This is a genomic window from Burkholderia sp. Leaf177, from assembly GCF_001424345.1.
In the GTDB taxonomy this organism is placed as follows: Bacteria; Pseudomonadota; Gammaproteobacteria; order Burkholderiales; family Burkholderiaceae; genus Caballeronia.
Map to the genome: position 1 here is coordinate 401,132 of NZ_LMPF01000023.1, position 228,755 is coordinate 629,886.

Below are 228,755 nucleotides of genomic sequence, written 5' to 3' on the forward strand. Positions count from 1 at the left end.
ATCCACGGTTTCCATTGCGGCGTGCCCATATTCATGGTGCCAAGACACAGGCGAGACACTTTCAGGCTGACTGGCCTAGTCGAACATATTCCATAATTCAAATCTCCGGGCGAGCGCCGGCATGCAGCGCCCGTATGCGTTTTAGAGGACGGCCTGCAGAAAACGCGGCGTATAGAAGGGATTCGAAACTTGGCGTGCGGCTGCAAATACGTCGCTTTTTGACGGTAGTCCGGCCATGGCGGCCTTGATGGCGTTCTTGGTCGCGCGATAGTTGTTTTGGAATACAGCGTCCAGGTCGTCGGCCGCCGGGTTCACCCAATTCGCGGATACAACCACCCAATCGTTTTCCGCTTCCGGCGGCAACGTGCCGTCTTCGAGCGACTCTGCAACGGCCTTCGCGATGCCCGCCTGCGAAGCACCCCAGGTCGCGTTTCCGTGGAACTCATTGGCGATTTGCGCCTTGTTCACGTATAGCGTAAGGGGCTTTGTTGGAATACCCGGCTGGGCGATGACAACGAACGGCGCGTGTCCCGCCGACGGCGTGGCAAGCGCGGTGGCAAATGCCTGTCCGGCTGGACCGTTGCGAGGTCCGACGAGCACGTTGATATGGGCGAGATTGACGCCCGGCCCTTCAAAGCCTTCGCCAATGTGAAGGTTGCGCTCGGATTGAGGTGCTGACATGTTGTCTTCCGTTCAAGGAGTGGATCGATGAACAGATTGTGCGAGCGCGCGGCGATAAGGAGGAATCGATGATTCCTGCGTCAAGGGTATGAGCGGCGCTCAGATCAGTAGTTTCCCTGAGCAGTAGCAGTTGTCTATCGTTCGGCGGGCGGGATGGCGACGTAGCGTTCCAGGAACGCGCGATGTTGTTCCACGTCTACGCCCGCGGCGTGGACCTCAGTCGAGGCCGGGCGGCTTGCTAATCGTGCTTTTGGACGTATCGGGCGGAATTGAAAGCCGCCGCCGCAATTCGGGCAAACGTTTTGAAGCTGCGAGAAAACGCACGACTCGCAGAATGTGCATTCGAAGCTGCAGATCATGGCGTCGCGTGCGTCTGGAGGAAGCGGCTTTGAACAGCATTCGCAGGTTGGGCGCAGGGCAAGCATTATCGAAATCTCCTTTGCTTGCATTTTAGGTTCAGAGATTCGCTTGCCGCGCCAATCTGTCCACAATTCACGTCAGCATTGCGTCGGCAATTTATGTCAGTACGCCCCACATCACCAACGTGAGCGCCAAGCCGACCACCGAGACGATGGTCTGAAGCACCGACCAGACGTACACAGTTTGTTTCAGTTGCAAGCCGAAATATTCGCGGATCATCCAGAAGCCGGCATCGTTGACGTGGCAGAAGAACACAGAGCCCGCGCCGATCGCCAGCGCCAACAATGAGTTATGGGTGGCGCTCAATCCCGCCACGACCGGGGCGATGATGCCCGCCGTTGTCGTGGTCGCGACCGTGGCCGAACCGGTTGCCTGACGCAATGCCACGGCAATCAGCCACGCGAGCAGGATCAGCGGCATGTGCGAGCCGATTGCGATCTTGCCGATCGTAGTGCTGATTCCACCGAGCACCAGCGTTTGCTTCAGGCCTCCTCCAGCGCCGATAGTCAAAAGTAGCGCGCAAATCGGCGGCAAGCTTTTGCGCAGAATGCTGCTCACTTTGTCGCGCGGCATACCACGAGTCCAGCCCAAGGCAACAATTGCGAAAAGAACGGTGAGTCCGAGCGCAATTAACGGCTCACCTAAAAAGTTGAGCGTATCGAACAACAGGGTTTCAGGCTGAACCGCCAATTTCGCCACCGTGCGACCCAGCATCAACAACACCGGCAGAAGAATTGTTAGCAACGAAATTTGAAAACTAGGGGCGTCGAGCGCGCCGGTTTCATCGACCTTCGATGCAAACAACTTGCCCATTTCTTCTGGTTCATCCACGTGCATCCGGCGCGAAAGCCACATTCCATACACAGGACCGGCGAGGATAACCGCGGGAATCGCGATGATGAAGCCAAGACCCATCGTGATACCAAGGTCGGCGTGCAGCGCGCTGACGGCGATCAACGGACCCGGGTGCGGCGGCAGTAGCGCATGCAGCGTCGTCATACCCGCGAGCGCAGGAATTGCAATACGCAAAATCGGCTGTTTCGAGCGGCGCGCCATCACAAAGATGATCGGCACCATCATGACGAGGCCGACTTCAAAAAAGAGCGGCAAACCGATGACGATGGCGACCAGCGCCATCAGCCAAGGCAAAGTTCGTGGCGTGGAGTGATCTAGGATGCTTGAAACCAGTCGATCAGCCGCGCCTGACTCCGCCATCAATGCGCCGAGCATCGCACCAAGCGCAATGATGATCCCGACATCGCCCAACAAGCCGCCGGCGCCTTTGCTAAACGCGCTGGCCACTGCTTCGAGCGGCAAGCCCGCAGTGAAACCGGCAACAAAAGTACCTACGAGTATCGATAAGAACGGTGCCAGCTTCAGCACACTAATTAAAACGATGATCGACGCCAAACCGAGCGCGCATGCGATGAGAAGGCGCGTGTCGTGGTCGGACCACGCGGCGATAGTCGAAGTCAGATGCACTGAGATGCCCTTGGCTGATTAAAAGAAGAGGCTAACGTACTCGCGACTGTTTGCCGCCGCGTAGTGGCGGCGATTTTACGAGTGCTTGCTTACGGGTTGCTTGGAGTGGGATGGAGTTTGGCAACCTCTTTGATATATGCAAATTACGCGGGACTGGCGTGGAGACTAGTTCTAGTTCGTGTTTTGATTTTCTATGATTGCGATGGTTATTTATTTCGGGACTCCCAAACCCGCACCGCGGTCGGTGTGGAACGGTGCGATTGCGAGCTTGAATTTGCTCACCGCAAATTCGACTTCGAGCGCGACGAACCATCGCACACAACTTAGCCGGACGTTGTTTAGCACCAAAAATAAACGCGCGCTAATGACGTCACCCAACGCTCAGCTGAGATGAGATTAGCTCTCCTGGTTTCAGAACGCGGTGCCAAGACTTTATGCGCATAAAGTAGCGAGAGTCGGCTTTTGCTTGCTTGCTTGCTTGCTTGCTTGCTTGCTTGCTTGCTTGCTTGCTTGCTTGCTTGCTTGCTTGCTTGCTTGCTTGCTTGCTTGCTTGCAATTACATATCCAGAAGAAGTCGCGTGGAAGACAACTCACAACGATGTTCCACAGCGCTACCGAATGAGTCTTTAATTGAAAAAATAAAGTTTCGTCAGTCCTAACGTTCTTGATTGGTTGACATTTCTCTAAAGTAACGCGAATGCGGCCGGAAGGACCTCTAGAGATCATCGAGGCCCAAGTCTGACTTTATGCGCATAAACTTCGCCACAACCCTGACCAAATGGCTAACCAACGTGATTTCCGATAGAGAAACTCCGGCTTCAATGTAAAATTCAAGAAGCTAAATTTGGGAGCAAAACGTGGCAGCTGAAATTATCGCGATCACACAGCAGAAGGGCGGGGTGGGGAAAAGCACGATCGCAATGCATTTGGGCGCTGCGTTCCACGAAAAGGGTAAGCGTGTCCTTGTTGTCGACGCCGACGGTCAGAACACCTTGGTGCACTGGGCCAGTGCCGCGTCAGATGAAGCCAGCGGTATCCCCTTTCCGATCGTCAATCTCTCCGAAGCCGGGGGTCAGATCCATCGAGAGATCAAGAAGTTCGTCAACGACTACGACATCATCGTGGTTGATTGCCCACCATCTATTACCGAAAAAGTATCGGGCGTCGTCCTTCTCGCCGCGACGGTTGCAATCGTCCCGACATCGTCGTCGCCGGCCGATTACTGGTCAAGTGTGGGTTTGGTCAAGCTGATTCAGCAAGCGCAGGTCATGAACGAAGATTTGCGCGCCGTATTTCTACTTAACAAGACTGAAGAAAAACGAATGCTGACGCGAGAGCTAAAACGCGCGTTGGAAGAGCTGGGATTCCCCTTACTGAAAACTCAGATTCCCACGCGGGAATGCTATAAGCAAGCGATGGCCTTGGGCCAGACCGTTCTTCAGATGACCGACCGGGGATCACGCCTCGCTGCAGCCGAAATACGAGCGTGCGCAGAGGAAGTTCTCGCCATGCTCCCCTGACTTTATGCGCATAAAGGACGTTGAATGAAACCAAACCCATTCGCCAAGGGCTTCAAGGCCCGCCCCGATACAACGAGCAGCGAGAAGCGCACGGCCCTTGACCGTATCAACGCTATTGACGACATCGTCAATCAGGAAGTCGGCAACGATAAACAAGTAACGGGACGATCCAGCGCACAGTCCGACGATGAAGTTGTCGACGATATTGAAAGTTCTGAGTCAGATGAGTTCAAGAGCTGGCGGCGTAAAAACCGTTACGTCAACGGTCAAGTTATCGACTTACCCCTAAAAGCCATTAAACCGAGCCCGTTCAATCCACGCCATTTTTACTTAAAGGCGTCCATTGCCGAACTGGCTGTCAACTTGGCCAAGCAAGGTCAGCAGCAGGCCATCCATGTCATTCCGGACCACGAAAATCCTGGCACCTTCTTTGTAAGCGATGGGGGCCGGCGAGTTCGAGCGCTCAAAGAAGCCAACAAGGAGACGGTGAAGGCAATAGTTATCGATCTCCCAATCGGGATCGAAAGCTACAAACTCGGCTACGACCTGAACGTGCAACGGGATTCACAGACGGTGTTCGATAACGCCATCGTCTGGAAACGCTTCCTGGAGGAAAATCACTTTCAAAGTCAGCGGGAATTGGCTGATCACCTCGGTCTGGATGAATCGACAATCGCTGTTGCGCTGGCAATTTCGAAGCTGCCCGAGAATGTGATGCATGAAATGGTGGCTCGGCCAGACCGCTTTGGCTCCAATATGGCTTATCAGGTTTCGCGTTTCCATAGCGCCCGCGGCGCTGACGCGACATTACGCCTGATCAACAAGATCGCGTCCGACGATCTCAGCACGCGCCAAGTTGCCGATATTGTGAAGGGACGGGCAAGCGTCCAAGAAACGCCGAAACCCGCGGGTCGCCAGCGATATGCGCAACGTCTGGAAATCAAACTGGAAGGGATCGCGGTTGGAGATCTGAAGACTTACGGCGATGACCGACTTGAATTGCGCCTGCGAGGTCTTTCGAAAGAAAAGCGCGACGCGCTCCATCTGCAAATCGAAAAGATGCTGAAGACGGAACCCGACGAAAAATAAACCCAGCTAAAACTGCGACGCGACGCTACGACAAAAGAATGCCCGTAGCGTCGGAAACCACTAAGCAGCGCGGTTCTGATTTAGCGTGAATGCAAGGAGATCACCATCGGTTGGCTCACCCCAGGTCTTGCGCGCCAGCCAATCGAAGAACGACGTTTCACCCATCTTCGAGTCCAGTCCCCGCTTGCGCCAGTCATCGCGCATGTGACCGCCAAGTTCCGGCAACACATCTTCCTCGAACGTTTGGCGCGCCAGCTCCCGCTCAGACTCACCCTGTTCTTCGTACAGCGCGCGCGCTTCCTTACGGCGATAAACCGAAAACTCACTTAGCAAGCGAGCCTTGAGATCGTCCGCCGGTGCACCGTTGGCTTTCGCCGGGGCCGCAACCGCTGGAAGCGCCTCGAGCTGCGGTGCATAACCCTTCTTCAAAGCATCTTTGAACAACGCCGCCGCGCTTCGCACCGGGGGCAACGATGTACTTCGCATGCGTTGCTCGGTCATTTGCAAAGCCGACCGAATCCGATTTTCCTCGCTATCGGCGTAGAGCGTCTGCGCGTCTTTCAAAGGTATCCCAATCTTGACCATTCGATCGACGAGCGTGCTGTCAAAGACATTTGGATGTTCATCGAGTGCAAGCATGGGTTGCTTGCGTTCGGTCACGCGGAACTGGATTTCGGCGACCCGTCGTCCTTCCCGATGTTCGATCAACTCGACAAAAATATTGGTTACCGCGTTGACCTCGGCGATTGCGGGCCGGAGATAATCACGCTTGAAATACTTATATTCGCGTTTTGCTTCGTCGCCGGCTTCCGTATCCGGCGTACCCGAGAGAATCGGTCGCCACCACTCCCACGTCTCACGCATGGTTAGATGACTTGGATTCGTCAGGTATCGAACGCAGATTTCGTAAAGCGCCAGGCCTGCGCTACTGCGCAATTGACTCTGGAATTGCAGGCTCAAACGGGCGTACTGAACCGGGTCGAGGAGCTTTTTCTTGATTTTCGGAGCAAAGGAGAACTCAACCCAAACGCGCCTTGTAGCCGGATCCTCGAGAATTTCGGCGTCTGCGATCAACGTCGATATACCCCATTTGCGTCCTGGCTTCTGGCTAGACGTGCCCGTACTCCACTCAACCTGAACGGACACCATTCGACGCAAATGCTCTTTGACTAAAGCGGTATCGTTGGAATCGAACGCCGAATTAGCGACAATGTCCGATAGCAACGCGCGATAGGTATCGCCTGACTCGTCGGCCTGTTGCGCAACCGCGAGCAACACGTTGAACAATTTGCGAGTCAAAAGGGTGATTTTTCCGCTCTTCGGCTGGATTGCGATGGCTTCGACAGCTTTTCGCAATTCCGCTGAGCTCGGACTCACCACGTCAGTCTTCTTCGCGCGTTTGGTTGCCATGCTGGGAGTCAAGGAGGATTTCGGGAAAGGATACCCATGACGGTGATGCTCGTCTACAGGCGCAAGCTCACCCTCGTACGGTGATGCGCCTCTTGTCTCTCGGACTCACTGAGGTGCTCTCCCGAAAGTTCTCACCCTCACCGTTAGGCAGCATCTCGTTTATCCCCGCGCCAAGCGGGTAAACGATCTGACTTGCATTCGAACCTGCTTTAAACGCTTTGTTAGCCCTCCCGTATTACCTCACCTAAAAATTATTTGGCGACTGGGATTCCACAAAATAATTTTGAGATCCGAACGTGCGAATCCGGGAACGCGAAAAGAAGCCGAAATAACACTGCAAAATATCTAACGCGTGACTTCGCATGTCGAACATTGCTATCGGAGTCCTGAAAAAGCTCACTATTGCTTCGGCAGAAAGCCTTGTTGTACCGTAGACACATGACCGTGCACACTCCACCAACACTCTTTGTAGGTCCCGAATTCCCTCACCTTTGCGTCAAACAGCGATCTGACATCGCCGCCGTTGGGGTTCATGCGTCCCGTAAAGCCTCACCTGAAGACCGAAATCCGTTGGTTTTTGGGGATATAGAAGGGGCAAAGGCACTTCGCCGCGGGTTTATCGCCGAGAGCGGTCCTGCAAAAGCTCACCTATGCCACAAATCTTCTGTTCTTCGCGCTCCAAAGATTCGAAAATAGCGGCTCCCGAAAAGTCTCACCTTCCGATCACGATGCAAGTGAACGCGCCAACAAAACCCTTTATTTACCAATGACTTAAGCGATCGCGCGATCTATCCAGGTTTGTCGAGAGATTAATGCAAACTCCTGAAAAACCCTGAACAACTCCCGAATTGGCTCACCAGTGGATACTTTCGGGGCAGATGCGCAGGCCAAGAAAATGACGCAGATACTTCCCGAAAAAGCTCACCTTTGCTTCTGTTCATCGAGAATATCCTTTGAAATCAGGGAGATCGAGAGTAGAGCCGCCTCAGAACGTAGCTGTCAATCACTCCCGTAAAGCCTCACCTTCAGTCACAGATCCGGTGACGCCTCGGCCTTTTTGATGTTTAAGCGCCCGTATAACCTCACCCTAGACATCGTTGCTCGCCTGCAAAAGCTCACCTATAAGTAAATATTACCGTATCCAGGTCGAAATTCATGTGTTTTTACGGTCCCGTAAAGGCTCCCTTCGCTGATCCACGGATTACGGACTCGATATCCGCTGGCTGGGCCTAATCGGGATTTGTAGTCCCGAAAAATCTCACCTATCAAAACTATTCGGCTCCCGAACCCGCTCACATTCGCTCCCGTGATGACTCACTATCACCCCTGAACCTCATCACCTCCCGCCCCTGCTAGCGCTCACCTTCTATCCCGCAAACACTCACCCAAGCGCCTGGTGAGCCTTATTCCGTAGGGCTTTGCCGTGGCGTTAACGTCTTTAACTAGGTTTCAAAGGTGTTTACTTCTAATACTCTCAAGCCGATGAGTATTCGGAAGAAATACAAAAACACCGATCCGCCTTCGTGAAACATTACTCAGCGGACAAAATGGCCAAGAAATCGCTAGTAATCAACAACTTGAACGACTAAGCTCTACATGTTTCACGAAAAGAATTACCGCGATTAAGTGATCTTGTGCAAATAGATTGGTACCGACCGAATCCACGAACCTGATTTGAAAGTTTGACCAAAATCGTAGCATTCAATACGTAATGTATTATGTATCGAACGAAATTGTGTCGGGAGTACAAATGAACGATGTAGAACGTCTTGCATTGCGCGCTGAACTTGCCGAACTGAGATCGAAGGGAGCGCGACGGCAAGAGCTATCGCAGCATGCATGTAAGCGACTCTTCTTTGATTTCGGCATCCGCCCTTCAATGGCGACCGTCAGGGATCTCACCCAGACGGGTAGTGCGAGTGACATTCCGAAGGACATCGATGCGTTTTGGGCTCGGATCAGATCCGCATCTCGGATTCGTATCGACGGTGGCGCGATCCCCGAAGCGCTGCAGGAACGCGCCGGCGACTTACTCGGACAGTTGTTTCAGGAAGCACGTCAGTTGGCAAGCGAATCGCTCGAGGCTGAACGGATTGCCGCGAAGGAAGCGACCGATGCCGCGCTTGTCCGTCTGCATGACTCCGAGGTTCGGTTTTCCACTATCGAAGAATCGCTTCGACGGAGCGAGGCACGTGCCGATGCTGCGTTAGCACGAAATTCCGCGCTGGAAGCTGAAATGCGTGCTCGCAAGGATCAAGACTTGGATGCTCACGGTGGCCTTCAAACGTTGATTCATCGTTTGGAAAATGAGAACGCCGCCCTGACCAAGCGTCTCGATGCTGAACAAACGGCAAATGCAGCGCTGCGTGATCGGCTGGATGTACTGAACGCCGAGCTACGGCACAACACTGAACATTACGCGCGGCAGATCAAGGATGCCGTTAGCGAAGCCGAACGACGTGTCAAACCGATGCTGGTAGAACTTGACTCGCTCCGAGGGGTTGCAGCGACCTATCAGACGGGCGTGCGCCAAGCGAGCCAGAAAGAATTCGATTTTATCCAACAACTTAGCACCGCCAAAGCACGCGCGGATCGTTTGGAGATGCAACTGCGCGAGAAGTCGGATGAGATAGACGAACTGGCGTCCGAACGCGATGCGTTGCGCGCGCAGGGCGGCATCAGCACGAGTGCGGCGCGACTGATCTGCGCGATGATTGAAGATGGTCGGCTATCGGCCGAGGAACTCCTCGACTTGGGAACGGAAGTAGATGCCTTTGTCGCCTTGCCATCGTCCTGTCCGACGTGCACGGCGGGCGAACCGGAGCTCGCCCAACATGGAAACGAATTCGAACTGTCGTGCCCGGATTGTGAGAGAACATCGGGTCCGACGTTCTCACGACTTATGGCCGTCGCATGTTTCAAGACCGCGGACATACTCGATACAAGCCAACAAGGCGAAAGGTGAGGATATTCGGGAGCTGGCGTTTAGGCTGAGCGACCGTCCGAAAGCCCAGCGTCATGCCTTGCGTGCGCCAAATCCCGCTCCCGTATTTCCTCACCTGTCCATCGTTCCCAAGCGCGATACAACCTGTGAGCCGAGATTTCCTGCTGAAATCCCAGCCACTCTCCGACCCGTTCGGGCGCCGTCCCGCTTTCAAAAAGATCAGCGGCAAAGGTGTTGCGCAAGGTCTGAGGACTTGCACGTGCCGTTCTTGATTCCGCGATGCCCGCAGCCAAAGTCACTGCATCGATAGCGCGCAGCATCGTCGCCTTGTGCATGATGCGTCCCGATGCAGTCGCCGGAAACAGCAGATCACCGGGCAATTTAGCCGTTTTTCGTTCGCTGACCCATTGGTCGAGCAGCGCGATCGCGAAAGGCGCAAGCCGGGTTTGCCGATTTAATGCGTGGTTCGAGGCTTCCACTGTCAGCCAAGGCTGATTCCAATCAAAGTTACTAACGGTCAGTGCAGCCGCTTCTCCCGTTTTAACTCCTCCTCCAAGAAAGACGCCGACAAGCGCACGATCCCGGCGTTCGCGCCAACTTTGGCCAGCCGATAAATCGCCGATTGGGGAAAAAAGATAAGCGATCAACGCCGCGCGCTCCCCATGCGCAAGAAAGCCGGTTGGCTCGTTTTCACGTGCGTCACGCCAAGAAGCTTCTCCATCCTGCGCAATAAATCGCGCAGGGTTCGTGGAAGCAAGTTCGATTTCGCGAACGTGATCGAGCACTCGCTCTATAAGGCGCAGATAACGTACGCGCTGCGGCTTCCGAATATCGAGCTGAGTCACGAATTGTTCGATGGCAAGCCTGTCGACAGTCTTGAGATTCACGTGTTTGACGTTTAGCCAATCGAGAAACAAACCCCATTGCGCACGATAGACATCCGCCGAAGATGCCTTGAAGGCTTGGCTGACCATCCAGGCGTCGAACGCGCTTGCCGGATCGGTGTACCAACTGGCGCGCTCGCGGTCAAAGATATCGTCGGTTCCGGCGTGAGGCTGCATCGCATTTCATCCGTTAGAAATTGATCAAGCTCAGGCGAAGCTTAGTGAACAGCTGCAACGGCCAGCTCGGGGTGGCCCGCGCGTGCCGCCTGATCGTAGGCGTCGACCGCGAATGCAAACACGGGCGGCAGTGCGTTGGACGTCCCAAAGTCTACAAGGTCGTCGGTTTCTGGAAAGCTCAAGTCGTCCGGACGTGCGAAAAGTGCTCGAAGCGCCGCCTCGTGCCGACCGGCAAATCCCAAATCCGCCAGCGCTTCGGCTTCAATTGCGAGCAATAATCGCCACGTCAGTGGCACCCCTTGCACGATGTATCGATGAGCGACTTCACGCGTAATGCGCTCAAGATCCTTTACGACGCGAGCAAATTCGGGGGTGTCGATACGATCTTCTTCATTGTCCATTTTTGTCTCCCTCTCGGCGATAACCACCAGGTACGATACTGTACAAACATACAGTATTTATCGCAATCTTCGTCTAGCCTCGCGCTGAACTGGAGTCGCGTATGTGCGATTCCGCCTACGCGGGAATCAGACGTCATCGGCTGTTGAAAGCATCCAGGATTTGCGATCCTGAACTCACGGTCAGGGACATTTCCTGACATGACGCCGCGAAATTCATTACATCGGATTCGCGCTTTTGATACGAAAGGAGATGAAGATGAACAAGGATCAGAAAGACGGCGTAGTCAAGCAGGCTAAGGGCAAGGTCAATGAAGTCGTCGGAAAGGTGACCGGTGACCGCGCTCAAGAAGCGAAGGGCGATGTTCAGCAAGCCGCCGGCAAAGTACAGAAAGGTGCAGGCGACGCCCGCGAAGACATGAAGGACGCATTGAAGAAGCACTAAGCGACTTGGCTGTGTTGGCGAGAATCTGCTAACAGTCGCCTATAAGTAGCAGTTGAGTTGCAACGGAGGCCGCGCCCGACGAAAGTCGGCGCGGCCTTTCTCTTGCGTAGCGACGGAGCGGAAACTTTATGCGCATCAAGTTTTCTGTCGGAGTGCAGCCGACCGTGATCCGCTAAAACGCAAGCGACCGAAAAGACAAGCCATTGGTCCCGACTTTCGACTAGAAAACCAACCCCCGCATTCACACAAATGAACTTAACGTTCATGTACAGTTTCGCTCGCACTTCGAATCGATAAAACGTGGCCGCTAAACAAGCGGCGGCGAAACGTACAGGTTTGGGCCGGATGAAAAAGTCGACGTTATTCGCACAAAAATCGATACTCCCAACAGCGTTGTTTGCGCTTGCTGCCTTCACGGCACCGTCCTGTTCCAACGCAGCAGAAATCTGCGGCGACGGCCTTTGGGCCGATGCAATGATTGGCTCTTACCATGTACATCCGAAGAAACACTTCGATCAATTCAATCCCGGTCTTGGCCTGGAATGCTGGGTTTCTCCGCAGTGGGCCGTGACGGGCGGATATTTTCGAAACTCGCTTTCGGCGCCATCTTTTTATGGTGGTGGCGTTTGGGCGCCGGAATTCACGCATTGGGGTTATGTCCGCCTCGCGGTAATGGGCGGCGTTATCTCGGGATATGACTACGGCAAATGGGGATTTGGCCACGATCACAAAGTCGGCCCGGTGGCCGCGCCGTTGATCATGGCCGAGTACGGCCGCATCGGCGCGAATATCATCTTGATCCCGCCGATACCATCAAGCGATCTGCCATTCACGCTCGGCTTTCAACTACGTGTCCGCTTTTGGTGAGCCAACCGCAAAGGTGAGCTTTTACGGGAAACGATGGCACCTCAACCACTCAGCTTTCCCTGAGACAACTGCCCATGAACCTCGAGCGTCAACGCTTCAATGCGCGCACTCATCTGTCGCGTTATCTCGGTGAGCTGCGTGTTTTGCTCGAGTAGCGCAACAAGCTGATCCGCCTGTTTCGCGGCCTGTGTCTGGCGCTCCGCGTTGGCGGCGGCGAGATCTTCGCGATGCCGCGCATCGGCATCCGCGTTTACCTTGTCGCGATCGGCTTGTCGCGTTTGCGCCAGCAAAATCAGTGGTGCGGCGTATGCGGCCTGCAGGCTGAACGCGAGATTAAGCAAGATGAACGGATAGACATCGAACTTCGTCAGTCCCACGACATTCACGCCAATCCAGCACGCGACGATAACCGTCTGCCCAACCAGGAATGTCGGCGTGCCGAAAAACCGCGCGAAACGCTCGGCTTTAAGTGCGAACCAGTCATCGCCGAAGACAGACGAGAGATGCATGTAGGGCAGATGAAAACGCAGGTGATGGCGTTTGTCCCGACCTGGTTCGCCGGGAGGAATAGGATTGCTCATGGTCGCTCGCGATGAATGGTTAAGTGTGAAAGTTATACACATCCAGGCAAACGGTCGCATTACAACAACCCTAAAACCGTGACTACGCTCCGCCGATTTCGAACTGAAACTCCGCCACACCTTCAACGCCGCCCGTGACCGTGTCGCCACGATTCAAGGCGCCCACGCCCGCGGGTGTACCGCTGAAAATAAGGTCGCCCGGTTTGATCACCACCGCGTGCGACACATGGCTGATGATGTCCGCGACCGGCCAGATCATATCGGCGAGATCGCCCGTTTGCCGTGTTTCGCCATTCACCGATAACCAAATTTTCCCCGTGCCCGGATGGCCGTGTTTTTCGGCGAGATGAATGGGCGTGACGGGCGCGGATTCATCGAAACCCTTGGCCCAATCCCATGGCCGGCTCATCTTCTTGGCGATCGCCTGCAAGTCGCGGCGCGTGAGGTCCACACCGACGCTGTAGCCGAGCACGTATTCAAGCGCATTTTCGGGATCGATCCGGCTTCCCTCTTTGCCAATGGCAATCACCATTTCGATCTCGTGATGCAGGTCTTCGGTCAGCATCGGATAAGCGAGCGTTCCCGCTGCGGGCACGACCGCATCGGCGGGTTTAGTGAAGAAGAAGGGCGGTTCGCGATCCGGATTCGCGCCCATTTCACGCGCGTGATCGGCGTAGTTGCGCCCGACGCAAAACACGCGGCGCACTGGAAACGAAGCGGTAGATCCAGCGATACGAACTGCCACGACGGGCGAGGGAGGAAAGATGTATTCGGCCATATCGGTACTCGAAGAGTTGAGGATAAAGGTGCAGATTCGCTGCATCGCTCCGAAACGATAAACTTCGAGCAGAACCGATAGCAGGACAAAACCGGCCCGCGCCTTGGACTAAACGGTCCTAAACGGGCGAGACGTGGCTGGTCGGACGCTTGAACTGCGTCGATCGGAATTCTGTCGGCGATGTTCCTTCTGCCTGGCGAAAGCGTCGCGTAAAGTAGGCTTCGTCACGAAAACCGACCAGGTAAGCGATGTCCTTGACGCGACGGGTATCGTCGGCGAGCAGCGCCTTCGCGCGGCTGATTCGCTGGTCCGTGACCCATTGCACGAAGCTACGTCCCGTCTCTTTCTTTATCAGACGGGCAACGTAACCCGGCGTCAGCGCGGCGGCCTCCGCGGTCGATTGCAGGGACAGCGCGTCGTCGTCCAGATGCTTGAGCACATGGCGCATCACTTTGCTCACGGAATCGCGGCGGTTCACGGCTCGCTCGTTGAGCGCTGCGAGTTGCAGCAGCGGGTCTGCGTAGTGTGCGCAAACAAGCCCTATCAACTGCAGAAGGTATCCACGCAATCGGCTGACGGCGCCAAATCCGCGCGCGCTGTCGATGTCCATCATGATCCGCGCAACGCGTTCCACTTCGGCAAGGTCCGTTGGCGCAAGCTTGAAGTCCAGATCGCCTTGAAAGCGAAACGGCGCCAGCTCCGGGAATCGGGCGATGGGAACGTTGCTCAGGTCGATACGGCCATCGTAGGCATCGAGATCCAGGCCCAGGAAATCCAGCGCGAAGTTGATCACGATAAACCGCGATTGCACCGGATGCGGAATCATATGCGCGAGATGAGGCGCAATAAACGCGATGGCTCCAGTTGGAAACGGACGGATTGCATTGCCGATATGCTGCTGCGTATCGCCGCCCAGATTGATCTGGATCTGGAAATAGTCGTGCTTGTGCGGTTCCGTAATGGCCGTGCGCAAGGTCTGGTCGCGGATGTAGAAGTCGAGGCGGTCGCTGCGCTCGGGCATTGCGTAAGTACGCGATGCGCGTCTGGCAATGGGATTCATCGGGATGGACTCGGGCGGTTCGGTAGAAAAGTTGCGCCCATAGCATAACGCGCGTTGAGCCAATTCGCCGGTAACGTACTGCGCGACGCGGCCAGAATTGGCCCCCTAAAATGAAGGGATTGTTTGCGGAAGAAAACAATCCATCGACTAAATCAAAAACAAACGGCGTGCATACAAAAGCCATGCCGCAAGTAGGGTGGCGAATTGGCAGGCGCTGCAAGCGGTAACATCGAATGAATGCCAATTGAACGGTGTCCATTCATCCGGCGCCGCTCAACTACGCTCTGGACTTACTCTTGCCACTTGCCGGGCTTAAAACGCCCAGGTCACCAATCAGAAAGCGCTCCATGACTTCTGTTCTTTTACTCGAAAATATCCACGACACCGCGGTCGCACGTTTCAGCGAGGCAAAGCTCGAGGTTGAGCGACGCGCGGGCGCTCTTGCAGGCAACGAATTGTTGAGCGCGCTCCAGGCTCACAACCTTGTCGGCATTCGATCCGCGACGCATCTGAAGCGCGATGAAATCGAAGCCGCGCGTCATCTGCTTGCGATTGGCTGCTTTTGCATCGGCACGTCGCAGGTCGATCTGAACGCCGCCGCGCGCGCGGGCATTCCGGTGTTCAACGCGCCGTTTTCGAATACGCGTTCGGTGGCGGAACTGGTCATCGCCGAAGCGATTTTGCTGCTGCGTCGCGTGCCGGAGAAAAGCGTTCAGGCGCATGCCGGCAAGTGGGCGAAGGGCGCGAATGGATCGTTCGAAACTCGCGGCAAGACGATTGCGATCGTGGGTTACGGGAACATCGGTTCGCAGGTCGGCGTGCTTGCCGAAGCAATGGGAATGCGCGTGGTTTACTACGATGTCCAAGCGCGTTTGTCACTGGGATCGGCGCGTGCATCGCAATCGCTTTCAGACGCGGTATCGCAGGCCGATGTCGTCACGCTTCATGTGCCGGCGACCGCTCAAACCAATTACATGATCGATGCAGAAACGCTCGCGTGCTTCAAGCCCGGTGCAATCCTGATCAATGCATCGCGCGGGTCGGTCGTAGATATCGAGGCACTTGCAGAAGCGTTGAAAGCAAAGCGCTTGGGCGGAGCGGCGATCGATGTATTTCCGGAAGAGCCCAAAACAAATGCCGATGAATTCATAAGCGTGCTTCAAGGTTTGCCGAACGTAATCCTCACGCCGCACGTTGGCGGCAGCACGGAGGAGGCGCAGGAGAATATCGGCACGGAAGTCGCGACCAAGCTGATCTCGTTCCTGACCACGGGCGATACGGTCGGCGCGGTCAACTTCCCGCATGTGAATCCAGGACCGCTCGACGCCCCCGCGCGCCTGCTCAACGTTCACGGCAACGCGCCCGGCGCGCTGGCTACGCTCAACACCAGGCTTGCCGCGGAGGGCGCCAATATTGTTGCGCAACATCTGCAAACGCAGGGCGAAACGGGCTATGTGGTCACCGACCTGGACCGCGCGCCATCGAAGGAACTGATCCAGGCGCTCGCGAAAGAGCCCGGCTTTATTCGAACGCGCTTGCTGCTGAAATAAGCTCGCAGGGCAGGTTGCACAGGTGAGCTTATTCGGGAGCTGACCGCGATTTCACGATCACGCAATGCGGTCAGCCCTGCAGCCTAGAACGATTCCTTGAACGGCCGCAAATCGATCTCCTGCGTCCATGCCGACGGATGCTGCGTGTGAATGGCCCAAAACGTTTCGGCGATTGCGTCCACGTTGAGCAAGCCGTTTTCGCCGCGCTCGGCAACGGCTTGCGGACGTGAAGTCCGGAGCTTTTCGCCATCGATACCGCCGTCCACGACTACATGCGCAACGTGCAGTCCAAGCGGTCCGAATTCACGCGCCATACTTTGGGCGATCATGCGCACACCTGCCTTCGATGCCGAGAAATGCGCATATCCGGGTTTGCCGCGAAGGCTCGCCGATGCACCCGTAAAGATCACAGTGCCGCGTCCGAGCGGCGCAAGCCTGCGCGCCGCTTCCCGCCCCACGAGAAATGCTCCAACCGGTCCCGTGCGCATGAAGCTTTCAAATTCGTCCAGCGACAACTCGCGAAAATCAACGCGCCTGTTGTTGCCGACGTTGTAGACGACAAGCGACGGCGGTTTGATGCCATCGCGCGGGGTCATGGCTTTATTGAAGAGACTGAGGACGTCCGATTCCGACGTTGCATCGGTTACGATTGATTCTGCGTGATGTCCGTTTGCCGTAATCGCGCGTACGACGATGTCGAGTTTTTCGGACGAACGGCCTGCAACGAACACGTGATAATTTTGCCGCGCAATCAGCTTGCAGAGCGCGGCGCCCAGACCGAGTTCCGCGCCTACGCCAATTACGATCGCACTTTTACGCGTCATGAAAGCACCTTGAGGTTGGTATCCGGAATCGAAAACGTGGTTCGATTCTATGCGTCTAATCCGAGGCGTGCTCGAACCGGTCGCTGCCGAGCGGCGATCGACAAGATGGAGCAATTTCACATGCCGAGCCATGCAGGAAGCTGTCATTGCGGCGCAGTGAAATTCCTGGTCGATGCCGAGATCCAGGAATTGACCACCTGCGATTGCTCCTTGTGCGCGAAGAAAAACGCGCTGATGACGAAGGTGCATGAAAGCCAGTTATCAATTACGGAAGGTGAATCGTTCCTCACGCTTTATCAATGGAACACGCAGCGGGCGAAGCATTATTTCTGCTCGCGCTGCGGTATCTATACGTTTCATCGCAAGCGCGCTGCGCCTGATTATTTCGGCTTGAACGTCCGTTGCCTCGATGACTTTAATCCAGCGACCGTGCCGGTTCGCGTGACGCCGGGCGCGTGCATGTCGGTGGTATCGGCTACTCCGCGCGACGAATGGCCCGGACCGCGCGAACCGCTTATTTGAATTTCCGCACTCGATGAATCCGTTCATTCGCTCCGTCACGTGCTGCATCTTGCTGGCATTCGCCGCCAAGACCGCGACCGCCGCGGGTCCGCGCACGAACCATGGCAACGATCCGTTCTTCCAGATCTCGACGGCCATCGCGCATTGCCCGACGCCCTTAGGTCCGCTGCAAACTGACCAGGAATGGCTCGACGACGCGCATTACCGCATCGAACGCGGCAATAGTTGTTGGATCGAGGGGCGATGCCGTTTGTCGAATGCGTATCTCTACGACCGCGAAATTGCCGAAGCCGTGCAGCGGCGTCTCAACACGATCAACGCGGCTTTGCACTGGCTTGAAAATTCGACGTTGTGGCTGACGCTGCAACGGCGATTCATTTACGTGCAGGGATGCGTATCGAAGGAATTCGATACCGCCAAGTTCCTCTCTGAGCTCGGAAAGACGGCGGACGTGGATCAGGTTATCGACAACACCACGACAACGCCGGGTTCGTCGCCGTTGCCGTACAAGACGCCGGACAATTGATGGATTAAAAGGAGGAGACGCATGCAGGTCAGGAGAATCGTTGCGAACATCTCGACGCAGGACGTCGCGCGCGCGAAGCCGTTCTATCAGGACGCGCTCGGGCTCGATCTGCTGATGGATCACGGCTGGATCCAGACTTACGGAACAAACGCCACGATGAGCGTTCAACTCAGCGTGGCGTCCGAAGGCGGATCGGGCACGGCGGTTCCGGATTTATCGATAGAAGTCGATGATCTCGACGCCGCCCACGAACGCATGACAGCGGCGGGTTTCCCGATCGAATACGGTCCCGCCGATGAACCCTGGGGCGTCCGGCGTTTCTACGTGCGCGACCCGTTCGGCAAGCTCGTCAACGTGCTCGAGCATTCCTGATCTCAGGCCGTTAATTGCTCTGCGGCACATTCGCCTTGCTTCCCGCGAGCGGCGAGCCGTAACCGCCGCTTTGCGTATTGTTCGGCAAGCCGTTGACCAATTGCGCACGTGGATCGGTCGGATTCAGGTTCATTTCGCCGGCCTGCGCGTTGCCATGGCTGGGATATTCGCTGCCCAGCGGCGCGTTCGGCATCAGGCGCGGGTTGTTCGCCGGCGCGCTCATGTCGTCGTTTGGACTGAGACCGTGGCTCATGCCCGGGGTTTGCGCCGTCGCTGTCTGCGCTGCAAACGATGTAACAAGCAACGCCGCCGATACTGCCAGAACGCGGTTCAACTTAACGTGATTAACCATGACTGAACTCCCTTTCGTTGGGTTTTCGTGTCCGTGATTTATTGGATTCGCGTTAAGCCGGCACGCGTTGTTGTGGGCAAATCAGCTTGAGAAAATAGCGGCCTTATTTGCGCGCTTTCTTGAGTTTGTCTTCGCGCTTGGGCCGTTCATCGATAATTTTCGTTCGAGCCTTGTTCTTCAGCTTCTTCCACTTTTTGCACTCATCCTTCGTGCGCAAGCAGCCAATGCAAAGGCCGGTTTTGCTGTCGAACTTGCAAATGCTGATGCAGGGCGAATCAACTGCCATATCAATCCAATGGTAAAAATGCGAGATGTTGAATGCACGAAATCTCGCACGATGCATGCCCGAATGCCAAAAACATAATCCCGATCAGGCCAATAGCCGACGCAGCGCGGATGTACACGAATTGTTCATCGGCGAAGCTGATCCGTGGCGCGCGGGGCTCAAGTGCTAAGATTTGGAACATTTCGTGGCATCGTGCAGTAACGCCTACGTGTCGCCATGCGCGGCCTATCGGCTTTTTGCTTTGAACCATGCAAAAACCCCACTTGTTCTCGACGTTGAGCCAGCTTGAATTCGAGCGCGCCGTTTTGGGCCGCGTCGTGTCTGGCATGCCGCTCGCCGAAGTGCTCGAACACGTGATTCATCGGGTGGAAAACCGCTCGGAGCAGCCCATGCGCGCCTCCGTGCTGTTAGTCGATGCCACCGGCAAACGCCTCATCCACGGCGCGGCGCCGAGTTTGCCCGAGGAATACAACCGCATTGTCGATGGCCTCGAAACCGGTCCGTTGATGGGATCGTGCGGAGCGGCGGCGTTTCGCGGCGAACCGGTGATTGTCGAGGACATCGACACGGATCCGGTCTGGGCTGCTTTTCGCGATATCGCCCGGAAATTCGAATTGCGCGCGTGCTGGTCCATGCCCATTTGCGCCGCCGATGGCCGCGTGCTCGGCACGTTCGCCAATTATTATTCGATGCCCAAAAAGCCGTCGCCCGAAGAACTGGACGACATTGCCCAGGTGGCGAGCGTGACGGCGCTTGCGATCGAGCGGCACGCCGGCGACCGCGCGCTGCGGGAAAGCGAAGAGCGGCTGCGCATTGCGCAGCAAGCGGGTGGAATCGGCACATTCGAGCTGTTTCCGGAGAGCGGGCGCATGGCGGTATCGGAGGAACTTTGCCGGCAATGGGGCTTGACGCCGCGTCACGAAACCCATCTCGACGTTCTGCTGAACCTCGTGCATCCCGATGACCGCGGCCGTGTTCTAGCAGCGCATCAGGACATGCACACGGGCGCGCTGGATTATCTCGAATATCGAATCCGCCGCGCGGACAACGGCGAAGAACGCTGGATGGCGCGTCGTGGCGAAGCGATCGCCGACGGCAGCGGCGGGCTGCGTTTTCTCGGCGTGACTTACGACATCACGGACCACAAACGCTTCGAAGACCGCTTGCGCGTGAGCGAAACGCAATTGCGCCGCCTGAATGATTCACTAGCCGCCGAAGTCGATGCCCGCACCCGCGAGCGCAACAGCATCTGGCGCAACTCGCGCGATCTTTTTATCGTGGCGACCAGTTCGGGCGTGTTGCGCGCGGTCAATCCCGCGTGGACCGAAATCCTGGGTTTTCGCGAGGACGAACTGATCGGCAAGTCGTTCGCGGAAATCGTTCATCCCGACGACGTGGAAGCCACCGAAACCGCGTTGCAATCGGTCGCGCATGCAGGGCTCGTGCGTTACGAAAACCGCAATCGCCACAAGGATGGATCGTATCGATGGGTATCGTGGGTCGCCGCGCCCGAAGGCAATACGCTTTATGGCAACGGCCGCGATGTCACCAGCGAAAAGGAAACCGAGCGCGCGCTGCAGCAAACCGAAGAAGCCTTGCGTCAGGCGCAGAAAATGGAAGCGCTCGGGCAATTGACGGGCGGTATTGCGCATGATTTCAACAACCTTCTGCAAGGCATTACCGGCCCGCTCGAACTGATCCGCCGATACACCCAGCTCGGCCGGACGGACGATATCGACCGCTTTATCACGATGGCGACCGGCGCCGCGAATCGCGCGGCGTCGCTCACGCACCGGCTGCTGGCGTTTTCGCGGCGTCAGCCGCTCGACCCGAAGCCGGTGAACGCCGACGAGTTGCTGCATTCCATCGACGACCTTTTGAAGCGCACGATGGGCGAGGCGATCGACACGCGCGTGATTCCCAACTCGAAGCTGTGGCTCACGCGTTGCGATGCCAATCAGCTCGAAAACGCCCTGCTGAATTTCGCGATCAACGCGCGCGACGCCATGCCCGAAGGCGGCCGCCTGACGCTTGAAACGGACAACGTGGAGCTTGGGCCCGAGTTCGCCGCGTCTCATCCTGATGTGGCGCCGGGCCAGTACGTGGTGGTATCGGCTTCGGACACGGGCGCCGGCATGCCCGACGACGTCAAGGCGCGCGCCTTCGATCCGTTCTATACGACAAAGCCGCTGGGCCAAGGCACGGGGCTGGGTTTATCGATGGCGTACGGGTTTGCCAAGCAATCGGGCGGAATCGCGACCATTGAAAGCGCGCTCGATGCCGGCACGACCATCCGGCTGTATCTGCCGCGCTTCACCGGCGGTGCGGGCAAAACCGAGGTGACGACGGAACTCACCGAAGCGCATCGCGCGGCCGGGCGGCACGTGATCCTGGTCGTCGAGGACGATGCGTCGGTGCGCGAACTCGTGTGCGAGATCTTGCGTGATCTCGATTACGAAGTGCTCGAAGCCATCGACGGCCCGTCGGGGCTGGCAATACTCAATTCGCCCGCGCGTATCGACTTGCTGGTCAGCGATGTCGGTCTTCCGGGACTGAATGGCCGTCAACTCGCCGATGCCGCCCGCGCGACGCGTCCCGCGCTGCGCGTGCTGTTCATGACGGGTTATGCAGAATCGGCGACGCGCGCCAATGGTTTTCTCGATACCGGCATGGAGATGATCACCAAGCCGTTCACGCTCGAATCGATGGCAAGCCGGATTCGCCGCATGGTCACGATGGCGGGCTAGTTCGACCCGATCGGCTCCCGTATTCCCTCACTTCAGAATAACCGTCTGAATGGCATGGCCTTTGCTCTTATGTAACGGGCGCATGCGTTTCCCGAGACCGCTGGACACAGGCTCGCGGCTTACAACTCGGCTTACAACCCAACAAACCGACGCATCGCCGCACCGGCAATCCTTGATGGATCGCCGGTGCGACCGCATCATGAACCCGCTAATGCCCCATACGAGAACGATGTCATGACACCAAATCCCGTCCCGCGCCGGCCCGCGTCGAAGGTTTTGCCGCCCGAGGCGCCGGGAATGCGGGCGCTGGTTTCGATCGTGACCGGCGTAGTGGTGATCTGCGCGCTGTACTTCGGGCGCGCGGTTTTGATCCCGATTATTCTTGCCGTTTTGCTCAGCTTCCTGGTCGCGCCTTTCGTCGATTTATTGCGGCGCCTGAAACTCGGGCAAGTGCCGTCGGTGATTCTGGCGGTGCTGGTTGCGTTGTCGGTGCTGACCGCGGTTGGCGGGTTGATCGGCGCGCAAGTGGCGCAACTCGCGAGCGATCTGCCGCGATATCAGGTTGCTGTCGAACGGAAAATCGATGCCGTTCAGGAAAAGACCGTCGGCCGTGCCGATGCCTTTTTGGGCAAGGCCGCGACCGCGCTGAAACGGATTTCGCCGAATCGGCAAGAGGAAATCCGCAAGAACCAGGAAAACCAGACGGCGTCTCCTATCGATGCACCCATGCCCGTGGAAGTGCACGAGCCGTCACCATCGCCGGTGGAACTTGCCCAGCGGTTCTTGTCGCCGATCATCAGCCCGCTTGAAACCACGGGCATCGTTCTGGTCGTCGCGATATTTATCCTGTTGCAGCGAGAAGATCTGCGCGACCGGCTGATCCGCCTGTTTGGATCGCGCGACCTGCACCGTGCAACGACCGCCATGGATGAAGCCGCGCGCCGCTTGTCGCGCTATTTCCTGGCGCAGCTCGGCATCAACATGGGCGTGGGCATCGTTATTTCGATCGGGCTCGCGATCATCGGCGTGCCGGGCGCTCTGCTGTTCGGCGTGCTGACCGGATTGCTGCGCTTCGTGCCGTACGTGGGTACGTGGATCGCGGCGTTGCTGGCGGTTGTGTTTGCCGCCGCCGTCGGCCCCGGCTGGTCGATGATGATCTGGACCATCGTCCTTTTTGGCGTGACGGATGTCGTCGCCGGCCAGATCGTCGAACCGATGCTTTACGGGCACAGCACGGGTTTATCGCCATTTGCCGTGATCGTCGCGGCGATTTTCTGGAGCTGGATCTGGGGGCCGATTGGACTGGTTTTATCGACGCCACTGACCTTGTGCCTCGTGATTCTCGGGCGTCACGTGGATCGGCTTGAGTTCCTCGATGTGCTTTTCGGCGATCGTCCAGCCTTGACTCCAGCCGAGAATTTTTATCAGCGTTTGCTCGCCAACGATCCCGACGAGGCGCTCGTTCAAGCCGAATCGCTTCTCAAGGAGCGCTCGCTCAGCGCGTATTACGACGAAGTCGCGCTCGAAGGCTTGCGGATCGCGCATCAGGACGTGCTGCGCGGCGTGGTGACGGCGGATCAGCTGAAACGTATCAACGAATCGGCGATGGACATAATCGAAGGGCTGGAGGAAGTCGAGGACGTGGTGGTGATGGCCGCACGGCCCGAAGATGAACCGCCGGCGAGCCTGGAAATGTCGGATCGCGAGGCGGGCATTCTGCACGAAACGCCGCCGCCTCATTTCGATGCCGCCAAGGAAGGACATACGTCGTCGGTGTTGTGCATTGCCGGGCGCGGCGTGCTGGACGATCTGGCCGCGGCGATCGCCGTGCAGCTATTTCGCAAACATGGACTGGGCGCCGATCTCGCGCCGTATGAGCGCTTTTCGCGCACGCGCTTTGACGAAGTCGATCTGACCGGCGTGTCGCTGATCTGCGTGATTTCGTTCGATGCCGCCGAATCGCCGCCCTATTTGCGCAATTTGTTGCGCCGTTTGCATCAACGGGCGGGGGCGGCTGATTTGATCGTGGGCCTGGTCGTGCCGGACAGCGCGCTGGAAGGCGAGGCGGTGATCAGGAAGACATCGGCTGCGACATCGTTCAAGGAACTGGTCGAGGCGTGCGTGACCGCGGCGCGGCGTCAATCCACCGATGGCGTTTCGTGGGAAGGCCTCAACCCCGAAGAACCCGCGCCCGCCGCCGATTCAGCGAAGGCGCCTGCGCCGGTTCCCGTGCTTCGAGGCGCCTGAATACGGCTTAACGATTTCCGTCGAAAAGATCGTTCAGCATGGTGTCGAAAGCGCCTTGCGCCTCTTCGAGTTCCTGCAATGCGGCATCGAAAGTCTGCAACGCGATCTGGGAAGGACGCCCGTCGCCGTTCGGCGGAAATTGCCCTTGTAAAGCCGTGAACGCCGCCTGCACCTGCCGCGTGGCGTTCACGATGCGCTCCATCGCCTGCGCTTCTTCTGTTCGATTGTGTTCAGCAGTCATCGGAGTCTCCATTCTGGGAACCCCGATATTACCAACTGATGTGAGAGCCGGCACGCTCACTGAGAAGTCCAGCCGCCGTCGATCTGAAGCGCCGAACCACGCATTTCATCGGCGGCTTCCGAGCACAGGAAAACCGCAAGCTTGCCGATCTGTTCCGGCGTCACGAATTGCTCCGACGGCTGTTTCTCGCCGAGCAATTTCGAGCGCGCCGCGTCCGATGAAATGTTTTCCTTCGCGGCGATATCGTCGATCTGCTTTTGCACCAGCGGCGTCAGCACGAAACCCGGGCAGATCGCATTCACCGTCACGCCCGTGCGCGCGTTTTCGAGCGCGGCGACTTTAGTCAAACCGACAATGCCGTGTTTTGCGGCCACATACGCCGATTTCCCCGCCGATCCAACCAGACCGTGCGCCGAAGCGATATTGATCACGCGGCCCCAACCGTTATCGCGCATTTTCGGCAACGCAACGCGCATGGTGTGAAACGCCGACGTCAGGTTGATCGCGATGATTGCGTCCCACTTCTCGACCGGGAAGGTATCGATGGTCGCCACATGCTGGATGCCCGCGTTATTCACGAGCACATCCACGGCGCCGAATTGCTCGATGGCGAAGGCGATCATCGCTTCGATCTCGGTCGCCTTCGACATATCCGCGCCATGATGCACGGCCTTTACGCCATGTTTTTCGATCTGCGACTTGGCGTTCTGGATCACGGTGGCATCGCCGAAACCGTTCAGCACGATATTCGCGCCGGCTTGCGCGAGCGCGTTGGCGATCCCGAGTCCGATACCGCTCGTCGATCCGGTGACGAGCGCGGTCTTGCCGGCGAGCGGCGTTGCTGCGGATGAAGTCATGAGGCGAGTCCTTGGAAAGGGAAGGTCGATGGCAACAGCCAGATAGCCATTGCCAAGTTTGCCAGATGTCGTGCCGGGGATTAAACCAGCCCGGTCGTGTAGTACACGGCGATCACGAAAAACACCGCCAGCGTCTTGATGATCGTCACGGCGAAAATATCGCGATACGACTCGCGATGCGTCAATCCCGTCACGGCGAGCAACGTGATCACCGCGCCGTTATGCGGCAACGTGTCCATGCCGCCGCTCGCCATGGCGACCACCCGATGCAGCACGTCGAGCGGAATATGCGCCGCTTCCGCGCCCTTGATGAACGTATCCGACATCGCGGCGAGCGCGATGCTCATTCCGCCCGACGCCGATCCCGTAATCCCGGCGAGCGAACTCACGGAAACGGCTGCGTTCACGAGCGGATTCGGGATGCTTTTCAACGCATCGCTCACCACGATAAAACCCGGCAACGCCGCGATCACGCCACCGAAACCATATTCGGACGCGGTGTTCATCGCGGCGAGCAGCGCACCGCCGACAGCCGCTTTCGTTCCCACGGCAAAGCGTTCACGCACGCGCCCGAACGCCGTCAGCATGACCAGCAAGATTCCAAGCAGCAGCGCACCTTCGACGGCCCAGATCGCGACCACTGATTTGATCGGCGTAACAACCGCTGCATGAACGCCCGGCAAGACGTCGGGCGCGACCGAATAACTCGCGCCGTACCAGACGGGGATCAGCTTGGTCAGCGCGAAGTTCGCGACGCCGACGAGCACAAGCGGCGCAACTGCGAGCAGCGGGTTGGGCAACTGCGCGTTTTCCACGCGATCCGGCTCGTTCACGAGCGACGTGCCATACCCTTCGCCGGTCGCCATCACCGAACGTCGGCGCCACTCCAGAAAAGTCAGCCCGACCACGATGATGAACAGCGAGCCGATCGTCCCGAGAATTGGCGCGGCCCAGCCCGTGGTCTTGAAAAACGTCGTGGGAATGATGTTCTGGATCTGCGGCGTGCCGGGCAAGGAATCCATCGTGAACGAGAAGGCGCCGAGCGCGATTGCGCCGGGCATCAAACGTTTCGGGATATTGCTTTGCCGATACATTTCGGCCGCGAACGGATATACCGCGAACACGACCACGAACAGCGACACGCCGCCATAGGTGAGCAGCGCACACACCGCGACGATCACCGCATTCACGCGCGTCTTGCCGATATATCGAATGGCCGCGGCCACGATCGATTCCGAAAATCCGGACAGTTCGACGACCTTTCCGAACACGGCGCCGAGCAGGAACACAGGGAAATACAGCTTTACGAAACCGACCATCTTCTCCATGAAGATGCCCGAAAACACTGGCGCGACGGCCGCGGGTTCGGTGAGCAGGACGGCGGCCAGGGCGGCGAGCGGCGCCACCAGGATCACGCTGTATCCGCGATAGGCGGCCAGCATGAGAAACGCCAGCGCGGCGAGGACGATGATGAACGACATTGAGTCTCCGTTACTTGTTGTATATCCCGGCACGCCGTGGGCGGTTCGGGTAGGGCGCGCCTTTAATGCAGCATCCGTGCCAATCGCCGTAGATCAAGGTGTTACAGGAATAACTGACGTATATGACGGCGCATAGATGAGAAAAATCCATGAATCGAGACGAAAAGCTGCGGAAAGGATTTCGAAATCCGTGCGCGAACTCGGCCGAACGGTCGGTAAGGTAATGCCTTGCTGAGTTTCCACGTTTCGAGATACCCTGTCTCGATATCGAGAAATTCCCACGAGACACGAATGCTTAACGACTGGACGCATGTCCCCGTCGACTACAGCGACGTTTTACGCCGCGCGATGGATTCGCTTTTCAAGACCTTCGAGAATTTTAGCGAAGGCACGTTTATCGTCGATAAAGATGCGCGCGTAGTCTGGATCAACAAGCGCTATGCGGCGCGTTTTGGATTTGCGGACCCGGAAGATGCCATCGGCCGCGATTGCGAAGCGGTGATTCCAAATAGCCTCATGCGCGAAGTCGTGACGACCGGCAAGCCGATCTTGCTCGATTTGCTCGAAACGGATCGTGAACCGCTGGTCGTCACTCGCTTGCCGCTCAAGGACGATTTCGGCGAAACGGTCGGCGCGATCGGCTTTGCGCTCTTCGATGAAATGAAAGCGCTTACGCCGCTGTTTTCGCACTATTCGCGCGTGCAGCAGGAGTTGATCGCGACGCGGCAATCGCTTGCGCAGGCGCGGCGCGCGAAATATACGTTCGCGAGTTTTGTCGGCACGAGCACGGCGAGCCTCGATGTCAAACGTCAGGCCCGGCGCGCGGCGCAAGTCGATTCGCCCGTGCTGCTGTCGGGCGAAACGGGTACGGGCAAGGAATTGCTCGCGCACGCCATTCATGGCGCGTCGGCGCGCTCGGCGCGACCGCTGGTATCGGTGAACGTGGCGGCGATTCCCGATACCTTGCTCGAAGTCGAGTTTTTCGGCGCGGCGGCGGGGGCGTACACGGGCGCGGACCGGAAAGGGCGCGTTGGCAAATTCGAGCTTGCCGATGGCGGTACATTGTTCCTCGATGAAATCGGCGATATGCCGCTCGCATTGCAGGGCAAATTGCTGCGCGTCTTGCAGGAGAAGGAGTTCGAGCCGCTCGGGTCGAATCGCATCGTGCGTGCGGATGTGCGGATTATCGCGGCGACGTCGGCGGATTTGCCAGCGCTCGTGGCGAGTGGCCGGTTTCGCGCGGATCTGTTTTATCGGCTGAACGTGTTGGCGATTCATGCGCCGCCGTTGCGTCAGCGCGTGGGGGATATCGAGGCGCTCGTGTACGCCATGCTCGAGGAGCTTTCCGCCGATGCCCGCCCGCGTCACGCCGGCCAGTTCGTCCTTCACGACGATGCGCTGCGTCTTTTGTGCGCGTATTCGTGGCCCGGAAACGTCCGCGAATTGCGCAATGCGCTGGAGCGGGCGGTGATGTTGTCGGACAGCGAGCATATCGATGCCCGCGCGCTCGGCTCGTTTATGGGCGCGGAAACTGTGGCGCCGGAGCCGGAGCCGCCGAGGGCATCGCCGGAAGACGAGATCGTGCCTTATGCGGACGCGATGGCATCGTTTGAAAAGCAGTTTCTCTCCGATGCCCTGCATGCGAGCGGTGGCCGGGTGGCGGAGGCGGCGCAGCGGATCGGTATTGGCCGGGCGACGATGTACAAGAAGATCGTGGCGTTGGGGATTGCGGTCTGAGGGTGGAATTTCGAGTCGGAAGATTCGCCACGAGATTCGCCATGGGTCGGATATCTATTTGGAATATAATGGTTTTTTTGGATATTTATCGACCGAAAGATCCGCCACCAGATCCGCCACCAGATTCGCCAGACCAGCATTCATGACACTTATCGAATCCAAGTATCCGTACTATGCGGTTCATCAAATGCATCCCATGCTGCCATCGGCCGTGAAGATGGATACGTTGCGTCCGCTCGCAGCCGACGTTATTGGGCAGGCGAAGGATCTCGCGGCGCACGGCATGCCTCATTTGCGCGATCTGTTGCGTGAAGCGCTGCGCCCGATGAACTCCTACTATACGAACAAGATAGAAGGGCAACATACCGAACCGCTGCTGATCGAGCGTGCGCTGAATGAAGATTTTTCGGCGAAACCGGGGGAGGCGCAAAAGCAGCGCATCGCGGTTGCGCATATTGGCACCGAGCGCTGGGGCGAGGAAACCTTTCCCACATTCGATTCCACCACCTTTTTCGACGGATCGGTCGTTCAGGCGATTCATCGACATTTGCACGACCAGTTATCGCCGCAAGATCTGCTTCAGATCGGCGAAGACGGCCAAGAGGAAAAGATCTCGCCGGGTGACTGGCGGGAAAGAGGTGTCAAGGTCGGCGCGCATATCCCGCCAGACCCGGCCACCGTTCCTCGATTCATGGAAGAGTGGACGCGCGGATATCGTTATTCCCGGGCTGGAGAAACGGCCGTTATTGCGTTGACGGCCGCGCATCACAGGCTGGCATGGATTCACCCATTTTTGGACGGCAACGGACGCACGGCGCGATTGCATACGCATTTGGGCCTATCCGCGCTTGGACTGACGCAAGGGCTTTGGTCTCCCATGCGCGGGTTTGCGCGCGAACAGGCGAATTACTACAAGTATCTGATTACGGCGGACCAACGCCGGAAAGGCGACCTTGACGGCAGAGGCGTCTTGAGCGAAAGCGGTCTGGTGGAATTTATAGATTTCTGCATGAGCCTTTATCTCGATCAGATCCGTTTTATGGACGGCATGCTGCAAATGCAGGCTTTCGAAGCAAGACTCGCCCAAATGCTGGCAGCCGAGGCGACCAAGGCCGAAACCCGTTTTCTGCGCGTCGAGGCTGCGCAAGCGCTGGCTTACCTGGGAACTGTGGGATCTCTCGACAGAGCCCGTTTCAAGGGAATGACAGGGCTTACAAGCCGAACCGCCGATCGCGTGCTGGCTGATCTCTTCAAGCTTGGCATCGTCAGTTCGAAGACGCCGAAAGGACCTATCGAGCTTGCATTGCCGCTCAAACTGTTCCGCTACCTCTTTCCGCGTCTGTGGCCCGAAGCTGAAGTCGATACGGCTCGCCATTCCTGACCTTCGAGCGCAAGCCCTGAAGGCAAGCCTTGAAGGCAAGCCGAAAACGCCGCGTGGCATACTTGCGGTATCAAAAAAACAGCGATAAAAAAGGGGTATCGGATGAAGATTTCGAGCGTATTTGCAGCGCGTTCTCTGGCGCTCGTGTCGCTTCTGGCGGCCGTTTCGGCATTGTCCGCATGCAGCAGCGCGCCGCCGCTGTTTTCATCCGATGGCCGCCCGACCTCCATGATCAACTGCCCGGCGAGCGGCGGCTGGAGCAACTGCCAGGAAAACGCGCGCGCGATGTGCGCGGGCAGCTATGACGTGCTCGATCAAAGCACTGAAAACGGCCAGAACGGATTGTTGATCGCGTGTCGCGCGAAGTGAAGACGTCCAGGGTTTTAAATATATCCGCGTGAAGGCGCCGCGGATTAAACAATAGATTACTTGGAGTATTAGCCGAAAACCACTTCTAAATCAAACCGCGCAAACGATTCAATCGCGGTTTGCTTTCTTTTACTGGCTCGCCCGATGCCATCCGCGTGTTTCTCCAAGTTAAAAAAACATAATAGCAACACTGCCATTATTTCCGCTTAGCTTGCATTCGCCGAATCGAATGCTAAGTATTCACGAATATTTTTCCGATCCAAACACGCGAATCATTTCGCTAGTAATCTCGCCGATTCGCCCGCGATACACATCGCTCATTAATATGGGTTATGCTCATGGATTGCTTCACGGCCAGCGTCGTTCGGGATAAAACGGCGCCACGGCCAAGCTGCTTACCTTAGCTTCTATTATCTGTTGTGGACCGGTTATTCGTTCCACTCGACAGAGCACTTTCGTTTCAAAAAAGTAAAAACAACGCATTGATCGGAGTCGTGAATGAATCATCGGCAGATAGAGACAGATATTCTTCATCTTGAGCGCGTTATCGGCAGAATTTCCCCTGAAGACCGTATCCCGTTGTCTTACTGGCGTAATCGCGTTGATTCGATTGCTTCAGGCGATCTCGTTCCCGCGCAACAAAGCCGCATGCAGCGGATTCATGAACGGCTTACGCAACTTGAAGCGTCGAATTGATTATCCCGGCATTGATTCCCGAATAAGCCCAATCGATATTGCTTCTCAGTAAGTCTTCCTTGGCGGCCGCATTCCGTTCGTGTTAAATAAAGCGCCTAAACAGCAATCAACAAGGATCCCGGATGTCCGCCGCAGGATTTAGCGCCGCGCGCCTCGAACGCACACGAATTGCCATGCAGGATTTCGTCGATAAAGACGATGTCGCGGGTTGTGTATCGATGGTATGGCGGCACGGCGAGATCGTCATGGCCGACGCACTCGGCTATCGCGACCGTGAGACGCGTGAACCCATGACGCGCGACACGCTGTTTCGCATTGCGTCCATGACAAAACCCGTGACCAGCGTCGCGGCGCTCATGCTCGTGGAAGATGGAATCATCGGGCTGGACGATCCAGTCTTGCGGTGGTTGCCTGAACTTGCAAAACCGCAGGTTCTTGTCGACCCGAACGCATCGCTTGAGCGCACCGAACCCGCGCGAGCGCCGATCACGGTGCTCGACCTGCTGACGCATCGCGCCGGATTTGCGTACCATTTCACCGCATTTGGCGAGCTTGCCGATGCCTACAGCGAAGTATTCAACGGCATAGATGCAACGGTCCATTCCAGCGTGTGGCTCGAACGCGTCGCCAGTTTGCCGCTGATGTTCCAGCCCGGCACGCGCTGGCATTACGGCATTTCAACCGATGTCCTCGGTTCACTGATCGAACGTGTCAGCGGCATGCCACTCGAAACGTTTTTCCGCACACGCATATTCGATCCGTTGGGCATGACGGACACGAGTTTTGTCGTGCCGTCAGAAAAGCTCGACCGGCTTTCGGTTTCGTACGCCATTGATCCATCGACACAAAAGCAGGTCGTGGAAGACCATCCTGCATCGAGCCGCTTTGCCAAAGCCGAGCGTTTCCAAAGCGGCGGTGGCGGATTGGTATCGACGGCCGATGACTATCTGCGGTTCGCGCGCATGCTGCTCGGACGCGGCCGTCTTCAAGGCGATGCCGCCGAGCGCGCAAACGGGCCGCGATTGTTGTCGCATCGTTCTGTCGATTTAATGCGTACGAATTTTTTATCGCGCGAGCAGCGGCGCATTCCCGCGTTCGGGCAGATCGTCTGGGCAGGGCAGGGTTTCGGGCTTGGCCTGGCGATAGTCGATGATCCCTCGCAACAACGCGCGCTGACTTATCGGTCCAAGGGATCGTTCGGCTGGCCGGGCGCGCTGGGCACAAACTGGTTTGCCGATCCCGTGGAAGACATGATCGGCATATTGCTGATCCAGCGGCGCGGCCTCGTGCCCTTTCCAATGGCCACGGTATTCGAGCGCCATCTTTATGACGCCATCGATGACTGACGTTCAGTGCAAGGTTTCGCGCAAAAGCGTGACGTCGTAACCCAGTTTGCGCGCACGATCGATCAACGCCGTCCGCAGTTGCGCTGATGGCTTTGCTTCACGCGTAAGTATCCAAAGATATCGTCCGCTCGGTTCACCGACGATGGACCACGTGTAATCATCGGCGTGATCGAGGACCCAATAGTCGCCCACATAAAACGGTCCGAAGAACGAAACCTTCAGCTTCGCATTATTCGAATCCGCGACAATCTTCGCCTTGCCTTCGACCGATTTCGGCGCGCCGTTCACGCTTCCCTTTCGGCATGAATTGATCACCGATATCAAACCATCTTCGCGCTTTGCATAGTTCGCGGTGACCGCTTCGCAGCCGCGCTCGAAGCGGTTTTCATAACGCGCAAATTCGTACCATTGCCCGAGATATCGGTCGAGATCGACGGCTTTCGCGGGCTCGGGTACGTCGTCGTTACCGCTCTTGTTATTCCCCGCCGAAGCGCAAGCCGCCAGCACGCCCAGTCCGCCGATCACCAGCAAAGCCGCGGCGCCGATGGTGACGGATCGTTTGAAAGTCATGTATGTCCTTGTTGTGTTCAATCAGTGGCGTGAGACTGTTAGCAAGCTTTGTTCCGTTGTTTGATCGTCCGCGTCAGGTCCCGCATAAGCTCACCTTAACCATTGGAATTCATGTGTGAAGGGTAGCGCGGAAGGCTGTTAGCAAAGGTATTGATGTGTATCAACTGTTTTAACAATAGCCCGCAAGCCATTGATCGCGAACGCTTTAGTCGAGCGGCGTCAATGTAGATCGAAAGGTTACGCGAGACTCTTCATGTGTTTTCTCATGACCGCATAACGAGGTCCCGTATTGCCTCACCTATAGATACCTCGCACCAGATGCTGGCTCATGTGGAGGGTTTGACTCATCGCACTGTTTACCGTCGCAGCCAAGATTAATGGCTCATGGATAACACACGCACAATCTCGCTAACCTTTATGCATAAAGGCTTTTCAGCCGATACCTAACCCTTTCGATGAACTCCGCGCCGCCCACAAATCTAGTTAGCGATACTTGCAATCGGCGTTAGCGTGAGCTTTTGCACATGCTCGAAGCTCACCTCCGCGAGACTCCCGAAATCGCTCACCTTTGGATTTTGACGCGCAGCGCCGACGTGCATCTGCGGCTATGCTTGGCGCCCTGTCAATCCGTTGCGCTCTGCTCATGCCGTCGTTGGTCTCGTCTCTATTCACGCCGCTTCTCACCATCATCCTTCCTGTGTTCGGTCTGATCTTCGCCGGTTATGCATGCCGCAAGATGAATCGGCTGGGGCCGAATGCGTCGTCGGAACTCAATCGCTTTGTTGTATATCTCGCGTTGCCCGCGCTGCTCTTCGACATCATGGCAACCACGCCCTGGCACTCGCTCGATCAACCTGCGTTTATTGCCGCGTTCGGAATCGCAGCCGGCGTGATCTTTCTGCTGACCTTGCTGCTAAGCCTGAAGCAATCAAATCATCTCGCCGATGCCAGCCTCGATGCGCTCAACGCCGCGTATCCGAATGCGGGGTTTATCGGCTTGCCTTTGTGCGCGCTTGCGTTTGGTCACGCGAGCCTCGCACCCGCTGTAATCGCGTTGATCCTGACCGTATGCGTGTTGTTCGCGGTGGCGATCGTGTTGATTGAACTCGGCTTGCAGACTGAGAAGAACTTCGGCGCGACGATCTTCAAGGTGATCAAGTCGCTCGTAACCAACCCATTGCTGTTCGCGCCATTTGCCGGATGGTTGTGCAGCGGCGCGGGCCTCGCCATCTCGGGCGGCGCCGATACCTTTCTCAAGTTGCTAGGCGCGGCGGCGAGTCCATGCGCGCTGGTTGCACTTGGATTGTTCCTTGGCGAGAAGTCGAAGGGCGGCGCTATCGGCACGACATCCTTGCTGGTCTTTGCCAAGCTGATTGCGCAGCCGTTGCTAACGTGGTGGCTGGCGTTTCATGTGTTCGAGCTGCCCGTCTTGTGGGCGAAGACCGCGGTTATCCTCAGCGCGTTGCCGACCGGAACAGGGCCGTTCATGCTGGCGGAGTTTTATCGGCGGGAAGCGGCTGTGACGTCGAGCACAATCCTGTTTTCCACGCTGATATCGCTTGTGACGGTGACCTTATGTCTTGCCGCCATCACTTGACGATGCACATAAAAAAGCCCGGTACATGACTACCGGGCAAGCCTCATCGGAGCGAGGTGAGAGAAGACGTTGTTGAAAGCGAATAGCTTATTGCGTGCTGATACGCGCGCTATTCGCTTCGACCACTGAAGGTGTATGCGATGCATTGCGCGCCGCCGCCGTTTGATACGGTAGCAGTTGCGGATAACTTTCTGTATGAATGGCATCGAGTTCACCGCTGTTTCTTGCCGCAATGAGTTCAGCCTTGACCTCGGCGCGCGTTCTCGGCGCGACATTGGAAGATTGAGCAAAAGCGCTAGCCGACGATGCCAGCGCAACCACAAGCAAACTATTCATAAGCGTGCGTTTCATATGAACCTCTGATTCGTAAGACGGCGCGTCTTGCGCCATCGATATGAATCAGTTTATTCGCTTAACTATCGACGACCAATGTTGATTGAGAAAACATATTGTTGTGGTTATCGCATGAATGTGACTTTGTATGGCGATCTGGCGGTGTTGGAGCGTCCATCCTTGCGGGTTTCGTAAAAGCCATTTCTTGTCTTCGATGTTTTTCCAGCGTCTCTTCCTCCTTATCCTCGATTCACCGATCCAGCCCGACACCTGAATCATCATTTAGTTAATCGAGGTATCACCATGAAGCGCGTTCTTTCCATTCTTGCTGCTGTTGTCCTGTTTGCTGCCGCCGGCGCGGCTAGCGCAGCCGATTCGTCGAGTTCACAACCCACGTCGTGCCAAGGTGCGGCATCGCAATGCAATGTGTTTTTCGGTCATTGATCGCGGGATTTGCATCGATCAAGTGTTGTTCCGCCAAAAAGTTGGCGGTTTAGTGCGAATTATTAAACACATACAAAGTTGTCCACAGAATCTGTGGACAACTTTGTGGAAATCATCTCAAAAAGGGCGTGAAAGGGGCATGTCAGGCGGCTTCCGCTTGGATTGCTCAAAGCGATGCCAAAGTGCGCGCTAATTACGCTTCTCAAATCTCGCTGCTTCGCGCGGCTCTCCCGCCGATTCCGGCTCATCCCAAAATAGCCGCTTCGCCATTTGCGCGCCTATGATGTTCGCGAGGCGCGTTGTCGTCGTTTCCACATCACTTATCAACTCAGTCAGAAGGAAGATCCATGGCCTACAAGATTGCGGTTGTCGTTGGCAGCATCCGGCGTGATTCGTTCAACAAGCAACTCGCGCACGCATTGATATCGCTGGCGCCGCAGGATTTCTCGTTCGAGTTTCTCGATATCGCCAGCCTGCCGCTTTATAGCCAGGACTACGACGCCGATTTTCCGGAAGCGGCGCGAACCATGAAGCAAAAGATATCGGAGGCGGATGGCTTGCTTTTCGTCACGCCGGAGTACAACCGGTCAATTCCGGGCGTGCTGAAAAATGCGCTCGATTGGGGATCGCGTCCCTGGGGGCAAAGCGCGTGGGCGAACAAGCCGGGCGCGTTGATCGGGACGTCGGTGGGCGCAATCGGGACGGCGCTTGCCCAGGCGCATCTGCGTAACGTGCTGGCGTATCTCGATGTGCCGCTGATGGGCCAGCCGGAGATGTTTATCAAGCACGATGAGAGCCGTATCGATTCAAGCGGGAAGATCGTGAACGAAGATACCCGCAAATTCCTGCAGACTTTCGTCGATAAATACGTGGCGTGGGTCAAGCGAATCTCGGCGGTTTAAAAGCAAAACGGCCCGCATGAGCGGGCCGTCGATTTTGCGGCAATTGAAATTACGTGTGGTGATGTCCGGTCACGCGATCCCATCCGTGGCGCACCGCGAGCTTGAAGCGTTCCCACGTATCTTCGCCCTGCGGATTGCGGCTTTGCCAGTCGCGCTGCAACTCGGTTTCCATCGAATCATCCCAGCTACGACCGCGATAACGCTCGTCGGCGCCCAAGCCCGCGCCGTAGTGGTAAGCACCTTCGTATTCCTCGTAGCGCGCGCCCGTTGCGGCATAGCGTGATTCGTAGTCGGTGCGGAAGTCGTCCTCGTATTCCATGTATTCGTCCGGCATGGAGTTGCGGGATAACGGCAAATCCGGGCGTAGTGGATCGCCAGCCGACTGGCTCAACGATCCCGCGACAGGCGTACCCAAGTCGTCACGATGCGCCGATGTTTCGGTGTTATCGAGCGGATCGAGCGACTTCACGGGACGCCATCCCTGCGTGGTCTCTTCTTTAGCCGGCCACACCGAGCCGCTGGTCATGGGATCTCCACCCGTTGCGCGATACGTCGAATCGCTACTGCCAGCGAACGGATCGCGCGCAACCGGACTGATCGGATCGAGCGAGTCCACCGCGGCCGGTTCGCTCAGGTCGCCACGCGGATACGCGCGGGCACGCGATTCGTTGCGCGCCGTGGCAAGCGGATCAGCCGCAGGATTCACCGGCGCGCGTCCTGGAACGGCGCTTCCTGATCCCAGGCCGAGTTTATCGAGAAGCGAATGATCGCGGTCATCTGCGGCCGAAACCGTTCCGAAGCCCGTACCCGGATGATTCAACGCGCCCCAGCTGGCGGCCCGTTCATCGATATCGATTGCGCCCTGTTCAGCGAGCGTCTGGCGGGCTGCATCGGCGCGTGCTTCCGACGGCGTGTCCACTGCCACCAGAATTCCACCGCGTCGCACCGCTTCCGAGTAATGCGCGACTTCGGGCGGTTGATCGCGGCCACCGAACAGCATCGAAAAGAAACGTTCGATGTTCGCCAGCACGCCACCCGTTTCCGGCGGCTGCACGGCGCCGGCCGTTGGTTCGAACGCGGGATCTGCTGGCGACGACGGTTCCGGCGCAGCCTGCAATTCGATGTCGCCGCGTGCGAAACCCGACGCCACGAGCGCGCTGCGCGCGACTTCGGCCTGGTCGTATGTGTCGAAGATACCGATAACTGTGTGTCGCATGGCTGCCTCCCTGGGTGGCCTTGGAGTAAGTTGCGACGCGATATTCGTATTCGCCGCAAGTCCCGATGAGGTTCGCAACTCCCGTGCCGGGTCATGCGCCGCGCGCAGCAAGGCGACGCGGGATATGGCCAATCCCGGCATGCACATTAAAAGCGCGGAGGTTTTTACAACGACCTGCGAGAAAAGTAAGCGCCGAAATCAGTGCGGCGCTTCGCCGTGTTCGGCGCGTGCCGTCAGGCCTTCGCGGATAGCTTGCAAAAGGGAATCAAGCAAGCCGATATCGAACGGTTTTGACAACACGCGTGCATCCACATGCCGCGCCCGGTCGAGTTCTTCCGCGTAGCCGGTGACCAGGATCACCGGCACGCGCGGCGTCCACGTTTGCAGGATTTCGGCCAGATCGATGCCGTTCAGCTTGCCCGGCATATGGATATCGGAGAGAACGACATCGAATGGAATTGCGCCGTTCGCCGCGGGATCGAGGCGCGCGGTATCGAGCAGGGAAATCGCGCCGTCGGCATTGAAGATGTGCGTGACCTGATGATTCATCATCGATAACAACGCTTCCGTGCCCGCCGCCACTTCCTCGTTGTCTTCCACCAGTAGCACGCGCAGGCCGGTCGAATCGCCTGGCATGGCGGCGTCGTGGGGAAGATCGGGCGTTTGCGCCGCGGCCGCACTCGCTCGCGGCAAATAAAGCCGCACCGACGTACCTGCGCCCACGGCGCTGTCGATGGTCGCCACGCCTCCCGCGCGCTCGCAGAACGCGAACACTTGCGGCAGCCCGAGACCGGTGCCCATGCCCTTCGCCTTGGTGGTGAAAAGCGGCTCGAACGCGCGGCCGAGGATTTCGGGACTCATGCCCTCGCCGGTATCTTCGAGCGTCATTTGCACGAATTCGCCGACGATCGGAAAGCCGTCCTCATGGCGAAACTGCACGTTGTCCGCGCGGACCGAGAACGTGCCGCCGTTGGGCATGGCGTCGCGGGCGTTGACGGCGACGTTGATGAGCGCGAGTTCGAGTTCGGCGGCATCGACGCGAATTGGCCAGACATCCGTATCCGATTCGAGATTCAGCGCGACTTTTGCCCCAAGCGATGCCTTCAGCAATTCACGGCACGCCGGCAGCCATTTGCCGATGGATATGGTTTCGTTGCGCAGCGGCTGCTTGCGCGCCACGCCGAGCAACTGGCGCGTGAGCGACTGGCCGCTCTTGAGCGCGCGTTCCATGGCCGACAATTCGCGGTCGAGCCCGGTCGCGCCGCGTCTGCGCGCAATCTGCACATTGGTGGAAAGGATCATCAGCAGATTGTTGAAATCATGCGCAACGCTGCCGACCAGATTGCCGAGCGCTTCCATCTTGCGCGCCTGCCGGTAAGCCGATTCGATGGAACGGCGCATGGACGCTTCCGCTTGCCATCGTTCCCACGCGTCTTCTTCGTTGGCAAGACGGCGCAGCGACAGCAAGATCACGCCCCACAGGACGACGCACGGCGCGAACAGCGAAAGCATCAGCACGCTGACGTGCTTGTACCAGCCGTCCCAGATGGTCGCGATCGGGTATCCGCTCGATACAAACACCGGATAACTCCCAACGCGCCGGAAGGCGACGACTTTCATCTGGTTATCAAGTCCGGAACGCATGCGCACGACGCCCGCGTGGCGATTCGATAAATACGCTTCGCGCAGCGGCGAACTCGCGGCGAGCTCCATGCGGTTTGCCGGGCGCAATGGATACCACGCGAGCACGGCGCCGTCCTCGCGTGTCAGGCCAAGTGAGACGCTGGTGTTATCGCCGAGTAGCTCGCGATAAAAACCCGCAAAATAACTCGGTCGCAGCGCAATGGACACAATTCCGGCAAATCGGCCGTCCGGCGTCTTGCGCGGCACGGCGGTGTTGAAAACGGTCTCGCCCACGACCTTGCCCTGCATTACGCTCGAAACGTTCTCGACTGCCGGGTGATCGCGCACGGCAACGAAGTCTTCGCGCGTTGCTATGGAAATATCCGGCGCAGGGAAAACGCGGCTGGTGGCAATCAGCTGTCCATCCACGCCGATAATGCTCACCGACGCCACTTGCGGATAACCGCCGCCCATCGTTTTCAGTTTTTCATGGATGGACGCTTCGTCGCGACGCAGCGTGGCGTCGTCCACGCCGTCGATCAAATCGATCACGCGGGCGTTGAGCGTCTGGTTCATATCGAAGACTTTCAGCGCATGTTCTTCCGCGACATGGGCGTTGCGCTCGGCGACTTCGGCGGCATCGGCTTCTCGCGCTTTCAGGTCGCTCCACGACATGACGGCCACATAAAGGCAAGGCAGGACGATCGCCGCGATCAGCAAGACGCGCAATGTCGCGCGCTGAGCGGCGAAGTTGCGCTCGGGCACCACCGGGAACGGCGGCTCGTCTTGCCAGTGATCAGCGCCCGATTCCTCACGATGCGGCGTCATGGGTGGTCTTTAGTGAAGTCCAGATATAAAGCCGCGCGGGATACGCGCGCGACAGAAGGCGCGTGCATAAATCATGCCTTTGGTCCATTGACGGCGCTTGACGCGATTCTATTTGATTGATCAACGTTTATGCTAGAAATGCGGCCTAGTTAAATAGGTATGCGCGCTGTGGGTTTAAATCGCATGCAGTATGAGAAACGGTTGCGCGATATGGCGCATTTCATCGAACTGACTCATGAGTTCAAAACAAACTACAAACGCAAAAGCGCCGGACGGTCGGCATTTGGAAAACGTCGCGCGCGACGCGCCACAAGGAAACACGTGACAGCAGCCGTTTTGTACGAAGGTTGACGCGCTTTTCCAATGCGCCGATGTCGCCCGGGGGCAATCGGTCACAAACATTGATATACTTTTCGCCGCTTCTGGCGTCGTTCGAGCGCGATTCTTAAAGCGTTTGAATGCGGCAAGAAGCCGGTTTGCGCCGGATTTGCACGAACGCGCGCTTCGCCATTGCAACGCGGCTGAGCAGTTCACGCACAGCGCCCGATCCAACACTACTGCCCTTGGGGGCGCCACAGCGGAGTCCGTCTTGGCCGTTTCCAATCTTATCGCCGATGAACCTGCGCCCGACGCCGCCAAAGCGTCCTCGGGCAGTTCGTTCTATCTCGCCATGCGCATCTTGCCGGCTGCGCAGCGCGATGCGATGTACCAGGTCTACGCGTTTTGCCGCGCGGTGGACGACATAGCCGACGACGGCACCATGCCGCGCCACGAACGCGCTGCCGCGCTCGAACAATGGCGCGCGGATATCGACGACTGTTACGCCGGCAAGCCGCGCCCGTCGCTGGCCGCGCTCACCCGGCACATCCACGCATTCCATCTTTCGCGCGATGACTTTATCGCCGTGATCGACGGCATGGCCATGGATTCCGAAGACATCGTCGCGCCCGACGAAGCCACACTCGACCTTTATTGCGATCGCGTGGCGAGCGCGGTGGGGCGTTTATCGGTGAGGATATTCGGGATGCAGGAAGATGCCGGACGGCGTCTCGCGCATCATCTCGGCCGCGCGTTGCAGCTTACGAACATCCTGCGCGATATCGACGAAGACGCGGCCATTGGCCGGGTTTATCTGCCGCGTGAGCTGCTCTCGCGCGAAGGCATTTCCACCACTGATATAGCATCGATTGTCGGCGATGCGCGTTTGCCGCGCGTTTGCCTGACCATCGCCGAGCGTGCCCGCAGCCATTACGCGCAATCCGACGCCATCATGGCAAATGCGCCGCGCGCGCAGGTCAAGGCGCCACGCATCATGTCGGGCGCGTATCGCTGCGTGCTCGAGGCAAACCTGAAGCGTGGCTTCGATCTGCCGCGCAATCACGTCCGCACACCACGTTCACGGCTGCTGTGGATCGTGGCGCGCAACGTGTTCTGATGCCGCGGACAGTTCATGTCATTGGCGCTGGATTATCCGGGCTTGCCGCCGCGGTCCAGTTGCAACGGCGCGGCGCGCGCGTCGTCCTGCACGAAGCCGCGCCGCACGCGGGCGGCCGGTGCCGCTCGTACTTCGACATCAAGCTCAACGCCACGATCGACAACGGCAACCATCTGATCCTGTCCGGCAATCACGCCGCGCTTGGGTTTGCCAAAGCCATCGGCGCCGCCGATGAACTGACCGGTCCCACAGAACCCGACTATCCGTTCATGGATTTGCGTAGCGGTTCGCGCTGGACCGTGAAGATGTCGCCGGGACGTTTCCCTGGCTGGATCTTCGATTCCGCCACGCGCGTTCCCGGCACCATGCCGGCGGATTATCTGGCGCTCGCGCGGCTTTTTTTCGCCAATCCGGGCCGCACGATCCAGCAGACCTTGCGCGCGAATGGCCGGTTATGGGACGCCATGCTCGATCCGTTTTTGCTTGCCTTGCTCAACGTCGATCCGCGCGAAGGCAGCGCCGTGCTCGCCGGCAACGTACTGAAAGAAACGGTGCTGCAAGGCGGACAAGCATGCCGTCCGATGACCGCGCGCAATGGTCTCGGCCATGCGTTTATTGAACCGGCGCTGCGGCTTTTGCAATACGGTGGCGCGGAAATCCGGCTTGGATCGCGGCTCGGCGCAATCGGTTTCGCCGGCAGCGATTCGAAGACGCGCGTGACATCGCTGGCATTTGACGAAACGCGCGTGGAGATTGCCGCCGGCGATGGCGTCGTGCTCGCCGTGCCCGCGCAAGCCGCGCAGGCGCTCGTGCCGGGGTTGATCGCGCCGACCGAATTTCGCGCAATCATCAATGCGCATTTCGCCATCGATCCGCCGCTCGCGTTCGAATCCATGACCGGTTTGCTCAACGGCACCGCCGACTGGCTTTTCGCCTTCGACGACCGCCTGTCCGTGACCATTTACGACGCAGACAAGTTCACCGATACCCCGCGCGAAACCCTTGCCCAGACGTTATGGCAAGAGGTGGCGAAAGCCGCGCGTTTGCCGGTTGAACGCATGCCGACCTGGCAGATCGTCACCGAAAAACGCGCGACGTTCGCCGCGCTGCCGAGCCAGGAAAATCTCCGGCCGGCAACCCGCACCCGCTGGCCCAATCTCATGCTGGCGGGCGACTGGACGGCCACCGGGCTGCCTGCAACCATAGAAGGTTCGATCCGCTCCGGCCAGAAGGCCGCGGACCTCCTCATGAATCCCCCGACGGAACTCTGATGAACGATTTTGTCCAGCCACCCAATGCCTCGACCGCGCCAGTCAGCGCGGCCGCGTTGGAGGCGTCGGTATCCCGCGCGGCCGACGCGCTGCTCGCCGATCAGCATGCCGAAGGCTATTGGCTCTACGAACTCGAAGCCGACGCCACCATTCCCGCCGAATATGTGCTGCTCGTGCATTACCTCGGCGAGACGCCCAAGCCTGAACTCGAAGCGAAGATCGGCCGATATTTGCGCCGCATCCAGCGCGAGGACGGCGGCTGGCCCTTGTTCACCGATGGCGCCATGGACGTCAGCGCCACCGTCAAGGCGTATTTCGCGCTGAAGATGATCGGCGACTTGCCCGAAGCCGAGCATATGCAGCGCGCGCGCCGCGCGATCATCGCGGCCGGCGGCGCGGAAAAATCGAACGTGTTCACGCGCATCTTGCTCGCGCTGTTTGGCGTGATTTCATGGCGCGCCGTGCCGATGATGCCCGTCGAAATCACGCTCTTGCCCGAGTGGTTCCCGTTCCATTTGTCGAAGGTGTCTTACTGGGCGCGCACGGTCATCGTGCCCTTGCTCGTGCTCAACGCAAAGCGGCCGAAGGCGCGTAATCCAAAGGGCGTGCGTATCGATGAACTTTTCTTCGATGCCCCCGTGAACACCGGCATGGCCGCACGCGCGCCGCACCAGCATCAAGGCTGGTTCGTGCTGTTCCGCTGCGTGGATGCGCTGCTGCGTTCCGTCGATCCGCTGTTCCCGCGCCACACACGTCAGCGCGCGATTGAAGCAGCCGTACGTTTCGTCGATGAACGCCTGAATGGCGAAGACGGACTCGGCTCGATTTTCCCCGCGATGGCCAACTCGGTGATGATGTACGACGTGCTCGGTTATCCCGAAGATCATCCGAATCGGGCGATCGCGCGCAAGTCGATCGAAAAGCTTCTGGTCATTGATGAAGCGCCCGATGGCGAGGCGTATTGCCAGCCGTGTTTGTCGCCGGTATGGGACACGTCGCTGGTTGCACACGCGTTGCTCGAAGCCGATACACCCAAGGCGCGCGCGGCGGTATCGCGTGGACTGGACTGGCTCGTGCCGCTGCAGATTCTCGATGTACGCGGCGACTGGATATCGCGCCGGCCGAATATCCGGCCTGGCGGCTGGGCGTTCCAGTTCGCGAACCCGCATTATCCGGACGTCGATGACACCGCCGTTGTCGCCATGGCGATGGAACGCGCCGATCGCGAAAACGGCACGGCGTTGTATGGCGAGGCGATTTCGCGCGGCCGCGAATGGGTCGTCGGAATGCAAAGCAGCGACGGCGGCTGGGGCGCGTTCGAACCTGAAAACACGCAGTATTACCTCAACAACATTCCGTTTTCGGATCACGGCGCGCTGCTCGATCCGCCTACGGTGGATGTGTCGGGACGGTGTTTATCGATGCTCGCGCAGCTCGGCGAATTGCCCGCCACGAGCGAGCCGGCCAAGCGCTCGCTGGACTACATCCTGCGCGATCAGGAACGCGACGGAAGCTGGTACGGGCGATGGGGCTTGAACTATATCTACGGGACGTGGACGGCGCTATGCGCGCTCAACGCGGCCGGGTTGCCGCTGACCGATTCGCGGATGCAGCGCGCCGCGCAATGGCTCGTCAGCATTCAGAACGCCGACGGCGGTTGGGGCGAAGGCGGCGAGAGTTACAAGCTGGATTATCGCGGGTACGAGGCGGCGCCGAGCACGGCATCGCAAACATCGTGGGCGTTGCTCGGGTTGATGGCGGCGGGGTTTATCGGACATCCGGCGGTGGCGAAGGGGATTCAGTATTTGACCTTGACGCAGCGCGAACATGGGCTTTGGGATGAAACCCGATTCACCGCGACCGGTTTCCCGCGCGTGTTTTATCTGCGATATCACGGCTATAGAAAGTTCTTCCCGTTGTGGGCGCTGGCTCGCTACAGAAACATGCTGCGCGATGGCACCACGCGCGTGACGGCGGGAATGTGAGCTTGCCCGTCATCGCGGTAACCGGGATGGCGTTCGAAGCGCGCATCGCGCGCGGGCCAGGCGTCGAGGCGGTATTTGCGGCGCGGGCGGATTTGCTCGAGCGTGCGTTGAGCGAAGCCTTGGCGCGGGGATGTTCCGGCATTATCAGCTTTGGGACGGCCGGCGGACTTGCGCCGAACCTGGAGCCGGGGACGGTGATTATCGCGAGTGCGGTGACGGGGCCGCTTGGGGTTATCGATACGGACCCCGAATGGTCTGCGCGGATGTTTGCGGCTTTCAAGGGGACGCCGGTCGAGGCGAAAGCGGTGCGCGGGAAAATGGCCGGAGTGGCCGCGCCGCTCGCGGGGGAGCAAGAGAAGAGTTCGCTTTACAGATCGACGGGCGCGTTGGCGGTCGATATGGAATCGCATATCGCCGGGGCGATTGCTAAGGCGAGAGGGCTGCCGTTTGCGGTTTGCAGGGCAATTGTGGATCCGGCGTGGAGGAGTTTGCCGAAGGCGGCGACGGTGGGATTGCGCGATGACGGAACCACGACGGTTCTGCCGATTCTACGGGAGCTTTTACGGGAGCCGAAGCAGCTCGGAGCGCTGTTGAGGATTGCGGGCGATGCGAGGGTGGCGAAGGGCGCGTTGGTGCAGGCGCGGCATGCGATGGGAATGGCGAAAGTATTTGGAACGTAGCATTGCGGTGCGGCCTAAAACTCTTCATCCGTCGTTCTCCCACGACACACACTCAGCACCACCTTCCGCAACCACCGATGAACCGCATCGACTTCCAGGCGCGGATGCCACATCTGCGATACCGTGATCCGCTCGGTTTTCACGGGAAGCTCGAACGCATGAATGTTAGCGGCTGCGGCCTCACCAACAACCATAGACTCCGGCACGAGCGCTATCAAATCAGATGCCCGCGCCACCGCCAGCGCGGCGGGAAAACTCGGAACGACCGCAACAACCTTCCGCTTCAGCCCTAAAGCGGCCAGCGCGTCATCGACGGGTCCATTCGAGCGACCGTGGCGCGAAGCCACAACGTGATTAAACGCGGTGTACCGTTTCGCCGATACCCCGCGCTTCATCTCTAGCGGATGCCCTTTCCTGACAGCACCCACAAAGCGATCCCGGAACAACGCCTGCACGCGGACTTCCGGCCCCATCTCGCCTAAAACGCCGATCTCCAGATCCGCAGATCCGTCCCGCAGATACGTCGCCGTCTTCTCGAGCTTGGGCGCAAAACGCAAACACACATGCGGCGCGGCCGCCGTAACCGCCGCGATCAGCGAAGCGCCGAAAGCCTCGACAAAACCATCGTTGGCGCGAATGGTGAAGGTGCGTTGCAAAGTGGAAAAATCCGGTTCCATCGTCGATGGACGAAGTACCTCGCGTGCTTCGTGAACCGCGTTTTGTGTACGTTGACGCAGCGCATCCGCGTGAGGCGTCAAGACCATCCGGCGCCCCGCGCGAACCAGCAACGGGTCGCCGGTCGTCTCGCGAAGCCGCGTCAAGGTCCGGCTCATTGCCGATGCACTCAATCCCAGCCGACGCGCAGCGCCGGCCACGCTGCCATCGGCGAGCAATACGTCGAGCGCAATAAGAAGATTGAAGTCAGGTTCGGACATGCGCCGATCGTAACATGGCGTTTCGTGCAGCTTATAAATGCAAACGCTGCGCCTTCCGCCATGTCTCGCGCGTCGATATATTGGTTGTATCGAAACGAAGGGAGCTAAACATGCAGAACATATCTACACAGAAAACCGTCCTGATCATCGGCGCATCGCGCGGTCTCGGATTTGCGATGGTCGAGGAATATCTCAAGCGCGGCTGGCGGGTGATCGCGACCGGCAGGGATGGATCGATAGAAAAGCTACGCCAACTTTCGGACAGCACTGAAGGCGCGCTGGAAGTTGAAACCGTCGACATCACGATTCCGGATCAGGTCGCCGCGTTGCACGACCGTCTCAAAGACCGTCGGCTAGACGTTCTATTCGTGAACGCGGGCGTCAAGAACGATGATCGCGAAACGATCGCCGATGTCTCGACCGACGAATTCGTGCGCGTGATGGTGACGAACACATTGAGTCCGATGAGGGTCATCGAAGCGTTTCAGGACCTCGTGCAACCGGCCGGAACGATCGGCGTGATGTCGTCGGGGCAGGGCAGCCTGACGAATAATACGAATGGCAATTACGAGGTTTATCGAGGAAGCAAGGCAGCGCTCAACATGTTCATGCGCAGCTTTGCGGCGCGTCACAAAGACGATGCAAAAACCTTGCTGTTGATGGCGCCGGGATGGGTCAAGACGGACATGGGCGGATCGGGCGCGCGTCTGACTATTGAGGAAAGCATCCCGAATCTGCTGAACACCATGGATGCTTACGAAGGGCGCTCGGGCTTGCATTACCTCGACTACCTGGGGCGGGTCGTTCCCTGGTAAGCAGCGATCAAGGCCGGCGCAAACGAGCCGGCCCTGATCAACAACTTATCGATCCGCTAATTTCCCCGATATCGTCCTGACCAGCAACGCGCCGAGCACGAGACACACGGCCACGAAATAAAGTCCCATCCGGTTATCGTGCGTGGTGACATTGAGCCAGCCCACCACATAAGGCGATACAAACCCCGCCAGATTCCCCACGCAGTTGATCCCGGCAATCCCGACCGCCACCGACGTCCCCGCAAGAAACGACGACGGAATGCTCCAGAACAGCGACAACGCCGACAAGATCCCGGCCGCCGCCACGCTCAGCCAGATCACCGCAAGCGCGGGGTGATGCCCCACATATCCGCTCGCCGCAAATCCCAGCGCGCCGATCACGGCCAGCACCGAAAAGTGCATCCGCCGCGAACGGAAACGGTCCGAACTCATTCCGGTCAACACGATCGCGGGGATTGCGACGAGATAAGGAATCGCCGATAACCATCCGATCAGCGATACATCCGTGAGCCCCGAATCCTTGATGATCGATGGCAGCCAGAAACTGATTCCATACAGCCCGATGATCTGGCAGAAATACACCGCGCAAAGCTTCCAGATATGTTTGTCGGAGAGGATTGCGCGCAGGTTGTGATGCGTCGTTTTCTCGGCATCTTCGCGATCGATCTCGCTGGTGACGAGGCTCTTTTCGGTATCGGTGAGCCACTTCGCCTGAGTGGGTTTATCGACCATCAAGGCAAGCACGGCGATGCCGCATACAAGCGCCGGCAACGCTTCGATAAGAAACAGCCACTGCCATCCCGCCATGACCGTGGAATGCGCGAAGCGGGTCAAAACCCAGCCCGACAACGGACCTCCAACCACGCCCGACAGCGGGATCGCGATGTAATACACGCCGAGCGCAAAGCCGCGTTTTCGCGCGGGAAACCAGTACGTGAGGTAGAGCATGATGCCGGGCGAAAATCCGGCTTCCGCCACGCCCAGGAAAAAGCGCGCGGTGTAGAACTGCATCGGCGTCTTGACCAGCAATGTGGCGGCGGAAATGATCGCCCACGTGATCATGATCCGCGCAATCCACAGCCGCGCGCCGACCCTGTGCAGAATCAGGTTACTGGGAACTTCGAAGATGAAATAACCGATAAAGAAAATGCCCGCGCCAAGGCCGTACACGGCGTCGCTCATGTGCAGGTCGCCGAGCATTTGCAGCTTCGCAAAGCCAACGTTCACACGATCGAGATAGCCGCACAAATAGCACAGCACAATGAACGGCATGATGCGCCAGCTGATCTTGCGGTAGACGTCCGTGCGCGCCGATGGCGTGACCACGATGGTGTCGCTGATATGGCTCATGTCTCCTCCGTCGCCCTTTGGCGGGCGTTATAGAGAGCGATTTGCGCGGGACTTTGCCCGCGCGAATCACGGATGCCTACGATGCAAGCTTGGCTGCCGCAACCTCCACGCCGAGTTCCTTCCTGAACATCGCTTCCATTTCCAGGCGAACTTTCACGGCTTCCTTGGTGGCGTCGAAGGCGACATCGGTCCAGCGAACCGGCTGACCGGCGGCAACGGGCCGCTGCAGCACCATGTTGTGCGCGAGCCCGATGGGCAACGCGCCTTGCATCAGCGAGTCCGTTGCGGGCATCAGCTTGCCGTAGACGGTGTGCCCGCCTTCGCCGTCGAGCCGTTCGCCGGCCCGCAAGTCGCGCTTCGCGGTGGCGGCGACATCGCCGTGAAAGCCCGTCGTCGCGCCCGTTGCTTCGCCGCGCACGGCAATGCTAGCTATCGATATCCCCAGTTCCAGTCCGATCAGGTGATACGGCTTGTACATGGCCGCGAAGCGTCCGCTGCTGTCGGTCTTGAGGCCGTATTGCGCAAAGCAGTCGCGCACATAATCCGATGGCGCTTCGAAGACCGCATACACGCCCCATCGCAGGTCGCGGAAGACGGGGCGTCCATCACGTTCCAGTGACGACACCACTTCCACGCTGCCGCGATGCGGGAGAATGCCGCCATCGGACGCGGGTTTCAAGAGATTCGGAAGATCGTCCACGCCGCAAGCGGGAAACGCGAGGCCATCGGAAGGCGGGCGCAAGTCGCATGCATTCGATACCGCCGCCATCTCCAGCGCAGATTTCGTGCCGTCCAGAAACGAGTTGAACATCTGCGCGTTGAAGTCGCCGGACCCGACCTGTTCTTCGGTGAAGCCGTAGTAGCCCCACACGGTATCAGGCGTCGACTGGTGATACGCCGGCAGATACTTCGTGCCTTTGCCGGCGCAGATCACTTCGAAACCGATCGTACGCGCCCAATCCACGAGTTCCGCAATCAACGCGGGTTGATCGCCGGATGCCATCGAATAGATGATGCCGGCTTCGGCCGCGCGTCGTGCAAGAAGCGGCCCGGCGAGAACGTCGGCTTCGACGTTGACCATCACAATGTGTTTCTTGTATTTGCAGCACAGCAGCGCGTGGTGAATGCCGGCGGCGGGGCTGCCGGTTGCATCGATCACGATATCCACGTGATCGCTCGCGATCATGGCGTCGGCGTCATCGGTAATGAAAGTCGAGCCGCTGCGCAATGCTTCGGACCACGAAGCAGCGGAATAACGCGCTTCCTCCCAACCTACGCGATGCATCGCGTTGCGCGCCCGTTCAGGCGAAATATCCGCAATGCCAACCAGATGAATACCCGGCGTGCGCGGCGCTTGCGAAAGATACATCGAACCGAATTTCCCTGCGCCGATCAATCCGACGCGAACCGGGCGGTCTGCCTGAGCGCGTGCTTCTAGTTTCGCGATTAGCGACATGCTGTCTCCTTTGTTGTGATGTTCCAGAGGCGTTTGAAGCGTCCTTGAAACCAAAGATAGCAGCATGCTTTTTGCAATAGAATGGGCAATTCCACAACCGCGCTGTGCAAAAATCCCCATGCGCAAATTCGACTGGGACGCGCTCCAGGCCTTCCTTGCGATTGCGCGTGCAGGACGCCTGACTATCGCGGCGCAGCAAATGGGCGTCGATCATTCCACGTTGAGCAGACGGGTGGCATCGCTCGAGGCGAGCATTGGCGTGACCTTGTTCGAGCGCAGTTCGGTCGGGTTTCTACTGACGCCCGAAGGCGAACGCCTGATGACCGACGCCGAAGCCATGGAAAGCCTTGCGATGCGTATCAACGCGCGTCTCGACGACCCTTCAGGCGGTTTGACCGGCACCGTCCGCGTGGGAACGCCCGAGGGTTTCGGCACCTATTTTCTGGCGCCGAGGCTCGCCAAACTCACGGCCGCGCATCCCGATCTTGAGATCGAGCTGGTCGCGAATCCGCGCATGTTCAGCTTGTCGAAGCGCGAAGCGGACATTGCGGTGACCATGACGCGGCCAACGCGTGGCCGGGTTTATGCACATCGGCTTAATGATTACGCGCTCGGCGTTTTTGCATCGAGCGAATATCTGGAATCGCACGCGCCCATCAACACGTTTCAGGACATCTTCAGGCATCGATGGATTGGGTATATCGATGACCTGATGTGGAGCACGGAGCTCGATTATTTATCGCAGATATCAACGGCGCTGATGCCGTCGGTGCGGATATCAAATGTGATCAGTCAGGCCGCTGCCGTGAGCGGCGGCGCGGGGATTGGCGTGTTGCCGTGTTTTATCGCCCGCAACGAGCCGGCGCTCGTGCGCATATTGCCCGATGAAATCGCGCTCAGCCGTTCCTATTGGCTGGTGTCGCACGCCGATACGCGGGATATCGCGCGGGTCAAACTGCTGACCGATTTTATTCGTACGGAATGCAGCGGCTCGGAAGCGTTCTGGGGCCGGTGGCCGTGATCAATCGCCAAACGGATTTCCTTTCTTTGCGGCTGGCGCTTGCGTCTTCGTTGCCAGATGGTTTTGCAGCCAGAACATCGCCTTGTTCAGGCCGTGCGTGTGCCAGTCCTGACCTATCTCGCAGATGAATACGCGGTCGTCGGCCGCAGTGGCGCGTGCAAACGAGCTCGATAATTCCCGCGCGTCACGATCGGTGTTGAGCACGAGAAATGCGCCCATCTGATGAAGATGCAGGAATTCGTAATCGCCGCCCGACAACTGCACGGCGATGTCCTTGATCTGCGCGTGCTGCTGCGTCGGACTGCCGATAAAGATGCTGACCAGATAGGTCACTTTCTTGTTCATGTGTAGCCGCCGCGATGTGGTTGTGAGAATAGGGAAAGCGGATTGTCACACGCGGCGTGTCCGGGTCTTGCGCGCTACATGCAAAGACGGCCGATTATTCGGTCACCCGGCGCCCAGCGGCTTATGTTGTTCGTCTCCCGACCCTGGGAAAAACTTGTCCCAGACCGCTCTCACGCCCTCGGCGGCGACGACTTCAGCGCTGATATTTTCCGTTTCTTCAGCGGCGCTCGGATCCGCAACCAGCCCGCGCCAGTGCGTGAAAACCAGCAGCGGTTTTTCGGTCCACTCGTCCGCGCCGAACTTTGCGAACGCGGTTTCGCCGCTGGCGAGTTGAACCTCGTACCAGCCATCGCGAACGGGAGCAAAGTCACTCAACGGAAACCATTCGGTCGATTCGATTTTCACAAGTCCCCCAAAAGTCGTGTGTCGGATGAAGTGGCTACAACAGTTACGTGTTGTTCAGTTAACGTCGATGTCGAAGCAAGCATACGCCAAGATAAAAAAGGTCTGCACAAGATACAAGCCCCTGCAGAAGACTTTCCGTCGGCATCGCGAGGGAAATGTTCGTCGCCATGCAATAAATCGGTGTCTCGATCGTTATCGATAACAGCGGTTGCAAATTGATTAACCTAGCCGACCTTGAATGAAGTATTGACTGCGTTAAAACCGCGGTGAAAACAGCGAACCATATCGAAGCTATTAAAAAATTTCGAAATAGGGCAAATCCTGATGACTCGGTTATTTTGTTTATTGATAATGCCTAAACACAAATTTACGTATTCGTCCGGCCCAACATTCTGGACGGACGGAACCGCTTACTGAGAGGAGTTCGATATGCGCGACGGTGAAATCGCCTATAAGAACGTTGTTCTGATTCCCCTGGCGGCTTACGACGACGGCACGTACGCCGCCATGCTGATTGTCAGGGAGTTCGATGGTCTTCAGCGTGCGAGCGGCATTCTGGGCCACTTTGCGTGCGCTCTGGATGCCCGGAAGTTTGCGCTCGCTTATGGCATGACCGAGATCGACGCACGGCGCGACGCGCAGCCTGATCCGGCAAAAGTGCATGAATGGAACGCTCATTCGCAACCGGCTTTTGAGCGCGCTGCGTAATTCAATTTACTTTTAATATTCAGCAGAATAATTAAGGCGCTGTCACAGCGCCTTAATTATTTTCGATTAAAGGTATCGCGATTATCAAGCCGAAGGTTCTTGCAATTCCTTTCCGAGAAACTCCACAAACGTCCTCAGCTTCGCCGACAACTGATGCCGTTCCAGATAGATGGCGTGGATATCCGCATTCGGAAGCGCCCAGTCGTTCAGCAGCACAACGAGTTTTCCATCCTGCACTAAAGCCTCGGTTTCCCATTGCGAGCGCACGGCAATGCCGCGTCCGTCGAGTGCCCATTCGAGCACCGCGCTGCCATCGTTACTGCTCAATGGTCCATCGACTTTGACCGTCTCCGTCTTTTTCCCGCGCGTGAAGTGCCACGTACCGTAAGCCGACTCGTTTTCCCGAAGTACGAGACACGCATGCCGCGTCAAATCATGCGGCATCGCGGGCGCGCCGAATTGCTTCACATATTCCGGCGATGCACACACGACCCGCCGGTTCTTCAGGAGCAATCGCGCGTTGATCCGTGCGTCGGGGACATCGCCGAAACGGATGCCCAGATCAAACCCTTCTTCCTGCAAATTCACCGGTTTGTCCGATAAATGCAGCTGGATCTTGATGGCCGGATACCGCGCGATGAACTTCGATACCGCCGGCGCCACGCGTCTGCGTCCAAACCCGAACGACGCATTGACGCGCAGCAACCCGGTCGGTTCTCCGCGGCTTTTCGTGACGAGCTGCTCGAGTTCCGCGAGTTCATCGAGGATGCGCGAGCCGTTCGCCAGATACAGCTCGCCTTCGGGCGTGAGACTGACGCGCCGCGTCGTCCGGTTTAAAAGCCGCACGCCGAGGCGCCTTTCGAGCTGCGCAAGCCGTTTGCTGATCGATGGCGGCGTCACACCGAGATCGCGCGCCGCAGCAGCCAGATTCCGATGCCGCGCGACCAGCGTGAACAGGTTGAGATCGGAAAAACCGTCCATCGGATTCGTTCCAAAAAGTTAAGTCTGGATTGCCTGAATAGAAATTGTATCGGCAGACGCATGAATTAAACTTCATAAAACTGCTGGAGACAACGATGTTCGATCAATTCAAAGACGTATCGGCGACCGTCGATGGCGTCAAAATCAAGGCAATCACGGGCGGCGCCGGCCCGGCTTTATTGCTGCTGCACGGTCATCCGCAAACGCACGTTATCTGGCACAAGGTCGCGCCTGCGCTCGCCGCGCATTTCACGCTCGTGATCACGGATCTGCGTGGTTATGGCGACAGCGACAAACCCGAAGGTCTGCCCGATCACAGCAACTACTCGAAGCGCCGGCTCGCGCAGGATCAGGTCGACCTGATGCGTTCGCTCGGCCATGAGACCTTCGCGGTGCTGGGCCACGATCGCGGCGGCCGCGTTGCCGTGCGTTTGGCGCTGGATCATCCGGACGCGGTGACGAAACTCCTCACGCTCGACGTCGCGCCGACCCTCGCGATGTACGAAAAAACCGCGTTCGATTTTGCACGCGCCTACTGGCACTGGTTTTTCCTCGTGCGTCCCGCGCCGTTCCCCGAAACGCTGATCAACGCCGACGCCGATCTCTACCTGAAGCAGACCATCGGCGCCCGCAGCGCGGGGTTGAAACCGTTCGCGCCAGAGGCATACGCCGAATATCTACGCTGCCTCCAGCTTCCCGGCACCGCGCATGGCATCTGCGAGGACTATCGGGCGAGCGTGACGATCGATCTCAAGCACGATCGCGAGACGCTTGCGAAAGGGCAGAAGATCGCGTGCGAATTTTTGGCGCTTTGGGGCGCGTATGGCGTGATCGAAAAGTGCTTCGACCCGGTCGCCGAATGGAAATCCTTCTCCGACAAAGTCACCGGCCACGCGCTGCCATGCGGCCATTACATTCCTGAAGAAGCGCCCGAGTTGTTGATCGAATGCGCGTTGCCGTTTTTGAAAGCGTAGAGCCCGCCATGTCGATCCCCACAACCTTCTATAAAAAGCTCGTCGATTCGCACACGGTTTCGCATATCGATGACCAGAACGTCCTGCTTTACGTCGATCTGCATCTGATGAACGAGTACACGAGCCCGCAAGCGTTCAGCGGTCTCGCCGATAAAAACCGCCCCGTGCGCCGCCCGAAACAGCAACTCGCGGTCGTGAGCCACATCATTCCGACCCACGCCGAATCGCCGCGCGTGATCCGTGACGCGGCGTCCTTGCTGCAAGCCGATAACCTCGCGCGCAATTGCAATAAAGCCGGCATTCGCCTCTTCGCCGCGAACGATCCGCTGCAAGGAATCGAGCACATCGTCGCGCCGGAACTCGGCCTGATCCGCCCGGGCATGGCCGTGCTGTGCGGCGACAGCCACACCACGACCTATGGCGCGCTCGGCGCGCTGGGCTTTGGTATCGGCACGTCGGAGGTCGAGCACGTGCTCGCAACGCAGACGCTCGTGTATCGCGTGGCGCAAACCATGCGCATCACAATCGATGGTGCGTTGCCTTACGGCACGTCGTCGAAGGACGTGATCATCTGGGTCATCAGCCAGATCGGCGCGCAGGGCGCACGCGGTTTCGCGGTGGAATTTGCCGGATCGACCATTCGCGCGCTTTCCGCCGAAGCGCGCATGACCTTGTGCAACATGACGGTGGAAGCGGGCGCGCGGGCCGCGCTGATCGCGCCGGATCAGACCACGTTCGACTACGTCCGCGCGCATGCAAAGTCGCTCGATGAAACCGCGTGGCAAGCCGCGCTCGCCGACTGGACACAGCTGAAGTCCGACGACGACGCGACCTTCGACGCCGAACATCGCTTCAATGCAAGCGACATTGCGCCGTTCGTCACGTGGGGCACGAGCCCCGACCAGGCGATGCGCGTGGATGCGCTCGTCCCCGACGCCGCATCCCAATGCACGCCCGAAGCTGCGGCCGCGTTACGCCGCGCGCTGGAATACATCGGCCTCGAGTCCAATAAGCCAATAGCCGGGACGCCGATCGATCGCGTGTTTATCGGTTCGTGCACGAATGGACGGATCGAGGATTTGCGCATTGTCGCGGAAATTGTTCGCGGGCAAAAAGTCGCGCACGGCGTTCGCGCGATGGTCGTGCCGGGTTCGGGAACGGTGCGTCGTCAGGCCGAAGCAGAAGGCATTGCCGACACGCTGAAGAACGCCGGTTTCGAATAGCGCGAACCGGGTTGCTCGATGTGCCTCGCGATGAACGACGACTTCCTGCAAGCAGGCGAACGGTGTGCATCGACGACGAATCGCAATTTCGAGGGCCGGCAGGGACGCGGCGGCCTCACCCATTTGATGAGCCCCGCAATGGCCGCCGCCGCGGCGCTGACCGGAAAGATCACCGATGTCCGCACGCTGGAGAAGCGCCATGTCTAAGCTGAGCACCATTGAAGGCCGCGCGATTCCGTTGCCCATCGAAAATCTCGATACCGATCAGATCATGCCGAAGCAATTCCTTCGGATCATCGATAAAGCCGGCTTGAGCCATGGTCTTCTCTACGATCTTCGCTTCGATGAAAACAGCGACCCGATCGACGCCTGCGTGCTGAATCAGCCGCAATACAAAGCGGCGCGCATCCTGATTGGCGGATCGAATTTCGGTTGTGGATCGAGCCGCGAACACGCGGTCTGGGGCCTTCAGCAATATGGATTCGATGCGGTCATTGCGCCGAGTTTCGCTGAAATCTTCTATTCGAACGCGATGAACAATCGCCTGCTTCTCGTGCAACTCGACCGTGAAGCGGTGGATATGTTGCTGCATGAATCCTTGAACGATCCGGAATCCGAACTAAAGATCGATCTCGAAGCGCAAACCGTGACGTCGGCGACCATCGGCGAGGTCTTCGCATTTCCGTTAAGCGCGAGACACAAACGCATGGTGATCAAAGGCATGGACACGATCGATCTGACGTTCACGCAACTCGCCGATATCGAGGCATTCGAAAAACGCCACTTCGAGCGATATCCGTGGGCTGCCGTGATGTAGCCGCGCAGCGCGGGATGCCGCGGCTGGCTGCAGTGTCATCGCCGGCCTTGGTCGCCCGCGAAGAAAACGAATTCGCGATACAGCTTGATGGCTGTATCGCGAGCTCGGTGCAACACGATTACTTCGATGCAGGATCTTCGTATTGCGGCACGCTTTCGTCGCTGCTTTTCTGCGTATCGGTAGCGGGCGCGGCCGGTTTGGCCGATGGCGCTCCCGGGTCCGAATAGTCAGGCAAACCTTGCGACTTGCTGCTGCCTCCGGCGCCCGGCTGCGCCGGCGCGGTCGTCGCGCTCGCGCCTTCCGGCGGCACGGCGGTCGCGCCGCTTTCATCGCCGTAATCGGGCAACGTGGCGTTCGCCGCGCCCGTCAGCAAATACTGGCGCCGCTGCGTGTAGGCATCGCGAACGAAAGCGTATTTATCCAGCGCCGCTTGCGACAGAATGTCGGTCGCGCCCAGCAAATCGGCCCGTGCACTCATGAAACGCACGCCGAACAGCGCGGCGTTCGGACCTGCCGCCAGATACGTGCCGGGATTGAGCGGATAACCGGCAATCCAGCTCGTGGAATCACGCACCGAACTCGGTCCGAGCAGCGGCAAAACCAGATACGGCCCTGACGGCACGCCGTAATGCCCGAGTGTCAAACCGAAGTCCTGGTTGTGCTTCGGCAAACCGGCCGGCGTTGCCCAGTCGATCAAACCGCCAATACCAAAGGTGGAGTTGAACGCGAAGCGCATCAGATCCTCGGTCGCGTCCGTGATCCGCAGTTGCAGCAGGTTGTTCGCGAAGTTGCCAATGTCGCCGATATTCGAAAAGAAATTGCTGATCGCCGTGCGCAGCGGGCTTGGCGTGACCTTCACGTAACCCTGCGCGATGGGGCGGGCGACGTATTTATCGGCGGCGTCGTTGAACTTGAAAATCTCGCGGTTCATCGGCTCGAGCGGATCGCCCGGTTTTCGGTCGGGACCGGTCGCGCAGCCCGCCAGCAATAAAGCGGAGGCGATTGCGGCGCCACTGGACCAAGCGCGCAAGCTGCGGGCGGCGCGTGGCGTGATTGCCATCGTCATGAGTCGTTTCCTTGGATCTTGCTGGTGATCAAACGAATTAAAGAGTGTCGGCACCTTTGCGCTGCACCCGGGGTTTGCCCATTAGAACCGGCTGAAATACCACTGCGCCGATCAACGTCGTAAATAGCGCCAAAACCAGCAGGCGGCCCATGCTCGACGTGCCCGGATGATGCGAGAACCACAAACTGCCGAACGCCGTTGCCGTGGTCGCGGCGCTGAACATCACGGCGTGCGTGAGGCTGGAATGCAGCAAACCGGTCTGCCCGGAGCGCCATGCCATCACGAAATAGATCTTGAACGCCACGCCAATACCCAGCATCAGCGGCAACGCAATGATGTTCGCGAAGTTCAGCGGCATGTCGAACACGACGCACAACTCCAGCGTGACCACGGCGGAAACCAGCAAAGGTATCAAAGTTCTTAAAACATCGCCCACACGACGCAAGGTGATCCAGAGCAGGATCGTGATCGCGATCAGCGACAACACCGCCGCCTGCTCGAAAGCCTTGATGATCGTGTTGGCCGAATGGAGTACCGAAATAGGACCGCCGATGGCATTCGGCTCGGCCTTCTGGACGGCATTGGCGAAGCGGGCGAGCATCTGGTCGTCGTCGCGATTCTTGCCTTCCAGCGCTTTCGGCGATGCCTCCACGAGCGCATGGCCGTCGGCGGCGAGCCAGCCTTCGGTCATCGACTTCGGCAGCGAATCCTGCGTGATGGGCGACGGCTGCAGCAACGCGCGCATCTGGCCGAGCGCGATGCGAAGCGGCGCCGACATGGCATGTTCGGCACGATCGCGCGTGGCGACATTGGCGGCAACGAGCTTTTTCAGCGTCGCGGCGAGGCGTCGCGCTTCGGTTTCGCCGGGGCCCGGGTGTTCGTCGGCGGCGAGCTCCAGCGAGTTCGACAAGCGTTTCAGCGATGCAACCCGCACGGCGTCGTTGGCCGGCTCGGCGACACGCTGATTCAACGCCGGCAGAAGCTGCGCCGCGGCGGCAGAGATCAACGCGAGCTTTTCAGGCTGATCGGCGGGAATCAACGACGACAGCGTCGTCGCGCGTTCGACTTCCGGCAATTTGGCTAGTTTGGCGGCTATTTTGTCCGCTTCCTCGAGCGACGGCGCCAGCACTTTGACGTCGTTCACCGCTGCCTGGGGCGCGTCCTTCAGTGAGATCAGCGTGGCCATCGACTCCGTTTTCGGGTCTTTCAGGTTCAGCGGATTGAAGTCGAAACGCAGATGCATCAAGAGCGGCAGCGCGCCAATCACCACGATCAGCGTGCCGATCAGCACCGGCTTGCGGTTGCGCGCAAGGTATTCATCGACGGGCGCAAGCTTTGGAAACCCCGGCGAACCCGCTTCGCCCGGCGGCCCGAACACCTTGATCAGCGCGGGCAGCAGCGTCATGTTCGTGAAATATGCGACCAGCATGCCCACGCCCGCGATCTGCCCGAGTTCCGACACGCCGCGATACGCGGTCGGCAAAAACGAGAAAAAGCTGGCGGCGGTCGCCGCGGCGGCGAGCGTCAAAGGCACGCCGACGTGCCTCGCGGTGCTGACGAGCGCGACATCGAGCCGGTCGTCCTTGAAGCGTTCCTCGCGATATCGGACGCCGAACTGGATGCCGAAATCCACGCCGAGCCCGACGAACAGCACCATGAACGCGACCGAAATCAGGTTGAGCGCGTGAACCATGAGAAGGCCGAGCGCCGCCGTGATCGCGAGCCCGACGAACAACGTGATGAACACCGCGACGATCATCTTCCCCGAGCGCAGCGCGAGCCAGAGAATCACCAACACGACGATAAACGTCAGGATGCCGTTCAACACGGCGCCATCTTTCAGCGATGCAAATTCTTCATCGGATAACGGTTGTTCGCCCGTAAGCCGCACCACCGCGCCATATTTCTCCGCCAACTTCAGATCGACCGCCGTCGCGCGGATCGCGTTCGAACCGCTCGCGCCGGGCTCCAGCGCGTTGTAGTCGACCACGGGCTGCACGGTGACGAACGCGCGCGCCGGCTGGGTGGCGGAAGTATCGACGAGATTGCGCCACGAGAACACCGCGGGCTGATTGGCGACGACTTTATCGAGCACGTCGGCGCTTTGTCCAAGCAGCTTCGACATCTGGCCGAGCGTCACCTGGCCGAGTTGCAGCGGAATATTCAGGCTGGTGTTGAGCGTACCGGCGAGGCCCGTCAGCGTGGGATCGTGGGCCAGCGCGTTGATCAGCGGGCGCGCCTTGACGAGTTGCTGGGTGGCGTCGGCGACTTTATCGGCGGAAAGATACAGCAGGCCGTTGTGCTCGAAGAAATCGCCGCCCGACGGTTGCGAGACGGCCGTGAACTTCTTCGTGTCCGTGGCTAACGCGGCGGCGAGTGCGTTGGCGGCGGCATCGGCGAATTCAGGCGCTTGTGCTTCGACCACCACGAGCACGGTGGAACCGCGCTGCGGGAACGCGGCGTCGATAGCGTGGCTGCGCGCCGCCCAGTCGGGTTCCGTCTCGATCAGCTGGCTGATGTCGGTGCTGATCTTGAAGTGATGCAGCACGTAATAGCCGCTAAAAATCGCAGCCAGCAGCGACAAAACGATAATCCACGCCGGCCGGCGGATGGACAAGGTAACGAGACGCGCAATAAGAGGCGTGAGCATGAAGACGGATGCCTCGAAGGGCTTGTTCGGTGTTTCGTGTGGAAAAAATGCAGAAGACGCCTTTTCAGGCGACTTTGGGCGACGCGTGAGTATACCGGTCGTAAGGAGCGGACAGCAGGGAAGGGCGCGGGCGGGGCGATTTGCGCGCGTTTCCAATAGATACAACGATTAATGACAATAAGCGGCGGCGGCGTGTATTACCGTCGCGTTCCTGGTGAGAAAGGAGGAAAGATGGAACCTGAGAACGACGAAGCCGTTTCCCGCGAGCAGACCAAACCTGCGCGAGAAGGCTGGGCCGAGGCAAGCAAGGGCATTGCAGAGACTGTCGACGACGCGCTTCTCGTAGGCGAATTTGGAAATCTTATTGACGCGGAACTCTCCTGGTAAAAGCTCCAACCCCGCTCAAGTCTCGCTCCAGATCCTCAGCAGATTGTGATAACACCCGACCAGCGTGCGGCGGGCGGCATCGTCGGCATTCTCGGCGTTCAGCCTTTGAATCGCCGTATCCATATCGAATAGCAAACTGCGCCGCGTGTCGTCGCGAACCAGGCTTTGCGCCCAGAAGAAACTCGCCACCCGCATTCCGCGCGTCACCGGCCGGACCTGATGCAGACTCGTCGCCGGATAAACAATCGCGTATCCCGCCGGCAACTTCACTTCCTGCACGCCGTAGGTATCCTCGATAACCAGTTCGCCGCCGTCGTACTCGTCGGGCGGCGTGAGAAAAACCGTGATCGATACATCCGTGCGCACCCGCGTTCCATGTCCGGGCACGAGACGAATGGCGCCATCGACATGACTGCCGAAGTGCATCCCGCCTTCATACCGGTTGAAAAGCGGCGGATAAACCTTGTTCGGCAACACAGCGCTGATAAACAGCGGGTGCCGCTCGAGCGACGCAATGATCGTGTCGCCGAGTTCGAACGCAATCGGCGCTTCCTGCGCGATCTGCTGATTGCGCTTGACCGGCGCGCCCTGATAGCCGGCGGTTGCGCGGCCGTCTACCCAGGCATCGGAGGCATCGAGCCGCTGGCGCATCGCGGCGGCGTCCCCGGGGCTGAGGACGTCGGGTATCGAAAGAATCATGATTTATATGCAGCGCCGCCGCGCCTGACCAGTGGAATCAATAGAACCGGTAGTTTAGCGTTGCCAGGAACGTGCGGCCGTAACCCGGCACCGCGCGTCCGCCATCCGATGGAATCAACGCATCGTAGTAATGCTTGTTGGTCAGGTTCTGCACGTTCAACTGGATGTCGTAACGCTTCTGGTGATACGCAGCCATCGCGTCCCAACGGGTGTAGGCGGGCACCTTCACGAAGTCGGTGCTGGCTGCATATCGCGACGACGTGTACACCGGTCCGCCGCCGATCGTCCATTGCGGCGTAAAGTCGTAGGTGGTCCAGATAGTGATCATGTTGCGCGGCGTGTTGGCGAGCGTCTTGCCGTTCGTATTGTCCAGCGCCTTCACGACTTCGCCGTCCATATACGTGTAGCCGCCGAACACTTGCCACTTGTTCGTGATGTGGCCGGCCACGCCGAGTTGATAACCGCGCACGCGGACATCGCCGTCGAGCGTGTAGCTGCCGTCGGGCTGGGCCGTGCGGGCATTGGTTTTATCGATATTGAAAAGCGACTGCGTCACCGACAAACCGCCGTTCAGCAAATCCCATTTCGAGCCGATTTCATACGAGCGGTTCGATTCCGGCGGAATGTTCTGCTGGTTGTTCGTGAGCGTCAGCGCTTCCAGCGAAGGGTTGAACGACGTGCCGTACGACACGTAGTACGACTGCCAGTCGGTCGGCTGGAAAATAATCCCGGCGCGCACGCTCGTGAAGAAGTTGGTTTGCGTGCCGTACGAAGGCGCGTTGATGGTGTTCTTGATCGACGCCTCGTACCGGTCCCAGCGCACGCCGCCCACGACCTTCCAGTATTGCCCGATCGAGACCGTATCGTTGGCGTACACGCCGATACCGTTCGCGCTCGATTCCGCCAGGTTGGTCGCGACTTCCTGCGTATTGGCCGGCCGCGTGGTGTATTGCGGATTGAGCAGCGGCACGATTGCGATGGTGTTCGACGGCAATCCCGGCGTGGTCGCGGTGAACGACTGGTTGCTGTAGGTCTCGTGACTCAGGTCGACGCCCGCGATCACTTCATGCTTGAGGAAACCGGTATTGAACTTGTAGTCGATATCGGTCGTGTTGTAGACCGAATGATCGTTGATGTTGCGGTCCTTGCCCTGCAGCCTTACGAACAGCGACGAAAGCGGCAGCGACGTGAAGTTGCCGTTTGCGAGCGCCGGCGAGTTCCCATTCGGCCCGGTCAGCACGGCGGCCGCGTTGGTTGCGCGTGCTTCGGTGCTGTAGTGGCTGAACTGCGTCTGGTTGCGCAGCGTGAGGTCATCGCTGAAACGATGTTTGATACGCGCCGAAACCGTCTGCACGTCCTGCATCGTGCGATCGCCTACGAAACCGTAGAACTGGCTTTTGCTGACCGGCGCCGGCGCGCCGTTCACCGGCGGAATGCCGTAATCGGGCTGATCGCGATTGTGCTGGATCAGCGCGGACAAGGTGATTTCGGTTGGCGTGCCAATACCAAAGGTCGCCGTCGGCGCAAAACCGTAATCCTTGCTTTTCATCACGTCGCGCGTCGAGCCCAGATCCTGGCCGAATGCGTTGAGGCGGATAGCCGACGTGCTGGAGAGCGGCTGGTTGATGTCGAACGTGCCGCGATAACGGTCGTCGGTGCCGATCATCGCGGAAACCGATGCGTGCGCTTTCAGTCCCGCCTGCTTGCTCACCTGGTTGATCACGCCGCCCGTCGAGCCTCGGCCGAAATACAGCGACGACGGGCCGTACAGCACGTCGATGGATTCAAGATCGAACGTATCGCGATAATACTGGCCGCGATCGCGGAAGCCATCGAGGTAAATATCCGTGCGCGCCGAGAACCCGCGCAAGTTGATGTTGTTGCCAATCTGACCGCCTTCCGCCGCGCCGATGGTCACGCCGGGCACGTTGCGAAGGGCATCGGAGAAAGACGTTGCGGCCTGCGATTGCAGCACGGACTTGGGGACGACCACGGCTGCTTGCGGGATATCGCGCAACGCGGTCGGCACCTTTGCGCCGACGCTCGATTTTTCCGGCTGGAAATCATTCGATGTATCCACCTGGCCTGTCACCTTGACGGGCGGCAATGTCGCGTTTTCTGCGGGTGTGACGGCTTCTGGCTGCGCCTGAACGGGCGCCTGGACCTGAGCGCTCGGCGCGGTTTGCGCGTAGGCAAAAAGCGGCGCGGCTGCGGGTACGGCCGCGAAACTCATGATCGCGGCAGCAAGCGGTGTCTTCCTCATTATGTGCATCCCCGGTACTAAATGGTTGATGGCCGCGCGTGACGCGAGCCGTGAATGGAACGTCGCCAACGCGCGACGGTTTATGACGGATCTGGAGCAGACAAGCGGCGGCCGGCCAGCATCTCGCTTGAGCGATAGATGCAACCTAAGCAGGCGATTGTGTAAATGCGAATCGATATCATTACATAAGTAACAATCGTTTTCAATTGAATAAAGTGAACTTCTCAGATGACCGATGGACAAAGGCCCGCGCTGGCGAAAACGTGGTCTTGTCTGGAGAAAGGAAAGGAGCGAGTGGGATGGCGCGCGCTAGGCCTTTGCATTCAAATTTTTGATACCCAGCCGCGGCAGCAAGAGCATTGATAAAAGACGAATCACATTTAATTCTGAGTTACGCTCAACTTTCAGGACGTGTCGATACCAGCTTTACAGGTATCTCCCAACTTGACGTACAGCAGAAATATGAGTTTTACTCAAACGCTCCTACCAGGCGAATCCGACATGCAATCCACACATCGATACCGCTCCGTCTTTCGCCCCGGTCTCTTCGAAAACAAGGTTGTCATGGTCACCGGCGGCGGCAGCGGACTCGGTCGATGCACGGCGCACGAACTGGTATCGCTCGGTGCGTCGGTCGTGCTGATCGGGCGAACGCTCGCAAAACTTGAAGCCGTTCGTGACGAACTCGCCGCGGATTATCCGGAGAGCGCGGGCCGCATCGGCTGCCATGCGTGCGATATCCGCGACGAAACCAGCGTCAAGCAAGTCGTAGCGGCCGCGCTCGCCGACTACAAGCAACTCGATGGCCTTTTCAATTGCGCGGGCGGCCAGTTCCCCGCGCCACTCGACAAGATTTCGCTCAACGGTTGGGACGCCGTCGTGCGCAACAACCTGCATGGCACTTTCCTGATGTCGCGCGAATGCTTCACGCAGTACATGCGCGATCACGGCGGCGCGATCGTCAACATGCTCGCCGATATCTGGGGCGGCATGCCCGGCATGGGCCACTCCGGCGCGGCGCGCGCGGGCGTCTGGAACTTCACTGAAACCGCGGCGTGCGAATGGGGCTATGCCGGCGTGCGCGTGAACGCCGTGGCGCCCGGATGGATTGCATCGGCGGGAATGGACAGCTATGGCGAGCGTTATCGCGCATTGCTGCGCGAGCTCAAACACAAGGTGCCGTTGCAACGATTTGGTACGGAATCCGAACTTGCTGCCGCGGCCGTATTTTTGTTATCCGAGGCGTCGGCGTTTATCAGCGGTTCGGTGATACGTGTCGATGGCGGCGTGCCCAACGCCCGGCATTCGTGGCCATTGGCCGCGTCCGAGCGTACGCTCGAGTTCAATGGTTTTTCGCGCTACCAGCCGCCTTCCGGCCTGCAACAAGCCGACGAATAACCTTTAAATCAAGGAAGAAACAATGCTTCCCGCAGCCGATTCATACGATGCCCTGAACGCCGCGTTCGCGTGGCAAGTGCCCGCGCAATACAACATCGGCGTGGATGTCTGCGACAAATGGGCTGACGGCTCGGGCCGCATTGCGCTCATCTACGAAACGCGCAATGGCGAGCAAACGCGTTTTACCTTCGATGAACTCAAGTCGCTGTCCAATCAATTTGCCAACGCCTTAACGCGCGCAGGGTTGAAACGTGGAGATCGTGTCGGGATCTTCCTGCCGCAATCGCCGGAAACGGCCATCGCGCATTTGGCGATCTACAAAGCCGGTTGCATCGCGGTGCCTTTGTTCGCGCTGTTCGGCGTGGATGCAATCCAGTATCGCCTCGCCGATAGCGGCGCCGCCGCGCTCATCACCGATCACGCGGGCTTCCAGAAGCTCGAGCAGATCCGCGACACGCTGCCGGACCTGAAGGCCGCGTATTACGTGGGCGGAGAGCATGACGAGCACGCGCCTGAATATGCCCACATGTTCTGGGACACTGTGCGCGGGGAAACGGACGCATTCACGCCCGCAGATACCGCCGCCGATGACCCCGCCGCCATCATCTACACGTCCGGTACAACGGGCAAACCCAAGGGCGCATTGCTCGCACATCGCGTGTTGCTGGGTCATTTGCCCGGTGTGGAAATGTCGCAAGGGCTCTTTCCGAAAGACGCAAAGCTGATGTGGACTCCCGCCGACTGGGCGTGGATCGGCGGTTTGTTCGATGTACTTTTGCCATCGTGGCATCACGGCGTTGCGGTGCTCGCGCGCCGTTTCGAAAAATTCGATGGACCCGCCGCGTTCGACCTGATGGCGCGCCACGGCGTCACGCACACGTTCCTGCCGCCGACCGCGCTGAAGATGATGCGCTCGGTCGCGCGTCCCGAGCAGTGGAAGTTGTCGCTGCGCGCGGTAGCGAGCGGCGGGGAATCGCTTGGGGAAGAACTGATCGCCTGGGGACGCGCAGCGCTCGGCGTGACCATCAACGAGTTCTATGGGCAGACGGAATGCAACGTGGTGGTGTCATCGTGCGCGAGCTTGTTCGAGCCGCGACCGGGCGCGATCGGACGTAGCGCGCCGGGACATCGCGTCATAATCGTCGACGATAACGGCACCGAACTCGCGGCGGGAACGCCCGGCAATATCGCGATCGAGTCGCCGGATCCGGTCATGTTCCTGCGCTACTGGAACAACGAGCCGGCCACGCGCGATAAATTCCGCGGCCCGTTTCTGCTCACCGGCGACCTCGGTCTTTGCGATGCCGATGGTTTTATCCGCTTCGTCGGGCGCAATGACGACGTGATCACGAGCGCGGGATATCGCATCGGGCCGGCGCCTATTGAAGATTGCCTGCTGCGCCATCCGGCGGTGAGCATGGCAGCGGTTATCGGCGCGCCCGATGCTGCCCGCACGGAAATCGTGATGGCGTTTATTGTGCTGAACGCGGGTTTTGTCGGCGGGGAAACGCTCGTGAGCGAGCTTCAGCAACACGTGCGGACGCGGCTCGCGGCGCATGAATATCCGCGCGAGATTCGTTTCGTCGATGCACTTCCCATGACGCCAACCGGCAAAGTGATGCGCAAGGAATTGCGTTCGCAGTTGCCCACGGGAACCTGAAGCGCGCGGTCAGCGCGGTTTCGTCGCGCGCCTTAATATGAAGCATCAGGAGGCGCCGCCATGAAACTTTCCCTGTTAGTACCTGTTCTCGCTACAGCTTTTGCAAGCCATTTTGCGTTCGCTGCCACTTCCGTTTCCATCGATCAACATACGTGGCACGATCGCCTGCTCGTGATCTTCGCGGCCGATTCGCAATCGGCGGATCTCGCTGCCCAGCGGGCGGCCGTCGCGGAAACGGGTCCGGGATTCAAGGAGCGCGATCTGGCGCTGGTCGAGGTGATCGGCGACACGGTCAAAGGCGCGAGCGAAAACGCCAGCGCGCTCAGGCAGCGTTTCGGCGTGGGCCAACACGGTTTTCGGGCGTTACTGGTCGGCAAGGATGGCGGCGTCAAGATCGATTCGCCGCGTCCGATCTCGGCGCGGGAATTGATATCGACTATCGATGCAATGCCGATGCGCCGTCAGGAAGCCGGCTCGAAACTTCCATGAACTGTTCACCGATGCGCCGGTCGATATACTGACGCTGCATCGAATCCAGGCTGATACGAAGATCGTCAGGTAGGTGACTTCGCTTCCGGCTGGACATCGCCCTCCAATACTCGAACTCTCGGTCGTATGAAACGCTATTTGCCCGCTCGTATTGCCCTTGTCGCCCTCGCTTTTTCGGCGATGTTTTTTTCCAGCGCGTCGTTCGCGCAAACAAGTCCTGACGCTGTGGTGAAAGGCGCTGTGGAAGGAACGGTCAACGCGATGAAGGCCGATCCGCAAGCGCGTGGCGGCGACATGGCCAAGATCACGCAACTGGTGCAGACGCGCTTCGTCCCGGCGACGGATTTTCAGCGCACCACGCGCATTGCCGTTGGGAAGGCGTGGAGCACGGCGACGCCGGAACAGCAAAAACAGCTTTACGATCAATTTCAGACGCTGCTGGTGCGCACTTACACGTCCTCGCTATCGCAATTACGCGACGAAGACGTGAAGTTCAAGTTCGATTCCCCCACGCTCGATGCAGGCGGCAAGGACGCTGTTGTCCAGTCCCACGTGTATTCGACAGGCGGCGATAATCCGGTGCGGTATCGGCTGGAAAAAACGCCGGACGGCTGGAAGATCTATGACATCGACATGATGGGTGCCTGGCTGATTCAGGTGTATCAGACGCAGTTCGCCGGACAGTTGCAAAAGGGCGGCGTGGACGGCCTGATCAAATTCCTGACCACGCATAACGCACGGACGGCTGAATAAGCGTCCACGAGGTAGACGGAAAAAAGCAGCCGGCGATAGCCGGCTGTTTTTTTTTGCTCACTAAAAGTCATTCACGGCTAAAATGACCATAGACATATGACTAGGGGCATAAATATGCCGAATCGGCAAGTTTCGAAATCGGAATTCAAGGCGAAGGCGCTTGAATATTTCCGCCAGGTTGAATCGTCGGGCGAGAGTTTGATCGTGACTGATCATGGCCGCCCGACGTTAGAGGTGCGTCCTTATAGAGACGATGCACGGGATCCGCTCGATCTTCTTCGCGGTTCGCTTTTACGCTACGAAAATCCGACGGACCCAATCGGGGAAGACGATTGGGAGGCTGCTCAGTGATCGTCCTGGATACGCACACGCTGATCTGGTGGGTAAGCAACGATCCTTCGCTGAGCAAAAAAGCCAAATTGGCTATCGAGCGCGAACGGGCGGGCGGCGAGATAGTCGTGTCCACGATCACCGCCTGGGAAATCGCGATGCTGGTAGAGCGAGAGACGCTCGCGTTCTCAATGGACGTCGAACATTGGCTGGCGCAGGTGCAGCAGATTCCGGGTGTTCGGTTCGAGCCAATCGATGTGGAGATTTCCACGAGGTCCGTCAAACTACCGGGCGAGTTTCACAAAGACCCGGCAGATCGATTGATCGTGGCAACGGCAAGGAAGTTCGGTGCGCCCCTGGTAACAAAAGATTTAAAGATCAGGGCGTACGCGCATGTAAAGACCATCTGGTGAATTCTGCGGTGATGCGTTTTCGCCGGAATCACATGCACGCGAACTTTATGCGCACCAAGTTTCTCTTGAGCGCACTCAGCACTCCGATACGAGCACCATCGCTGCAGAGGAAACATTCTTTGCGGATTTCAACGCTTTCTCCCTGACTGCGATCATGTCTTCAGTGTTGCTCGAATATCGGAACGATGCCGGCAGCAACCGATAATCCGCCGCTACTTGCGCAGCCTTCGTCTCGCTGAAGCCAGATTTGCGCAATGCTTTTGCAAGAAGCAGATAGTCGTCGAGGTCGGCTTTGCCGAGGTTGATCATTACGTTGAAGTCGGCCATAGCGTCCTGCTGGTTTGCCTGAAACACGCGATGCTACACGGGCTCGGCGAAAGCGCGTCTCGAAAACAAGAACGGGTGGAATACGCTGCTCAACGCAACGTTATCCACCCGTCCTTTTGCTCGCCGTTTCAGCAGCCAGTCATCTAGCCGATAAAACACAATCTGCTAAAAAACTCAGGCCGCAGCCGTCGTCGTTTGCTTGCCGCCCTTGTTGGTCTTGGCGCGGCCGATTTCTTCCAGCTTGATCTCGACGTGCTTCGAGAACACGAATTCCGCCGGGCGTTGGTTGTCGACCGGCAAGTCCTTCGCATAGGCGCCTTCGGTGCGCGGACCACGCAATGCGACGCGTGCTGCCTTCAGCGGATGCGCAACCGTGTCCATCACGGCGGTCGCTTCGAAGCCACAATGCACCATGCAGTCGGCGCATTTTTCGTATTTGCCCGTGCCGTACTTGTCCCACTCGGTGGTTTCCATCAGTTCCTTGAAGGTCTTTACATAACCTTCGCCGAGCAGATAACACGGACGCTGCCAGCCGAAGACGGTGCGAGCCGGGTTGCCCCAGGGCGTGCATTCGTACGTCTGGTTGCCGGCCAGGAAGTCGAGGAACATGCTCGACTGGCTGAAGGACCAGCGCTTGCCGTTGTCGCCACGCTTGAAGATGTCGCGGAACAACGTCTTCGTTTTTTCGCGATTCAGGAAGTGTTGCTGGTCCGGCGCACGTTCGTACGCATAACCCGGCGAAACCGTGATGCCGTCCACGCCCATGGGTCCGAGCGTATCGAAGAAATTCGCCACGCGTTCCGGATCGGCGTCGTTGAACAGCGTGCAGTTGATGTTCACGCGGAAACCGCGGCGCTTTGCTTCCTTGATGGCCGCAACTGCCTTGTCGTACACGCCGTCTTGCGACACCGAATGGTCATGCGCCTGCTTGTCGCCGTCGAGATGAACCGACCAGACGAAATACGGATTCGGCTCGTAGTCGTCCATCTTCTTTTCCATCAACAGCGCATTCGTACACAAATACACGAACTTCTTGCGCGCGATGATGCCCTTCACGATCTGCGGCATTTCCTTGTGCAGCAGCGGTTCACCGCCGGCGATAGAGACCACTGGCGCGCCGCATTCATCGACGGCGGCGAGGCAGTCTTCCATGGAAATACGCTGATTCAGGATGGGATCCGGATAGTCGATCTTGCCGCAGCCATTACAGGCCAGGTTGCAGCGAAACAGCGGTTCGAGCATCAACGCGAGCGGATAACGCTTGTTGCGCATAAAATGCTGGCGCGCGATATATGCGCCAACCCGGACTTTTTGCAGCATCGGAATAGACAATTGCGTGTGCTCCTTAATCTTCGCGAAGGGCGGTGGCGGAAGCCGTTGCCACTGCAAGCGGCTTCGTCAACTTCGCGGGGAGTTTGAATTCAACTTTTTCTTCGCGGCCGGACATTGTCGTTACCTCGACAGGACCCAGCGCGCGCAGTGCATCAATAACGTGTTTGACCATTTCTTCCGGCGCCGACGCGCCAGCCGTGATGCCGACCGCCTGCGCATCCGCAAACCATTCGGCCTTCACTTCCGAACCATCCGCTACCAGGTAACTCGGCACACCGGTTTCGGCGCCGATCTCACACAGGCGGTTCGAGTTCGAACTATTCGTGGCGCCGACCACCAGCAACACGTCCACTTGCGTGCTGAGTTCGCGCACCGCAGCCTGGCGATTTTGCGTGGCGTAGCAAATGTCACGCGTGTCCGGCCCGACGATGTCGCTGAAACGCCGGTGCAGCGCGTCGATAATGCCGCGTGTATCGTCCACGGACAATGTGGTTTGCGTGACATACGCAACGGGTTCGTCAGCCGGCAGCGAGAGCGTGGCGACTTCGGCTTCGCTCTGCACCAATACCACGGTGCCCGGAATCTGCCCGATCGTGCCTTCCACTTCGGGATGGCCGGCGTGACCGATCAGGATCAGCGTACGACCCTGCGCAACGTATTGCCGACCTTGTACGTGAACCTTGGTGACGAGCGGGCAGGTAGCATCGAGAACATCGAGCCCACGTGCTTGTGCGTCCGCTTCCACTGTTTGCGCCACGCCGTGCGCGCTGAAAATGGCGACGGCGCCGTGCGGCACTTCATCGAGTTCCTCGACGAAACGCGCACCCTTGCTACGCAGATTGTCGACGACATGCCGATTGTGAACGATCTCATGACGCACGTAGACGGGCGCGCCATGTCGTTCTAACGCACGATCGACAATCTCGATCGCACGGACCACGCCCGCACAAAAGCCGCGGGGTTGAGCAAGGATAATACGCATATTCGGGCGAACTCCGACTGGCGCGGGTTTCGAATGGAACCGGCTAAGCTTCGATCAAATCCGGTCGATTTGTTGTAAGCAAAATTAAAGCTTCTCCGAAAAGCTTCACGAAACAATTGCCTGATGACAGATCATTCGTTTCAACTTTAAGGCCGAACTTGACCGCGTATTCTAACGCGTTCGCTTTTTGGATGCTTGTCACGCGGTCGTTTCCACTTCGCACGGCAGGGTCGATTTTTTTCGTGCTCGGGGATGTCGTAAACTCATGGCCGCTGGATTTGCATGGAAGGTGCGAAACATTACATGGCGAACCATCGAATCAATTGCGCAAATAATCGCGGTAAATCCAGCGTTAAATAGGCGTATAGACGACGCATTGGCGTTGCAATAGCGAGCGGCCAGACACAAGCCGACGGCGTGGCGACGATGCTAAATCGCACGCGAGTGACTGATTTGTATCGTTTTTTCGATTTGCGATGGCTGAATTATCCGTCGCCGGTCGTTGCGTCCAGCCAACAAAATTTACATCGATGAAAGCGGCGAACCGCGCGTGCTCGCTTTTTCGAACAAATTAAACGTGCGCAAGCGTTTCATATTGGCGCGTTAGCCGAACGGTATATCGACACGAAGCGCTGCGACGATGCATGCTTGGTGCTCGGCTTCGAAGCCCGCAGGCAACCCTTTCACCGAGCCTGCATAAGCGTTTGAGCGTACAGTTGCGCCCTGCCGAAGCGGTCCGCCGTGCACCGGTGGTATTGCCTTTATCCAACCCGTACTGAACTTGTAGAACCGAACTGACGATGCTCCTGATTGCCTGGTTGTCCCTTCTCATCTGGATTGTCCTGCTGTTCGCCCGCGGCGGTTTCTGGCGTGCCCAGGCCATCGAGCGGTTGAGCGAAAGCACCGTTCACGCCGTTGGACAGGCCGAAATCGCACGTCGTGGCGCGTGGCCCGCAGTGGTCGCGGTCGTGCCGGCGCGTAACGAAGCCGATGTAATCGGCCGCGCAGTCGCTTCTTTGCTCGCGCAGGACTATGCGGGCTCGTTTCATCTGATTGTTGTCGATGACCATAGTACCGACGGCACTGCGGACGTCGCGCAAGCCGCAGCACGTGACTTGGGCTTGGAAGACCGCTTGACGGTGCTGACCGCTGCGCCTTTGCCTGCCGGCTGGTCGGGCAAGGTGTGGGCGCAATCGCAGGGGATTGGCGCTATCGACAAATTGGGTTTGCCGGCCGACTACCTGTTGCTTACCGACGCCGATATCCAGCATCCTGCCAACGCCGCGTCGCAGCTTGTTGCACGCGCAATCCTGGAAGACCGCGATCTCGTTTCGCTGATGGTGCGCCTGCGCTGCGATTCCACGTGGGAAAAGGCATTGATCCCGGCGTTCGTGTTTTTCTTCGCCAAGCTGTACCCGTTTTCGTGGGTCAACAACGTGCAAAGCCGCACGGCGGGCGCGGCGGGCGGCTGCATGATGGTCCGGCGCTCGGCGCTGGTGGAAGCGGGTGGAATCGAATCGATACGCGGCGAGCTTATCGATGACTGCAGCCTCGCTTCGCGCATCAAGTTTCGCAATGGCGTGAACGCGGCACGCCCTATCCGTCTGGATCTTGCCGCCGACAGCGAATCGCTGCGTCCCTACGACGACTGGCGCGAGGTCTGGAACATGATCGCGCGTACGGCGTTCACGCAGCTTCGTTACTCGGCGCTTTTGCTCGTGGGCACGTTGATTGGCATGTGTGTGATTTATCTTGCGCCGCCCATCGTTGCGCTTTCGTTGGGTGCAAAGGGTTGGCCGGCGTGGCTTGCGTGGATTGCGATGTGCTGCGCGTACGCGCCAATGTTGCGTTATTACCGTCGCTCGATCTTGTGGGCGCCGTTGCTGCCGTTGGTCGCGCTGTTTTATGTCAGCGCGACGGTGGGATCGGCGGTGCGGTTCTGGAGCGGGAAAGGCGGGCAGTGGAAAGCACGCGTCCAGGCGCCGTAAGAAGCTGAATCGCGTAGGCCCGGTGCAAACGACCGCGGCCCGCGAACTCTGGCACTTACCGCTGGGTCAGCATGGCGTACAGCTCGATCACCATATCGGGCGAAAACGAGAACGGCACCCAGCCGTGGCCGGTATGGCGCAGCACCAGCAAACGGTCGCCATTCGGATATCGCTGCGTGGCCATCACGGGGTTTTTTGTCGCGACATAACGCCATCCGGGTGGCAATTCTTTTGGCTGATCGACGGTCATTGAAGCGCGCGCGTTCGAGAGTTCCTCGATCAGTTGCGACACGCCTTCCGGACTCAACGCCACGGACTTCCCGCCGATATTCATCTCGATTACGTTCTGCTCGGGGCGCGAGACGTTCAGCGTGGGTTTTGCATCGGGCGCGGGCGCGGGATCAGCCACTGCGGCCACCGCGTCCGCAGCGGAATCGGCCGCGGAATCGGCCACGGAGCCAGCTTCAGGAGCAACAGAAACGGAAGGAGACGGGGAAGCAGCGGCCAGAATCAGTTCATCGAGGCTTGATTCCAGCGCGCCGAGCTGGTCGGTTAAATTCATGCGGTGTATGCCTTTTCTTGCCTGCATCGAACGTGCGATTTTAACCGCTGCGTTCTCTGCGGCGCGCCACGTGTTGTAACAAAATGCGTGTTGGTGCGCTTGAAACGCAACGTATGCTCGAAGCTCAGCGGTTCAGATAACCGTTCTCGCGGAACCAGTCGAGCGCGTGACTGAGTCCTTCGCCGTAGGGCCGCGCGGTGTATCCGAGTTCGCGTTCGGCTTTTGCCGACGTGAAGTACATCTTGTTCTTCGACATCCGCAATCCGTCGATAGTGACAAACGGCTCCTTGCCGCTGAACTTCGCAAACAGTTCCGCGCCCGCCGCCAACGGATACAACGGGCCGCGCGGCAACTTGATGGTCGGAGGCTTGCGTCCGGCCAGGCCGGCGATATCGGCGAGCATTTGCTGAAGCGACAAATTCTCGCCGCCCAGAATGTAGCGCTCGCCAATCACGCCGCGTTCCAGTGCGAGAAAGTGACCGTTCGCGACATCGTCCACATGCACGAGATTCAGGCCGGTATCGACGAAAGCCGGGATCTTGCCCGTCGCCGCTTCCACGATGATCCGCCCGGTCGGCGTTGGCTTCACGTCGCGTGGGCCGATTGGCGTGGACGGATTGACGATCACCGCCGGCAAGCCGTCGCTCGCGACCATGCGCTCGACTGCGCGCTCGGCCAGGACCTTGCTGCGCTTGTACGCACCGATCGTCTGATGTGCTTGCGCGGGCTTGGTTTCATCGACGATATCGCCTGACGGATTTACCTTCAGCGTCGCGACGCTGCTCGTGTACACGATCCTTTCGACGCCTTCGGCAAGCGCTGCGCGCATGGTGGCTTCGGTGCCTTCGAGGTTCGCGCGCTCGATCTCGCTCGGGTCGCGCGCCCAGATGCGGTAGTCGGCGGCCACATGCATCAGGTAGCGCACGCCCTTCATGGCGGCGCGCATCGACGCTTCATCGCGCATGTCGCCGAAGACGACTTCCGCATCGAGGCCTTCCAGATTCCGCCGGGAACTGGTCTTGCGTATCACAACGCGGACGTCGAGGCCGCGTTCCCGCGCTAGTCGCGCGACCGCCGATCCAACAAACCCGGACGCACCCGTAACAAGGACGATTCCGTTGGGCACATGCGCGCTGCGACCATGTACAGGGTCAGTCATTTTTTCCTCTAATTCTGTCTTGAAAGGTAACAGTTGCGCGTCTTTCGAAGCGTCCTGATCGGCGCAAGCCCATATGTGACAAGGGCTCGCGGGTCGTGCTATGGTCCGGTGCTGCCTTTTCGGCGCCTGACAAAATCTTCAAAAATATCCAATCGCCAATGCGTATAGACAGCCGAAACCGCTCCGTGTGGCTCTATTTTGCGATCGTCCTGATGCTGACGATCGTGTTCGCGGTCGACTGGCTCACGCCGCTGAGAATCGCCATCTGGGTGTTCTATATGCTGCCGGTCGCATTGTGCATGTGGGTCGACCGGCCGAGCGTGCCGTTCCTGACCGCCGGCGCAGCGTCTGTGCTGACAGTGCTGGGTTTCTATCTCACGACCGGGGATGCGGTCGTCGCCACGTTCGTGTTGCAGATCAACCGGGTGATCGGCGTGATCGTGATGTTCGTGCTTGCCGGCGTGGGGCATCTCTATATCAAAACGCGGCTGAACCTGCAACGCAGCGCGTGGCTCAAGCAGGGCGAAGTCGAGATCGGATTGCAAATGCGCGGCGATCTCACCCCTGCTTCGATTGGCGAAGGCATCCTTCGTTCGGTCGTGCCATATGTGGGCGCGCGCGTCGGCGTGCTGTATGCCCGCGATGGCGACGCGCTCGTGCGCATCGCGGCTTGGGCGTTGCCCGCGGAAAGCGCCGCGCCCGAACGGATCAAGCGTGGCCAGGGCTTGACCGGCCAAGTGCTCGATGAAAAACGCGCCATCGAGATCACGGGGGCATCGGCGGAATTTTTGAAGGTCGGCTCGGCGCTTGGATCGGCGTCGGCGAGCCATTGCGTGGTCGCGCCCATGATGGCCGACGGCAACGTGACCGGTGTGCTGGAACTGGGTTTTATCGGCGAGGAAAATTCCTTCAGCGATACACGCGAGTTGCTCGAAAACGCGTCCGAAGCCATGGGCATGGCGCTGCGTTCGGCGCAGTACAGGGCGCGCATGGTCGAGTTGCTGCAGGAAACCCAGCGGCAAAGCGAGGAATTGCAGGTCCAGCAGGAAGAGCTGCGGGTATCGAACGAAGAACTCGAGGAACGCGGCCGCGCGCTGATGGACACGCAGGCGCGGCTGGAGACGCAGCAGGCCGATCTCGAGCAGACCAATGTGCGGCTGGAAGAGCACACGCACAGCCTCGAGCGGCAAAAGGCCGAACTCCTGCGCGCGCAAAAGGAGCTCGAGACGAACGCGCTGGCGCTTGAGCGCGCGAGCCAGTACAAGTCCGAGTTTCTCGCGAACATGTCGCACGAGTTGCGCACGCCGCTCAACAGCTCGCTGATCCTCGCCAAGCTTTTGCAGGACAACAAGCACGGCAATCTCAGCGACGAACAAGTGCGCTACGCGGCGACCATTCATTCATCGAACAGCGATCTGCTTTCGCTGATCAACGACATCCTGGATTTGTCGAAGGTGGAAGCGGGGCAAATGGACGTGCAGTTCGCGCCGGTTGCCATCGACGGAATGCTGCAGTCCTTGCGTCAATCGTTCATGCCGGTCGCGGATTCGAAAGGGCTGAAACTTGTGACGGAACGCGCCGAGAGCGTGCCGGAGTATTTCGTCACGGACAACCAGCGGCTGCAGCAAGTGCTGCGCAACCTGCTTTCGAATGCGTTCAAGTTTACCGAGCGCGGGCAAGTGACAGTGTCGGTGCATAAAGCCGATAACGACGACAACGCCCTGCGTTTCGATGTCCGCGATACCGGCATCGGCATTGCGCGCGACAAACAGGACCTGATCTTCCAGGCTTTCCAGCAAGCCGATGGCACCACCAGCCGCAAATATGGCGGCAGCGGGTTGGGTTTGTCGATATCGCGGGAATTCTCGCGTTTGCTCGGCGGCTCGGTGAGCGTTGCGAGCGAACCGGGCAAGGGCAGCGTGTTTTCCGTCACGCTGCCGTTGAGCGTGCGCGAAGGCACGGTCACGGCGAAACTCGATGTGATCGGCCATATGAACGAGCCCGCGGAAATTTCCGAAGCCGTGGTCGAAATCCAGGACGCGTCCGTGCAGAGCCACGCGCCGGCGCATCTGGCGGCGCAGGCGGCATCGAATATGTCCGATCCCTCGTTGTGGCGCGCGCCGGTCGCGAGCCATCACGTGCCGCAACCTATTCCCGATGACCGCGCCAACCGCAAACGCCCCGATCGCGTGATTCTCGCGATTGAAGACGACCTGCGGTTCGCGCATATCCTGCACGACCTCGCGCACGAACTCGAGTTCGACTTCGTCCATGCGACGACCGCGACGCACGGCGTGGAACTCGCGCGCGAGTTGCAGCCGAACGGAATCTTGCTCGATGTCGGCCTGCCCGATCAATCGGGCCTGACCGTACTCGAATGGCTCAAGCACGACCCGTTGACGCGCCACATCCCGATCCACGTGGTTTCATCGACGGATCACGCCGACGTCGCGCTGCACCTCGGCGCGATAGGCTACACGCTCAAACCGAGCGCACGTGAAACGCTCGCGGGCGCAATCCGCAAGCTCGAAGCGCGATCCGCTCAAGGCACGCGACGTGTGCTCGTGGTCGAGGACGACCCCGCGCTGCGCCAGAGCATCCACGCGTTGCTGCAAAGCGAGACCGTGGAGATCGTGGAAGCAGGGACGATCGCGGAAGCTATCGACGAGATCAATCGCGGCACGTTTGATTGCGTCGTGATGGATCTGGCGCTGCCCGACGGTTCCGGTTACGACTTGCTGGAACGTGTCTCGACGGCGCAGGAACATGCGTCGCCGCCGGTGATCGTGTACACGGGACGTGTGCTGTCGCCAGACGAAGAGCAGCGCCTGCGCCGCTACTCCAAGTCGATCATCATCAAGGGCGCAAAGTCGCCGGAGCGCCTGGTCGATGAAGTCACGCTGTTCCTGCATAGCGTGGAAAGCGCGTTGCCGCCCGAACAACAACGGATGTTGCGCGCGGCCCGCCAGCGTGACGACGTGTTCGAGGGCCGCACCATCCTTCTCGCCGAGGACGATGTCCGCAATATCTTCGCGTTGTCGCACGTGATCGAGCCGCTTGGCGCAAAGCTCGAAATTGCGCGCAATGGCCGCGAGGCGCTTGACGCGCTGGCCCGACATCCGGATATCGATCTGGTGCTGATGGACATCATGATGCCGGAGATGGACGGCTTCACCGCCATGACGGAGATCCGCAAGGACCCTGAACACGCGCGCCTGCCGATCATCGCGCTGACCGCGAAAGCCATGGCGAGCGATCGCCAGAAATGCCTGGAAGCGGGCGCGGACGATTACATTTCGAAGCCAATCGATGTGGACAAGCTGGTTTCGCTGTGCCGCGTCTGGCTGCGGCAACGGTAGGCGGAGTCGAGATGCCGAACCGGACCCCAAAAGACGCGGACGAAGCCATCTTCGACATCGAGTTGAAGCTGCTGCTGGAAGCCGTCTACTTGAAATACCAGCACGATTTCCGCCATTACTCCGTGAGCTCGCTGCGCCGGCGCCTGGGGCAGGCGTTGATCGACCTTGGATATCCCACGCTTTCGCAATTGCAGGAACGGATTCTCCGCGATCCAACCTTGTTCTCGCGTTTGTTCCAGTACCTGACGGTGCAGGTCAGCGAAATGTTCCGCGACCCCGCGTATTTCCGGACGATCCGCGAACAGGTCGTGCCCATTTTGCAGACGTATCCGTCCATCAAGGTCTGGGTTGCCGGATGCAGCACGGGCGAGGAACTGTGGTCGCTCGCCATTCTGTTCGCGGAAGAAAATATCGCGGACCGTACGGTTTTGTACGCTACCGATATCAACGCCGGCGCGCTCAGGCAAGCCGAAAGCGGCATCTATCCGCTGGATCGGCTGGCGGGTTTCAGCCAGAATTACCTGGCGGCCGGCGGCAAGCGTTCGCTCTCGGACTACTATCACGCGGCTTACGGCGCGGCGAAATTCTCGCAGACGCTCAAGTCGCGCGTGGTTTTCGCCGATCACAGCCTGGCTACCGACAGCGTGTTCCTGGAGGCGCATCTTGTTTCTTGCCGCAACGTGCTGATCTATTTCGATCGCGCATTGCAGGATCGTGCGCTGGGCCTTTTCAACGATTCACTCGTGCGACGCGGTTTTCTGGGCTTGGGCAGCAAGGAAAGCATCCGTTTTTCGAAACACGCGGACAGCTTTTCTGACTTCGATGCGCGCGAGCGCCTGTATCAGAAGGTTTAACCATGAAAGCACCGGAAGAGTCTTTCAGTGCGCTGGCCGCGATCGACGTCATCGTCATAGGTGCGTCCGCGGGCGGCGTGGAGGCATTGAGCCAGTTGTTGCCGGCGCTGCCTGCGGGTTTCCGGCCGGCTGTGCTGGTCGTGGTTCATGTGCGCGCCGACTCGCCGAGCCTGTTGCCGGAGTTGTTTGCCGCGCGTTGCAAGTTGCCGGTTGTCGAGCCCGACGACAAAGCCGCGATCGCTGGCGGCACGATCTATCTCGCGCCGCCGGGTTATCACATGCTGGTCGAGCCCGACGGCACGATCTCGCTTTCCGTCGATCCACCCGTGCGGTTTTCGCGGCCATCGGTAGATGTGCTGTTTGAGTCGGCGGCGCTGTGTTTCGACGATTCACTGCTCGGCATCGTGCTGTCCGGCGCGAACGACGACGGCGCCCGCGGCCTTGCGGCGATCAGGCACGCGGGCGGCCGATGCTGGGTGCAGGACCCGCAAACGGCGGTGTCGAACGCAATGCCGCTCGGCGCCATCGCGCGCGGCGGCGTGCACGATGTTCTTACAATTGACGCGATGACCGCGCGCTTGCGTGGCATTGGACAAGGATCTGCGACGTGAACCAGGTTGACTTGGAGCTGACGCGCTAATGGAACTCCGCTAATGGAACTCAACAAGCAACCGATTTACGTTCTGATCGTCGACGATGTCCAGAACAACATCACCGCGCTCGAAGCTTCGCTGGCGCGCCCGGACATTTCCGTGCTCGCCGCCAGTTCGGGACCTGCGGCGCTCGAATTGCTGCTCAAGCACGAGGTCGCGCTCGCCATTCTCGATGTCAACATGCCCGGCATGGATGGTTTCGAGCTGGCGGAACTGATGCGCGGCAGCCCGCGGACCGCGCACGTCCCGATCATCTTCCTGACCGCGACCGCGCAAGATACCGGACGCACATTCCGTGGCTACGAAGCCGGCGCGGTGGATTTTCTTTACAAGCCGTACGACTCGCGCATTCTCAATTCGAAGGTGGACGTATTCATCCAGATCGAGAAGCAGAAACAGCAATTGGCCACGCAGCTTGCAACCGTCCAGCAACTGCTCGATGCCAACGAAATGCTGATGGCCGTGCTCGGCCACGACTTGCGCACGCCGTTGTCGGCGGTGATTGCATCGGCGGAATATCTGGCGCGTTTTGTCCCCGATGAAAACGTCGCGAACATAGGTACGCGCATCAAGAGCAGCGGCATGCGGATGGTGCGCATGGTCGACCAGTTGCTCAACCTCGCGCGTTTGCGCGGTGGACGCGTGACGCTGCAGCCGCGAGCGGTGGAACTGCTGACGCTGGCGAAGAATATCGTCGAGGAATACGAGGCGCGCGTGGGCAAGGGGCGCATCTTTATCTTTCGCGAAGGCGATACGCTGATTCAAGGCGATGGCGATTTGCTGTCGCAAGTGTTTTCGAATTTGATCGGCAATGCGCTGACGCATGGACGCGAAAGCTCGCCAATTCATGTACGGTTGAACGGCGAAAACGCCGACGAAGTGACGATCGTGGTGCAGAACGCCGGCGAAATTCCTTTGGATGTTTTGCCGACGATTTTCGCGCCGTATCGCTCGGGACGGCCGCAGCATGAAACTGGCGGATTGGGGCTTGGGCTCTACATCACGCGCGAGATTGCACAGATGCACGGCGGCCGCGTGGTAGTGCGCTCCGACGCTGAAAATGGCACGGTCTTCGAAGTCACCGTGCCGCGCGAAGCAGTGGCGCGGCGCGCGACCAGCAACGTCGGGGAAACCGCGCAGCCGTTCCGCCTGGGATAGTTGCGCGCGCTGTCCGTTTTTCTGGTCTTGTCTAGAATGCTGCCTGATGGGCGTCGGCCGGTTCAAGGCTGCCGCTCGAAAGCTTTTGCCTCGAACGGCGCATCAGTCAGTCAGTCAAGATCATTCAGGAGAAGCAAACATGCCGAGTCCGGATCTGGATACTCGAATAGAAACGTATTACGTGCGTGTGAAAGGCGTGGTGCAGGGCGTGGGTTTCCGTCACGCGACGTTGCGGCGGGCGCATTCGCTAGGCGTGCGGGGCTGGGTCGCGAATCTCGACGACGGCTCCGTTGAAGCGATGATCCAGGGGCCCGCAAATCAGGTCGATCTGATGCTTGAATGGCTGCGTCGCGGACCGCCGCATGCGCGCGTCACGGATTTGATGAGCGAAGAGCGGTACATCGAAAAGCGCTTTGAGCGCTTCGAGCAACATTGATTTTTATGTCCTTGCTCAGCTGATTTAAAGCGTCCCCATTGTCCGATGCTGCTCGACCATGCAATCGGCCAGGCAGTTCGTGACGCCAGGGACGTTAGTGCCGGCAATTATCCTTACGAAGCCACCAGCAAACTCTCCGCAAATCCCCATTCTTTATCGATCCATTGCCGGGCGCATTGAAATCCCGCGTCCGATGCCAGCGGTCCCACTTCATCAGCGCTGTATTTATGGCTGCTTTCTGTCCAGATCGTTTCGCCTTCGCGGAACTCCACGGTCAGTTCGGCGGCGCGAATCGTCGCCTTCACCGGCCGCGTTGCGCGCAGATGCATTTCGATGCTGCGTGCATCGGGATTGAAGCGCGCGACGTGTTTGAACGCGTCGAGCGGAATATCGGCGTCCAGTTCGCGGTTGATTCGTGCAAGCAAATTGAGGTTGAACGCGGCCGTGACGCCGATCGGATCGTCGTATGCGGCAATCAGCGTTTCCAGCGGCTTGAGCAAATCCATTCCGAGCAGCAACGCGTCGCCGGGTTTCAGCATGCCGCGTACCGATTTCAGGAACCGCGTCGCCGCGAGCCGCGAAAAATTGCCGATCGTGCTGCCCAGAAACAGCACGAGCAACACTTCGCCGTCGCGCCGGTTCGCGCTGACTTCGGCGAGGCCGGTGAGATAGTCGCGTTCGTAACCGACAATCGATACACGCTCTATGTCGCCGAGTTCCCGCTTGCACAATTGCAACGCGGCAGGCGAAATTTCAATTGGACAGTATTCGGTCGCGCCATTCGGCCGTTTCTTCGATAACGCTTCCAGAATGCGTCGTGTCTTGCGCCCGCTGCCGCTTCCCAGCTCGGCAACGGTCACCGTGCGCGGCAATTCAGCCACGATTTCGGCAGCATGCGCCATCAGCACGCGCTCTTCCGCGCGCGTCACGCCGTATTCGGGCAACGCGGTGATGACCTCGAAGAGCGCGGAGCCGACTTCGTCATACAGATACATCGAGGGCAATTCTTTCTGTGGCGAGTGTGTGAGTCCGTCGTGAACGGCGGCGGCGAATGCCGATGAAAAACGCGGTAGATGAGCAGCGTGAGTCGTTGCCAAAGGCATGGGTGTCTCCAGATGTCGCATCGCGTGAACGCGGCCGGTTATGAATGACAGGCTGAACATCGGATGCCGGTCATGAGATCAGGCCCCGCGTGCAACGCTTCGCGGGGAGCATCAGGGCGAGCAAGAAGCGCGCGCGCCACGGTCTGTAGAGCAAAACAATTGAGCGGCAAGCGAGCTTGTGGCGTCAATGCAGGCGCAATCAGGGAAATGCATGACATCCTGCTTGGTTGCCGCTGTCGCGGCTGGCGCTTCCCAAATATAAAACCGAGCAAGAAATACAGCCCGGCATGACGTTTTTTACACGTCGCAGATGAAATGCAGACGTCTGCGTCTCAGTGAAGCGCTTGCTGCAGAGCCTGAACCGGTCGCGCCGCAGCACGCCTTCCTCTGGCGCAATGCTTGCTTCCATCTACCGTTCACTCCCAGCGCTGTGGTTCGTTTTTGCATCGCGCTGATGCCGCTGTTCCCTCGCCTGCGCCGATTCATGACCGATCCAGTTAATCCCGATCCCGCGATCGCACGTCTCGACGACACCGGTGCGCAATGCTTTCCGACGCCCGAACCCGCAGCCCGCGCCGACATTCCTTTCGGTTTCCCGCTCGGGCCTCAGCCCGCGGAGCCGGAACCAGCCCCAAACACAGACTTGGGCAATGCGCCCGCCCATCAGACCGCGCACGATTCCGATCCGTTTTTCCTCAGCGTGCTGAATGGCAGCACCGATTGCATCAAGATCCTGAAGCCCGACGGCACGCTCGAGTTCATGAACGCGAACGGCATTTGCCTGATGGAAATCGACGACTTCGCGCCGTTCAAGGGCAAGTCGTGGGTATCGTTATGGCCGGCGGAATCGCGCGTTTTATTAAGCGATGCCATCAAAAACGCGCTGCAGGGAAACCATTCGCGGTTCGAAGCGCTTTGCCCGACGGCAAAAGGCACGCCGAAATACTGGGAGGTCACGGTTTCGCCGGTGAAGGGTTCAGCGGGCGTGGATTGGCTTGTATCGATTTCCCGCGATATCACCGAGCGCGTGCTCAATCTGCGTTCGCTCGATACAGCGTTGCAGGAACAAAAGCGTCTTGCCGAAGCGCTCGAGCAGCACAAGGAGACGCTGGAACAGCGTATCGATGAAGTTGCGGCCGCGCTGCGCGCAAGCGAAGCGGAGCGTCGCGAGACGGCGGCGGTGCTCGCACAGTCGCAGAAAATGGACGCCGTCGGCAAGCTGACCGGTGGCGTGGCGCATGATTTCAACAATGTGCTGCAGGTCATCGGCGGGAATTTGCAGCTTGCGGCACAAATCGCAGGCGGAAACGAGACGTTGGCGCGGCGGCTCGCCAGCGCGCACGAAGCGGTCGAGCGCGGCGCGAAGCTCGCGTCGCAGTTGCTTGCATTCGCGCGCCGCCAGCCGCTGGAGCCTGTGGCGCTGGACATCGCGCGCTTGCTGCGCAGCTCGGACGACATGTTGCGCCGCGTGCTGGGCGAAACCATCGAACTGGAAACGGTCGTGTCGGGCGGACTGTGGAACACGCTGGCCGATCCGAACCATTTGCAGAACGTGATCGTGAATCTCGCCATCAATGCCCGCGATGCAATGGACGGCGCCGGCCGCCTGACCATAGAAGCCGGCAATGCCATGCTCGACGACGAATACACCCGCCATTACGACGAAGTTCGCAGCGGCCAGTACGTGATGATCGCCGTGTCCGATACTGGCGCCGGCATGGCGCCCGACGTGCTGGCGCAGGCTTTCGAGCCCTTCTTCACGACCAAGCCGGAAGGCCGCGGCACGGGACTGGGCCTGAGCATGGCTTACGGTTTCATGAAACAAACTGGCGGCCACATCAAACTCTACAGCGAACCGGGCGAGGGGACGACGGTCAAGCTTTACCTCCCGCGATCGATGGAAGAAGAAGCGCAGCGCGTGGAAACTTCGCACGAACCGGTGATGGGCGGCACGGAAACGATCCTCGTCGTGGAAGACGATCCGAACGTGCGCGCAACCGTCGTCGATACGCTGACCGAACTCGGCTACAACGTCCTGAAATCCGCCGACGCTCAAAGCGCGCTCAACGTGCTGGAAAGCGGCGTTCACATCGACTTGCTTTTTAGCGACGTGGTGATGCCCGGGCCGCTGCGCAGCGTCGATATGGCGAGGCGCGCGCGGGACATGCTGCCGTCGCTGGAAGTGCTGTTCACTTCCGGCTACACCGAAAACGCGATCGTTCATGGCGGCAGGCTCGATCCCGGCGTCGCGCTGATCAGCAAACCGTACAGGCGCGACGCGCTCGCACGCAAAGTACGTTCGATGCTGCGCGCCGAAGCAAGCGAACCGGAAGCCGAGGAAGTAGAACAAGTGGCGCAAGCAGGGAACGCAGGAGACTACGCAGGTCCGCTGCGCGTGTTGATCGTGGAAGACGATGTCAACACGCGCGAAGCCACGCGCGAGTTGCTGGAACTGCTCGAAGCCGAGGTTCAAACGGTGGAAAGCGCCCAGGCTGCGCTCGATCTGATCGGCAACCAGACATTCGATGTCCTGCTCACCGACGTTCGCATGCCCGGCATGTCGGGCCTCGATCTGGCGCGCGCGGCGAAGCGTGTGCAGCCGCGCGTGCGCGTGGTGCTGGCATCGGGTTATGGCGCGGGAATCGCGGCGGAACTGGGCGATGATTTGAACGACGCGACCTTGCTGCCAAAACCTTTCAACTTCGATCAGCTCGAACAGGCCGTATTCAAGAAGCCATGACGGCTTGCGGCGCGCGCGTGGTTTGAGATACCGCGCCGCCGTCCGCGCCGGGATAACCGGCCATCACAGGAACCACGATCCGCACGATCAAGCCGTGCTCTGGCGCGTTGCTTATTTCGCATCGGCCGCCGAGTTCGCGTGCAAGCCGGCCGACTATCGCCAGGCCAAGTCCGCAATGGCCGTCGCCGGCGCGCGCCGGATCGAGACGCACGAAGGGCTTGCGGGCATCGGCGAGACGCTCGGGCGGAATACCGTTGCCATGGTCACGCACTGTAATTAACCATTCGTGGCCGCGCCGGGCCGTGCTGATATCGACGGGTGGCGCGCCGTGTTCGAGCGCGTTGTCGACCAGATTTGTCACCAGCCGGTCAAGCGATGTCCGCGGCAACCGGAATCCTTCGCCCGCCAGCAATTCCAGCCGGAACAACGCGTTGTCGCCGGCTTCGTCGTGCGCAAACTGTTCCGCCAGGAAGCCATCGACGCCAACTGCCGGTCCCACCGAAGGCGTGCTCGCCGCGAACTCCAGAAACTGCTGCACGATACGCGTGAGCGAATCAATATCGCGGATGAAATGGGCGCGCTCCGCGTCGTCATCTACCAGCACGCTCGCCCGTAATTTCAGGCGCGTGAGCGGCGCTTTCAGATCGTGCGCGATACCCGCAAGCATCACGGCTTTTTCGTCGTCGGCGTCGTTGATCTGCCGCATCATCTGGTTGAACGCGCGGATCAGATCGCGCAATTCGCGCGGACCGCGCTCCTCGACAGGCACCGGACGCTCACCTGTGCCGAATTGCCGCGCGCTTTGCGCGACACGCGATAAAGGCCGCTGCAACTGCCACGCGGCCACCAGCGAGAGGATCACGGCCGCCAGCAACATGCCCACGGATTCGACCAGAATCGGCGCCGCCTCGGGCAAGTCCACCGGCGTCACGATCCAGTTCGGATTATCGGGATAACGGACCCACAGACGCGGCGAATGATTCGGGCCATCGACGGCAATCTGGGCGCCGCGCGGGAGCATATTGCGCAACTCCCGCACCAGATGCACGACCGGGCCGTGATCCGGCTCGCGCAAGGCGACGCCGTCGGGAAGATTCGCGGCCAGAACGAGCTTTGCGTTCAGCGCCGGCGCGATACGCACGCCCTGGCGGGCGTCGTCGTTCGCGGCGGCCAGCACGAGCAAGAGACCGCGCGCGTAACCTTCGGCATCGTGATGAGGACGCTGCACGGTCAGCACCGCGAACCAGCAAGCCTGCACGGCGAAAAGCACGACGAGCGAAATGAGCGCCATGCGCCCGAACAGCGAATTGAACGGGTTGTTCCGGCCAGAAAAGCCGCGGGCCGATTTGCCGAAAAGCTTCATACCGGCGCTGCGGAATCGGGGCGGTCGCGGACTCCGTCGGGATCGGGAATGAACACGTAGCCTTGGCCGCGCACGGTCTGCACGTGACGCGGACTGGCCGGGTCTTCTTCGATGATCCTCCGCAAGCGCCAGATGGGTACGTCCAGGCTACGGTCGCTGAAAGTGGCGTCGTCCCGATGCACGAGATCGTGGATCAGCACCCGCGACAAGATCTTGTACGGATGTTTGACCAGCACCTTGAGCAACGCGAATTCGCTGTCGCGCAAGGAGATGCGCTCGGTTCCGCTCACCAGCGCGCGCGTGACGAAGTCGAGTTCGAAGCGGCCGAAACGCTCGCTGGCGCGGGTTTCGGGACGCGCGGAGGAAGCGGGCGCGCGCCGTCGCAAAACCGTATCGATACGCGCAAGCAGTTCGCGCGGATCGAAGGGCTTGGAAAGGTAATCGTCGGCACCGAGTTCAAGGCCTTCCACCTTTTCCGTCACGCTGTCGCGCGCGGTGACGAAGATCACCGGAATGTCGTCGCCGGCGGCGCGCACCTGGCGCAACGCGGTCAGGCCGTCCACGCCGGGCATCATGATGTCCAGAACCACAATGGACGGTCGCTCGACTTCCAGCCTCCGGCGCAAGGCGGTGCCGTCGTGCAGGACGGTAACGTCGAGCCCGCGCGTAGTCAGGAAGCGGCTCAGCAGGTCGCACACTGCCGGGTCGTCGTCGACGATCAATACCGATGTAGTCATGCCGGAAATTTTAGCTGCGCAGGATAAGGATGCGGCCTTTCCATGACACTGGCATGGTTACGGATTCTTACGCGACAAGGCGCGGAATATCGCCGTTTCTCGTGCGCCGATCGGCCGGACCCTTAGGCGGCGCGGCTTGCCGTTCTGGAGTGAGCCGGGCGTCCATCTACCTTCCGTGCAATCCGATGAAAGGCGCGGAAAGGAATCCCTGTCGCGAAAGTCACGTTGCGCGTCTTAGAATTCATCGCATGACCCAACACGTTCTTCTCGTCGACGACGACCCCGTAGTGCGCGACCTCGTGCGCGAATACTTGCAAGGCCACGGCCTGGCGGTATCGGTGATGCACGACGGTACGGGCCTCAAGCGCCGCCTGGACGCCGAGCGGCCGTCCATTGTCGTGCTCGACGTGATGATGCCCGAGCAGGACGGCATCAGCGCGCTGCGCGAACTGCGTGCGTCCGGCGACGATATCCCCGTGATCTTCCTGACCGCGCGTTCCGACGTGATCGACCGGGTGATCGGCCTGGAACTCGGCGCCGACGATTACCTCGCCAAACCCTTCGATCCACGCGAACTGCTCGCGCGTATCCGGACGGTCTTGCGGCGGCGCGATGCGGCGTCGCCGGGAGCGCCGGAGGACCGCCCGCCATACCGGTTCGGTCCGTACGAGGTGGATTTCGCCGCGCGCGAATTGCGTCATAACGGCCAGCGCGTGCCGCTTCGATCGGGCGAATTCGCGACGCTCAAGATCTTCGTCAAGAACGAGATGGTCGTGCTCACGCGCGCGCAGCTCAACGAAAAGCTGCGCGGGCAGGCCGGAACGTACAGGGATCGCAGCCTCGATGTTTCCATCTGGCGCTTGCGGCGTTTGCTCGAAGCCGATCCCTCCGATCCGCGCTATGTGCAGACCGTATGGGGACAAGGCTATATCTTCGTGCCGCAGGGCGAGACCGGCGCGGTCGAGCGGGCGTTGCGGCGGGCATCGACGGACGATTGAGCTTTAAGACGCGTTCCAACGGCGCGGATTGATATGTATCCGCTGAAATGATCCGTTACCAACTGCATCAGTTATTTCTTCGCTACCCGCATAAGATCGTTCCCATAGTCCCGAACACGGGAACGGAGAACTCAAATGAAACGCGTAGCTGCAGTGTTGTTGATGGCCGGTAGTCTCACTGTTGCAGGTCAGGCGTCCGCGCATGGCGGACATGGAGACGGCGGCGCCGTGGTGGGTGCGTTGCTGGGCGGTGCGGTGATTGGCGCGCTGGTGGGGTCCGCAGTTGCGCCACAGCCTGTGTACGCAGCACCCGTTTATGCTCAGCCGGTCTACGCGCAACCCGCTTACCAGCCGGTTTATGCGCAGCCAGGCCCGCCGCCTGGATCGTGCTACGACAGCTATCGCGGTGCATATGTGCCGTGCGCGCCGCCGCCCCCGCGTGGCTATTATCAGCAGCAAGGCTGGTAAATACGAGCTAAGTTGGATGCTGGAAACGAACCGGGCGCACAGCCCGGTTTTTTCATTTAAGCCCTCTTGAATCTTGCTGACGATGACTTGTCCACGCATGCCGAGGTCACAAGTGCCGCGTCGTACGTAAACACCCGGATGCCCGTCTGGCAAGGCTTACCGGCCTTCAAATATATGCTTGAGCGGCACGCCGCTTGCAGTATTGGAAGGGCGGGCGTTGCGACTTTGTCCTTCGCAACGCAATCAACGGAATATCCAGGAGGTTGTAGTGAAACATATATCGAAGAAAATCGTGGTGTCGGCTCTTGTCCTCGGCCTTTCAGGTGGTGTGTTCGCGCAAGCGGGCGGCGGCGGTGGAGCAGGCGGCGGTGCTGGTGGCGGCGGTGGCGCTGCAGGTGGCGCCGGCGGTAACGGCGCGGGCGTCGGCGGTGGCGGCAGTGGCGGAATGGGCGGCGCGAATTCCGGTGGCGCGAACGGCGCGGGCATGGCAACGGCGCCTGGCACCACGGCAACCGGCGGCGGCGTAGGCACAGGCACGGGCAGCGCGCCGAATATGAAGGCAAACGGCAGCAGCACGAACAACAACGGTCACGTTGCAGCGCCGAGCGGCGGCGCCATGTCCAAGCCGCAATAAGCGGAAAGTAGAAGCTGGCCGGAAGTGAGCTGCTAGTGAGCTGCTAGTGAGCTGGAAGCGGGCCGAAAGCGAGCCGGTTGCGTCGATGGATGCAGCCGGCTCTTTTTTCGTCCGTGACACGCTGGAATGTCGTTAGCCGCACACGGCCTGCTTATTTCCGGCACATAATGCAAAGCATGCGAAAGCCTTGCCCCCCGTGCGATTAGCTGCGCCTTAGCCTTTGCCTCGTGTGGGCTTTAAAACGCAACTGACATGACTGGAAGGCGGCTCTGTTTTTAAAGTGCCGCTTGCTTGTCCGGATGACCGGGCTACCCGATTGGAGACATCGCGCTTTGCATTCGTCGGATTCCGCGGCACTCGACTTGCCTCTGCCTTTGCGCAATTTCGCCGGAACGCGGCGAATCTTGCTGTTGGTGCTGGCGGCATCGGTTCTGTTTCCGGTCGCTTTCCTGCTCGGCTACGGTTATTACGATTACCAGCGCCGGATGGAGGACGCCGACGATATCGCCGATCGGATTGCGCGCGTCGCCAATGAACACGCGAGCAAGGTGCTGGACCTGAACCGCCAGATGTCGACGCGCGTGGTGGAAATGCTCGGCAATAGCGACGACACCCGCATTCGCGCAAACCAGAAGCCGATCCATGAACGCCTGAGCGAGATCGGCGAATCTTTTTCGCACGTGGCCGGAATTACCGTGTTCGGCGTGGCGGGCGAGATGCTGGCGAGCAATCGTTTCTATCCGGTTCCCTCGGTTTCCATCGCCTCGCGCGATGATTTTGTCACCGGCCGCGCCATTCGTCCCGATCCGTATTTTTCGCTTCCGCTTATCGGCAAGGTGGCTCAAAGCGATGTGTTCACAACCAGCGTAGGGCGAAGCGCGAACGACGGACACTTCCTCGGCCTGGTATCGATTGCGCTAAAACGCGAGTATTTCTCGAGCTTCTACAACGATCTTTCGAACGGCGATCCGGGCGTGACCGTGGGTCTTTATCGGCGCGATGGCGGCATTCTCGTGCGCGAACCGCCGGGACCATCGAGCATTTCGCACGCACGCAATTCGGCGTTCACGTCCGCCATGCGCAGTAACGAGCTGTTCGGCCGCGTCCGGCTGAATTCGAGCGTGGACGGCGTCGAGCGCATCCTGGCTTTTCGGCGCGTGGGCGATTATCCGCTGTACGTTGCAAGCGGTTTTCCCACGGCCGTCATCTCCGCGAACTGGCGCAGGCACTACGTGCTGATCGCGGTGATCACGGCCGTGCCGTGCATCGCGGTCTGGGTGCTGGTGCTGTTTTCCCTGCGCCAGTTGCGCGCGCAGCAATCCGCCTGGGAACGTTGGCAGGCGGAAGTTGCGATGCGGCTTTCGGCGGAAGCGTCGAGCCGGCAGTTGCGGCGCATGGGCGCGCTCGGCAATCTGGTTGCCAACGTGGCACACGACTTCAATAACTTGCTGATGGTGGTATCGGCGAATATGGAGCTGGCCCGCCGCAAGAATTTCAACGGGCTGGAGAGGGAAGTGCTCGCGGTGGAACGCGCAACCGCCGGCGCCGAAGCGCTCGCGCGGCGTTTGCTCAGCGTCGCGCGCAAGCAACCGCTCAAGCAGGAAGCCATCGATCTCACCACGTGGCTGCCCGCCGCGGCCGGCCTGATTGAAACTGCGGTTGGCGACAAGATCCAGGTCAAGGTGCAGGTTTCGCCCGACATGTGGGGCGTGCGCGCGGACGCCACGGAACTGGAATTCGCAATCATCAACATTGCAGTCAACGCGCGCGATGCCATGCCGCACGGCGGCCGTTTCGCGATTCGCTGCCAGAACGTGCGCGTAACCGCCGACAACGCTCTTGCCGACGGCGATTACGCGCTTCTGGCCTTTACCGACAGCGGCGAAGGCATGAACGAAGTCACCGCCCGCCGCGCGTTCGAACCGCTTTTCACGACCAAGCTGAGCGGTGCGGGTACGGGACTCGGGCTGGCGCAGGTTCTGGCGGCTTGCGAGCAGGCGGGCGGAACCGCGCGGCTGGATAGCGTTCCCGGACGAGGCACGACCGTGCGCCTGTATTTGCCGCGCTGGAACATTGCGCCGCAGATGCCGCTGGACGGCGCGGATACAAACAGCGAAGGCCTCGCATCGATCAAGTCCGATGCGGCGCTCACTCCCGGTTCGGTCTTGCTGGTGGAGGATAATGAAGAGGTTGCGGCCGGCGTCGCGGCGGTGCTCGCCACGTTTGGCTGCGACGTGCGTCACGAGCTTACCGCCGACAAAGCCTTCGATGTCCTCAATGAAGGCGGACGCTTTGACCTGGTTTTATCGGATATTCAGATGCCCGGGCGGCTCAACGGAATCGACCTGGCGGAGAAAGTGCGCGGCACCTGGCCCGCGCAGAGAATCGTGTTGATGACCGGTTACGCCGATGAATTCGAACGCGCGCGCCACACGGGCGTGACGATCCTCGCGAAGCCGTTCAATATCGATGAATTGCGGGAACTCGTGCACGGATAAGACCGGCTTTCAAGCGCCCGTTATTCGCCGTATATCTCAATAGCCCACTTGGGCACCCGGAGGTTCGGTATCGAACTGGGATGAGATTTTCTTGACCTGAAGGCTGACTTTCTCGGCATACGCTTTCGATCCGCCGTAGCTTTTCAGCGCGGCATCCACGTCGCCGCGCGCCGACTGCACATAGCCATGGAGAATGGCGGAGCCGGCTTCAATATTTGCATCGGCTTCCGTCAGGTCGATATTGCGCACCAGTTTCTTATGCGCCGACGGAACCACCTGCATCAATCCGGTCGCGCCGTTCGCGCCGCGCGCGTTTTCCTTGAAGCGGGATTCGATCGAGATGATCGCGAGCAACAGCGCGGGAGGAAGCGAATATTTCGATGCCGCCGACATCACCGCCGACGAAATCTGCTCGGCTTTCGCGCGCGCAACACCGAATTTCTGCGAGATGAGGCGGGAAACCTGATGTTTCGCCTGAGCGTCGGCATCGGCTTCACTGGCGGCGAGAGTCTGGTCCATGACGGCCGCAGTCCTCTCCATGGAGCGTTCCTGAGCCGTGGCGTTCTGCATCGCGCCTAGCGACAGGCTGAACGTCAGCGTCATCAAGAAGAGTAGTCGGCTCATGGAGGAAGTGCCATCGGAAGGAAGGTCGCATTATACCGATGGAAAAAATCCTTGCAAATCATGCGCTTGGTCGAAATGGCGAATTACGCTGACGAATATCGAGATGCGCGACCCAGGCGCACGGTTGTCGCTGCGCTTCAGGACTGGGCGATTTCCACCTTCGCAAGCGTCATTGGACGGACGCAATCGCGGCCTGCGGCCTTGGCTTCGTAGAGTTGCTGATCGGCGTCGCTGAGCAACCCGTAGGCGCCGCCCAGACCCGGCGGCGCAGCGGTTGCGCAGCCGATACTCACCGTCAGACGCCCGATCACACTGCCCCGATGCGCAATCGATCGCGTCTTGATGCGCGCCCGGATTGTCTCGGCAATATGGAGCGCGCCTTCGATCTGCGTGTCGGGAAGAAGCACGACGAACTCCTCGCCGCCGTATCGCGCAGGAATGTCGCCGGGACGCCGCACCACCAGCGAAATGCATTCCGCGACGGCCGCCAGTGCGTCGTCGCCGAGTGCGTGGCCGTAGTTATCGTTGTAAGCCTTGAAATAATCTACATCGATAAACAATACCGATACCGCCGTATTGGTCCGTCGCGCGCGCCGCCATTCCTCGTCCATGCGTTCGTCGAAGGCACGCCGGTTCGGCAGGCCCGTCAGCGCGTCGGTGCCGGCCAGCCGAACGAGTTCTTCCTGCGCGCGCGCCCGTTCGCGCAACGACAGCGCCAAAAGCCATGACAACGCGATAAAACTCAGCCCGAACAACAGCGTCAGGACGCCCACGCCGGTGCTGCGCATCCGCCAGGAATACAGCACGTCGTCCTGCGCCGGCGCCACGCCCACTATGAACGGCGTGCCCGGCACGTGCGCGAAGGTGTAGATGCGCTCCACGCCATCCACCGGCGATTTCGCCACGTACGAACCGGAGCGCGTGCGCGTCATGCGCGCAAATGTGGCCGAACTGGATACGTTGCGCGTAAGTTCGTTATCGAGAAATGGTTTGCGCACGATCATCGCGCCGTCATTCTGGACGATAAAAATCGATCCCTTCGGCCCGACCTCGACCTTGTCCAGCAGCGAGCGGAAATATTGAAGGTTCAAAGTCAGCAGCGCGATGCCGCCGAACGAGCCATCCGGCGCGTTGATACGCCGGCTCATGCCGATCGCCGCAGTGTTCGCGTGCGTCATGTAAGGATGCGAAAAGAACAGTCCGACCGATGGATTCCGCCGATGAACCTGGAAGTATTCGCGTCCGGTGAACGTCTCGAAGGGCACGGCCATGCCGTTGTTATTGACGATGACGCGGCCACGGGCGTCGATCACGTAACCGCCGCCTATGTAGGCCGCGGTGGTCGCGCGGTCGAAGAGAATCCGGCGGCGAAGTTCGGGTGCGAGCGCCATGACGGCGGTGTCTTGTGCGCCATCGACCACGGCGCGAAGCGAAAGATCGTAGATTTCGACGTTGCGGGCAATATCGCCGCCAATGATTGAAACCAGATTCGCCGATGTCTCCCGGGCGTGACTGAGCGCTTCCTCGCGCCCTTGATACAACGTGGCTAGGGACAAGCCCGACATCAATACAGCGACCGCGCTGCCGGCAAAACCGGCGAGTAGCGGAAAGCGCGACAGGGAATTCGCCATGCCGAGCGCGGTCCATCTGTATCGGCCGATGCGGATTCGCCACATCGCTCCACGAGGCGGACCGGATCTCATGACGTGCGCCTCGCGCGTCGCGCGGGACATCGTCTGCTGCGCGCGGTATCGGACGGTTGCACGGGAATCGGATTTGGCATCGCGGCGGTGTCGGGTCGAAGGCGCCAATCGGATGTTCTGGCCGCGTTGCATCGGCGAGAACACGGTGGATCGTTCGGATGGTCAACAGGGCGATTCCGCATCGGCTGTGCCTGATCAACAAATCCGTGACAATTTTCGCTTTGAAAACGGCACGAAAGATTACAAATGCATTTCGAACGTGATAGCCTTTGTCCGTCTTTGGGGAGTAGCCGGCTTCCAGCCATTGGAAGCGCTCATGTCAACACGCTTGGTTCTCTGGACCATGGCATGAGCAACCGAAATGTATTCTGGTTGGCAAGACCATCGATGTAACGCCGCGACCGGTCGGGCTCGGCGTCACATCGCATGTTCCTGTCCCGACCCGAACATAATCATTGCCCCATGAATATCGCATCCACCATCCTGCTCGCCTTCGCCATGTCGACGGACGCCTTCGCCGCTGCCGTAGGCAAAGGCGCCACGCTCAAGCGTCCGCGCATGCGCGAGGCACTGCGCACGGGTCTGATCTTCGGTGTCATTGAAGCGATCACGCCGCTGGTTGGCTGGGCGCTCGGCAAGGCCGCCGCGCCATACGTCATGTCGTGGGATCACTGGATTGCCTTCGGCTTGCTGCTCGTGCTCGGGCTGCGCATGATCCGCTCGGGTTTCAGCACGCCTACGCCTGAAGCCGAAAAACCCGTGCGTCACAGTTTCTGGCTGCTGGCCGCGACCGGCTTTGCAACGAGCATCGACGCCATGGCGGTGGGCGCGGGGCTTGCGTTTATCGATGTGAATATTTTCTCGACGGCCGCAACCATTGGACTCGCGACGCTGATCATGGTGACCATCGGCGTGATGGTGGGACGCTTTTTGGGGCGTGCGGTCGGACAGCGCGCGGAAGTGGCGGGTGGTTTGATCCTGGTTTTGATCGGCTCGGTGATTTTGGCCGAGCATCTGGGGTATATGAGCTGATGCCGTCTGCCGGACCCGGTTTTTTCGGCCCACCATGTTGCTCCTTTCCATTTGATAAGGGTTCCGAATCGATCAGCCTCACCGTCCTTACCGCACTCAACTGGAAACGGGCGTAGTACTTGCATGCAGAAACCAGGTTGCCGCGCCAAGCCGGCACCTGGAGGCGTGTCATCATGCTGCAACTGCGAAGAGCGTTTGATCGTGTAGCACTGTGTGTCATTCTCGTAGCGGGGTTTTCGCCGGCGGGGCAAGCGGCGGCGACTCAACGTTCGATTGCAGTGATGGACTGCACGCTGATCGACGACAACGCGTCCTACAACGACGCCGACATCAACCGCACACAGCAAGCGCGCCTTGAGCTCATCAGCAACGACTTGCGCGCGCAATTGAGCGACCGCCAGCTCTTTCGCGTCGCCGATAACGCCGGCGCCAGCGACATGATCGCCAAGCTTTCCGGCGCACAGGATTTGAACGCGTGCAACGGTTGCGAACTGCAGATCGGCCGCAAACTCAACGTGGAACGCGTCGGCGTGTGCTGGGTGCAGAAAGTCAGCAACCTGATCATCAACATCAATCTGCGCGTGGAAGATGTCGCGACGGGCAAGGCCGTGTTCCAGCGTTCCGTCGATATCCGCGGCAACACGGATTTATCGTGGCGTCGCGGCATGAAAGGGCTGGTCAATCGTCTCGCAGACGACGCCGATGCCACCCGCTGAGCCTCTTTCGGGAAAATCTCCCGCCCTCATCCATTGTCAACACGCCGCTCGATGGGCTAAGTTGACCATGTCGTGGCAACGTGCCGATGCATCGGCATGTTCCTGAAAGCTCAAGCGACGAACCAATAAAAACAAGCGGAGACGATCATGCAATCGAAGAAAGCGGCGGCGCGGCTGGCGCTTGCATCGGTGACGACGTTTAGTGCGGCTGTTGCGCTGGCCGCCGCGCCGGTTGCGTATGTGTCGAGCGAAACGGGCGGCGTTGGGGTTATCGATCTGGATCAGATGACGATCGCCAGAACCTTCGCCGTGGGCGACGACGGTCCGCGCGGCCTGAGCCTCACCGACGACGGCACGCGCCTGCTCGTCGCGAACAAGAAAACGGCTGACCTTTCTGAAATCGATACCGCCACCGGCAAGGTCGTGCGCCGCGTGAAAATCGGTCAGAATCCGGAGTTCGTGCGGGTGTATCGCGGGTATGCGTATGTGACATACGAGCCCGGCGAAAACGGCGGTCCGCCCAAAGGAGCCGAAGGGCCTCCGGGAGCATCGGGAGCGGCCGGAGCATCGGGCGGAGCCGCAGGCCACGGCAAGGACGATGACGACGCCAACAGCCCGCCGGCGGAGATCGCGATTGTCGACTTGAAGACACTGCGCGTCATACGCTCGGTGAAGAGCGGGCACGAGACGGAGGGCGTTGAATTTTCCGCCGATGGCAAGGAGTTGCTCGTCACCAACGAGGGCGATGACACCGTGTCGGTCTATCACGTGGTTACGGGCAAGCCGATGCGCGGCATCAAACTCGATCATGGTTCGCGGCCGCGCGGCATCAAGCGTTCACCCGATGGCAAGCAGTACGTGGTGACGCTCGAGAACACGAACAAGTTTGTCGTACTCGACGCGCGCAGCCTCAAGCCGGTGAAAACCGTCGATACAAAAATGGGCCCGTACGGCGTTGCGTTTGATCCATCGGGTAAGCATTTGCTGGTCGCGGCGGCGCGCGGCAAGACGCTTCAGGTTTTCGATGCCACGTCCTACGATCACGTCAGCGACGTGCCCGTGGGTCAGCGCTGCTGGCACTTCAGCTTCACGCCGGACGGATCCAAAGTGTTGCTTGCGTGCGGCCGGTCGAACGCGGTGTATGTGCTCGATGCAAGCAGCTATCAGACAGTCAAGCAGATCGAAGGCTTGCCGTTGCCCTGGGGCGTCGTCACTTATCCGCGAAGCTCGGGGTCGATCGAGTAGTTCGGTTAAAACTTATTTCCACGCGTATCGCAATCCAACCCATGCGCCTCGCGGCGCACCGATCCCAAGGAATTGCTCGTTGACGGGATTGGCGCCATCGAAGGTATGGTTTGCGCCGTTGAAGAAGTTTTGGCCGAGGATGGCGAAGCTTGCATAGTGCTTGTTGAGCAGGTTCGTCACGCTCGCGAACACCTGAAGCTGCTTCGTGATGTTGTAGGTCGTGTCCAGGTCGATCAGGAAATACCCTGCAATCTTTCCGTTCACATCCTGATTGTCTTCATCGCCGCGAGCAAAGATGGTGCCCCTGTACGTCAGGTTGCTGCCCACATTCCACTTCGGCGTGGCCGCGTAATCGAGCCGCAGCTTGACCGTATTTTGCGGAATGCCCGGAATGCGGTCGCCCTTGTGCACGGTGATGTTGCCATCGGCGTCCGCGCTCGAATTGCTGGCGCTGCTTTCAGTCCACGTCGAGCGATACGTCGCGTCCACGTAGCTGTAACTCGCGCTCACGCCAACCGGTCCGTATTGCGTGCGCCCGGCAAGCTCGAAGCCCTGGCGCTGAGTCTTGCCCACGTTCTGGAAAAAGCCGAGCGTGCTCGCCGCGCCGTTGCTGCTAACGAACTGGATGTCGTTATCGAGCGTTGTCCGGTAGATCGCGGCGCTCCATGTGGTCGCGTGTCCGAGTTGCCCGCGCGCGCCAATTTCGAATGTCTTCGATATCACCGGCTGCAGCGCCGGGTCCGCAATAAAGTCGTTGGGCAGCGAACAAGGCGAGGCCGGATCGGCGCAAGCAAGCTCGATAGCCGTTGGCGAGCGCATGCCTTCGTTATACGTGGCATAGGCCGTAAACGTGGAGGTCGGATTCCAGTTCACGCCGACCGCCGGGTTGAAGCGCGAGAACGTATGGTTGCCATCGAGCAAGGGCTGCACGCCGCTTTCATCGCCGATGACAGACTTCGACCAGTTATAACGCCCCGCCAGCGTCAGCGACCATTGCTGCGTGATCGACAACGTGTTTTCGAAGTACACGCCGAAGTTCTGATTGCGCGTGGCGGCGTCGGTCTGAGGCTGGAATCCGCCGATACCCATGGTCGCGCGTGAATCCGTGAACTCGGCATCCTGCGACGATTGCGTGAAGTGCGAGTTGGCGAAATCCGCCGCCACGCCCGCGACGAACTGGTTGTCGTAGCCGGCGAGCTTGCCGAGCAAGGTCATCTGCAGGCTTGCGCCGTAGCTGTCGGTGACGATCACGGATTGATCGTTGGTCGCTTGCAGCGTGTTGACGTTGCCGTCGTCATCGACCGTGCCGAAGTCGTCGTTCACGTTGCTGCTGACATTCGTGTTCCGATAATGCCGGTAGTACACGTTGCCGCTCAACTCCAGGTTCGGCGTGAAATAATGTTCGCCCGAAAAGGTCAGGTAGCCGACGCTGTTGTGGTTCTGGTCGGGGAATGTATAAGCCTGTTTGCGGTTATCCAGGAACGAGCGCGGAATGGTTTGCGAACCCTGCAAGGTGTTGTCGGCGCCGCCCATGGATAGCGACAGGGTGGTGTCGGCGTCGGTGTAGCGCAGCTTGCCGAACGCCTGGCGCATGCGGCTGGAATTGTGGTCGGCCCAGCCGTCGTCGTTGGTTGCGTTGGCGGTGAAGTAGTAGTCGAGGTTGCTGCCGATCACACCGCCTTGCTGGATCTGCGCGGTCTTGCGTCCCCATGATCCCGCCGATATTTCCGCTTCGCCGCCCGGATTGCTGCGGCCGTTTTTTGTGGTGATCGCGAGCGCGCCGCCAAGTGTGTTCAGGCCGAATGTCGGGTTGGATCCGGGGATCAACTGGATGGTGTTGATGGCCGCTTGCGGGATCAAGTCCCAGTTGACGACGTCGCCGAAAGGCTCGTTGACACGCACGCCGTCGAGGAAAACCGATAAACCTTGCGGTGTACCGAGCAACGGCGATGCGGTGAAGCCGCGATAGTTGATATCGACCTGGGACGAATTGCCTTGTGCCTCGTTGATATCGACGCTCGTCAGGTTGCTTGCGAAGTAGTCCGTGAGCGTGGCACGATGTTGCTGGTCGATGTCCCGTCCGCGAATGGTTTGCACGTTGGCGGGCACATGTTCCAGCGGCGTGCCGATGCCAAGCAGCGGCGTTGTTCCGATCACGACGATCGGCGCGAGTTGCGTGACCGCCGTGTCCGATGCCGCTCCTGGCGCCGCCGCTTCCTGCGCCCAGCTCGTGGCACTCAGGCCAGCCAGCGCGCCGCCGAAGCACAAAATCCGCACGCGGCCGTAGCAAAAAAGCCGCGCGAAGGGACGCTTGTTCATGGTTGTCTCCTGCCGTTTATCGTTATCGATTTGCATCTTCGGTGCAGTAGATGAAAGCGTCCCACAAGATGCACCCGATGCCATCGGGAAGACCTCCCGATTTCGTAAGGAACCTTTCCCAACCCTTGTTTTAGAGGCGCGACGCGAACGCGCGCGCTGAGTAGAATGAGAGCGCCATGCGACCCGATCCTCAACCCGACTCCACGACTTCTTCCACGAGCGAGCGCCCGTCCCGCTCGGCGGCGTGGCGCGATCTCGTTTGCGTGTTTGCGCTGACCATACTCGCGGCGCTGATATGCATGCGATTCGAAGTCGGCGAGCTGACGTATTCCCTGACGCGCCGCTTCGAACGTTTTCAACTCGATGAATTTCCGCCCACGCTGGTCGTCTTTGCTATCGGGCTTGCGTGGTTTTCATGGCGCCGGTATATCGAGTCGCAACGCGAATTGCTGCATCGCCGCGCGCTCGAAGAGAAGGCTGAGCGTCTGCTTGCAGACAACCGGCGGCTCGCAAGCGAAAGCATTGGTGCGCAGGAAAACGAGCGTCGTCACCTTGCGCGCGAACTCCACGACGAACTCGGCCAATACCTCAACGCGATCGCACTGGATGCCGGACGCATACGGGATCTTTCGACTCACGGCGAACCCGAGGTTCATCGGTTGTCGCTCGCGGTCATGCAAAGTGCAAGCACCGTCTACAAGCAGATTGGCGGCATGATCCGGCGCTTGCGACCCATCGGTCTCGACGAATTCGGCTTGCCGAGCGCGCTTGAACATTGCGTGGAAAGCTGGCGCGAGCGCTTGCCGCAAGCGTCGTTCACGCTGACCGTCGACGGCGACTTCGCTAATCTGGCAGATGTCGTGAACATCACGCTTTATCGGCTGGTGCAGGAAGGGCTGACAAACGTGTCGAAGTTCGCGAGGAATTCGCGGGTGGAGATTTATTTGGTTCGGACTTCAGACGATAAACACGCAAGCCACGGCGAGATCGTGGTGACCATGACCGACGACGGTCCGGGGATCGATCTGACAAAACCGCGTGCGGGACTTGGGTTGATCGGCATGCGCGAACGTGTCGAGGCGCTCGGCGGCGAATTTCATGTCGCGAGCCAGCCGGACAGCGGGTTTCTTTTTTGCGCGCGCGTACCGGTTCAGGCCGGATTGCCCGGGCTGAACGAACCGAGCGATCCAAGGGATCCAAGCGAACTCGCGGAACTGGCGAAATCGGAGAAATGAAGACCCAGGCGATTCGCCATCTGCGCGAGTTGCACGCCGTTATCCGCGCCGAATTTTTGCCGGATCACCGATTGATGGTTGGCTACGGTCTTTTGGCTCAGGCCCAGTCTTTCCGCGATGCTCGGCAATGTATAGCCTTGCACGAGCAAGCGCAGCACCTCGAATTCACGCGCCGATAACTGCCGTCCCGGCGGCCCTTCCTGGAAAGTCTCGCGCAACGCGAGCGCCTGCGAGATGTCGGGGCTCAGATAACGCGCGCGTCTGGCGACGGCGCGCACGCCTTCCACCAGGACGTCGGGCGCGCTTGCTTTCGTCACGTAGCCGCGCGCGCCGGCATCGAGCGCGCGCCGCACGAAGATGGTCTCCTCATGCACGCTGAAGATCAGCACATGGGCGTCGGGCTCGCGTGCGAGCATGCGCCGCATTGCCTCGATACCGCTCGCGCCCGGCAACGCAAGATCCATCACCACCACGTCCGGTTTCAACGTGCAGAAGCGCTGGTAGGCTTGCGCCGCGTCGGCGGCTTCACCCGCCACGCTGATGTCGGGACTGAGCTCCAGCAAACGCCGGTAACCTTCGCGCACGACCGCGTGGTCATCGACGAGAAGAACACTGATATCCGCGATAGTCATTTGCGTGCTCCCGCAAGAACGGCGACGTCATGATGTTCGGGCTCGCCGCGTTCCTTCGATGCCGCCAGCCGGCGAGAATTGCTGTCGTTGCGAAACACGATTGGATGCTCTTCGGGCTCGCGTTTTTCCGCGGCCTTTCTCACCACGTTGATCACCATTTCGTGATGGGGTGATTTATCGCAGACCGGGTCCGCGTTCGCCGGGTCGCCCGTGAGCAGATAAGCCTGGCAACGGCAACCGCCGGCATCGATGGTTTTCTCTTCGCAACTGCGGCACGGCTCTTTCATCCAGTCGAAACCGCGAAAGCGATTGAACGCATCGCTTTCGTACCAGATGTCGCGTACCGATGTGTCCTTGACGTTCGGAAAGCTCAGGCCGGGAAGCGAGCGCGCGGTGTGACACGGCAGCGCGGCGCCGTCGGGCGCGACGCCCAGGAACACCGAGCCCCAGCCGTTCATGCATTTCTTCGGACGCGTCTCGAAGTAGTCGGGTACGACGAAGTAGATCTTGCAGCGATGCCCGATCTTCTCTCGGTATCGCTCGACCACGGCTTCGGCTTCTTTCAGTTGCTCCGCTGTCGGCATCAGTTGCGCGCGGTTCGCGTGCGCCCAGCCGTAGTACTGCGTGTTCGCAAGCTCGAGATATTCGGCTCCCATCTCAAGCGCCATGTCGATGATCTTGTCCACATGCGGCAGGTTGTATCGATGAAGCACGCAGTTCAGGACCATCGGGAAGCCATGCGCCTTGATTGATCTGGCGACGCGGTTCTTCAGGTCGAACGTGCGCGTGCTGCTCAAGAAGTCGTTGAGTTCCTGAGTCGAATCCTGGAACGACAACTGGATGTGATCGAGTCCGGCGTCCTTCAATGCGTCGAGTCGTTTGTCGGTCAGGCCAATACCCGACGTAATCAGGTTTGTGTAGAAACCGAGTTGCCGTCCTTCACGAACGAGCACTTCGAGGTCATCGCGCAGCAGCGGTTCACCGCCCGAAAAACCGAGTTGCGCAGCGCCGAGCGCGCGTGCTTCGCGCAGCACGCCGATCCATTGGTCGGTCGTGAGTTCGCTGCTGTGGTCTGTGTAATTGACGGGGTTGTAGCAGAACGCGCAGTGCAGCGGGCACCGGTAGGTAAGCTCCGCGAGCAGCCACAGCGGCGGCGCAACGACGTTGGCGGTCATGACGCTTCCTCCAGCCATCCGCGCCGCCCGGCCTCGGCAATGAACAGCCTTACTTCGTCGCCGAGATCCTGCGTGTTGAACGCTTGCTGCAAGTCGGCGATCAACGTGTCGATATCGCGTGTGCCATCACAGCGTTTCAAGATTTCGCCGGCGCTTTGATTGAGCTTCACCATGCCTTCGGGATAAAGCAGCACATGCGCGTCCTGCGCCGGCTCCCATTGCAGCCGGAAGATTCCCTTGAGCTTGAGCAGAGGCGTGGGCGATGTCATTGCGGAAAGGCCTTTTCTATGGCGTCGAGCATCGACCACAAGATGTCGAGTTTGAATTGCAGGATCTCGAGCGCGCGTTCCTGCTGCTCGCGCGTCTGGAAGTAATCGAGCGTCACTTGCAGGCCGTGTTCGACGTCGCGCTGCGCCAATGAAATACGCGAGCGGAAATACGTGAGGCCGTCGGCTTCGATCCATGGATAACACGTGGGCCACGTTGCAAGCCGGTCCTTGTGGATTTGCGGCGCGAAAATTTCCGTCAGCGATGAACACACGGCTTCTTGCCACGGCGCGCGGCGCGCGAAGTTGACGTAGGCATCGACGGCGAATTTCACGCCCGGCGCCACGTGTTCCAGCGACCAGAGTTCGCCGCGTGTCAGCCCGACTGCATCGCCCAAGCGCGCCCATGTTTCGATGCCGCCTTCGTCGTCGCCATAACCGTCGTGATCGAGAATTCGCAAGACCCAGCGCCGCCGGGTTTCGCGATCCGGACAATTCGACATCACCGCTGCGTCCTTCAGCGGAATGTTGATCTGATAATAAAAACGGTTCGCGACCCAGCCGCGAATCTGTTCGCGCGAACAGCCGCCTTCGTTCATCTTCACGTTGAATGGATGATGAATATGGTAAGCCGCGCCCTTCGCGCGCAATTGTGCTTCGAACTCTTCGCGCGTCCAGGGAGTCGGGCTTGCATCTCGCGTTACTTCAAGATTCGCTTCTTGATTTGCTGCATGAGTCGGGCCGTTCACATGTTTCTCCTGCAAAGTGCTGATGCATGTTCAAAGATCGAATGACATGCCGTCGAACGCGACTTCTATGCCGTGCTCCGCGAGCCGCCGCCGTTCGGGACCGTCTTCAATCAGGATGGGATTCGTGTTGTTGATATGAATGAGGACCTTGCGCACGCCCGCACGTTCGATGGAATCGAGCACCTCGATCATGCCGCCCGGACCTGTCTGCGCGAGATGACCCATGTCGGCGGCGGTCTTTTTCGACAGGCCGAGTTCGATCATTTCGTCCGGCGTCCAGAGCGTGCCATCCACGAGCAGCAGGTCCGCGCCGTTCATCGCTTCGAGTACGTGCGGTTCGAGTGCGCCGAGGCCGGGCGCGTAGAACGCGCGCTTGCCCGTGGCTTCGTTTATGAACGTCAGCCCGATGTTGTCGCCGCGTTGCGGTGCCGCGCGATGTGGCGAGTAGGGCGGCGCCTTGCTCGACAACGGCAACGCTTCAATGCGGATTCCGGGTAGCGCGGGAATGCCGAACGACGATCCGTCGAGCGGGACCGTATGGCGTTCGACGCCGCAGTAATGCGCGAGTATCGATACAACCGGCAAGCCCGTGCTCAGGTCTTGCAGGACGGCGTCGGTTACATAGAGTGGCAGGGGCGTGTCGCGCTCTCGCAGCATCAGCAAGCCGGTGACATGATCGATCTGCGCGTCCATGGTGATGACCGCGGCAATGCCGCTGTCGCGCGCGCGCCGCGCCGGCTGCAGTTCCGGATGCGCCGCGATTTGCGCGAGCAGATCGGGAGACGCGTTCACGAGCAGCCAGTCGTCGCCCGTCGCGCTGACAATGATCGATGACTGCGTACGACGCTTGGCACTGACCGTACCGTTGCGCACGCCGGCGCAATTGCGGCAATTGCAATTCCACTGCGGAAACCCGCCTCCCGCCGATGAACCCAGCACCTTGATTTTCATTAGCCGCGTTCCTCGATAAAAATTCTCATGGCAGCATTCTCGCCATCAGCCCGTCGCGATCGACTAGCTGATGTTTCAATGCGCCCGCCACGTGTAATGCGATCAATGCGATCAAAGCCCATGCGCAGATTTCATGAATGGTGAAAAAGATCTTGCGCAAGCCGGGATCGTCCCAGCCCCACATTGGCAGCGCAATGCCCCACAAGCGCGTGCCGAATTTGTTGAACGACGAACCCAGATATCCGGTCAGGGGCATTCCAATCATAGCGATGTATAAAAGACCCTGCGTCATGCTCGCGGCGGCGCGTTGCCACGCTTGCATCGGCGGAAGCGGCGGCCTGCCTGCGACCAGACGTACCACGATGCGAATCAGCACAAGCAGGAAAACGGTCATCCCGAGCGATTTATGGAAGTTGATCAGGCTCGACTTAAAAGGCAGGCCTTTCGGCAACGCGACCATGTAGAGACCAATGCCGAGCATCGCGATGATTGCGAGTGCGATGAGCCAGTGCAGGACGATCTGAGCGCGGGTATAGCGCTGCGCGCCGGCGCCGGTTTCGAGCGTCGCTGCATGCGGATGCGCGGTGTTCATGGCGTCTCCTTCGCTCTTGGTCTCGAGGTCTCTCACATTACGCCGAATGTCATGATTCCACGATCAGCACTTCTCCGCGTCCGTCCACGGCAAGATCGCCAGCATAGCGGCGCGGCAGCGTGTCCGCACGGAAGCCGGAGAACGGCGCGAGTTCCGTCGCGAGCGAGCGCGTCAGCAAGCGCCAGAACACGTCGAAACCGCGGCCGCCATCGGTGAACGTGGGGGGAATCCGCTCGGGCGCCTGGGCCAGCAACACCGTGCCGCGCCGCATGCCGTAGCCGAGATTCGCGCCGGTTTTCCCCGCGATACCGATCGTTCCCGCAACGAGCCGCGACGCCGCGCATTCCCCGGCATCGCCGCCGACCAGCACGAGGCCGCGTCGCATGCGGTCGCAGAGGCGCGCGCCGGCGTTGCCGTGGACAGTCAGTGTGCCGCCAGTCATGCCTTCCATGTCGCCCGGCAATGCGCCCGCTGTGAAATCGCCCGCATTGCCGCCGAGCGTCAAGCGGCCACCTTTCATCTGGCAGCCGGTGAAGTGGCCGGCGTCGCCATCGATTCGCAGCATGCCGCCCGCCATTTGAAAGCCGGTGTAATCGCCGGCGGAACCTTGGACATCGATACAACCTTGCGTCATCTTCGCGCCCAGCCGGTCCAGCCAATGCACGTCGCCTTCAATGACGAGAGCCGGATCGGTTTCATCGTCCGAGCGAGAGACGTCGAAAACATCGCCGACCGCGCGGCTTTCATTGCTTGCAGGCAACACGAGACGCGCGATTTCATCCGCCGATAACGCCACCAGCGCCGCCGGCAATAACCGGTCGGCGTTGATGCGAAAACCGGGTGCATTCCGGACACGCAGCGTGATCGTGGTCATGCGCGCCTCCCGGCCACGTCTGCTGCGAGCTGGTGCAAATGGAAGTGATACGGGCCCAGTTTGCCGCCATAGTTTCCCGCCGATACCCGCAGCACGCCCGCCGCGCGCCCAAGCTCCACGGCGGCTGCAATGCCTGCAGTCATCGCAGCGCCAACGTCGGCATCGGTCAAGCCGTCGATCACGATTTCCAGCACGCAGCCTACGTCGGCATCCAGTTCACTCTTCCTCGACAAACCGGTCAGCGTCGGGCAAAACGCATCGTTTGTCGATGCAGGCGCTGCAGCATATTTCGAGCCTACTTTCGAACCCGAGCGCACGACGCCGCCCGGAAACGGCATGATCACGTTCGGCAGGCGGCGCATGGCGGCAACGGCGGTTTCGGCGACGCGCAACGCGCTGCCGGTATCGCGGGCGAGAAACAGCAGGTTGCCGCCGCCGACCGCCTTCACGGTGACGGTGCTTTCCTCGCAGACGAACTCGCCGTCCATGACCGGGACGCGCCAGTATCGTGTGCCGCCGATCATCTTTGAAATTTGCCAGCCATCGCCAAAAAAGCGCAGGCCGCTGCCAAGAGGCGCGTTGTCGGAAAGCGGCGCGCGGCTCGTAGCGGGATCGATACCGCTAAACACAGCCGTGGTCGGACACGTCAGCACGCACTGGCCGACGCGCCGCTCGACTTGCTTGGCTAGTTCTTTTGTCGATACCGCGAACATCAGCACGGCGATTCCGGGCCGGCCGTCGGGTGTTTCGTCGGCAGTCAGAACACGCTCGATACCCGCCTCGCAACCGCATCCGATCACAGACGTCGCAAAACCCGTCAGCGATTGCGCCGCGTGCTGCGCCCAGACAGGCGTATGCGCGGTGATGATGAGGCGCGTCGCCTTCATCGGGAAGGCTTCGGCAAAGGTATCGTCGATGAGTGTGTCGTTGATTTGCATGGGCGTGTACGCGCTACGCCCCGCTCAGGCATGCAACCGGCAGCAAGCGGCCGCCGCGGCAACACGCGCAGATTTCGTCGTCGCTGATGGCGACATTCGCCGGATTGCCAACCAGGTTCGCGGCGGCGTACGCCTTCAGCGTCTTCTCTATTCCGCGATCGAATTCCGGCGACACGTAATGGATCCCGCCCGTTGGCGTTGCGATCAGCGTGCCGTCGCGCGCGACGAGTTGCCCGTCCTTGAACACATACGCCGGCGACGTGAACATGCGCTCCTTGTCCGCATGTTCGCGATACACCGCGATATCCGCCGCCGCGCCCACGCCTAGATGTCCGCGGTCGTTGAGTCCGAGCAGACGCGCGGGTCCCGCGCGCGTGATGATCGCTATGTCGTAGAGCGAGAACTCGCGCTTCAGTTCGGACAATGCGCTTGCAACCTGCGCTTCGGGATTCAGCGTCGCGAGTTGTTCGTCGCGAAAGCCCTTGTCCATCAGAAGGCGAATCAGATGCGGATAGCTCGTGAACGGTCCGCCGTTGGGATGATCGGTTGTCATCGATACGCGCCACGGGTCTTCGATCAGCAAGAAGATTTCCAGTCCGATAATCCATTGCAGCGCGTTCACATAACTCTGCTCGCGATATTTGAACGGCACGATTCCGCATCCCGCGTCGCATTCAATGTCGCCGACAATCCACTTCTTCGGATTGCCCAGCGGCGCGTTCTTGAATTGCATCATGGTGTCGCCGGAAGCGGTGACGGTCTGCCCGAAAATGATCTGCCCCACATCGATAGACACGTTCGGCCGCGCATTCACCGCCTCAGCAATCGCCATCGCGCCCGATGAAAACTTGCGCGGCCCATCCACGCCATAGCTATGAAACTGGATGTGCGTCAGGTGAATCGGCAGGCCATCGGCGGCGTCCATGGTTGCGATCGTCGAGTCGATATTGCCCGGCACGCCGAGATTGCTTGCGTGAACATGAAGCGGATGCGGCACGCGCAAATCAGTCAGCGCGCGCGTCAACGTGTGGAGCACATCGCGCGGCGTGATGCCGTAATGAACATGCTGTTCGTCCACATTCAATGAACGCTGGTTGAACTTGAACGCCGAGATGCCGCCGGGGTTGACCACCTTCACGCCGAGCGCCTTGCTTGCATGCATCGTCCAGCCGACGTAATCACGCAGGCGCTCGTAACTGTCGCGTTCGGCGAGTAGTTGCAGGAACAGTTCGTCGTTGCCGAGCATCACGTATGCGCCGTGATCGATGATCGGCGTGTCGCCCATTTCCAGGTGCGTGTGGCGCGCGTTGGACGGCATCATCGCGGGTTCGAATGCGGCCGTGTAACCCATCTCCGCGTATCGATATCCGGTCGCAAGCGTGCCGGGCGTGCAGACGCCGCACGAGGGCAGTTTCAGATAGCGGCCGTCGGCGCCCGGAGGTTCATCGGCTGCGCTTGCGTTGCGATGATCTTCCGGCAGAAGCAAGCGCGACAGATTGGTTTTGCCGCCGCCAATGTGCGAATGCAAGTCGATACCACCCGCCATCACGACCATGCCCTCGGCGTCGAAATCGTGATCGATTGCGGCGCCGGGTTCTTCGGCAACGATACGTCCGTCGCGCAGATAGAGGTCGCGGCGTTCGCCGTTGACGCGGTTCGCCGGGTCGTAGAGCGTGCCTCCTTTAAGCCGCGTCAGGCTCATGTCGGACTCCCGGCGTTCGCCGATGTGGCGAATGCTTCGTGCAGGCGCTCGGCGATAAACGCAACCGTTGGCAGTTCGCTTTTGCGCGTTGCAGTGAGCGATGCAACCACGGAGCCATCGATACGAAAAACGTGTCCGCCCGTGTCGATTCCCGGCGTCGCGACCGGGATGAACACCGTTGGTGCCGTGCGTTTACTTATCCGATTTTTTAGCGCCGGATGTCCCAGCACGATTACCGGGATGTCATCGGAAAGTGCTTGTGGCAAGGGCTCTGGTTGATACGCCGATACCCAAAGCAACGCATCGACTTCGCGCGTTTTTAGAAGCCGGCTCGTTGCATAACGCGTTGCATCGTGATCGAGTGGCGGCTCGCCGTGAAGACGCGTCGACATGGACACGCGCGTGCGCAAGGGAAAGCCCGAGAGCCACGTCACGGCCTGATTGACCGTCAGCGCGCCGTCATCGCCGCCAAGTGCCAGGGCGCCCGCACGCGTGGTCCAGTTCATGGCCTTGACGATGCGGTTCAACGCTTCTATCAACAGCGCCGCATGCGGTCCGGGCAGCGCCGCGGGTTCGTAGATCACGGCCGTGTAGCGCGCGGCGTTCACGCGATCCACCAGTGATGCGAGCGTTTGGGACGTGGTTGTATCGCTGAACGATGCAGCGTCGCGGCCCTCCATCAGCGCCGACCAGATGGCGAGAAGATCGAACGGATCGGCGTCTTTCAGGACGCACTGCGAACTGATGTTCTGCAGATTATCGGCGGCGGGATCGGGATCGCAGCCGACGAAAATCAGCTTGCGCGGTTGGTCCGTGCCGCCGAGCACGCGTTCGTAAAACCGCGGATATTTCGCCGATGGCGTGCTTCGGAACACGATCAGCAGATCGGCTCGAGCGCGAATCTCGGAGAGTGTGGTGAGGAACGCGCCGCGATCCTGCAATGCCGCATTCGATGCCGCCATTGCATCGCCATGAAGATGATCGAGGATCGCACCGCAATCGGCGGCAAAGGGATAGAGCGCGCGGACGCCGGCGACGTCGGTGGCGAGTCCGCCGAAGAGCGGGCGCCTGGTGCCTTGCAATATATCGATGACGCGGGTTAGCGCTGAGTCGAGGTCGGTGTCGGTGTTATCGATCGATGGGGTTGGTGGCAGGTTGCCGGCGAACCATGTGAGTGCTTGGGTGAGGCGCGGGCAGTGGGTGTCGGGGGCGCTGAGGGTGCCGTCATCGTGGACGATGGTTGTGATGTCATCGCAGAGCAGCGGGCAAAAGGGGCATGTCCAGTCGTGGACGCCCGGCGTGGCGGGTGACCTGATGGCCTGCGTTCCGGTGTTCAGCGTGGGGGCGGGCGAATGGGGCATGGGGCGTTTAGTGCAAAGTCCATGCCGGTTGGGGGTGCTGGGTTTAGCCTCCCAGCGGGCTTGCTCTTATTGCGATGGCGGTGGGTGGGGGTGGGTGTTGTTTCTTGCCAGAGGGCGCACAGATTGTGCATTGCCGGGACAGTGTGTCACGGGGCGGGTTCTGCTTTTTTTAGGTTTCGAGTGTTTCGTTTTGGGTGTGGTGGGTTGTTGCTGCTCAGGCTTTCGCAGGTTCTGTCTTAGCTGATCTCTTTATCACTATTAGCCACTGTCCGTGGCGGAACTTTATTTCACAAGGTTTGACGCTGGCGCTAAGTCCGTAGCAGTTGGGTTTAATGCTGGGTTGTTGCTGCTTAGGTCTTCGCGGTTCTGTCTTAGCTGACTTCTTTAGCACTGTTAGCCACTGTCCGTGGCGGGACTTCATTTCTTTGTCCAACGGCGACAAAGAAACGAAGCAAAGAAAACGCCTCTCAACCGCTAATTCTTAAGTGTCCACAGCGTGCAATGACTACTACGTGGCACGCAAGAAGCACCCTTAGCGCATAACCCCGTCCTGTTGAAACCCTCCCCCTCCGTTCACGGCAACCCACACGCTTCGCCACCAGTGTGGGAATCCACTAACCAGGCCTCCGCGCTGCGCGCGCCAGCGCCAAAATGAAAAGCCGCGGTACTGGCGGCGAAGTCTGCGGTTCAAGATGCTTGGCCTGTTATCGGCTCAACCCTTCGTTAACCGTTGGACGGATTTCCGTATTAATGGATTCCGACACTGGAGGCGAAGCGTGTGGGTATGTGTTGCCGGAGCGGGAGGGTTTCAACTGGTCTGGGTTATGCGCTGAGGGTGCTTCTTGCGTGCCACACGGTTCTCGCTGCACGCTGTGGACACTTAAGAATTAGCGGTTGGAAGGCGTTTTCTTTGCTTCGTTTCTTTGTCGCCGTTGGACAAAGAAATGAAGTCCCGCCACGGACAGTGGCTAACAGTGCTAAAGAGAACAGAAAACAAGAAACCCGCGAAGGCCTAAGCAGCAGCAACCCGGCATCAACCCCGACCGCCACAACACAATCATACGAGCCCACGCATCAAACCCCGTGAAACGAAACCCCGCCACGGTCAGTGGCTAAAGCAACCGACCAGCCCACCTCCGCCCATCCCCTTGGCATAAATATTGTGTAATCAATCAAGATTGATCCACCTTGGCAAAACCAACCCTCCGATCATGAATCGCCGATGCAACAAGCCATCCCGAAGCGCCACTTCCCGCCGCGGCGGACAGATCCCCATCATCCCGGATGCCACCCGCCCCAATCAACTCGCGTGCTCCCGCCCGCTCCCGCACGGCGCCAACCGTCGCCAGATCCGGCCCCTCATAAGCGCCCACCTGATCGAGCGTCATCACAATCACCCGCGACGGCCACCACGATGTATCGGAACAAGCAGCTGGCGCATCCGCCATCAATCGCCCGCCCCGATGATCGAGCGATAACACCGGCTCAAAACCGGCAGATCGAGCGTCACGCAATGCATCGACATTAACGAGCGTCTCAGTGCCAAACACAGGAACAAGCTTGGAAAGACGAGTATCGATCCGATCGAAAACCGCACGCATGGAGGCGAAATCGGTATAGCCCGCGTCGAGCCAGATCTCGACGTCGAGCGCATCGAGCAGCGCAGCAATATGGGCGGCATGATCTTTCTGCCCGAGGATCGCGCCGAGGTCGGCAATGTAGAGCGTGCGCGAACCGGTCGCGGCCAGCAACGCACGCGCGACGTTCAGCGGTTCACTGGTCGCGCACAACAAGGACTTGATGGGCCGGTAGTGTTCGCGCTCACCGCGCACGGCACGAACCGCGTGGCCATCGAGCAGATCGAGTACGGGTATCACTTGCATGGAAGGAACCTTGACCAAGTTATTCGTGTACGAGTATCTCACCGGCGGTGGCATCGACCCGGCACTGGCCGGCGAACCCAGCTTGCTCGATCTCGGCGCGCTGATCGTCGAAGGACGGGCCATGCGCGATGCCCTGGTCGCCGATCTTATCGAACTAGACGGCGTGCAGGTCACGTTCGCCAGCTCGCGCTTCGAAAAAGTGGAGCCGACGCGTTCTCATTGCATCGCGATGCCCGGCGAATCGATCACGGCTTTCGTCGCCCGCGTGGCGCGACAGCACGACCACGCGTGGATCATCGCACCGGAATGCGACGGCCTGTTGCTGCATCTGCACGACTCGGTGGGCGCGGCGCGCTGGCTGGGATGTTCGAAAGAAGCGATCAGAACAACATCGAGCAAAAGCGCAACCGCCGCGTGCCTCGAAGCGCATGGCGTTCAGGTGACGGCCGCGCTCGAACCGGATGCGTTTGCACCGGAGACCGGCGCGGACGTGCGCTGGGTCGTCAAACCCGACGACGGCGCGGGCGGTCTCGATACGTTCGTGTACGACCGCATTGCAGATGCATGCGCCGAGTACGACGCCCGTGCGGCAGCCGGGCGCAACCCTGTGATGCAGCAATGGGTCGATGGCGAGCCGCTGAGCCTCTCGCTCGTATGCAGCGCGCAGGGCATGGAACTCGTCAGTATCAATCGCCAGCGGATCGGTTTGCCGGATGCCGCCGCGATGGGAAAAACCGCGCGCGTGGTCGAGTTCAGCGGAGTCGAAATCAACCAGATCGATAAGCGCAGCGAGCAAGGCGTCGCGCTTGAAACGCTTGCGCGCAAGGTTATATCGGCGATACCGGGATTGCGCGGGTTTGTCGGCATCGACGTGGTCTGGAATGCGCAGCGCGGACCTGTGGTGATCGAAGTGAACCCGCGGCTGACGGCGGCTTATGCGGGTCTTTCGGCGCAACTCGGACGCAATCTCGCAGGCGATTTGCTCAAGGCGCACGGGGTGGCGTGTGCGGCGGGGGCGCGGGCATGAACGCCGATCACGCAATTTTCGGCTGGGACGTGGGCGGTGCGCATATCAAGGTCTGCATGCTCACTGAGTCGGGCGAGCTGCACGATATCGTGCAATGGCCGTGTCCGCTATGGCAAGGGCTCGAACATCTGGAACGGGTTATCGATTCGGTATTCGAGCGATGGCCACGCGCTCGCGGCTCGCATGCGCGACACGCGGTGACCATGACGGGCGAGATGGTCGATCTCTTCGCGGATCGTGCGGAAGGTGTCCGGGTTCTCGTCGATACATTGGCGCAGCGGCTCGGACCGAATACACGGTTTTTCGCGGGCGCGGCGGGCTGGCTGGAAGCGAAGGCTTGCGAGGCGCAATGGCGCGCGGTTGCATCGGCGAACTGGCTGGCGACCGCGCAATGGGTTGCGCACCGTTTGGAAAATGCCGTGCTGATGGACATAGGTAGTACCACGACCGATATTGTGCCTATCGTCGCGGGACGCGTTGCAGCGCGCGGTTGCAACGACGCAACCCGGCTCGTCAGCGGCGAGCTCGTGTATCAGGGCGTCGTGCGCACGCCTTTGTGCGGCGTTGCGCATCGCATTGAATTTCGCGGCGAAGAGGCCAATGTCATGAATGAGTGGTTTGCCACCACAGCCGATGTTTACCGGTTGACGGGTGAACTCTGGCCGGCGCACGATCAGCATGCAAGTGCCGACAACGGGCCGAAGACACTAGTCGCGAGCCGCGCGCGGATCGCACGAACCATAGGACGCGATGCCCGCGACGCCAGCGAAAACGAATGGCGTGATTTTGCTTTCGAATGGCGTGAAAAGCAGATGCGGATCTTGGCGGCAAACCTCGATGGCGTGATCGCGGCGCATCCTGTGTTGCAGCGCTCGCCGCTGGTCGGGGCGGGTTGCGGACGCTTCCTGACAGAAGTTTTGGCGCGCGAAACGGGCAGGGCGTTTATCGATTTCTCCGATCTCGCCGATGCACCCGGCGCCGGCAAGGAGCAGCGCGAATGGATTGCAACGTGCGCGCCGAGCGTGGCCGTTGCGCTTCTCACGCAACATGAAAACACGGTCGCGCATCCGGGCGCTTGAACCAAGTGCAACTCAAAGCGGGGGACATGTCATGTGGGTGGTGAAAATCGGGGGAAGCCTGAGTCACGACCCGGCGCTGCGCGAATGGCTTACCCAGCTTTGGGAAGTGGGCGGCGGACGGGTTGTGATCGTACCGGGCGGCGGGGACTTCGCCGACACGGTTCGCCAGTATCAAAGCGAGTGGCAATTCGGCGACCTTGCCGCTCACAACATGTGTCTGCTCGCGATGGCGCAATACGCAATCCTGATGCAAGGCGTGATGCCGGAACTCGTGCTGGCATCGAATGAAATGCGTATTCGCCGTGCGTTGCGCGATGGCCGCGTTGCAGTGTGGGTTCCGACAGATCTGATGCGCGACAAACCCGACGAGATGACGAACTGGAACACGACATCGGATAGTCTGGCTGCGTGGCTTTCGACCACGCTCAACGCGGAGCGCCTGATGGTGGTCAAGTCATGCGTGGTCGAAGCGGGCACGCCTGTGGAGACGTTGTCCGGCAGAGGCATAGTCGACGCCAGTTTCGCGAAGCACGTGAAGGATGCGAACTACGTTGTCGAGATGTTCAACAAGGGCGACGCAGCATTGATGCGCGAGAGGTTGCTGCATATTCCAGTCGCGTGATTCAGGCGACGGCATGATGATGAAGCGCTTCCGCCCACTGCGCGACGCGCGCGGGATCGAGTCGTGACACGCGACCGTTATTGCATAACGCGGTGCGAAACCCTGCAATGTCCGGCGCAAGTTCGTGAATCAGGGCAAGGTGCGTCCAGTTCATGGAACCCGCGAGGCCCGTCATGCCACCGCTTGCGCGTGCGGTGCGCAAGCATGCCGTGAGCGTCTCCAGATTCACGCAATCAAAAATGGTCTGGCCGGTTTTTTTAGCGGTATCGAAGACGATTCCTGCAAAGCCCAGTTCTGCGGCGAAGCGAACGAGCTCCGGATCGATACCTTCGTCACACAGCAGCACGGGCACTACAGCCGCCGGCAAACTCGCGAGCGTAGTGAGGCAGGCGTGCGCAGCGGGTCCGGGCGTCACGCCGACCTTCACGTAATCCACGCCCGTATTGCTTACTTCTATAACTCGCCGGGTGATCTCGTCGAGCGCTTCCGTGGGGACGTCGCCTATGGTTGCGCTGATCGGCTTGACCGGAAATCGTGCGCGCAACAGGTCCACGATTACCGCGATGTCGTCGATCGACACGCCGCCCAGCGCGCCCGCATCCGGCTCTTTCAAGTCGATCAGATCCGCTCCTGCCTGTGCGGCATCGAGCGCTTCTTCAGACGAACGGACGCTCGCCAGCAATGCGGTCATGTCAGGCTCCGGAAGATTCAGCGCCGCTCGGACGCGGATGTGTCTGGTTCGCGCAGTGCATCACGCGTTGCATCGGATTGCTTAGTGTTTTCCCGATGGCGTGCAACTGCAGCCGTGATCCAGTCCCACGCCATATGTTCCCGCTCACCCGCGGTTTTATCGATGGCAATCTGAAGGTATGCCATTTCGTTGTCGACCTTGTCGGCGGGCAACATGAAGAGCCGGCTGACGAGAATCGCACCTTCGACAACCGCGCTCTGCGCACGATTGAACCCTTCAAACGGACCATGCGTTTCGCGATAAACACGCTTCAAACGCAGCACCGGGCGCTGTGGATCGTCATGAAGAGAATCCAGTTCGAGTTCGGTATGTGCAAGCGAATCTGCAAGACGCACGCTATTCACTAAGGTGGCGGGAAGTGTCTGCCAGTCCTTTTTGGATCCTGTCACGCAGCCCGCGAAAACGCGGACATCGGTCGTGAAATTGATGACGGCCGCACGCGTCGCGATGATGTTGTCGAGTGTCGCCGACGGACGGAACGGCGCGAGGATCGCCAGCCCGTCTTCGAAGCGCACGCCCATGGGCGCGATGTGAGGCCGGCCGTCGCGCGCCGCGGTCGTGACGATGGTTTCGTGGATCATGGCGGAAACGCTGGTCAACGCAGCGCGCTCAGGGCCGGCGGTTATGACGTTGAAAAGACTTTGAATCGATATTGCATGAAACGAACAACCGTGAAAGCCGCGCGTCAGATTTAAGCTAACGGCGGCGCCAGCGCTTAACGCGTTGCGATATACATCGTGATTTCGAAACCAAAACGCATATCGGTATAGCTCGGGGTTGTCCACTGCATAGTCGTCTCCATCAAGTTGTCCAACGGATACCGGCGCAGCGACGCTTTCGCGCGCGTACCGGCAACTTCCTCAATGCAAACACCGTGCCTGGCAAACACAGCCCGCACAGGCGCCTGTTTGAAGCGCATACCGAACAGCGCGACGGGTAGATGGCAGATTTTGCCGGCGGAATTTACCGCGCAACGTGCACACCTGACTGTCGCGGTTCTGCATCAAAGTGTCCCACGTCCTCGTTGATGACGTCCTCAGGGTGTTCCCGACGTTAACGGATTGCTTAAGCCTGGCGAAGAGAATCGTGAATTCCTCTTGCCACGGGTCGCGCCTACATTGCATTCACAGCGCAAGCATTTCCCCACGCTGCCCCAAACCATCGAGGAAACGCTATGAACGAGTTCACCCAGGCCGCGGTCGCGCCGGCATCCACGACGCAGCCCACCCGTTCCCGCTATTCCGCGGGCGTCATGAAGTATCGCGAGATGGGTTACTGGCAGCCCGATTACGTTCCGAAAGATACCGATGTCATCGCGCTCTTTCGCATCACCCCGCAAGCGGGCGTCGAGCCCGAGGAAGCAGCGGCCGCGGTTGCAGGGGAATCATCGACGGCGACATGGACCGTGGTCTGGACGGATCGTCTTACCGCTTGCGACATGTATCGGGCAAAGGCGTATCGCGTCGATCCGGTGCCTTCATCGAGCAGTGCAGAGCCGCAGTTCTTTGCGTATATCGCTTATGAACTCGATCTGTTCGAAGAAGGGTCGGTGGCGAACCTGACGGCGTCGATCATTGGCAATGTGTTCGGGTTCAAGCCGCTCAAAGCGCTGCGTCTGGAAGACATGCGCATGCCGGTCGCTTATCTCAAGACATTCCAAGGGCCGCCGACTGGCATCGTGGTAGAACGCGAACGGCTCGACAAATACGGACGTCCGCTGCTCGGCGCAACGGTCAAGCCGAAGCTCGGGCTCTCGGGCAAGAACTACGGACGCGTCGTGTATGAAGGGCTGAAAGGCGGCCTCGACTTCCTCAAGGACGACGAAAACATCAACTCGCAAGCGTTCATGCACTGGCGCGACCGCTACCTCTTTTCAATAGAAGCCGTGAATCGCGCGCAAGCCGCGACGGGCGAAGTGAAGGGCCACTATCTAAACGTCACTGCTGCAACTATGGAGGACATGTACGAACGCGCCGAGTTCGCCAAGGAGCTCGGGTCGTGCATCGTGATGATCGATCTTGTGGTCGGCTGGACGGCAATCCAGTCGATGGGCAAATGGGCGCGCAAGAACGACATGATCCTGCATCTGCATCGCGCGGGACATGGCACATATACGCGGCAACGCAATCACGGCATTTCGTTTCGCGTGATTGCGAAGTGGCTGCGCATGGCAGGCGTGGATCATGCACATGCTGGCACGGCGGTCGGCAAGCTCGAAGGTGATCCGCTTTCGGTACAGGGTTATTACAACGTGTTGCGCGATTCGACCAATGCAGTGGATCTGTCACGCGGCATCTTCTTCGAACAATCGTGGGCGGGTTTGCGCAAGGTGATGCCGGTTGCGTCGGGCGGCATCCACGCCGGGCAAATGCACCAGTTGCTCGATCTCTTCGGCGACGACTGCATTCTTCAATTTGGTGGCGGCACGATTGGTCATCCGGGCGGAATCCAGGCGGGCGCGGTGGCGAATCGCGTGGCGCTCGAATGCATGGTGAAAGCACGCAACGAAGGCCGCGACATTGCGAATGAAGGGCCGGACATTCTTGAGAACGCGGCGCGCTGGTGCACGCCTTTGAAGCAGGCGCTCGATACATGGCGCGACGTGAGTTTCAACTATGCATCGACAGATACGCCCGATTTCGCCACCACGCCGACACCGGCCTGAACCCATACCTTGAACGAGAGGCACGTCATGCGAATCACCCAAGGCACGTTTTCATTTCTTCCCGAGCTCAACGACGAAGAAATTCGCTTGCAGATCGACTATGCGTTACAGCAGGGTTGGGCATGTTCGGTGGAATACACCGACGACCCGCATCCGCGCAATACCTATTGGGAAATGTGGGGCCTGCCGATGTTCGACCTGAAGGACGGAGCGGGCGCGATGATGGAAGTCACTGCATGCCGCAACGCTAATCCGCAGCACTACATCAAGGTCAACGCGTTTGATTCAGTGCGCGGCTTCGAGACCATGCGCCTTTCTTTCATCGTGAATCGTCCTGACCATGAACCGGGCTTCCGCCTCGAACGGCAGGACGCGCAGGGCCGCGTTCAGCACTACGCAATAAAAGCCTATTCGCTGGATCAACCGCCTGCCCATAACTGACAAGGAGCCGGACATGTCGTTAGCCGTCGCCGACTCGCCAGTGCTTGAATCCGCGCAACCGGCCGTCGATCTCGTCGAGTTGTTTCGTCAGTCGACGGTCGGCGAGGTGCTCGCTGAACTGGATCGTGATCTCGTGGGATTGACGCCCGTGAAGACGCGTATAAAGGAGGTCGCGGCACAACTGCTGGTGGAGCGCGCGCGCGAAACGCTTGGCATTGCGAGCGGCGTGCCTACCTTGCACATGTGCTTTTCTGGCAATCCTGGCACGGGCAAGACGACCGTTGCGCTGCGCATGGCCGACGTGTTGTTCAGGCTCGGCTATATCCGGCGCAAGCATCTTGTTTCGGTTACGCGCGACGATCTCGTGGGTCAGTACATTGGCCATACGGCGCCCAAGACCCGCGAAGTGCTTAAGCGCGCGATGGGCGGCGTGCTTTTTATCGATGAAGCGTATTACTTGTACCGTCCCGAGAACGAGCGGGATTACGGGCAGGAAGCCATCGAGATCCTGTTGCAGGTCATGGAGAACCAGCGGTCTGATCTGGTAGTGATTCTTGCGGGCTACGAGCAGCGTATGGAAACCTTCTTTCAAAGCAATCCGGGTTTTCGATCGCGCATTGCGCATCACATTACGTTCCCTGATTACGACATCGCCGAGTTGCTCGACATTGCGGAAGGCATGCTTTCGCGCATGCATTACAGGCTCGACGCCGAAGCGCGCGCCGCGTTCGAGGACTATCTCGCGCGCCGTATTCGCCAGCCGAATTTCGCGAACGCGCGCTCGATACGTAACGCGCTGGACCGCGCGCGCTTGCGCCAGGCGAGCCGTATTTTCGCCGATGCAATGCAAGGCGCCGGGCCGTCGAGTTCCGACGCGCTGACCTTGTTGTCCGCCGCCGATATTCGCGCGAGCCGCGTGTTCGATACGCCGCCGCCCAGACCCGCTTGATCACAACTTCCCAGGAGCGCGCCATGCTGGACGGACGGACAACACTTTCCAAATTTCTTATCGATACGCTCGATCGCAGTCCATCGCCAGTTCAGGCAAGCGGTCTCTCCGCGTTGCTGATTGATGTCGCCGCTTCGATCAAGACCATTTCCGCGCAGTTGACGAAGGGCGCGCTGGGCGGCAACTACGGATCGGCATCGAGTATCAACACGCATGGTGAAGAGCAGAAGAAGCTCGATATCGCGACCAACGAGATCTTCTTGCAACATTGCGAATGGGACGGCTTGCTTGCGGGCATGGTGTCCGAAGAAATGAACAACGTGTACACGATTCCGCCCGGTTATCCACGCGGCGAATATCTGCTGGCCTTCGATCCGCTCGATGGATCATCGAATATCGATATCAATGGCGTGGTCGGTTCGATATTTTCGGTGCTGAGAATCTCCGGCGACGCAAAGACCGATACGGCAATCCACGACGCGTTCCTGCGACCTGGCCATGAACAAGTGGCCGCGGGTTATGCGGTCTATGGTCCATCGACAATGCTCGTTATTTCGGTTGGCAACGGCACGCACGGGTTCACGCTCGACCGCGAGGTCGGCAACTTCGTGCTGACACATTCGGACATCCGCATTCCCGAAGACACTTGCGAGTTCGCGATCAACGCATCGAACGAACGCTTCTGGGAACCGCCTGTCCGCCGCTACGTGCAGGAGTGCAAGGACGGCCGCAGCGGTTGCCGCGAACGCGATTTCAACATGCGCTGGATTGCTTCGATGGTCGCCGAGGTCCACCGCATCCTGATGCGCGGCGGCGTCTTCATGTACCCGCGCGACTTCAAGACGCCCGCAATGCAAGGCCGCCTGCGTTTGCTTTATGAAGCGGGCCCGATGAGCTTCCTGGTCGAGCAAGCCGGCGGCATGTCCATTACTGGACGCGATCGCATTCTCGACGTGCTGCCTCGCGCTTTGCATGAACGTGTGCCCGTGATCCTCGGATCGAAGAACGAAGTCGAGCGCATTGCGCGCTATCACGCCGACTACGATCGCGGCGAGGACAAGCCTTTTACGTCGCCGCTCTTCAACACACGGTCTCTGTTCCTGCCCGAAGCGCCGGTCTGAGCGAACCCTGATCCGGACAAGAAACCAGGAGACACGTCATGTCACTTAAACATCCGATCATTGCAGTGACCGGTTCCAGCGGCGCGGGAACGACGACCGTGATGAAGAGCTTCACGCATATTTTCAGGCGAGAAAAGATCAACGCGCAGATTGTGGAAGGCGATGCGTTCCATCGGCACGACCGGCTCGGCATGCGCGAGGCGCTCAAACAAAGTGAGCGTGACGGCGTGCGTAACTTCAGTCACTTCGGTCCCGAAGCCAACTTGCTGGTGGAACTCGCGCAGCTGTTCCAGACCTATGGCGAAAGCGGCGGCGGGCAGATCCGCCATTACGTGCACGACGAGAAAGAAGCCGTGGTCCACAAACAGGACTCGGGAACGTTCACGCCTTGGGAAGACGTTACGCCTGGCACAGACCTGCTGTTCTATGAAGGTCTCCACGGCGGCGCCGTGACGGATAAAGTCGATGTAGCAAAACACGCCGATTTGCTGGTGGGCGTGGTGCCGATCATCAACCTCGAGTGGATCCAGAAGTTGCATCGCGATCAGAACTTGCGTGGTTATTCGCACGAGGCCGTGGTCGATACCATCCTGCGCCGCATGCCGGATTACGTGAACTATATCTGTCCGCAATTCTCGCGCACGCACGTCAACTTCCAGCGCGTGCCGACTGTCGATACATCGAACCCGTTCACCGCGCGCGAGATTCCGCAAGCCGACGAAAGTTTTGTCGTGATCCGCTTCGCGCGCCCAAAGGGGATCGACTTCCCGTATTTGCTCACCATGCTGCACGACTCGTTCATGTCGCGTCCAAACGTGATTGTCGTGCCGGGCGGAAAGATGGGAATTGCCATGCAACTCATCTTCACGCCGCTGATCCTGCAACTGCTCGATCGCCGCGCCCGAGCCTGAGCATTCTGTTCATCGTTGAAAGGAGCATTCCCATGGACGCAGTCATCGAGCAACACTCACCGCCCGCCGTTCACAGCGACCCCCGCCTGATGGCAAACGCGCTTCGCATGCTGGCAGTCGATGCAGTCGGCCAGGCGAAGTCGGGTCATCCCGGCATGCCGATGGGCATGGCCGAGATCGCCGTGGCGTTATGGAGCCGGCATCTCAAACACAACCCGCACAATCCGGATTGGGCCGACAGGGACCGCTTCGTTTTATCGAACGGACACGGTTCCATGTTGTTGTACGGCCTGCTGCATTTGACCGGATACGACTTGCCTCTCGATGAATTGAAACGTTTCCGGCAACTGCATAGCAAGACGCCCGGTCACCCGGAAGTAGGTCTCACGCCAGGCGTTGAAACAACCACCGGACCGCTCGGGCAAGGCTTGGCGAACGCGGTTGGAATGGCGCTTGCCGAAGCTTTGCTCGCACAGGAATTCAATCGTCCCGGGCATGCGGTCGTTGATCATCGAACCTACGTTTTTGTGGGCGACGGATGCCTGATGGAAGGGATCTCGCACGAGGCGGCTTCGCTTGCGGGAACGTTGGGATTGAGCAAGCTTACCGTGCTCTACGATGACAACGGCATCTCCATCGACGGACACGTTGCGAAGTGGTTCGCCGACGATACCCCTGCGCGTTTCGAAGCCTATGGCTGGCATGTCGTGCGCAACGTCGATGGTCACGATGTCGACGCCGTCGACCGCGCGATAACCGCCGCGCAGTCCGTTGGGAAACCAACATTGGTCTGCTGCAAGACCGTCATTGGAAAAGGCGCGCCTTCGATGGCGGGCACGCACGACGTGCACGGTGCCCCACTTGCCGCCGATGAAGTCGCAGCGACGCGCCGCGCGCTCGACTGGCCTCACGCACCCTTCGATATCCCCGCTGACATACGCAGCCGGTGGGACGCGCGTGAACGCGGCAGGAAAGCGGAGTCGGACTGGAACATTCGGTTCGATGCATATCGCAGGCAGTATCCGCGCGAGGCTTCCGAATTCGAACGACGCATGCGTGGCGCGTTGCCCGCGCATTGGCGCGCGGCGGCGTCGGCAATCGTGCAGGAGGCAGACCGCGCGGCTCAATCGATAGCGACGCGCAAAGCCTCGCAAAACGCCATAGAAGGATTGGCGCGCGCGTTGCCGGAGTTACTCGGAGGATCGGCGGATCTTACGGGCTCCAATCTCACGCGATGGAAGGAAGCGGTCACCGTAAATGCAGAAGGCGGGACGCTGCACGGCGGCAACTACGTGCATTTCGGCGTGCGTGAATTTGGCATGAGCGCGGCGTTGAACGGCGTCGCGCTGCATCGTGGATATTTGCCTTTTGGCGGCACGTTCCTCACTTTTTCGGACTATTCGAGGAACGCGTTGCGCATGGCTGCGTTGATGAAAGTGCGCGCCGTGTTTGTCTTCACGCACGACTCGATCGGCCTGGGCGAGGATGGTCCCACGCATCAATCGATCGAACATGCGGCAAGTCTCCGGCTCATTCCCGGCCTCGATGTCTGGCGTCCTTGCGACACCGTGGAAACGGCGCAGGCGTGGGTATGTGCCGTTGATCGCGATCGTGCTTCGTGTCTGTTGTTGAGCCGTCAGAGCTTGCCGTTCGTATCGCGTGATGAAGAGCAGATCGATGCAATCGCGCACGGCGGTTATGTGCTCCGTGACTGGCCGGAACCCGTGGGCCGCGTGGCAAAACGCGTGGTGTTGATCGCGACGGGTTCGGAGGTCGCGCTTGCGTTGGCGGCTATTGAGCCTTTGCGTGAGAACGGCGTGCTCGCGAGGGTGATATCGATGCCTTCTACCAACGTGTTCGATCGTCAGTCACGTGCGTGGCGCGACCGCGTGTTGCCGCCGAACGTGCCGCGTGTTGCGATTGAAGCCGGCGTGAGCGCTTTCTGGCGGCAGTACGTGGGATTGGACGGCGGGGTGATAGGCATCGACAGCTTTGGTGAATCCGCACCCGCAGAAGCGTTGTTCGAGCATTTCGGCTTGACGGTGGAGCATGTGATCAGCGAAGCCGAAAGGGTCGCTTGCTGAAGCTTGAAACCTTCCTTGCGTCTTCAGATTTAATCGATACTACGGAGTCCGATATGCCTTTCATTGCATTGCGTCAGTTGCTGGATCACGCGGCCGAGTACGGTTATGGCGTGCCGGCATTCAACGTGAATAACATGGAGCAGATCCAGTCGATCATGCAGGCCGCGCATGCAACGCGCAGCCCCGTGATTCTTCAGGCGTCGGCTGGAGCGCGCAAATATGCGGGCGAGCCATACTTGCGGCATCTCGTGCTTGCAGCGCTCGAAGCGCATCCCGATTTGCCGGTCGTGCTGCATCAGGATCATGGGGCGAGTCCATCGGTGTGCCAGCAGGCAATACGTTCGGGATTTACATCGGTGATGATGGATGGGTCGTTGTTGCCCGACCAGAAGACACCTGCCGACTACGCATATAACGTCGATGTCAGCCGTCGCGTGACCGAGGCGGCGCATGCGGTGGGGGTATCGGTAGAAGGCGAGCTGGGATGTCTGGGATCACTGGAAACGGGCCATGCCGGCGATGAGGACGGCGTTGGCGCTGAAGGCAGGTTATCTCGCGATGAGTTGTTGACCGATCCGGAGCAGGCCAAGGCGTTTGTTGAGGCTACGGGTGTGGATGCGTTGGCGATTGCGATTGGCACATCGCATGGCGCGTACAAGTTCAGCCGTCAGCCCGATGGTGAGATATTGGCGATGGACAGGATTGTCGCCATACACAAGATGATTCCGGATACGCATTTGGTGATGCACGGGTCGTCGTCGGTGCCGCAGGAATGGTTGGCGATCATTCGCGAGCATGGCGGCGAGATTCCGGTGACGTATGGTGTGCCGGTGGAGGAGATTTAGCGCGGGATTGCGAATGGTGTGCGGAAGGTGAATATCGATACCGATATCAGGTTGGCGATGACTGGGGCCATGAGGAGGTCGCTGGCCATGGCGAGGGGGGAGTTTGACCCGCGTCATGCGTTGAAGGCGGCGACGGCCGCAGCGCGGGATTTATGCGTGGCGAGGTTCGAGGCGTTTGGATGTGCGGGGCAGGCGGACAGGATTAAGGTGCTTGGGCTGGAGGTTATGGCGCAGCGATATCAGTAGGGGGCGCTGGCGCTTGAGGGGGTAGGGGCTTTTTTGGTTTTCATGCGTTGCGTTCTGACTGATTTTTTGGCACTTTTGGACACTGTCCGTGGTGGGACTTCATTTCACAAGGTTTAACGCTGACTCTTGGACGGTTGTTTGTAGCGGTTGGGGTCAATGCTGGGTTGTTGCTGCTTAGGCTTTCGCGGGTTCTGCCTTAGCTGACTTCTTTATCACTGTTAGCCACTGTCCGTGGCGGGACTTCATTTCTTTGTCCAACGGCGACAAAGAAACGAAGCAAAGAAAACGCCTCCCAACCGCTAATTCTTAAGTCCGTGGCGGGACTTCATTTCTTTGTCCAACGGCGACAAAGAAACGAAGCAAAGAAAACGCCTCCCAACCGCTAATTCTTAAGTGTCCACAGCGTGCAATGACAACTGTATGGCACGCAAGAAGCACCCTCAGCGCATAACCCCGAACACTTGAAACCCTCCCCCTCCGTTCACGGATACCCACACGCTTCGCCACCAGTGTGGGAATCCACTAACCAGGCCTCCGCGCTACGCGCGCAAGCGCCCAAACGGAACAAGCGGCAGTACTGGCGCCGACGGTTGCAGTTCAAGATGCTTTGGACCGGTTGTGGGCTCAACCCGTCGTTATGCGTTGGACGGGTTTCCGTATTAGCGGATTCCGACATTGGCGGCGAAGCGTGTAGGTATGTGTTGCCGGAGCGGGTGCTTCTTGCGTGCCACACGGTTCTCGCTGCACGCTGTGGACACTTAAGAATTAGCGGTTGGAAGGCGTTTTCTTTGCTTCGTTTCTTTGTCGCCGAAGGACCAAGAAATGAAGTCCCGCCACGGACAGTGGCTAACAGTACTAAAGAAGTCAGCTAAGACAGAACCCGCGAGGGCTTAAGCAGCAACAACCCGGCATTGACCCCGACCCTGACCGCTAAGAACTTAGCGCCAGCGCCAAACCCTGTGAAATGATGTCCCGCCACGGACAGTGGCTAACAATGCTGAACAGAACAACCAAAACAGCACGCGCGAAAACCTAAAAAGCAGGACCCCTCACGGCCCCCGCCCGACCCCCGCCCCTTCACCCCTTCCTCCGCGTACTCCCAACCTCTTCCCACTTATCGAGATCGCCGGTGGATCTTTCCACCTCAACCCCGGCCCCCCAATCCAACTCCTGATCCTGATCGAACCGCTTCCCCAGCTTCCACGCAATCTCAGCCCGCGCCAGCTGCACCCCCATATAAAACGCATGCCCCCCATCGGCCTCCAGCCCCAACCCAGGATAAAGCGCAAACGGATCACGTTCAACCTGATGCCCATCGCGGTTATAAACATGGATACCATCCGCCGCGACCTGGACCCGAAAATTCGGATCCCGCACGGCCGCGGCAAACAACCCGATCTCCGCCGCGTTGTAAGGAAAAGGCCGCTTGTCGTGCAGCGTGGCAAGATCGCTGCAAATCCCCTTCGGCAAGACCTGCGCCTCGCGCGCGGCAAACATCATCCGCCGCGCGATATCCGCCTCCTTCACCGCGCGACGCGCATGCAAACTCACCGACGTCGTCAACACCGCGTTCACCCGCAACTCCGCAGCCATGCCAAGCAATACGGCATTGATGCCACTCGTATCAGCCTCGGTGAGTTCCGTCACGTTGCCGATGCCCATCATGATTCCAATGTCCGGATAACGCGCCCGCAACGCGACGTATCGCGCAATCGATGCCGCCAGTCCAAACGGAATCGGATCGAGAATGGGATCAGCAAGAAAGGGACGATTGCGGGACAACAGCGCCTCGATGGCAATATCGAGCGACGCCGGGTCGCCCGGCTCACGTGCAACAAGTATCGGCACCGATGCAACTTCATCAGCTATCCATAACGTATCGGCATTGAGGCTCATCAGATAATCCGCGCCCGCGTGCCCGCCACGCACGAGTTCGTCGGTACGCATGGAATCCACGCTCACCCGATACCCACGCTCCTTCAGCGCGCGCACGGAATCTTCGAGGTGCGCAAATGGCGTTTCTGGCAAGCAGCCGATATCGATTACATCGGCGCCCTGAGCCGCGTAGACGGACGCGCGCTCGACAATACCGTCAACCGAAAGCCGCGGAGCATCGACGATTTCCGCAAAAATCTCTGTCTCATAGCGCGATAAATCCAGATGCCGCGCTTTGCGTCCAAAGAACTGCGGCAAGTCCTTGACCTCTTCGGGACCGCGCTCGACCGTCACGCCGTAATGCTGGCTTAATAGATCGAGATCGCCACGGCACTTGCCCGGCACGATCATCCTGGTCGCGGAAAGCGGCAGGGGAACACGGCGCCGGATCATGTCGGCGGTCATCAACGCGGCGACCTGCAAGCCGATTTCGCGGACTTCCCACGTGAATGGCGCGGGCGTCATGCCTTCGAGCACCTGACGCAAACTGCGTTCGGCAAGCCTGCCTGTCAGGAAGACGATGTGTTCCATGCGAGCCCGAGTATCGATAGCCGTTGATCGAGCGCCGCCTTCAACTCATCGAGCGAGCGCGCCACCGTCGTGTATTCGATCAGCGCCAACTGGTCCACACGCTGCAGTTCGATGTTGCGCGGACGCACTTCGACCCACTCGTGCGGACTCTGCGTTATCACGCTCGGCGCGGTGTCACATGCGAAAACAATGCCCGGAATGCACTGCTTGCCGGCCTGCGCGTAAAGGTTGGTCGGCAAGGTGTCGGAAATGCCCAGCGCGCATTTTGCAACCGTGTTGCTGGTCGCGGGCGCGATCACCACGGTGTGATATTTCCCTTCGTAAAGCATGCCGACTGGAACGCCGCTCGCGCTGTTATCGCGGAAAACGCGGAAATGTTCGCGCAGCCTGGGCAAGGGCCAGCCATAGAGCGGCAACACTTCCTCTCCCGCCGACGATAGAAACAAGTCCACGCCCTGCAACTGCCCAGCAAGCTCGATGGACTCTTCGATCATATGGCCCGACCCGGTCACGCACCACGCAAACCGCGCGTCGGGCTTGAACTGGTCGAGCTTGCGCGCGGGCGTGGGTGCGGGCGTGAATGGACGGGGCGCTGACGGTTCGCTCATGCGTTGGGCGGTAGCGCCGATCCGTCGTGCGAAAGCCGGATATGCAACCGATGCATCTTCCGATAAAGCGTGTTCCTGCTGATCCCGAGTCCTTTAGCGACGCTGCTGACATTCCAGCGGTGTTCATCGAGCAGCTCGAGCACCGTCTCGCGTTCCTTGAGCTGAATTGCGTTAAGTTCCGACGTGTTCGAATCTTCGGCGGCATGCATATAGGGGCTGGCCGCAGGCGCGCTGTTCACGCCGTATCCCATTCCCATGCCGAGCCGCGCGGCATGTGTAGTGCCTGCAAATTGCACGATCTCGACTGGCAGATGCGAGCAGTCGATCTCAGTGCCATCGCACAATGCAACAGCCATTTGCAGCACATGACGCAACTGGCGGATGTTGCCCGGCCACGAATAATTCAGCAGCGCATGGCGCGCTTCGGCGCTGAGCGTAGGCGGCTCTTCCGCTTCGGCCGCGAGCAGATGATGCATCAGCGCGAGTGCATCGGCACGTTCTTTCAGCGGCGGCAAATTGATCTCGATGCCGTTGAGCCGGTAATACAGGTCTTCGCGGAAAGCGCCGCTTTGCACGAGTTCGAGCAGGTTCCTGTGGCTCGCGCTAATCAGCTGGAAATCCACCTTGACGGTGGTTTCCGCGCCGAGCGGCGTGACCTCGTGTTCCTCAAGCACGCGCAGCAAGCGCGCTTGCAAGGCCATCGGCATATCGCCGATTTCATCGAGGAATAGCGAGCCGCCATTTGCCTGCACGATCTTGCCGCGGCGTCCTTCGCGCTGCGCGCCGGTAAAGGCGCCCGCTCGATAACCGAACAATTCGCTCTCGATCAGGTTCTCCGGCAACGATGCGCAATTGACCGCAACAAAACTGCCCGCGCTGTTCGGGCTGATGCTGTGAAGCGCGTTTGCGAAGACTTCCTTGCCGGTGCCTGTCTGGCCGCGCAGGATGATCGGGATCTTGCGCTGTATTACACGCACGGCGAGCTGGATTTGCGACGCCATGCGCGGATCGCCGAATTCCAGATGCGCGAGTTTTTCCAGCTTGCCATCCTGCGCGGCGAGATCGCGTGTCGGACGAACACCTTTGGCGCGTCCAGCCGGAGATGAAACCGCAGACGACGCCGAAGAAGATGCCGCAGAAGAACCCGATCCCGCGCGGCTCGACGGATCGTTCATCAGGATGCGGGTTGCGCTAGTGGTGGCGTCGCGCGGTGTCTGAGCGATCAGGAAAAAGCGGTTGTTGGCGTTCGCGCTGTAGACGGTCACCGGATGGAACGAGCCGCGAATGCTGCGCGCGATCATGTCCTCCAGCGGCACGTTGAACGCTTCCTCGATTCGCTTGCCGCACAACTCCGCATGCGAACGGAAGTCGAGCTGAAAGAGCGCGCTGCGGCTGGSGGCAAGCACTACGCCGTCATCGCTGACGGCGAGCTTGCCGGCGTGCAGCGTACCGACGAATTCCGGGCGGCTGTGAAAGTGAATCATGTTCGCGTGCCGGTAGCGCGCATCGAGCAAACGATTTTCGATCATCTGCCGCGACATGCCGACCAGCACCAGCGAATGCTGTTGCAGCAGCTTCGAGCGGCTCGTGACATCGAGTACGCCGGCCACTTCGCCGCGATCGTTGAAGATCGGCGCCGCCGAACAGGTCAGCGACGTGTATCGCGGATAAAAATGTTCGTGCTGGTAAACCGCAATGCATTCGCGCTCCGCGAGGCACGTGCCCATGCCGTTCGTGCCGGCTTCGCGCTCGCTCCAGAGCGCTCCCACGCGCAGGCCGTCCGCCGCGATCGCTTCGCCAAAAGGGACGGAGGCGACTTGATGGACGATCACGCCGTCTGCATCGACGAGTACGACCGCCAGTTCCGGGTCGGCGAGCTGCTGGTAGAGCGTGGTCATCTCGAGCTTCGAGCACGCGATGAGATCGCTCGCCGCCTCGCGCCGCGCGGTGAGTTCCTGCTGCGTCAGCACGGGCGGCATGACAAAGCGCGCGGGGTCGAGCCGGAATTCCTTGAGACATCGCATCCACGACTGCGCGACGGAGTCGCTCGTGGGACGCGTCGGCAACTGGTTGTTGACGATGTTCAGTACGTCTCGTACGTGCACGTTGTTGTCAGCAAGCGACGACATGGACATGGGGCCTGTCTCCGGGGCGTCCACTGGTTCTTGCGACGGTTCGCAAGCGCCGCGGCGCCGTATCTAATGGTATTCCCCTGCGCGGCGTGTCTCTGGTACGGCCCTCTGCACGCGTTCGCGCCAACCCGCTAATTCTGAAGTGCTTATGAACCAGCGTTAACTTAAAACTTTACATCCGATGACGTCGCTGTTCAATAAGTAGTCGCGTCAGGGTTGGCGAGTGCGCCCGGAATTTGCTTTATTCCTTCGTGGTTTTGCCCTTCCGCTTATCCGTGATGGAGCCTCCATGGCGCTTTTCGATGCAATCCGATCCACGCACGGTTCAGCCGGTTCATCCGGGCCAGCGCGCCGCGTCATTCCCGTGGTCTTCCCGCAACCTGTGAGCGATACGCCGATGGACATCGTCTATATCAACGGCTTCACCGCGCAAACGGTGATTGGTATAGACGCAAGCGAGCTGCACGATCCACAGCCTGTCAGGCTGGATCTTGCGATCGGGATGCCGTCCATACGCGCGTGCTCGACGGACCGGATCGAGGACACAATCAATTATGCGGCGGTGCACGATGCGCTCGCGTTGCTGATGATGTCGCACGGGGTTCAGTTGCTGGAGCGGCTGGCGGAGAAAGTCGCGCAGTTGTTGATCGAGGATTTCGGCGCGCACTGGGTGCGGGTTTCCCTCGCCAAGCCCGCCAAATTCGATGACGTGGATTCGGTGGGCGTGGTGATCGAGAGGAGGTGTTAGGACCCGCTGACGGCTTTTTCACCGACCCAGTATCAAAGGGTTTTTACTTCGCCGCGGCCTTGGTCACGCCGCATGCGCGGAACGCTTCTGTTTGTATCGCGCGGAAGTTCTTGGTCTGCGCCTTCGCCCGGTCCACCCGGAATTCGTTGCCGCCTTCGCCGCCGAGCGTTGAATACTTGGAGAACGTCATCTGCTCGACGTAGTCGTCGTAGGGAAGAGCTTGCGCGATGTGATCGATCGCGCACGAGCATTTGTACACGTTCGCAAAGTCGTGACCATTGTCGTCCATGCAGCCAAGCACGTATTCCACGCGTCCCTGAGTCGGATAGTCGTAGCTGTGCTTCGCCGCCTCGCCGGAATCCGCCGCGAGCGCAATCGCGGGAGCCACCGCGAGACTGGCAAGCAGCAGCCGCACGCAGGTTCGATGAGTCATTACAGTGCCTCTGCCAAAGCTTTATTCATACAGTTGAGTGCATGAGCGGAAGGCCGCGATTCAACTTCATTCAAGTCGAATTCGCGGCCCGTCCTTCCTCCTGCTGAACGCCTGATCAGGATTCAGGCCGCCGCAAACGGATGCGCGGCAGCCGCTTTCTTCTGTACCACTTCCGCCGCGCTCGGCGATCCGGAAACCGCGCGCTGGATTGCTTCACGCGTCGCCTTGTAGTTGTACTCCTGAATCTTCTTGTCGTCGTCGGCTTCCCAATGGATGAACACGCCGACGCAAACAAACACGTCGTCGGCTTCGTCCGCCGGGATGGTGCCGTCCTCCACGCTGTCGGCAACGGCGAGCGCGACCGCATGCTGCGCCGGGCCGAACATCTGCACGGCCTGCTTGGCGCCCTTGATCGTGACCTTGTTGAACATCACCGTGTTCGGCCGGGTGATGAGGTTCGGCGCGACCACCGCCAGCAACGACGTGAAGCCGTCCTTGTTATTGACGAGAGCATTGCAGAACGCGGTTTCGACAGCCGAACCGCGCGGTCCAATCAGCAAGTCGATATGTGCGACCTCGTTGCCGTCGCCAATCAGCGACTCGCCTACCATGACGCGGTTGATTTTGGCCATGCTGTTCCTCCAGTGATTTTGGATACGAATGTCCCGCTTGCGGTCAGTACGAGACACGCCGTAGAGACGCTGTCACGGACTGTTTGAGAATCACGGCTGTTCCTATCATGTTCCGTGCCAATCGGAATGCATGGCGGCCGGCGTCAATACGCATCGGCTCGTGCGAGGCCTGCAGCGAACAACGTCGCGACCGTCAGATCGGCGCTCGTGCCGGGATTGATGCCAAGCGCCTTGAGTTCCGCGTCCCAGCTCAGAAGGTCTTGCTGCACGCCTTCGTACCCTTCACGATGCAGCGCGTCCCGCCAGCGGCGCGCCTCGTCCGTGACACTCTGCGCCACGGGCAAACCGTGCTTGCGCACAATGTGTGAATCGGGCCAGCCGCTTAGAAATCGGAGGAAGAGGGCGAGTGTGGAGGTTTCATCGATTGCCTGAACATTGCGCGCCGAATCGAACACATCGGCGAAACCGTTCGCGTACTGACGCGCGATGCTGTCGCGTTGCGCGGCCAATGTCATCGCGCTACGAAGGTCGATGGTGGGCGCGTCGTGGGCCGATTGCTCGGGTGCTTCGCCCAGTCCGCCAGGATTCGCCAGCGCGATCGCACGATACGCGTCGCGGGCATCGTCGATATTCAGCCGCGCCAACGTCCTTTCCGTTGCGTTGCGCCATGTGTCGAGCGTGAGAGTCGCGTCGGGGAAATCTTCGAGCGCTGCTGCCATAGGCGCGACCAGCAACACGATGCCAAGGTTGGTATTGCAGCCGGCAACTTCGCGCGTGCGGCGCACGGCTTCCAGGATGCGTTTGCCAACGCGCGCGCCGGGTTCGAACAATCCGTGCGCGGCGGCATCCGCGCTTGCGATGAACTGCGCCGCCGTCATCCCATGACCAGCGCTGCCAATGCTGACATTGCCCGGCTTGACCGTTTCCACATCGAGCCGGCAAGCGGCGAGGAAGGCCGCCAGCGCCTTTGGAAGCAGGGAGTTAATGTCCTGTGCCATCGCCGGTCTTGAGAGGCGCAGGGACGTGCGCCGCGAGCTTGCGGTCGATCAGATCATCGACCAGCGCGGCGGCAATATCGAATTGCGTGACCGACTGCAATCCGCGCCACGCTGCGACGCCGTTGACTTCGAGCACCAGCGGACTTGCGTCATCGTCGGACGGAATCAGATCCACGCCCGCATAGTCGAGCCCTAGCGCGCGGCTCGCCTGCACGGCGATACCGGCGAGCCGCGGTTCCAGGGACGCCGCTTCGCACGCCGCGCCCTGCGCGAAATTATGGATCCAGCCTTTGCCGCCGACACGTTTCATTGCAGCGACCGCGCGGCCGCCGATCACGAGCACGCGCCAGTCGAAACCCGGACGTGCGCCTTCGATGTATTCCTGCAAGTAAGCAACCTGACCCGACCCACGCAGCGACGGCAAAGGCGCAAGCGAACCATCGCGGCGATTCGTGCCGAGGCGCCGCAAGCCCTTTCCCTGAGACCCGAACAATGGCTTGAGCACCACGCGGCGTCCAAGCGCGGCCTCGCGCATCAGCACGCGCTGCGCGAACGCCGTCGACTCGCTCGCCCATGTGCGCGGTGTCGGGACGCTGTGAAGGTTGAGCAGGAAACTGGTCATGGATTTATCGACGCTGCGTTCAATCGCGCGCGCGTCGTTATAAACGGGCACGCCAGATTCGCGCAGCGCATGCAGGATGCCGAGCCGCAACGTGACCTGCTCGAACGTACCGCCCGCGATCCCGCGCACAAATACGGCGTCGGGCAGCGCCTGGCCGAAGCCGGGTATCGCAAGGCCGTGCGGTTGCCAGGTTGTATCGATGCGGCAATCCGCCAGATCCACGCAACGCGCTTCCACGCCGCGCGCACGAAAGGCTTTTTTCAGGCGCGAGGTGTGCCAGCCGGTTTCGTCGCTCATGATCGCGACGCGCAATCCCGTACTCATGGCTGGGCCCTTTCATTGACGGCCAGAACCGGTGGCGCGCCGCTCCATTGCGTGTCGAGCAGCGCCATGTCGAGCGCGCCGCCGTGGTACGTCACGCCGCTTTCCAGGCTGCTGACCCAGACTTCCGCAGGCGCGAACAACGCGGGATCGATCTGGTAGAAATCGTAGTTGAAGGCCTTGAAGATATCGGCGAAAGGGCGGCCGTAATCGCGCGCATTCGACGACGGCAATTCCGCCGCAAGACGTTGCGCGACGCTATCGGTTTTGACGGTCAGATGCACGCGTCCGCCATACAGGATGGCGTCGTTGGTGCGGCCCATCGCCTGGATAGAATCGGGTGCGGGCGGCGGCAAGGGCGCGGAACCGCTGCCTTCAATGATCTCGCTGAGGTGCACGCCGAGCACATGCGTCTTGTGCAGTGCAACCTCTACCACGCGGGCCACGACTTGCACCGTTCCCGCGACAGAGTGTGTCGGCGTAACGACTATGGTCAGCTTGTTTGGCGCGAGCGCGCAGTCGCGCAAGATTTTATCGATGACGATTTGCGGCGGCAGCCGGTCCACTTCCATCACCAGCGCTCCGCAATCATGCCGGTCGCGGTAGCCGAGTTCATCGAAGAGCGGTTCTTTCGCGGCCAATGCGCGCGCCGGCCCCGAGCCGAGCGAGAAAAATTTCTTCCCGCCGGTTTGCTCTTTCGTGGCGGAAAGACTCCAGCCGGCGTACTGGCTTCCGAGGCACGCAAGCACCGGCTGCGACGTGTGCACTTCGATCATGCTGGGCCAAAGCGGATTGGCTTCGAGACTCGAGCGCACCGCAACCCGGCCAAGGCCGCCCATGCACAGCCGCGCGATCAGCACGCCCGCTTCAACGCCGCCAGTTGCTTCGACGCCGGCATCGACGATTCCCGTGCCATCGGGCGTTCGCGAAATGGCGAGACGCAAGTGCTCGGCGTTATCGATCAGTCGGGTGGCGAGACGCTCGCTCAGCGCGTTGACGCTCACGTCAGACAGAGAAAGGGGTGACGACATCAGCGTCCTCGCTGCAGGTTTCGATGCGTTGCAAAAGAAGCGTTTCCCGGCGGTCGAGTTCGTCCCTGACGGCGGACTCGGAGGTCTGCGTGACAACGAGCGTGCAAACCGGTTCGCCTACGCCGATGCGCGTGCCCGGATGTGGAACGTCGTGGCACGCGGGATCGGTGAAACACGCTTGGCTGAAAGCCTGGGAGACCGTGAAAGCATAGGGCGCGAACAGCACGCGCTGTCCGGATTTTTTGGTGACTGGCGACGCTGCGGATGGCAGACGGCCGTCGATACATGCATCGACATGACATGCGAGCAAGCCGCGCGGCCAGGCATCGGGCGACGCGCTTTCGTAAAGTGTCATGGTCGACGACGGGCGTGCGTTGATTTCAAGCACCTCGAAACGCTCGCCATCGAGCAGGAAATCGATGCTGTTCAATCCCACGAGCCGGGTTTCGGCCGCGATGACTTCGATTGATTCGGTGATCTTATTCTTGAGTTCGCGCGGCAAATCTATCGGCCCGATCGAACCCGCGTGAAGGTACGGCCAATGGCCGGTCGCCATGCTCAGTTGCTCCGCGAATCCGATCACCCGCGCTTTGCCGCGCGCTGCAATAAAAAGCGCGGACATCGACCGGCCGGGAGCGCGACGCTGGAAATAGGCATCGCCAACGGTCGAAGGATCTGATTGCGACAACACTTCTATATGCGTTCCGCCGCAACCGTTCGCATGTTTGACGAGCCAGCCGGTGTTATTGGCGGGAGGGGTAAACGCGACTTCGGGATGCGCGATTCCCAGCCGGTCAAGCAGCGCGAAAAAACGTCGCGGTTCGCGAACCGCGGCCGTTGGCGCGGCACCATTGCCAATGAATCGGGGAAGCCTCGATGCGCTGCACAATTCCGGCATCATCGGTTCAAGCCCGCTGCCCACTACAAAACCGAGCATTCGCGGCAAACGCGCGGTGCGTTCGAGCGCATCGAACAAACGCTGCCGGTCGATCGACAAACCGCCGCCGCTTATATCGAACCACAGCGGCGCCAAGCAGCGCGTATCGCGGTCGCCGAAGATATCGAGCGCCGCGACGTTGAATCCCGCCCGATGCGCGGACTGCGCGAGCATCCTGGCCGATAACCCCACGGCCGCGATAAAAGGCGCATGCGTCGAACGGGCGGACATGGCAAAGCGCCGCATCATCCGGCGCCGCCGACGCCGACGATCGCGCGGGCTTCATCGAAGGCTTCGGGAAAACCCAGGTACACCGGTTTGCCTCCGGTGCGCATGCGTACGAACAGTCGGTGCTCGACCTGATACTTCACGTTGCCGATCGCCAGCGCGCCAATGCCGAGCGCGTCCTGACGCACGGCGCCGGCGAGCGGTTTGCCGTCGTCCATTACGTGCACGCCCGCGATACCTTCGGGCGGCACGGCGTTGACATCGGCGGCGACCAGCAGATGTTTTGCATGCGACAGATCGGCGGCGCTCATGACCTGCACGCCCGCGACGGCGGTTGCCATCACCACTTCCGCCGTGGACAACGCGCGATGCAAGTCCTCGGGCGTGCGCACGGAAACGCCTGTGGTCGCGATATCGAAGCGGCGGTTGACTTCGTCGCTGACCTGCGTGGCGCGAGCGATATCGGAGTGACTCGCGATGAGAACCTGCGCGCCGAGCGATGCCGCCATTGCCGCCGCCACGCGGCCGACCGCGCCCGTGCCACCCAGAATCAGGATGCGTTTGCCGCCGAGATCCGCGTTGTGCCCATCCTTCAAATGCTTCTCGACGAGCGCAACCAGCGCGGCGGCTGTCGTGTACGAACCGCTCGGGTCGGCGAACACGGAGACTTCGAAGGGCGGCACCATTGCCTGGCGCGCGGTGTCGAGCATGTCGGCGGCGAGCATCACGTCGCGACCGCCTATAAAGATGCCGGTGCGCGAAACGCCCTTCGGACCGCGCGAGAAAATCGCGTCCTGTGTCAGCGTGACGACGTGTTCCGGCCCGACGTTGCAATACGGCACGATCACCTGATAACCGGCGTCGGCGGCCATGTTGACATCGAAGGGACTCATCTGGGGCGTGGCCGTCAACATATGCAGGATGTACGGCCGTTCAGTGTTTTCGGGCATGTCGATGAACTCGTTCAGGTTTTCAGATCGATGGCGGGCCGCAGCCCAAGAAAAGATTCGCGAGATGTCGTCAAGGGCAATCGCTTTTGCAGCGCTCTGTGGCGGCTATATCGGCCGGATTGGCTGCGTCAGCCACATGAATGGCGCCGCCGCGATTGGCGGCTGCCACGACCGAACACGTGATGCCGGGCGTCCCGCGGGTTGCATCGAGCGCGGCTTGGAGGCCGCGTTGCGCCTCTTGCGCGCTGCGGAAAAACGCGAAGCCCGTGGGTCCCCACGAGGTTTGTCCAATGCCCGGCGTACTCACGGAGCCGAGCGCGGCCGCGACGGCGGGACTCGAGAACACGCCGCCCTGCACGGGTGCGAAATACTCGCCGATGGTCTGCTGCACTTCGCCGATACCTTCGGCGAAAGCATCGAAATCCTGTTCGGCGACGCCGGGCAGAACACGCATCAGCACGAGATGGCAAAGGTGCGCCGCGAGCGTTTGCGGAAACGGCGCGAGCGCCGCCAGCGCGCGCCGTTCGTCGTCGCCGTGAAGACCTTCAATGCGGGTGTCGTCGATAAGCAGCACGCGCCACGGCTCCGGAAACGCGTGACGCGCGAGCATGGGAGGCGGGTGTTTGTTCGTGCCGGGACCGCCGTCGACGATCAATCCGCCATGATCGAAACCCAGCATGCCGATGCCCGATCGCGCACCGCGTCCGAGCAATCGCGCGAGGTCCGCGCTCGCTGGCGTTCTGCCGGCAAGCCGCGCAAACGCGGTGCCAACCGCAAGCGCGAGTTGCGTGCCGGAACCGACGCCCGAATGCGCACGCGGCGCATGATGCACTTCTACTGCGACCGGGGAGCTGCCGTAGGCCGCACGCAGCTGACGCACATACTGTTCGATCCGCAGACGCTGCGCCTCGCTGCGCGCGCCGATGACGCCTTCTTCGTCCGCGAGATGCGCGGTGATGCGGGTGCCGGGTGCATCGACTGACAGGCCGATACTGCCGAACGCGCGCCCGAGCGATGCATTGGGATCGAGAAAACCGAGGTGCAGGCGCGCGGGCGCATCGACAGTAACGGCGGATAACGGCGATAAGCGATCCGGCAAGCTATTGAACGGCAGCTGCATCGCGTGTCCCAAGGTTCGTTGTGGTGAGCGAGATTAGGCGAAAGCGGGCGAAAGCCGTGGAGGTCCAAGGCAAGAGCCATACCAACATGCCTCGACGCGCGCCGGTGTTCGTGTCAGGCATCGTCGTACTTGATGTAGCGAAAGCGTTGATCGTCCGACGGCGTGCCTTCCAGCGCACCGCCTTCGCGTCCCGGCTGCCACTGGATCACCTCTTCTATCTTGCTCGCGAGCGCAATGTCCTTGCCCGTGATGCCCTTGGCGGAATGCGTCTTGAGCTTCACCACCACGAACGCATACGAGACCGTGAGGTCAGGGTGATGCCATGCAGCCTCTGCAAGGTGTCCAATGGTGTTGACCACCATCAGCGTGCCTTTCCATCCTTCGGTCTTGTACTTGCGGCGCAGCCAGCCGTCTTCCATATACCAGTGCGCGAGCGCGCCGCTGAGGTGTTGCTGGATCTCTTCATCGGAGAAAACCTTCTCAGGTTGCTTGCTGGTCATGGCATACCCTCGCTTGATCCCGAAAGGGAAAAGTGCAATTGAAATACTCGTGCAAGCACCGCGCCAGAAATCAAGTGGTGCACATATCCATGAAGAGGTCTTGTTCATGGTGCAGCGCACTGGCATCCCGGCAATAACCCTTAGCGTTCAACGGGCTGGCTGTATCGCGGATTTGACACAGTATGTGTCGTTATCCGAATGAAGCGTATCGCGGCACGGTCTTGTTTAACGCGCCTGCTCCACTGGTGCTGCGTCCGTTACGGCGCCGCCCGATGTTTCATCTCCCGGCATGGAATATGCAATTCGTCTTCGCAAACAGAAGCCCGTCATTGAACGGGCGGAGCTTAAGCTCGCTGCCTGCACCGGTGAAGGCGCGCCCGGAGCGTGGTAGTGGGGTCATCCCTAGTCGGACGGCAACACATTCTGGAGGAGACATGAAACTACGCACCCTGGTTCTTGGACTGGCGGTGGTTGCAGGAACGGCCTTTAGCTCATTCGTGGCACAAGCCGATCCGCAGCTCGACGCCTCGATCAAGAACTCATCGAACTGGGCCGCTCAAGCAGGTGATTACTCGAATCACCGGTACAGCCCGCTCAAGCAGATCAATGAAAGCAACGTCGCGAAGATGCAGGTGGCGTGGACCATGTCGACCGGCGTGTTGCGCGGTCACGAAGGTTCGCCGCTCGTGATCGGCGACACTATGTATATCCACTCGCCGTTTCCCAACAAGGTCATCGCGATCAACCTGAAGGACCAGACGTTTATCTGGCAATACGAACCTAAGCAGGATACGCAGGTGGTATCGGTGATGTGTTGCGACACCGTCAACCGCGGGCTGGCTTTCGGTGACGGCAAGATCTTCCTGCAACAGGCGGACACCAAGCTGGTCGCACTCGATGCCAAGACGGGCGATGTCAAATGGACCGCGCAAAACGGTAATCCCAAAGCTGGCGAAACCAACACCAATGCGCCGCATGTTTTCGGCGACAAGGTGATCACGGGTATCTCCGGCGGGGAATTCGGCGTGCGCGGCCGCCTGATCGCATACGACATCAAGACCGGCAAGGAGGTCTGGAAAGCGTTCAGCACGGGCCCCGACAACGAGATGCTGCTCGATCCCGACAAGACCATGACCTGGGCCGACGGCAAGATGGTGCCTGTGGGCGCGGACTCGTCGCTGAAAAGCTGGAAGGGCGATCAGTGGAAGTCGGGAGGCGGCACGACCTGGGGCTGGTATGCCTGGGACCCGAAGCTGAATCTTGTCTACTACGGCACCGGCAACCCCGGCACGTGGAACCCGACGCAACGTCCCGGCGACAACAAATGGTCGATGTCTATCTTCGCTCGCGACCTGAACACGGGTACGGCGAAATGGGTCTACCAGATGACGCCGCATGACGAATGGGACTACGACGGCGTGAACGAAATGATCCTCGCCGACCTGCCGATGAGCGGCAAGACCGTGCCGGCGATCGTCCATCTGGACCGTAATGGTTTCGGCTATACACTCAATCGCGAAACGGGCCAATTGCTGGTCGCCGACAAGTACGACCCGGCGGTGAACTGGGCTGATCGCGTGGATGTGAAGAGCGGACTGCCGATTCGCAACGCAGCATATTCCACGCAAGCAGCCGGTCCCGATCACAACGTCAAGGGCATCTGTCCTGCAGCGTTGGGTTCTAAAGACCAGCAGCCCGCCGCGTTCGATCCGAACACTAAGCTGTTCCTCGTTCCGACCAACCACGTGTGCATGGACTACGAGCCGTTCGAAGTGGAATACGTGTCCGGACAGCCTTACGTTGGCGCGACGCTTTCTATGTACCCCGGCCCGAACGAAAAGGGCGCAATGGGCAACTTCATTGCCTGGGATGCAGCCAAGGGCAAGATTGCGTGGTCCAAGCCGGAGAAGTTCTCGGTGTGGTCCGGCGCGCTGGCAACAGCAGGCGGCATTGCGTTCTACGGCACCCTTGAAGGTTATCTGAAGGCCGTGCGCATTTCGGATGGCAAGGAGCTGTGGAAGTTCAAGACGCCTTCCGGGATTATCGGCAACGTGTTCACGTATCAATATCAGGGCAAGCAATTCGTGGGTGTCTACTCGGGCATCGGCGGATGGGCGGGAATCGGCATGGCGGCAGGCCTCGAAAAGTCCACGGAAGGACTGGGCGCGGTCGGCGGCTATCGTGAACTGGCGAAGTACACCGCGCTGGGCGGCACGCTTTTCGTGTTCGCAATCCCGAGCTGAGTGCCAGTTGCCTCTGCTTTAACAGGCTGTAAGGCGGCATCAGTCCGCCCGACTTGAGAGTGCAGGATGCGTGCTGGCCGGAAGCTTGCCGCGCGCGTCCCCCCAAATCCCAACCGTTTATCCACACCGCCGGCGTCTACTGACGCTCGGACGCAGCACGCTCTAAACGAAGGAGACTTGAGCAATGAAAGGCCGAACACTCTTGCCGCTGGCGATAGCGCTTGTCGCGATACCCGTTTCCTACGCCCAGACCGATTCGGCGCAGCTGAAACCGGTCGCGTATCAGGTTGTCGATGGCAACAAGGTCGATAACAACACGCTGCAAGGTTGGAGGACATGGCGCGCGCTTGCGTGCGAACGGTGTCACGGAGCGCAGCAACAAGGCATGGTGGGACCGTCGCTGATCGACGCGTTCAAGACGCTCGATACCACCGAGTTTCACAGGACGGTGTTCGGCGGACGCCTCGACAAGGGTATGCCCGACTTCAGTTCGAGCCCCATGATGCAGAAGAATTGGCAGAACCTGTTCGCGTATCTGAAGGGACGCTCCGACGGCAAGATCAAGCCGGGCGACCTGCAGGCAATCGACGCCAAGTAATCGACACCAAGTAATCGACGCCAAGCAAGTGCACGCGGTTTTCGCTTTACCGGAGGGTTTGATGTCTGAAGGCAATATAAGGCGCGCGGTTCTGGTCCTGTTGAGCGTGGCATGTCTGGGCGCAAGCGCGGCTCATGCCGACGGTCCGGCGCTGCCGCACAACGACGGGGCCGACGGTGTACTGCGCGTGTGTGCTGATCCGAACAACATGCCCTTGTCCAACAGCCAGGGAGAAGGTTTCGAAAACAAGATCGCGGAGCAGATGGCAAGTGACTTCGGCTACAAGGTCGAATACACATTCTTTCCGCAGCGCATGGGCTTCATCCGCCGTACGTTGCGCGAAAAAATCCCCAACACCGACGACTATAAATGCGACCTGGTAATCGGCGTGCCGAAGGGTTACGACATGACGTCGACCACGCGCGCGTGGCTGCATTCCACTTACGCGATGGTCTATCCCAACCGGCCCGAGTTTGCATCGATCGCTACGCCGTCCGATCTCCTCAAGTTGCCGCCCGACCAGTTGAGCAAGCTGCGTCTCGGCATCTTCTCGAATACGCCCGCGGTGGATTGGCTGCTGGGCAATAACCTCATCGAGCAGGCTGTTTCGTACAAGGTGCAAAGCGGCGATCCCGCCGAATTCCCCGGCGAGATGATCCAGCGCGATCTCGCGGCAGGCAATGTGGACGTGGTGTTCCTGTGGGGTCCCATTGCCGGATATTTTGCCAAGCAGGCGGGCGACAAGGTCAAGCTCGTGCCGTTTCCGCCTGCACCCGGTCCGCGCTTCGATTACGAAATTTCGATGGGCGTGCGCTACGGAGAAGGCCCGTGGAAAACGAAGATCGACAACTGGATTGGCGCAAATCACGCGAAGATCGACAAGATCCTGACGAGCTACGACGTGCCGCTGCTGCCGATCAACGACGCGCCGTCTGCTCAGGCCAACGCGAAATGACGGCATCGCCCGGTTGTTTTAAACGCGCGTGCAGCGTTGCCGTTGTCACAGCGTGCATGCTGGTCGCAGTCGATCATGCGCGCGCTGCCGACGCTCCACCCTCCGCGAGCGCCGCGGCTTCGGACATTGCGCCGGCCGAGCGCTTGCTGTTTTTATCGACGCATCTGAAAGGGGTCGAGCCGCAGACGGAACTCGACTACGCGGTCGATCGATCCGGGCCGCCCGCCAAGGAAAAGGATACGGTGAAAGTGCTTGTTGTCAGCGCCGATAACGCCAACAGCGACGCACGCATTTCAGACCATCGCGGACCGGTCGAGATGTCTGGGGAAGGATTGCCGTGCAATCCGGTGATCCTTTATTTCCTCGAACACGATGTCGCCGAAATGCAGCAACTCACCGGCGGCCAGCGGCGCTATTTCCAGCGCCGCGTGCGTCTCGCGCTGGCAGCGAACCCCGCTATTACAGCCGTCACGCGCGACGCCCAGGGCAAAAAAGTCAGCGCACAGCAGATCGTCATCCAGCCTTATCTGGACGATCCAAACGGTTCGCGTTTCTCGCAATACGTGGGCAAGCGCTATACCTTCGTGATGTCCGATGCAGTGCCCGGCCAAGTGCTGCTGATCCGCACGGAAGTGCCGGGATCGAACAACGATTTCGTGCATCCGTTGCAGATCGAGACGCTGAGTTATCAGGGCGCGCTGCGCAGCCTGTCGCCGCCGCCGGGAAAGAAAATGCCCGACAAGTCCGTGAATGCGCCGCGCGCGAGCAACTGAAATCGGAGTTCGCGTTCCTGCCTGAACATGCCGCACACGCCGTCTTGCAGGACGGCCGCCCATTGTGAATTTCATTCGCTCGCTGACCCTGCGGCAACTGCAGATCTTCGTGATCGCGTGCCGTTACCCGAGCTTCGCGCGCGCGGCGGAAGAGTTGCACCTGACGCAGCCGGCTATATCGATGCAAATACGCCAGCTCGAAGAAGCCGTCGGACTGCCGCTCTTTGAACGCGTTGCGCGCAAGCTGACGCTGACCGAAGCGGGCGAGCGTCTGTCGCATCACGCAAGCCGGATACTCGGCGAAATCAAGGACGCCGAAGACGCCATGACGTCGCTCTCGCACGCGGATAGCGGGTCGATTGCGGTGAGCATCGTGAGTTCGGCGACGTACTTCGCGCCCAAGTTGCTCGCCGCGTATTCGCGCCAGTATCCGCTTGTCGATGTCCGCTTTTCGGTTGGCAACCGCGAAACGCTGCTTCGCCAATTGCAGGACAACGCCACGGATATCGCCATCATGGGCCGGCCGCCGCCCGAGCTCGGCACGACCACCGAGCCGCTTGCCTATCACCCGCATGTGCTCATCTGCCCGACGGATCATCCGTTGCGTAATGCCCGCCGATTCGACTTGCAGGAACTTGCCGGCGATACCTTCCTGTTGCGCGAACCGGGATCGGGAACCCGCGCCGTCTCCGAGCAGATGTTCAAGCAGCATCTGTTCATGCCGGCGCGCAGCGTGACGCTCGGCAGCAACGAGAGCATCAAGCAGGCCGTGATGGCGGGCATGGGCGTGAGCCTGATTTCGCTGCATACGCTCGCGCTCGAATTGCGATCGAACGAACTTGCATTGCTCGATGTCAACGGCACGCCAGTGGAACGCACATGGCAGATCGTGCATTTGCGCTCGAAGCGTTTGTCGCCGACATGTATTGCGTTTCGACGTTTCCTTCTTGAACACGCCGCGCCTTTTCTCGATCGCGAATATGCCGGGTTTGCTCCGCAGCACGCTGGTTCCACGCCTTGACCAAGCGAGGTCCGAACGCCTTTGCGCCGATTCGATACACTTTAGCGCAACGACGATCAGTGACATGGCGAGGAGTTTTCATGGCGACGCGAAAGACGGCGGTCAAAACGCCAGCGGCTAAAAAGAGCGCTGCGGTAAAAAAAACCACATCGAAGAACGCCGGCACCATTCGCGTTGGCGTTGGCGGATGGACATTCGAACCGTGGCGCGGTCTCTTCTATCCAAAAGACCTCGTTCAAAAGCGCGAGCTCGAATACGCGAGCCAGCAACTGACTTCCATCGAAATAAACGGTACGTTCTACGGCTCGCAAAAACCATCGACGTTTGCGAAGTGGCACGACGAAACGCCTGACAATTTTGTCTTCTCGCTCAAGGCGCCGCGCTTTTCGACGAACCGTCGTGTGCTCTCGGAGGCTGGCGAATCCATCGAACGATTTCTCGCAAGCGGCGTGCTTGAACTCAAAGACAAGCTCGGCCCGATCAACTGGCAATTCGCCACGACCAAACAATTCGACGCGGAAGATTTCGAGGGTTTTCTCAAGCTTTTGCCCGCGAAGGTCGAAGGTCATCCGATCCGTCATGCGGTTGAGGTCCGGCACGAGAGTTTCCGTGACGACACGTTCGTCGCGCTCGCACGCAAGTATGGTGTCGCGATTGTGATGTCGGGCGATTCGGAGTACCCGCAGATCGCCGATGTCACCGCGCCCTTCGTCTATGCGCGGATCATGGGGACGACCGAAGGTGAGGTGCAGGGCTACGACAGCAAGGCGCTCGATCAGTGGACCAAACGCGCGCGCGAATGGGCATCGGGTTCAACGCCGAAAGGCCTTGAAACGGTGGCAAAAGCTGCGCCTAAAGATACCCCGCTCGATGTGTACCTCTACGTGATCAGCGGCTTCAAAGCGCACAACCCCGCGGCAGCCATGGGGCTTATCGAGCGCTTGAAAGGCAAATGAGCCACAAGCAAATCAGGACTCCGCCTGAGCCTTCACGCGCTTGCGAATCTCGGCGTCGAGAATGAGGCGGCCGCGCAATTTGCCCTTCATGCGCTTCACGTAACGCGGCGCTTCGGTCATGTGGACCACCATCAGTTCGCGGACTTTATCGGCATCGCGTTCGCGGGCTGCTTTCGTAATCGCCTTGTGAATCTTTACGTTGGCCTGGCCAAAGCGTTCCAGTTCGGCGGCCGGCGTATCGTTACGAAATTCGATCAGTTGCCGGATCATTTCATTGATCAGCTCGCAGCTGAAACGCAGGAACGGATTCGGATTGGCGGCCGCGAGGATATCGTGGAAATTCACGTCCTCCTGCCGGCGCTTGACGATATCGCCATCCTGGTGCGCCGAGGGTGTATCGCAACAGGCGATGCTGGCGTCGAGTGCTGCAAAGTCTGCTTCCGTGAGATGCGCAACGGCGCCGGCGGCAAGCTCGGGTTCGAGCAATTTGCGCACCGTGTAGATGTCGTCGATGCTGACATCTTTAAAGAACAGGTAGTTCTGCAGCAATTGCAGCGTGCGGTCGAGCGGCACTTCAATGATGGTGCCGCCGCCGCCCGGACCGGTCGTCACCTTGATCAATCCCTGCACTTCGAGTGACTTCAACGCCTCGCGTATGGTGCTTTTGCTCACCGTGAACATCTGCTGCAGTTCCACTTCGCGGGGCAGCTTGTCGCCCGGCTTCAGATCCCTTTCCGTGATGAGCCGCTTGATTTCCTCGGCGACCAGATCCGGACGCTTCTGCTGCCTGATGTCGATGGCACCTGCTTTTCCTCGCTCCATAACCTTCTCCAAAGCTCTTGCTGACGGCTGTCGCCTCGCCTTCCGATGCCCCGGAATTTTGCCTTATTGACACCCGAATTTATTGTACCTACGATCCAGTTCATCCTATTTATCATGATAAATAGGCAGTGGCTAGCAACATAAAAGATTCGAGTCAAAGCTGCCGCAGAGCGCTTCGCGGCTGCCAGCACACATTCTGTAAGAGCTTTCCAGCCGGGTCTGCAGTAACGCGGCTCTCGTCTTTTCTTAAGGAGCGTCAATTTTGAATCGCCGGAATGTCTTGAAGCTGGCCGCGCTGTCGGCTGTTCCCGGGGCCTTGCAAACCCTTGCCATGCGTAGCGCCTTCGCGCAAAGCAGCGCCATTCAGTTTGCCTGTCCCGTGCCCATGTCGGGCCCGTTTGCCGCGAACGGCAAATACGCCGACCTCGGCATGAAACTCGCCATCGAACAATACGGCAAGGTGCTGGGCCAGTCGCTGGCTTATACGGTCCTCGACACGGAAGGCAAGCCTGCGACCGCAGTGCGGCGCGTGCAGGAAATCGCGCAGCAGAAGAATGCGCGATTTTTCGCGGGCGGTATCCTGTCGTCAGAAGCGCTTGCAATGGGCAAGGAAGTCGAGAAGGCCGGCGGCATTTTCATCACGACCGCCGGCGCCGATGAAATCACCGGCAAGGACTGCAACAGCGCAACGTTCCGCTGGTCCGTGCCGACCTTCGGCGCGATCGAGCAGACGGTGCGTCCCCTGATCCAGACGCTGCCGAAAGCAAAACGCTGGTACACCATCACGCCGCAATATGTTTTCGGCGATGGCTTGTTGTCCGCCGCGAAAGCGATCTTCCAGGAGAAGGGCATCGAGCATGTTGGCAACAGCTATCACTCGCTCAACGAGAAAGAGTTCAGCGGCTATCTGACGAATGCGGTCGCGGCGAAGCCGGACGTGTTGCTGATCCTGAACTTCGGCTCGCAATCGTCCGATACCCTGCGCCAGGCTGTCAGCTTCGGCATGAAGAACAACTGCACCATTTTGATGGCATGGGCCTCGGGTCTGGAGCAATTCGAAGCGCTGGGTCCGGACCTTTGCGAGGGTGTGTATTTTGGCGCGCAGTACTGGCATTCGATCGATTCGCCGCTCAACGCGGATCTCGTGAAACGCGCGAACGACGCGTTCAAGGCGAATCCGAACTACAGTCTGGCGGGCTCGTACATCTGCACGAAGATCTTGCTGGATGGCATCGTAAAAGCGGGTACGGCCGATCCGAAGAAGGTCGTCGCGGCGCTCGAAGGTATGAAGTATGCAGGCCTGACCGGCGCCGAAGAGATCCGCAAGGGAGACCATCAGGTGCTGAAAAACTACTACTTGCTCAAGGGGAAATCGAAGGCGAAGATGAAGAACAAGGACGACTACGCCGACATCGTGAGTTCGGGACAGTCGTTCCTGCCACTCGATAAAACCCAGTGCAAGATGGCTTGATCGCGTGCCGGCGAGCGCGCGAGGAAGCGCGTTCGCATCGATTCATTTCTGACGAAAAGCCATGAACGTTTATTTGTTGCAGGTCGTGAACGGCATTGGCATCGGGATGCTGTACTTCCTGCTCGCGGTGGGATTGTCGATTGTCTTCGGGTTGTTGCGCTTCGTGAACTTCGCGCACGGCGCGTTTTATTTGCTCGGCGCATATTTCTGCTATCAGGCCATGCAATGGTCGATGAACTTCTGGGTCGCGCTCGCCGTGGTGCCGGTCGTGGTCGGCGTGCTTGCATGGGTTATCGAGAAGCTGATCTTGCGGCATGTCTACGCGCAGCAGCACGAGTTCCACATCCTCGTGACCGTGGGTCTTGCGCTCGTGCTGCAGGAGCTCACCATCGTCGTCTGGGGTCCTATCGGCGATAACGTGCCGGTGCCGGATATCCTCAACGGCGTGGTGATCTGGGGCAGTTTTATCTACCCGAAATATCGTCTCTTTGTGATCGGCTTTACCGCGATCCTCGCGTTGCTGCTGTGGTGGCTGCTTGAAGGGACGCGTCTCGGAAGCGCGGTGCGTGCGGGCAGTGAATCGACTGAAATGGTCGCGCTTCTCGGCATCAACGTGCTGCGCGTGTTCAGTCTCGTATTTGCACTCGGCGCGGGAACGGCGGCGCTTGCGGGCGTGCTGGCCGCGCCCATTCGCGGCGTCGATCCGTTCATGGGAATCGAGGCGCTGAGCGTGGCGTTTGTGGTCGTCGTGATCGGCGGAATGGGGAACTTCCTCGGCGCGCTCGTCGGCGGCTTGCTGGTTGGAATCGTTCAGAGCGTCATGAGCACATTGTGGCCCGAAGGCGCGCGTCTGATGATCTACGTTGCCATGGCGGCCGTCCTTTTACTGCGCCCGAACGGGCTGCTCGGCCGGGCCACATGAACTCGAAACCAATCGATACCCACGCCTCGCGGCGCTCGTTCAAGGAAGCGCTGTTTCATTATCGGTTCATATTGTTCGCTGCAATCGTGGTCTGCGTGTTGCCGCTTGCGCTCAGCTCGGGATCGCTTGCAACCGAAGTACTGGTGTACGCGCTGGCCGCGCTCGGGTGCAACCTGTTGCTCGGCTCAACTGGATTGCTGTCCTTCGGGCAAGGCATATTTTTCGGCCTCGGCAGTTACAGCGCAGGTCTTGTGCTCACCAAAACCGGACTTCAAATTCCATTGGCGCTGGTCGCGGCAATGCTGACCGGCGCGCTGGCCGCTGCGCTTGTCGGCTGGTTTTCGATTCGCCAACGCGGCACGTACTTCGTGATGCTGACGCTCGCGTTCGGGCAGATGTTTTACTTTCTTGCTTATACGTCGCCCGATCTCACTGGCGGTGACAACGGGCTGCTTGGCATTCCCCGTCCTGCGCTCGCGCTTTTCGGCAAGCAGCTCGTGCCGCTTGCATCGCCGTGGCAGTTCTATGCGTTTGTTGCCGTGGTATTCCTGCTTGCGTTCTGGATCCTCATGCGTGTTTCGCATTCGGTGTTCGGCCGCACGTTGCTCGCCATCCGCGACAACGAAGCGCGCGCCGCAGCGGTCGGTTACGACGTCAAGCGTTTCAAGCTCGCGGCGTTTGTCATATCGGGTGCGGTCACGGGACTAGCCGGCGCGCTGCATGCGTTGATGACGGGCATTGCGCCGCTTTCGAACATCGACTATCACACGAGCGAGATGATCCTCGTGATGACAGTAATCGGCGGCACGGGAAACCTGTTTGCCTCGGTGCTCGGTGCAGCGTTCTACGTGCTGTTCTCGGACTGGCTTTCGACGTTGTGGCCGCGCTGGTTGCTGCTGCTCGGACTCGTTTTGATCGCAGTGAGCCTGTTCATGCAGCGAGGCTCGTGGGGACTTGGCGAGCGTATTGTGCAGCGGCTCAGGCAACGGCTCAGACAACGCGGCGCGCGTGGCAATACGGAGGTCTCGTGAGCGAACCCATCCTGCTTGCAAAGGGCGTGACGAAACGCTACGGCAAATTCACTGCGCTCGACGATGTCACCCTTCGCATCATGCCGCGCACGGTGCATTCGGTGATCGGCCCGAACGGCGCCGGCAAGACCACGCTGTTCCACGTCCTTACAGGAACGTTGCCGATCACGTCCGGCAACATCGTTTTCGATGGACACGACGTCACGCGCGAAGCGGATTACCGGCGCGTGAAACGCGGTATCGCGCGATCGTTTCAGGTGACCAGCCTGTTCGCAAACCTGAGCGTGCGCGAGAACGTGCGCGTGGCGGTCCAGGGCGTGGATTCAAAGCGCGCGCTCAACGCATGGATGCCGCCACGCGGCGCACTCGAGCACGAGGACATTGTCGATCCGATTCTGGAGCGTCTCGCATTGACGCGCTTTGCAGGAACGCTCGCCGGCGCGCTTTCGCATGGCCAGCAGCGCAGGCTCGAAGTCGGCATGGCGCTCGCCGCGCGCCCTAAAGCAATCTTCCTCGATGAGCCGACGTCGGGCATGGGTATCGACGATCTCGACGATATGAAGCAGCTCATCCGCGGTCTGCGCGACGACTATACGGTCGTGCTGATCGAGCACAACATGGGGATCGTGATGGATATCTCGGACACCATCACCGTCATGCAGCAAGGACGCGTGCTGGTTGAAGGCCGGCCCGACGATATCCGCGGCGACGAACGCGTGCGGCGCGCGTATCTGGGCAACATGATCACCGGAGGCCGCGCATGATCCTCGATATGCAGGACGTCCACGCGTTTTACGGCAAGAGCCATATCTTGCAGGGTGTATCGCTGAGCATTGGCGAGGGCGAGACCGTGACGCTTCTCGGGCGCAACGGCGCGGGTAAATCCACGACGCTGAAAGCCATTGCTGGCGTGGTTGCACCGCAGCGCGGCAGCGTGAAGTTCAAGGGCGCGGACATCGGCAAATGGCCGTCGCACCGGATCGCAGCATCTGGTGTTTGTTTCGTGCCGGAGCATCGCGGCGTGTTCCGGTTGCTCAGCGTGGAGGAGAACCTGAAGCTCGGCGCGCGCCGCGATTCGCCGTGGCAACTTGCCGATATCTACCGCATTTTCCCGCGCCTGCAAGAGCGCCGCAGCAACGGCGGCGCGCAGCTTTCGGGCGGCGAACAGCAGATGCTTGCGATCGGCCGGGCGCTGATGAATCACCCGCGACTGCTTATGCTCGATGAACCCGTGGAAGGCCTTGCGCCCGTGATCGTGGAAGAAATTGTCGCGCAATTGAAGCTGATCAAACAGGCGGGTATCGCAATCTTGCTGGTTGAACAGAACCTCGAGGTCTGCACGCAACTGGCGGACCGTCACACCATCATTGAACAGGGACGCATTGTCTATGAAGGCGACAACGCCGCGTTCACCCGCGACGATGCGATCAAAGATCGCTACCTCGGCGTAGGTGTGGTCTGAACCCGTTCGTGATCCGAATCATTTGACTGGAAGCCGCATGAAAATCCTTATTGCCCGTATGAATCACGAGACCAACACGTTCTCGCCGGTGGCGACTCCGCTGGAAGCGTTTGGCCGCAATGGTCCGGTTTATGGCGAAGACGCGTATCGCGAGAACAAGGGCATGCAGACCGCGATGTCCGCGTTTATCGATGCCGCCGAAAAGGCGGGCGCGGAAATCATCACGCCGGTATCGGCATCGGCGAATCCGAGTGGTCCCGTTGCGGCCGCTGCCTACGATGCGATTTGCAACGCGATCGTGGACGCCGCGCCGGGTTGCGATGCCGTCATGCTCGACCTGCATGGCGCGATGGTCGCGGAAAATTCGAACGATGGCGAGGGCGATCTGCTCGAACGCGTTCGAGCCGCGTTACCTCACGCGCCAATTGCAGTCGCGCTCGACCTGCACGCGAACGTCACGCAGAAGATGATCGATAATGCCGACGTCATGGTGAGCTTTAAGACCTATCCGCACGTGGACATGTACGAATGCGGCGCGCACGCGGCAAGGCTTTTCTTCGACTTGCTTGCGGGGCGGTCGCGTCCTGTGATCGCGTGGTCGCAACCGCCGCTGATGACGCATACGTTGCGCAGCGCGAGCGCCGCGGGCGCGATGAAGCGCGCGGTCGAAGCCGCGCAGGAAGCTGAGCGGGAGGGCATGCTGGCCGTATCCATACTCGCCGGGTTTTCGCTCGCCGATATCGCCAGGCCATGCATCAGCGTGGTGGTGGTGGGCGACGGCGATCGCGAGGCGGCTGCGCGCGTGGCCGAGCGCATTGGGCGACAGATCTGGGATGAGCGCGAGGAGTTTTTTTACCGCAGCCCGTCGCTGGCGGATTCCGTAGCCGAAGGCGCTGCGCTCGCCCGCAACGCCGACAAACCCGTCCTGCTGCTCGATCACGGCGACAACTGCATGTCGGGCGGCACGTGCGACACCATGGATGTCTACGAGGAAGCCGTCAGCCAGGGCATGACGGGCATCGTGATGGGGCCGCTGTGCGATCCTGAGGCGGTCGCCGCGCTGATTGCTGCCGGCGTGGGTTCAAGGGTCACGCTCGATGTGGGAAACAAGCTGGCTGGACGCGCCGCGCGGCCGCATGCGCCGGTTGCGCTTACGGGCGTGGTGCGCGCGCTTACCGATGGCGAATATGTGATCAGCGGACCGACCTATACGGGACAGCGCGCGTATATGGGGCGGACGGCGGTGCTCGATGTCGGCGTCGCGAAGATCGTGCTTACCGAGCGCACGCACGAGCCTTGGGATCTTGGGGTTTTTGAAAGTGTGGGTATCGATCCGCGCCGAGCGGCTTTTTTAATTCTTAAATCGCGGATGTATTGCCGGCCGGTATTCGTGCCGATTGCACAAGGTTTGGTTGAATGCGATAGCCGGGGCGTGACGAGTTCGGATTTTAGTTTGTTTGATTTTGGAAATGTGCAGCGGCCGGTTTTTCCTTTGGACGGGAGTGTTGCCTGGTAGGGGTTGTTACGAGGTTTGACGCTGGCGCTCGGGCGAGTGTTTTGTTGCAGTCAGGTTTGATGCCGGGTTGCTACTATTGAGGCCTCCGCGGGTTCTGTCTTAGCTGATCTCTTTATCACTATTAGCCACTGTCCGTGGCGGGACTTCATTTCTTTTTCCAACGGCGAAAAAGAAACGAAGCAAAGAAAACGCCTCCCAACCGCAAATTCTTAAGTGTCCACAGCGTGCAGTGAGAACTGCGTGGCACGCAAGAAGCATCCTCAGCACATAACCGCGTCCTGCTGAAACCCTCCCCCTCCGTTCACGGATACCCACACGCTTCGCCACTAGCGTCGGAATCCGTTAACACGGAAACCCGTCACACATATAACAACGGTTTAGCCCATAACAGATTAAAGCATCTCGAGCTGCAAACATCGCCGTTAATATCGCCGCCCGTTCTATTTGAGTGCTAGCGCGCACAGCGCGGAGGCCTGGTTAGTGGATTCCCACACTGGTGGCGAAGCGTGTGGGTTGCCGGAAACGGAGGGGGAGGGTTTCGACAGGACGGGGTTATGCGCTGAGGATGCTTCTTGCGTGCCAAACAGTTGTCGCTGCACGCTGTGGACGCTTAAGAATTAGCGGTTGGGAGGCGTTTTCTTTGCTTCGTTTCTTTGTCGCCGTTGGACAAAGAAATGAAGTCCCGCCACGGACAGTGGCTAACAGTGTCTTAAGAATTAGCGGTTGGGAGGCGTTTTCTTTGCTTCGTTTCTTTGTCGCCGTTGGACAAAGAAATGAAGTCCCGCCACGGACAGTGGCTAACAGTGCTAAATAAATCAGATAACAATAAACTCGCGAAGACCTGAACAGTAGCAACCCGACCTCAACCCTGACCTCAGCCCCCAAGCGCCAGCAAAACCTCCTGTACGATATCCGCATCGACCATCGACCATCGACCATCGAGCGCTGCACCTCATGACCCCGCGACGCCCCAGTACCTTCAAATCCGTGCTGCTAGCAGCATTCCTCGCAATCGGCCTGCGCCCAGCATTCCCCGCCGATCCCATGGAAACCGAACAACCATCGACCACAATCAGCGACGTCCACGTCTTCACCATCGCGGCCGATGGCTCCCTCACCGAAGACGATGAAACCACGCTAAAAGCAAATACATCAGCCGGCATCGGCGATATCGCACAACGCTACATCTGGTTCGACAAATCCACATCCACAGTCCAGATCACCGACGCCTACTCCATCAGCGCCGACGGCACCCGCCACGACGTCGCGCCCGACCAGATTCGCGAGATCCAGGAACCGCGCTCGGCCGGCGCGCCCACCTTCGCCGATGGCCGCCTCAAAGCCGTGATTTTCCCCGCCGTCGATGCCGGATCGATCGTGCATCTGCGATTTCACAAGACAGTGTACAAATCCGTCATTCCGAACGAGTTCGATTATTTTGTAGAGCCGAGCCGCGGCCCCGTACAAAGCCAGACGCTCGTTTTCGATCTGCCTGAAGGCAAGCCGCTCTACGCCGATACCCGCGGCTACCAAGCCATGCCACCGGTCACGCACAACGGCCGCACGCGCTACGAATTCACCTACAGGGCGTTGCACTACGGCCGCGTGGAAACCGGCGCGGTCGGTTACGTGCAATACGGCGACCGGCTGATGGTATCGACGTTTCCCGATTACAAAAGCTTCGCGGCAAGTTATCGCGATGCCGCCATCGATCCAACCGCGAACGATCCCGCCATTCGCAATCTCGCGCAATCCCTGACGCGCAACAACGCCGGTCCGCGCGAAAAGGCCGCGACGCTCTACGACTGGGTTCGTCACAATATCCGCTACGTATCGCTTTATCTGGGGCAGAGCGCTGCCGTTCCGCACAAGGCGGCGCAGATTCTGGCGAACCGGTATGGCGACTGCAAGGATTACGTCGCGCTGTACGGCGCGTTGTTATCGGCTGCCGGAATTGAGAACGAGCCGGCCTTGATCGCACTCGGATCGGTGTACACGTTGCCATCGGTGCCGGGCTACGGCGCGGCCGCGATCAATCACATCATTACGTGGTTGCCGGGCCTGAACATGTATGCCGATGCCACCGCCTCGTCCGTCGAGTTCGGATATTTGCCGCTCGCGGAAATGGATCGTCCGGCGCTGCTCATCGGCGATGGTACCCTGACACGTACGCCATCGACGCAGCCTTTATCGCGCGATGTGCGGTTGCAGATCGCGGTCGCGCCGGATGGCTCGGCGGCGTTTTCGTCGCAAGTTGAAGATGGAGGATGGAGCGCGGGTCCCGAGCGAGCAATCTTGCGACACGCGGCGCCTCAACGCCGCCAGCAGATTGCCGATACCCGTCTGCGTGCAACCGGATTGCGTGGCACCGCAAGTCTGACTGCGAGCGACCTCGACGCAACCGGGACGCCTGTCACCACGACATTGCGCGGTACGATCGATGACGTCGTGTGGCCAACCGGAACCACGGCTTTGCCTGCGCTAACGAGCTTGTCAGGCGGCATTGCATCACAAGTGGAGAACCTGCTCGCCGAGCGTGTTCGCACGCAACCGTTCGTGTGCATGAGCGGGAATTTCAACGAGGTCGCGCAGCTCGGCTTGCCGAAAACCGTGCGCGTAACGGATCTCCCCGTTGATCTAAATCTGGTCGATACGTTCTTCACATATTCATCGCGCTATGTGTTCGATCCTGCAACCAACACGCTTCAGACCGAGCGTCATTTGCAGGCGAATTTCGGCAAGCAGGTATGCTCGCCTGCCGAATTCGCCGCCATGCAGCCGGTGTTGAAACGCATCGAGCGGGATACGAAGTCGCAGATTGTCGTCAAGTCGATTTCAATGACGAACTGATAGCGTATTTTGAAAGTCGTCAGGCAGCAGCTTTGGAAAAGTCCTGTTCGCCGCCGAGCGCATCGACTATATCCGCCATCATCTTCGCAAGCTCGCCGGTCATCAGCGTGAAGTCGGAATCGAAGACTTCGTCGTCACCCTGCGCGGTGGGATCGGCTGCGTCCTTGATGACATCGAGCGGCGTAATGCGCTTGATGGTCAGCGAAGGCGTCAGCACGAACGAGACTTTGTCCTGCCACGTCATCGCGAGACGCATGCATTGCTTGCCTGCTTCAATGTGCCGCCTCATGTCGTCGATCTCGAGCGCATGGCCAACATAACGAACGGTCGCGTTACCTTCGCCGCTCGAACGCAACTCCGTGTCTTGATCGAGCGAAAAACCGCCGGGACCTTCGCCCGACAGCAACCAGTCCGTCATCGCGGCGACCGGCGCCGTTGCGACACGGACGCTCGCGAGCGGCAACTGATCGATCGATTTCACGAGCAGGCCGAGGACGTCGTCGGCGAGTGTGGGTGATGCTGCATCGATCACAAGCCAGCCGTTGACCGTATCGATCCACACACGCGTATCTCGGCGAATGCTGAAGGCGCGTGGCAGGAGTTCGTCGGTGACTTGCTCCTTGAGTTCGCGCATCTGCTTACGGCCAGGCTTGAATCCCTGTTGCTCTTCCAGTTCGGCGGCGCGTTCCTTGACGAACTGCGTCACCACCGACGCCGGCAGCAATTTCTTTTCCACCCGCGCGACAAGCAGCATCTGGCGATTGTTGGCGTAGACAAGCGATCCGTCGTCACGCGGCGATGCCCAGCCGTGGCTTTGCATTTCCACGCCGCAGCCTGGCGCGAACGCATGCGGTGCGAGCCATTTTTCGATTTGTTCAGGAGTGACGGCCCAAGGGGCGGGAAGACGATGAAGCTGAAGGTTCTTGAACCACATAGGCATCCGGGCAAAACGCACTATTCTATAGGACGGTGACTACCTCTTTGCGCAAATGACTCTGCACACACGGCTAGCGGGTTCGGCGGATTCGGAATGGTTGTACGCGACCTACAAGGAAACCATGGTCGATTTCGTCAGGCGCGCGACCGGCTGGGACGAACACGCCCAACGAAACGGTTTTGCGAAAAGCCTTCGCCAGGGTACATGCAGGATCGCGATGCAAGGCGACGAACGTTGCGGCTTCGTGAACTGGGAAGTCGAACCGGATCTGGTCTGGTTGCGAATGCTGTGCGTCGTTCCTGCAATGCAACGGCAAGCTATCGGCCGAAGGATGCTCGGCGACATGATGTTGCTAGCTGACAGCTTGAACAAGCCGCTTTACTTGCATGTGTTTCGATGCAACAGGATTGCGTACGAGTGGTATTGCCGGACGGGATTCGTCGAGACGGATGGCGACGAAACAGTTGCATCGTTAATGCTGGGCGATCAATGAAACCGCCCAGCCGAATGCGTTCTAGAGCTCGGCAATCTGCGTGGTCAATTCCCTGATCATCCCGCCGAGATACATCGCCGTTTCTCTTCCCGATTTCTCCGGGTTGTTGAAACTGCATGCCACGATTTCCTTGAGCAATCCCGCTTCGAGCGCTGCCTGCACCATTTCGACTGCCTTCCTCGCTGCCTCATCCCTGGCGTACACGGTCATGGTCGTCTCCTCGATTTGCCTATATCGGCACGATTGATTCTACGCGCGTGTCTGCACCGTGCCGCTTCATGAAAGCATGATTTAAATGGTGCGAGGGAAGGCCGTGCCATGAACGAATGATGGCGCGAACCTAGCGCGCCATCATCCGGGATATTTGAAGCGGGGCTGCAAGCTGACTCGCCGCCCCTGGCTCGCTGAAAATGTTTGGCAACAACTTTCGTGGAGAACGCGAGTTGTTTTTAATTTATCCCAAAAACGCGCGTTGCTCAATGCCAATTACGTTTGTCTGACGCCCGTGTTTTCCCGCTCTACCGCATGGCGTCAAGAAATTCACCGAAAAAGGCAATTCAGTTTTGCAGCTTTTTGGGCGAATGCACGGGAAGGGCACGCAATGCAAACCAGTTGCCTTGCATTGCGTGCCGATGTTCCAAAGTATCAGCCTTGATCTTGCGCGTGCTGCGCGGCCTGTTCGATCAACGCCGCCACTTCCTTCGGATGCGATTCATAAACTGAATGGCTCGCACCCGGGATCTCGACGGTATGGCTGTGAGCGCGCGCGGCGTACAAACGTTCCAGATCCGGGTTGATGATCTTGTCCGACTTCGCAACCATGTACCAGCTTGGTTTCGTCTTCCACGCCGGGTCGGGAATCTCGCCAGTGAAGACCGAAGCCGCCGTCGGCATTTGCGCATTCGCTTCGAACTGCGCTTGCTTCAGCGGCAAATCAGCCGCGAAGTCAGCGGGATAATCGGCTGGATTCAGGAACAGGAAACCGTCCGGCGTCTTCACCACAGCCTTCGTGGAGTTCGGATACTTCTTGCCGTTGCTGACTTCCGTTTCGCCCACATCGAGTGCATGCGCCGCGATATAAACCAGGGCTTTGACATGCGGATCGTTGCCGGCTTCCGTGATGATTGCGCCGCCATAGCTATGACCCACGAGCACGACCGGGCCGTCTTCACGATCCAGAATGCGCTTGGTTGCGCTCACGTCCTCGCCGAACGATGTCAACGGCTCTTGCACGAGCTTCACGTTGTATCCGTCCTTGGTGAGGATGTCGTAGACCGGACGCCATCCAGCGCCACCCACGAATGCGCCATGTACCAGGACGATGTTCTTGATCGGCCCATGAGCCGAAGGCGCTGCGGTCATGGCAGCGGGCGCGTCCTGCTGATCTTGCGCTGGTTTCATTTGCATTTGCTGCGCGAATGCGGCCGTTGAAACCAATGCGCTTGCCATGAGCGACAAAACCAGCTTTGCGTGAACCTTCATTTTCAACTCCGGATAAAAGTGGTGTGTGTAGGGGCGAACACCGCCACGTCCCGGCTATTCCAATCGCTCGAAAATTTTTTTGCGTTTTGACCGCGAGGTTAAACGTCGGGTTAAAGATCGGCGTTCTTATGCCGTTAATCAGCCTTGGAGTTTCGATGCGATGTCGCGTCGGACCCAGGCTGGATCGCAATTTTCTTCTGCGCGTTCCGGCCATCTAACAGAGGGATGCGCGCCGCGTTGCAAACAACCGCAGGCCGATTTCCCCGTGTGTCTCACGACGTTAAAACTGGCGTCGTGACAGAGAGACGACACGTCCAGGTCTTCATTGCGAAGGCTTACAGCATGGAAAGCTATAAGCACGGCATGATCATTTCGGAAGCCTTACAGAGTGATCGATGTGCTGCTTTGCCATGCGTATTCGTACCTCTCTCACTCAAAAAAACAAGGTCATGTTGATGAATCAGTTCAAAGTTGTGACGCGCCTCTCGGTTGCCTTCGGTGCATTGCTGGTACTGCTCGGCGTGGTGGCGTTCGTTGGTTTGATCGGGATGTCGAGGATCAATGACACGCTGACGAATATCGTCGACCGCAGCACGCAAGAGATGACGCTCGCACAGACCATGCGTTCTTCGCTCGACCAGCGCTCGATCGCAATCCGCGACATGCTTTTGTTCGAAGACGAAAAAGAGGTCAAGGCCAACGTCGACAAAATCAAACACGAGGAAGGCATTTACGACGATGCATCGCGTGCGCTCGCCGAGACGTTTGCATCGAGCGGACAGATCAGCGACACCGAGCAGGCGCTCCTGACCAAGCTCAAAGCCGATGAAGCAAGCACGATGCCGTTGATGGCGCGCACGGCGCAACAGATCTTGGCGAACGATAAAACGTCGGCTAACCAGTCGCTGATCCAGGAAGTGCGGCCGAAGCAGATTGAATGGCGCGGGACGTTGCGCTCGCTGATCGAGCTCGAAAAGAAAACCATGTTCGACGATGCCAGCCGCGCGCACGCAAGCTATGCGCGCCTTCGTGTGGTGACGCTCGGCGCGGCGCTGGCCGCGTTGATAGTCGGTGTCGTGGCGGCGATGGTGATCACGCGCAGCATCCTGAAGCAGCTCGGCGCGGAACCCGGTGAAGCGCAGCGCGTGGCAAGCGAGATTGCGAGCGGCAACCTGAGCGTGCCCGTTGTTCTCGATCGCGACGATAACCGCAGCCTGATGGCATCGCTTGAAGCAATGCGCGCGCAGTTGAGCGCCATAGTCAGTGGCATCAAGACGTCGGCGGATTCGATCGCGGTTGCAGCGAACGAGATGGCGCAAGGCAACCTTGACTTGTCGCAGCGAACGGAGGAACAGGCGGCGTCGTTGCAGCAGACCGCGTCGAGCATGGAAGAGCTGACATCCACCGTCAAGCAGAATACCGATAACGCCAGACAAGCCAACATGCTTGCCAAGAGCGCGTCCGAAGCGGCGGCGGCCGGCGGCCACGTGGTCGAGAGCGTGGTGAGCAAGATGCAGGAGATTTCCGCGAGTTCATCGAAGGTCGGCGAGATCATTACGCTGATCGAGGGCATCGCGTTCCAGACGAATATTCTTGCGTTGAATGCGGCCGTGGAAGCGGCGCGTGCGGGTGAACAAGGCCGGGGTTTCGCAGTCGTCGCGGGCGAGGTGCGCACGCTCGCCCAACGTTGCGCAAGTGCCGCCAAGCAAGTGAAGGATCAGATTGGCGAGTCGCTCGGGCACGTGGATACGGGATCGAATCTCGCCGCCGATGCAGGCCGTAGCATGAACGAGTTGTTGACATCGGTGAGGCATGTGACCGACATCATGGGCGAGATATCGGCGGCTTCATCGGAGCAAAGCACGGGTATCGAGCAAGTGAATGTTGCAGTCAGCCAGATGGACGAAGTGACGCAACAGAACGCGGCGCTGGTCGAGCAAGCCACCGCTGCCGCGCAAGCCATGGCGGATCAGGCGAACAGCCTGCGCGAAGCGGTCGGCGTGTTCAGGGTGGCGAGCGGTAGCGATAACAAGATGCGCACGTTCGCCGCTTGAACGGCGGCACTACTGATAGCTCATCGTGAAAGTTGCTTTCGCGTTGGCCGAGCCCGGGGTGATTGCTCCGGTACGCACATAACGTGCTGTGAACGGGATGATCAATGGGCCAACGGTGCCCGCTGGCGCCACGCTGAATTGGTTGACGTTATTGGCGGCTGACGAATCAGGGCCATAGTTGATCGGCGTTTTGTTGTAGACGATCTGATAGCCAACACCTTTGGCCGTGGAATCAGTTGACAGAGATAGCGTGGTGCCGACGTTGCCAGGATCGGTGGCGTCGGTGAATGTGATGGCAACCGACATGGGAGTGGCGCAGTCGAGCGAGATGCTGAAGGTTGTGTCGCCTGTCGTCGATCCAATCGATGGCAGATATCGACCTGAAGCCACGGGCATGGTGACGGGCTTGGCCGTGTCCTGCACCGTGCAAGCGGGCGCGATGACCGACGCGTTGGCATTGTCTAGCAGCAATATATTTGCGTCGGCTGAACCGTATTTTCCGACTGCCAGCGTTGTCGGCAGGTTGAAGGTTCCGGCCATAACGGGTCCTGTACGGATCAGCTGCAGACGAAAACGCCCCATTGGTCCATACATGTTGGTGCCGGTAGTTCCGGCTCTTGCCGCTGGCCAGGCCACGATGTTTCCTCCGCTCATTCCGGGATTCCCGCTAATGCTGTTCAACCAGCTCACTTGAATCCCGATCCCTTGCACGCCCGTTTGATAAACGTTGGTCATTCCGCTGACAGGGATCATTGAATTCTCATAACCCGATGTGAGAGGATTCGACCCCGAACAGTTCATGGTTACGGTAGGTGATGTTGTTAGCCAGCTGCTGTCAAATAAAACCGCGCCTGCGGCTCCGTCGCGGCTAACGCTGAGATTCGCCGGAAGTGTGATGGTCGCCGTCCCGGGGTTACCTCCGCTAAGGACGTTGCAGTCGGCGAAGGCGGGCGTGATGAAGCAAGAAATCAAAGCGAGTGCCGCGTACGAGTGCGTTTTTATCAATTGCTGTTTGCATCGGTTATTCGACCGTGGAAGTCGCATGTCATGCACCTTGAGATTATCGGTGTCTAAGTGTCAGGCTGAACGATGCGCAACTTCAGTTATTTTTAGCAAACTCTCATGCAGGTTTCCAGACACGGTACGGTTGCGGCTGACGTACAGCATTTAGTCATGTGAACTCCAGATATTTGCAATTATCGGATAGCGGATTTCAATGCGGAGGACAATCGCGTACGCGTTCTTTCAGCGGTCCCCGAAACCGAAACGGCGAATATGACGCGCTTGTAATCCTGGCGTCAGCGTAGAGCCATGGTCGGGTGAGCAAAATGACAGTCAGGCATGGCTCATCGAAAGCGATGCCGCACTGAAGCTCACTCACATCAAGAGGCAACCATCATGAAAGCATCGATATGCGCAACCATCGCCGCCGCAGTCATCGCGATCCCTTCGTTCGCGTTCGCCCAGGCCGACGCGTCGAACAACAGCTCTGTCACGCGCGCTCAGGTCAAAGCCGATCTGGTGCGCGTGGAGCAAGCCGGCTATAACCCCGCGGGCAGCGACATCAACTATCCGGCGGACATTCAAGCGGCCGAAGCGCGGGTCAGCGCGAATCACGGCTACGGCGGTGCATCGAACGATTCGGCCAACGGGACCGCGAGTCAGAACCAGGGTAACTGATGCAGCCGCGGCACCGCGCGTTGTGCGCTTGCACCTCGCGCGATGCTGCCGATCAAACAGGCAATTCCAATCGTGCATCAGCGCCTGATGTAAGCCGCTGCTAATTATCGCTTCGTGTTCTGGACCTATCATGAGGTGCGGGTTGGCTCCAAAATTTGGGGAGACCAACAAATGAATACAACCCTGACTGTTGTGGCAGTATCTGGCCAACCCGCACTGAAGGCTCTCGAGCGTCTTGCCGAGACGCGTCGATAGCGCACGTTGTTTCCAGGAGGTCAGGATCCGGTGTCATGTTCAACGGTTGGCTGGGCGCAGCAGGCACGCTTGCCGGGATTTTTCCCGGTTTCGCGATCCCCGCGCAGGAAGCCGTGCGTGCGCGCAGGGAGATCCACGTGCGTCTGGCCAAGCGTGCCGGGGAAACCGCGAACGCGTCTACCGCTCGTGAAAAGTCCGTCGCTCGCGAAATCCTGGAATCTCCAATGAGAGTCTTGTTGGTGGAAGACGACTGGATGATCGGAGAAGTGGTCCGGGACGCGCTCAAGGATGCATCGTGCGCGGTGGACTGGGTGCGCGACGGACAACAGGCGCTGAGCGCAGTCAAGGTTCATTCATATGAAGCCGTCCTGCTCGATCTCGGACTGCCGAAGGTGGACGGCATGAACGTCCTGAACGCCATTCGCGCCAGCAACAACGCCATTCCCGTTCTGATCATCACGGCGCGCGATGCCGTCGCCGATCGCATTCGCGGCCTCGACAGCGGCGCCGACGACTACGTTCTCAAGCCGTTTGAAATGACGGAAGTGCTTGCGCGTTTGCGAGCGATCGTGCGGCGCCGTGCGGGCATCGCCGCGCCGGTGCTGACGAATGGCATCATATCGCTGGACCCGGCAACACATGAGGCGCAGTCTCCGGAGGCGTCGGTACGGCTTTCCGCCCGCGAGTTTGCGTTGTTGCATGCGTTGATGATCCGTCCCGGCGCAATCTTGTCGCGCACGGAACTCGAAGACCGCATCTACGGCTGGAACGAGGAAGTCGAAAGCAACGCCGTGGAATTCCTGATCTACTCGCTGCGGCGCAAGCTCGGCAGCGACACGATCAAAAACGTCAGGGGTGTCGGATGGATGGTGTCGAAAGGCGGGTAGGGCAATCGCTCCAGTTGCGGCTTTCCAAGTGGCTCGCAATTGCCGTACTTTTGAGTGCCGTCGCGGCGGGAATTTTCTCGTTCCAGGCCGCGTTTCATGAAGCCAACGATATCCAGGACCTGCAGCTCAAGGAAGTCGCCGCGCTCGTCACGGCGGACAATGCGGGCTTCATGGAAGAAGGCTCCGCGCGTTATGTGCCGGACTTCGAGCGGGAAGCGAAAGTGGTCGTGCAGAGGCTCGGCGGTCACAATGCGCAGCGCCTCCTCGACTTGCCGCCCACGCTCCCGGACGGTATCCAGACTTTGAGGCTGGATGACCACGAATGGCGCATCGTCGTCCGCACGCTCGCGCCGGGAGTTCGCGTGGGCGTGGGCCAGCAGACTTCCGACAGAAACGAAATCGCCCGCAATAGCGCGGTCGCCACGCTGATTCCTTTTGTCGTGCTGGCGCCGGTTCTGGTCGGCGTCGTGTTTCTTCTGGTCAGGCATATGTTCAAGCCGCTCTTACGGCTCGCAGCGGAACTCGATGCACGCCCGGACCACGATTTATCGGAGATACGCGTAGGTGACGATGCGCAACTTCCGGCAGAGATCGTCCCTTTCCTCGTCGCCAACAATCGCTTGCTTGCGCGCGTCGCTCAGTCGGTTGCGCTGCAAAGGCGCTTCGTTGCCGACGCGGCGCACGAACTGCGCTCGCCGCTCACGGTGCTGCTGCTCCAGGCGGAACGCCTCGATCTGTCGGAGATGTCAACGCAGGCCCGCGAGCGATTCACCGCTTTGCGCAACGGGCTCATGCGCACGCGCGCTTTGGTCGAGCAGTTGTTGACGCTCGCACATGTGCAGGAAGCGAACGGCGTTGAAGCGAGCCAGACGCCGGTCGCGCCGGCATTCCGGCGCGTTCTGGAAGATCTGGTCCCGCTCGCGCAGGCACGTCACATCGATATTGGTGTGACCGGCGACGCCGACACGTGGGTGCCCGCGAGCGAAGCGGACCTCGCCACGATCCTGAAAAATCTGGTCGATAACGCCATCCGATACACGCCCGAAGGCGGCCGCGTCGATTTGTCGGTGCGTGCGGATTCCGGCAATACGTCGATCGTTGTCGAGGACACGGGTCCCGGCATTCCCGCCGATGAACGCGACCGCGTATTCGACCGGTTTTATCGTGTGCTCGGAACTGGGCAGAATGGATCCGGACTGGGTTTGTCCATTGTTCAGACGATCGCAAACCGGATAGACGCGCGCGTCACGCTGGACGATGCAGCCTGGCCGGATGGGCGGAGCGGCCTCCGCGTGACCCTGACTTTTCATGGCAACGCCGGATTTTCCGGACCGGGCGTGCAGCGTCTGGCCAAGACCGAAACGGTCGCCTGAACGCTCCGCTTAGGGTTATCGCCAGTATCGTTAAATTGTTAAAAATTTGTATGATGACCACATCACCCAACAAATTATGACGTTTGGCTCATGTTCCAAAAAATCCCGGCAAGGGCGTTGAGCGATTCCGTTGCCCAGCAACTCCTGCTTCAAATTGAAAAGGGCGGCTTCGCGAGCACCGGCAAACTGCCGACCGAAGCGGTTCTGGCGCAGGAATTCGGCGTGAGCCGGACCGTCGTGCGGGAAGCAATTTCCCGACTCAAGAACGAGGGCATGGTCGAACCGCGGCAAGGCAGCGGGGTTTTTATTGTCGAGCGTGCGGGCATTCGTCCTTTGCGAATCGATTACGCGCAGGCGGTCGAGCCTGGCGCGGTCGTGCAGATCCTGGCGCTGCGGCGCGCCATTGAAGCGGAAGTCGCGGCGGAGGCGGCCATGCGGCGGTCCGACGAACAGATGGACAACATCGAAGCCAAGCTGGCGCAAATCGATGTCGCCGTGGCGCAAGGCGACGACGGTGTCATTGAAGATGTGGAGTTTCACCGCGCCATTGCGAGCGCTACGGGCAATCCGTACTTCCTCACCACGCTCGCATTCCTGAATCAGTATCTGGAAGCAGGCACGCTTGTCACGCGACGCAATGAAGCGCTGCGCGAAGACTTTTCAAGGCAAGTGCGCGAGGAACATGCGCGCATTGCAGCGGCCATTCGCGCAGCCGATCCGCTGGCCGCGCGCAACGCCGCTCAAACCCATTTGTACAACGCTGCCCGCCGCCTGGCGGAAGCTGGCATCTGCTGAAAGATAAATCAGAAGGATTACGAAATGTCCAGAAATGTAGGCGTTATAGGCTTGGGTGCAATGGGTCTGGGCGTCGCGCGCTCGCTGTTGCGCGCGGGCTTCAAAGTCCATGCATGCGACGTACGCGCTCAAGTGCTCGAGGCGTTTGCTGCCGAAGGTGGAATCGCGTGCGCCACGCCGGCAGAACTCGGCAGTCAATGCGAGATCGTGGTTACGGTGGTGGTGAACGCAGCGCAGACCGAGACCGTGCTGTTCGGCACTGACGCGCAACCGGGCGCGGTTCCATCGATGAAACCCGGTGGCGTGGTGCTTGCGTGCGCAACCGTATCGCCTGCGTTCGCCATCGAACTCGGAAAGCGTGTGGAAGCGGCCGGCCTCCAGATGCTGGATGCGCCGTTGTCGGGCGGCGCTGCACGGGCGGCTTCCGGCGAGATGACCATGATGACCTCGGGTCCCGCCGCCGCGTATGCAGCATGCGAGGACGTGCTCGCCGCAATCGCCGGCAAGGTGTACAGGCTGGGCGACACCCACGGCAAAGGATCGAAGGTCAAGATCATCAATCAGTTGCTTGCGGGCGTGCATATTGCCGCTGCCGCTGAAGCCATGGCGCTTGGATTGCGCGAAGGCGTGGACCCCGACGCGCTCTACGATGTCATCACGCATAGCGCTGGCAACTCGTGGATGTTCGAGAACCGCGTGCCGCATATCCTCGCGGGCGATTACACGCCGCTTTCCGCCGTCGATATCTTCGTGAAGGACCTGGGCCTCGTCCTCGATACCGCCCGCGCGTCCAAATTCCCGCTGCCTTTATCGGCGGCCGCGCACCAGATGTTCATGATGGCTTCGACCGCCGGACATGGTGGCGAAGACGACTCGGCGGTCATCAAGATTTTTCCCGGCATCGAAGTTCCGAAGGGAGCGAAGTAATGACAAAGGCCTTGCTTGGCTGTATTGCCGACGACTTCACCGGCGCGACCGATCTCGCCAATATGCTTGTGCGCAGCGGCATGCGCGCGGTGCAGACCATTGGCATTCCTGCATCGAATACGGACATTGAAGCCGACGCGCTGATCGTTGCATTGAAGTCGCGCACGATTCCCGCAGCGGATGCGATTGCGCAATCGCTGGCCGCGCTCGAATGGTTGCGCGCGCAAGGTTGCCAGCAGTTCCTGTTCAAATACTGCTCGACGTTCGATTCCACCGACGAAGGCAACATAGGTCCCGTGGCAGATGCTTTGCTCGATGCGCTCGGCGACGATTTCACGATCGCGTGCCCCGCGTTTCCGGAGAATGGACGCACCATTTATCGCGGGTATTTGTTTGTCGGCGATGTATTGCTGAACGAGTCGGGCATGCAGAATCATCCGCTTACGCCCATGACCGATCCGAATCTCGTGCGCGTATTGCAGCGGCAGACGAAATCGAAGGTCGGTTTGATCGCGTACGACGTGATCGCTAAAGGCGTGCAGGCCGTGCGCGAAAAGATCGCGGCGCTGAAAAGCGAAGGCGTGCGGCTTGCCATCGCCGATGCGATTTCCGATGCCGATCTTTATGTGCTCGGCGAGGCATGCGCGGAACTGAAGTTGATCACCGGAGGTTCTGGCATTGCGCTTGGCTTGCCACATAACTTCCGTGCATCGAACGTGTTGGCGGAGGCCAGGCACGCGTCCGAGTTGCCGAAGATCGAAGGGCGATCGGTCGTGCTCGCGGGGAGTGCTTCCAAGGCAACCAATGAACAAGTCGCAGAGTGGCGCGAGACCAAACCCGGTTTTCGCATCGATCCGCTCGCGTTATCGCGCGGTGAAAACGTGGTCGAACAAGCACTTGAATTCGCCGCTGAACATGCAGCGGAGCCAGTGCTGATCTATGCCACTTCCACGCCCGACGAAGTGAAGACCGTGCAGAAGGAACTGGGTGTCGATAAGGCCGGGCATCTGGTTGAACAAGCATTGGCATCGATTGCATCGAAGTTGCGCGATGCAGGCGTGCGCAAGTTCGTGGTCGCCGGCGGCGAGACATCCGGCGCCGTGGTTCAGGCGCTCGGCGTGAAGTCGTTGCGCATTGGCGCGCAGATCGACCCGGGCGTACCGGCGACGCAGTCCATCGGCGACCAGCCTATCGGTCTCGCGTTGAAGTCCGGCAACTTCGGCACGAAGGATTTTTTCGTGAAAGCGTTGAAGGCTCTGGACGGAGCGGCCTGATCATGACGAGCACGGAAACACGCATCCGCGAGGAAATCTGCGAGACGGGCGCAAGCCTCTATGAACGCCGATACACCGTTGGCAGCGCCGGCAATATCAGCGCGCGCCTGGACGACGGCTGGCTGATCACGCCGACCGATGTTTGCCTCGGCCGGCTCGATCCCGCCAACATAGCCAAAGTCGATACTGCCGGCAATCACGTTTCGGGCGGAAAACCGTCGAAGACGCTCGCATTGCACAGGAAGATTTACGAAAACAATCGCGAAGCGCACGGCGTGGTCCATACGCATTCCACGCATCTGGTTGCGTTGACGCTTGCGGGTGTCTGGCGGAAGGACGATGTGCTGCCGCCCATCACGCCGTACTACGTGATGAAAGTCGGGCATGTGCCGTTGATTGAATATCGGCGACCGGGCGATCCCGCCGTTGCAGAAGAGGTCGCTGCGCTTGCATCGAAAGTGCGCGCCGTTTTGCTGGAACGACTCGGCCCGGTCGTGTGGGAAAAATCAGTGAGCCATGCGTCCTACGCGCTGGAGGAACTCGAGGAAACCGCGCGGCTCTGGATGCTGGCTCTCTCAACCAATGCACCTCTTCCTGAGCCGCTCGAAGAAGCGGCCATCGACGACTTACGCAAGACCTTCAACGCGCGATGGTAGCGAAGCAGGTCTGAACACCTCACTTGAATCCTGGAGACAAGCATGACGCCTGAACAAGCCGTGCCGCCGGACGGTGCCCGCGCGCCTGCGGCAGCCCGTTACGACGATAAAGAACTTGCGCGCACTTACAAGAAAGTCTTTTGGCGCATTGTGCCGTTCCTGATGCTCTGTTACGTGGTCGCTTATCTGGATCGCGTGAATGTTGGATTTGCAAAGCTGCAGATGTCGCAGGATCTTGGCTTTAGCGAGACGGTGTTCGGTCTTGGCGCCGGTGTATTTTTCCTCGGCTATTTTTTGTTCGAACTGCCAAGCAATATATTGATGCATAAGATAGGGGCGCGTATCTGGATTGCGCGAATCATGATTACGTGGGGCATACTTTCCGCGCTCTTCGTTTTCATCAAGACGCCTACGCAATTCTATGTATTGCGGTTTCTTCTAGGCTTGGCCGAAGCCGGCTTCTATCCTGGCGTGATCCTTTACCTGACTTACTGGTTTCCGTCGCACCGGCGCGCGAAGATTGTCGCGGTGTTCATGTCGGCCATTCCGGTTGCGGGTATCTTCGGTAATCCGCTGTCCGGCTGGATTGTCCAGACCTTTTCCGATAGCCGCCACTTCGAAGGCTGGCAATGGATGTTTCTTATCGAAGCGGTTCCGGCGTTGTTGATCGGTATTGCAACCATTCTTTACCTCGACAACAATATTCGCAGCGCGAAGTGGCTGAGCGAACCGGAAAAACGCTTGCTCGAACATGAAATCAGCACGCAGCCGCAACACGAAGGCGACAGCACGAAACATTCGCTACGCGCGCTTTTCGCCGACGGCCGCATGTGGTGGATGTCGCTGATTTATTTCGCGTTCGTGACGGGGCAATACGGCCTGACGTTCTGGATGCCGACCTTCATCAAGTCGACGGGCGTGAGCGGCGCATTCAACATTGGCTTGTTGAGCGCGATTCCGTTCCTGGTTGCGATCGTCGTCATGAACATACTGGGTCATAGCGCCGATAAACACCGCGAACGCCGCTGGCATCTGATCGTGCCCTCGCTTGCAGCAGCGATCGGATTCTCGGTTGCGGCATCGTTTGCGGGCAACACCGTGGTGTCGATCATCGCGTTGTCCGCGGCCGCCGCCGGCGTGCTGACCTGCGCTCCGCTATTCTGGTCGTTGCCCACGGCGTTCATGTCCGGCGCGGCCGCAGCAGCGGGAATTGCAGTGATCAATTCGATTGGCAATCTCGCCGGCTTTGCGAGCCCGTACATGATCGGGTATCTCAAGGACCTGACGCATAGCACTGCGAGCGGCATGTATGTGCTTGCGGGAATGCTCGTGATTGGCGCCGTTGCCACGTGGCTCGTGCCGCCCAAGCTCGTGAATCGCTGAACTGAAAAGGAGTTAATGTCATGCCCCGTTTTGCCGCCAATCTCACGATGATGTACACCGAGCACGCGTTTCTCGACCGCTTCGCTGCTGCGGCGAAAGACGGTTTCAAGGCCGTGGAGTTTCTGTTTCCGTACGACTTCGCTGCGGCGGATATCAAGTCGCGTCTCGATGAAACCGGCCTCACGCAAGCCTTGTTCAATGCGCCGCCGGGCGACTGGGCAGCAGGTGAACGCGGGATCGCGTCGCTTCCGGGGCGTGAGGAAGAGTTCGCCCGTTCGCTCGATAAAGCCCTGGAATACACCGCCGTGCTCGGCAACAAGACGCTGCATGTAATGGCAGGTTTGATCGAGCCTGAGCAGCCGCGCGATACGCATCGAGCGGTTTATCTGAGGAACCTCGAACGTGCTGCGAGTGCTGCGCGCTCGGCGGGTATCAAGGTCGTTATAGAACCGATCAATACGCGCGATATCCCGGGCTTCTTTCTCAATCGTCAAGACGATGCTCAGGCAATCTGCGCGGAAGTCGGTGCGCCGAATCTCCAGGTGCAGTTCGATTGCTACCACTGCCAGATCGTCGAAGGCGACCTTGCGGTGAAGCTCAAGCGCGACATGAAAAGGGAGAACGCGGGCATTGGTCACATCCAGATTGCAGGCGTTCCGGATCGTAACGAGCCGGACGTGGGCGAACTGAATTATCCGTACCTTTTCGATCTCATCGATTCGCTGGGCTATGACGGCTGGATTGGCTGCGAGTACAGGCCGAAAGCGGCGACGTCGGATGGCCTCGGCTGGATCAAACCTTATCTGCAACATGCGTGAGTGACGTCATGAACATTCTCATTACCGGCGGCGCCGGATTTCTCGGCCAGCGGCTCGCACGCGGCCTGCTTGAACGCGGCACCTTGATGGGCAAGCAGATCACCGGCTTGACCTTGCTCGACGTGGTACGTCCCCCCGATTTCGACGACAAACGTGTTCGCGCCGAGACCGGCGATATTGCGGACCGAAGCGTGCTCGAGCGATGCATCAGCACGGAGACGCACGCCATCTTCCATCTTGCGGCAATCGTGAGCGGTCAGGCGGAAGCGGATTTCGAGCTGGGCATGCGCATCAACCTGGATGCATCGCGTCTTCTCCTCGATGTATGCCGTACGCTCGGCCACGCGCCGCGCGTATTGTTCACGAGCTCGGTCGCGGTGTATGGCGGCGCGCTGCCCGACATTGTTCGCGACGATACCGCGCTGAATCCGCAATCGTCGTATGGCACGCAAAAGGCGATTGCAGAGTTGCTGCTGTGCGACTACTCGCGGCGTGGTTTTGTCGATGGACGCGTGCTGCGCTTGCCTACTATCAGCGTGCGACCGGGGCGGCCGAATGCAGCGGCATCTTCGTTTGCGAGCGGGATCATTCGCGAGCCTTTAAACGGCGAACGCGCTATATGCCCGGTAAATGGCGACACGCGTTTATGGCTTTTGTCGCCGCAAAAAGCGATTGAATCGTTGATCGCAGGTTGCGAGCTCGATCAAGCGGCGCTGGGTGTGTGGCCCGTCGTCAATTTGCCCGGATTGTCGGTCAGCGTGACGGAAATGATCGACGCATTGAAGGACGTCGCAGGCGATGAAGTTGCTGCGTTGATCGACTGGAAGCCGGACCCGAAGATCGAAAAGATCGTGGGAAGTTGGCCGGGCGCGTGGGACGTGTCACGCGGTCAGCAACTGGGCTTGAGCGCGGACAGCAATTTCGCCGATGTCATTCGCGCCTTCAGGAAAGGCTGAAAGTAGGGCGCCGGGGATGACGCTCTGAAGGCGTCATCCCCGGACTGCAGCTTAAAGCGCTGCCTGTTCACGCCAGTTGTATTGCTGCTGCCAGCCAAGCAGGCGCTTCAATTTATCGTTGCTTAGCAGCGTCTCGAACTCTCCCATCTGCTTCTTGACCGGCACGTCCGGATAAAACTCCTTGAGCAATTCCGCGGTCGGCCGATCCGATGAAACGTCGTCGGCCGCCACATTCATCACTTCAAAGCCCAGCCCATCTTTTTCGATGCCAAGCCGGCACGCCGTCGCCAGGTCACGGCCATCGATATAACTCCACGCAATGCGCTTGCGCAGGCCCGGATCTTTGTTCCACGTCGCGAATTTCTGGTAATCGACCGGGTCCAGTACATTGCCAATCCTGAAGCAATAAATATCCGCGCCCGTGCGCGCATGGAATGCTTTCGCGGTGACTTCGTTGATCACCTTGGACATGGCGTAGCTGTCCATGGGATCGACCGGATAGTCCTCGTCCAGCGGAAAATATTCCGGATTCCGGTGCCTGTGCGCGAACACCACGCCATACGTGGTCTCGCTCGAAGCAACGATCACTTTCTTGATGCCGAGCTTCGACGCGGCATCGAGCACGTTGTAGGTCGCCATCACGTTGATGCGGAAAACTTCGTTGTCCGGCGTGATGAGGATTCGCGGGATCGCGGCGAAATGAACGATTGCATCGATAGGCTTGGGTTCGATGTCGTCTTCGAACTCTTTGAGCACAGTCGTCGACGCCAGCGCGTTGAACACCTGTCCTGCGTCGGTCAGGTCGGTGATCAGCGTTCGCGCGATGGGCTTCGCCATCGGCACGCGGTCGAGGTTCAGCACTTCGTAGCCGTGCGCAACAAGGTCTTCAACGACCCATTTGCCGGCCAGGCCGCTGCCGCCGGTCACTATTACTCGCTTCGTCATGTCTCGTGCTCCTGATCTGGTTTTATAAGGGCATCACCTTGGGAACCCATGTTACAGATACGCGGGCGCGGGTTCTGTGACGAACTTCATAGTCATGCGGCGCTACGCATCAGGGACAACCCCGATGCACATGTATGACGCTCGTCACAGACTCGCCAGTCCGCTGCCGCCTACGATCCTTCTAAACCAGAATCAGAACAAGGAGACATCGGTGGCTGCAATATCGTCCAAGGAAGATCCGCACCGGCAGCCGACGGGATTCACGTCGACATTGCGCGGCCTGCTCAAGATCCGCGAGCTGAATATCTTCTCGGTATTGCTGCTGGTCGGCATTTTGATCAGCATCTTCTCCCCGTATTTCCTTACTACAAATAACCTGATGGGCGTCTTCAGGTCGTTCTCGCTGATCGCCATCATGGCGATTGGCATGATGCTCGTGATCATCACGGGTGGCATCGATTTGTCCGTGGGATCGGTGATGGGACTTTCGTCCCTCGTCACCGCGCTGGCGTTCCAGCATGGCGCGGGTCCGGTGGTCGCCGTCATTGCGGGATTGGTGGTCGGGCTTGCGGTCGGGTGCTTCAACGGTTTGCTGATCACCTGGATCCAGTTGCCGCCGTTCATTGCCACGCTCGGCACGTTAAGCATCGGGCGAGGGTTGATGTACATGATCACGAAGGGCGTTCCGGTAACGCCCGATGTTCCGGACAGCTTTACATTCATCGGTCAGGGATATGTGGGTTTCGTGCCATTCCCGGTGATCATCATGATTGTCATGACCATCTGCTTTTCCGTGCTGATGCGGCAAACGCGCTTCGGCCGGCATGTCTATGCCACCGGCGGCAACGAGATGGCGGCGCGTCTTAGCGGCGTGCGTACGTTTCGCGTCAAGTTCATCGTCTACGCGCTGTCGGGCTTGATCGCTTCCATTGCCGGCATTGTCAGTTTCTCGCGGTTCGTATCGGCGGAACCTGCGTCGGGTTTCGGCGCCGAGCTCGATGTGATCGCCGCGGCGGCAATTGGCGGCGCGAGTCTCTCAGGCGGCGCGGGCAGCGTGGAAGGCGCGATCATTGGTGCGGCGCTCGCAGGGATCATCACGAACGGCGTGGTGCTGCTGAACATCGATACCTACGCGCAGCAGGCCATTACCGGCTGCGTCATCTTGCTTGCGGTCAGCATCGATATCTGGCGCGTGCGCCGAAAGGGACGTTGAGCTTCTTGATTCCCGAACTCTGTTTCACCACTAAAAAATAGACCTTTGGAGACGAAAATGGATAAAGCATTTCGCAGCGTAATGAGCATTGCCGTTGCTACGGTCGCGCTTTCTATGGGTGTACAAGCCAACGCCAAGGACGCAAAGGATATTTCGGTCGCCGTGGTGCCGAAGGTGGCTGTTCCCTTCTTCGATGACTGCAACAAAGGCGCGCAAACATCCGCCGACAAACTGGGCGTCAAGTATCAATGGGTCGTGCCGCAAAACACGCAAGGCTCAACACAGGTCAAGATCATTGAAGACCTGATTTCGAAGCATGTGGATGGCATTGCCATTTCCGTCAATGAACCCAAGTCTGTCGAGAGCGTGATGAAACGCGCGGAGCAGAGCGGCATCAAGGTGTTGACGTTCGACTCGGATTCGCCGAAGAGCGGGCGCTCCATGTACATAGGCACGAACAACGAATCAGCCGGCGCGACCATGGCGGACACCATGGGTAAAGCCCTGAACGGCAATGGCGAGGTGGCGATCATTACGGGCCAACTCGGCGCGGTGAACTTGAACGAGCGCATTGCCGGGATCAAGAAGGGCTTGGCGAAATATCCCGGCATCAAGATTGTCGAGACGCAGGGAACGGAAGACGATCTTGCAAAAGGGGTCTCGGTTGTGGAGACCACGTTGCGCGCGCATCCGCAGTTGAAGGGCATCTTTGGCGTGAGTCAGGTCGGTGGACCCGCGGTATCGAAGGTGCTCAACACCAAGGAATTCGGCGCGATGAAAGGCAAGCTCGAAGTTCTTGCATTCGATGACCTTCCAGACACGCTGAAGGCGCTCAAGGACGGTTCCATTCAAGGGATCATGGTGCAGCGGCCGGTCACCATGGGCTCGCTTGCCGTCGACAATCTGGTCGCGCAAATCCAGGGTAAAGGCGCAGCGCCCAAGGACATCGATACAGGCGTGACGGTGGTGACCAAAGACAATATTGGCAGCTATACGAAGTAAACAACGTTATTCAAGGGAACGTCATGGCAACGCCATTTCTGGAAATGCACGCTATTTCCAAAACCTTCCCCGGCGTGAAGGCGCTCGATGGCGTGAACCTTCAAATCCGGCAAGGCGAAGTGCTCGCGCTTGCCGGAGAAAACGGGGCGGGCAAGAGCACGTTGATGAAAATTCTGACGGGTATCTACGCGCCTGACCCTGGCGGCAAGATCCTGATAGAAGGCCGCGAGATCGAGATACGCGATGGCAACCATGCACGCGCGCTTGGTATCGGCATCATCTATCAGGAGTTGTCGGTCGTCGAAAACCTGAGCGTGGCGGAGAATCTATTTCTCGCGCGTGAACCAGTTAATCGGCTGGGTTTGCTCGACCGTCCGCGCATGGAACGCGAAGCGAGGGCCATGCTCGAAACCATCGAACTGGATGTCGATCCTGGAACGCGTGTAAGTGAGTTGAGCGTCGGGCAACAACAGATGGTCGAGATTGCCAAGGCGCTCGCGCATCAGTCGAAGGTCATCATCATGGATGAACCTACGGCATCGCTCAGCCACCATGAAACGCGCACGTTGCTGCAATTGATCAAGCGGCTGCGCGAGCGGAATATCGCGGTCGTCTATATCTCGCACAGGCTTGAAGAGATTTTCGAACTGGCCGATCACGTGACGGTTCTGCGCGATGGCCGTACCGTGAATACATCGCCTATTGCCGACGTCACGCGCGACTCGCTGGTTCGCATGATGGTCGATCGTGAACTGAGCGACCTGTACCCTGGTTCAGCCAGTTCTCATGCAAGCGACGTTCCGGTGCTACAGGTTCGTGATCTGTCGTTACGCGCGGCCAAGGGTGGCGATGCGCGCATCAAAGATATCAACTTCACGTTGCATCGCGGAGAGATCCTCGGGGTTGCGGGGTTGGTCGGATCGGGGCGCACGGAAATCATGGAAATGATCTTCGGCATTCGTCCATGCACTGGAACTATCGCGGTCGATGGGAAAACCGTGACCATCCGCAATCCGCACGATGCGATAGAACATGGCATCGGCTTTGTGACGGAAGACCGCAAAGCGCAAGGACTCGTGCTTGGAATGAGCGTGCGCGAAAACTTCAGCCTCACGCATTTGAAGCGCTATTCGCCCTTTCAATTTTTGCAGCGCGCGAAGGAAGAGGAGAGCTGCAAGCAATTCGTGCGAAGCCTGGGTATCAAGACGCCGGGCACGGAGCAGAAGGTTGTCAATCTGAGTGGCGGCAATCAGCAGAAGATCGTGATCGCCAAATGGGTGGCGCGAAATCCCAAGGTGCTGATAGTCGATGAACCCACGCGCGGTATCGACATAGGCGCGAAAGCCGAGGTGCATGCGCTGCTCGCGCGGCTGGCTTCGCAAGGTATCGGGATCATCGTGATCTCGTCGGATCTGCTCGAGGTGCTTGCCGTCAGCGACAGGATCTTGATCGTGCGTGAAGGTCAGTTGAATGGCGAAATGACGCGCGCCGAGGCAACTCAAGAACGCGTGATGGCCGCAGCCACCGCATGAATTTTTCTAACGAACCCAACCAAAAGCCATGACGACAATTGCTGTGATTCACACCGGACCCGTAACCGTTTTACCCATCAAGGAACAGCTCAATGAATTGATTGCGGACGCGCGCGTCATCAACATCATGGACGACAGCTTGCTCAACGACGTCCGCGCGGCCGGGCATCTGACGCCGGAAGTCGCGAGCCGCATTTACAGCTATATGTCGAATGCGCAGGCAATGGGTGCGGACATCATTCTTAACGCATGTTCTTCGGTAGGCGAGGCATCGGATTCGCTTAAAGGTTTTATCCGCACGCCGATCGTCAAGATCGACGAATCGATGGCCGAGGAAGCAAGCGCGATCGGCCAGCGTATCGGCGTGGTGGCGACGGTCTCTACGACACTGGACCCTACCGTTCGCCTGATCCGCCGGAAGGCAGTGGAACTGGGCCGAACCGTTGAAGTGACCGAGCGGATCGCGGAAGGCGCGTTCGAGGCCTTGCTGGCAGGAGATGGCGCGCGCCACGACGAGATCCTCAAACAGGCGATCGTCGCGCTCGCCGATGAAGTCGACGTCGTGGTGCTTGCGCAGGTGTCCATGGCGCGCCTGGTGCCTTCGCTTGGAACCTTGCGCGTGCCAGTCCTGTCCAGTCCGCGCAGCGGCGTGGAGGCGGTTAAACGCGCGCTAGCGGCGCTTTGACGTATTGCACGCTGAACGGTGACGGCGGCGTTGCGAATGCCGCCGGCATGACGCGCGGCGCGGCCGGCGCCTTGTGCGGCAAATAACGCTCGACGAAAGTCGGCGTCAGCACGATCTTGCGTTCATGCATGGCAGTCAATCCTTCGGCTTTCAGGTCGTTGAAATGCCGGTTGACCGACTCGCGCGACGTGCCAATGAATTCGGCCAGCTTGTCCTGCGGAATCGACAAGTCGATAAGCACCGAGTCGCCCGCGTCCGCGTAATCGAATTCAACGCCAATCTGGTTAGCGAACATCACCAGGATGTTGGTGAGGCGCTTGCGGACATCGTGCAAGGAAAGGTTTTCTATAAGCTGCTGCGCTTCTTGCCATCGGCGATAGTGACTTTCCAAAACGAACTGATTGATGACGTCGTAGCGTGCAAGCAATTGCTTGAAATCTGCCTTGCGAATGTAGCAAACCATGCTGGGTGCAAGCGTCTGCGCATGGTGCGAGTAGTTAGCTTCGTTCAGCACGTCGCCGTCGCCGAACAACATACCCGCCTTGATGAACGACAGAGTAATTTCCTGTCCGTCTTCGGTTAGCCGAAATAGCCGCACGCTACCGCTCTTCAGCAAATAAACATGATTGCTCGAATCTTCCGGCCGATAAATGGTGGTGTTTTTTCGTACGGTACGGTGCTCGCTGAACGCAGGCATGACCTCATCGAGACAATGACGTTCAATGAGTGAAAGCAGTTCGCTTTTTCCGACAAACCACATTGGGTGTCTCCTTGTACTTTGCCTCGAAAACCGTGGACGGTCATGAGGTGTTTGAATGCACGCGGTTGCTGTCATTTTTTCGACTCATCAAGTCTACACACGGCTCGCGATCCTTGCGCGCAAGGGATATCCCGCGCGCCCGCAAGCTCAGGCTGTCTGCGGCGCATTCGTTTCATGCGACGCAAGCAGGGCACAGACGGCATCGGTGACTTGTCGTGTCGTGGCCTTGCCGCCCAGGTCACCGGTATGTAAGGAAGGGTCCGCCATCACGCGCTCGATCGCGGTCATCACCTTGCGGGCTGCTTCCATTTCGCCGAGGTGCTCGAGCATCATCACGACAGACCAGAAGGTGCCAATCGGGTTCGCGAGCCCCATTCCCATGATGTCGAACGCCGAACCGTGGATGGGTTCGAACATCGACGGATAGCGGCGTTCCGGATCGAGGTTGGCCGTTGGCGCAATGCCGAGACTACCGGCAAGCGCCGCGGCGAGATCGCTCAGGATATCGGCATGAAGATTGGTCGCCACGATAGTGTCGAGCGTCGCGGGGCGGTTCACCATGCGCGCGGTGGCGGCATCGACGAGTTCCTTGTCCCAGGTAACGTCAGGGAATTCCTTCGAGATCTGCAGCGCGATCTCGTCCCACATCACCATGGCGTGACGCTGCGCATTGCTTTTAGTAACGACGGTCAACAGCTTGCGGGGACGCGACGCAGCTAGGCGAAATGCGAAGCGAAGAATCCGCTCGACACCGGCACGCGTCATCATGGAAACGTCGGTGGCAACTTCTATTGGATGCCCTTGATGCGCGCGTCCGCCAATGCCCGCATATTCGCCCTCGGAATTTTCCCTGACGATCACCCAGTCGAGATCATCCCGGCCGCATCGCTTAAGCGGTGCATCGACGCCCGTAAGAATGCGCGTTGGGCGCACGTTCGCGTATTGATCGAAACCCTGGCAGATCTTTAGACGAAGACCCCAGAGCGTGACATGGTCGGGTATGTCCGGATCTCCGGCCGAGCCGAAAAGAATGGCGTCTTTATCGCGTAGTGCATCGAGGCCGTCGTCCGGCATCATCAGACCATTCGCGCGATAGTAATCTCCGCCCCATTCAAAATTTTCGAACTCGAATCCGAACGCGCTTGTATGCAACGCAAGCGCCTCTAGCACTTCCTGCCCGGCGGGGACCACTTCCTTGCCAATTCCATCTCCCGGAATGGTTGCGATGCGGTAATTCTTCATAGTCGTCTCTTGGCGGATTGAACGTCTGCTGCATCCTAAGGCGCAATAGCGCCCGTTAAACGCTGCTAAACTTAAATCGTTCTTAACCTGGAGTTAAGAATCAGGTTTTGCTTGTAGCCACTTAGCGCCAATAAGATGACCTCTCCAATCCAGGCAGAAGACTTGAGCTTCTTTTCAATACTCGCCGGCAGTGGCAGCCTTACAGCCGCCGCTCGCGAGTTGGGATTAAGTACCGCAGCAGTCAGCAAGCATCTCGCGCAAATGGAGGCGCGGGCAGGTGTCGCTCTGGTAAGCAGAACCACTAGACGAATGAGCCTGACGCCCGAAGGCGAGATTTACGTGGCGCGCGCGCGGCGCATCTTGATGGAAATGGATGAGCTCGCGCAATTGCTAGGCGGCGCGTCCGCTGCGCCAACGGGTCTGTTGCGCGTCAATGCAACGCTTGGTTTTGGCAGAAGCCACATCGCACCGGCAATTTCGCGCTTCGTGCGGATCTATCCAGAAGTCGATGTTCAATTGCAATTGTCGGTCGATCCGCCGCCGCTTAGCGAGAATGCTTTCGACGTTTGTGTGCGCTTCGGCGAGCCGCCTGACGCGCGCGTCATTGCGCGGCAAATTGCGCCCAACCGGCGCTTGCTCTGCGCTGCTCCAGTCTATTTTTCCGATCGTCCGCTTCCGCAAACGCCCGATGACTTGGCGCAGCACAATTGCATCGGCATACGTCAGGGCGACGACGGCTACGGCATCTGGCGGCTGATAAGCGGCCACGGTGCCGCGGAGAAAACGGATAGCGTCCGCGTTCGAGGCAACCTGACCACGAACGATGGCGAGATCGCCGTGAAATGGGCGCTCGAGGGGCACGGCATCCTGCTGCGCGCGGAGTGGGATATAACAGAGTATTTGCGCGATGGCAGGCTTCTTCACGTGCTGCCGGAATATCGCACGCCGGGCGCCGATATCTATGCGGTCATTCCGCAGCACTTGCAGACCACAGCGCGCGTCAAGGCGTTTATCGACTTCCTGATACTTGCCCTGCGCGACAATGCTTAAACGAGCGGCAAGCAAATCTCGGTGAGTAAATCGGCTGGGGCCGTCTCTTTCGGATTGTTCAGGTACGCTTCGAAGGCGGGTGCGTCGGCGGCTTCACGTCCAGATTGCGTCAACCACGCTCCATAGAGCCATTCATACGCCGCGCGCATGTCGCTGTAAGGTCCTTTGTGACGCAGCACGGCGTATTGGCCGCCGCGTACGTGCGTTAAGCTGACGGGTGGAGCAACGTCTATATCGCGCGGCAATACCACACCGGCTTTCGACCTTAATTCGGATTCCGGAACAATTCCCGGGTCATCGTAATAGATCCCTATCATGCGAATTTCCGGCGAGAGCAATTCGCGGCTTGCGAGCCAGCCGATCAGCGAATCGAACGCCTTGCCAATCTGCATATAGGGTCCTGAGTGATCGATAGAAACCACGGTCATTGCCGGAATGTCGCGAATGGTCACTTCATGTGAGGTCATTTGATTGTCTCCTGTCATGGCTGTCCGAAAGCGAATATGGTGGCCTTCGTTTCTATACTGTGCCGGCGGCATGCCGAACGCCGATCTGAACGTGCGTGAAAACGATTGCAAACTGCTATAACCCGAGCGCGCCGCAATCTCGGCAATGGGCATGTCGCCATTCGCAAGGAACCCGGCAGCCCGGTGCAACCGCAAACGGCGCACGGTGGCGGCTACGGTTTCGCCGTACATCGCTTGATAAATGCGGTGCCAGTGATACGGCGACAAACAGGCAATGTCAGCCAGCCGGCCGATGTCGAGCGGTTCGTCGAGGTGATCGTGGATATGGTCGAGAACGCGGTTGAGCCGTGTTTCGTAACGTGCCCGGTTGAGAAGGTCATTCATGACTATCGATAAAATCCGGAAGCCGAATGCCGATCAAAGTATCACAGTCCGCTTTACCAAATCCTGCGGATTTGACCAAACAATCAGGATGCGTGCCGGTTCAGAAACTGCCGTCGATAATCGTGGACTCAATCATGAATCTATTCATCCATCTCGTTCACGCAGCCGATCAATCGCGCGGGATCGGTCAGGCAATCCTCGATGGTTCCTTCGTCCTCGAACAGCATACGCAGCACACATGCTTCATCTTCCGTAAGGCCGGAATTCTCGAGTTCACCATCGCGGACGATGGTGTCGCAGTCGTCGAGCGTCAACTCGGCGATCACCGCCGAGGAAAGGGCAACGGGCCACTTCTCGCTGAACGCGACGGTGATCACTTTGCGTGCTTCGTCGTAGGCCCTGATCTCGACGCTGATGTAGGACATGATGTCGAACTCTCCAGTGAGACGGCCGCGAATGAATCGAGTGTAGCAATACAAAGCGCATGTAGTAAACCGCACGAATCAATGCACCAGAGCAAGGCATCGAGTCGCATGAATTCGCACTAAGATGAGGCGCGTTTTTTGAGCATTAATTCGTAAGCTTGTTGGGCTTGAACCGCTTTTATTCGACTAAGTATCCATCTCGCCTGGCGCTTTGCAAACAATCACCAAGGGCTTTCTCGTAAAATTGGCATGAACTCAACGGATAAAATCATGCCGCAAACGCTCTTCGACATCAGCGCTCCCATTGGTCCAGATACGCCAGTCTGGCCCGGCGATACCCCCGTCACGCTCGAACGAGTCTGGACGATGGAAGCGGGTTCGCCGGTCAATGTCGGACGCATGACGCTTTCGCCGCACACCGCAACACACGCCGACGCGCCGTTGCATTATGACCAGCACGGCGACGCCATTGGCGCAGTCGCGCTGGACGTGTACATAGGGGAGTGTGTGGTCCTTGCGGTCGAGCCAAAGACTTCGCATATCAGCATTGAAGAGATCGAATCTGCGTTGCTCAATGCAAGCTTGCAACTTTCCCCGCGCGTGCTGATCCGGACTTACGCAAAGGCGCCAATTGCCAAATGGGACAATGAGTTCGCGGCAATCTCAGCCGATGCAATCGACTGGCTCGCTGAGCGCGGCGTGAGGCTCATAGGAGTCGATACACCTTCGCTCGATCCGCAAGAGTCGAAGACAATGGACGCGCACCATCGCGTCCGTGCGCACAAGATGGCGATTCTCGAAGGCCTGATACTCGATGACGTTCCCAATGGAACCTACGAGTTGATCGCGTTGCCTTTGAAGTTGACCACGCTCGATGCAAGTCCGGTGAGGGCGATCTTGCGAACGTATTGATGCACGGGATATGCGTTCACAAGAACGGGATTATCATTCAACGCGTTCCTTGATCACATTGGAGAAGATTGGATGATTCATGTCATTGCCACTATCACTGCAAACCCGGGCAAGCGTGCCGACGTGCTCGCGTTGTTCAGCAAGAACCAGCCGGCAGTCCTGGCGGAACAGGGATGTATAAGCTACGAGGCTGTGATCGATGTACCCGGGGCCGGTGCGATCCAGACGCCGCTTGGAGACGACACGTTCTTAGTCATTGAACGCTGGGAAAGCGTTGATGCGTTAAAGGCGCATGCAGCGTCCGCCCATATGGCGGAATACGGCCGTAATACCGCACCGCTCCTAGCTAAACGTGTGATCAATGTGCTTCAGGTTGCCTAACGGAAGGGCTAATTCTCCGATCGATTCGTGAAGCTTATCGATCGGAGGGAAACCTGACGCAGCCGAACTAAGCCTGCCCACTCCGATTCTTGACACTGGGCCGCTCTGCAATCTTCTTCTGCCAAGCGGCAAGCGCAGTGCAATCATCGGGAATGGTCACGGTCGTAAAACCGGCGTGCAAAAGCGCGGCATAAGCCGTGATATCGGCCATCGAAAATTCGTCGCCTGCTATGTACGGCTGCGTTTTCAGCACGCCGTCGAAATACCTCATGCCGCGTACGAATTTTTCTCGCTGGCGCTCGCCCCATTCCTTCCTGTGCGACCATTCAGGACTTTTATAAGCCAGCAGGCGATCGCCTAGCCCGGGTGTTGCGTGGTGGAAATAGTCGCCGATCGCATCGATAAGCTGGTCGTCCGCGCGTTTTTGCATCATGTGAATGATAGCTTTCTGCTTGGGCGTCTTGCCGGTAAGCGTGGGGTTGCCGTCGAGATTGTCGAGATATTCGGTGATCGCAACACTTTCGGAAATGATGGTGCCGTCGTCGAGTTCGAGCACCGGAACCGTACCCGTAGGATTGATTGCAAGGAAAGCGTCTTGCTTATGCTCGGCGGCAATCAGATCGACTTTGACAAATTCAATCTGGGCGTCCAGACCCTTTTCCGCGAGTACGATGCGGATGCGTGCCGGATTCGGGAAGCCCGGGGTGTCGTAAATCTTCATGATCAGTTCCTTATCTATCGATAGGTTAATGGGTTCAGCGAAGATTAGGACCTCACGAACGCGCTGTCAACAACAATCTATCGATAGATAAGGCGCCGGTTCGAGTTATCTATCGATAGAGATATAATCAGGGTTGTTTTCAGACCGAGGAAATTCCTGATGGCCAATATCGATACGCGGGAAAAAATCATGAGCGTGGGCCGTCTCATGGTGCAGAGCAATGGCTACAACGCACTGAGCTTTCGGGAAATCGGCAAGGAAGTGGGGGTGTCCAGTGCAAGCATCCATCATCACTTTCCGACCAAGGGCGACCTTGGCGCAGCGCTCGCACAACGTTATACGGAAGATGGCATCGCAGCGTTCGAACAGATACTCGCGACGTCCAGGACGGTCCGCGAATGCATCGACGCTTATGCGGGGATATTCCGGGCGGCGCTGGTGAACGAGAACCGGATGTGCCTTGTGGGATTGATGTCTGCCGAACATGACGACTTGCCCGACGAAGTGCGCGCGGAAGTCAATCACTTCATCAGCGTCAATATCGAGTGGCTTGCAGAAGTGCTGTCACGTAGAAAAACCAAGGCGAGTAAGCAGGCAATTCGGCATCAAGCGCTTGCAATCTACGCGGCTGTTGAAGGTGCTCAGCTTGTTGCCCGAGGACGAGGGGACATTGCACTTTACGATCAGGCAGTGACGGCCTACCGCGCCGCTGGGTTGTTACCGTGATTTTTATTCGCCTGCTCGTGTCATTCGCGCGCATATTCCTTGAGGCCTGAACGAGTCGCCTTGCACAGCGACCTCAGGCATGCCCGCGAAATAGCGCACACATCCTGAACGCGTCCTCCGAAAGCGGAATCTCTTTCGCGCGGCAGTAACGCGTTGTCAGCTTGAGAAGTTCCTTGATATCTCGTCCGCTCGCTCGATGGTATGTACTTGTCAGCGCTTCGATCAGATCGCTGCCGAGATCCGCGCCCAACTGCTCGCCTAGCAATTTCCAAAGCAGCATTGCGTCCGTCTTAGACGGCGTCTCGTACTGGATCTTGGCGATGCAACGCGACAGGATCGCGTCGTCGACATCGTCCACGCGATTGGTCGTCATAAAAAGCAGACCACTGAAATATTCGAGCGTGCGCAAAAATTCCGCAACGATAGCGTTGTGTTCGAGATCGTTATCCCGGCGGCGAATGTAGACATCGGCTTCGTCCAGAAGCAGGATCGAATCCCAGCGTACCGCACGTTGCAATATGCCGGACAGCGTAGCGCCGACCGATGCCGCCGTTGTTCCCAACTGCCCGGAATGCACGCGGTACAAAGGTTTCCTCACTACTTCCGAATAGACCTCCGCGGTCAGCGTCTTGCCGAGTCCCGGCGCGCCTTGGCACAGGATGGTCGTACCGCTCGACTTGCCGGGCACGAAGTCCTGCACGAACACGCGATTTTTCGATGTCAGGATATCGATCAGATCACGATGGTGCTTGGGCAGCACGAGCTTGTCGCGCAGCTCGGGCCGGTATTCATATTCCGCTATGTGCTGCGCGTGAACCCAGATGTTGCGATGCCATTCGAGATGAAACAGATACACGTAGCAATGCAGCGGGACTTTTTCGAAGCCGTGTTCCACGTTCGCGCTGCGCCAGAACTCGGCATCGGCAGTCATCTGAAAACGGCGCTCCAGCATCTCTTCGTCGTTGATGCACTTCGCGCTGACACCTTCCACAATACGCGTGAACTGAGCAGCGCCTTTTGTATCGACGGTAAACGCCGCCTTCGAAATGACGAACTGTGCGCCAAAGCGTGGCTGGATCTTAAGGAAGCGCTGCGCATGTTGTTCGTATTCACGCTTGAATTCCGCGCACTCTTTATAAAATCCAAACTCTGAAAGCAGTTCTGGAATGGTGCGGTTGACAATGTCATGCCGGTTGATCACGAGCGACGTCGTCATACCCGAAAGACGCATCTGGGGATCGGTGCGCTCCGAATTGGCCGACTGCATCGTGTTGGCCAGCATGTCGACAACCACGTACGGCGCGCCTTGCTCGGGCTCGACGTAACGCATGCGATGCACGAGCCAAGGCAAAAGCGTGCCGTCCTTCGCGCGCTTATACAGCCATCCATCGATAACATCACGCGCAAGATAAGCGATGAGCCCCGGCACCGTCTGATCGAGCGCCGGAATGGTACGAGCTTGTGGTGCGTTATAAATATTGTCGAGCGCGAGCATCTGGAACATCAGCGCGCTTTCGTTATTCGCCTTGCTCAAAGTGAACAGCGTGTTCAATGACTTCGAATCAAACAGCTTGCTCGACACGAGCATGGCGCCATGACATACACCATGTTCGTTCAGTTGCCGTGCGAGCGGCGATTCGGCTTCAATCATCGCGAGCAGTGGATGAACGAGCGATTCAGGTATTTCAAAGTCCATCAACACGCTCCCGAGACACCGACCCGCCGCTATTTGAGAAAAAACTGGACCGCCATGCTGACAACGTCCGGTTCAATGACATGCAAGCCATCGAACTCGACGTACTGCACGTTGTAACCCGCAGCCTTCAATTTTCCGGCGTTCGCGCGGCCGCTGGTTTCGATGGGCAGTTGTTCATCGCGCAGGCCGTGCGCTATGAAAACCTCCGGCGCACCCTCCTGCATGAAGACGGACATGAAACCGCCGGAAAATGCGATCACATGACTTGCGATATTGCCGTTAGTAATGCCAATTGATAAAGCGTAACTTGCGCCATCGGAAAACCCTGCGAACGCTATACGACGATTATCGATGCGGTAATGCGATGTGACCTCGACCAGTGCCTGCTGCAGACGCTCGAGGTCCGGACCGCTGCCGCCAATCACGATGTCCCATGTTGCATACGTTGAATGCGGTGCGAGGATCAGGAATTTGTCGCGCTCGGCATGTGCTTCCAGGAACGGCAGAACCTTCTCTGGAAAGCCGCCAGCGCCGTGGAACATCACGAACAACGGGACCGGGTCGAGCGCACCGAGCGCGGTTGGCACGAACAAGACCGCGTCGCGCTCGGTGCTTATATGCAGATGGTTGCGGCCGGCCGGCAGCGGCCCTTCAACGGGCTCCGCGGGCGTAAATGGTAGACGGCCGAACAACGAGGGATCGAGCATCGCGGACCTGATGACGTGCTGTGTAGATTGGCAAAACATTGATATGTAATATATCACCAATGGATTTCGATCTACAAGTCTGACATTCGGCTTCGCCTGATTCACTCACCCAGTGGGCGCAGCAACTGGCCGCGTTCGGTAATCAGCGAATCGAAATCGCCGATTTGCGAGAAGCGCACGGCCTTGACCTTGCCCATCTTGCTGGTATCGATCACGAGATGCTTTTCCACGGCGCTTGCCATGGCAGCTTGCTTGATTCCCACTTCGTGGAAGTTCCAGCAGGTCACGCCGCGCGTTTCATCCACGCCGCCGGCTGACATGAAAGCCTTGTTGATGCCCATGCGCTTGAGCGTGTCGATGCTTTCCTCGCTCGCGAACGAATCCGACGATGGCGCATACACGCCGCCCAGCAAGATCATCCGCACATTGGATTTGCGCCGCAAGATTTCGGCGATATTCAGCGAATAGCACACTACCGTGAGGTGCAGGTCCGCCGGAATCATGCGCGCGAGGTTAGTCAGCGTCGTACCGCAGTCGATAAATATTGTTTCGTTGTCTGAAATGATTCGCGCAGCCGTTGCGGACGCTTCGGCTTTCGCCTGGGCGAAGTGATCCTTTTCCTCATCGATGGTGTAGCTCGTGTGGTTGGGTACATCGGAGGTCCGCACAATATAACCGCCGAGATACGTGAACATGCCCGGGCTCGCGGCAATGTCGCGGCGCACCGTCATCTCCGATACATCCAGCAGCGTCGCGGCTTCACGCAAACGCAATACGCTTTGCTCGCGCAGCGTCTCGGCAAGCGTGCGCAGTCGTTCGTTCTTGGTCATGCGAGGATCTTGCGTGAAAGAAGGCGCGCCATTCACTGGCAGGGTTGACCACGGAGGCCCGGCAGCACGTCGATGCGCTGCCGGGACCATGTTCTACGCAACAAATCGACGCGTCAGCCGCACGCAGGCGCTGCCTTCTTGCAAGCGTCCGCCAGCGGCGCGGGCGGATCTTTCTTAAAGACGGTCTTGTAGGATTCGAGCACGTTCGACTGCACGACGGGCAACGACTGCACGCCGATCCACGCCGGTGGTGTCTGGCCGAGAATCGCCTTCATCATCGCCATGGCTTCAGCCACGCCCTGATCGTAGGGACGCTGCGAGCCCGTTGCCTTCAGCGGTCCGCCCTTTGCGATTTCAATTGCAGATTCGAGACCGAGATCGACGGTTGTCATCGGAATGGTCACGCCTTGCGCGCGCATGGACGTGAGCGTGTCGAGCGCCGGCTGATCCCAAACTGCGAAGAGACCCTTGACGTCCGGATTGCCGGTCAGGAAGTCGCCGGCGATCTGTCCGACCTTCGACGGATCGGTGAACGCAACCTGCTTGATCTTGATGTCCGGACGGTTCTTTTTCATCCAGTCGTTGACCGCTTTCGTGCGTTCTGTCGTGCTGAAATAATCGACGCCGAAATTCACCAGCCCGATCGTGCCGCCCTTCGCCACGCACGAAGCCAGCACCTTGGCCGCGATCTGGCCGTTGCCTTCGCTGTCGGCGGAGACCATGGCGGCATATTGTTCGGGATGCTTGAGACCTGTCGGAACGTTGTCCATGAACACGAGTTTGATGCCTGCCTGCGAGACTTTTTTATAGGTCGCGGCGGTCGCGGTGCCATCGACGGGAATGGAAATGATGCCGTCAGGATGCCGCTGGATCGTGTTCTCGATATCCGCAATCTGCTTGTCGACCTGATACTCCGCCGACGCCACGCCGATCACTTCCACGTTGTATTTCTTGAGCGTGTCCGTGATGCCCGCCACTTGCAACTGTGCCCAGTCGAGGTTCATGGTCTGCATGGAAATGCCGACCTTGTATTTGCCGGCCTTGATCTTGTCGGTTTCGGCGGCGGTGAGCTTGACTGTATCGACCGATGCAGCTTTTTCTCCGTTCGGCCCTTGTCCCACGATGGTCGAAGGTCCGATCGATGCCACCGGCAGGCCCGTCACGCATTGAGCGCTCGCGGTGGTGGTGCAAAGCGCGGCCACCACGCTGGTCAGCGCAACGGCAAGAGTTGATAAACGACGATGATTCATGATTTGTCTCCGTTGATTTTGTGTACTGAGTTTTGACCACACCGCCACGGAACCATGCAATGTCTTGTCACGGTTCCCACATCACGAGTCATCGACGTGCCTCGTTATTTCTTTGTGAATGCAACTGCCGCCACAATGATCGCGCCCTTGATGACCAATTGAAGCGACGAGCTCACGCCAAGCAGTACCAGCCCGTTGTTTAGCGTGCCGATGATAAGGCTCCCTAACAAAGTCCCGAGCACGAATCCGCGTCCGCCGAAAAGACTGCAGCCGCCGAGTGTGACGGAGGCGATGACATCGAGTTCGAGTCCTTGCACCACGTCGGGCCGCGCGGCATGCGAACGTGCGGCGAGTACGAGCGCGGCAAGTCCCGCAAGCGCGCCGGTGAGAATGAATGTGATCGTTGTCACGCGCCGGATGTTGATGCCGGAGTAGAGCGCGGCCGTCGGGTTGCCGCCGGCTGCATACACCCGTCGTCCGAAGACGCTGTAGTGCAGCAGCAGGACGCCGCCCATGACCGCAAGCAGTGTCCATAGAATCGGTACCGGTACGCCGAAGATATCGCCCTCGCCGAAGATCGAAACAAACGAGTCGTTCGTGATGATGACCGGCTTGGTGGTCGTGACAAGAAGCGCCAGGCCGCGCGCCGCGCTGAGCGTGCCGAGCGTCACGAGAAACGAGGGAATGTTCAGCCGCGTGACCACCACGCCGTTGATTGCGCCCACGATCGCACCGGTCCCGATCCCCGCAATCGCGCCGATCATCCAGCTGTCGCCGAGATGCGCCATCGCGAGCGCGGCGGACATGCCCGAAAGCGCCAACGTCGAGCCAACTGACAGATCGATTTGCCGCGCGATGATCACGAACGTCATGCCGATCGCGATGATCGACACCAGCGCGGTCTGCCGCCCGATGTTCAGAAAGTTATCGATGGAAAGAAACCACGGCGAAGCGAAACTGAACACGACCAGCAGGATCGCAAACGCCACGTACAGCATGTAAGGCCGTTCGCCCTGCAACAAAAGTCGCGCGAGCCGCAACGCACGGCTTGGCGGTTGCGCGGTCAGCGGGTCGGCCGCGAGCGGCGTGACGGAGTCGTTCATGTTGCGGGCTCTTCCTGGAAACGAGGGAGTTGGATCAAGTGGTGCAGCGCCTCGGCGTTGCTCACGCTTTCGCGATCGACCGTATTGACGATGGCGCCATCCACGACAATCGAAATGCGGTCGCACAGGCGCAGGAGTTCGTCCAGATCCGACGACACCACGAGCACGCCCGTGCCTGCGCGCGCGGCGTCGTGGACCACGGCGTAGAGCTCTTCGCGCGCGCCGACATCCACGCCGACAGTGGGTTCATCGAGAAGAAGAAGCGCGGGGCGCGGGCTATTCCATTTCGCGAAGACGACTTTCTGCTGATTGCCGCCCGAGAGGAATTTCACCTGGGTCGAAGGACCGGGCGCTTTTACGGCGAGCTGTTTCATCGCGGTCTTCGCCTGTTGCGCGGCGGCGCGGCTTTGCAGCCAGCCCGCGCGTGAAAAAAGCGTGAGCCACGGCAGCGTCAAGTTTCGTTCGATGGAATGATCGAGCACGAGCCCTTCCACGTGCCGGTCTTCCGGTACGAGCGCAATGCCGAGCTTGATCGCGGCGGCGGGCGTCAGACGTTCGACGTTTCGGCCGTTGATTGCGAGCGTCCCTTGTGCAACTTCGCGCAGCCCGAAGAGCGTTTGCAGAATCTCGGTTCGGCCGCTTCCTATAAGTCCGGCGAGGCCGTGGATCTCGCCCTCGCGCACCGTGAGGCTGACGTCGTGCAGACGATCGTTACTGATGCCGGACATCGTGAGAACGGGCTTGTTGTCGATCTCGTAAGCAAGCTCGCGCGGCGTGCCGGCCGCGACCTCGCGCGCGTGCATTGCGGCATGCCCGGGTCCGACGATTGCCGCGACCAGCTCCTTCATGTTCGTCTGCGCGGTCGTGTAAGAACCGGCGTTGGCGCCGTCGCGAAACACGGTGACGCGCTGCGAGATCCGGAAGACTTCATTGAGCCGATGCGTCACGTAGATCACGCCCACGCCACGATCCGTCACCGTGCGGATTGCCTTGAAGAGGATTTCCTCCTCGCCGCCGGTGAGCGCGGACGTGGGTTCATCGAGGATCAGGACGCGCACGTCGCCCATCAGCGCCTTGCAGATTTCCGTCATTTGCCGATACGCAAACGGCAGCGATCCGACCATGGCGCGCGGATCGAGCGGAATGCCATGCGCTTTCAAAAATTCGCCGACGCGCGCCATGAGCTCGCGCTTTTTGACAAAGCCGAGACGTGTGCGCGGTTCGCGGCCGAGCATCAGGTTCGCGCCGACCGACATGGATTCGACCAGGCTCAGGTCCTGATAGACCACCGCGACGCCGGCATCGCGCGATCTGGCGGGGGAATCGAATGCAACGCGCGCGCCGTCGATCTCGATCACGCCCTGATCGCATGCATGCACGCCGCTCAGGATCTTGATGAGCGTGGATTTCCCCGCGCCGTTTTCGCCCAGCAGCGCGTGGACTTCGCCAGGAAGCACCTCGAGGTTCACGCCGCGAAGCGCCTGCACGCCGCCAAAACGCTTGGTGACGCCGGCCACGCGGATCAAGGGCGCGGCCATATCGGGCGATAAAGCGGCCACGGATGGCTCACTCATGTCGCATGTCTCCTTCGTCAGGCGATGCCTGCGATTTTTTGTGCATTGCGAGAAAACGCACGTTTTGTTGTCACGTTTCCATCGTATGGATGATGGATCGATAACATTTGATGGCTCCATACTCGGCCTTCGCGGATCTCGATGTAATAAGTGCATCTTCTAATGTGAAGATCCTGACTTTCCTGATAGTTTTAATTGCTCGCAATGCCGGCCACGCGAAATCGGAGCCGTTAAGAAATGATTAGTAACCATTGAGTAACCAATTGGTCCCTGAATTGCTCTAACTTCGTGACTTCGGCACTTTGGATTGTTGCGATATGAACTCAGGCAAGTTACTCAGCATCGCCGCGCTCGGCGGCGTGATTCTGGTCAGCGGCTGCGCAGTCGTGCCGCCGAGCGGTCCGAGCATTGTTGCGTTGCCGCGGTCGGGCGAACCGCTCGCCACATTCCAGGCGGACGACTATGAATGCCGCAATTACGCGTTCCAGGCGGGCAATCCGCAAGGCGCGGCGCAGGCGGCAACCACGAACAGCGTCAACAGCAGCGTGCTCGGCACGCTTGGCGGCGCGGCAGCGGGAGCCTTGATTGGGGCGGCGGCGGGGAATCCGGGTGCGGGCGCGGCGATTGGCGCAGGCGGCGGGTTGCTGGTTGGCAGCGCAGCGGGCGCGAATAGCGCTCAATACTCGGCCGCGGGTCTGCAAGGCCAATACGATGCAGCGTATGCGCAATGCATGACGTCGAAGGGCAATACGATTCAGCAGCCGCAAGTCTATGCGCCTCAGCCGGTTTATTACGCACCGCCGCCGCCGGTCTACTACGCGCCGCCGCGACCGGTTTATTACGCACCGTATCCGTATTACTGATCGACTTCGAATGGTGTTAGAAAGAAAAAACCGGCCCTTCAGGCCGGTTTTTTTCGTTGTTGATCAAGCGTTCTCAGGCAGCACGGACGCAGCGGAACCCCGCGTAGACATATTGATAATGCGCCTGGAACCAATTGCGAAAACTCGGCCGGAGCATGCATGCCGCCGTGCGCGGCGAACCGCCTTTGAGCACGTAATGCTGGTCATCGTAGAAATTCGCGGAGTAGCCCAGATAAAACGAGAACGGTTCAAACCCAGGTAACGGCCCGAACGCGGTCGATGTCCACTCCCAACCATTACCGAATTGCCCCGCTACGCCGGCCGCGCTGCGATTCTCCGGATGCGCTTGCACGGGCGAGGGTTCCCATCGGCGGAAATCGAAGTTGCCGTTTTGCGCGTGCGGCGCACCCTCGGCCGCGCGCTGCCATTGCGCTTCCGTTGGCAGCGATTTGCCCGCCCACTTCGCGTACGCGCTGGCTTCGGCGTGGCTCACGTACACCGGCCAGTCGGCGGGCAACGCGATCTCGTCGAACATGGTCCGCAGCTTCCACGCGTCGGAATTTAAGGGATCGCGGACCCAGAATGCGGGTTTGTCGATACCTTCGCTTTCGAGCCACGCCCAGTCGGCATCGCGCCAGAGATCGCGGTTCGAATAACCGTCGGCCCGCATGAAGTCGAGCCAATCCGCATTCGTGACCATGTAGCGATCCATCTGGAATGCCGGCACGTCCACCTTGTGTTCGCCGAACTCGTTGTCCCAGCCGAAAGTTCCGCTTTCGCGCGTGAGGCCGAGCGTTGCCGTGCCGGCGGGCACGTGGATCATTTCGCGAATGGCGTCGGTACTGAGCGGATGCCGGGCTTCCTGCTCGGTCACATCCGGGCCGGTTTTCTGATGCAGAGGCAACTGATGCAGCATGTAGGCGAGCGTCTCGGCGTGCATTAGCCGGTGTTCGATCGCGACTTCCAGCAGTGTCTCCGGCTTGATATCGGACGCGGCGAAAGTGCCATCTGTGTCTGCACGGTTTGTAATATCGACGGGGTCGAAACGTGTGTCGATATCATCGCGAATACGCTTCACGTATGCCCGGATTGTCGCAAGCGCCGGCCAGTCGTGTGGCTGATCGGTTGGCAGGCCGCCATCCACAGGATCAATGCCGAACGCAAACAACTGGTCGAACTCGGCGTTGGGACTGGGAAGGTCGAAGAGGCGTTGATCGAAGAGATTCCGGTCGAACGCTTCAAGATGGCCGATGTAAAACACGATCCGATGCCGCTCGGCAATCGGCCGCTCATACAGGAATTCAGGCTTGACGATGTCAAAAAGCGCGTCAGTCGTTTGACGCGCCTCGCGCAGGCGGACAAGCAGCGGGTGCAGCGGGGTAGGTTCGCGATTCATCGCTCTTTTCTCCGGGCAGTGGCCGTGCGAAACGATAAATCGTAGCAGAGGACATGCCAGGCGTGCTTGAACCGCGGCCGACTTGCAAACGCCGCTTTCTTCAGACGGCGCGGAGGCCGTCGAAATCGAGAATATGGATCAACTTGCCGTCGGCTTGAAGGAGCCCTTTCGCCTGAAAACGCGACAGCGTCCTGCTGACGGTTTCCAGCGTGATACCAAGAAAACTGCCCATGTCGTCGCGCGTGAAGCGCAGGTTGAATTCGTTGCCGGCATAACCGCGGCGCGTCAGCTGCGAAGAAAGATCGAGCAGCAGTGCGGCGACTCGTTCGTCCGCGCGCAAGGTGCCGAGAATCACGGTTTGTGCAGATTTCCGGACGACTTCGCGGCTTAGCAACTGCAACAAGCGCCGCTGGATTGCGCTGGACTCGCGGCAGGCGCGCTCAAAAGCCGTGAGGGGAACCACGCACACGGAACTGTCTTCCAGCGCCACGGCGCGGCACGCATGGTGACCGTCGTCGAAACCTTCGAGGCCCAGGGCATCGCCGCCCAAATGCAGGCCCATGACCTGATCGCGACCGTTTGCGCTGGTTATGACCGTCTTGAGCGAACCTGAGCGGATGGCATAGATTGCATCGAATGTATCGCCGATACGAAACAGCGTTTCGCCGCGCTTGATTGCGCGGGCGTTGACGATGACGGATTGCAATTTGTCGGTGTCGCCGGAGGACAGGCCCTGGGGCACGCAGTATTGCCGCAACGAGCATGTCGTGCAGTGCGCGGCGTGGCGCGGGCCGGCGGAAAGGGCGATGGCGGAAGTCTCGTGCAGGGTCTGCATGGCATGCTCGGTTATGTGAACAATTTATAAAACCTTGATCTGGAACAAGGAAATTGTCCCATCGATGCCATGCCGTTTCGGGTGGCAAAACGTCACGCACAACTTATTGCAATGGCGCGCGGCTGGCCGTACCGCGCGCCGATTGGTCCAAAGCTCAGGCCGCGACCTGCGCCTCGACTTCCGGCCCGCCTGCCGCCGATGGAATCAGCAGCACCGGCAAGGTTGCCTGCCGGAGACAACGTTCCGCGACGCTGCCGAGTATCAGCCGTTGAAAACCTTTGCGTCCGTGCGTGCCCATAACGAGCAAGTCTGCGTTGAACGCTGCGGCCGCTTTCAACACGAGTTCGGCAACATCTTCGGCTGACGATGCCTCGCTTACCAGCACTTGGCCTTCCACGCCGCGCTGCTTCATTGCAGCGTTGGTTTCGGCGGCGAGGGTCACGCCCTGATCGGCGAGCTGAGTGCGAAGTATTGAAGGATCGTAGCCGGGGACATCGTAGTAAATCGGCGCCTCGTCGATTACGTAGAAAGGCTGTAGCACTGCGTGGTGCGTGGCGGCGAGTTCGAGCGCGGTGGCGAATGCACGGCTCGATGTACGGCTGCCGTCGATAGCAACGACTATTCGGTTGAACATACGATTCTCCTTCCTCGGTTAAAACAACGTGCTTTCATTTGTCCGACTGTAGTTATTGCTGATCGTTCCTTTATTAGATCGCCGCGCGGCCGGTGAATTAATGGCGTCATACAATTCAGCCCTTGTCTTTGTTTATCTGCCTATTTTCTGCCCGTGTCCCAAGCCGCCGCCAGCACCGACCCGCATACCGCTTCGCCCCTTCCTTTTAGAAATGCCCTTCTGGCGATGCTCGGCATCGGTCTCGTCAACATGCTCGTCGCGCTCGACCAGACTGTGGTGAGTACCGCGCTGCCGTCCATCGTCGCGGAGTTGCACGGCTTCGAGTACTACGCGTGGATTGCGAGCGCGTATTTGCTGGCATCGGTGGTGACGGTGCCGGTGTTCGGCCGGCTCGGCGATTATTTCGGGCGCAAGCGTTTTGTGATCGCCGCGGTCGTCACGTTCACGGCGGCGTCGGTGTTGTGCGGCGTGGCCAACGACATGTTGTTCCTGGTCATCGCGCGCGGCTTGCAAGGCGTCGGCGGCGGCATGATGGTGGGGACCGCGTTTGCATCGATTCCCGATCTTTTCCCCGATCCACGTCTGCGCGTGCGCTGGCAGGTGGTCATGGCGGCGTCGTACGGGATTGGCACGGCGGCCGGTCCTTCGCTTGGCGGCTGGATGAGCGAGCACTGGGGATGGCGCTCGACGTTTCTGATCAACTTGCCGGTGGGTATCGCCGCGTTTTATTTCATCTGGGCGCATTTGCCGAACTATCGGCGCCCGCGCGAGGGCGCGGTGAAGATCGACTGGATGGGCGCGGCGCTCGTTGCGCTGGTTCTCGGCGGGCTGCAGGCATTCATTGAAGGCGTGCCGAAGAGTGGCTTGACGACCGGCAATATCGTTCTTGCACTCTGCGTGGTGATCGGCGCCGTTGCGTTGTTGATGTGCGAACGGCGCGCGACACATCCGATCATTCCCCTCGATCTGTTCAAGGACCCGCAACTCGTGACCCTGTTCACGTTGTCCGTGCTATCCGGCTTCGTGATGTTCTCGCTGATCTTCTTCGCGCCGTTATTGTTGCAGGGCGGGTTTGGTTTATCGCCGCAAGAAGCGGGTTTGCTCGCCACGCCGATCGCAATGTTTATCGCCATTGGCAGCTTTATCAATACGCGGATCGTGATTCATTTGCGCAAGCCGACCATGATTCTTTCCATCGGTTTTACGCTGCTGCTGTTTGCGTGCATCGCGCTTTCGTTTGCGAGCGCATCGACGCCGCATATTTGGATCGAGATACCGATGGCCGGGATCGGCATTGGCCTCGGTTTCATTTTGAACAACCTGAATGTGTTCGGCCAGGAAATCGCCGGGCGCGAGCGCTTCGGCATTACCACGGCCTTATTGCAATCCACGCGCATGGTGGGCGGGATGCTTGGGACCAGCGTGGTCGCGACGATCGTTCAGCATCATTACCGCGATGTGATCACGCGCACGCTTCGCGTCCTGGGCGAACCGGCGAGCGTGGCGTGGCTGCCGAGGTTTAATGATCCGCGCATTCTAATCGATACCGCGTTGCGATCAAAGCTTCTCGCCGATCTCGCGCCCGTTGGACTGGATGGTCCGGCGCTGATCGAAAGCGCACGTGAAGTGCTCGTTCAATCGATTCACATAGGCGTGATGCTGACCGCCGTGGCCGCGTTATCGGCTGTATTGATGGTGCGACGCGTCTCGCACATCACGTTCAGAAAGTAGCAGAGCTCGTTGTCATCAACGAGCCCCGTTTCCAGACTCAGTGCGCGCCCGCAGCCGCGCCGCCACCGCCGCCTTTCGCGCGTTTCGTGATCCAGATCAGTGGAATGATCAGAATGAAAATCACGGCCGAAGCGAAGAAAATATCGTTAAGTCCCATCATCGCGGCTTGCGTGTTCACGGTGAAATCGAACAACCCGCGCGCCTGCGCTTCGTTGACGTGCAACGTGTTCTGCGACGCCTGAAGCGACGCCATGAAGGCGGGGTTATTCGCATTCGCCTGCTCGGTCAGCCGTTCGTGGTGAAGCGCGATCCGGTCGGTCCACGCGTTGCCGCACAACGAGGTCCCGACAGCGCCGCAAAACACGCGCGCGAAATTCGATAGACCCGCCGCCGCCGGAATCTTAGAAGGCGGCAATCCCGACAAGATGATCGATGTCAGCGGCACGAAAAACAGCGCCATCGGAATGCCTTGCAACAGCGTGGGCAGCACGAGATGCCAGGTATCGATTTCGATCACGTATTTCGAGCGCATATAAAACACGATCGCAAAGCCAATAAACGCCAGCGTCGCGACCACACGCGCGTCCGTGCGCGGCAAAACCTTGCCCATCACCGGCGCAAGGATCACGGCAAAAATACCCAATGGCGCGGTGACGAGACCGGCATCGACCGACCGGTAATTGAGGTATTGCTGCATCCATTGCGGCAACAACACAAGATTGCCGAAAAACACGCCATACGCCACGGAAATGGCAACCGTGCCGCCAAAGAAATTACGTCCGGCGAACAAGCGTAGATCCACTACGGGATTTTTCTCGGTCAACTCCCAGACCACAAAAAACGCAAACGCGATCATCGCGATGATGCCGAGCCAGACGATCAGCGGCGACGAAAACCAGTCGAGGTCGCGGCCTTTGTCGAGCATGATCTGCAGGCACGCAACCCATGCAATCAGCAACATCAATCCGACTGTATCGATAGGCGCCTTGCGCGTCGCCGATTCCCGTTTCCGGTAGATGAACCACGTGACGCTCGCGGCGAACAATCCCACCGGAATGTTGATGTAGAAGATCCACGACCACGAATAACTATCGGTGATCCAGCCGCCCAAAGCCGGACCCGCAATCGGCCCGACGACCGCGGTCATCGCCCAAAGGGAAAGCGCCATGGACGCTTTCTCCTTCGGATATGAACCCAGCAAGATGGCTTGCGAAAGCGGGATCAGCGGCCCGGCAACGGCGCCTTGCAACACGCGCGCGGCGAGCAGGATTGGCAAGGTCGGCGCAAGTCCGCACAGCCATGAAGAAATCACGAACAAAAGAATCGCGCCGACAAACAACTTGATCTGGCCGATCCGCTGGGTCAGCCAGCCGGTCAGCGGGATCGATACTGCATTGGCCGCGGCAAATACGGTGACCACCCACGTGCCTTCGTCCACTGACACGCCCAGATTGCCGGAAATGGTCGGAATGGCGACGTTTGCAATCGATGAATCGAGCACGTTCATGAACGTCGCCAAAGCCACGGCGATGGTTGCCAGGACGAGCTGGCCACCTTTGAGGGGTTCGGGCGGTGCCGGCGCGGCGGGCGCGCCAGACGTGGCAGGTGCGGCGGGGGCAGTGCTCATGGGAGATCCGGATGAAAGCGGCCGCACGAAAACCCGTGCGGCCGACGATGCTGAAGCAAATGGATGCTACGACAATGACTGCCATAGCAACAAATTGTCGCTAGTGTGCCAGCGTTCAAAAATCCGTGCTGGCTACAATACTTTCATTCAGATCTGAAACGCTTTCATTTAACCGACACGTCGATATCGCCGAGATGTTTCTTCGCGGCCTTCGCAATCGTGCCATCCGCCTGCAGCTTGGCGATAGCCGTATCCAGGCGTTGCTTCAGCGCCTTGTCGCCTTTGCGGACACCGAACGCAATGCCGCTGCCGAGGATTTTGTCATCGTGAACCGGGCCGCCTGCGAACGCGTAACCCGCGCCATCCGGCTTCGATAAAAAGCCTGATTGCCCGGCCGCCGACATGACGAGCGTGCCGTCCAGGCGGCCAGCCTTCAAGTCGGTATAAGCCTGATTCTGATCCTGATAGGCAACCACGTTCACGCCTGCATTGGCCCAGTGCGCCTTCGCAAAGGTTTCCTGCACCGAGCCCGCCAGCACGCCGATATTCTTGCCCTTCAGCGATTCAGGCGTGGGCGCAAGTCCGCTTCCCGTCTTGGCAATCAACTGCGTCGGCACGTGATACACGACGTTCGTGAAATCGATGGCCTGGCGCCGTTGATCGGTTGCGTTCATCGCGGAATTGATCGCGTCGAACTTGCGGCCTTGCAGCGCGGGAATCAGGCCGTCGAACGAGGTCTCGACCCACGCGCATTTCATCTTGGCCGCGGCGCAAACCGCATTGCCGATATCGATATCCAGGCCCTGCAATTCGCCCGACGCCGACTTCGATTCGAATGGCGGATATTGCGCTTCGATGCCGTAGCGCAGCGTGTCGGTATCGGCGGCGAAAGCGGCGGTCGCCGTGCACAACGACGTTGCGATCAACATGGCGCCGGCCAGCGCGTGAAGGCTCTTCTTCATGAAATGATTCTCCCGGATGGTGTTCGATGAGTTCAAACCGTGCACAAACGGCGCGCGCCTTCGCGCAACGTGTCGTCGTCCTTCGCAAAGCTCAGGCGGATGATGCGGTTGTCGGTGCCGTCGGTGTAGAACGCGGATAACGGGATTGTAGCGACCCGCGTTTCACGAATCAGCCGCAGCACGAAGTCGCTGTCGGTTTCGTCCGAAAACGCACCGAAGCGCGCCAGCATGAAGAAGCTGCCCGCGCTCGGCAGCAACTCGAAACGTGATCCGGCGAGCGCCTCGGCCAGCAGGTCGCGTTTCTTCTGGTAGAACGCGCCGAGACCGAGATAGCTCGATTCGTCGCCGAGGGCTTCGGCGAAGGCGATCTGCATGGGGGTATCGGCGGAAAAGGTCATGAACTGATGGACCTTGCGGATCTCGTTGGTCAACTCCGCCGGGGCGAGCGTGAAGCCGACGCGCCAGCCGGTCACGTGATACGACTTGCCAAACGACGACACGATCACGCTGCGTTCGGCAAGCGCCGGATAACGCGCCATGCTGTGATGCAAGGCGCCGTCGAAGACGACGTGTTCGTACACTTCGTCCGACAAAACGATGATCTTCGAATCGCGGGTAAGCGCCGTGAGACGCTCGATGTCTGCGCTCGTGAACGCGCTGCCCGATGGATTGTGCGGCGAATTGACGATGATCATGCGCGTGCGCGGCGTGATGGCCTCCTGAACCTCGTCCCAGTCGATATGGAAATCCACCGGCGAAAGTTTTATCGCAATGGGCGTGGCGCCCTGCAACTGGACGATCGGACCGTAGCTGTCGAAGGAAGGCTCAAAGTAGATGACTTCGTCGCCGGGATGCACGAGCGCGCTGATGGTCGCGTACAAACCTTCGCTCGCGCTGGCGACCACGGTGATTTCGCTCGCCGGATCGTAGGTCGCGCCGTAGAGCTTTTGCGTTTTCAGCGCCAGCGCTTCGCGCAATGCGTGGACGCCGGACATGGGCGCGTACTGGTTATGCCCGTCGCGCATGGCTCGCGCGGCGCTCTCCACGAGCTTCGGATCCGGCGCGAAGTTCGGCGCGCCTTGCGAAAGATTCAGCGCGTGATGTTCCTCGGCAAGCTGGCCGATGACGGTAAAGATGGTCGTGCCGACAGCGGGCAGCTTCGATTGAGGGGTCCAGGCGCTTTTCACGACAACTCTCCGTAAGACTATAAATTCGGGTATCGATGGTCATTCGACAGCAGCCATTAACCGCCGACAATCGAAAGTTTGTCATACTAGCCATGCTTGCCGCTCATGGCTGACGAGATTCGCCGATGAAACCACTGCCTTCACTCGATGTGCTCAAGACGTTTGCCGTCGTCGCGCAACGCCTCAACTTTACGCGCGCGGCGGATTTGCTGAACGTCACGCAAGGCGCCGTCAGCCGGCAAATTTCCGGACTGGAGGCGCATCTGGGTTATGCGCTCTTCGTGCGCCAGCCGCGCGGCCTTGCGCTCACGCCCAACGGCGCAATGCTGCTCGCGCCCGTGCAACAGGCGCTCGCACAGATCACGGAAGCGCTCGAGCGCAGCGGCGCGCAATCCGGCACTTTGCGCGTGAAATGTCCCACGTGCGCCATGCGCTGGATCTTGCCGCGCGTGATTCGCCTGCAAAACGAGCGGCCGGAACTGGTGATCGAAGTGACTGCGTCGGTATCGCACGGGGTCGAATTCAACGCCGAGCAATTCGATGCCGCCATTGTTTTCGGCCAGCCGGCGTTAAAGGGCGTGAGCGCGCATCATCTCTTCGATGAAGTCCTGACGCCGGTGTGCGCGCCCGGTTTGCTGAAAGATTCCACGCAGCGCACGACGCACGCCATCACGCCCGACGATCTCGCCGACCAGACCTTGCTGCATCCCACGCGCGACCGGCGCGACTGGCTGAAGTGGCTGGCGGCATATGGGTATCGTGGATTGCCGTCGGCGAAAGCGCAGCACTTCGATACGCTCGATCTCGCCATTTCATCGGCTATGCAGGGTCTGGGCGTGACCATCGGGGATTTATCGTTGATCGAAGAGGATTTGATCGCGCAAAGGATCGTGACGCCGTTTTCCCTCTGCGTGCCGAGCGGCGCGTCTTATTACCTGATTTATCCGGAACGGCCGGCGGCATCGAAAGTCCTGAGCGAATTTGCGGAATGGATCGAAAGCGAGGCCGCGCTGACGCGCGCGGGGCTTTCGAGGTATCTGGCGGCGTGATCTCTCATGGCAAAACCTCCGCTCGAGCCCTGGTACAAACCGCCCGCAGCCAATGAATCCTGCGCGCTCTGCGGCCGCCTGGTTCCGCCAAGCCAGCGCGACGAGCATCATCTCGTGCCCAAGTCGAAGGGCGGCAAGGAAATCGCGGTGCTGCACAGAGTTTGCCACAGGCAATTGCACGCGCTTTTCAACGAGACGCAGCTTGCGAAGGAGTATTCCACCGTGCAGGCGCTGCTCGCGAATGACGATGTGCGCAGGTTCGTGGATTGGGTGAGAACCAAACCGCCCGGCTTTTATGAACGAACCCGGCGAAGCGCGACGAAACGATAGACACACCGCTATAGTGAACGCCCAACCTTTCTTCTGGATCACGCAATGCGTCTGTTTTTCGCCGGGCTTTTTCTCCTCCTGGGCCTTGCCGGCTGCGCGAGTTTGTTCGATCGCGATGCGCCACGTGTCAGCGTCGCAGGTATAGAGCCGATTGCGGGCCAGGGGCTCGAGCTACGGTTCGTCGTGAAGCTGCGCGTGCAGAATCCCAACGAATCGCCGATCAACTACGACGGCATCGCTTTGGACCTCGATCTCGATGGCAAACCTCTCGCAAGCGGCGTGAGCGATGCACGCGGAACCTTGCCGCGTTTCGGCGAGACCGTACTGAGTATCCCGCTGACGGTTTCCGCATTTGCCGCGGCCAGGCAAGCGTTCGGCCTTTCGGACGTGATCCAGCGAGGCAGCGTGCCCTACGTCGTGCGCGGCAAGCTGGCGGGCAATGTGTTCGGCAGCGTGCGCTTCACCAGTTCCGGCACGCTCAAGTTGCCGGCTTCCTTGCAAGGCGGATATTGAAGCGGGCGGCGGCAACGTCCCCGTTGCCGCCGCGTTCCGTGCGCTTATGTAATGCTCACGTCCCGCTCTTCGTGACGATCGGCACCCAGGCGCCGCTCTTGACCTGATACATCGTGGATGAAGCGTTTTTCAGCGCGCCTTTGTCGTCGAACGCGATGGTTCCCGTGATTCCCGGAAACGAAATCGCCTTCAGCACCGGTCGATAAACCTTCGGATCGATCGATCCCGCTTTCTCCATTGCGTTGATCGCCGCCCACGCCGCGTCGTAGCCAAACGGTGCATACGAAAGAATCGCGACGCCGAAACGCTTCTGGAACTTGTCGGCGAAGGCCTTGCCTTGCGGCATCTTTTCAAGCGGGCTGCCGTATTCCCAGGCCATCACGCCTTCGGCGGTATCGCCGGCGAGCTTCAGGAAATCCGCATCCATCACGCCGCCGCCGCCAACCAGTTGCGCGTTGACGCTCAATTGTTTCATCCGTTTGGCCACGGCCGCCGCTTGCCGGTCGAGGCCGCCAAAGAAGATCAGGTCGGCGCCTGCGCCCTTGAGCGCGGTGAGTTGCGCCGAGAAGTCGACGGTCTGGTTGTCGCTGTATTGACGCGCGACGATCGAGCCGCCCGCTGCTTTCACGGCTTTCTCGAACTCGTCGGCTTCGCCCTGGCCGAAGGCCGTCCGGTCATCGATGATCGCAATTTTCTTCGCCTTCGTGACCTTCACCGCGTAGGTCCCGGCGTTGCCGGCGTTCTGGGCATCGCTGGAAATGACGGTGAAGACGTTGTCGAAACCACGTTCCGTAATGGTCGGATTGGTCGCGGCCGGATCGATTACGGGAATGCCCGCGTTTTGATAGACCTGCGACGCGGGAATCGTCGTGCCCGAATTGAAGTGGCCGACAACCACGGCAACGCCGCCATCGACGAGTTTTTGCGCCGCTTGAACGCCCACGCGCGGATCGGCCTGATCGTCCTCGGCCTGGATGGTGAAGTTGGCCGTCTTGCCGCCAATCTGGATTTTCTTGGCGTTGGCTTCATCGAGTGCAAGCTGTACGCCGTTCTGCAAGTCCTTCCCGTAACCCGCGTTTGCGCCCGTCAGCGGTGCGGCGAAACCGACCTTCACATCGATGTTTTCCGCAGCGGCGGACAGCGGCAACGCACCAAGAGCGGCGGCACACGCGATGATCCAGGCGAGCGGTTTGATGCGTGTTCGAAGATGCATTTTTTCTTCTCCTTCGGGTTGGGCAGTCGAGCGGCAGGGCGGTTATTTATTCGATGACGCGGTTCAGCACCACGACTGAACCATGGCCGATATACCCCGGCAAGGCGGACTTCCCCGCGTCGTTATTACGGCGTCAGGCAGACGACCGCCCAAGCAATTTAGGAAACCAAATTGGCGGCGTCTTGGCAGTTCGTCGCATTGAGGATGCGCATTTCGGCACAGCGGGTTTTATCGGCGGGAAAGAGGCGCGCGGGATGAAATGCTTGTCTGGGTTGGTGCAATTGCTGATCTGGCGGCGCCGGCGAGTGATCTCATCAAGCAGCGCCTGAAGATTACGGCATAAAAAAAGAATGACAGGCTTTGCGACTCTGCATCATCCAAATGCTCTTATATATCTAAAGCATTACGTTGGTATTTCATTTAAGTAGGCGAAAGAAATCCGAAGACAGGATCTTGTAATGTGTGTTTCACCTGTGTGTAATTATAATGAGAATCGTTCTCATTTGTGTTGACGATTTTTTGCCGCCTCGGTACGATTCGCTCGCCAGTGCCTTATAGAGATTGGCGTCGGACACAACAAGACAGAGGATTTTCGATGCAACCCGTCCACCCGGCCCAGCGCGACACACGCGTTTCCCGAGCGCCCGTGCGCCGCGCCTTGATGAGCGCATGGCTTTTGCTGGCTTCATCGGCGGCATTGGCTGCTGGCAATCCTGCCAATCCGGACGCGACACCCACGGACGCGCCCGAGGCCGACCTGAACATTCAGGCGCAACAAGCCGGGCAGTGGACGGGCGTCTGGACGCGTTCCACCTTGCTAGGCGATATGGGCGGCATCCGCTCGTTTCTCGGCAAGTACGGCGTGTCGCTGCAAGCAACGGAGACATCGGAATATCTCGCCAACGTGCGCGGCGGCCTCAAAACCGGCGGCACCTACGACGGTCTGACCACGGTCACGCTGGGTCTGGATACGCAAAAGGCATTCGGCTGGGAGGGCGGCACGTTCAACGCGAGCGCGCTGCAGATCCATGGCCGCAATCTGAGCCAGTACAACCTTGGAACGCTGAACACGGCCAGCGGTATTGAAGCGCAGGACACCACGCGTCTATGGGAGCTTTGGTATCAGCAATCGTTCCTGAACAAGCGCGTGGACGTGAAGGTCGGGCAGCAGAGTATCGACCAGGAGTTCATGGTCAGCTCGTACGCGGCTACTTTCGTGAACACCATGTTCGGCTGGCCGGGCCTGCCTTCGTACGACATGCCATCGGGTGGCCCGGCGTATCCGCTGTCCGCGCTCGGCGTGCGGGTACGCGGACAGATCACGCCGTCGATCACGGCTTTGGCCGGTGTGTTCGATGGCGATCCCCTTGGCAACAATCCGAACAATCTGAGCGGCACGAATTTCAACCTGCATAACGGCGCGCTGTATATAGGCGAGTTGCAGTACGCAATCAACCAGCCGTCCGATGGCGAAATGGTCGGCATGCCGCAAAGCGGTTTGCCGGGCACCTACAAGATCGGCTTCTGGTACAACAACGAGCGTTTCGACGACCAGGGCATCGACAACACCGGCGTGTCGCTGGCCAATCCGGCCACGAGCGGCACGGCGCAATCGCATCGCGGAAACTACAGCTTCTATGCCGTAGCCGACCAGATGATCTGGCGTCCCGATCCGGATGAACCGCGCAGTATCGGCGTGTTCGCGCGCGTGATGGGCGCACCCGGCGACCGCAACCTCGTGAGCCTTTCGGCGAACGCGGGCATTGTCATGAAGGCGCCGTTCAAGGGACGCGATAACGACAGCGTCGGCATTGGCCTTGCGTACATCAAGGTCGGCAATCACGTGCACGATCTCGACGTGCAAAGCGCGGCGTTCAGCGGCGGCCCGTACGGCATACGCACCAGCGAAACCGCGCTCGAAGCCACTTATCAATATCAGGTCACGCCGTGGTGGATCATGCAGGGCGACCTGCAATACACCTTCAATGCAGGCGCGGGACAGAATCCGAACGACCCCACCGCGGCTTTGCGCAATACCTTCGTGGTCGGCGTGCGCACCACCATTACTTTCTGATCGACGGGACTCGTGACCATGAACCTCGATGCACGCACCCAGAACAATCGCATGAAAAAACTTATCGGCAGCATTGCAGTTGCAGGCGCGTTCGCCGCGACGGTCGCGCACGCGGCGCCCATCGGCTTTCTCGAAACGCTGCATAGGAACACCACGCTCATCAACACCGTGCCGTCCAACGGCGACCAGAATCCGTACGCGGTCGTGGTCGCGCCGGTCTCGAGCGGCACCGTCAAGCAAGGCGACGTGCTGGTCGGCAACTTCAACAATGCCGCCAACTTGCAGGGCACGGGCAGCACCATCGTCAACTATCACCCCGACACCAAAGAGCTCAGTCTCTTTGCCACCGTGCCGCGCGACTTGAAGGAATGCCCGGGCGGAATCGGCCTTTCGACCGCGATGACCATGCTCAAGTCGGGCTGGGTGATCGTCGGCAGCACGCCGAGCAACGACGGCACGACCAATACCAAGGGCGCCGGTTGCCTGATCGTCCTGGACAGCCAGGGCAAGGTTGCATCGACGATCGTGAGTCCTAACATCAACGACCCGTGGGGCAACATGGCAGTCGTCGATAACGGCGATCACGCCACGCTCTTCGTGAGCAACGCGGGCTTCGGCGTGGGCGGCGCGAATGGCACGCCGCCCGTGTTCAAGCAAGCCACCATCCTGCGTCTCGACCTGGATATTCCCGAAGGCAAAGCGCCCGTCGTCAAGCAGGAAACGGTGATCGCAAGCGGCTTCGGCGCGCAGGCCGACAAAGGCGTGTTTCTCGTCGGGCCGACGGGGCTGGCCTTGTCTCAAGACCAGAAGTTGTTGTACGCGTCGGATGCCATCGGCAATCGCGTGACGGAAATCGACGACCCCATGACGCGCGATACCAGCGCGGGCGTTGGCCGCCAGCTGACCGCCGATGGTTTCCTGCATCGGCCGCTTGCAATGGTGACCGCGCCCAACGGGCACTTGCTGGTGACGAACGCGCTGAACGGGCAGGTCGTGGAGATCGATCCCGCGACGGGCAAGCAACTGTATGCACGCTGGATCGATACCGACAAAGCGCAATCGCCTCCGGGCAACGGCGACTTGTTCGGCATTGCGCTGACGCCGGAAGGCGACGGCTTCTATTACGTCCAGGACGATGTGAACACGCTGGTCCTGGCGAAGTGACAGGCAACACGTAACAAGGCAGCGACATCATGGCAAACGATCAGGATCCACCGCGCCGGCGCTTTTTAAAGGCGGGCGTTGCCGCGGGCGCGGCGTTGGGCGCGGGCTCCGTTGCGCACGCGGCGACCAAGGCGCAATTCAGGCAACCCGTCGACCCGATGACCGTGGTCGAGCCGTTTTTCGGCGAGCATCAGGCGGGTATCGTCACGCCGCAGCAAAGCCATACGTACGTTGCTGCGCTCGATTTCACGACCGACAAACGCGAAGACGTCATTAACCTTCTCAAGCAATGGACCGATGCGGCGGCGCGCATGTCGCGTGGCGAGACCGCGAAGCCATTGCCCACTGACGATAAATCCGCGCCCGATTCCGGCGATATCCTCGGCATTGGCGCAGCGGGCTTGACGGTTACGTTCGGCTTCGGGCCGGGCATGTTCGAGCACGAAGGAAAGGATCGATACGGCATTGCCAAGCATCGTCCGGCCGCGCTCGTCGATTTGCCGCGCTTCAATGGCGACCAGTTGCTGCCGCAGAAAACCGGCGGCGACATTCTTATTCAGGCCTGCGCCAACGACGCACAAGTCGCGTTCCACGCGGTGCGTCAACTCGCGCGCATGGGTTACGGTGCGGTTGCCATGCGCTGGGGTCAGGCAGGATTTTTGTCGGGTCCGCGCGGACAAACGCCGCGCAACTTGATGGGCTTCAAGGACGGCACGAACAATCCGTCGACGGCACAGCCCGCGTTGATGAACCAGTTTGTCTGGGCCAACGCACCCGACGCACCGTGGATGAACGGCGGCACCTACACGGTCGTGCGCCGCATTCGCATCACCATCGAACACTGGGACCAGATGGAACGCGGATTCCAGGAACAGGTGATGGGCCGCGAGAAATACAGCGGCGCGCCGATCGGCAAGAAGAACGAATTCGACGCGCTCGATCTCGACGCCGCCGATAAAGACGGCAACCCCGTGATTCCCGATAACTCGCACGTGCGGTTATCGAATCAGGCGACGAACAAGGGCGCGCAAATTTTGCGGCGCTCATATTCGTACAACGACGGCACGGATTTTTATATCGAACGGTGGCCGCCGTGGCGTCAGGAAACCGAATACGACGCGGGACTGATTTTCATCGCGCATCAAAGCGATCCGCGCACCGGTTTCATTCCGATCAACGACCGGCTCGCGAAGTTCGACATGATGAATCAGTTCACTACGCACGTAGGCAGCGGCGTGTTTGCTTGCCCGCCGGGTGCGCGGCCGGGGTCGTACATCGGCGCGGGATTGTTTGAAGCTTAGTCGTTCGAATCAAATGCCTGACGGCAAAACACAACAGGAATGAATGCAATGAAGACCACACGCTCCATGCCCTTGCTGCGCGCGCTGTGCAGCATCGCGCTGCTGTCCGCCTCGGCCGCGCTGCCGTTGAGCGCGGTCGCGGCCACGCTGACTTTGTATAACGCGCAGCACGAACAGGTCGTGGCATCGCTTGCGAAAGATTTCGAGGCGCAAAGCGGGGTATCGGTGAAGGTCCGCAACGGCGAAGGCCCGGCGATGGCCGCGCAACTCGTGGCGGAAGGCTCGGCATCTCCCGCCGATGTCTACTTCACCGAGAACTCGCCCGAACTCGTGCTGCTCGGCGAGAAGGGACTGCTCGAGAAGACGGATGCATCCACGCTTTCAGTGATACCGGCGCGTTTCAACTCGCCGCAGGGCGACTGGGTCGGCGTGCTCGCGCGTGAGAACGTCTTGGTGTACAACACGAAGAAGGTCGAAGCGGCGCAACTGCCGGCGTCGTTGATGGATCTTGCGAAGCCGGAGTGGAAAGGCAAGGTCGGCATTGCACCGAGCGACGGCGATTTCCTGCCGGTGGTTAGCGCCGTTATTGCAATGAAGGGCGATGCAGATGCGTTGCAATGGCTCAAGGGCCTGAAGAAAAACGCGCAGATCTTCGATGACGACGAAGGTGTGGTCGCGGCTGTGAATCGCGGTGGCGTGGCGACAGGCGTGGTGAACAACTATTACTGGGCGCGCTTGCACACGCAACTCGGCGACAGCGCCACGCGCAGCGCGATTTATCACTTCGGCAACGGCGACGTTGGCGCGCTCGTGAACGTATCGGGCGCGGCCGTTTTGAAGTCGAGCAAGAACCAGCAGGTCGCGCAGCAATTCCTTGCGTACCTGGTCAGCGAGCGCGCGCAACAACTGATTGCGAAGGGCAAGATTGCGTACGAATATCCGCTGCATGCGGGCGTCGCGCCTGACCCGATTTTGAAGCCTTTCGACCAGTTGAGCCCGCCTGCGTTGAGCATCGAACAACTCGGCGACGACAGCAAGGCCGCGAAGCTGATGCGTCAAGCCGGCTTGCTGTAAAGGCATGAGCGATGCTGTGAACGCCGCGAGCATTCAGGCGTTGCCCAAACCCCGTGGCCGCAAACGCGCGCCACGGGGTTTGCTCGTTGCAGCGGGTTTGTGCGCGCTGCTCGTGCTGATGCCGCTTGCGTTCACGGTGTATCGCGCGGTGACGTATGGCTGGGACGATGCACTCGAGCTGATCTTCAGGCCGCTCGTGGGCGAACTGCTGATCAATACGTTATCCATAACGATTAGCGCAACGCTGGTTTCGGCGATTGTCGGCACCGCGACGGCGTGGTTTATCGAACGTACGCGTGTTCCTGGACGGCGCTTCTGGGCCGTGCTGACCGTTGCGCCGCTTGCCATGCCTGCGTTCATCACGAGTTACGCGTGGGTATCGTTGAGTCTGGATTTGCAGGACTTTGCGGGCGCGTTGCTGGTGATATCGACGGCATATTTTCCGCTGGTTTATTTGCCGGTTGCAGCAGCGTTGCGTGGCATGGACCCGGCGCTCGAAGAAAGCGCGCGTTCGCTCGGGTGCGGACGTATTGGCGTATTCGTGCGCGTAGTGTTGCCGCAATTGCGGCCTGCTTTGCTGGGCGGAATGTTGCTCGTCGCGCTCGGTGTGCTCTCGGAATTCGGCGCGTTCACGCTGCTGCGCTTTCGCACATTCACTACGCAGATCTATGCCGAATATCGCACGAGCTTCGACAGCAGCGGCGCTTCGGTATTTGCTTGCATCCTCATTGCGATGTGCCTGTTTTGTCTCGCGCTCGAAATGCGCGTCCGAGGCGGCGCGCGATATGAACGTGTCGATCGCGGTGTGCGCCGCGCGGCATTGCGTTATGACCTCGGCCATTGGCGATGGGCCGTCGCAGCGGGGTTCGCCGTGCTGGCGATCGTCACGCTGGGCGTGCCTATCGGCATGATCGGTTTCTGGCTGACGCAAAGCGGCGCGGCCGCGATCACGCCGGCCGAAGTGTCGCCGGAATTGTTGATCGAATCGACGTTTTCATCGCTGGGATATGGGTTCGCAGCCGGGGTTGTCACCACGCTTGCATGCGTGCCGCTGGCGTTCTTGCTCGTGCGTTTCCCAAGCCGCGTGGCAACGTTGTTCGAGCGCACCGTGTTCCTCGCGCAAGGTTTGCCGAGTCTCGTGGTGGCGTTGGCAATCGTATCGCTGGCGGTTCATGCGTTGCGGCCGCTGTATCAAAGCGCGACGCTGCTGGTCGTCGCTTACGCCATTCTGTTTTTGCCGCTCGCGCTGGTGAGCGTGCGCGCCGCGTTCACGCAGGCGCAGCCGCGGCTTGAAGAAACCGCGCGATCACTCGGTCTAAGCTGGCGCGAAACCGTGCGACGCGTATTGCTGCCGCTCGCGGGACCTGGTCTCGGCGCCGGCGCGACCATGGTCTTCATCTCGGTTGTCACCGAACTCAATTCCACGTTGTTGTTGTCGCCCATCGGGACGCGCACGCTCGCCACGCAAGTCTGGATCGATACTTCCACGCTCGCGTTCGCCGCCGCCGCGCCGTATGCGGCCTTGCTCGTGGGCATCTCGCTGCTGGCGTCGGGAACGTTGTTCGCGCTGCTCGGACGATCCGCCGTTGCGAGCCGCGCCGCCGACATGAATACAGAACTGAACATCAATCGCCAAGCCGGTTCGCCGTCTGACACGTAAAGCCCTATGAGCGAACTTCGCGTTACCAGTCTGACCAAATCCTTCGATGGCCAAGCCGTGCTGCATGGCGTGGATTTATCGGTGGAAAAGGGGACGTTGCTGGCTCTCCTCGGGCCGTCGGGCAGCGGCAAAACCACCTTGCTGCGCGTGCTGTGCGGTTTTGAACCCGCCGATGGCGGCACGGTGGAAATCGATGGCGTGCGTGTTGCCGGGCCGGGTGTTCACGTGCCGTCCGAAGCGCGGCGCATCGGTTATGTGCCGCAGGAGGGCGCGTTGTTCCCGCATCTTTCCGTCGCCGATAACATCGTTTTCGGCTTGCCGCGTGCGCAGCGACGGGCGCGGTATCGAGTCGACGAGTTGCTGGCGCTGGTCGGTCTGCCTGCCGCGTATGGCGACCGCGCGCCGCAGGCTTTGTCGGGCGGGCAGCAGCAACGCGTGGCGCTGGCACGCGCGTTGGCGCCGGCGCCGTCGCTCGTGATGCTCGATGAGCCTTTTTCGTCGCTCGATGCCGCGTTGCGCATCGAGACGCGCGAAGCCGTGGCGAACGCGCTTGCCGCGACCGGTGCGACCGCCGTGCTCGTCACGCACGATCAATCCGAGGCGTTGTCGCTCGGCCGCGAGGTCGCGGTTTTGTGGCGCGGGCGGCTCGTGCAGACGGATACGCCGGAAGCGGTGTATCGGCGGCCGGTATCGAGGGAACTCGCGAGTTTTGTAGGCGACGCGGTGATCGTGGCGGGATCGATTCTTCCCGGCGATCCCATGCACGTGCGCTGCGAATTCGGCGTGCTGCCGATCGCGCGGGGGGTTGCGGCAAGCGATGTCGACGTGATGATCCGCCCGGAACAGATCCGCATCACGGATCAAGGCGATGTGCGCGCGACCGTCGAGAAAGTCGTCTTTTATGGTCACGATGCCAGCGTCATGCTGCGCTCTGCTGCGGGATCTGCTGGCGTGCAGATTCGCGTGGCGGGTCATTCGTTTCCACGGATGGGCGAACGGGTGGGGTTATCGGTGGAAGGGGACGTGGTGGCTTATCCGCGAGCCTGATCACCCGCGTCGAATCACTTCGAACCATGAAAATTGGTGCCAGCTTGACAAAGTGCATATGCACAAATTACCCTGTGCGAATGACTTCCCCTGATTCGACCTATCTCGACTGCAACTGTTTTGCCATCCGCCAGGCGGCGCGTTTTGTCTCGCAGCTTTATGAGCGGCATGTGAGCCAGGCGGGCGTGACGGCCGCGCAGTTCACGTTGCTCGCGGCAATCCAGCGCCGTCCCGGCACAACCATGGCCGAACTCGCCGACGCCATGGTGATGGAGCGCACCACGTTGGTCCGCGCTTTGAAACCGTTGCAGCGCGACGGTCTCGTCACGGCAGAACAGCAGGACGCCGGCACGCGGGCAGTCGCGCTGAACCTGTCGGAAGCGGGCGGGAAAATGCTCGGTGAAGCCGCGCTGCGCTGGAAAGACGCGCAAAAGGAATTCGAGCAGAAGTTCGGTCAGGAGCGCGCCGGCGAGTTAAGGAAGACATTGCTGGATCTGACATCGATGGAATGAAAAGCACGCCCGGCACACTGACGGGCATTTTTTTAACGCATTAAGTGCATATGCACAATTGGAGATCGACATGGAAATCAAAGGCAAGGTAGCACTGGTAACGGGCGCAAATCGTGGTCTTGGCGAGCAGTTCGCGAAAGCATTGCTGGCAGCGGGTGCGTCGAAGGTCTATGCAACATCGCGCGATAAATCCGCCATCAAGATTCCAGGCGTGGAAGCTGTTCAGCTCGACGTGACCAACGCCCAAAGCATCGCTGCCGCAGCCGATCGGCTGACCGACGTGCAGATCGTCATAAACAATGCGGGCGCGATTATCGGCGGGTCGTTGCTGGACGCGGGTTCCATCGGCGCCGCGCGTTCGTTGTTCGAAACCAACGTGATCGGCCCGCTCGCCGTCACGCAAGCGTTCGCGCCCGCCCTGAAGCGCAATGGCGGCGGCGCGGTGGTGAATATCCTGTCCGTGCTGAGCTGGCTGACCATCGACGGAACCGGTGCTTACAGCGCGTCCAAATCGGCGGTTTGGGCAATCACGAACGGCCTGCGCACCGAGCTGCGCGGCCAGGGCACGCTGGTGGTCGGCGTGCATCCGGCTTTTATCGATACCGACATGACTGCCGGCATCGATGCACCGAAAACCACGCCGCAAGAAGTCGTGCGTCAGGTGCTGGAAGGAATCGAGCAGGGCAAGGAAGAAATCCTCGTCGATGACGTCGGCCGGAATGTGAAGGGATCGTTGTCGTCGGCAACGCCCGCGTATCTGACGCCGGCACACTGAGCGGGAGAGTCGCCATGACCACGCAAAATCAATCGCGCGAAATCGTGTTGTGCGCGCCGGTGCGCACGGCAATCGGCGCGTTCAACGGCACGCTGAAAGGCACGCCCGCGACAGATCTCGGCGCCGTCGTGATCCGCGAGACGTTGCGGCGTTCGGGCGTTGCACCGGAGAAAGTCGATTCGGTCACGTTCGGCAACGTCATCCAGGCCGGCAATCGCATGAATCCTGCGCGTCAGGCAGCCGTGAACGGCGGTTTGCCGGTCTCGGTTCCCGCATTGACCGTGAACCGCGTGTGCGGATCGGGCGCGCAGGCGGTGGTATCGGCGGCGAATGAAATCAGCGCGGGTTTCGTGCAACTCGCGGTCGCGGGTGGCATGGAGAACATGGACCGCGCGCCGTATTTGCTGGATAACGGCCGCTTCGGGTATCGGATGGGCAACGCGGAAATCCACGACAGCATGTTGCGCGATGGTCTCGACGACGCGTTTTCCGGCAAGCATTCCGGCTGGCACACGGAAGATCTCGTCACGCAGATGGACATCACGCGCGAGGCGCAGGACCGGTTTGCCGAGCGTTCGCAGCAGCGGTTTACATCGGCGGAAGCCAAGGGGTTTTTCAAGGCGGAGATCGTTGGACTCGAAGTGAAGGCGGGCAAGCAAACCATTTTCTTCGATACCGACGAACAACCGCGCCCCGACACCACGTTCGCGACGCTATCGAAACTGCGTCCTGCATTTCGTCCCGACGGCACGATCACGGCAGGCAACGCGCCCGGCTTGAACAGCGGCGCGGCGGCCATGCTGGTTGCGGATCGCGCTTTTGCGGAACGCAACGGGATCGAGGCGTCGGTGCGGCTCGTGGCGTACGGGATCGCGGCGGTCGAGCCGGGCATGTTCGGGCTCGGACCTGTGCCGGCCGTGCAACAGGCGCTGGATCGCGCGGGGTGGAAACTGGGCGATCTGGAGCGCATCGAGATCAACGAGGCGTTCGCCGCCGTGCCGATTGCGGTCGCGCGTACGCTCGGTTTGCCGGGTGATATCGTGAATCCGGAAGGCGGTGCGATTGCTCACGGTCACGCGATCGGCGCGACGGGCGCGGTGCTGGTCACGCGCCTGGTCCACGCAATGAAACGCGATGGCCTTAAGCGCGCGATGGTGACGTTGTGCATTGGCGGCGGGCAGGGCATCGCGCTGGCGCTGGAAAGCGTGTGATTTAGATGCGCGCCGGAAATCGCTAGCTCATGCGAGCGAAGTTTCCCTCCGTTTAAGGGTTTGCCTGAGCCGCGCGAGCAACGGACTGCGAGCCGAAGCTCCGGGAAAAGTGGTCCAGCACGCCAAACAAGCCAGAAACGCGAAGCGTTGGCGGATTATTGCGATAGTCTTTCGCACAGGCCCGATTCACCGACAGTATGGTGAAAGCTCGTTTGACCGCGTCCGGACCGCTTTCAGGTCCGGCGTGGTCCGGCCGGGTCAGGCCAATCCAGTTTCCGGAGTGCAAGAGCTATGAGAATTCCCCTGTCTGCCGGCATTGCCATGCTGTGTGCGAGCGCAAGCGCGCTCGCCCAGCAGCCGCCCGCATTTCCCATGCGCAGTCAAAATTCGGCGCAAATCAGTATCGATAACGCCATGTGCTACAGCTACGCCAATCAGCACACCGGCGTGAACATGGCGAAGGTCTCGCAAGCCCCGATCAAGCCGCAGGCGACCAAACCCGGCACCGTCAAGCAGGTTGCGGTGGCGGCGCCGTTGCCATCGGGAATGGCTTCAGGCGCCTCGGCGGTTTATCCCGCTTCCGCCACCGGCAAGGCGACAGCTTCCGCGTCTGTTCCGGCTTCTGGTTCTGCTCCGGTGATGGCGTCCGGATCGGCATCGGCATCGGCGGCAAGACCGGGTGTCGCCTCCGACGCACGCGCCGTCGCCAACGCAAGTTCTTCATCCACGGACGCACCCATGCCCGCTCTGCCGCCGCCCGAACCGCCGATGGTGCAGTACTGGCGCGCATATAGCGAATGCATGACGGATCGCGGTTATATGGTGAAGTGACGCTGCAGCGTTTTTGATTCGAAAGTACCTTGCGCCCGGCTCCGGGCGCAGTTCATTTGCACTTCTCCCGTTTTTCATAGCGTTGCCGAATCAAGCATTACGCTATATTTCAAAATATATAGCGTAATGATCGATCAATTCGATCGATGCAATGTAACCGCTCGCGCCTTCACGACGAACTAGCTAACAGAAGCCTCGGAACGCGGGCTGTTTCAGGCATAGGAAACATTTTTAAGCCGCAAGGGATTAAACCTGCGCCGAACGTGTTTGCCTGTTTATCAGCAAGTCCAAACGTTCTTCTGTAGCTCAAGCAGTGAGTCTTGTTAAGGAGCACATCATGACTAACAGACGCCGGTTTTTATTCGCGGGCAGCGTTTTAGCGGCCGCCGTACTCGCCACATTCAAGCAACGTAACGTACCGGGCGTGAGTTCGGCTTCAGCTGCCAACGCGGACGAATCGTTTGAAGTGGTTCATACCGACGATCAATGGCGCGGTCGGCTGACATCGGCGCAATACAACGTGTTGCGGCACGAAGGCACGGAACGGCCCTACAGCAGTCCGCTCAACGCCGAACATCGCAATGGCGTGTTTTCGTGCGCGGGATGCCAGCTCGACGCATTTTCATCGCGCACGAAATTCGAAAGCCATACCGGCTGGCCGAGCTTCTGGGCGCCGCTCGATCACGCGGTAGCCACGCGCGAGGATCTGTCGTTCGGCGTGTCGCGCACCGAAGTTCATTGCATGCGTTGCGGCGGCCATCTCGGTCATGTCTTCGACGACGGCCCCAAACCCACCGGTCTGCGCTATTGCATGAACGGTGTGGCGATGACCTTCAAGCCCAGCGCCGCCTGAGCGCCGCAAGCCCTCAATTTACGAGATTCATCAGCTCATGTTGCTCATCATCCTCGCCTACCTTGGCGGCGCGCTCACCATCTTGAGCCCGTGCATATTGCCTGTTCTGCCCTTCGTGTTTTCGCGCGCGGATCAGCCGTTCGTGCGCAGCGGTTTGCCGTTGCTTGCCGGCATGGCGCTGACCTTCGCGGCCGTCGCCACGCTCGCGGCGGTCGGCGGCGGCTGGGTCACGCAAGCGAACCAGTACGGCCGCTGGCTCGCGGTCGCGTTGCTTGCCGTGTTCGGACTGACGTTGCTGTTGCCGAGTTTCGCCGAACGCGTGATGCGTCCGTTCGTGAGCGCGGGCAACCGTCTCACGCGATTTGCTCAAGCCGATGGCCAACAGGTCGGCGCGGGATCATCGTTTCTGCTTGGCATCGCGACGGGATTGCTGTGGGCGCCGTGCGCCGGCCCAATCCTTGGTCTCGTCCTGACCGGCGCCGCGTTGCGTGGCGCGAGCGTCGGCACGACCTTGTTGCTCGTGGCTTATGCGGCGGGCGCGGCGACGTCGCTGGCGGTCGCTTTGTTGATCGGCGGCCGGGTGTTCGCGGCCATGAAACGGTCGCTGGGCGCGGGCGAGTGGATCCGGCGCGGCATTGGCGCGGCAATGTTGCTCGGCGTGGTCGCGATTTCGCTTGGACTCGATACCGGCGTCCTCGCGCGTGTATCGACCGTTGCAACGGGTGGCATCGAGGAAAAGCTGGTCGACCGGTTGTCACCGGGATCGTCGCCGGGCGCTACACCGGCCGCGCCTGAAGCAGCGAGCAGCGTCGCGAGCAAGGATGCGAGCACGGCTGTAAGCACGGCTGTAAGCACCGATTCACCCGCGATGATGCGCGCCACGTTCGACACCCCGCTGCCCGTAGAAGGCCAGTTGCCGCTGTTGGCAGGCGCGGTCCAATGGCTGAATTCGGCGCCGCTCAGCGCGGAGGATTTGCGCGGCAAGGTCGTGCTCGTCGACTTCTGGACGTATTCGTGTATCAACTGCCTGCGTTCGTTGCCATATGTGAAAGCGTGGGCGCAAAAGTATCGCGACAAGGGACTGGTCGTGATCGGCGTGCACGCGCCCGAGTTTGCGTTCGAACGTAACGTCGATAACGTGAAGCGTTCCGTGCATGACCTGGGTATCGATTATCCGGTCGCTATCGACAACAACTACGCCATCTGGCGCGCGTTTGGCAACCAGTACTGGCCGGCGCATTATTTTATCGATGCAAAGGGGCAAGTGCGTTTCCATCATTTCGGCGAAGGCGATTATGCGCACTCCGAAGAAGTGATCCAGCAATTGCTGAAGGAAGCCGGTCATACCGGCGTTAGCCCGGCGATTACCAGCACCGACGCCAAGGGCGTCCAGCAATCCGCCGATAGCGCCGACATGCGCTCGCCGGAAACCTACGTTGGCTACGAGCGCGCGGAGAATTTCGCGGAGCGCGGCGGCGAATCGCACGACAAGGTCCACACGTATGCGGCGCCCGGCGAGCTTTCGCTGAACAACTGGGGACTTGCCGGCGCGTGGAAAGTGGGCGCGGAGGCGGCGTCGCTGGCGGGATCGAACGGGACGATTGTGTATCGATTCCATGCGCGCGATTTGCATCTCGTGCTCGGGCCGGGGAAGGACGGGAGGCCCGTCAGATTCCGTGTATCGATAGACGGCGCCGCCCCCGGCGATGCCCACGGCACCGACATTGCAGCCGACGGCACCGGCACCGTGACCGAACAGCGCCTCTACCAGCTCGTGCGGCAACCGGGCGATGTCAGGGACCGCACGTTCAGCATCGAATTCCTCGATCCGGGCGTTGAGGCTTACGCGTTCACGTTTGGCTAGGCGTTGATCAGCCGATAGATCAGCAAGCGGCCCTTGTAGGCGGCTGTATCGTCGAAAGCGACGCGGTCGAGGCGTTCCTCGCGCATCTGGAAACCTCGCTCGCCCATTTGCCGGTTGAAGGCGGCGCGGTTGCCGCGGTCCGGATCCACGATCCAGACTTCGGCTTCAGGCGTCGCATGCAAGCCGATAAACGCCGCGAGTGTTGCGTTGGCATCGCGTTCGTAGAGCAGGTCGCTGCCCATGATCAGGTCGTATCGGCCATTGACGATGCTGCGTCCAGCCGTGTCTTCGAGCGCGTCTTCCAGCTCCGGGACGGACCAGTTGCCGTGCAGGTATTTCATTGGCGGAAGATCGTTCAGGCGCAGGTTTTCGTCGAGGAAAGCGGAGGTCAGCGGGTGGCAATCGCTTGCCGTGACGTCCGCCCCGCGCCGATGCCCGACGAGACTTGCCAGCGCGAGGCCGCAGCCGATTTCGAGGATTCGTTCGCGGGCGACGACGGGGCGCAGCGCGAGCCGCGCGGCGAGATGCGCGCCCGATGGCCACAGCATGCCAAACAACGGCCACATGGCGGACGAAATGCCGATGCGCTCGGCGTCGCCGGAAGGGTCGGAGAATTGCTGCAGGTCGAGCAGGGAACGGATGATCAGGTCGTCTACGCCGGTGACGGTGATGTTCTGCTGCTTGGTCAGGTAACCGGGCATTGAACGGCCAGGAAGGGAAAGGGGACGTAGTATGCGCCCGTTTTCTGTTTGCACTCTAGATTCGGCTTTTCAGGTTTTCCCGTGCGCCCGCCTCAGCCGTTCGCGGCTGTTGCTCAGGTGCATGCGCATTGCCGCGCGGGCATCGTCGGCATCCTGGCGCACGATCGCCCGATAAATCTGCTGATGTTCCGCCAGAACATTTCGCAGATGCACCACGCGATCGAGTTCCGCGATCTCCGTCGATCCCAGCCGCGTACGTGGACTTACCGCGCGGCCGAGCTGGCTCAGGACATCGACGAAATAATGGTTTCCGCTTGCACGGGCGATCTGGATATGGAACTCGACGTCGTGCGCCACCACGTCCGTGCTGCCCCGTTCGAGTTCGGCTTCGAAACACGCGAGCGCGGCATCGATCAGCTTCAGATTCTGGTCCGTGCGTCTGCCGGCCGCCAGCCCCGCCGCCGCGGCTTCCATGTCAATCCGGAATTCGATGATCGCCATGACGTCCAGCATGTCCGAAAGATCCGATGCTGGCAGACGCACGCTCTCTGACCGGTTCGCATCCAGGATGAACGTGCCGATCCCGTGACGCGTCTCGACGACCTTTGCAGCCTGCAAGCGCGACATGGCTTCCCGCACGACCGAACGGCTGACCGATAACTGCTTCATCAGCGCCACTTCGGTCGGGACCTTGTCGCCGGGGCGAAGCGTGCCGCGCTGGATATCGTCCGAGACGGTTGCAATGACTTTGTCGGTGAGAAGGCTCATTTTCGGATCGTGCTTTCGAGGAGACTTATTTGTTGACCAGACGTCCTGGCGTGACCAGCGACAGCAAGCCGCCCAGCAGCAGCTTGAATTCACGTGGTTTCTCAAGCAATGCACGAAGTCCAAGTCATCAGACGTCCGAGTTCTTTCCGAAACTTCGATACTTTAACAAAAGATAGGTCCGGTCGGATGCTCGCCCACGCGCCAGCATAATAGGGTAAACGCGCCATTGGAATATCTATGGTTTCTAAGTAGACTGTCGTCAGACAACATAACGTGTTTTTAGCCGCTTCGCGATCACGTTATGGAGTACGACCCGGGCCAGCCACGCAGCCCATCTGGAGACAATCTTGACGTCCGCACCCGCCACGCCTGCAAACGATGTGCTCGATTCGGCTGTATCGAAAGTAAAGCGCCATGTATTGCCGCTCGTCCTCATCATGTTCATTGCGAACTACATCGATCGGGTGAACATCGGCTTCGTCAATTCGCACATGCAGGCGGACCTCGGAATTGGCGCGGCGGTATACGGTTTGGGGAGCGGACTGTTTTTCATCGGATACGCGCTGTTCGAAGTGCCGTCCAACGTCCTGATGCAGCGATACGGCGCGCGCGTGTGGCTCACGCGGATCATGGGGACATGGGGCATCGTCGCGGCCGCGATGGCGTTTGTCTGGAACGACACGTCGTTCTATGTATTGCGCTTCCTGCTTGGGATAGCCGAGGCCGGGTTCTTTCCGGGCGTGGTGTTCTACTTCACGCAATGGCTTCCGCAGAAAGAACGCGGCAAGGCCGTCGCCGTTTTCCTCGGCGGCTCGGCGCTGGCTTCGGTCTTGTCCGGCCCGATCACCGGCTCGCTTTTGTCCATTCGCGGTTTCGGGCTTCATGGCTGGCAGTGGATGTTCCTGATCGAAGGCGGTTTCTCGGTCGTGTTGTGCGGCGTCAGCTGGATGCTGCTCAAATCGCATATCAGCGATGCCAAATGGCTGAGCCCGGCCGAACAAACCGCGCTTTCAACGTCGATTGCCAACGAACAGGCCGAACGTGAAGCGCTTGGAGGCGGGCACCATCTGCCCACGTTCAAACTTCTCAAAGACCCGCAGATCCTGCTTTTCTGCCTGCTGTACTTCGCGATCCAACTGACCATCTATGCAGCCACATTCTGGCTGCCGACGATCATCCGGAAGATGGGCGGACTGAGCGACTTCCAGGTCGGCATGTTCAACGCGGTGCCCTGGCTCATCGCGATGGTCGCGATGTATTGCTTCGCGCTCCTTTCGGCGAGGTGGCGTTTCCAGCAGGCATGGCTTGCCGCCGCGCTGGTCATTGCCGCGTGCGGGCTGTTTGCATCGACGTCGGGGAATCCCGTTTTATCGTTTGTCGCGATCTGTTTTTCCGCGATCGGCTTCAAGGCCGCCGCGTCCTTGTTCTGGCCGATTCCGCAGGGCTATCTCGACGCGCGCGTGGCAGCCGGTGTCATTGCGTTGATCAATTCGGTTGGCAACCTCGGCGGATTTTTTGCGCCGGCGGCCTTCGGCTATTTGCAGCAACATACCGGCTCGATCACGGGCGGACTTTACGGCCTCGGTTTCGCTTCGCTGATCGCCGCCGCCGCGTGTTTCCTGACACGCAACCGCCGGATCGATCGCGATGCAATGGGCGAACACGTGCCCAGCCGAGCGCTCTGATCCCTTCAATTTTTCGAGTTCAAAATCATGTCGATGACTTCAGTCAAATCCAACGCCACGCCGACCGTCGTAGAGTTGCGCGTCGTACCCGTCGCGGGCCGCGACAGCATGCTGATGAACCTGAGCGGCGCGCACGGCCCGTTCTTCACACGCAACATCGTGATTCTTACCGACAGCGCCGGCAACACGGGCGTAGGCGAAGTGCCAGGCGGCGAGTCGATCCGCAAGACTATCGATGACGCTCGGCCTTTGGTCGTCGGCCAGTCGATCGGCAATTTGCAGGCGATCCTGAATCGGGCGCGCACGCAGTTCGCCGATCGCGATGCAGGCGGCCGCGGTCTGCAGACCTTTGACCTGCGCACGACCATCCACGCGGTCACGGCGCTGGAGGCTGCGCTGCTCGACCTGCTTGGCCAGCACCTCGGCGTGCCGGTCGCGGCGCTTTTGGGCGAAGGTCAGCAACGCGATGAAGTCGAAATGCTCGGCTATCTGTTTTACATCGGCGACCGGAGCAAAACGGACTTGCCGTATGCAAGCGGCGCCGATGGCAACGACGACTGGGACCGCCTGCGAACCGAGGAAGCGATGACCCCTGAAGCCGTCGTCCGGCTTGCGGAAGCGGCTCAAGCGCGTTATGGCTTCAACGACTTCAAGCTGAAGGGCGGCGTGCTATCCGGCGATGCTGAAATCGAAGCCGTTACCGCGCTGGCCGAGCGTTTCCCGAAGGCGCGCGTCACGCTCGACCCGAATGGCGCATGGTCGCTGGCCGAAGCGATCCGTCTGTGTCGCGACCAGCACCACGTATTGGCCTACGCCGAAGATCCGTGCGGCGCGGAAAACGGATATTCCGGACGAGAAGTGATGGCGGAATTCCGTCGCGCAACTGGCTTGCCGACCGCGACCAACATGATCGCGACGGATTGGCGGCAGATGGGTCATGCAATCCAGTTGCAGTCGGTCGATATCCCGCTTGCCGATCCGCATTTCTGGACGATGCAGGGTTCGGTTCGCGTGGCGCAGATGTGCAATGAGTGGGGTTTGACATGGGGATCGCATTCGAACAACCACTTCGATATTTCGCTCGCCATGTTCACGCAAGTTGCGGCGGCGGCGCCGGGAAAAATCACGGCTATCGATACCCATTGGATCTGGCAGGACGGTCAGCGCCTGACGCGCAATCCGTTACAGATCGTTGGCGGCAAGGTGAAGGTTCCGGAGCAGCCAGGTTTGGGTGTCGAGATCGATATGGATGAACTCGCGAAGGCGAATGCGCTTTACGAGCAGCATGGACTCGGGGCGAGAGATGACGGCGTAGCGATGCAATTCCTGATTCCCAACTGGAAGTTCGATAACAAGAAACCGAGTCTTGTGCGATAAAAATCAGGTGCTACTTTCACGATTTAATGGGAGGCCGTGCCATAAGATTTTTTCGGTAATGACGGACCCCGACAAAACCGGTAAAGCCCAAAACCCTGCGTTCGCGTTCGAATGAACGCACGTCAGGGTTCCGTATTGATGGCGACCCACACTGTTGGCGAAGCGTGTGGGTAGCAGCCGTGTACGGAGGGAGGCTTTGACGGGGCACGCGTGATTTATTGAGATGGACGGTTGGAAAAGTGCGTTAGCGTAACGGGAGTTACAACAACGAACGAATCAGGATGACAACCGAATTAACGCGTTACAACGGCGACCGTTACGTGATGCGCAAAGGACAACGCTTAAACTTCAGCAATGACGCCGATAAAACGAGGGCGGGACGCGCCATGTTAATGGACGCGGACATGCACATATGGGAATCGAACGCGGCGCTCGTGGAGCGCGTTGAATCGTTTTTGAGAGGTGAATTTTCCTGGTATTCCCAATTGGACAAAAGCGCGCGAGACACGTTGCAAACGTTGCTCTCTTATGTGCGCGATGGTGCAGTCGATATCTGGCAGGAAGGCGGCGCGACAACCAATGCATTCGAGCACGGCGGCTTCACGCTTGATCCGCCAGCGCGACAAGATAGACCGGATACGCCGCCGTTCGATTACAACGCGCTTTTAGAAGCGGATCGTCAATCGCTACGCGAATACAACGCAATAATCGACGCGCGTATCGAGCGTGAAGCGCGGTCGAACCCTTCGCCGTTCGAAACCGTGAACGAGTCCGAAATGCCGTTCCTTCTTTCGGTCGTGAGCATGGTCGCGCGTAGCGCGAATGTTGGGCGCCAAGCCGCGAAAACAGCTTCAGGCTTCAACGAGACCGCAGACAAGGCAAACACGCCGCTAGGCGATGCCTTGCCGTTTGAATATGTAAAAAGCGCAACGGGCAATGATGTAATGTCTATAGCGGTCCGCGGCGTCAGTGAGGCGCATGAGGCTGAATGCCATGCGGATTACGAACGCGATATGGACGAATGCACGGCTTATAGAAGTGCAATGGGTGGGCAACGCTTCATGGATACATGCTCACAACGGGCGTTTATGATTTACCAGCAATGCAGAGGATTTTGATGGCTGACTATAAAGAAAAGCGATGCGTGGTAGTCATGTGGTCGGAGGAAAAACAAGCGCTTGTTTCCTATACGCTCGATGTTGCAAAAGTGCTTGCTGTTACACAACGTCAGTTTCCGCTGGAACTGCCTGTTGCGGACTATAACAATGCGCTGGACGATGAATTTGCTCGCCAGTTCGGTGGAGCAACACTTAATCTGCTCGCATTGTCCAATCCTGACTTGCGACCGTTTATCAAAGTTACGCAGGCCGAAGACTGAGCAAAGGACGCAAAGGGCGCGCTGCATAAAGTTCAGTAAGCAAAACGAATATTCTGAACGGCCTTTCCTGAGATTTGGAAAAGTGTTTTAAAGCCAGAGCGCTAACTTTTGCAATCAACTTTCTTTTTCGAAAGGAGGCGCTACTGCAATGACATCGGAAGTTATCAGTGAGCGTGTATAAAACAGCAATCCGGCAGCACCGTCAACTCCCCTTCGCGTTAATCCCTATCGCAAAACCCCATCACTCCAAACAATAATGTAATCCATTACATTGCCGCGCGCGAACGAGACGAATCAACGAGAGCTCGAAACCCATGCCCGAATCGTTTCGCATCGCCGATGAAATCTCGATCTCCGACGTCGCGCTAAAAGCCGGCGTCTCTGTCGCGACAGTATCGCGCGTGCTCAACGGCCACACCAACGTGCGTGAGCCGACCCGGGACAAAGTCCTCGCGGCGATCAAGGCAAGTGGTTATCGCGTCAACGAACTCGCCCGCAATTTGCGCACCGCGGAAAGCCGCCTGCTGCTCACCATGGTCCCCGATTTCAGCAATCCGTTCTACTCGGCGATAGTGCAAGGCATCGACAGCGTCGCGCGCCAGAACGGCTATTTCATGCTGCTGTGCGACACGGGCGCCGATCCCGGCCGCGAGCGCAGCTACTTCGATTTGCTTCGCGGGCGCCGCGCCGATGGCGCCATCTGCCTGGACCCGGCCGCCGTGCAAAAAGCCCTCGTCGAAGAAGCCTCCGCGCTGCCGTGGGTCGCGTGCTGCGAATTCGATCCGGCGGCGGGCGTGCCTTACGTCGGTATCGATAACCATGGGGCAGCCGGCGACGCCGTGCGCCATCTCCTCAGCCGCGGTCACACGAAGATTGCGCTGATCAATTCAGGCCACGGATATCTATACGGCCGGCAGCGCGCGGATGGCTACAGGGATGCGCTGAGCGCGGCGGGTATCGAAGCGGATCCCGCATGGCATATCGACCTCGATACACTCGACTACGCTGCAGGCGAAGCCGCCGCGCACACGCTTTCGCGGCTTCGGCGCAACCGTCCAACGGCGGTTTTCGCCGTGTCGGACACGCTTGCCATCGGCGTGATCAACGGCCTGCGCAGCGCCGGCCTCAGCGTTCCCGACGACATGGCGGTGATGGGTTTCGACGATATCGCGGTCGCCGCGCAGATCGATCCGCCGCTGACCACGGTCGCGCAGCCGATGCGCGAGCTCGGCGAAACGGCTGCGCATCTTCTGCTCAAGCGCCTGCGCGATCCGCATGCAGAAGTGCCCGGCGTGGTGCTGCCGCACAAGCTGATGATACGAAGGAGCGCGTGACATGAGCCTCGCTGTCGGCTTCGATAACATCGCCAAGCAGTTCGGCCCCGTGCGCGTGCTGCACGGCGTCACGTTCGATCTTGCGCCCGGCCGCGTCTACGGTTTGCTCGGCGAGAACGGCGCGGGGAAATCGACGCTCATGAAGATCCTCGCCGGCTACGAGCGGCCGACGACCGGCGCGTTATCGATCAACGGCGTGGTCCAGTCATTCGAAAGTTCCCGCGACGCCGAAGCCGCCGGCATCGTGCTGATCCACCAGGAATTGAATCTCGCGGATCATTTGAGCATCGTACAGAACATGTTTCTCGGCCACGAGAAGCGGCGCGGATTTTTCCTCGATGAACCCACCATGCGCGAAGCCGCCCGCGCGCGTCTCGCCGATGTCGGCCTGCATCAGCATCCGGACACGCGCGTGCGGGACCTGATCGTCGCGGAAAAGCAGCTCGTCGAAATTGCAAAAGCCATGCTGCGCGATGCACGCCTTCTGATCATGGACGAACCGACCGCAACGCTCACGCCTTCGGAAACACAGCGCCTTTTTGCATTGATGGCGCGGCTGAAGGAGGACGGCGTAACGATCGTCTATATCTCGCACAAGCTCGACGAAGTGGAGCGCGTGACGGACGAAGTGATCGTGATGCGCGATGGCCGCTTTGTCACGCGCAGTCCGACGGCTGAAACATCGCGCCAGCAGATGGCGAATCAGATGGTCGGGCGCGAGGTATCGGACATGTTTCCCGACAAGCCGCCGCTAGCCCCGGACGCGCCCACTGCTTTCAAAGTCGATAACGCGTTCGTCCCCGGCTGGGCGGAAAATGTCAGCTTCTCCGTGCGCGCAGGCGAAGTATTTGGTTTCGCGGGATTGGTCGGCGCGGGACGCACGGAATTGTTCGAAGGGCTGATCGGTTTGCGGGCTTTGACCGCGGGCCGCATGGAACTGGAAGGTCTCCAGATCAATCCACGCAACCCGCGCGCGGCGATGAAAAACGGCATCACGTATTTGAGCGAAGACCGCAAAGGCCGCGGCCTGCACGTCGACATGGCGCTGAAAGACAACCTGACGATGATGACGCTCGAGCGCTACGCGCATCCGCTGCTCGACGGCAATGCGGAACGCGATGCTCTGCAAAAAGCCGTGCAGGATTTCGGCATTCGCACGGGCAATCTTGCGAGCCGTGCACGCATGTTGTCGGGCGGCAATCAACAAAAGCTCGCGCTCGCGAAATTCCTGCATCCCGATCCGCGCGTGGTCGTGCTCGATGAACCCACGCGCGGCGTCGATGTCGGCGCAAAACGCGATATTTATTTCCTGATCCATGCGCTGGCTGCCGAGGGGCGCGCGGTCATCGTCATCTCGTCCGAACTGATCGAGCTGATTGGCTTGTGTCATCGCGTGGCGGTGATGCGCGGCGGGCATCTCGTCGCGACGCTCGGTTCGGAACAACTCACTGAAGAGAGGTTGATCGCGCATGCGACCGGCACACACTGAAGGCGTGGAAGTATCGAAACGCAGCCGTCTCGGCGGACTTGCGCGGCGCCTGCATGGCGTCGGTCCGTTGCTCGGGTTGATCGCGCTGTGCGTTGGCGGGACGCTGCTCAATCCCGATTTCGCCACCTTCGACAACGCCATGAACGTCCTCACGCGAACGTCGTTCATCGGCATCATCGCGGTGGGAATGACGTTCGTGATCATCTCGGGCGGTATCGATTTGTCGGTCGGATCGATGGCCGCGCTGATCGCCGGCAGCATGATCTGGACGATGAACACGCTCGCTCACGGCGTAGGCGGACACAGCTTCGCACCGCTGATGATCATTGCGATCGGTATCGTTTTAGCCCTTGTTTTAGGCGGTCTTTTTGGTTTGGCGCATGGTCTGCTCGTGACGAAAGGGCGCATAGAACCGTTTATCGTGACGCTCGGAACGCTGGGGATTTTTCGCGCTGTGCTTACATGGCTCGCGGACGGCGGCGCGCTCACGCTCGACAACACCTTGTCCGATCTTTACGGTCCCGTGTACTACGCAAGTCTCTTCGGCATTCCTGTGCCGATATGGGTCTTCCTGATCGTCGCGGCGGGCGGCGTGGTCGTTCTGAATCGCACCGTGTTCGGGCGGCACGTCCAGGCGATCGGATCGAATGAACAGGTTGCGCGTTACGCCGCCATTCGCGTGGATAGCGTGAAGATCGTCACGTACGTGCTGCTCGGTCTTTGCGTGGGCGTAGCGACCGTGTTGTACGTGCCGCGCCTCGGGTCCGCGACGCCGACAACGGGCCTGCTCTGGGAACTCGAAGCGATTGCGGCCGTGGTCGTTGGTGGCACGGCGCTCAGGGGCGGCGAAGGACGTGTGATCGGAACGGTGATCGGCGCAATCCTGTTGTCCGTGATCGCGAACATCCTGAATCTCACCAGCATCATCAGCGTGTATCTCAACGCGGCAGTGCAGGGCGCCGTGATTATTTTCGTAGCGTTTTTACAGCGTGGACGTCGTTGAAGTCTGTTCGAACCGTGCCCTGAAACCCTCTCAGGCGCCTGACATGACAATGGAGACACAGCAATGAAAAACATTCTTCGCGCACTCGGCGCATTGACGTTGGCAGCAAGCGCCGTCTCGGCCATCGCCGCCGATAAAGTCACGCTCGGCGTTGCCATTCCAACGGCCACGCACGGCTTCACGGGCGGTATCGTGTGGTGGGCCAACGAAGCGAAAAAAGAACTGGAGAAAGCGCATCCGGATCTGAAGATCATCGTCAAGACGGCTGGCGGCGCGCCCGAACAGGCGAACCAGTTACAGGATCTCGTGACTGTCAACAAGATCAACGCGCTGGTGATTTTCCCGTTTGAATCCGCTTCCTTGACGCAGCCCGTCGCGCAGGTCAAGAAGAAGGGCGTGTACGTGACAGTGGTGGATCGCGGTCTGACCGATACCAGCGCGCAGGACGCGTACGTGGCCGGCGACAACACCGCGTTCGGCAAGCTGCCCGCCGAATATCTCGCGAAGACGCTGGATGGCAAAGGCGACATTGTCGCGTTGCGCGGCATTCCGACCACGCTCGATAACGAACGCTGGACCGCGTTTGAATCGGTGATCAAGCAGCATTCCGACATGAAAGTGCTCGACGCAAAATACGCCAACTGGAATCGCGACGACGCATTCAAGGTGATGCAGGATTACCTGACGCGTTTCAAGCATATCGATGCAGTCTGGGCCGCCGACGACGACATGATGATCGGCGTGCTGAAGGCCATCGACCAGGCGAAGCGCACGGATATCAAGGAAGTATTCGGCGGCGCGGGATCGAAGGAAGCGGTCAAGCGGATCATGGACGGCGACAAGCGGGTTCAGGCCGACGTGTCGTACTCGCCGAAGTTTATCTACGACGCGATCAAGCTCACGGCCGAAGCACGCCTGAAGGGTGAAAAGTTGCCAGCTACGACCATCATTCCGTCGGTGCTGATCACGAAAGACAACGCCAAGCAGTTCTATTATCCGAACTCGCCGTTCTGAGCTGTATAGACGATCATGAAAACCATCAAAGGCCCGGCCATTTTTCTGGCGCAATTTCTCGGCGATGAATTGCCCTTCGACAACCTCGCGCATCTGGCAGGCTGGGCGAAGGGGCTGGGCTACGAAGGCATTCAGGTTCCATGCGATCCACGCTTGATCGATCTCGAACAAGCCGCGACAAGCGATGCCTATTGCGACGATCTGCGCCGCGTGGTTGAGGACGCGGGCGTGTGCATAACGGAGTTATCGACGCATTTGCAGGGGCAGCTCGTGGCGGTTCATCCCGCCTACGACACGCTTTTCGATGGCTTCGCCGCACAGCATGTTCGCGGCGATCCGGAAGCGCGCACAGCGTGGGCGATCGAGCAGGTCGGATTCGCGGCAGCCGCGTCCAGACGCCTTGGCCTGAACGCGCACGTGACGTTTTCAGGCGCGCTGGCGTGGCCATATTTGTATCCGTGGCCGCAGCGCCCGCCGGGTCTGATCGAAACAGCATTTGGCGAGCTTGCGCAACGGTGGCGCCCCTTGCTCGACGCCTTCGATCAAGCCGGTGTTGACGTGTGCTACGAGTTGCATCCGGGCGAGGATCTGCATGACGGCGTGACCTTTGACCGGTTTCTGGACGCCGTCGATCATCATCCGCGCGCCAACATACTTTTTGATCCCAGCCATTTCCTGCTGCAACAACTGGACTACCTTCAGTTCATCGATATCTATCATGAACGTATCAAGGCGTTTCACGTGAAGGACGCCGAGTTCAGGCCGAACGGCCGCCAGGGCGTGTACGGCGGTTATTCGGTCTGGGTGGATCGCGCTGGCCGCTTCCGGTCTCTTGGCGACGGGCAGATCGACTTCGGCGCGATCTTCTCGAAGATGGCCCAGTACGACTTCCCCGGCTGGGCCGTGCTCGAATGGGAATGCGCACTGAAGCATCCAGAAGATGGCGCGCGCGAAGGCGCGGCCTTTATTCGCGAACACATCATTCGCGTCGCGGATCG

General features: G+C 59.6%; 211 protein-coding genes, 3 pseudogenes and 1 riboswitch (2 of these 215 running past the window's edge). Of the genes and pseudogenes, 121 read left to right on the top strand and 93 right to left on the bottom strand.

Going from position 1 to position 228,755, the window contains the following annotated elements; genetic code table 11:
- The 4 genes and pseudogenes from ASG35_RS22830 to ASG35_RS22845 form a co-directional block, all read right to left on the bottom strand.
- Positions 1–94, bottom strand: a pseudogene (locus ASG35_RS22830) (aldo/keto reductase) (it extends 943 nt beyond the left edge of the window).
- A gap of 47 nt (positions 95–141) precedes the next feature.
- Positions 142–681: a formaldehyde-activating enzyme gene (fae, locus tag ASG35_RS22835; protein ID WP_056363083.1), complete on the bottom strand. Its 540-nt coding sequence runs from the start codon at positions 679–681 to the stop codon at positions 142–144.
- 134 nt (positions 682–815) lie between these two features.
- Positions 816–1,106, bottom strand: a complete 291-nt coding sequence (locus tag ASG35_RS31060; protein ID WP_082508559.1) for a DUF1272 domain-containing protein — start codon at positions 1,104–1,106, stop codon at positions 816–818.
- Between the two features lie 91 nt (positions 1,107–1,197).
- The gene (locus ASG35_RS22845) at positions 1,198–2,583 is read right to left on the bottom strand and encodes a GntT/GntP/DsdX family permease (RefSeq protein WP_056363088.1); all 1,386 of its coding nucleotides are present in this window, start codon (positions 2,581–2,583) and stop codon (positions 1,198–1,200) included.
- Between the two features lie 857 nt (positions 2,584–3,440).
- Between ASG35_RS22845 and parA the strand changes: the two genes are divergently transcribed.
- Together parA and ASG35_RS22855 are read left to right on the top strand one after the other, a co-directional pair.
- Positions 3,441–4,103 (top strand): ParA family partition ATPase, encoded by a 663-nt coding sequence (parA, locus tag ASG35_RS22850; protein WP_056363089.1) that lies wholly within the window; start codon positions 3,441–3,443, stop codon positions 4,101–4,103.
- Positions 4,104–4,127: 24 nt separating this feature from the next.
- Positions 4,128–5,192, top strand: a complete 1,065-nt coding sequence (locus ASG35_RS22855) for a ParB/RepB/Spo0J family partition protein (protein ID WP_056363092.1) — start codon at positions 4,128–4,130, stop codon at positions 5,190–5,192.
- Between the two features lie 60 nt (positions 5,193–5,252).
- On the opposite strand, the gene ASG35_RS22860 is transcribed toward ASG35_RS22855, so the two are convergent.
- Complete coding sequence (locus tag ASG35_RS22860) at positions 5,253–6,602, bottom strand: replication initiation protein (protein WP_056363093.1); 1,350 nt, start codon at positions 6,600–6,602, stop codon at positions 5,253–5,255.
- Positions 6,603–8,352: 1,750 nt separating this feature from the next.
- Here ASG35_RS22860 and ASG35_RS22865 point away from each other — a divergent pair.
- On the top strand, positions 8,353–9,567 hold the full coding sequence (locus ASG35_RS22865; RefSeq protein WP_056363793.1) for a DNA-binding protein: 1,215 nt from the start codon (positions 8,353–8,355) through the stop codon (positions 9,565–9,567).
- Positions 9,568–9,587: 20 nt separating this feature from the next.
- Here the strand turns inward: ASG35_RS22865 and ASG35_RS22870 are convergent, their stop codons facing one another.
- Together ASG35_RS22870 and ASG35_RS22875 are read right to left on the bottom strand one after the other, a co-directional pair.
- Positions 9,588–10,607: a tyrosine-type recombinase/integrase gene (locus ASG35_RS22870; RefSeq protein WP_056363096.1), complete on the bottom strand. Its 1,020-nt coding sequence runs from the start codon at positions 10,605–10,607 to the stop codon at positions 9,588–9,590.
- A 41-nt stretch (positions 10,608–10,648) separates the two neighbouring features.
- Entirely contained in the window at positions 10,649–11,008 is a 360-nt protein-coding gene (locus tag ASG35_RS22875; protein ID WP_056363099.1) for a DUF2471 family protein, read from the bottom strand.
- 256 nt (positions 11,009–11,264) lie between these two features.
- On the opposite strand from ASG35_RS22875, the gene ASG35_RS22880 reads away from it, so the two are divergent.
- Together ASG35_RS22880 and ASG35_RS22885 are read left to right on the top strand one after the other, a co-directional pair.
- Complete coding sequence (locus ASG35_RS22880; protein WP_056363795.1) at positions 11,265–11,450, top strand: CsbD family protein; 186 nt, start codon at positions 11,265–11,267, stop codon at positions 11,448–11,450.
- A 345-nt stretch (positions 11,451–11,795) separates the two neighbouring features.
- Complete coding sequence (locus ASG35_RS22885) at positions 11,796–12,317, top strand: hypothetical protein (RefSeq protein WP_056363797.1); 522 nt, start codon at positions 11,796–11,798, stop codon at positions 12,315–12,317.
- Between the two features lie 41 nt (positions 12,318–12,358).
- Here the strand turns inward: ASG35_RS22885 and ASG35_RS22890 are convergent, their stop codons facing one another.
- The 3 genes from ASG35_RS22890 to ASG35_RS22900 all read right to left on the bottom strand — a co-directional run bounded on the left by ASG35_RS22890 (position 12,359) and on the right by ASG35_RS22900 (position 14,736).
- Complete coding sequence (locus tag ASG35_RS22890) at positions 12,359–12,898, bottom strand: DUF1003 domain-containing protein (protein ID WP_056363101.1); 540 nt, start codon at positions 12,896–12,898, stop codon at positions 12,359–12,361.
- Between the two features lie 82 nt (positions 12,899–12,980).
- Positions 12,981–13,676, bottom strand: a complete 696-nt coding sequence (locus ASG35_RS22895) for a fumarylacetoacetate hydrolase family protein (protein ID WP_056363103.1) — start codon at positions 13,674–13,676, stop codon at positions 12,981–12,983.
- 118 nt (positions 13,677–13,794) lie between these two features.
- Positions 13,795–14,736, bottom strand: coding sequence for a helix-turn-helix transcriptional regulator (locus tag ASG35_RS22900; protein ID WP_056363106.1), 942 nt, complete (start codon positions 14,734–14,736; stop codon positions 13,795–13,797).
- A 347-nt stretch (positions 14,737–15,083) separates the two neighbouring features.
- Between ASG35_RS22900 and serA the strand changes: the two genes are divergently transcribed.
- Positions 15,084–16,286 carry a phosphoglycerate dehydrogenase gene (gene serA / locus ASG35_RS22905; RefSeq protein ID WP_082508560.1) on the top strand — a complete coding sequence of 401 codons (1,203 nt, stop codon included), beginning with the start codon at positions 15,084–15,086 and terminating at the stop codon, positions 16,284–16,286.
- Between the two features lie 83 nt (positions 16,287–16,369).
- On the opposite strand, the gene ASG35_RS22910 is transcribed toward serA, so the two are convergent.
- Positions 16,370–17,110, bottom strand: coding sequence for an SDR family NAD(P)-dependent oxidoreductase (locus ASG35_RS22910; protein WP_056363109.1), 741 nt, complete (start codon positions 17,108–17,110; stop codon positions 16,370–16,372).
- 120 nt (positions 17,111–17,230) lie between these two features.
- Between ASG35_RS22910 and ASG35_RS22915 the strand changes: the two genes are divergently transcribed.
- The 3 genes from ASG35_RS22915 to ASG35_RS22925 are packed head-to-tail and all read left to right on the top strand — an operon-like array spanning position 17,231 to position 18,530.
- Positions 17,231–17,632, top strand: a complete 402-nt coding sequence (locus ASG35_RS22915; protein ID WP_056363801.1) for a GFA family protein — start codon at positions 17,231–17,233, stop codon at positions 17,630–17,632.
- A 13-nt stretch (positions 17,633–17,645) separates the two neighbouring features.
- Positions 17,646–18,158 carry a hypothetical protein gene (locus tag ASG35_RS22920; protein ID WP_156393322.1) on the top strand — a complete coding sequence of 171 codons (513 nt, stop codon included), beginning with the start codon at positions 17,646–17,648 and terminating at the stop codon, positions 18,156–18,158.
- 21 nt (positions 18,159–18,179) lie between these two features.
- Positions 18,180–18,530: a VOC family protein gene (locus ASG35_RS22925; RefSeq protein ID WP_056363112.1), complete on the top strand. Its 351-nt coding sequence runs from the start codon at positions 18,180–18,182 to the stop codon at positions 18,528–18,530.
- Positions 18,531–18,540: 10 nt separating this feature from the next.
- Here the strand turns inward: ASG35_RS22925 and ASG35_RS22930 are convergent, their stop codons facing one another.
- The gene (locus ASG35_RS22930; RefSeq protein WP_156393323.1) at positions 18,541–18,882 is read right to left on the bottom strand and encodes a hypothetical protein; all 342 of its coding nucleotides are present in this window, start codon (positions 18,880–18,882) and stop codon (positions 18,541–18,543) included.
- 103 nt (positions 18,883–18,985) lie between these two features.
- Entirely contained in the window at positions 18,986–19,168 is a 183-nt protein-coding gene (locus ASG35_RS22935; protein WP_056363115.1) for a DUF1289 domain-containing protein, read from the bottom strand.
- Between the two features lie 248 nt (positions 19,169–19,416).
- On the opposite strand from ASG35_RS22935, the gene ASG35_RS22945 reads away from it, so the two are divergent.
- Together ASG35_RS22945 and ASG35_RS22950 are read left to right on the top strand one after the other, a co-directional pair.
- Positions 19,417–21,915, top strand: coding sequence for a PAS domain-containing protein (locus ASG35_RS22945; RefSeq protein WP_082508562.1), 2,499 nt, complete (start codon positions 19,417–19,419; stop codon positions 21,913–21,915).
- Positions 21,916–22,149: 234 nt separating this feature from the next.
- Positions 22,150–24,162 (top strand): AI-2E family transporter, encoded by a 2,013-nt coding sequence (locus ASG35_RS22950; RefSeq protein ID WP_056363124.1) that lies wholly within the window; start codon positions 22,150–22,152, stop codon positions 24,160–24,162.
- A gap of 7 nt (positions 24,163–24,169) precedes the next feature.
- Here ASG35_RS22950 and ASG35_RS22955 read toward each other — a convergent pair whose 3' ends face one another.
- From ASG35_RS22955 to ASG35_RS22965, 3 genes are all read right to left on the bottom strand, one after another.
- Positions 24,170–24,403, bottom strand: a complete 234-nt coding sequence (locus ASG35_RS22955) for a hypothetical protein (protein ID WP_056363127.1) — start codon at positions 24,401–24,403, stop codon at positions 24,170–24,172.
- A 56-nt stretch (positions 24,404–24,459) separates the two neighbouring features.
- Entirely contained in the window at positions 24,460–25,260 is an 801-nt protein-coding gene (locus ASG35_RS22960; RefSeq protein WP_056363130.1) for a 3-hydroxybutyrate dehydrogenase, read from the bottom strand.
- 80 nt (positions 25,261–25,340) lie between these two features.
- Entirely contained in the window at positions 25,341–26,741 is a 1,401-nt protein-coding gene (locus ASG35_RS22965) for a GntP family permease (protein ID WP_056363133.1), read from the bottom strand.
- Between the two features lie 291 nt (positions 26,742–27,032).
- On the opposite strand from ASG35_RS22965, the gene ASG35_RS22970 reads away from it, so the two are divergent.
- From ASG35_RS22970 to ASG35_RS22985, 5 genes are all read left to right on the top strand, one after another.
- Complete coding sequence (locus ASG35_RS22970) at positions 27,033–28,478, top strand: sigma-54 interaction domain-containing protein (protein WP_056363136.1); 1,446 nt, start codon at positions 27,033–27,035, stop codon at positions 28,476–28,478.
- 142 nt (positions 28,479–28,620) lie between these two features.
- On the top strand, positions 28,621–29,859 hold the full coding sequence (locus ASG35_RS22975; protein ID WP_056363138.1) for a Fic family protein: 1,239 nt from the start codon (positions 28,621–28,623) through the stop codon (positions 29,857–29,859).
- A gap of 102 nt (positions 29,860–29,961) precedes the next feature.
- Positions 29,962–30,228 carry a hypothetical protein gene (locus ASG35_RS22980; RefSeq protein ID WP_235527678.1) on the top strand — a complete coding sequence of 89 codons (267 nt, stop codon included), beginning with the start codon at positions 29,962–29,964 and terminating at the stop codon, positions 30,226–30,228.
- A gap of 498 nt (positions 30,229–30,726) precedes the next feature.
- Positions 30,727–30,924: a hypothetical protein gene (locus ASG35_RS31065; RefSeq protein ID WP_082508564.1), complete on the top strand. Its 198-nt coding sequence runs from the start codon at positions 30,727–30,729 to the stop codon at positions 30,922–30,924.
- A 122-nt stretch (positions 30,925–31,046) separates the two neighbouring features.
- Positions 31,047–32,270 carry a serine hydrolase domain-containing protein gene (locus tag ASG35_RS22985; protein ID WP_056363141.1) on the top strand — a complete coding sequence of 408 codons (1,224 nt, stop codon included), beginning with the start codon at positions 31,047–31,049 and terminating at the stop codon, positions 32,268–32,270.
- Positions 32,271–32,273: 3 nt separating this feature from the next.
- Here the strand turns inward: ASG35_RS22985 and ASG35_RS22990 are convergent, their stop codons facing one another.
- Positions 32,274–32,840, bottom strand: a complete 567-nt coding sequence (locus ASG35_RS22990; RefSeq protein WP_056363144.1) for a lipocalin family protein — start codon at positions 32,838–32,840, stop codon at positions 32,274–32,276.
- Positions 32,841–33,483: 643 nt separating this feature from the next.
- On the opposite strand from ASG35_RS22990, the gene ASG35_RS22995 reads away from it, so the two are divergent.
- Positions 33,484–34,437, top strand: coding sequence for an AEC family transporter (locus ASG35_RS22995; RefSeq protein WP_056363808.1), 954 nt, complete (start codon positions 33,484–33,486; stop codon positions 34,435–34,437).
- Between the two features lie 87 nt (positions 34,438–34,524).
- On the opposite strand, the gene ASG35_RS23000 is transcribed toward ASG35_RS22995, so the two are convergent.
- A complete protein-coding gene (locus tag ASG35_RS23000) occupies positions 34,525–34,827 on the bottom strand; it encodes a DUF4148 domain-containing protein (protein ID WP_327019664.1) in 303 nt (100 codons plus the stop codon).
- 734 nt (positions 34,828–35,561) lie between these two features.
- Between ASG35_RS23000 and ASG35_RS23005 the strand changes: the two genes are divergently transcribed.
- Positions 35,562–36,116 carry an NADPH-dependent FMN reductase gene (locus ASG35_RS23005; RefSeq protein ID WP_056363147.1) on the top strand — a complete coding sequence of 185 codons (555 nt, stop codon included), beginning with the start codon at positions 35,562–35,564 and terminating at the stop codon, positions 36,114–36,116.
- A gap of 49 nt (positions 36,117–36,165) precedes the next feature.
- On the opposite strand, the gene ASG35_RS23010 is transcribed toward ASG35_RS23005, so the two are convergent.
- A complete protein-coding gene (locus ASG35_RS23010; protein WP_082508565.1) occupies positions 36,166–37,332 on the bottom strand; it encodes a hypothetical protein in 1,167 nt (388 codons plus the stop codon).
- Between the two features lie 198 nt (positions 37,333–37,530).
- Positions 37,531–39,783 carry a hybrid sensor histidine kinase/response regulator gene (locus tag ASG35_RS23015; RefSeq protein ID WP_056363150.1) on the bottom strand — a complete coding sequence of 751 codons (2,253 nt, stop codon included), beginning with the start codon at positions 39,781–39,783 and terminating at the stop codon, positions 37,531–37,533.
- Positions 39,784–40,372: 589 nt separating this feature from the next.
- Between ASG35_RS23015 and hpnD the strand changes: the two genes are divergently transcribed.
- Genes hpnD through ASG35_RS23035 form a run of 4 tightly spaced genes read left to right on the top strand, consistent with a single transcriptional unit; the run spans position 40,373 to position 45,154 of the window.
- Entirely contained in the window at positions 40,373–41,218 is an 846-nt protein-coding gene (gene hpnD / locus ASG35_RS23020) for a presqualene diphosphate synthase HpnD (RefSeq protein ID WP_056363814.1), read from the top strand.
- A complete protein-coding gene (hpnE, locus tag ASG35_RS23025) occupies positions 41,218–42,489 on the top strand; it encodes a hydroxysqualene dehydroxylase HpnE (RefSeq protein ID WP_056363817.1) in 1,272 nt (423 codons plus the stop codon). Before hpnD ends, hpnE begins: the two co-directional genes overlap by 1 nt.
- Positions 42,489–44,474, top strand: coding sequence for a squalene--hopene cyclase (gene shc, locus ASG35_RS23030; protein ID WP_056363153.1), 1,986 nt, complete (start codon positions 42,489–42,491; stop codon positions 44,472–44,474). Before hpnE ends, shc begins: the two co-directional genes overlap by 1 nt.
- A 26-nt stretch (positions 44,475–44,500) precedes the next feature.
- Positions 44,501–45,154 (top strand): phosphorylase, encoded by a 654-nt coding sequence (locus ASG35_RS23035; protein ID WP_056363156.1) that lies wholly within the window; start codon positions 44,501–44,503, stop codon positions 45,152–45,154.
- Between the two features lie 14 nt (positions 45,155–45,168).
- Here ASG35_RS23035 and ASG35_RS23040 read toward each other — a convergent pair whose 3' ends face one another.
- The gene (locus tag ASG35_RS23040) at positions 45,169–46,089 is read right to left on the bottom strand and encodes a LysR family transcriptional regulator (protein WP_056363159.1); all 921 of its coding nucleotides are present in this window, start codon (positions 46,087–46,089) and stop codon (positions 45,169–45,171) included.
- A gap of 110 nt (positions 46,090–46,199) precedes the next feature.
- On the opposite strand from ASG35_RS23040, the gene ASG35_RS23045 reads away from it, so the two are divergent.
- Positions 46,200–46,904, top strand: coding sequence for an SDR family NAD(P)-dependent oxidoreductase (locus tag ASG35_RS23045; protein WP_056363162.1), 705 nt, complete (start codon positions 46,200–46,202; stop codon positions 46,902–46,904).
- Positions 46,905–46,949: 45 nt separating this feature from the next.
- Here the strand turns inward: ASG35_RS23045 and ASG35_RS23050 are convergent, their stop codons facing one another.
- A complete protein-coding gene (locus ASG35_RS23050; RefSeq protein ID WP_056363165.1) occupies positions 46,950–48,254 on the bottom strand; it encodes an MFS transporter in 1,305 nt (434 codons plus the stop codon).
- A gap of 76 nt (positions 48,255–48,330) precedes the next feature.
- The gene (locus tag ASG35_RS23055) at positions 48,331–49,710 is read right to left on the bottom strand and encodes an NAD(P)H-dependent oxidoreductase (protein ID WP_056363167.1); all 1,380 of its coding nucleotides are present in this window, start codon (positions 49,708–49,710) and stop codon (positions 48,331–48,333) included.
- A gap of 118 nt (positions 49,711–49,828) precedes the next feature.
- Between ASG35_RS23055 and ASG35_RS23060 the strand changes: the two genes are divergently transcribed.
- Positions 49,829–50,731 (top strand): LysR family transcriptional regulator, encoded by a 903-nt coding sequence (locus tag ASG35_RS23060; RefSeq protein WP_056363169.1) that lies wholly within the window; start codon positions 49,829–49,831, stop codon positions 50,729–50,731.
- Here the strand turns inward: ASG35_RS23060 and ASG35_RS23065 are convergent, their stop codons facing one another.
- Positions 50,732–51,076 carry a hypothetical protein gene (locus ASG35_RS23065; RefSeq protein ID WP_056363172.1) on the bottom strand — a complete coding sequence of 115 codons (345 nt, stop codon included), beginning with the start codon at positions 51,074–51,076 and terminating at the stop codon, positions 50,732–50,734. It lies immediately after the preceding gene.
- A gap of 102 nt (positions 51,077–51,178) precedes the next feature.
- Positions 51,179–51,481, bottom strand: a complete 303-nt coding sequence (locus ASG35_RS23070; RefSeq protein WP_056363175.1) for a hypothetical protein — start codon at positions 51,479–51,481, stop codon at positions 51,179–51,181.
- 429 nt (positions 51,482–51,910) lie between these two features.
- Here ASG35_RS23070 and ASG35_RS23075 point away from each other — a divergent pair, with 429 nt between their 5' ends.
- Positions 51,911–52,189, top strand: a complete 279-nt coding sequence (locus ASG35_RS23075) for a hypothetical protein (protein ID WP_056363177.1) — start codon at positions 51,911–51,913, stop codon at positions 52,187–52,189.
- An 84-nt stretch (positions 52,190–52,273) separates the two neighbouring features.
- Here the strand turns inward: ASG35_RS23075 and ASG35_RS23080 are convergent, their stop codons facing one another.
- Positions 52,274–53,170: a LysR family transcriptional regulator gene (locus ASG35_RS23080; RefSeq protein WP_056363181.1), complete on the bottom strand. Its 897-nt coding sequence runs from the start codon at positions 53,168–53,170 to the stop codon at positions 52,274–52,276.
- A gap of 95 nt (positions 53,171–53,265) precedes the next feature.
- On the opposite strand from ASG35_RS23080, the gene ASG35_RS23085 reads away from it, so the two are divergent.
- The 3 genes and pseudogenes from ASG35_RS23085 (at position 53,266) to leuD (ending at position 56,184) form a co-directional block, all read left to right on the top strand.
- Positions 53,266–54,144, top strand: a complete 879-nt coding sequence (locus ASG35_RS23085) for an alpha/beta fold hydrolase (RefSeq protein ID WP_056363184.1) — start codon at positions 53,266–53,268, stop codon at positions 54,142–54,144.
- Positions 54,145–54,152: 8 nt separating this feature from the next.
- Positions 54,153–55,574: pseudogene (leuC, locus tag ASG35_RS23090) on the top strand (3-isopropylmalate dehydratase large subunit).
- A complete protein-coding gene (leuD, locus tag ASG35_RS23095) occupies positions 55,567–56,184 on the top strand; it encodes a 3-isopropylmalate dehydratase small subunit (RefSeq protein WP_056363187.1) in 618 nt (205 codons plus the stop codon). The pseudogene leuC and the gene leuD overlap by 8 nt, the downstream one beginning before the upstream one ends.
- 118 nt (positions 56,185–56,302) lie before the next feature.
- On the opposite strand, the gene ASG35_RS23100 is transcribed toward leuD, so the two are convergent.
- Both ASG35_RS23100 and ASG35_RS23105 read right to left on the bottom strand, forming a co-directional pair.
- Positions 56,303–57,250, bottom strand: a complete 948-nt coding sequence (locus tag ASG35_RS23100; RefSeq protein WP_442854857.1) for an MlaA family lipoprotein — start codon at positions 57,248–57,250, stop codon at positions 56,303–56,305.
- A gap of 37 nt (positions 57,251–57,287) precedes the next feature.
- Positions 57,288–59,900: an MMPL family transporter gene (locus ASG35_RS23105; RefSeq protein WP_056363190.1), complete on the bottom strand. Its 2,613-nt coding sequence runs from the start codon at positions 59,898–59,900 to the stop codon at positions 57,288–57,290.
- 231 nt (positions 59,901–60,131) lie between these two features.
- Here ASG35_RS23105 and ASG35_RS31625 point away from each other — a divergent pair, with 231 nt between their 5' ends.
- Complete coding sequence (locus tag ASG35_RS31625) at positions 60,132–60,287, top strand: hypothetical protein (RefSeq protein ID WP_442854858.1); 156 nt, start codon at positions 60,132–60,134, stop codon at positions 60,285–60,287.
- Between the two features lie 15 nt (positions 60,288–60,302).
- Here the strand turns inward: ASG35_RS31625 and ASG35_RS23115 are convergent, their stop codons facing one another.
- Together ASG35_RS23115 and ASG35_RS23120 are read right to left on the bottom strand one after the other, a co-directional pair.
- Positions 60,303–60,986, bottom strand: coding sequence for a Fe2+-dependent dioxygenase (locus ASG35_RS23115; protein WP_056363195.1), 684 nt, complete (start codon positions 60,984–60,986; stop codon positions 60,303–60,305).
- Positions 60,987–61,023: 37 nt separating this feature from the next.
- Entirely contained in the window at positions 61,024–63,252 is a 2,229-nt protein-coding gene (locus tag ASG35_RS23120) for a TonB-dependent siderophore receptor (protein WP_056363823.1), read from the bottom strand.
- Between the two features lie 498 nt (positions 63,253–63,750).
- Here ASG35_RS23120 and ASG35_RS23125 point away from each other — a divergent pair, with 498 nt between their 5' ends.
- From ASG35_RS23125 to ASG35_RS23150, 6 genes are all read left to right on the top strand, one after another.
- Complete coding sequence (locus ASG35_RS23125) at positions 63,751–64,647, top strand: SDR family oxidoreductase (RefSeq protein ID WP_056363198.1); 897 nt, start codon at positions 63,751–63,753, stop codon at positions 64,645–64,647.
- Between the two features lie 22 nt (positions 64,648–64,669).
- Complete coding sequence (locus ASG35_RS23130) at positions 64,670–66,307, top strand: acyl-CoA synthetase (protein WP_056363200.1); 1,638 nt, start codon at positions 64,670–64,672, stop codon at positions 66,305–66,307.
- 60 nt (positions 66,308–66,367) lie between these two features.
- The gene (locus ASG35_RS23135) at positions 66,368–66,796 is read left to right on the top strand and encodes a DUF4174 domain-containing protein (RefSeq protein WP_056363202.1); all 429 of its coding nucleotides are present in this window, start codon (positions 66,368–66,370) and stop codon (positions 66,794–66,796) included.
- A gap of 126 nt (positions 66,797–66,922) precedes the next feature.
- Complete coding sequence (locus tag ASG35_RS23140; protein ID WP_056363205.1) at positions 66,923–67,549, top strand: MlaC/ttg2D family ABC transporter substrate-binding protein; 627 nt, start codon at positions 66,923–66,925, stop codon at positions 67,547–67,549.
- A 114-nt stretch (positions 67,550–67,663) separates the two neighbouring features.
- Positions 67,664–67,900 carry a type II toxin-antitoxin system Phd/YefM family antitoxin gene (locus ASG35_RS23145; protein ID WP_056363207.1) on the top strand — a complete coding sequence of 79 codons (237 nt, stop codon included), beginning with the start codon at positions 67,664–67,666 and terminating at the stop codon, positions 67,898–67,900.
- Positions 67,897–68,292 (top strand): type II toxin-antitoxin system VapC family toxin, encoded by a 396-nt coding sequence (locus ASG35_RS23150; protein WP_056363211.1) that lies wholly within the window; start codon positions 67,897–67,899, stop codon positions 68,290–68,292. Before ASG35_RS23145 ends, ASG35_RS23150 begins: the two co-directional genes overlap by 4 nt.
- 75 nt (positions 68,293–68,367) lie before the next feature.
- On the opposite strand, the gene ASG35_RS23155 is transcribed toward ASG35_RS23150, so the two are convergent.
- The 3 genes from ASG35_RS23155 to ispH all read right to left on the bottom strand — a co-directional run bounded on the left by ASG35_RS23155 (position 68,368) and on the right by ispH (position 70,933).
- Positions 68,368–68,619 carry a hypothetical protein gene (locus ASG35_RS23155; RefSeq protein WP_056363215.1) on the bottom strand — a complete coding sequence of 84 codons (252 nt, stop codon included), beginning with the start codon at positions 68,617–68,619 and terminating at the stop codon, positions 68,368–68,370.
- Between the two features lie 174 nt (positions 68,620–68,793).
- Positions 68,794–69,951 carry an adenosyl-hopene transferase HpnH gene (gene hpnH, locus ASG35_RS23160; RefSeq protein ID WP_056363824.1) on the bottom strand — a complete coding sequence of 386 codons (1,158 nt, stop codon included), beginning with the start codon at positions 69,949–69,951 and terminating at the stop codon, positions 68,794–68,796.
- A 13-nt stretch (positions 69,952–69,964) separates the two neighbouring features.
- Complete coding sequence (gene ispH / locus ASG35_RS23165) at positions 69,965–70,933, bottom strand: 4-hydroxy-3-methylbut-2-enyl diphosphate reductase (RefSeq protein ID WP_056363218.1); 969 nt, start codon at positions 70,931–70,933, stop codon at positions 69,965–69,967.
- An 800-nt stretch (positions 70,934–71,733) separates the two neighbouring features.
- Here ispH and ASG35_RS23170 point away from each other — a divergent pair.
- Positions 71,734–72,921, top strand: coding sequence for a glycosyltransferase (locus ASG35_RS23170; protein WP_056363221.1), 1,188 nt, complete (start codon positions 71,734–71,736; stop codon positions 72,919–72,921).
- Between the two features lie 55 nt (positions 72,922–72,976).
- Here ASG35_RS23170 and ASG35_RS23175 read toward each other — a convergent pair whose 3' ends face one another.
- Complete coding sequence (locus ASG35_RS23175) at positions 72,977–73,483, bottom strand: hypothetical protein (protein ID WP_056363223.1); 507 nt, start codon at positions 73,481–73,483, stop codon at positions 72,977–72,979.
- 124 nt (positions 73,484–73,607) lie between these two features.
- On the bottom strand, positions 73,608–74,642 hold the full coding sequence (hpnA, locus tag ASG35_RS23180) for a hopanoid-associated sugar epimerase (protein WP_056363226.1): 1,035 nt from the start codon (positions 74,640–74,642) through the stop codon (positions 73,608–73,610).
- A gap of 212 nt (positions 74,643–74,854) precedes the next feature.
- Between hpnA and ASG35_RS23185 the strand changes: the two genes are divergently transcribed.
- The 5 genes from ASG35_RS23185 (at position 74,855) to ASG35_RS23205 (ending at position 81,102) form a co-directional block, all read left to right on the top strand.
- Positions 74,855–78,001 (top strand): response regulator, encoded by a 3,147-nt coding sequence (locus tag ASG35_RS23185; protein ID WP_056363826.1) that lies wholly within the window; start codon positions 74,855–74,857, stop codon positions 77,999–78,001.
- Positions 78,002–78,012: 11 nt separating this feature from the next.
- Positions 78,013–78,855 (top strand): CheR family methyltransferase, encoded by an 843-nt coding sequence (locus ASG35_RS23190; RefSeq protein WP_056363828.1) that lies wholly within the window; start codon positions 78,013–78,015, stop codon positions 78,853–78,855.
- 2 nt (positions 78,856–78,857) lie between these two features.
- Positions 78,858–79,466: a chemotaxis protein CheB gene (locus tag ASG35_RS23195; protein ID WP_056363229.1), complete on the top strand. Its 609-nt coding sequence runs from the start codon at positions 78,858–78,860 to the stop codon at positions 79,464–79,466.
- A gap of 42 nt (positions 79,467–79,508) precedes the next feature.
- Positions 79,509–80,666 carry a hybrid sensor histidine kinase/response regulator gene (locus ASG35_RS23200; RefSeq protein WP_056363231.1) on the top strand — a complete coding sequence of 386 codons (1,158 nt, stop codon included), beginning with the start codon at positions 79,509–79,511 and terminating at the stop codon, positions 80,664–80,666.
- Between the two features lie 139 nt (positions 80,667–80,805).
- On the top strand, positions 80,806–81,102 hold the full coding sequence (locus tag ASG35_RS23205; RefSeq protein ID WP_056363235.1) for an acylphosphatase: 297 nt from the start codon (positions 80,806–80,808) through the stop codon (positions 81,100–81,102).
- Positions 81,103–81,215: 113 nt separating this feature from the next.
- Here the strand turns inward: ASG35_RS23205 and egtD are convergent, their stop codons facing one another.
- Entirely contained in the window at positions 81,216–82,205 is a 990-nt protein-coding gene (gene egtD / locus ASG35_RS23210; RefSeq protein WP_056363238.1) for an L-histidine N(alpha)-methyltransferase, read from the bottom strand.
- A gap of 484 nt (positions 82,206–82,689) precedes the next feature.
- Between egtD and ASG35_RS23215 the strand changes: the two genes are divergently transcribed.
- Positions 82,690–84,945, top strand: a complete 2,256-nt coding sequence (locus ASG35_RS23215; RefSeq protein ID WP_200945776.1) for a hybrid sensor histidine kinase/response regulator — start codon at positions 82,690–82,692, stop codon at positions 84,943–84,945.
- On the opposite strand, the gene ASG35_RS23220 is transcribed toward ASG35_RS23215, so the two are convergent.
- Both ASG35_RS23220 and ASG35_RS23225 read right to left on the bottom strand, forming a co-directional pair.
- Complete coding sequence (locus tag ASG35_RS23220; RefSeq protein ID WP_235527680.1) at positions 84,932–86,308, bottom strand: ATP-binding protein; 1,377 nt, start codon at positions 86,306–86,308, stop codon at positions 84,932–84,934. The two genes, ASG35_RS23215 and ASG35_RS23220, sit on opposite strands and share 14 nt — an antisense overlap.
- A complete protein-coding gene (locus ASG35_RS23225) occupies positions 86,305–87,045 on the bottom strand; it encodes a response regulator (protein WP_056363244.1) in 741 nt (246 codons plus the stop codon). The genes ASG35_RS23220 and ASG35_RS23225 overlap by 4 nt, the downstream gene beginning before the upstream one ends.
- 248 nt (positions 87,046–87,293) lie before the next feature.
- Between ASG35_RS23225 and ASG35_RS23230 the strand changes: the two genes are divergently transcribed.
- The 4 genes from ASG35_RS23230 to ASG35_RS23245 all read left to right on the top strand — a co-directional run bounded on the left by ASG35_RS23230 (position 87,294) and on the right by ASG35_RS23245 (position 91,643).
- Positions 87,294–88,043, top strand: a complete 750-nt coding sequence (locus ASG35_RS23230; protein ID WP_056363247.1) for a response regulator — start codon at positions 87,294–87,296, stop codon at positions 88,041–88,043.
- Positions 88,044–88,178: 135 nt separating this feature from the next.
- On the top strand, positions 88,179–88,511 hold the full coding sequence (locus ASG35_RS23235) for a hypothetical protein (RefSeq protein ID WP_056363250.1): 333 nt from the start codon (positions 88,179–88,181) through the stop codon (positions 88,509–88,511).
- A 268-nt stretch (positions 88,512–88,779) separates the two neighbouring features.
- Entirely contained in the window at positions 88,780–89,145 is a 366-nt protein-coding gene (locus ASG35_RS31630; RefSeq protein WP_056363253.1) for a hypothetical protein, read from the top strand.
- A 332-nt stretch (positions 89,146–89,477) separates the two neighbouring features.
- Positions 89,478–91,643 carry a hybrid sensor histidine kinase/response regulator gene (locus ASG35_RS23245; protein ID WP_200945777.1) on the top strand — a complete coding sequence of 722 codons (2,166 nt, stop codon included), beginning with the start codon at positions 89,478–89,480 and terminating at the stop codon, positions 91,641–91,643.
- A 36-nt stretch (positions 91,644–91,679) separates the two neighbouring features.
- On the opposite strand, the gene ASG35_RS23250 is transcribed toward ASG35_RS23245, so the two are convergent.
- Together ASG35_RS23250 and ASG35_RS23255 are read right to left on the bottom strand one after the other, a co-directional pair.
- Positions 91,680–92,267 carry a transglycosylase SLT domain-containing protein gene (locus tag ASG35_RS23250; protein ID WP_056363260.1) on the bottom strand — a complete coding sequence of 196 codons (588 nt, stop codon included), beginning with the start codon at positions 92,265–92,267 and terminating at the stop codon, positions 91,680–91,682.
- A gap of 137 nt (positions 92,268–92,404) precedes the next feature.
- Positions 92,405–93,970 (bottom strand): sensor domain-containing diguanylate cyclase, encoded by a 1,566-nt coding sequence (locus ASG35_RS23255; RefSeq protein WP_082508587.1) that lies wholly within the window; start codon positions 93,968–93,970, stop codon positions 92,405–92,407.
- Positions 93,971–94,239: 269 nt separating this feature from the next.
- Positions 94,240–94,416, top strand: a riboswitch (yybP-ykoY riboswitch).
- A 16-nt stretch (positions 94,417–94,432) separates the two neighbouring features.
- Here ASG35_RS23255 and mntP point away from each other — a divergent pair.
- The 3 genes from mntP (at position 94,433) to ASG35_RS23275 (ending at position 96,963) form a co-directional block, all read left to right on the top strand.
- Positions 94,433–95,002, top strand: coding sequence for a manganese efflux pump MntP (mntP, locus tag ASG35_RS23265; RefSeq protein ID WP_056363266.1), 570 nt, complete (start codon positions 94,433–94,435; stop codon positions 95,000–95,002).
- A gap of 173 nt (positions 95,003–95,175) precedes the next feature.
- The gene (locus ASG35_RS23270; RefSeq protein WP_056363832.1) at positions 95,176–95,718 is read left to right on the top strand and encodes a DUF3280 domain-containing protein; all 543 of its coding nucleotides are present in this window, start codon (positions 95,176–95,178) and stop codon (positions 95,716–95,718) included.
- A gap of 147 nt (positions 95,719–95,865) precedes the next feature.
- Positions 95,866–96,963: a YVTN family beta-propeller repeat protein gene (locus ASG35_RS23275; protein ID WP_056363268.1), complete on the top strand. Its 1,098-nt coding sequence runs from the start codon at positions 95,866–95,868 to the stop codon at positions 96,961–96,963.
- 12 nt (positions 96,964–96,975) lie between these two features.
- Here ASG35_RS23275 and ASG35_RS23280 read toward each other — a convergent pair whose 3' ends face one another.
- Positions 96,976–99,282, bottom strand: a complete 2,307-nt coding sequence (locus ASG35_RS23280; RefSeq protein WP_056363835.1) for a TonB-dependent receptor — start codon at positions 99,280–99,282, stop codon at positions 96,976–96,978.
- 176 nt (positions 99,283–99,458) lie between these two features.
- Between ASG35_RS23280 and ASG35_RS23285 the strand changes: the two genes are divergently transcribed.
- Positions 99,459–100,517, top strand: a complete 1,059-nt coding sequence (locus tag ASG35_RS23285) for a sensor histidine kinase (RefSeq protein WP_056363272.1) — start codon at positions 99,459–99,461, stop codon at positions 100,515–100,517.
- Here the strand turns inward: ASG35_RS23285 and ASG35_RS23290 are convergent.
- The 11 genes from ASG35_RS23290 to ASG35_RS23340 form a co-directional block, all read right to left on the bottom strand.
- Positions 100,433–101,149: a response regulator gene (locus ASG35_RS23290; protein ID WP_056363274.1), complete on the bottom strand. Its 717-nt coding sequence runs from the start codon at positions 101,147–101,149 to the stop codon at positions 100,433–100,435. The genes ASG35_RS23285 and ASG35_RS23290 overlap by 85 nt on opposite strands.
- Complete coding sequence (gene pqqE, locus ASG35_RS23295) at positions 101,146–102,324, bottom strand: pyrroloquinoline quinone biosynthesis protein PqqE (protein ID WP_235527681.1); 1,179 nt, start codon at positions 102,322–102,324, stop codon at positions 101,146–101,148. Before pqqE ends, ASG35_RS23290 begins: the two co-directional genes overlap by 4 nt.
- Positions 102,321–102,593, bottom strand: coding sequence for a pyrroloquinoline quinone biosynthesis peptide chaperone PqqD (gene pqqD / locus ASG35_RS23300; protein ID WP_056363280.1), 273 nt, complete (start codon positions 102,591–102,593; stop codon positions 102,321–102,323). The genes pqqE and pqqD overlap by 4 nt, the downstream gene beginning before the upstream one ends.
- Positions 102,590–103,339 carry a pyrroloquinoline-quinone synthase PqqC gene (gene pqqC, locus ASG35_RS23305; protein ID WP_082508588.1) on the bottom strand — a complete coding sequence of 250 codons (750 nt, stop codon included), beginning with the start codon at positions 103,337–103,339 and terminating at the stop codon, positions 102,590–102,592. Before pqqC ends, pqqD begins: the two co-directional genes overlap by 4 nt.
- Before the next feature lie 30 nt (positions 103,340–103,369).
- Entirely contained in the window at positions 103,370–104,290 is a 921-nt protein-coding gene (gene pqqB, locus ASG35_RS23310) for a pyrroloquinoline quinone biosynthesis protein PqqB (protein WP_056363282.1), read from the bottom strand.
- A 25-nt stretch (positions 104,291–104,315) separates the two neighbouring features.
- Complete coding sequence (locus ASG35_RS23315) at positions 104,316–104,882, bottom strand: cytochrome b (RefSeq protein WP_056363284.1); 567 nt, start codon at positions 104,880–104,882, stop codon at positions 104,316–104,318.
- A gap of 49 nt (positions 104,883–104,931) precedes the next feature.
- Complete coding sequence (locus ASG35_RS23320) at positions 104,932–105,756, bottom strand: formylmethanofuran dehydrogenase subunit C (protein ID WP_056363285.1); 825 nt, start codon at positions 105,754–105,756, stop codon at positions 104,932–104,934.
- On the bottom strand, positions 105,753–106,694 hold the full coding sequence (fhcD, locus tag ASG35_RS23325) for a formylmethanofuran--tetrahydromethanopterin N-formyltransferase (RefSeq protein ID WP_056363287.1): 942 nt from the start codon (positions 106,692–106,694) through the stop codon (positions 105,753–105,755). The genes ASG35_RS23320 and fhcD overlap by 4 nt, the downstream gene beginning before the upstream one ends.
- A 13-nt stretch (positions 106,695–106,707) precedes the next feature.
- Positions 106,708–108,396, bottom strand: coding sequence for a formylmethanofuran dehydrogenase subunit A (locus ASG35_RS23330; RefSeq protein WP_056363289.1), 1,689 nt, complete (start codon positions 108,394–108,396; stop codon positions 106,708–106,710).
- Positions 108,393–109,757 carry a hypothetical protein gene (locus ASG35_RS23335; protein ID WP_056363292.1) on the bottom strand — a complete coding sequence of 455 codons (1,365 nt, stop codon included), beginning with the start codon at positions 109,755–109,757 and terminating at the stop codon, positions 108,393–108,395. The genes ASG35_RS23330 and ASG35_RS23335 overlap by 4 nt, the downstream gene beginning before the upstream one ends.
- 1,172 nt (positions 109,758–110,929) lie before the next feature.
- Positions 110,930–111,640 (bottom strand): HisA/HisF-related TIM barrel protein, encoded by a 711-nt coding sequence (locus tag ASG35_RS23340; RefSeq protein WP_056363296.1) that lies wholly within the window; start codon positions 111,638–111,640, stop codon positions 110,930–110,932.
- 10 nt (positions 111,641–111,650) lie between these two features.
- On the opposite strand from ASG35_RS23340, the gene ASG35_RS23345 reads away from it, so the two are divergent.
- From ASG35_RS23345 to ASG35_RS23355, 3 genes are read left to right on the top strand one after another with little or no spacing between them, the layout of a single operon-like run.
- The gene (locus ASG35_RS23345) at positions 111,651–112,667 is read left to right on the top strand and encodes an ATP-grasp domain-containing protein (protein WP_056363838.1); all 1,017 of its coding nucleotides are present in this window, start codon (positions 111,651–111,653) and stop codon (positions 112,665–112,667) included.
- Positions 112,664–113,746, top strand: coding sequence for a hydantoinase/oxoprolinase family protein (locus ASG35_RS23350; protein ID WP_056363839.1), 1,083 nt, complete (start codon positions 112,664–112,666; stop codon positions 113,744–113,746). Before ASG35_RS23345 ends, ASG35_RS23350 begins: the two co-directional genes overlap by 4 nt.
- A 31-nt stretch (positions 113,747–113,777) precedes the next feature.
- Positions 113,778–114,368 (top strand): amino acid kinase family protein, encoded by a 591-nt coding sequence (locus ASG35_RS23355; RefSeq protein WP_056363299.1) that lies wholly within the window; start codon positions 113,778–113,780, stop codon positions 114,366–114,368.
- A gap of 1 nt (position 114,369) precedes the next feature.
- On the opposite strand, the gene ASG35_RS23360 is transcribed toward ASG35_RS23355, so the two are convergent.
- The 3 genes from ASG35_RS23360 to pqqA form a co-directional block, all read right to left on the bottom strand.
- On the bottom strand, positions 114,370–115,059 hold the full coding sequence (locus ASG35_RS23360; protein WP_056363300.1) for a (5-formylfuran-3-yl)methyl phosphate synthase: 690 nt from the start codon (positions 115,057–115,059) through the stop codon (positions 114,370–114,372).
- 17 nt (positions 115,060–115,076) lie between these two features.
- Complete coding sequence (locus tag ASG35_RS23365) at positions 115,077–115,700, bottom strand: DUF447 domain-containing protein (protein WP_056363842.1); 624 nt, start codon at positions 115,698–115,700, stop codon at positions 115,077–115,079.
- A gap of 134 nt (positions 115,701–115,834) precedes the next feature.
- Positions 115,835–115,909, bottom strand: a complete 75-nt coding sequence (pqqA, locus tag ASG35_RS32480) for a pyrroloquinoline quinone precursor peptide PqqA (RefSeq protein ID WP_013342881.1) — start codon at positions 115,907–115,909, stop codon at positions 115,835–115,837.
- Between the two features lie 384 nt (positions 115,910–116,293).
- Here pqqA and ASG35_RS23375 point away from each other — a divergent pair, with 384 nt between their 5' ends.
- The 7 genes and pseudogenes from ASG35_RS23375 to fba all read left to right on the top strand — a co-directional run bounded on the left by ASG35_RS23375 (position 116,294) and on the right by fba (position 124,381).
- Positions 116,294–117,784, top strand: a complete 1,491-nt coding sequence (locus ASG35_RS23375) for a ribulose-bisphosphate carboxylase large subunit (RefSeq protein WP_056363303.1) — start codon at positions 116,294–116,296, stop codon at positions 117,782–117,784.
- Positions 117,785–117,811: 27 nt separating this feature from the next.
- Positions 117,812–118,225 carry a ribulose bisphosphate carboxylase small subunit gene (locus ASG35_RS23380; protein WP_056363844.1) on the top strand — a complete coding sequence of 138 codons (414 nt, stop codon included), beginning with the start codon at positions 117,812–117,814 and terminating at the stop codon, positions 118,223–118,225.
- 13 nt (positions 118,226–118,238) lie between these two features.
- Positions 118,239–119,174 (top strand): CbbX protein, encoded by a 936-nt coding sequence (gene cbbX, locus ASG35_RS23385; RefSeq protein ID WP_056363306.1) that lies wholly within the window; start codon positions 118,239–118,241, stop codon positions 119,172–119,174.
- A gap of 23 nt (positions 119,175–119,197) precedes the next feature.
- Positions 119,198–120,295, top strand: coding sequence for a class 1 fructose-bisphosphatase (locus ASG35_RS23390; protein ID WP_056363309.1), 1,098 nt, complete (start codon positions 119,198–119,200; stop codon positions 120,293–120,295).
- A 38-nt stretch (positions 120,296–120,333) separates the two neighbouring features.
- Entirely contained in the window at positions 120,334–121,206 is an 873-nt protein-coding gene (locus ASG35_RS23395; protein ID WP_056363312.1) for a phosphoribulokinase, read from the top strand.
- A gap of 32 nt (positions 121,207–121,238) precedes the next feature.
- On the top strand, positions 121,239–123,290 hold the full coding sequence (tkt, locus tag ASG35_RS23400; RefSeq protein WP_056363315.1) for a transketolase: 2,052 nt from the start codon (positions 121,239–121,241) through the stop codon (positions 123,288–123,290).
- 53 nt (positions 123,291–123,343) lie between these two features.
- Positions 123,344–124,381: pseudogene (fba, locus tag ASG35_RS23405) on the top strand (class II fructose-bisphosphate aldolase).
- A gap of 1,077 nt (positions 124,382–125,458) precedes the next feature.
- Here fba and ASG35_RS23410 read toward each other — a convergent pair.
- From ASG35_RS23410 to ASG35_RS23420, 3 genes are read right to left on the bottom strand one after another with little or no spacing between them, the layout of a single operon-like run.
- Entirely contained in the window at positions 125,459–126,847 is a 1,389-nt protein-coding gene (locus ASG35_RS23410) for a DUF6513 domain-containing protein (protein WP_056363317.1), read from the bottom strand.
- Positions 126,826–127,455 (bottom strand): flavoprotein, encoded by a 630-nt coding sequence (locus ASG35_RS23415; RefSeq protein WP_056363320.1) that lies wholly within the window; start codon positions 127,453–127,455, stop codon positions 126,826–126,828. The genes ASG35_RS23410 and ASG35_RS23415 overlap by 22 nt, the downstream gene beginning before the upstream one ends.
- Positions 127,452–129,584, bottom strand: coding sequence for a sigma-54-dependent Fis family transcriptional regulator (locus ASG35_RS23420; RefSeq protein WP_056363323.1), 2,133 nt, complete (start codon positions 129,582–129,584; stop codon positions 127,452–127,454). The genes ASG35_RS23415 and ASG35_RS23420 overlap by 4 nt, the downstream gene beginning before the upstream one ends.
- Before the next feature lie 292 nt (positions 129,585–129,876).
- Here ASG35_RS23420 and ASG35_RS23425 point away from each other — a divergent pair, with 292 nt between their 5' ends.
- Positions 129,877–130,335 carry a dihydroneopterin aldolase gene (locus ASG35_RS23425; protein WP_235527682.1) on the top strand — a complete coding sequence of 153 codons (459 nt, stop codon included), beginning with the start codon at positions 129,877–129,879 and terminating at the stop codon, positions 130,333–130,335.
- Between the two features lie 43 nt (positions 130,336–130,378).
- Here the strand turns inward: ASG35_RS23425 and ASG35_RS23430 are convergent, their stop codons facing one another.
- The 9 genes from ASG35_RS23430 to ASG35_RS23470 form a co-directional block, all read right to left on the bottom strand.
- A complete protein-coding gene (locus ASG35_RS23430) occupies positions 130,379–130,768 on the bottom strand; it encodes a hypothetical protein (protein ID WP_056363326.1) in 390 nt (129 codons plus the stop codon).
- Between the two features lie 122 nt (positions 130,769–130,890).
- A complete protein-coding gene (fae, locus tag ASG35_RS23435) occupies positions 130,891–131,400 on the bottom strand; it encodes a formaldehyde-activating enzyme (protein WP_056363328.1) in 510 nt (169 codons plus the stop codon).
- A 143-nt stretch (positions 131,401–131,543) separates the two neighbouring features.
- On the bottom strand, positions 131,544–132,398 hold the full coding sequence (locus ASG35_RS23440) for a triphosphoribosyl-dephospho-CoA synthase (RefSeq protein ID WP_056363331.1): 855 nt from the start codon (positions 132,396–132,398) through the stop codon (positions 131,544–131,546).
- Entirely contained in the window at positions 132,382–133,344 is a 963-nt protein-coding gene (locus tag ASG35_RS23445) for an ATP-grasp domain-containing protein (RefSeq protein ID WP_056363334.1), read from the bottom strand. Before ASG35_RS23445 ends, ASG35_RS23440 begins: the two co-directional genes overlap by 17 nt.
- The gene (gene mch, locus ASG35_RS23450) at positions 133,341–134,372 is read right to left on the bottom strand and encodes a methenyltetrahydromethanopterin cyclohydrolase (RefSeq protein ID WP_056363337.1); all 1,032 of its coding nucleotides are present in this window, start codon (positions 134,370–134,372) and stop codon (positions 133,341–133,343) included. The genes ASG35_RS23445 and mch overlap by 4 nt, the downstream gene beginning before the upstream one ends.
- Positions 134,347–135,540, bottom strand: coding sequence for an ATP-grasp domain-containing protein (locus tag ASG35_RS23455; RefSeq protein ID WP_056363848.1), 1,194 nt, complete (start codon positions 135,538–135,540; stop codon positions 134,347–134,349). The genes mch and ASG35_RS23455 overlap by 26 nt, the downstream gene beginning before the upstream one ends.
- A 14-nt stretch (positions 135,541–135,554) precedes the next feature.
- Positions 135,555–136,487, bottom strand: coding sequence for an NAD(P)-dependent methylenetetrahydromethanopterin dehydrogenase (locus tag ASG35_RS23460; RefSeq protein ID WP_056363340.1), 933 nt, complete (start codon positions 136,485–136,487; stop codon positions 135,555–135,557).
- Positions 136,488–136,557: 70 nt separating this feature from the next.
- Entirely contained in the window at positions 136,558–137,607 is a 1,050-nt protein-coding gene (locus tag ASG35_RS23465; RefSeq protein WP_056363849.1) for a beta-ribofuranosylaminobenzene 5'-phosphate synthase family protein, read from the bottom strand.
- Positions 137,608–137,720: 113 nt separating this feature from the next.
- Positions 137,721–138,107 (bottom strand): 4a-hydroxytetrahydrobiopterin dehydratase, encoded by a 387-nt coding sequence (locus tag ASG35_RS23470; RefSeq protein ID WP_056363342.1) that lies wholly within the window; start codon positions 138,105–138,107, stop codon positions 137,721–137,723.
- 434 nt (positions 138,108–138,541) lie between these two features.
- Between ASG35_RS23470 and ASG35_RS23475 the strand changes: the two genes are divergently transcribed.
- The 6 genes from ASG35_RS23475 (at position 138,542) to ASG35_RS23500 (ending at position 144,653) form a co-directional block, all read left to right on the top strand.
- Entirely contained in the window at positions 138,542–140,350 is a 1,809-nt protein-coding gene (locus tag ASG35_RS23475) for a methanol/ethanol family PQQ-dependent dehydrogenase (protein WP_056363345.1), read from the top strand.
- Positions 140,351–140,534: 184 nt separating this feature from the next.
- Positions 140,535–140,948, top strand: a complete 414-nt coding sequence (locus ASG35_RS23480) for a c-type cytochrome (RefSeq protein ID WP_056363346.1) — start codon at positions 140,535–140,537, stop codon at positions 140,946–140,948.
- A gap of 61 nt (positions 140,949–141,009) precedes the next feature.
- Positions 141,010–141,903: a substrate-binding domain-containing protein gene (locus ASG35_RS23485; protein WP_056363349.1), complete on the top strand. Its 894-nt coding sequence runs from the start codon at positions 141,010–141,012 to the stop codon at positions 141,901–141,903.
- Entirely contained in the window at positions 141,900–142,676 is a 777-nt protein-coding gene (locus ASG35_RS23490; RefSeq protein WP_056363354.1) for a hypothetical protein, read from the top strand. Before ASG35_RS23485 ends, ASG35_RS23490 begins: the two co-directional genes overlap by 4 nt.
- A 64-nt stretch (positions 142,677–142,740) precedes the next feature.
- Positions 142,741–143,697 (top strand): LysR family transcriptional regulator, encoded by a 957-nt coding sequence (locus ASG35_RS23495; protein ID WP_056363357.1) that lies wholly within the window; start codon positions 142,741–142,743, stop codon positions 143,695–143,697.
- 80 nt (positions 143,698–143,777) lie between these two features.
- Positions 143,778–144,653 carry a DUF72 domain-containing protein gene (locus ASG35_RS23500; RefSeq protein WP_056363360.1) on the top strand — a complete coding sequence of 292 codons (876 nt, stop codon included), beginning with the start codon at positions 143,778–143,780 and terminating at the stop codon, positions 144,651–144,653.
- Between the two features lie 12 nt (positions 144,654–144,665).
- Here ASG35_RS23500 and ASG35_RS23505 read toward each other — a convergent pair whose 3' ends face one another.
- Complete coding sequence (locus ASG35_RS23505; protein WP_056363364.1) at positions 144,666–145,475, bottom strand: FadR/GntR family transcriptional regulator; 810 nt, start codon at positions 145,473–145,475, stop codon at positions 144,666–144,668.
- Positions 145,476–145,737: 262 nt separating this feature from the next.
- On the opposite strand from ASG35_RS23505, the gene ASG35_RS23510 reads away from it, so the two are divergent.
- From ASG35_RS23510 to ASG35_RS23540, 7 genes are all read left to right on the top strand, one after another.
- Positions 145,738–146,946: an ABC transporter substrate-binding protein gene (locus ASG35_RS23510; protein WP_056363366.1), complete on the top strand. Its 1,209-nt coding sequence runs from the start codon at positions 145,738–145,740 to the stop codon at positions 146,944–146,946.
- Positions 146,947–147,007: 61 nt separating this feature from the next.
- Entirely contained in the window at positions 147,008–147,868 is an 861-nt protein-coding gene (locus tag ASG35_RS23515; RefSeq protein WP_056363369.1) for a branched-chain amino acid ABC transporter permease, read from the top strand.
- Positions 147,865–148,899 (top strand): branched-chain amino acid ABC transporter permease, encoded by a 1,035-nt coding sequence (locus tag ASG35_RS23520; protein WP_056363374.1) that lies wholly within the window; start codon positions 147,865–147,867, stop codon positions 148,897–148,899. Before ASG35_RS23515 ends, ASG35_RS23520 begins: the two co-directional genes overlap by 4 nt.
- A complete protein-coding gene (locus ASG35_RS23525; RefSeq protein WP_056363377.1) occupies positions 148,896–149,663 on the top strand; it encodes an ABC transporter ATP-binding protein in 768 nt (255 codons plus the stop codon). Before ASG35_RS23520 ends, ASG35_RS23525 begins: the two co-directional genes overlap by 4 nt.
- Complete coding sequence (locus ASG35_RS23530; protein WP_056363380.1) at positions 149,660–150,361, top strand: ABC transporter ATP-binding protein; 702 nt, start codon at positions 149,660–149,662, stop codon at positions 150,359–150,361. Before ASG35_RS23525 ends, ASG35_RS23530 begins: the two co-directional genes overlap by 4 nt.
- A gap of 37 nt (positions 150,362–150,398) precedes the next feature.
- The gene (locus ASG35_RS23535) at positions 150,399–151,877 is read left to right on the top strand and encodes a M81 family metallopeptidase (RefSeq protein ID WP_056363383.1); all 1,479 of its coding nucleotides are present in this window, start codon (positions 150,399–150,401) and stop codon (positions 151,875–151,877) included.
- A gap of 954 nt (positions 151,878–152,831) precedes the next feature.
- Positions 152,832–154,727, top strand: coding sequence for a DUF3857 domain-containing transglutaminase family protein (locus ASG35_RS23540; RefSeq protein WP_056363386.1), 1,896 nt, complete (start codon positions 152,832–152,834; stop codon positions 154,725–154,727).
- A gap of 19 nt (positions 154,728–154,746) precedes the next feature.
- On the opposite strand, the gene ASG35_RS23545 is transcribed toward ASG35_RS23540, so the two are convergent.
- Positions 154,747–155,661: a recombination-associated protein RdgC gene (locus ASG35_RS23545; RefSeq protein ID WP_056363389.1), complete on the bottom strand. Its 915-nt coding sequence runs from the start codon at positions 155,659–155,661 to the stop codon at positions 154,747–154,749.
- A gap of 55 nt (positions 155,662–155,716) precedes the next feature.
- Between ASG35_RS23545 and ASG35_RS23550 the strand changes: the two genes are divergently transcribed.
- Positions 155,717–156,157, top strand: a complete 441-nt coding sequence (locus ASG35_RS23550; RefSeq protein WP_235527683.1) for a GNAT family N-acetyltransferase — start codon at positions 155,717–155,719, stop codon at positions 156,155–156,157.
- Positions 156,158–156,178: 21 nt separating this feature from the next.
- Here the strand turns inward: ASG35_RS23550 and ASG35_RS23555 are convergent, their stop codons facing one another.
- Complete coding sequence (locus ASG35_RS23555; RefSeq protein ID WP_056363392.1) at positions 156,179–156,367, bottom strand: hypothetical protein; 189 nt, start codon at positions 156,365–156,367, stop codon at positions 156,179–156,181.
- Between the two features lie 435 nt (positions 156,368–156,802).
- Positions 156,803–157,645: an alpha/beta hydrolase gene (locus ASG35_RS23560; RefSeq protein WP_442854859.1), complete on the bottom strand. Its 843-nt coding sequence runs from the start codon at positions 157,643–157,645 to the stop codon at positions 156,803–156,805.
- A 449-nt stretch (positions 157,646–158,094) separates the two neighbouring features.
- Between ASG35_RS23560 and ASG35_RS32555 the strand changes: the two genes are divergently transcribed.
- Positions 158,095–159,693: a methyl-accepting chemotaxis protein gene (locus ASG35_RS32555; protein ID WP_162244435.1), complete on the top strand. Its 1,599-nt coding sequence runs from the start codon at positions 158,095–158,097 to the stop codon at positions 159,691–159,693.
- A 9-nt stretch (positions 159,694–159,702) separates the two neighbouring features.
- On the opposite strand, the gene ASG35_RS23570 is transcribed toward ASG35_RS32555, so the two are convergent.
- On the bottom strand, positions 159,703–160,737 hold the full coding sequence (locus ASG35_RS23570; RefSeq protein WP_082508570.1) for a fimbrial protein: 1,035 nt from the start codon (positions 160,735–160,737) through the stop codon (positions 159,703–159,705).
- 354 nt (positions 160,738–161,091) lie between these two features.
- Here ASG35_RS23570 and ASG35_RS23575 point away from each other — a divergent pair, with 354 nt between their 5' ends.
- The 10 genes from ASG35_RS23575 to denD all read left to right on the top strand — a co-directional run bounded on the left by ASG35_RS23575 (position 161,092) and on the right by denD (position 170,697).
- On the top strand, positions 161,092–161,373 hold the full coding sequence (locus ASG35_RS23575; RefSeq protein ID WP_056363403.1) for a DUF4148 domain-containing protein: 282 nt from the start codon (positions 161,092–161,094) through the stop codon (positions 161,371–161,373).
- Positions 161,374–161,852: 479 nt separating this feature from the next.
- Complete coding sequence (locus ASG35_RS23580) at positions 161,853–162,515, top strand: response regulator transcription factor (RefSeq protein ID WP_056363855.1); 663 nt, start codon at positions 161,853–161,855, stop codon at positions 162,513–162,515.
- Positions 162,491–163,888: an ATP-binding protein gene (locus ASG35_RS23585; RefSeq protein WP_082508571.1), complete on the top strand. Its 1,398-nt coding sequence runs from the start codon at positions 162,491–162,493 to the stop codon at positions 163,886–163,888. Before ASG35_RS23580 ends, ASG35_RS23585 begins: the two co-directional genes overlap by 25 nt.
- Before the next feature lie 90 nt (positions 163,889–163,978).
- Positions 163,979–164,683: a FadR/GntR family transcriptional regulator gene (locus tag ASG35_RS23590; RefSeq protein ID WP_056363405.1), complete on the top strand. Its 705-nt coding sequence runs from the start codon at positions 163,979–163,981 to the stop codon at positions 164,681–164,683.
- Positions 164,684–164,707: 24 nt separating this feature from the next.
- Entirely contained in the window at positions 164,708–165,610 is a 903-nt protein-coding gene (ltnD, locus tag ASG35_RS23595) for an L-threonate dehydrogenase (protein ID WP_056363408.1), read from the top strand.
- Positions 165,610–166,884, top strand: coding sequence for a 3-oxo-tetronate kinase (otnK, locus tag ASG35_RS23600; protein WP_056363410.1), 1,275 nt, complete (start codon positions 165,610–165,612; stop codon positions 166,882–166,884). The genes ltnD and otnK overlap by 1 nt, the downstream gene beginning before the upstream one ends.
- Before the next feature lie 2 nt (positions 166,885–166,886).
- Positions 166,887–167,540, top strand: coding sequence for a 3-oxo-tetronate 4-phosphate decarboxylase (otnC, locus tag ASG35_RS23605; RefSeq protein ID WP_056363411.1), 654 nt, complete (start codon positions 166,887–166,889; stop codon positions 167,538–167,540).
- Positions 167,541–167,582: 42 nt separating this feature from the next.
- A complete protein-coding gene (locus ASG35_RS23610) occupies positions 167,583–168,923 on the top strand; it encodes an MFS transporter (protein ID WP_056363412.1) in 1,341 nt (446 codons plus the stop codon).
- A 20-nt stretch (positions 168,924–168,943) separates the two neighbouring features.
- The gene (otnI, locus tag ASG35_RS23615) at positions 168,944–169,741 is read left to right on the top strand and encodes a 2-oxo-tetronate isomerase (RefSeq protein ID WP_056363414.1); all 798 of its coding nucleotides are present in this window, start codon (positions 168,944–168,946) and stop codon (positions 169,739–169,741) included.
- Between the two features lie 8 nt (positions 169,742–169,749).
- Positions 169,750–170,697, top strand: a complete 948-nt coding sequence (gene denD, locus ASG35_RS23620) for a D-erythronate dehydrogenase (protein WP_056363415.1) — start codon at positions 169,750–169,752, stop codon at positions 170,695–170,697.
- Between the two features lie 51 nt (positions 170,698–170,748).
- Here the strand turns inward: denD and ASG35_RS23625 are convergent, their stop codons facing one another.
- A complete protein-coding gene (locus tag ASG35_RS23625; RefSeq protein WP_056363417.1) occupies positions 170,749–171,642 on the bottom strand; it encodes an NAD-dependent epimerase/dehydratase family protein in 894 nt (297 codons plus the stop codon).
- Positions 171,643–171,853: 211 nt separating this feature from the next.
- Here ASG35_RS23625 and ASG35_RS23630 point away from each other — a divergent pair, with 211 nt between their 5' ends.
- Genes ASG35_RS23630 through ASG35_RS23645 form a run of 4 tightly spaced genes read left to right on the top strand, consistent with a single transcriptional unit; the run spans position 171,854 to position 176,074 of the window.
- Entirely contained in the window at positions 171,854–172,855 is a 1,002-nt protein-coding gene (locus tag ASG35_RS23630; protein ID WP_056363857.1) for an ABC transporter permease, read from the top strand.
- Between the two features lie 57 nt (positions 172,856–172,912).
- Positions 172,913–173,857 carry a sugar-binding protein gene (locus tag ASG35_RS23635; RefSeq protein WP_056363419.1) on the top strand — a complete coding sequence of 315 codons (945 nt, stop codon included), beginning with the start codon at positions 172,913–172,915 and terminating at the stop codon, positions 173,855–173,857.
- A 23-nt stretch (positions 173,858–173,880) separates the two neighbouring features.
- Positions 173,881–175,389: a sugar ABC transporter ATP-binding protein gene (locus ASG35_RS23640; RefSeq protein ID WP_056363421.1), complete on the top strand. Its 1,509-nt coding sequence runs from the start codon at positions 173,881–173,883 to the stop codon at positions 175,387–175,389.
- 28 nt (positions 175,390–175,417) lie between these two features.
- On the top strand, positions 175,418–176,074 hold the full coding sequence (locus ASG35_RS23645; protein ID WP_056363422.1) for an aspartate/glutamate racemase family protein: 657 nt from the start codon (positions 175,418–175,420) through the stop codon (positions 176,072–176,074).
- On the opposite strand, the gene ASG35_RS23650 is transcribed toward ASG35_RS23645, so the two are convergent.
- Positions 176,049–176,834 carry a Crp/Fnr family transcriptional regulator gene (locus ASG35_RS23650; RefSeq protein WP_056363423.1) on the bottom strand — a complete coding sequence of 262 codons (786 nt, stop codon included), beginning with the start codon at positions 176,832–176,834 and terminating at the stop codon, positions 176,049–176,051. The two genes, ASG35_RS23645 and ASG35_RS23650, sit on opposite strands and share 26 nt — an antisense overlap.
- A 147-nt stretch (positions 176,835–176,981) precedes the next feature.
- Positions 176,982–178,076 carry a tartrate dehydrogenase gene (locus ASG35_RS23655; RefSeq protein ID WP_056363424.1) on the bottom strand — a complete coding sequence of 365 codons (1,095 nt, stop codon included), beginning with the start codon at positions 178,074–178,076 and terminating at the stop codon, positions 176,982–176,984.
- A gap of 135 nt (positions 178,077–178,211) precedes the next feature.
- Between ASG35_RS23655 and ASG35_RS23660 the strand changes: the two genes are divergently transcribed.
- Complete coding sequence (locus ASG35_RS23660) at positions 178,212–179,126, top strand: LysR family transcriptional regulator (RefSeq protein WP_056363425.1); 915 nt, start codon at positions 178,212–178,214, stop codon at positions 179,124–179,126.
- On the opposite strand, the gene ASG35_RS23665 is transcribed toward ASG35_RS23660, so the two are convergent.
- Both ASG35_RS23665 and ASG35_RS23670 read right to left on the bottom strand, forming a co-directional pair.
- On the bottom strand, positions 179,123–179,977 hold the full coding sequence (locus ASG35_RS23665; protein WP_056363427.1) for an AraC family transcriptional regulator: 855 nt from the start codon (positions 179,975–179,977) through the stop codon (positions 179,123–179,125). The genes ASG35_RS23660 and ASG35_RS23665 overlap by 4 nt on opposite strands.
- Positions 179,978–180,117: 140 nt before the next feature.
- Positions 180,118–180,402: a hypothetical protein gene (locus ASG35_RS23670; RefSeq protein WP_056363429.1), complete on the bottom strand. Its 285-nt coding sequence runs from the start codon at positions 180,400–180,402 to the stop codon at positions 180,118–180,120.
- A gap of 270 nt (positions 180,403–180,672) precedes the next feature.
- Here ASG35_RS23670 and kynB point away from each other — a divergent pair, with 270 nt between their 5' ends.
- Together kynB and ASG35_RS23680 are read left to right on the top strand one after the other, a co-directional pair.
- Complete coding sequence (gene kynB / locus ASG35_RS23675; protein WP_056363859.1) at positions 180,673–181,314, top strand: arylformamidase; 642 nt, start codon at positions 180,673–180,675, stop codon at positions 181,312–181,314.
- A 72-nt stretch (positions 181,315–181,386) separates the two neighbouring features.
- Positions 181,387–181,695: a putative quinol monooxygenase gene (locus ASG35_RS23680; RefSeq protein ID WP_056363431.1), complete on the top strand. Its 309-nt coding sequence runs from the start codon at positions 181,387–181,389 to the stop codon at positions 181,693–181,695.
- A gap of 67 nt (positions 181,696–181,762) precedes the next feature.
- Here ASG35_RS23680 and ASG35_RS23685 read toward each other — a convergent pair whose 3' ends face one another.
- Entirely contained in the window at positions 181,763–182,416 is a 654-nt protein-coding gene (locus ASG35_RS23685; RefSeq protein WP_056363433.1) for a glutathione S-transferase family protein, read from the bottom strand.
- Positions 182,417–182,575: 159 nt separating this feature from the next.
- Between ASG35_RS23685 and ASG35_RS23690 the strand changes: the two genes are divergently transcribed.
- Positions 182,576–183,142 carry a TetR/AcrR family transcriptional regulator gene (locus tag ASG35_RS23690; RefSeq protein WP_156393328.1) on the top strand — a complete coding sequence of 189 codons (567 nt, stop codon included), beginning with the start codon at positions 182,576–182,578 and terminating at the stop codon, positions 183,140–183,142.
- A 73-nt stretch (positions 183,143–183,215) separates the two neighbouring features.
- Here ASG35_RS23690 and ASG35_RS23695 read toward each other — a convergent pair whose 3' ends face one another.
- The 6 genes from ASG35_RS23695 to ASG35_RS23720 form a co-directional block, all read right to left on the bottom strand.
- The gene (locus tag ASG35_RS23695) at positions 183,216–184,838 is read right to left on the bottom strand and encodes an ATP-binding protein (protein ID WP_056363437.1); all 1,623 of its coding nucleotides are present in this window, start codon (positions 184,836–184,838) and stop codon (positions 183,216–183,218) included.
- A gap of 29 nt (positions 184,839–184,867) precedes the next feature.
- Positions 184,868–185,545: an alpha/beta hydrolase gene (locus ASG35_RS23700; protein ID WP_056363439.1), complete on the bottom strand. Its 678-nt coding sequence runs from the start codon at positions 185,543–185,545 to the stop codon at positions 184,868–184,870.
- Between the two features lie 101 nt (positions 185,546–185,646).
- On the bottom strand, positions 185,647–186,375 hold the full coding sequence (locus ASG35_RS23705; protein WP_056363441.1) for a DeoR/GlpR family DNA-binding transcription regulator: 729 nt from the start codon (positions 186,373–186,375) through the stop codon (positions 185,647–185,649).
- Positions 186,376–186,488: 113 nt separating this feature from the next.
- The gene (locus tag ASG35_RS23710) at positions 186,489–187,625 is read right to left on the bottom strand and encodes a substrate-binding domain-containing protein (RefSeq protein WP_056363443.1); all 1,137 of its coding nucleotides are present in this window, start codon (positions 187,623–187,625) and stop codon (positions 186,489–186,491) included.
- 104 nt (positions 187,626–187,729) lie between these two features.
- Positions 187,730–188,728, bottom strand: coding sequence for an ABC transporter permease (locus tag ASG35_RS23715; protein WP_056363446.1), 999 nt, complete (start codon positions 188,726–188,728; stop codon positions 187,730–187,732).
- Positions 188,725–190,302, bottom strand: coding sequence for a sugar ABC transporter ATP-binding protein (locus ASG35_RS23720; protein WP_056363448.1), 1,578 nt, complete (start codon positions 190,300–190,302; stop codon positions 188,725–188,727). Before ASG35_RS23720 ends, ASG35_RS23715 begins: the two co-directional genes overlap by 4 nt.
- Positions 190,303–190,619: 317 nt before the next feature.
- Between ASG35_RS23720 and ASG35_RS23725 the strand changes: the two genes are divergently transcribed.
- Positions 190,620–191,165, top strand: coding sequence for a YMGG-like glycine zipper-containing protein (locus ASG35_RS23725; RefSeq protein ID WP_056363450.1), 546 nt, complete (start codon positions 190,620–190,622; stop codon positions 191,163–191,165).
- A 73-nt stretch (positions 191,166–191,238) separates the two neighbouring features.
- Here the strand turns inward: ASG35_RS23725 and ASG35_RS23730 are convergent, their stop codons facing one another.
- The 3 genes from ASG35_RS23730 to ASG35_RS23740 form a co-directional block, all read right to left on the bottom strand.
- The gene (locus tag ASG35_RS23730; protein WP_056363452.1) at positions 191,239–192,561 is read right to left on the bottom strand and encodes an SUMF1/EgtB/PvdO family nonheme iron enzyme; all 1,323 of its coding nucleotides are present in this window, start codon (positions 192,559–192,561) and stop codon (positions 191,239–191,241) included.
- A 100-nt stretch (positions 192,562–192,661) separates the two neighbouring features.
- Complete coding sequence (locus ASG35_RS23735) at positions 192,662–193,396, bottom strand: helix-turn-helix domain-containing protein (protein WP_056363454.1); 735 nt, start codon at positions 193,394–193,396, stop codon at positions 192,662–192,664.
- 154 nt (positions 193,397–193,550) lie between these two features.
- A complete protein-coding gene (locus ASG35_RS23740; RefSeq protein ID WP_056363456.1) occupies positions 193,551–194,030 on the bottom strand; it encodes a universal stress protein in 480 nt (159 codons plus the stop codon).
- 225 nt (positions 194,031–194,255) lie between these two features.
- Here ASG35_RS23740 and ASG35_RS23745 point away from each other — a divergent pair, with 225 nt between their 5' ends.
- Complete coding sequence (locus ASG35_RS23745) at positions 194,256–195,761, top strand: MFS transporter (protein ID WP_056363458.1); 1,506 nt, start codon at positions 194,256–194,258, stop codon at positions 195,759–195,761.
- Positions 195,762–195,798: 37 nt separating this feature from the next.
- Here the strand turns inward: ASG35_RS23745 and ASG35_RS23750 are convergent, their stop codons facing one another.
- The 3 genes from ASG35_RS23750 to ASG35_RS23760 all read right to left on the bottom strand — a co-directional run bounded on the left by ASG35_RS23750 (position 195,799) and on the right by ASG35_RS23760 (position 199,537).
- On the bottom strand, positions 195,799–197,388 hold the full coding sequence (locus tag ASG35_RS23750; RefSeq protein WP_056363460.1) for a DHA2 family efflux MFS transporter permease subunit: 1,590 nt from the start codon (positions 197,386–197,388) through the stop codon (positions 195,799–195,801).
- 164 nt (positions 197,389–197,552) lie between these two features.
- Positions 197,553–198,350: an ABC transporter substrate-binding protein gene (locus tag ASG35_RS23755; RefSeq protein WP_056363462.1), complete on the bottom strand. Its 798-nt coding sequence runs from the start codon at positions 198,348–198,350 to the stop codon at positions 197,553–197,555.
- Between the two features lie 32 nt (positions 198,351–198,382).
- Positions 198,383–199,537, bottom strand: a complete 1,155-nt coding sequence (locus tag ASG35_RS23760) for a methionine aminotransferase (protein ID WP_056363463.1) — start codon at positions 199,535–199,537, stop codon at positions 198,383–198,385.
- A gap of 125 nt (positions 199,538–199,662) precedes the next feature.
- On the opposite strand from ASG35_RS23760, the gene ASG35_RS23765 reads away from it, so the two are divergent.
- Genes ASG35_RS23765 through ASG35_RS23775 form a run of 3 tightly spaced genes read left to right on the top strand, consistent with a single transcriptional unit; the run spans position 199,663 to position 201,429 of the window.
- On the top strand, positions 199,663–200,586 hold the full coding sequence (locus ASG35_RS23765) for a LysR substrate-binding domain-containing protein (RefSeq protein WP_056363464.1): 924 nt from the start codon (positions 199,663–199,665) through the stop codon (positions 200,584–200,586).
- Between the two features lie 6 nt (positions 200,587–200,592).
- Complete coding sequence (locus tag ASG35_RS23770) at positions 200,593–200,916, top strand: restriction endonuclease (protein ID WP_056363467.1); 324 nt, start codon at positions 200,593–200,595, stop codon at positions 200,914–200,916.
- A gap of 45 nt (positions 200,917–200,961) precedes the next feature.
- Positions 200,962–201,429, top strand: coding sequence for an LEA type 2 family protein (locus tag ASG35_RS23775; RefSeq protein ID WP_056363469.1), 468 nt, complete (start codon positions 200,962–200,964; stop codon positions 201,427–201,429).
- A 55-nt stretch (positions 201,430–201,484) separates the two neighbouring features.
- Here ASG35_RS23775 and ASG35_RS23780 read toward each other — a convergent pair whose 3' ends face one another.
- Positions 201,485–202,642: a branched-chain amino acid ABC transporter substrate-binding protein gene (locus ASG35_RS23780; protein ID WP_056363471.1), complete on the bottom strand. Its 1,158-nt coding sequence runs from the start codon at positions 202,640–202,642 to the stop codon at positions 201,485–201,487.
- On the opposite strand from ASG35_RS23780, the gene ASG35_RS31635 reads away from it, so the two are divergent.
- The 13 genes from ASG35_RS31635 to ASG35_RS23840 all read left to right on the top strand — a co-directional run bounded on the left by ASG35_RS31635 (position 202,627) and on the right by ASG35_RS23840 (position 217,008).
- On the top strand, positions 202,627–202,971 hold the full coding sequence (locus ASG35_RS31635) for a hypothetical protein (RefSeq protein ID WP_156393329.1): 345 nt from the start codon (positions 202,627–202,629) through the stop codon (positions 202,969–202,971). The two genes, ASG35_RS23780 and ASG35_RS31635, sit on opposite strands and share 16 nt — an antisense overlap.
- 266 nt (positions 202,972–203,237) lie before the next feature.
- Positions 203,238–204,716: a carbohydrate porin gene (locus ASG35_RS23785; RefSeq protein ID WP_056363473.1), complete on the top strand. Its 1,479-nt coding sequence runs from the start codon at positions 203,238–203,240 to the stop codon at positions 204,714–204,716.
- 51 nt (positions 204,717–204,767) lie between these two features.
- Entirely contained in the window at positions 204,768–205,880 is a 1,113-nt protein-coding gene (locus ASG35_RS23790; RefSeq protein WP_056363861.1) for a hypothetical protein, read from the top strand.
- Positions 205,881–205,909: 29 nt separating this feature from the next.
- Complete coding sequence (gene efeB / locus ASG35_RS23795; protein WP_056363475.1) at positions 205,910–207,181, top strand: iron uptake transporter deferrochelatase/peroxidase subunit; 1,272 nt, start codon at positions 205,910–205,912, stop codon at positions 207,179–207,181.
- Positions 207,182–207,229: 48 nt separating this feature from the next.
- Complete coding sequence (locus tag ASG35_RS23800) at positions 207,230–208,255, top strand: iron ABC transporter substrate-binding protein (RefSeq protein WP_156393330.1); 1,026 nt, start codon at positions 207,230–207,232, stop codon at positions 208,253–208,255.
- Positions 208,256–208,259: 4 nt separating this feature from the next.
- Positions 208,260–209,915: an ABC transporter permease gene (locus tag ASG35_RS23805; RefSeq protein WP_056363478.1), complete on the top strand. Its 1,656-nt coding sequence runs from the start codon at positions 208,260–208,262 to the stop codon at positions 209,913–209,915.
- Between the two features lie 6 nt (positions 209,916–209,921).
- A complete protein-coding gene (locus ASG35_RS23810; RefSeq protein ID WP_056363479.1) occupies positions 209,922–210,962 on the top strand; it encodes an ABC transporter ATP-binding protein in 1,041 nt (346 codons plus the stop codon).
- Positions 210,963–211,042: 80 nt separating this feature from the next.
- The gene (locus tag ASG35_RS23815; protein WP_056363481.1) at positions 211,043–211,474 is read left to right on the top strand and encodes a MarR family winged helix-turn-helix transcriptional regulator; all 432 of its coding nucleotides are present in this window, start codon (positions 211,043–211,045) and stop codon (positions 211,472–211,474) included.
- A 70-nt stretch (positions 211,475–211,544) separates the two neighbouring features.
- Complete coding sequence (locus ASG35_RS23820; protein ID WP_056363483.1) at positions 211,545–212,249, top strand: SDR family oxidoreductase; 705 nt, start codon at positions 211,545–211,547, stop codon at positions 212,247–212,249.
- Positions 212,250–212,263: 14 nt separating this feature from the next.
- Complete coding sequence (locus tag ASG35_RS23825; RefSeq protein WP_056363485.1) at positions 212,264–213,460, top strand: thiolase family protein; 1,197 nt, start codon at positions 212,264–212,266, stop codon at positions 213,458–213,460.
- 291 nt (positions 213,461–213,751) lie between these two features.
- Complete coding sequence (locus ASG35_RS23830) at positions 213,752–214,291, top strand: hypothetical protein (protein ID WP_056363487.1); 540 nt, start codon at positions 213,752–213,754, stop codon at positions 214,289–214,291.
- A gap of 337 nt (positions 214,292–214,628) precedes the next feature.
- Positions 214,629–215,144, top strand: a complete 516-nt coding sequence (gene msrB / locus ASG35_RS23835; protein WP_056363488.1) for a peptide-methionine (R)-S-oxide reductase MsrB — start codon at positions 214,629–214,631, stop codon at positions 215,142–215,144.
- A 37-nt stretch (positions 215,145–215,181) separates the two neighbouring features.
- Positions 215,182–217,008: a cytochrome c biogenesis protein DipZ gene (locus ASG35_RS23840; protein ID WP_056363490.1), complete on the top strand. Its 1,827-nt coding sequence runs from the start codon at positions 215,182–215,184 to the stop codon at positions 217,006–217,008.
- On the opposite strand, the gene ASG35_RS23845 is transcribed toward ASG35_RS23840, so the two are convergent.
- Positions 217,005–217,709, bottom strand: a complete 705-nt coding sequence (locus ASG35_RS23845) for a class I SAM-dependent methyltransferase (protein ID WP_056363492.1) — start codon at positions 217,707–217,709, stop codon at positions 217,005–217,007. The two genes, ASG35_RS23840 and ASG35_RS23845, sit on opposite strands and share 4 nt — an antisense overlap.
- 69 nt (positions 217,710–217,778) lie before the next feature.
- Positions 217,779–218,477: a FadR/GntR family transcriptional regulator gene (locus tag ASG35_RS23850; protein WP_056363494.1), complete on the bottom strand. Its 699-nt coding sequence runs from the start codon at positions 218,475–218,477 to the stop codon at positions 217,779–217,781.
- A gap of 347 nt (positions 218,478–218,824) precedes the next feature.
- Here ASG35_RS23850 and ASG35_RS23855 point away from each other — a divergent pair, with 347 nt between their 5' ends.
- From ASG35_RS23855 to ASG35_RS23895, 9 genes are all read left to right on the top strand, one after another.
- Positions 218,825–220,162: an MFS transporter gene (locus ASG35_RS23855; protein WP_056363496.1), complete on the top strand. Its 1,338-nt coding sequence runs from the start codon at positions 218,825–218,827 to the stop codon at positions 220,160–220,162.
- Positions 220,163–220,189: 27 nt separating this feature from the next.
- The gene (gudD, locus tag ASG35_RS23860) at positions 220,190–221,539 is read left to right on the top strand and encodes a glucarate dehydratase (protein ID WP_056363499.1); all 1,350 of its coding nucleotides are present in this window, start codon (positions 220,190–220,192) and stop codon (positions 221,537–221,539) included.
- Between the two features lie 281 nt (positions 221,540–221,820).
- Complete coding sequence (locus ASG35_RS23865) at positions 221,821–222,657, top strand: hypothetical protein (protein ID WP_056363501.1); 837 nt, start codon at positions 221,821–221,823, stop codon at positions 222,655–222,657.
- Positions 222,657–222,917 carry a hypothetical protein gene (locus ASG35_RS23870; RefSeq protein ID WP_056363504.1) on the top strand — a complete coding sequence of 87 codons (261 nt, stop codon included), beginning with the start codon at positions 222,657–222,659 and terminating at the stop codon, positions 222,915–222,917. Before ASG35_RS23865 ends, ASG35_RS23870 begins: the two co-directional genes overlap by 1 nt.
- A gap of 314 nt (positions 222,918–223,231) precedes the next feature.
- A complete protein-coding gene (locus tag ASG35_RS23875; RefSeq protein ID WP_056363506.1) occupies positions 223,232–224,251 on the top strand; it encodes a LacI family DNA-binding transcriptional regulator in 1,020 nt (339 codons plus the stop codon).
- 1 nt (position 224,252) lies between these two features.
- Positions 224,253–225,740, top strand: coding sequence for a sugar ABC transporter ATP-binding protein (locus tag ASG35_RS23880; RefSeq protein ID WP_056363507.1), 1,488 nt, complete (start codon positions 224,253–224,255; stop codon positions 225,738–225,740).
- Positions 225,721–226,743 carry an ABC transporter permease gene (locus tag ASG35_RS23885; RefSeq protein ID WP_056363509.1) on the top strand — a complete coding sequence of 341 codons (1,023 nt, stop codon included), beginning with the start codon at positions 225,721–225,723 and terminating at the stop codon, positions 226,741–226,743. The genes ASG35_RS23880 and ASG35_RS23885 overlap by 20 nt, the downstream gene beginning before the upstream one ends.
- A 63-nt stretch (positions 226,744–226,806) precedes the next feature.
- On the top strand, positions 226,807–227,757 hold the full coding sequence (locus tag ASG35_RS23890) for a substrate-binding domain-containing protein (protein ID WP_056363512.1): 951 nt from the start codon (positions 226,807–226,809) through the stop codon (positions 227,755–227,757).
- A 15-nt stretch (positions 227,758–227,772) separates the two neighbouring features.
- Positions 227,773–228,755, top strand: the 5' portion of a protein-coding gene (locus tag ASG35_RS23895) for a sugar phosphate isomerase/epimerase family protein (protein ID WP_056363513.1). It continues 73 nt past the right edge of the window; only the first 983 of its 1,056 coding nucleotides appear in the window; it begins with the start codon at positions 227,773–227,775; the stop codon falls past the right edge of the window.

Excerpts from the sequence above, each read along its gene's own strand:
- fae (WP_056363083.1), bottom strand. The coding sequence starts at position 681 with ATGTCAGCACCTCAATCCGAGCGCAACCTTCACATTGGCGAAGGCTTT.
- ASG35_RS31060 (WP_082508559.1), bottom strand. The coding sequence starts at position 1,106 with ATGCTTGCCCTGCGCCCAACCTGCGAATGCTGTTCAAAGCCGCTTCCT.
- ASG35_RS22855 (WP_056363092.1), top strand. The coding sequence starts at position 4,128 with ATGAAACCAAACCCATTCGCCAAGGGCTTCAAGGCCCGCCCCGATACA.
- ASG35_RS22860 (WP_056363093.1), bottom strand. The coding sequence starts at position 6,602 with ATGGCAACCAAACGCGCGAAGAAGACTGACGTGGTGAGTCCGAGCTCA.
- ASG35_RS22865 (WP_056363793.1), top strand. The coding sequence starts at position 8,353 with ATGAACGATGTAGAACGTCTTGCATTGCGCGCTGAACTTGCCGAACTG.
- ASG35_RS22870 (WP_056363096.1), bottom strand. The coding sequence starts at position 10,607 with ATGCAGCCTCACGCCGGAACCGACGATATCTTTGACCGCGAGCGCGCC.
- ASG35_RS22875 (WP_056363099.1), bottom strand. The coding sequence starts at position 11,008 with ATGGACAATGAAGAAGATCGTATCGACACCCCCGAATTTGCTCGCGTC.
- ASG35_RS22880 (WP_056363795.1), top strand. The coding sequence starts at position 11,265 with ATGAACAAGGATCAGAAAGACGGCGTAGTCAAGCAGGCTAAGGGCAAG.
- ASG35_RS22885 (WP_056363797.1), top strand. The coding sequence starts at position 11,796 with ATGAAAAAGTCGACGTTATTCGCACAAAAATCGATACTCCCAACAGCG.
- ASG35_RS22890 (WP_056363101.1), bottom strand. The coding sequence starts at position 12,898 with ATGAGCAATCCTATTCCTCCCGGCGAACCAGGTCGGGACAAACGCCAT.
- ASG35_RS22895 (WP_056363103.1), bottom strand. The coding sequence starts at position 13,676 with ATGGCCGAATACATCTTTCCTCCCTCGCCCGTCGTGGCAGTTCGTATC.
- ASG35_RS22900 (WP_056363106.1), bottom strand. The coding sequence starts at position 14,736 with ATGAATCCCATTGCCAGACGCGCATCGCGTACTTACGCAATGCCCGAG.
- serA (WP_082508560.1), top strand. The coding sequence starts at position 15,084 with ATGACTTCTGTTCTTTTACTCGAAAATATCCACGACACCGCGGTCGCA.
- ASG35_RS22910 (WP_056363109.1), bottom strand. The coding sequence starts at position 17,110 with ATGACGCGTAAAAGTGCGATCGTAATTGGCGTAGGCGCGGAACTCGGT.
- ASG35_RS22915 (WP_056363801.1), top strand. The coding sequence starts at position 17,231 with ATGCCGAGCCATGCAGGAAGCTGTCATTGCGGCGCAGTGAAATTCCTG.
- ASG35_RS22920 (WP_156393322.1), top strand. The coding sequence starts at position 17,646 with ATGAATCCGTTCATTCGCTCCGTCACGTGCTGCATCTTGCTGGCATTC.
- ASG35_RS22925 (WP_056363112.1), top strand. The coding sequence starts at position 18,180 with ATGCAGGTCAGGAGAATCGTTGCGAACATCTCGACGCAGGACGTCGCG.
- ASG35_RS22930 (WP_156393323.1), bottom strand. The coding sequence starts at position 18,882 with ATGGTTAATCACGTTAAGTTGAACCGCGTTCTGGCAGTATCGGCGGCG.
- ASG35_RS22935 (WP_056363115.1), bottom strand. The coding sequence starts at position 19,168 with ATGGCAGTTGATTCGCCCTGCATCAGCATTTGCAAGTTCGACAGCAAA.
- ASG35_RS22945 (WP_082508562.1), top strand. The coding sequence starts at position 19,417 with ATGCAAAAACCCCACTTGTTCTCGACGTTGAGCCAGCTTGAATTCGAG.
- ASG35_RS22950 (WP_056363124.1), top strand. The coding sequence starts at position 22,150 with ATGACACCAAATCCCGTCCCGCGCCGGCCCGCGTCGAAGGTTTTGCCG.
- ASG35_RS22955 (WP_056363127.1), bottom strand. The coding sequence starts at position 24,403 with ATGACTGCTGAACACAATCGAACAGAAGAAGCGCAGGCGATGGAGCGC.
- ASG35_RS22960 (WP_056363130.1), bottom strand. The coding sequence starts at position 25,260 with ATGACTTCATCCGCAGCAACGCCGCTCGCCGGCAAGACCGCGCTCGTC.
- ASG35_RS22965 (WP_056363133.1), bottom strand. The coding sequence starts at position 26,741 with ATGTCGTTCATCATCGTCCTCGCCGCGCTGGCGTTTCTCATGCTGGCC.
- ASG35_RS22970 (WP_056363136.1), top strand. The coding sequence starts at position 27,033 with ATGCTTAACGACTGGACGCATGTCCCCGTCGACTACAGCGACGTTTTA.
- ASG35_RS22975 (WP_056363138.1), top strand. The coding sequence starts at position 28,621 with ATGACACTTATCGAATCCAAGTATCCGTACTATGCGGTTCATCAAATG.
- ASG35_RS22980 (WP_235527678.1), top strand. The coding sequence starts at position 29,962 with ATGAAGATTTCGAGCGTATTTGCAGCGCGTTCTCTGGCGCTCGTGTCG.
- ASG35_RS31065 (WP_082508564.1), top strand. The coding sequence starts at position 30,727 with ATGAATCATCGGCAGATAGAGACAGATATTCTTCATCTTGAGCGCGTT.
- ASG35_RS22985 (WP_056363141.1), top strand. The coding sequence starts at position 31,047 with ATGTCCGCCGCAGGATTTAGCGCCGCGCGCCTCGAACGCACACGAATT.
- ASG35_RS22990 (WP_056363144.1), bottom strand. The coding sequence starts at position 32,840 with ATGACTTTCAAACGATCCGTCACCATCGGCGCCGCGGCTTTGCTGGTG.
- ASG35_RS22995 (WP_056363808.1), top strand. The coding sequence starts at position 33,484 with ATGCCGTCGTTGGTCTCGTCTCTATTCACGCCGCTTCTCACCATCATC.
- ASG35_RS23000 (WP_327019664.1), bottom strand. The coding sequence starts at position 34,827 with ATGGCGCAAGACGCGCCGTCTTACGAATCAGAGGTTCATATGAAACGC.
- ASG35_RS23005 (WP_056363147.1), top strand. The coding sequence starts at position 35,562 with ATGGCCTACAAGATTGCGGTTGTCGTTGGCAGCATCCGGCGTGATTCG.
- ASG35_RS23010 (WP_082508565.1), bottom strand. The coding sequence starts at position 37,332 with ATGCGACACACAGTTATCGGTATCTTCGACACATACGACCAGGCCGAA.
- ASG35_RS23015 (WP_056363150.1), bottom strand. The coding sequence starts at position 39,783 with ATGACGCCGCATCGTGAGGAATCGGGCGCTGATCACTGGCAAGACGAG.
- hpnE (WP_056363817.1), top strand. The coding sequence starts at position 41,218 with ATGCCGCGGACAGTTCATGTCATTGGCGCTGGATTATCCGGGCTTGCC.
- shc (WP_056363153.1), top strand. The coding sequence starts at position 42,489 with ATGAACGATTTTGTCCAGCCACCCAATGCCTCGACCGCGCCAGTCAGC.
- ASG35_RS23035 (WP_056363156.1), top strand. The coding sequence starts at position 44,501 with ATGGCGTTCGAAGCGCGCATCGCGCGCGGGCCAGGCGTCGAGGCGGTA.
- ASG35_RS23040 (WP_056363159.1), bottom strand. The coding sequence starts at position 46,089 with ATGTCCGAACCTGACTTCAATCTTCTTATTGCGCTCGACGTATTGCTC.
- ASG35_RS23045 (WP_056363162.1), top strand. The coding sequence starts at position 46,200 with ATGCAGAACATATCTACACAGAAAACCGTCCTGATCATCGGCGCATCG.
- ASG35_RS23050 (WP_056363165.1), bottom strand. The coding sequence starts at position 48,254 with ATGAGCCATATCAGCGACACCATCGTGGTCACGCCATCGGCGCGCACG.
- ASG35_RS23055 (WP_056363167.1), bottom strand. The coding sequence starts at position 49,710 with ATGTCGCTAATCGCGAAACTAGAAGCACGCGCTCAGGCAGACCGCCCG.
- ASG35_RS23060 (WP_056363169.1), top strand. The coding sequence starts at position 49,829 with ATGCGCAAATTCGACTGGGACGCGCTCCAGGCCTTCCTTGCGATTGCG.
- ASG35_RS23065 (WP_056363172.1), bottom strand. The coding sequence starts at position 51,076 with ATGAACAAGAAAGTGACCTATCTGGTCAGCATCTTTATCGGCAGTCCG.
- ASG35_RS23075 (WP_056363177.1), top strand. The coding sequence starts at position 51,911 with ATGCGCGACGGTGAAATCGCCTATAAGAACGTTGTTCTGATTCCCCTG.
- ASG35_RS23080 (WP_056363181.1), bottom strand. The coding sequence starts at position 53,170 with ATGGACGGTTTTTCCGATCTCAACCTGTTCACGCTGGTCGCGCGGCAT.
- ASG35_RS23085 (WP_056363184.1), top strand. The coding sequence starts at position 53,266 with ATGTTCGATCAATTCAAAGACGTATCGGCGACCGTCGATGGCGTCAAA.
- leuD (WP_056363187.1), top strand. The coding sequence starts at position 55,567 with ATGTCTAAGCTGAGCACCATTGAAGGCCGCGCGATTCCGTTGCCCATC.
- ASG35_RS23100 (WP_442854857.1), bottom strand. The coding sequence starts at position 57,250 with ATGACGATGGCAATCACGCCACGCGCCGCCCGCAGCTTGCGCGCTTGG.
- ASG35_RS23105 (WP_056363190.1), bottom strand. The coding sequence starts at position 59,900 with ATGCTCACGCCTCTTATTGCGCGTCTCGTTACCTTGTCCATCCGCCGG.
- ASG35_RS31625 (WP_442854858.1), top strand. The coding sequence starts at position 60,132 with ATGGAACCTGAGAACGACGAAGCCGTTTCCCGCGAGCAGACCAAACCT.
- ASG35_RS23115 (WP_056363195.1), bottom strand. The coding sequence starts at position 60,986 with ATGATTCTTTCGATACCCGACGTCCTCAGCCCCGGGGACGCCGCCGCG.
- ASG35_RS23125 (WP_056363198.1), top strand. The coding sequence starts at position 63,751 with ATGCAATCCACACATCGATACCGCTCCGTCTTTCGCCCCGGTCTCTTC.
- ASG35_RS23130 (WP_056363200.1), top strand. The coding sequence starts at position 64,670 with ATGCTTCCCGCAGCCGATTCATACGATGCCCTGAACGCCGCGTTCGCG.
- ASG35_RS23135 (WP_056363202.1), top strand. The coding sequence starts at position 66,368 with ATGAAACTTTCCCTGTTAGTACCTGTTCTCGCTACAGCTTTTGCAAGC.
- ASG35_RS23140 (WP_056363205.1), top strand. The coding sequence starts at position 66,923 with ATGAAACGCTATTTGCCCGCTCGTATTGCCCTTGTCGCCCTCGCTTTT.
- ASG35_RS23145 (WP_056363207.1), top strand. The coding sequence starts at position 67,664 with ATGCCGAATCGGCAAGTTTCGAAATCGGAATTCAAGGCGAAGGCGCTT.
- ASG35_RS23155 (WP_056363215.1), bottom strand. The coding sequence starts at position 68,619 with ATGGCCGACTTCAACGTAATGATCAACCTCGGCAAAGCCGACCTCGAC.
- ispH (WP_056363218.1), bottom strand. The coding sequence starts at position 70,933 with ATGCGTATTATCCTTGCTCAACCCCGCGGCTTTTGTGCGGGCGTGGTC.
- ASG35_RS23170 (WP_056363221.1), top strand. The coding sequence starts at position 71,734 with ATGCTCCTGATTGCCTGGTTGTCCCTTCTCATCTGGATTGTCCTGCTG.
- ASG35_RS23175 (WP_056363223.1), bottom strand. The coding sequence starts at position 73,483 with ATGAATTTAACCGACCAGCTCGGCGCGCTGGAATCAAGCCTCGATGAA.
- hpnA (WP_056363226.1), bottom strand. The coding sequence starts at position 74,642 with ATGACTGACCCTGTACATGGTCGCAGCGCGCATGTGCCCAACGGAATC.
- ASG35_RS23185 (WP_056363826.1), top strand. The coding sequence starts at position 74,855 with ATGCTGACGATCGTGTTCGCGGTCGACTGGCTCACGCCGCTGAGAATC.
- ASG35_RS23190 (WP_056363828.1), top strand. The coding sequence starts at position 78,013 with ATGCCGAACCGGACCCCAAAAGACGCGGACGAAGCCATCTTCGACATC.
- ASG35_RS23195 (WP_056363229.1), top strand. The coding sequence starts at position 78,858 with ATGAAAGCACCGGAAGAGTCTTTCAGTGCGCTGGCCGCGATCGACGTC.
- ASG35_RS23200 (WP_056363231.1), top strand. The coding sequence starts at position 79,509 with ATGGAACTCAACAAGCAACCGATTTACGTTCTGATCGTCGACGATGTC.
- ASG35_RS23205 (WP_056363235.1), top strand. The coding sequence starts at position 80,806 with ATGCCGAGTCCGGATCTGGATACTCGAATAGAAACGTATTACGTGCGT.
- egtD (WP_056363238.1), bottom strand. The coding sequence starts at position 82,205 with ATGCCTTTGGCAACGACTCACGCTGCTCATCTACCGCGTTTTTCATCG.
- ASG35_RS23215 (WP_200945776.1), top strand. The coding sequence starts at position 82,690 with ATGACCGATCCAGTTAATCCCGATCCCGCGATCGCACGTCTCGACGAC.
- ASG35_RS23220 (WP_235527680.1), bottom strand. The coding sequence starts at position 86,308 with ATGAAGCTTTTCGGCAAATCGGCCCGCGGCTTTTCTGGCCGGAACAAC.
- ASG35_RS23225 (WP_056363244.1), bottom strand. The coding sequence starts at position 87,045 with ATGACTACATCGGTATTGATCGTCGACGACGACCCGGCAGTGTGCGAC.
- ASG35_RS23230 (WP_056363247.1), top strand. The coding sequence starts at position 87,294 with ATGACCCAACACGTTCTTCTCGTCGACGACGACCCCGTAGTGCGCGAC.
- ASG35_RS23235 (WP_056363250.1), top strand. The coding sequence starts at position 88,179 with ATGAAACGCGTAGCTGCAGTGTTGTTGATGGCCGGTAGTCTCACTGTT.
- ASG35_RS23250 (WP_056363260.1), bottom strand. The coding sequence starts at position 92,267 with ATGAGCCGACTACTCTTCTTGATGACGCTGACGTTCAGCCTGTCGCTA.
- ASG35_RS23255 (WP_082508587.1), bottom strand. The coding sequence starts at position 93,970 with ATGAGATCCGGTCCGCCTCGTGGAGCGATGTGGCGAATCCGCATCGGC.
- mntP (WP_056363266.1), top strand. The coding sequence starts at position 94,433 with ATGAATATCGCATCCACCATCCTGCTCGCCTTCGCCATGTCGACGGAC.
- ASG35_RS23270 (WP_056363832.1), top strand. The coding sequence starts at position 95,176 with ATGCTGCAACTGCGAAGAGCGTTTGATCGTGTAGCACTGTGTGTCATT.
- ASG35_RS23275 (WP_056363268.1), top strand. The coding sequence starts at position 95,866 with ATGCAATCGAAGAAAGCGGCGGCGCGGCTGGCGCTTGCATCGGTGACG.
- ASG35_RS23280 (WP_056363835.1), bottom strand. The coding sequence starts at position 99,282 with ATGAACAAGCGTCCCTTCGCGCGGCTTTTTTGCTACGGCCGCGTGCGG.
- ASG35_RS23285 (WP_056363272.1), top strand. The coding sequence starts at position 99,459 with ATGCGACCCGATCCTCAACCCGACTCCACGACTTCTTCCACGAGCGAG.
- ASG35_RS23290 (WP_056363274.1), bottom strand. The coding sequence starts at position 101,149 with ATGACTATCGCGGATATCAGTGTTCTTCTCGTCGATGACCACGCGGTC.
- pqqE (WP_235527681.1), bottom strand. The coding sequence starts at position 102,324 with ATGACCGCCAACGTCGTTGCGCCGCCGCTGTGGCTGCTCGCGGAGCTT.
- pqqD (WP_056363280.1), bottom strand. The coding sequence starts at position 102,593 with ATGACATCGCCCACGCCTCTGCTCAAGCTCAAGGGAATCTTCCGGCTG.
- pqqB (WP_056363282.1), bottom strand. The coding sequence starts at position 104,290 with ATGAAAATCAAGGTGCTGGGTTCATCGGCGGGAGGCGGGTTTCCGCAG.
- ASG35_RS23315 (WP_056363284.1), bottom strand. The coding sequence starts at position 104,882 with ATGAACACCGCGCATCCGCATGCAGCGACGCTCGAAACCGGCGCCGGC.
- ASG35_RS23320 (WP_056363285.1), bottom strand. The coding sequence starts at position 105,756 with ATGACCACGATCACGCTGCGTGTCCGGAATGCACCCGGTTTTCGCATC.
- fhcD (WP_056363287.1), bottom strand. The coding sequence starts at position 106,694 with ATGCAAATCAACGACACACTCATCGACGATACCTTTGCCGAAGCCTTC.
- ASG35_RS23330 (WP_056363289.1), bottom strand. The coding sequence starts at position 108,396 with ATGAGCCTGACGCGGCTTAAAGGAGGCACGCTCTACGACCCGGCGAAC.
- ASG35_RS23335 (WP_056363292.1), bottom strand. The coding sequence starts at position 109,757 with ATGCCCCATTCGCCCGCCCCCACGCTGAACACCGGAACGCAGGCCATC.
- ASG35_RS23340 (WP_056363296.1), bottom strand. The coding sequence starts at position 111,640 with ATGCAAGTGATACCCGTACTCGATCTGCTCGATGGCCACGCGGTTCGT.
- ASG35_RS23350 (WP_056363839.1), top strand. The coding sequence starts at position 112,664 with ATGAACGCCGATCACGCAATTTTCGGCTGGGACGTGGGCGGTGCGCAT.
- ASG35_RS23355 (WP_056363299.1), top strand. The coding sequence starts at position 113,778 with ATGTGGGTGGTGAAAATCGGGGGAAGCCTGAGTCACGACCCGGCGCTG.
- ASG35_RS23360 (WP_056363300.1), bottom strand. The coding sequence starts at position 115,059 with ATGACCGCATTGCTGGCGAGCGTCCGTTCGTCTGAAGAAGCGCTCGAT.
- ASG35_RS23365 (WP_056363842.1), bottom strand. The coding sequence starts at position 115,700 with ATGATCCACGAAACCATCGTCACGACCGCGGCGCGCGACGGCCGGCCT.
- ASG35_RS23375 (WP_056363303.1), top strand. The coding sequence starts at position 116,294 with ATGAACGAGTTCACCCAGGCCGCGGTCGCGCCGGCATCCACGACGCAG.
- ASG35_RS23380 (WP_056363844.1), top strand. The coding sequence starts at position 117,812 with ATGCGAATCACCCAAGGCACGTTTTCATTTCTTCCCGAGCTCAACGAC.
- cbbX (WP_056363306.1), top strand. The coding sequence starts at position 118,239 with ATGTCGTTAGCCGTCGCCGACTCGCCAGTGCTTGAATCCGCGCAACCG.
- ASG35_RS23390 (WP_056363309.1), top strand. The coding sequence starts at position 119,198 with ATGCTGGACGGACGGACAACACTTTCCAAATTTCTTATCGATACGCTC.
- ASG35_RS23395 (WP_056363312.1), top strand. The coding sequence starts at position 120,334 with ATGTCACTTAAACATCCGATCATTGCAGTGACCGGTTCCAGCGGCGCG.
- tkt (WP_056363315.1), top strand. The coding sequence starts at position 121,239 with ATGGACGCAGTCATCGAGCAACACTCACCGCCCGCCGTTCACAGCGAC.
- ASG35_RS23410 (WP_056363317.1), bottom strand. The coding sequence starts at position 126,847 with ATGGAACACATCGTCTTCCTGACAGGCAGGCTTGCCGAACGCAGTTTG.
- ASG35_RS23415 (WP_056363320.1), bottom strand. The coding sequence starts at position 127,455 with ATGAGCGAACCGTCAGCGCCCCGTCCATTCACGCCCGCACCCACGCCC.
- ASG35_RS23425 (WP_235527682.1), top strand. The coding sequence starts at position 129,877 with ATGGCGCTTTTCGATGCAATCCGATCCACGCACGGTTCAGCCGGTTCA.
- ASG35_RS23430 (WP_056363326.1), bottom strand. The coding sequence starts at position 130,768 with ATGACTCATCGAACCTGCGTGCGGCTGCTGCTTGCCAGTCTCGCGGTG.
- fae (WP_056363328.1), bottom strand. The coding sequence starts at position 131,400 with ATGGCCAAAATCAACCGCGTCATGGTAGGCGAGTCGCTGATTGGCGAC.
- ASG35_RS23440 (WP_056363331.1), bottom strand. The coding sequence starts at position 132,398 with ATGGCACAGGACATTAACTCCCTGCTTCCAAAGGCGCTGGCGGCCTTC.
- ASG35_RS23445 (WP_056363334.1), bottom strand. The coding sequence starts at position 133,344 with ATGAGTACGGGATTGCGCGTCGCGATCATGAGCGACGAAACCGGCTGG.
- mch (WP_056363337.1), bottom strand. The coding sequence starts at position 134,372 with ATGTCGTCACCCCTTTCTCTGTCTGACGTGAGCGTCAACGCGCTGAGC.
- ASG35_RS23455 (WP_056363848.1), bottom strand. The coding sequence starts at position 135,540 with ATGTCCGCCCGTTCGACGCATGCGCCTTTTATCGCGGCCGTGGGGTTA.
- ASG35_RS23460 (WP_056363340.1), bottom strand. The coding sequence starts at position 136,487 with ATGCCCGAAAACACTGAACGGCCGTACATCCTGCATATGTTGACGGCC.
- ASG35_RS23465 (WP_056363849.1), bottom strand. The coding sequence starts at position 137,607 with ATGCAGCTGCCGTTCAATAGCTTGCCGGATCGCTTATCGCCGTTATCC.
- ASG35_RS23470 (WP_056363342.1), bottom strand. The coding sequence starts at position 138,107 with ATGACCAGCAAGCAACCTGAGAAGGTTTTCTCCGATGAAGAGATCCAG.
- ASG35_RS23475 (WP_056363345.1), top strand. The coding sequence starts at position 138,542 with ATGAAACTACGCACCCTGGTTCTTGGACTGGCGGTGGTTGCAGGAACG.
- ASG35_RS23480 (WP_056363346.1), top strand. The coding sequence starts at position 140,535 with ATGAAAGGCCGAACACTCTTGCCGCTGGCGATAGCGCTTGTCGCGATA.
- ASG35_RS23485 (WP_056363349.1), top strand. The coding sequence starts at position 141,010 with ATGTCTGAAGGCAATATAAGGCGCGCGGTTCTGGTCCTGTTGAGCGTG.
- ASG35_RS23490 (WP_056363354.1), top strand. The coding sequence starts at position 141,900 with ATGACGGCATCGCCCGGTTGTTTTAAACGCGCGTGCAGCGTTGCCGTT.
- ASG35_RS23500 (WP_056363360.1), top strand. The coding sequence starts at position 143,778 with ATGGCGACGCGAAAGACGGCGGTCAAAACGCCAGCGGCTAAAAAGAGC.
- ASG35_RS23505 (WP_056363364.1), bottom strand. The coding sequence starts at position 145,475 with ATGGAGCGAGGAAAAGCAGGTGCCATCGACATCAGGCAGCAGAAGCGT.
- ASG35_RS23515 (WP_056363369.1), top strand. The coding sequence starts at position 147,008 with ATGAACGTTTATTTGTTGCAGGTCGTGAACGGCATTGGCATCGGGATG.
- ASG35_RS23520 (WP_056363374.1), top strand. The coding sequence starts at position 147,865 with ATGAACTCGAAACCAATCGATACCCACGCCTCGCGGCGCTCGTTCAAG.
- ASG35_RS23530 (WP_056363380.1), top strand. The coding sequence starts at position 149,660 with ATGATCCTCGATATGCAGGACGTCCACGCGTTTTACGGCAAGAGCCAT.
- ASG35_RS23535 (WP_056363383.1), top strand. The coding sequence starts at position 150,399 with ATGAAAATCCTTATTGCCCGTATGAATCACGAGACCAACACGTTCTCG.
- ASG35_RS23540 (WP_056363386.1), top strand. The coding sequence starts at position 152,832 with ATGACCCCGCGACGCCCCAGTACCTTCAAATCCGTGCTGCTAGCAGCA.
- ASG35_RS23545 (WP_056363389.1), bottom strand. The coding sequence starts at position 155,661 with ATGTGGTTCAAGAACCTTCAGCTTCATCGTCTTCCCGCCCCTTGGGCC.
- ASG35_RS23550 (WP_235527683.1), top strand. The coding sequence starts at position 155,717 with ATGACTCTGCACACACGGCTAGCGGGTTCGGCGGATTCGGAATGGTTG.
- ASG35_RS23555 (WP_056363392.1), bottom strand. The coding sequence starts at position 156,367 with ATGACCGTGTACGCCAGGGATGAGGCAGCGAGGAAGGCAGTCGAAATG.
- ASG35_RS32555 (WP_162244435.1), top strand. The coding sequence starts at position 158,095 with ATGAATCAGTTCAAAGTTGTGACGCGCCTCTCGGTTGCCTTCGGTGCA.
- ASG35_RS23570 (WP_082508570.1), bottom strand. The coding sequence starts at position 160,737 with ATGCGACTTCCACGGTCGAATAACCGATGCAAACAGCAATTGATAAAA.
- ASG35_RS23575 (WP_056363403.1), top strand. The coding sequence starts at position 161,092 with ATGAAAGCATCGATATGCGCAACCATCGCCGCCGCAGTCATCGCGATC.
- ASG35_RS23580 (WP_056363855.1), top strand. The coding sequence starts at position 161,853 with ATGAGAGTCTTGTTGGTGGAAGACGACTGGATGATCGGAGAAGTGGTC.
- ASG35_RS23585 (WP_082508571.1), top strand. The coding sequence starts at position 162,491 with ATGGATGGTGTCGAAAGGCGGGTAGGGCAATCGCTCCAGTTGCGGCTT.
- ASG35_RS23590 (WP_056363405.1), top strand. The coding sequence starts at position 163,979 with ATGTTCCAAAAAATCCCGGCAAGGGCGTTGAGCGATTCCGTTGCCCAG.
- ltnD (WP_056363408.1), top strand. The coding sequence starts at position 164,708 with ATGTCCAGAAATGTAGGCGTTATAGGCTTGGGTGCAATGGGTCTGGGC.
- otnK (WP_056363410.1), top strand. The coding sequence starts at position 165,610 with ATGACAAAGGCCTTGCTTGGCTGTATTGCCGACGACTTCACCGGCGCG.
- otnC (WP_056363411.1), top strand. The coding sequence starts at position 166,887 with ATGACGAGCACGGAAACACGCATCCGCGAGGAAATCTGCGAGACGGGC.
- ASG35_RS23610 (WP_056363412.1), top strand. The coding sequence starts at position 167,583 with ATGACGCCTGAACAAGCCGTGCCGCCGGACGGTGCCCGCGCGCCTGCG.
- otnI (WP_056363414.1), top strand. The coding sequence starts at position 168,944 with ATGCCCCGTTTTGCCGCCAATCTCACGATGATGTACACCGAGCACGCG.
- denD (WP_056363415.1), top strand. The coding sequence starts at position 169,750 with ATGAACATTCTCATTACCGGCGGCGCCGGATTTCTCGGCCAGCGGCTC.
- ASG35_RS23625 (WP_056363417.1), bottom strand. The coding sequence starts at position 171,642 with ATGACGAAGCGAGTAATAGTGACCGGCGGCAGCGGCCTGGCCGGCAAA.
- ASG35_RS23635 (WP_056363419.1), top strand. The coding sequence starts at position 172,913 with ATGGATAAAGCATTTCGCAGCGTAATGAGCATTGCCGTTGCTACGGTC.
- ASG35_RS23640 (WP_056363421.1), top strand. The coding sequence starts at position 173,881 with ATGGCAACGCCATTTCTGGAAATGCACGCTATTTCCAAAACCTTCCCC.
- ASG35_RS23645 (WP_056363422.1), top strand. The coding sequence starts at position 175,418 with ATGACGACAATTGCTGTGATTCACACCGGACCCGTAACCGTTTTACCC.
- ASG35_RS23650 (WP_056363423.1), bottom strand. The coding sequence starts at position 176,834 with ATGTGGTTTGTCGGAAAAAGCGAACTGCTTTCACTCATTGAACGTCAT.
- ASG35_RS23655 (WP_056363424.1), bottom strand. The coding sequence starts at position 178,076 with ATGAAGAATTACCGCATCGCAACCATTCCGGGAGATGGAATTGGCAAG.
- ASG35_RS23660 (WP_056363425.1), top strand. The coding sequence starts at position 178,212 with ATGACCTCTCCAATCCAGGCAGAAGACTTGAGCTTCTTTTCAATACTC.
- ASG35_RS23665 (WP_056363427.1), bottom strand. The coding sequence starts at position 179,977 with ATGAATGACCTTCTCAACCGGGCACGTTACGAAACACGGCTCAACCGC.
- ASG35_RS23670 (WP_056363429.1), bottom strand. The coding sequence starts at position 180,402 with ATGTCCTACATCAGCGTCGAGATCAGGGCCTACGACGAAGCACGCAAA.
- kynB (WP_056363859.1), top strand. The coding sequence starts at position 180,673 with ATGCCGCAAACGCTCTTCGACATCAGCGCTCCCATTGGTCCAGATACG.
- ASG35_RS23680 (WP_056363431.1), top strand. The coding sequence starts at position 181,387 with ATGATTCATGTCATTGCCACTATCACTGCAAACCCGGGCAAGCGTGCC.
- ASG35_RS23685 (WP_056363433.1), bottom strand. The coding sequence starts at position 182,416 with ATGAAGATTTACGACACCCCGGGCTTCCCGAATCCGGCACGCATCCGC.
- ASG35_RS23690 (WP_156393328.1), top strand. The coding sequence starts at position 182,576 with ATGGCCAATATCGATACGCGGGAAAAAATCATGAGCGTGGGCCGTCTC.
- ASG35_RS23695 (WP_056363437.1), bottom strand. The coding sequence starts at position 184,838 with ATGGACTTTGAAATACCTGAATCGCTCGTTCATCCACTGCTCGCGATG.
- ASG35_RS23700 (WP_056363439.1), bottom strand. The coding sequence starts at position 185,545 with ATGCTCGATCCCTCGTTGTTCGGCCGTCTACCATTTACGCCCGCGGAG.
- ASG35_RS23705 (WP_056363441.1), bottom strand. The coding sequence starts at position 186,375 with ATGACCAAGAACGAACGACTGCGCACGCTTGCCGAGACGCTGCGCGAG.
- ASG35_RS23710 (WP_056363443.1), bottom strand. The coding sequence starts at position 187,625 with ATGAATCATCGTCGTTTATCAACTCTTGCCGTTGCGCTGACCAGCGTG.
- ASG35_RS23715 (WP_056363446.1), bottom strand. The coding sequence starts at position 188,728 with ATGAACGACTCCGTCACGCCGCTCGCGGCCGACCCGCTGACCGCGCAA.
- ASG35_RS23720 (WP_056363448.1), bottom strand. The coding sequence starts at position 190,302 with ATGAGTGAGCCATCCGTGGCCGCTTTATCGCCCGATATGGCCGCGCCC.
- ASG35_RS23725 (WP_056363450.1), top strand. The coding sequence starts at position 190,620 with ATGAACTCAGGCAAGTTACTCAGCATCGCCGCGCTCGGCGGCGTGATT.
- ASG35_RS23730 (WP_056363452.1), bottom strand. The coding sequence starts at position 192,561 with ATGAATCGCGAACCTACCCCGCTGCACCCGCTGCTTGTCCGCCTGCGC.
- ASG35_RS23735 (WP_056363454.1), bottom strand. The coding sequence starts at position 193,396 with ATGCAGACCCTGCACGAGACTTCCGCCATCGCCCTTTCCGCCGGCCCG.
- ASG35_RS23740 (WP_056363456.1), bottom strand. The coding sequence starts at position 194,030 with ATGTTCAACCGAATAGTCGTTGCTATCGACGGCAGCCGTACATCGAGC.
- ASG35_RS23745 (WP_056363458.1), top strand. The coding sequence starts at position 194,256 with ATGCTCGGCATCGGTCTCGTCAACATGCTCGTCGCGCTCGACCAGACT.
- ASG35_RS23750 (WP_056363460.1), bottom strand. The coding sequence starts at position 197,388 with ATGAGCACTGCCCCCGCCGCACCTGCCACGTCTGGCGCGCCCGCCGCG.
- ASG35_RS23755 (WP_056363462.1), bottom strand. The coding sequence starts at position 198,350 with ATGAAGAAGAGCCTTCACGCGCTGGCCGGCGCCATGTTGATCGCAACG.
- ASG35_RS23765 (WP_056363464.1), top strand. The coding sequence starts at position 199,663 with ATGAAACCACTGCCTTCACTCGATGTGCTCAAGACGTTTGCCGTCGTC.
- ASG35_RS23770 (WP_056363467.1), top strand. The coding sequence starts at position 200,593 with ATGGCAAAACCTCCGCTCGAGCCCTGGTACAAACCGCCCGCAGCCAAT.
- ASG35_RS23775 (WP_056363469.1), top strand. The coding sequence starts at position 200,962 with ATGCGTCTGTTTTTCGCCGGGCTTTTTCTCCTCCTGGGCCTTGCCGGC.
- ASG35_RS23780 (WP_056363471.1), bottom strand. The coding sequence starts at position 202,642 with ATGCATCTTCGAACACGCATCAAACCGCTCGCCTGGATCATCGCGTGT.
- ASG35_RS23785 (WP_056363473.1), top strand. The coding sequence starts at position 203,238 with ATGCAACCCGTCCACCCGGCCCAGCGCGACACACGCGTTTCCCGAGCG.
- ASG35_RS23790 (WP_056363861.1), top strand. The coding sequence starts at position 204,768 with ATGAAAAAACTTATCGGCAGCATTGCAGTTGCAGGCGCGTTCGCCGCG.
- efeB (WP_056363475.1), top strand. The coding sequence starts at position 205,910 with ATGGCAAACGATCAGGATCCACCGCGCCGGCGCTTTTTAAAGGCGGGC.
- ASG35_RS23800 (WP_156393330.1), top strand. The coding sequence starts at position 207,230 with ATGAAGACCACACGCTCCATGCCCTTGCTGCGCGCGCTGTGCAGCATC.
- ASG35_RS23805 (WP_056363478.1), top strand. The coding sequence starts at position 208,260 with ATGAGCGATGCTGTGAACGCCGCGAGCATTCAGGCGTTGCCCAAACCC.
- ASG35_RS23810 (WP_056363479.1), top strand. The coding sequence starts at position 209,922 with ATGAGCGAACTTCGCGTTACCAGTCTGACCAAATCCTTCGATGGCCAA.
- ASG35_RS23815 (WP_056363481.1), top strand. The coding sequence starts at position 211,043 with ATGACTTCCCCTGATTCGACCTATCTCGACTGCAACTGTTTTGCCATC.
- ASG35_RS23820 (WP_056363483.1), top strand. The coding sequence starts at position 211,545 with ATGGAAATCAAAGGCAAGGTAGCACTGGTAACGGGCGCAAATCGTGGT.
- ASG35_RS23825 (WP_056363485.1), top strand. The coding sequence starts at position 212,264 with ATGACCACGCAAAATCAATCGCGCGAAATCGTGTTGTGCGCGCCGGTG.
- ASG35_RS23830 (WP_056363487.1), top strand. The coding sequence starts at position 213,752 with ATGAGAATTCCCCTGTCTGCCGGCATTGCCATGCTGTGTGCGAGCGCA.
- msrB (WP_056363488.1), top strand. The coding sequence starts at position 214,629 with ATGACTAACAGACGCCGGTTTTTATTCGCGGGCAGCGTTTTAGCGGCC.
- ASG35_RS23840 (WP_056363490.1), top strand. The coding sequence starts at position 215,182 with ATGTTGCTCATCATCCTCGCCTACCTTGGCGGCGCGCTCACCATCTTG.
- ASG35_RS23845 (WP_056363492.1), bottom strand. The coding sequence starts at position 217,709 with ATGCCCGGTTACCTGACCAAGCAGCAGAACATCACCGTCACCGGCGTA.
- ASG35_RS23850 (WP_056363494.1), bottom strand. The coding sequence starts at position 218,477 with ATGAGCCTTCTCACCGACAAAGTCATTGCAACCGTCTCGGACGATATC.
- gudD (WP_056363499.1), top strand. The coding sequence starts at position 220,190 with ATGTCGATGACTTCAGTCAAATCCAACGCCACGCCGACCGTCGTAGAG.
- ASG35_RS23865 (WP_056363501.1), top strand. The coding sequence starts at position 221,821 with ATGACAACCGAATTAACGCGTTACAACGGCGACCGTTACGTGATGCGC.
- ASG35_RS23870 (WP_056363504.1), top strand. The coding sequence starts at position 222,657 with ATGGCTGACTATAAAGAAAAGCGATGCGTGGTAGTCATGTGGTCGGAG.
- ASG35_RS23875 (WP_056363506.1), top strand. The coding sequence starts at position 223,232 with ATGCCCGAATCGTTTCGCATCGCCGATGAAATCTCGATCTCCGACGTC.
- ASG35_RS23880 (WP_056363507.1), top strand. The coding sequence starts at position 224,253 with ATGAGCCTCGCTGTCGGCTTCGATAACATCGCCAAGCAGTTCGGCCCC.
- ASG35_RS23885 (WP_056363509.1), top strand. The coding sequence starts at position 225,721 with ATGCGACCGGCACACACTGAAGGCGTGGAAGTATCGAAACGCAGCCGT.
- ASG35_RS23890 (WP_056363512.1), top strand. The coding sequence starts at position 226,807 with ATGAAAAACATTCTTCGCGCACTCGGCGCATTGACGTTGGCAGCAAGC.